This window comes from Arcobacter aquimarinus (assembly GCF_013177635.1).
Taxonomy (GTDB): Bacteria; Campylobacterota; Campylobacteria; order Campylobacterales; family Arcobacteraceae; genus Aliarcobacter; species Aliarcobacter aquimarinus.
Genome location: NZ_CP030944.1, coordinates 1,267,944 through 1,498,629 on the forward strand (window position 1 = coordinate 1,267,944; position 230,686 = coordinate 1,498,629).

Below are 230,686 nucleotides of genomic sequence, written 5' to 3' on the forward strand. Positions count from 1 at the left end.
AATAATCTCGTTTATAATAATATAAGTGCCTTAGATTCAATTACTCAATTAAATACAAAAAGCTGTTTAACTTCAGATATAGGAATTTGCCCTGTTGGTGAAAATAAATGTTTAGAAGGCGGTGATTTGATTAGTTCTGGAGGAGGTTATACTCAAATTTATAATTCTGTTGGAAATGGTCCAAAGAATTGTATTAGATGCCGATTTTTTATTACTGGTGTACCTTTTTTATTAGGATTAATTTCAAGATTTAATGAATTAGCCATAATTATAAAAGAAAAAACTATCATTTATAAAAAATCAGAAAAAAAATATGAAGAGTTATTTAATGAAAAATATAATTGTGAGAAAGAAAACAAAGCTTTTTTAAAATGGAAAGATTTAGAACTAGCAGACAGTCACTATAATAAACATAATAATGAATTAGATCAGCTATTATTAGATTGGCAATCTTTGTATAATTTAATTGAACAATGCAAAGTAATTCAAGAAAATCAAATAAAAGAAAATTCTAATAAATTTAATTTAATAACTAATGGAGATATTATGAATATAAACTATAGTATCACTGAATGTTCAGAATTTGAATTATACGATGAAGTTTGTCAAAGTTCAATTTTTTATGAAAGTATTCAAGCCAATATCGCAAATATGAAAAGAAATCAAATAATAAATAAAATGCTTTTAAATAATGATATGGAACCTTATTTTTTATTTTTAAATGAAGATGAATCACTTCATGTAGGAAATGAATTTATTAAATTGTTGATGATAAAGTTAGGAAAACCAAATGCTATAGATGTTTTTAATAATAAAAATAAACTATTAGATTTTGGTTTAAAAATAGATATAAAAAATGAAATAAATGAATTGTTAAATAATAAGTATGAATATAAAAATAAAATAATTACAAGGATTGATTATGAAAAATAAGATAGATATAGAAAAAATTGATAATTTTTTTCAGAATATTCTTGATAAAACAGATTCAAAAAAGAAAAAGGATAATTTAAAAATAGTTTATGATATATTATTGCATTTGTATAAAACTGGCAGCAATAATTTTTCAATAGCATTAATAGGAAAGCTATCAAAGAAAGAGGGTGGTCCTATCACTCAAACAATAAGAAATGTTCAAGGAAAAGATTATAGAGATTTAATTGAATTTTTTGTAAATAATATTACTGTATCAGATACGTATAAAGAAAATAGTGATTATAAACTATCTGATTATATTGATGATCCAGCATTAAAGGCTCATATTAATATAATTATTTCAGAAAATAAATCATTGAAAAATCAATTAAATATTTTAAAAAATAATATGAATAAAAATTATAAACTAAATTACCATGTAGAGAACAATATTAATAATAGTTTAACTGATACTAGTAAAAATACATTACTTAGTTCAGAAATAGAATCAATAACTAAATTTATAAAAGATATTGAAACAAATAGTATCTCCATTAAATTAACTGATATAGGTTCTTTAAAAGATGAAAATGATATTTTAATCGCAAATCCAGGTTTTTTTGATGGATTAAAGAAAATAATACTAACTTAAGAAGTGTTTTAAGTTAGTATATATTATAATTTGGAAATTATAGTTTCCAAAAGTAATTATATATATATTTAATTAAAGGCTAATATTGAAATATCCATTAGACTGTGAATCTACATTTAGTAAAACATACTTATTTTGGTTGTCTAGGTTTGTCAGGAACAAAATAACAGGCTTATCAAATAGACAAGTAAAAGACAAGGATCGTTTAGCACAAATTCTTCAACAACTTATAAAAGGTTTTGACTCAATTGAAAACTTAAAATCTATTATTAAAGAAGTTAGAAATATTGGTATAAATAGTATACATGTATATTTTATACCACTTGAAAAGTTATACATGTTTATAATTAATTTTGGTGCAAATTCCATGAAAGAAATTGATGAAGAGTTATTAAGTGATTTTCTTGTAACAGAAACAAGTACATTATCAGATGCAACAAAAAAGAATTATAGAATTGCTTTAATTACTTTTTTTGGATACATCGATAAACAAAATGAAGAAGATAATGGGTATGTATATAGATATGGAATTGAACTTAAGAACTGGGGTGGTTTATCTGGTAAAAGTGGTACTAAACTGCCCTCTTTTATGCAAAAAGATGAAGTACAAAGATTTATTGATGGAATACATACTTATCCTTTTGGTGCAAAAGTTGCTTCAAGAAATAGATTAATTATAAAAACTATTCTTTACACAGGAATAAGGGTAAGTGAAGCAATAAATATTGACTTAAAGGATTTCAATAAAGATGGGAATGCTTATATTATACAAGTTCGTGGAAAAGGTAATAAACCAAGAGTTGTAATGATAAAAGAATCTATAATAAAAAAAGATTTAGATGAGTGGTTTAATATCAAATGTTGTAATAATAACCTACTCTTTTGTAATCAAAAAGGAAAACCATTAAGTCAAGCATATATAAGTAGTATAGTAGAAAAGATACTACTAAGTGTAGGTATTAGAAAAGAAAAAAATGGAGCCCATATGTTAAGACATACTTTTGCCACCCTACTTTATCAAAAAAATAAAGATCTCATACTAGTTCAAGAATCTTTAGGTCATGCAGATATTAATACATCAAGGATATATACGCACTTTGATAAAGAACAATTAGTACGTACTACAGATATATTTTAAAAGATTAGATAAATGAATGAATTTGATACTGAACATATTATAAGTTCTGTTGCAATAATAGTATCTACAATAGCATTAGCAATTTCATGGAGAACTATGACAAAAACTTCACAATGGCAGAAAACTGATATTTTAATTCGTCAAAAAACAGAAGAGAGACAAAGAATAAATGAAGAAAAAAAACGATTAGCTCCATACATGGAACTTGTTAATAGTACTTATCATGAATTTGATAATTTATTCTCAGAATATTCTACAGCAGCAAATCAATTTTATTCTGAGATTGTAAGTTTAGCAGATATATACAATAATGGTAAGGGAACTAATAACAAGGCTTTGCGTCACCATATGTGCGATGCATGTGACATAATCATTGAAGAAGTTGAAGATAATATTTTACTTCAACATCCAGAATATTTATTTACGACAGTTTTAAATAGAAGATATAGAAGGTTAGATTATAAACTTGATTTAAAACAAAATAAGAATCTAAATAAAGTTGAATATAATTTAAAAGTACTTCATGAAAATATGAATTCAAAAGATAAAAACTTATATCTTAAAGAACTAATCAAAAGAATAGAAAAAGTAAATAACATTTACAAAAAAAACAAAGATAAGATTGATTCAACTATTAACAAACTTGAAGAAGCAATTAAGAAATATAAATATTATGATTTTGATACAACAATTAATGAATTTTATTTAGATTTTAAAAGTCTATTAAATCTATTTCTTTACATAAGAAAAGTTTCTACTAACTATACTGAAGAATATGATGAAGACTTTTACTACTTAACTTTAAGTGAAATACTGTATAAATTATCATCAATAATGATAGTAAACCATGGCATATTAAAAACAAGTAAATATTAATTTTTTATATTACAACTTTTAATATAAAATAAATAAATGAACATCAAGTGCTAATCTACCTAGCTACTTGATGTTATTTATAATTAAAATATCAATAGAGTACAAGTTCTAATAAATAATAACAACCATATATTTCTACCTATATGTCCAGTTCTTTTATTTAATTTCAATATAACTTTTAATTATTTGTTCAGCATACCTTTTGCTTGATATATATAAACAAATAAAAGATAGAAAGAAAACCAAACCATTTTCAAAAATAAAATAGTTAAAATATATCAAATTAATAAACAATAAAACTAATACTAAAAAACTAAAATTTCGCATAAAACCATAAAAAATATTTTTTGAAAATAATAATTTACATTCTCTAGTAGTTTTCAGCATATTTGACATTAACTTATCATCATTTTCAAATAAAGTTAATAAGTTTTGATATTCACTATTTTTACTTTTTTTTAAATATTTAATTGTAGGGTTTCCAAATTTATCCCAATATAGTGTTTGTAAATATCCTGATATTATTGTTGCACAAAACTTAGGTAACAATGTAATAAATAATGAAGTCAGAATTATTAATGGAATTTTTAAATAATCAACAATTCCTAAATCTAAATTAACTAAATATTTAAAATATATCATAGTCATTATAGCACTTGTAAAAATTAGTGAAGGTATATACCTAGCCTTCAACTCATATTCTTGTTTTGATAAAAATTTTATTATTTTAAAATATATACCTGTCATACTTTATCTCCATTTTCAACTATTATAATATTCCCTTTACTATTAATTAAACAAACTGTGGGGAACCCTTTTCTATCTCGAATTAACTCAGTTTTTGTCTTTAAGTCTTTTACAGAAGCAGAACCACCCATTGGATGACTATGCCATGTTCCAATATACGTTAATAAACCATTTGTTTTCTTTTCATAATCTAAAACTTTCTCTTGTAAACCTGTTGTACCCAACTCAAAATACACCTTAGTTCTTTTACTATCCTCGGGTGGATCAATTAAATCAACTATTGAGATAACTTTATTCACTAAAGAAATATTTCCAATTAAAACTCCCCCTGTTTCATTAGGAGAATATTGAGTAGAATTTTTAAGTATTTTTTCTACAACATCACTATTTATTCTTACTTCATAGCCAAATGATTTATCAAATAATATAAGAGGTGCTTTAATTTTAAATTTATCCCATTCTAAATTTAAATTTGAATTTAAATTACCAATATTTAATTTTCCAGTATCTTCGCTAAGTCCATTTTCAAGTTCATTTTGTATTTGCATCGACATTGGTGCTGAAAAGTATGAAATTTCAGCATCTGTAGTTATTGTAGTTAATGATCCGCATCCTTGTCCAACCATTTGATATTCAGTTTTATCTGTCTTTATAATATTAAAAAATTTTTTCTCTCTATAACATAAAAGATAAAAATATGATAGCAAATCATCCAATCTAACTGCTCTATTCTTAGATTCAATTAAAACTAGGCCATAAGTTGATAAATTATGTAATACTACATGTATTACTTCACTCTTTATTTCTTTTTTTATTAAAAAGTTTCTAATAGAAAAATCTGCAGTGGCATCTATTAATATTGAATCATCTTTTATTATATTTAGGCACTCTTTAATATCCTCTCCAATAGAATTAACTCTTGATAATCCCATTTCTAATAATGCTTCATAAAGTAGTTCACTTTTTAATCCATTTGATATACCAGTTAATGTATGTCTAGCATGATTATGTGCATTAAATAAATCATTATCGATTAGTGTTATATCATCAGTAAGTCCTGTTCTTGCTATATGTGTAATAATTTTAGAACCTAGACTGCCACAACCTAATTGAATAAGTTTCATGTTTTTATTTATATTATTTTTTTTATTAATACCAGAAAATTTTGTTAATAATTCCTTACTTGGTGGTTCAATACTTGCAAGAGTATAAGATTTTGAATTAGCTTTAATATTTCTCTTTATTTTATCATACTTTACTTCAATAGCAAAATTAAGAATTTCTATGTCAGAATCAGTACCAATTAAATGAACAGGTCTTTTTATAAGTATTGTAATAAATAACAACGATATTTTTTTTAAGTGTTTCGCATATTCTCCTATTATGTCATAAACATTCTTTAAAGATATTTTTTTTGTAAATTTAATAAAATCATTATAAGTGAAAATATCATTTGGAAAAAAATTACTTGAAGCTTCTGTTAATACAAGTGGTATTAAAAAACTATGGTTAATTTTATCAAATTTTGAAATATCTAAAGCTTCAATTCTTGCTTGAATAAAATCATTCTTTAGAAAAGAATAATTTATTCCTATAGAATTAATTGTCCTCCCACTTCGAATAGCTTCTTCTATAAAAGTTACTGGAAAAGATATTATACCATTATTAAAATCTGTTCTCATTGGTTCCCAGCCCTGTTCTAAATCAATCAAATCATTTGTTACTGCTTTATCTAACCAACTTGCTATTTGATCTAATAATTCAAAAAAGAAATTTGGCTGTTGTAATAATTCATCATTAGAACCTTCATATATACATGGGTTAACTTTTTCCTTTGTTGGATTTATATGTGGAAATACTTTTGGGAAATCATCTCTTAAAAAAATTATTGGTGCTTTATAAGGAAATCCTTTATCAAAAATAAATCTAACCTCTTCAAATCTTTTTACTCCCAAAGGTGTTTCATCTCCTAAAATAGAACTTGGGAACTCTAATTTAAAAATCGTACTAAATGTAGCTTCTGTTTGATCTTCATTATAAAAAATATCTGAAGTCTCATCATTTGTATGATGAGACTCCTTGGTTTGATTATGTGCAATATTAACAAAGTATTTATCAACCATGTCCACGTGGTTCTCCTGTCGCTTCTTTTGCAGCAGTAGTACCAATTGCAGCAGTTTTTGATAAAGCCTTTTTTGTTCCAGCATTTGTAAGTTCAAATTCTATAGGCTTAACCTTTCCCGACACCTTATTACCAGCAGTATAAAAGAAGTTTGATTTTCCAACCAAATTTATGTATTTATCTTTTGCTTCACTATGTGGAGGAGTATCTTTCCCAAATTCTCTACAACTTGCAATAATTTTTGCACCAGTTTTTGTATAAGACAATGCGTTAAAAGCTTTTTCATAAAATATTGATTCATCATTACTGTTTTTCCTATAAAAAGAATATTTTGAACAATGATGCGGTGCTAATAAAATATCATACTCCAATTCATCTTCTCCATATTCATCATTTAAATATTCACATACATCAACTTCTGCATCACCTGTTAAAAGTATTTTGTTAGTATATTTTTTTTCATGAATATCAATATTTAAAATTACACTACCTCTATTCTTCTTTTTAAAAGATTCGTAATCCTCATTTTCTTGCTGTTCTAATGGTGCCAATACTAAAATATTTATTTTATCTCTTAAGTCATTTTCATTTAAAGTACTAGTATTATCTCCTATAGGACAAACAACTTTATCTGCACCTTCAGTACCTCCATCAGGACAATGGCCAAGTATTTTGATTCTATTACCAGTAGATTGAATTTTTTTACTTTCCATAAATAAATTAAACCTTCTATTCATTTCCGTATTAAAACACTTTGCATCACTTTCCAAAACATTAAACTTACTTGCTCTTTTTAGAAATCTTGCAGATCCCCAAATTTCTTTTATATAAATTTTTTTATCTTCATTTTTATACGAAGAAAGATCTCCAGTATGAAAATAGTTTTCAAAGCCTCTAATATGGTCATCATCGTGATGAGATAGAATGAATACATCAATAAAAGGTCTACCTAATTCGTCAGTTTCAATATTTTTCATTAGGTATTCTAGTACATCATAAGAGTCATCATCTTTGTCAGTTGATTTTTCTCTTATATACATATCGTAAAGAATAGTTGTTTTATTTAAATCATTTAATTTAAATAATGTCATATTCCCATTATCCACGGGTAATATTACAATTTTCGAGTTGTTTTTCAATTTATTTCCTTTATTTAAAAAAGGAACGTAACCTATTGTATCACTTTCTAATACTAGTTTATTATCTTTATTTAATTTATTTTACTTTAAGGAGATGGTGTTTATAATAACTCTAGAACTATTTAACGAGTTATTATGTATTTAATCCATAATAAATGTAACTTAGATAAGTTATCTAAAATTAGTTTAACATTGTTAAATTCCTTTTGAATAATTTATTTAATCTCATTCAATTTGCTATGCATATTGAAATTGACACCGCTAAAACATCAAAATCTAGCATTTAATCCTGTATTCTTACTTATGATAATACTAAAATTTCAACAAAAATTATATTATTTTTTTGATCTTTTGTCAAGATAGTTTAGTCTCATATTATCAAATTTAGATAAAAAAGTAGCACTTGTTACTATATAGTGCTAATTATAAAGAGTTATTAATTTTTAGTATTTGATATATTTCTGAAAAATTCAGAAATACCAACATCAAGAACATTCTTATTGTGATGATTTAGATTGATTTTTAGTTTTATCAATAGGAGTTGTTATATTATTTTCTTTTTTATAAACTTTAATCTAATTAAAAATTGTTTTATTATTTATAGCAAGATCTTTTCCAATTTACATTGCTAACTTTTCATTATTCAAAATCAATTGAACAGTTTCATCCCTAAACTCTTTAGTATATTTACTATTTCTCATTTTTTCTACTTCTTTCATACTTATTTTAGAAGTTTTTAAATTCTGAGTATGATTTAGTGTAGCGGGATCATAAAATAATAGATGCTTAAAATCTCTCTATTTGAAAATACAAAAAAGTTAATATAATTAATTATCTCAAACAACTATTTATACTCTATAAAAATTATGATTATTATCAAATATTTTCAAAAAAATCTTTTATATTTACACCTAATACATCAGCAATTTTGATTAATTGTTCAATGTTAAAATGCTTATTTTGTAGGCATAATTCACAATTAGAAATAACTCCAACTGATTTATGCCCTATCGCCATAGCAAGATTAAGTTGGCTTATGCCTTTTTCTTCTCTAATTCTTTTTACATTTTTACCTATAGTTTTATAAATTTTCTGAATGTCATCTTTAGAGAATTCGCTGTTTTTAATCAATATAAATACCTATAGTTAGTTTTTTATAAGTATAATTTGAATAAAATCTTTTAACAACTATCTATGGTTAGGTAAAAATGAACATATACAGTCAAGAAGTTTTAGAATTAAAAAAAGAGATTCTTACAGAAATAAGTAATGAGTTAAAAAATATTACAAATTTTAGAATCAAAACAAATACAAAAGCCTATTATGAATTAAAAAAAACTATTTCTAAATGGGATTTAGAAATTAATGAAATTTCAAATAGTATAAATTATAATGATGATGTAAATGAAAAGTTTTCATTTATAAAAATTGATAGAAAAACTTTAGAATCTCTTATTAATTTAAATAATAAGCTCAAAATAGGCAATATTTCAAAATTATTAGATACTTTAACTATTACTTATGAAGAGTTTTTTGTTAAATATTCTTTAATCGAAATAAGATATCTTGACTTAAATAAAAAAATTCAAAAGGCATTAAATAATACAGATTTATACATAGGTGAGATTTTAGATAATGAATATGGAATTAAAAAAAATGAAAAAATACTGTATAAAATTGATGATATAATAATTTATGAAGATAAAGAATATTTAGATGCAAAGAATCTAAAAAAGTACCCAATTGGAGAAAATGTATTTTGGATTTCTTTAAATTTTACTCTTGCAGATATAGAAAAATTTAATTCTTTATATTTTAATTTCTAGTAATAAATAAGTTTACAATCGCTGTTAAAAAAGAAATATAATGGATACTCAAATAAACCAAAGAAATATCATAATCTCAAAACATGCCATTCAAAGAAGAGAACATTACACTCCTATTGATAAAGATATTTTAATAAATCTAGTAAAACAAATTGATGATAAATTTGCTATTTCAAAAAAAGAAAATAATATATATAAAATAGGTCACAAAAATACAATAGCAATAATTAAAAAAGCAGATGATGCTTTAATTCTAATTACTGCATATTTTTTTGATAGATATGATTATAAAATTGATAACATTAATTTAAAAATTTCTATTGCCGTATCAAAAGAAGATAGAAAATTAAAAAGAGATATGAATAGAGGAATGATTCATAAAATATATAGAATAAACTTTTTAAACAAAAAAGTTGAATGTGGAGTTATCTGTGCTACTGTAAATAGTAAAAACTCAAGAGACAAAATACAAAAAGAGAATTTCAAATATAAACTTATTTTAGATTGGAAATTGTTCCTAAAATTTCAAGATATTCCAATGAATCATTATCATATGTATTTTAATGATTTTGAGGAAATATTAAATGTTGTTCATCTTGAAAATGAAGATTTTTTTTTGAATAATTTTGAGAGAAAATAGTCATTTAAGAATCCATTAAAAAGAGTTTTAAATGAATGAAAATGTATTGATGATTTCTGATGCAAGTTCTTTTAATTTAATAAAAATTGTTTTTTATTCTCATATAAGAATTATTCTTAAAAAATAATAATAAATTATGATATTTAAAAGTATAAATATTATATTATTTATAAAAAATATAACGGATATGCATGGAAATTTTTATTAGCTCTTTAGTTTTGTATCTAATTTACATTTTATTTTATAAATCAAAAAAAACATTAGTTAAAGATAATTCTGAAATACCAATAGATAGTAACTTAAAAATCTCAGTAAATAATGAATTAAAAAAAGAAAATTTAGTTCACAATGATTTATCAAAATCATATAACATAAATTCAACAAAAGATTATTATTCTCAATCAAATATTTCTAATAAAAATTTTCAAAATAAACAAACTACAAAAAATTCTCAACAATCAGCAGTTTGGTATGGTAAAAATCAATTTGTTCAAGTAAGAAATTATTCTATTTCAAAAGGTTTTGTATATGTTGGTGAAAAGCTAATTAATACAAGAAATGAGAATAACTCATATTACCAAGATTACGCATCTAATGATGCTTCATTAATAAACCCTTCATTAAATATCACTTCTGCTGAATCGTGGGAATATGGTGATGAAATGGGTTACTGGCCTAATTATGCAAACATACCTGCAAAATGTAGAGGTGCATATTTGAAATGGCTATCAAATGGCCGAATAGAACCAAATACAAATATAGGATATGTGTTTTTATTTTTTTATGGTTTAGAAAGACGTATATTTGTTGATGCAATAAAAAGTAATGTTTCAGTAGAAGAAAGAAAAGATATTGTAAATGAAGTTTTACGTCTGTTAGAAGTGTATGGGGGAAATAATTCATTTAAAATGTATGCTAGAAATTTTTTAGCTATGGAATGGCTATTATTTAATAGAAATGATGAAAAAATTCCTGATTATCTTAAATTTAATGGTCATTATCATACAAATATATTAAGATTCTTATTAGCTAAAAGTATAGCTAAGCAAGAACCATTATCTTATGAACTTGCACTTGATTGGACAATTACTCATCCTACACTTGGGATTAGATTAAAAACACCTGCTCGTCGTTGTCCAAATGAATTTAAAGAGTTATTTAAACAACGCTATACACAGAAATTTGGACAAGGAATAATTGTAAAAGCAAATAAAACACCTTTAGAGTTGAATTATATTCCAGCAAGTTTTACAATAACTAATGTTTTAATATCAAAAGAAAAATTGAACCTACCTGATCCTATTATATTAACAGCACCAATTAAAAAACTTATTGATTTAGTTGAAGAATGTACAAAACAATTAGATTCTTACAGTAAATATATTGGTAGAGAGGGGAATAACCCAAATTCATTATATGCTCAATCTTTATTGCCTAAAGAGTTATTACAACAATCAACTTATTTAAATAAATTAAAAGAAAAACTTGAAAATAATGAAAAAGAAATTATTGTAATGAAATTAACTGAAATATATGATTTACTACAAGAAAAATCTCCATTAGTTATTGATAAAAAAGAATCAGAAAATTTAGCAACATTAATTGAATTACTTGATTTTGGAATAGCTCCTGATAATCGTTACCATCATTTAAAACCTACTATTAATGGTCAAATAATTATATTTAAAAAAGGGCATGGAATAAATTTTAATCCATCTCAAGAATTTACAATGCTATGTTCTATATTAAGACTAGGAGCAATTGTTAGCCAAATTGATGGTAAAGTTTCACATCAAGAAGAAAAACTTCTTTATAATTTAATTCAAGATAATAGAAAACTTACAAATATTGAAAAAGACTCTTTGAATGCATTCTTACAATGGGCTCTTATTACTCCACAAGAAATTAGTGGGCTTAAAAAGAAACTTGAAATTGCATCACAAACTGAAAAAACTGCAATTGGACATATTTTAATTTCCATTGCACATGCTGATGGGAGAATAGATTTGAAAGAAATTAAACAATTAGAAAAACTATATACCCTACTTGGGTTAGATAAAGCTCAAGTTCTTAGTGATTTACATCAATTATCTACATCAAATGAACCTATTATTATTGATTACAAAGATAAAGATACTAGCTATTCAATACCAAAACCAGAAAATAAACCTACGTCATCATTTACATTGAATGATGAAATAATTAAAATAAGAGAAGCTGAAACTTTACAAATTAAAGGTGTTTTAGGTGCTATATTTACTAATGATGAAGATTTAGAAGAAAATAATATAAATGTTATTGAGGAAAATATTGAAACAAATTCACCTTTAACTACACTTGATGAAGCACATCAAAAATTCTTTAATCAGCTTATAACAAAAGAATTATGGGAAAAAGAAGAAATACAAATTATTTCAAAAGAATTAGGATTAATGCCTGATGGAGCAATGGAAGTTCTTAATGAATGGGCTTTTGATAATGCAAATGCACCTTTAATTGAAGATGATGAAAAAATATATATAGATATTGAATTAGCAAAGGAAATTATAAATGAGCAATGATAAAATTTTACAACTTCGTCCAAGAGAAAGAGATGCAATTATTCAATCTCTACGAGCAGGAGTAACACCAAGATCTGGATTACAACATATTCAAGTTGGACGTTCAAAAGAAATTGAAGCATTATTAAAAGATATAGAAAAAATTAAAGAAAATGGTTCAGCATTTCGTTTAATCATCGGTGAATTTGGTTCTGGAAAAAGCTTTTTTTTACAATTAATTAGAATGATTGCATTAGAAAAAGGTTTAGTTACTGTTCATGCTGATTTATCTCCAGATAGAAGGATACATGCTACAGGAGGACAAGCAAGAAGTTTATATGCAGAATTAATGCATAATCTTTCAACTCGTACCAAACCTGAAGGAAATGGTCTTGTAAGTATTGTAGAACGTTTTATTACTGAAGTACGAAAAGAAGCTGATAAAACTTCTGAAACAATTGATAGTATAATTACTAAACGACTTAATCATTTAAATGAATTTGTAGGAGGTTATGACTTTGCCTCTGTTATTTCATTGTATTGGCAAGGACATGAAAGTGACAATGAACAACTTAAGTCAGACTCAATACGTTGGTTAAGAGCTGAATTTTCAACTAGAACAGATGCTAAAAAAGCTTTAGGTGTACGTAATATTATTGATGATGCAAATTTTTATGATTATTTAAAATTAATGAGTTTATTTGTCAAACAAGCAGGATATCAAGGTCTTTTAGTAAATTTAGATGAAATGGTAAATTTATATAAATTATCAAGTAGTCAAGCTCGTGTTTCAAATTATGAACAAATTCTTAGAATATTAAATGATTGTCTACAAGGTAGTGCTCAAAATATAGGATTTATTTTAGGTGGAACTCCTGAATTTTTATTAGATCCTAGAAAAGGACTTTATAGTTATGAGGCATTACAATCACGCCTTGCTGAAAATTCTTTTGCTAATCAAGTTGGAATTATTGATTATTCTGCAACATCATTGCATCTTTCAAATCTTGCACCTGAAGAATTATATATATTACTTAAAAATCTTCGTAATGTATTTGCATCAGGAGATATTAGTAAATATCTAGTACCAGATGAAGCATTAAATGCATTTTTAGCACATTGTTCAAATAAAATTGGTGATGCTTATTTTAGAACACCTCGTAATACAATTAAAGCTTTTGTTGATTTCTTAGCTATCTTAGAACAGAATCCTTCCCTTCAATGGAATGAACTCATCAAAAAAGTAAATATTAACAATGAAATAAATACTGATATGCCCGAAATTAAATCTGAAGATAATGATTTAGATGATTTAACAACTTTTAAATTATAGAGGTTTAATATGGGAGCCTCAAACAGTTTTGAACTTTTAGATAAAAAAGTAAAAAATTGGATATGGAAAAAAGAATGGGAATCATTAAGAGACATTCAAGAACAATCAATTGAACCAATTCTAAGTGCAAGAACAGATGTAATTATTAGTGCATCTACTGCTGCAGGAAAAACAGAAGCTGCTTTTCTTCCTGCCTGTTCTAAAATGTGTGAAACTACTAATACAGGTGTTTTTATACTGTATATTAGTCCATTAAAAGCATTAATCAATGATCAATATAGAAGATTACAAAGTTTATGTGAGATTTTAGATGTTCCTGTTACTCCTTGGCATGGAGATATACCTAAAACATTAAAAAACAAACAAAAAGCTAATCCCTCTGGTATTATATTAATTACGCCAGAATCATTAGAATCTCTTTTTTTAAACAGTTCAGGCTGGTGCCAGAAAGCATTTCAAAATTTAGGATATATAATTATTGATGAATTTCATGCTTTTATAGGTACAGAAAGAGGTTGCCAACTACAATCTTTAATGCATAGATTAGAATTCTTAATAGAAAAAACTGTGCCCAGAATAGCTTTAAGTGCAACTTTAGGAGATATGAATGAAGTAGCATGGTATTTAAGACCTAATAAAAAAATTCCTTGTGAGTTAATTGTTTCTACAACATCAAGATCTGATTTAAAACTTCAATTAAAAGGTTATAAAAATTCAGCTCAAATAACTGATGATACTGAACCAGCATTATCGTTAATTGTTAATGATCTTTATACTCTTTTAAGAGGTAAATCTAATTTGATTTTTGCAAATAGTAGAAGGAGAACGGAAGAAATTAGTGCAATGTTATCAGATAAATGTAGTAATGATTCCGTACCTAATGAATTTTTCCCTCATCATGGATCACTTTCAAAAGAATTACGAGAAAGTTTGGAACATAGACTACAAGAAGAAAAATGGCCTACTTCAGCTGTGTGTACAATGACACTTGAATTAGGAATAGATATCGGTAATGTTGATTCTATAGCCCAAGTTAATCCACCTCATTCTGTTGCAAGTTTACGACAACGATTAGGACGATCCGGAAGAAGAGATGATGCAGCAATATTACGTATGTTTATTGAAGAAGATGAACTAACTTCAAAAAGCCATATATTTGATTTACTACGTTTTGATATTTTTTTAAGTATAGCTATTATAAATCTTTTACTTAAAAAGTGGTACGAGCCTTCAAGTAAACAAAGATATCACTTTTCAACACTAGTACAACAAACTCTTTCTGTAATAGGACAATATGGTGGAGTAAGAGCTGAACAACTATGGACATTATTATGTGAAACGGGTCCTTTTGTAAGAGTAGATAAATCTCTTTATATTACTTTTTTAAGAACATTAGGAAGTAATGATTTAATTTCTCAAACTCGTGATGGTCAAATTATTTTAGGTGCAAAAGGAGAAAAACTTGTTGGACATTTTTCTTTTTTTACTGCATTTCAAACACCAGAAGAGTACAGATTAGAATATAATGGAAAAACTATAGGTACACTTCCTATCGATTTCCCACTAAAAGAACATCAACTAATTATTTTTGCAGGTAAAAGATGGGAAATTCAAAATATAAATGAAAAAAATAAAGTAATAATTTTAAAGAAAAATACTCAAGGATATGCACCAAAATTTGGTGGTAGTGGATTACTGATTGATGATATAATTATTAATGAAATTTTTAATGTGTATATGTCAAAACAAATCCCTATATACTTAGATAAAACTGCAAAAAATCTTTTCTATGAAGGAATTGAACATTTTTATTCACTTGAATTAGATAAAAAACAAATTCTATATTACGAAAATTCTATAATACTTATTACATGGTTAGGAGATAAAACTACTCTTACAATTAATAACTTATTATTAAAAGAAAATTTGAAAACAATTTATTTTACTGGACCAATTATTGAGGTTAAATGTTCAATTGAAGAACTAAAAATAGCTATAGATAATATTTTACATAATGAAATGTTATCTAATACATTATTGGCAAATGATTATAAAGAAACTCAAATTGGAAAGCATGATTTATTTCTAACAAAAGAATTATGTGATTTGGATTTTGGAGAACAATATTTTGATGTAAAAGGTGCTAGGGATTGGTTATTGAATTGCTATAATAATTTAATATTATAGTTTATAAAATCATTAAAAATAAATAAAATATGAAATTTATTAGTTTCATAACCTTATAATCATGAGTCGAAATTATTATATTTTACTAATTTTGCTATATTGTTGTAAGATTAAATATTATTTCAAAAAAATTAAACAATCAATTATTAAAATGTTTTGTATAATTATTTAATAATAGAAACAAATTAAGGATCTTTATGAATAACAATCAAGATGTTTGATCTGTCAACAGTTTATAGGACACAATATTTCTAACCGTAACATTTTCTCTTCAAACTCACTTGGTGGCATATAATTATTTGAATTGTTTAATAAATGATTTTATTCATTATTTTAAATAACACTTACTCTCTTCTCAATATTTAAATATAATATACAAATTTCTAATAATATATTTTTTAACATTATATTATTTAAATTAATAGTAAATGAAGTAAATATTCAATTCTTTACATAGCTATTCATCTAGATATAATAGCATATGATAAAGGATTAATTTGATTTCCATCAAACTCTATTCCAAATTCTTGAGTTGTAACTTTTGAGTATAAGTATCATTTCTAAATAGCTGAAAAGTTATCAATTGTAACTAGGTTCCTAATTTTAATCTTTCAAGTATTTTAACATAATCAATTTTATAATTAATATGGGTTTTAGGAATGAACTTTTTTATTTTATTTAATGAAATTGGGAATTTAATAGTGATTAATCTTTTGAAATATTTATTTCTAATATTATATTATAATACTATAAATAAACATTAATAATGCATCTTAGAATTTATATTATATTATTTACTATATATATCAAGTCTTTTCAAACAAATATTTATATAAGATTTGATACAATACTTTTATAAAATTTAACTATTGGATTAATAATATGAGATACGAATTGGATTTTAAAAATAGTTTTGAAACAACTTTTTTATTTTGGATAGAAAGATTTATAAGAAATAAATTAACTACTCTTTCAAATAGACAAGTATTACAAAAAGAAAAATTAGCTTCAATAATCCAACAATTAGTAAAAGGAACAAAATCTATTGATGAATTAGCTTTTATAGCAAAAGAAGCTAGAAATATAGGTTTAGCTGGAGTAAATACATATTTTAACCCCCTATTTAAACTATACAATTTCTTAATTAACTTAGGTCTTGTTTCTATGAAAGAGATAGATGAAGAGTTATTAAGTGATTTTTTAGCTAGTGAAACTAGTTCATTATCAGATGCTTCTAAAAAAAATCATAGAATTGCCCTATTATCTTTATTTTCATATATAGACAAACAAAATCAAAATGAAGATGGAAGTTCATATTTATTTAAAATTGAGTTAAAAAATTGGGGAGGATTAAGTGGCAAAAGTGGTACAAAACTACCCTCTTTTATGAACAAAGATGAGATAGATAGATTTTTAAGTGCTATTGATTCTTTTGATTTTACAGATAATACGGGTTATAGAAATAGACTAATTATAAAAATAATAATATATACAGGGATTAGAGTTAGTGAAATTTTGAATCTAAAAATAAAAGATATTTTCAATGAAAATGATGTTTATATGCTTCAAATAAGAGGAAAAGGCAATAAACCAAGAGTAGTTATGATAAAAAAGTCTATTATTGAAAATGAATTAAATAACTGGTTAGATATGAGAATTTGTAATAGTGATTTACTTGTTTGTAATCAAAAAGGTGAAAGATTGACTCAAGCTTATGTAAGTAGAATTGTTGAAAATATTTTAATCAGTGCAGGAATTAGAAAAGAGAAAAATGGTGCTCATATGTTAAGACATAGTTTTGCCACACTTTTATACCAAAAACACCATGACTTAATACTTGTTCAAGAAGCTTTAGGACATTCTGATATAAATACAAGTAGAATTTATACTCACTTTGATAAAGAAAGACTTAGAAAAACAACAGAAATATTTTAATATTTCTGTTTAAATTTTCATCAATATTGGATTAAATGCTTTACTTGATAAAAGTAATTTATCCCCTATTTTCAGCTCTTTAATTTCATCTTCTACTGCGGTTACTTTAACTATTTCATTATTTGTTAACACTTCTACTATATATAAAATATCACTCTTTTTAATACTTAAAATCTCTCCAATTATTTTAAATTTACCGCTTATATTTTGATTTGAAAATACTTCATTTGGTGTTCCATCTTGCTGTATTTCACCTAAATTAATTTTGAAAACTCTATTTGATAATTTAAAAACTTCACTTATATCATGGCTAACTAAAATAGAAGTTATATTAAATTTTTGATGAATTAAAGATAATTCATCTTGAAGTTTTAATCTCATAGTTGTATCTAAAGCAGAAAGAGGTTCATCAAGAAGCAACATTTTAGGGTTTGTCATAAGTGTTCTTGCAAGTGCCACTCGTTGTTTTTGACCTCCACTTAAAAGTTCTGGTTTCATATTTGAAAGATTTTCTATCTCCATAATTTCTAAAATTTCATCAACTTTTTTTATTTCATTTTTGTTTTTTAATGCAAATTCTAAATTTCTTCTAACACTCATATTTGGGAAAAGTGCATAATCTTGAAATACAAATCCTACATTTCTTTTTTGTGGTGGAAGATTGATTTTTTTTGAACTATCAAACCAAATCTCTTTATCTACAACTATTTTTCCACTCTTTGGAGTTTCTAAACCAGCTAAAATTCTTAAAAGTGTAGTTTTTCCACTTCCACTTTTTCCAAAAAGTGTTAAAAAATCACCTCTATTTATCTGTTTATTTACTTTTAAATCAATTATTCCATCAGCTGTATAAAGAGGTTTTATAATATCTAACTCTATCATTTTGTAAACTCACTTTTTAACATTTTTTTATTTATCATATAAACAAAAAGTAAAATAACAAAAGAAATAATAAATAAAGTAAAAGCATATTGATTTGCTAAATCATAATTCAAAGCTTCAACTTCATCATATATTGCAATACTAGCAACTTTTGTTTCACCTACAATATTTCCACCTATCATTAAAACAACACCAAATTCACCAACTGTATGTGCAAAACTAATAACTATTCCTGTTAATAAAGAAGGTTTTATATTTGGTAATAAAACATACCATAGAGTTTCTAATCTACTTTTTCCTAAAATAAAAGATGCTTCTTTTAAAGATTTACTTAGACTTGAAAATCCACTTTGAATAGGATGAACCATAAAAGGCAAACTAAAAATAACAGAAGCAATAACTAATCCTTCAAAGCTGAAAACCAGTCTTAAATCAAAAGTTTCATCAAGCCACGAACCAAAACTATTTTTTGGACTAAATGCTAATAATAAATAAAAACCTAAAACAGAAGGGGGTAAAACCAAAGGCATTGAAACTAAAGCTTCAATAATTGGCTTTAATCTTGATTTTGTTTGTGATAAAAAATATCCTAAAGGAATACCTATAAATAAAAGAATTAAAGTTGTAATTCCTGCTAATTCAAAAGTTAATTTCATAGTTTGAAAAAATGAATCTTCCATTTTAAACCTTTTGTATACTTACTTCATTTGATTTTACAAACCACATAAACTCTTCATTTTCTTTACAATTTAAATCTAATAAAGCATTTTTTGTTATTATTGAAACTATTTTATCTCCATAAAAATCAAAAGATATAGCACATAAAATTTCCCCATTCTTAATCTCAGTAATTTTACAAATAAATGCATTCCTAGCACTTATTTTTGAAGAAACAGAAGCTATCATAACTTCTGTTTCTTTAAATAAAATATTTACTTTTTGACCAATTTTGTAAACTTCATTTGATGATAAAATTAAAGAGGTAAAAATTTTACCTTTGATATCTATATAAATTTGTACTATATCATCACAATTTTTAATCTCTTTTATAACACCAGTTAGTTTATTCATTTTACTCCAAATCCATATTTCTCAAATATTTTTTTTGATTCTTCAGATGTTATAAAAGAAGCAAATTTTGTAGCTAATGGTTTTTCTTCTGCATATTTAGTAAGAACAAATGCTTGTTCCATTGGTTTATATTTAGAAGGATCTACTAATAAATATTCTTCTTCTTTTTTAATAGTTTTAATTAAAGAAAAAGCTACAAGACCAATTTCAGCTGCTCCACTATCTACAAATTGAACACTTTGAGCTATATTATCTCCTAAAACTATTTTATTTTTTACAATATCTAATAAACCATAATTCTCTAAAATTTCAGTAGCAGCAACGCCATAAGGAGCTAATTTAGGATTAGCAATAGAGATATGTTTAATCTTATCATTATTTAAAACTTCCATTCCTTTTTTTATTAGTTCTTTATCATTACTATATAATGCAACAACTCCCATTGCATAAACTACAGGCTCGCCTATTGCATTTTTATCACTAACTATCTTATTTGGATAAGTAGTATCAGCAGCCATAAAAATGTCATATTGAAATCCATTTGTAAATTGAGCATAAGCCTTTCCTGTAGCTGAATAACTAGCAATTATCTCATCATTTGGATTTTTTGATTTGAAATTTTCAATTATTTCTTGCATTGCCAATTTTGTACTGCTTGCTGCAAAAACATTTATTTTATCAGCAAATGAAGCTGTACTTAAACTTAAACTTAAAACTATTGTACCTATTAATTTTTTCATATAAACTCCTTTTATTTTCCTATCATAACATCGCTTGATTTGATAATTGCAGTTGCTTTATCACCTACTTTTATATTTAGCTCTTCAATTGCATTTTTTGTAATAATACTTGCTATTAAATCGCCACCTATATTTACAATAATTTCTGCATTAACTTCACCTAAATGTATAGTTTCAATCACTCCATTTAACTTATTTCTAGCACTAATATTTATATTTTCATCTAAACTTAAAAGAACAGAATTAGATTTTATTAAAACTACAACTTCATCATTTTCTTTTAAATTAAGATTTTCAACAGCACCTGTTGTTATAACACTTGTTATTAAATAATTACTTTTTAATCTAACTTGAATTGTAGAATTAATTTTTGTTGATTCAATTTTCTCAATAATACCAACAAGTTGATTTCTTGCACTTATTTGCATATTAAATCTCCTAAAAAATTTAAGATTTCCACTATCAAAGTCTGTTAATAAAGATATTGATTCCAAGAATTTTTGGTGTTCCCTTTCGATAACATCATAAGTTTTAACCAAATTCTTTCCATATTCTGTAAGTTTAGTTCCACCGCCACCTACTCCACCTGTATTTTTTTCAACTACAGCCATCGGACATAAATTATTCATTGTATCTATCATATCCCAAGCACCTTTATAACTTAAAGGAACCATTTTAGCTGCAAGATTTAAACTACCAACTTCATCTATTGCTTTCAATAAAGCTATTCTTTTTTTTAATAAAAAAGAGTTTTCACCATCAATCAAAGTTAAATCTGAAATAAATCTCATTCTTCTCCTTATATACACAACTATATAACTAGTGAATTGAAACGATATCGTTATAAAACTTAATATATAATGAAATACAATTTTTAATTAAACTTTTCCAAGATATAATCAAAAATCAAAAAAAGGAATAAAAAATGGAAGCTTTAATAATAGTTGCTCATGGTAGTAAATTAGAAAGTTCTAATAACGAAATAATAACTCTTATGGAAAAAACAAAAAAAGAATTATTAAAAAATGATATTTTAGTTTTTGTGGGATTTTTAGAATTAACCGAACCATCATTTTATATGGCATTAAATAGTGCAATAGGAAAAAACTGCACTAAAATAAAAATATTTCCATATTTTTTAGCAGCAGGTAAACATGTGATGCAAGATATTCCAAATGAAATAAAAAAGTTTAAAAAACTATATCCTCAAATAGAATTTAAACTATTACCTCATATTGGACAATGCAATGGAATAGAAAACATGATTATTTCTAATTTATAACTTTCTAATTACCAAAAACTTTGAGTTAATTCATCATTTGATGATTCTAACTCTAAATAGATATTTTCATTGTAATCAAAATATAAATTATAGTCTCCTATTGAAACTTTTTGTTCAGCATCTCTTTTATTAAAATATACTTCGTCTGCATACTTACAAAATGAAGAGAGATGATACTCAACTAAAGAAGGAGCTATTGAATCAATAGCTCCTTCTAGTGAACTAAAATTATTAATACCAAATAAATTATACAACGATTCTTTGTTTATAATAGTAATCATATATTTGTATATCTTTTAATGATTAAATCCATTTAACAAAGAAGCCATTCTATTTAAATCTATTTTATTACTTGAAGAATCTTCTTTTTTCTCTTCTTCTTTTTGCTGTAAAACATTTTCAAAAGAGTTACTATTTAAAATATTTGGTTCTTCTTTTTTATCATCATCTTTTTTTTCTTCTTCTTTTATAGTTAATGATTCATTTTTTGCAATAGCATTATTGTTATCACCAACTTTTCTATTTAAGATACTTTCAATTTTACCTAACATAGAACTAATATTTGATCTATCTTCTTGAGTATGATTTTTTAATTCATCAACATTTTTCTCTAAATCTTCTTTTGTAGCTTCTAGTTCTAAAACTTCATCTTCTAATTCATTAATTCTATTTTTTAAACCTGTATTTTCTTCTTGAAGTTCTTCATATGCTTTGATTAAAGTACTTAAAGCTTCATTTAGTTTTGAAATTGTTTCTGCATTTGTCATGTTATTAAATCCTTGTTGGCATATATAATTATTAAAGGCGCTATTATTACAAAATTTAGCTAATAATTCCATCAATTTTCAATAAAGAATCAACACTTGGTTCTCTTTGTGCAAAATTAAAAAATAGTTTATCCATATCATAAGAACCACCTTGGCTTAAAATCGTATTTTTATACTTTATTCCTAGTTCTTTATTAAAAATATTTCCTGAATCAATAAACATATAAAAAGCATCTGCACTTAAAACTTCAGCCCATTTATATGAATAATATCCAGCTGCATAACCACCACTAAATATATGAGAGAAACCATTTTGGAATTTATTATATTTTGGTGGAATCATTACAGCAAATTCATTTCTAATTGAATCCAATAAATCTTGTATCTCTTCTTCACTTTTGTATAATGTTTGATATAGTTTAAAATCAAACAAAGCAAATTCAACTTGTCTTAATGTTGCTAAAGAAGATTGAAAATTCTTAGCTTTTATGATTTTATCAATAGACTCATCGTCTAAAACTTCTTTTGTGATATAGTGTTTTGCAAATAGTTTTAACACATCTTTATCATAAGAAAAATACTCTAAAAATTGTGATGGGAATTCAACTGTATCCCAAGCAACTCCAGAAATTCCACTAACAAATGGTTCTTCTATTTTACTTAATAAATGATGCAAAGCATGACCCATTTCATGAAATAAAGTTACAACATCAGAGTGTCTTAGTAAAGATGGTGTTTCCTTTGTTGATTGTGGAAAATTACACACAATATAAGCTGTTGGAAGTTTTATTTCTCCATTAGAAGTTTTATAGTGTGAATGCCAGTTATTCATCCACGCACCACCTCTTTTATCTTTTCTTGCTTCTAAATCTATATAAATTCTAGCAATTATTTTTCCATCTTCACTTAAATCATAAACTTTTACTTTTTCATCCCAAGCAGGTGTATTTGCCTTTGTAAATTTTACATTAAACATTTGATGTAAAAAATCAAAGAAACCATCTAAAACTGATTGTTGTTCAAAATATGGTCTAAAATACTCTTCATCAAAATCATATTGAGCCATTTTAAGCTTTTCAGAATAATATGACATATCAAAAGATTTAAAATCTGTAATTCCATCTTTTACAGCTATTTGTTTTATCTCTTCAAGTTCTTCTTTTGCCTTGTTTTTAGCTTTATGCCCTAATTCTTCTAAGAATTTAATAACATCTTCTTCTTTTGAAGCCATTTTTGTAGCAAGTGAATATTGAGCATAACAATCAAATCCTAAGATTTTTACCTTTTCATCTTTTAACGCTAATAATTCTTCAATTATTTTTCCATTTTCAGGTGCTCTTGTACAGTAAGCTTTATAAATCTCTTCTCTTTTTTCTCTAGAAGTTCCATATGTAATGTATGCTAAATAAGATGGCATTTGAAGCGTAAATTTATATTTTGTAACTCCATCTTCCTCAAATTTTGCTAATTCTAAATCAGAAGCTGGAATCTCTTTTACATCTTCAAAATTATCAATTATCATTTCAAAAGCATTTGTAGCATTTAAAAGGTTTTGAGAAAACTTATGTGAAAGCTCACTAAGTCTTAAACTTATCTCCTCTAATCTTTTCTTTTTATCATTTTCAAGATGGCAACCTGAAAGTTTAAAGTCTCTTATTTCATTTTCTAAAACTTTATTTTGTATATTATTTAAAGTACTTTTTTCTTTAGACTGTATATCTACTAAAGCACTATATATATTTTCATTTTGAGAAATTTCAGTTTCATATTTTGAAATAACTGGAATACACTCTTCGTAAACTTTTGTAGTGATTTCAGAATTTTTAACAGAATCAATATGAAAGATAGGAGTTAAAAAATCATTTATACTCTCCCCTATTTCTTGAAATGGTAAAACAAAATTTTTATAAGTTTTATTTTCTATTCTTAATAATTCATCAATTTTTTTTCTATTTTCATCTAAAAACTTTTCTAATAACTCTTTACTATTTTCTAAATTACTTAAATCAAATTCTTTAAACATTTTTCATTCCTTTTTCAATTTTTAAATTTTAGAGTAAATCCTCTATCAAAACTTTCATAATCTTTATAAAAACTATAAAACTCAACATTAAACTCTTTAAAATAGTTTTCTAAAGGAGTTTTTTGATCATATCCCATTTCACAAAGTAAATATGGAATTTTTTTATCATTAGTTTGTTTTATAATATTTTTTAAAAGTTCATCCCCAACTACTCCTCCAAAAAGTGCATTTGATGGTTCATATTTTACATTTGGTGGCAATTTGTAATCATTTGCAATATATGGTGGATTTGAAATACAAAGAAAAATATCATTCTCATTTACATTTTCATATAAATTACTTAATCTAAAATCAATTTTATTTTCAACACCATGTTTTATGGCATTTTGTTTTGCTAACACTAAAGCTTTTTCATTTATATCAACTGCAATTATTTTTATATTTGGTATTAATAAAGCTAACATTACAGAGATGATTCCACTTCCAGTCCCTATTTCTAAAATTTTTATCTCTTCTTTTTTATCTTTTAAAATTTCAACTGCATTTTCAACTAAAATTTCAGTTTCAGGTCTTGGAATCAAAACACCTGGTTTTACTATAAACATTTCTCCATAAAATGAAGCTTTTTCTATAATATATTCCAAAGGATAATTTGTAGCTCTTTTTTTTACTAATGTTGCTAGTTCTTTCTCTTTTTCAAACTCTTTTTCATAATTCAAGTGAAGCCAAATAGTGTTTTTATCCAATAAAAACATCATCAAAATTTCCACTTCTTTTGCTGGAATATGAGTTACAAACCTAAGTTCATTTGAATACTTTTTTACTATTTCTTTTATTGTCATATGTTTTTTACCTTTTAAAAGTTTGGATTATATTATAAGTTTAATCCAAAATATATAAAGCTAATTCATCAGATAATAAAAAATTTGTATTATAAAGTTTTTTATTTTCTAAATAAACTTTGTTATATTTCACTAATTCATTAATTTTTTTCATCTCTTTTTCATCAAAAAGTTCTAAGTCTACACCATTTGAACATCTAAGTCCAAGTAAAACTTTTTCCGTTTTAATATCTTCATCATCAATCTTTTCAATTTGAGTAAATAAAGGATTTTTTATATACTCTTCCAAATTTTTATGTGGATATTCCCTTTGTTTATTAATATATCCAACAGCTCCTGCTCCAACTCCTAAATACTCTTTATGTTGCCAATATCCATAATTGTGTTTTGATTCAGATTCTTTATTTCTTGCAAAATTTGAAATTTCATATTGATGAAATCCATTTTTATTTATATAATCAAAAATTCCATAAGATAGTTCCTCATCATCAATTTTTACACTACTTCTATCAAAGAATTTTGTACCTTCTTCTATTGTTAAAGAGTAGGCACTTAAATGTGTAATTGGTAATGAAAATGCAGTATCAAAATCCTTTTTCATACTTTCCATTGTATCATTTTGTACACCATAAATAATATCGCAGTTAATCCCTTTAAATCCTATTTCTTTAGCATTCTGTATAGCTTTTATAGCACTATTACTATTATGCGAACGACCTAAAAATTTTAGTTTATCATTATCAAAACTTTGCACTCCAAAACTAACGCGATTAACACCTAAATTTTTCATATTTTTTAACCATTCATAAGATGCAGAATTTGGATTTGCCTCTGTTGTAATTTCGACATCATTTTCTAAATATGGTTTAATAATTTCAAAAATCTCTTCATATTCACTAGCTTTTATAGTAGAAGGTGTTCCTCCACCTATAAAAACTGTTTCAATTTTTTTATCTCTTTTTAAAACATAATTATCTAAATTATATTTCAATTGTTTTTTTAAGGCCTTCATATATTCATATTTAAGTTGAAATTTGTCGGTATATGAGTTAAAAGCGCAGTAAAAACATTTACTATCGCAAAAGGGTATGTGTATATATAAAAGCAATTTTTAATCCTAGTTTTTGTAAAATCTCTGGCTAATTATAAGGGAAAATATATTTATGACTGATAAAAAACAAAATACAATTAATAACGTAAAGAAAAAATTTAGACCTAATGTTGCCGCAATTGTACTATCAGCAAAATATCCTCATAAGTGCGAAATATTTATTGCTTCAAGAACTGATGTAGAAAATGCTTGGCAATTTCCTCAAGGAGGAATTGACGATGGAGAATCATCAAAAGAAGCATTATTTAGGGAACTTGAAGAAGAAATTGGAACAAGAGATGTTGAGATTATTGCCGAATACCCAACTTGGGTTTCATATGAATTTCCTCCTGCAATTGCAAAAAGGATGTATCCTTATGATGGGCAAAGACAAAAATATTATCTAGTGAAATTAAAAAAAGGCGCTAAAATAAATATAAATACAGAGATTCCTGAATTTAGCGAGTATAAATTTGTGCCTACTAAAAATATTTATGAATATATAACTTTTTTTAAAAGAACTGTTTATAAGCAGGTTTTAAAATATTTTAAAAATGAAGGTTATATTTAAAAAGGATAAAAAATTAGATGTTAAAAGTACTTAAATTTGGTGGAACAAGTGTTGGTACACTTGATAGAATTCAAAATGTTGCAAATATCATAAAAAAAATAAGAGATGAAGGTCATGATGTTATTGCTGTTGTTTCAGCTATGAGTGGAGAAACAAATAAATTGATTGAATATGCAGAGTATTATTCAAAAACTCCTAAGTTAGATGAAATTGATATGCTTTTAAGTTCAGGAGAAAGAGTTACTTCTGCACTTTTATCAATTGCATTAAATGAAATGGGATTAAAAGCTACTTCAATGAGTGGAAGAGCAGCTGGAATCATAACAGATAATGCACATACAAAAGCTAGAATTGAGCATATTGATACAACAGGAATGAAAAAAGCTATAAAAGAAGGAAATATTATTATAGTTGCAGGTTTTCAAGGTGTTGTTCAAGATAGCTTAAGAGTTTCAACTTTAGGTAGAGGTGGTAGTGATTTAACTGCTGTTGCAATTGCTGGAGCTATTGAAGCTGATGTTTGTGAAATTTATACAGATGTTGATGGTATTTATACAACAGACCCAAGAATTGAGCCTAAAGCAAAAAAATTAGAAAAAATTTCATATGATGAAATGTTAGAGTTAGCATCTCTAGGTGCAAAAGTTTTACAAAATCGATCAGTAGAAATGGCGAAAAAATTAAATGTAAATTTAGTATCAAGAAGCAGCTTTACGCCAGAAGTTGAAGGTACATTAATAACAAAGGAAGAGAATATTATGGAAAAACCAGTTGTAAGTGGAATTGCTTTAGATAAAAATCAAGTAAGAGTGGGAATGTATGGAGTTACTGATAGACCGGGTATTGCTTCAGCTATTTTCACAACCCTTGCAGATGCAAACATAAATGTTGATATGATTGTTCAAACAGTTGGTGTTGATGGTAAAACAGATTTAGATTTTACTATTCCAAAAACAGATTGGGAAATTTGTAAAGGTGTAATGGAAAAATTTAAACCTGAAACTGAAAATATTGATTATAATGAAAAAATTTGTAAAGTTTCAATCGTTGGTGTTGGTATGAAATCTCACACTGGTGTTGCTTCAAAAGCATTTACAGCACTTGCAAATGAAAATATTAATATTAGAATTATTTCAACAAGTGAAATAAAAATTTCTATGATTATTGATGAAAAATATGCAGAACTTGCAGTTAGAGCATTACACGAAGCTTACGATTTGGATAAATAATAGTGCAAGAATTTTTAAATTGGACTGTTGATACAATCAGGGAAGATAGATTAATATCTCCTTGGTTGGAAGAAAAAAAATATGAATGGACTCCACTTGTATCAAAAAACATAAATAACTTGTTAGAAAGAGGATTTTCTATAATAGTTATTACAGATAAAGAAAGAGAGTGGTTTTTAGAATATATTTTATCAAATATAAACTCGACTAAATTAAATAGACCATTTTTACCATATTATGATTTTAAATCATTTTATAGATATATTGATAACGTAAAATCAGATGAAGATATCTCTTATATAAAAGATATGTTAAGTATCTCTTTTCCAAATGGTTATTGTTTTTGGTATATTGGAAAAAGTCAAGATGTAAGAGCAACTATTCCAAAAGTATCAAAACACTCTTTTTTATGGCTATTTGATGAAGAAAAACAAGATGCATTTAATCTAAAATCTAATGATGAAGCTTTAGATATGAAACTATTGCAAATGTTTAGACTTTACAATAAATCAGTAAGTGCTTCTTTATTTGCTGAAATAAATGTGGAAAATTAATGTTAGATTTAATTGAAAATTCTTCTATTTTAATAGTAAATGATATTGTATCAACTCTTGAAGAGTTACTTCCTAAATATCCACTTCATTCGACAAGAGTTATTAAAAATGAAGAAAAAGATGAGTTTTTAATAGCTCAAGCCACACTAGCTATAAAAGAAGCATATATTGCTACAAATTCAAAGAAATATCTTTTTTTATGTGGAACAACTTTTAGAAAAGAAGCTCAAAACTCTTTATTGAAAGTATTAGAAGAACCTCCAAGAAATATAGTTTTTATAATTATTACAAATTCAAAAACAGCTATTTTACCCACTATTTATTCTAGATTACCATATAAATATTTAAAAAAATCTATTATAAAAAATGAAATCCCATTAAATATAAGCAAAATGGATTTAAAAGATATTTATAATTTTTTAAAAGATAATCAAAAAATTTCTAAGAATGAAGCTAAAGATATAGTTGAAGCTATTTTATTAAAAGTTAATTCACAAAAAATTAAATTATCTCAAAAAGAACTTGATTTTTTTTCAAAATCTATAAAATTATTGGAATTAAATTCAAGACCAATAAATGTACTAACTACCCTACTTTTATCAATAGCTAATCAAAAAAATAAACACTAAAAGGTTTTTATATGAAAACATATAAAATATCATTAAATGATACTAAGAAATTTTATAAAAATTTAGGTTGCGATGATGGTGGAATTTCTATTCTTTCTAAAAAATCAAAAATTCACACTTTGTATATAAAAGATTTACATGTGGGAGCTGCAAATATTTTAAAACAAGATGCTTTATCTATTGGTGCTGATTTAGCAGTTCCAAGTGGAGTGATTGTAGCTCGTGATAAATATGTTGATGCTATTTTAATTGGAACAACTAAACATTTTGAAGTTTTATCTAGAAAAGAGTTAGCTCAACCTTTTGGTTTAAAAGAGTTGGCTAAAACTTTAAAAGATTATGTAAAAGAACAAAATTTTAAAACAAAAATAATGGGTGTTTTAAATGCAAATGAGGATTCATTTTTTAAAAATAGTAGATTTGATAACACTAGTGCATCAGCTAGAATTGAAAAAATGATTGAAGATGGTGCAAATATTATAGATATTGGTGCAGTTTCTTCAAGACCTGGAAGTCTTACAGTTTCCCAAGATATTGAATTAGAAAGAGTAAAAGATATAGTTCAAACTATTTATAAAAATAAATATTATGAAAAAGTTGATTTTTCAATTGATTCTTTTGAGCCAAAAGTAATTGAATATGTTTTAAATCATGGTTTTAAAATAGTAAATGATATTACAGGTTTAGAAAATGATGAAGTTTGTAAAATAGCTTCAAAATATAATGCTCAGGTTGTTATTATGCATATGCAAAATAATCAAACAAATATGCAAGATAATCCAACATATGAAAATGTAATTTTAGAAATTGATGAATATTTCAAAAATCAAATTTTAAAAGCTCAAAGTTTTGGAGTAAAAGATATAGTTTTAGATGTGGGAATTGGATTTGGAAAAACTTTAGAGCATAATCTTTTATTACTTAAAAATTTGGAAACTTTTAAACATTTTGGATTTGAACTATTAATAGGAGCTAGTAGAAAGTCAATGATAGATAAAATTATTCCAACATCTATCGAAGATAGACTTCCTGGGACTATTGCTATTCATCTTGAATCAATAAAAAATGGTGCATCAATTATTAGATGTCATGATGTAAAAGAACATTTTCAAGCAATAAAAGTTTTTGAGGCAATAAATAATATAAATTAAGAAGAGATACTACTTATAGTATCTCATGCAAAGTATTTGCTTTTTTCATCCACTCTTCTAATTTTTCATAATTTTCTTCTTCTACCATTTTTCTAGCAGTTTGAAGGTGTTCTTCAAATAAATCAATAGAAGCTAAAAGATTAGTTCTGTTTTGTTTAAAAATATCACTCCACATTCTAGGACTTGATTTTGCAATTCTACTCATATCTTTAAATCCACCAGCAGCAAGTGCGATGATTGATTTTGGATCTTCATGCCCCATAACTGTATTAGCTAATGAAAAAGATATAATATGAGGTAAATGTGAGATATAACAGGCATGAATATCATGTTGAGAGCTATCCATTACTACTATTCTCATTCCTATTTCTTGAAAAATTTTAAATGCTTTATTTACATGTAAATTACCATTATCTTCTAAATCACAAAAAACAACTGTTTTACCTTCATATAAATCATCAATAGCGGCTTTTGGTCCTGATTTTTCAGTTCCCGTCATAGGATGTGCAGCTATAAAATTTTTTCTTATTTTAGGAGGAATACTTTTTACAATATACTCTTTTGTTGAACCCATATCAATAATAGTAGTATTTTCATCAATATCTAAAAAATTTGGAAACATACTAATTATCGCATCAACAGGAATAGCTAAAATAATAACATCTGAAACTTTTTTTAAAGTATCTAAATCCACAAGCTCATCTACTAAATTTAACTCCAAAATATCTTTTTTATTTCTTTCACTGTTTGTAAATCCATAAACTTTTTTTGCAATACCATATCTTTTAACAGCTTTTGCTAAAGAACCTCCCATAAGTCCTAAACCAATAATTCCAATATTCAAAATACAACCTTTTAATAAATTAGTATTAGATTATATCTTACTTTATATTTATATAAACTATATTTAGATATATTAATGCACTATAATGAAAATAAGGATAGTTGTGAAAAATAAAGTCGTACTATTATCTTTGGCTTGTGCTGCTGCACTAAGTGCAAATACAATAAAATCTATAGAATATAAAGATGTAAATAAGATTTCCCCTCAAATTCTAAATGAAACTTTAAATATGAATGTTGGTGACAAACTTGATGAAAATAAATTAAATGATGCAATATTAAGTTTTTATAAATATGGTTATTTTGAAGATATTCAAGTTATTAATAATGATGGTAATTTAAAATTAATTTTTAAAGAGAAACCTTCGATTGCAAATGTTGATATTAAAGGTTATAAATCAAGAGCAGAAGATATAGAAACTATAAAAACAGTTTTAAAGCTAAAAAAAGGTTCTATGTATACTGAAAAAAAAGTAAAGGAAGCAAAAGAAAAACTTCTTAGTATGCTTGAAAGTGAAGGTTATATAAACTCAGTAGTTGAAACAGAAGTTGAAAAAATAAATGAACAATCATTAAAACTTACATTTAACGTAAACAAAGGTGATGAAATTGTTATTAATAAAGCAAACTATCACGGAGCTAATAGTTTAGACTCAGATGATTTTGATTTAGTAACAGCAAATAAAGAAAAAGAGTTTGCTTCTTGGTGGTTTGGACAAAATGATGGTGAAGTAAAAATTGATCAATTAAAATATGATGCAAGAAGAATAAATGATTTATATTTTGAAAGAGGTTATTTAGATGCTCAAGTTAAAGAACCTTTTTTAGATATTGATTTTGCCTCAAATCAAGCAAAACTAGATTTTTTTATCTCTGAAGGTGAAAAATATACAACAACTGGAATTAAAATATATTTAGATTCTTCTATAGTTGATCCTGAAACAATCTATCCTGAATTAAAACTAATAATTGGAAACACTTTTAATATTAAAAAATTAAGAGCTGATCAAGATTATATAAAAACTCAAGTTGCTAATCAAGGATATGCATTTGCAGATGTAAGATTTGATTTAAATAAAAATGAAGAGAATAAAACAGTTGATGTTGTTTATAATGTAATACCTGGTAAAAAAGTTTATATTAATGATGTGAAAATTTCAGGTAATGTTAGAACTTTAGATAGAGTAATAAGAAGAGATGTATATTTAGCTCCTGGAGATTTATATAATCTTACAGATTTTAAAGATTCAACAAATAAACTTAAACGTTCTAGATTTTTTGAAGATGTTCAAATTGAAGAAAAAAGAGTTAGTGATGATAAAATGGATATTATTGTAAAAGTAACAGAAGCTCCAACAGGTTCTTTAATGCTAGGAGGAGGATATGGTTCTTATGATAAATTCATGGTTAATGGATCAATTAGTGATGTAAATATTTTTGGTTCAGGTTTAGCATTAGGATTAAGTGCTGATTTATCAGCTAGATCTAATAGATTTGAATTAAGTTTAAAAAATCCAGCAATTAATGATAGTGATTACAATGGAGAATTTGAAGTTCATAGTACAGAATCAGAAATTTACAGAGATAAATACGATTCAACTATTGAAAGTAAAGGTTTCTCAGTTGCATTAGGAAAACAACTTTATAGAAGTTTATATGCAGGAGCTAGATATAGGCTTGATTTTATAAATGAAAATTATGAATATGATCCTACATTTAACTATAATCCGGCATTAGGTGAAAAATATGAAACACAAGATTATGTATCAAGTTCTATAACTCCATATTTGAATTATGATAATACAGATGATTTTTATTTTCCAAGAGAAGGATATAGAGCTGGTATTTCGGCTGAATATGCAGGAATTGGTGGAGACTCTAAATATATAAAACCTAGTGCTTATATAAAATATTTTTATTCTTTAGAAGACTTAACAGAACTTGATTGGGTTTTACGATTAAAAACACAAATGAGAGTTTTAATTGATAATGGACAAATAAATCAAGGAGATTCTTTATATATGGGTGGTCCAAAGACTTTAAGAGGATATAAATCTTATGCTTTCCCTTCTAATGAATCAGGATATAAACAAGACCCTTATACAAAAATGTGGGCAAGTTCAGCAGAAATGAGTTTTCCTTTAATTCCAAGTGCAAAAATGAGATGGGGAATATTCTATGATTATGGAATGATAGGTAAAGATTCATTTAGTGAAATAGAACGTTCAGGTGCTGGTGCGTTATTAGAGTGGATTTCTCCAATGGGACCTTTACAATTAATATTCTCAAAACCAATTGACGATAAGCCAGGTGATGATACATCTTCATTTGAATTCTCATTGGGAGCTAGTTTTTAATGGTTAAAAGAATTGAAGTTGATTTGAAAAAACGACTTACCAATGAAGATGCATTAAATTTAATAAAAAATGCATCCCTTTTAGAGTTAGGTCAAATGGCAAGCAATAAAAAAGCTGAGTTACATCCTGAAAAAATTACTACATTCATAGTTGATAGAAATATTAATTATACAAATGTTTGTTGGGTTGATTGTAAGTTTTGTGCTTTTTTTAGACATGGAAAAGATGAAGATTCTTATGTTTTAAAATTTGATGAAATTGATGAAAAAATAGAAGAATTATTAGCAATCGGTGGAACACAAATACTTTTTCAAGGTGGAGTTCATCCAAAATTGAAAATTGATTATTATGAAGAGTTAGTCAATCATATTCATACGAAGTATCCTCAAATCACTATACATGGCTTTTCAGCGATTGAAATTGATTTTATTGCAAGGATTTCAAAAATTTCAAAATTAGAAGTTTTAAAAAGATTACAAGCAAAAGGTTTAAGTTCAATTCCAGGAGCTGGTGCTGAAATTTTATCTGATAGAGTAAGAGATGTAATTGCTCCTAAAAAAATGGATACAAAAGATTGGTTAGAAATTCATAGACTTGCGCATTCAATTGGTATGAAAACAACAGCAACTATGATGTTTGGAACAGTAGAAACAGATGAAGAAATAGTTGAACATTGGGAACACTTAAGAAAACTACAAGATGAAACAGCTGGATTTAGAGCCTTTATTATGTGGTCTTTTCAAGGTAAAAATACAAAACTACTTGAGGAACATCCTGAAATCAAACCTCAATCATCAAATAGATATTTAAGATTATTAGCTGTTTCAAGATTATATTTAGATAATTTTCAAAATATGCAAAGTTCTTGGGTTACACAAGGTTCTTACATAGGTCAATTAGCTTTAAAATTTGGTGCAAATGATTTAGGAAGCACTATGATGGAAGAAAATGTTGTAAAAGCAGCAGGTGCTGCTAATAGAATGAATCAAGAGGAAATGATAAGATTGATAAAAGATATTGGTGAATATCCAGCAAAAAGAAATACAGCTTATGAGATTTTAGAAAGGTTTTAAAATCTAATGAAAATAAAATATTTTTTCTTAATTATAATAGCAATTTTACAAGGGAGTTTAATGGGTGCTACAATAAAGCATATAGATATAAAAGGTATTTCTATACCTATAATTTTTGAAGAACAAAGAAATTTACCAATTTTAAATTTACAATTAGTTTTTAAGAATTCTGGTTATATTCAAGACGAAGATAAAAGTGGCTTAGCAAGTTTATCTTCAAAACTTTTAAATGAAGGAACAAAAGAGTTGGGAGCAACAAAATTTGCAGAACAACTTGATGAAAATGCAATTACAATAAATAGTTCGAATGGTTTTGAAACTTTTGTAATTGAAGTTTCAAGCTTAAAAGACAAATCTTCAAAAGCTATAAATTTATTAAATGATTTATTAAAATCACCAAATTTAACACAAAATAGTTTAGATAAACTAAAAACGATACAAATTGGTGCATTAAAAAGAAAAGAAAATGATTTTGATTATGTTTCAAGTAATCAATTAAAATCTATTTTATTTAAAAATACTGCTTTAGAAAATCCAGCTTCAGGAACAGTTGATACTATTTCAAAAATTCAACTAGAAGATATTGAAACTTTTTTAAATAAAACTTTATCTTTAGAAAATTTAATTATTGTTGCAGGAGGAGATTTTTCTTTAGAAGAATTTGAAGATTTAATAAAATCTACTTTAGAAAATATAAAATCATCAAAAGAAATTGAAAATAAAAAAGTAAAATTCACTTCTAAAAAAGAGAAAAAAACACTATTAAAAGAGACTGAACAAGCCTATATTTATTTTGGAAGTTCTTTTAATATTGATTCAAAAGATGAAGAAAATTATAAAGCAAAAGTTGCTTCATTTATTTTAGGTGGTGCTGGTTTTGGTTCTAGATTAATGGAAGAAATTAGAGTAAAAAGAGGATTAGCATATAGTGCTTATGGTTCAATTTCTATTAATAAATCTCACACTTATTTTAGTGGATATTTACAAACTAAAAATGAAAATTCAGATGAGGCTATTAAATTAGTTGAAGAAATAATTGAAGGTTTCGTAACAAATGGTGTTACTCAAGAAGAACTTGATGCTGCAAAAAACTTTTTAACAGGAAGTGAACCTTTAAGAAGTGAAACATTAGCTCAAAGATTAAATAGAGCTTTTACTCTTTATTATAGAGGTTTAGAACCTGATTATGCAAAAAAAGAGTTAGATAAAATTCAAAATTTAAAACTCGAAGATTTAAATAAATATATTAAATCACATAATGAAATAAATAATTTAACATTCTCAATAGTAAGGAAATAATTTTGTTAAGATTTGCCCCAAGTCCAACAGGTGATATGCATATTGGAAATTTAAGAGTTGCCATTTTTAATTATATTGTATCAAAACAGTTAAAAGAAGATTTGATTATAAGAATTGAAGATACAGATAAAGAACGAAACATAGATGGAAAAGACAAAGAAATTTTAGAGATATTAAATCTTTTTTCTATTGAATATAAAAGTGTTGTTCATCAAAGTGATGCTTTAAAATATCATCAAAAAATAGCTCTTCAATTAATGACTCAAAAAAAGGCATTTGCATGTTTTTGTAGTGATGATAAGCTTGATGAATTAAGACAAAAAGCAGAAATTGAGAAAAGACCTTTTAGATATGATGATTTTTGTGAAAATTTATCTGATGAAACAGTTTTAAATACAAATGCACCTTTTACAGTACGTATCAAAAGACCTGAACAAAATATCAAATTTACTGACCTTTTAAAAGGTGATTTTGATTATGCACCTTTTGATGTTGATTCATTTATTATTTTAAGGCAAGATAAAACGCCAACTTATAACTATGCTTGTGCAATTGACGATATGTTAATGGATATTTCTGTGGTTATTCGTGGTGAAGATCATGTTTCAAATACACCAAAACAAATACATATTAGAAACTCTTTAGGATATGATAAAGAGATAAAATATGTTCATTTACCAATTATTTTAAATGCTCAAACTGGTAAAAAAATGAGCAAAAGAGATGATGCAAGTAGTGTTAAATGGCTAATTGAACAAGGTTTTTTACCAAGTGCAATTGCTAATTATCTTGTACTTATGGGAAATAAAACTCCAACTGAAATTTTTACTTTAGAAGAAGCAATTGAATGGTTTAAAATTGAAAATGTTTCAAAAAGTGCTGCAAAATTTGATATTGATAAATTAAGATTTATAAATAGAAAACATATAGAAATGCTTGATGAAATGAGATTGTCAAAAATTTTAGGTTTTGCTGATATTGATATTGGAAAGCTTGGAAAAATTTTCTTAGAAGAAGCAAGTACAATAAAAGAGATAAAAGAAAAAATATCTCCAATTTTTGCACCAAAAAACTCTTGTGAAGGTTTTGAGGAAGAATTTTTAAAATTAAAAGAGTGTTTACAAAAAGCACCATTTTTTCAGGATTATGAAGAATTAAAAAAATATGTAATGGAACAAACAGGATTAAAAGGTAAAAATCTGTTTAAACCATTAAGATATATTTTAACTGGTGTTGACAATGGTCCAAATATTTCAGATATTTATCCTTTAATTAAAAATTATTTAGGAGAAATTATAAAATGATAGATGCTTTATTGAGTTCACTATTTACAGTTATTTTAAGTATCATATTTTTATATAAATGGGTTGTTATTATAAGTGCCATTTTAAGTTGGGTAAGACCAGATCCTTATAATCCAATAGTACAAATGCTTTATAGATTGACAGAACCAGCTTATGCTTTTATACGAAGATATATACCAACAGTAGTTGGAGGAATGGATTTAGCTCCTATTATTTTAATTTTTGGACTAATTTTTTTAGAAACATTTCTTAGAAATTTAGCTTTTTAATAATTATGAAAAAACCTTTTTTTACTTTAAGTATATTTTTATTATTGAATTTTTCTGATGCGAATGCATCAAATACGGATTTTTTGCAAAAAGATTTTAGAGTAACTCTTGAATGGTTGGAACAAAAACCAAAATCTTATGCTAAAGATTTTTTTATTTTACAGTATTTAAATCAAGAAAATTTACCATTTGAAAATGCAAAAATTGCTTATGAAATGGGAAATGGAACAAACGCAACACTAAAAAAAGTTTTTAATGAAAAATATAATAAAAAAGCTCCTATTGATTTAAAATGTTATAGAGCAACTATTGAACAATTAAAACAAGAAGATTCAAAATGTATTGCATTAGGATTATCACTTCAAGAAGCAACACAAATTTCAAAAAAAGATTTAGAATATTTTATAAGTCAACTTGATCCTTACCCTACTTTAAAAAATGATTTAAAGATAATCGCATCAAATGACCCTTTTTCTTCTTTAATTAAATCTGACATGAATAGATTTTTTAGATTATTTTTTGATTTGGGTGAAAATTATAGAGTTAAGTTTTTTAATAAATCTTTTTCCCCTCAATTGATAAATGAAATTTATAAAGATAAAAATTTTGAAAAATTCTTAAGATATGTTATTTATAATAAAAAACTTTCAAATATACAAAAATCTCTTTTTATTTTAAAAGATAATAAAACTTTAGCTCCCCATATTAGTTTTTTATTAGGAATTAATGCAATAAATAACAATAATTTAGATGTTGCTAATAGTTTCTTTTTAGATAGTTATAAAAAATCATATCTAAGAACTGATAAAGACAAATCTCTTTTTTGGCTATATTTAGTAAACAATGATCAATCTTTTTTACAAGAATTATCAAATAGTTGGGATAATAGTATTTATACTTTATATGCAAAAGAATTGTTAAATTTAGAATCAAATAATATTGTATATGATGTTAAAATAAAAAATAAAAAAAGCAATTTTGATATTCATGATGCTTTTAAATGGATGGAAGTAGTATCAGATACTAAAAAAAATTTAGATGAAAATAAACTTAAAAAGTATGAAGAAATTTTTTCTGACAAAAATACAATACCACATTTAGCTTATATTTTAGAAAGGTATAATAAGTATAAGACACAATATTTTATAACTCCATATAGAGATATAGTAGGAAAATATGATATTTATAAACAAGTATTGATTTACTCTATAGCAAGACAAGAGAGTCATTTTATACCCTCTTCTATTTCATTCTCTTCAGCACAAGGAGTTATGCAAATAATGCCATTTTTATCTCTTGATATTTCAAAAAAATTAAATGAGGAATACAACATCTATGAACAATTTATTCCAAATAAAAATATAAAATATGGAAGTTTTCATTTAGATACTTTAATGAAACAATTTGATAATAATCCTTTATTTATTGCTTACGCATACAATGGTGGAGCAGGATATACAAGAACCCAATTAAAAAAAGGTCTATTTAAAGAAAAAAATAAATTTGAACCTTTTTTGAGTATGGAAATGATTTCGTATAGTGAAACAAGAGAATATGGGAAAAAAGTTCTAGCTAATTATCACATCTATAATAACTATTTGAATAGTGAAAACAAAGTTTCACTATCAACTATTTTTCAAAGTTTAGTATCGCCCTACTAGATTTTGAATCAAATAACTCTAAAGAAATTCTACCTTCAGTTATTGAATCAAATTTAACTAAATAGTAATTCCCCCAATAATTTTTCATCATTAAGCCTTTAAATCTTTCATCATCTTTTTCGATTTTTTCTATTAAAGTAGCTTCTTTTTTATTCAATAAAAGCTCATAATCATTTTTATTAATATCTTGTTCTTCAAGATTAGTAAAAAATATTGAAACCAAAAAACTTTCATTTTCATCGTTATAAATTTCATCATTTATTTTATTTAAATATGTAGAAATAAATATTACTTCAACTTCACCATTATTTAAAATATCAACCTTTTTTGTAAACTGAACACTATTAGCTTCTATATCTTTCTTATCAAAATATCTAAATGCACTATTTTTATCACCACATGCTGTAATTAAAAATAATAAAAACAATAAAAATAAATTTTTAAACACATTTTCTCCCTACTAAGTAATTACTTATTGTACAATTTTTAGCCTTTTAAAAAAATTTTTATTATTTTTATTATTGTTTCAATAAAAAATTATTAAAAAAATGATAGCATTAAAAATAAAATATAATATTAAGAAAAGTTATGAATAAAAAAGAAAGAATCAAGATACATGGTAAACTACAAAGTAGTCTAAGAAAAAATTCTCCAGATGTTACTTATTCTAATATTATGAATTCAGGATATATAGATATTAAAGAAAAATATAAACCAAAATTTTTGATTTTTCAAATAATATTAAGTTTTATTTTAGTGGCACTTTTATTTTATTTTGAGTTATTTATTTTCGTGATTATATTTGTATTAAATTATATAGTAACTTGGATTTATTCTTTTGTGTCTATTCTTAAAAATAATTTTAAAAATAAAAATAATAAATTATTTTGGTTTACTCTTATTTTTTTTATACCTTTTAGTGCTTTTGTTTATCCTGATTTTAAAAGAATACAAACAATTAAAAATTAAGAAGAAAGTATCTCTTTATTGAAACTAAATTTAATTTAACAATCATTTAGATAAAATCCGACTTATGAATAAAAAAAGATTAGTAGTAGCCTTTTCAGGTCCATCAAATAGTGGTAAAACAACAGCCATTGTAAAAGTTGCAAGTATTCTTCAAGATCAAGGTTTTAAGGTATGTATTGTAAAACATGATCCAAAAGATAAAGCTATGTTTGATAGAGAAGGAAAAGATTCCTTTAAATTTTCTCAAACGGGTGCTGATGTTGCAGTTGTAAGCCCAAATAAAACAACTTTATTTAAAAAATCTACATCTACAATTGATGAATTAATAGAACTTTTTGAAGATTTTGATTATTTATTAGTTGAAGGATTAAAAACTTTAGAGCTTCCTAGAATTTCGATTTTTAGAGATAGATTAGATGAGAGTTATTTTAATGTAACAGATGCAATTGCTTGTGATGAAACTATTGATGAAAATGATATTCCAAACAATATTGAAAAATTAGATTTAAATAATCCAGAAGATTTAATCTTTTGGATAAATAAAAATGCAAAAAGAGTGTAAAAATGCAAGAAATAATTAAAGCAATTGAAGAATCAGCTATAAAAATAAAATATTTAATTGAAACTGGTGATACAGGAAAAAGTGAATCTGAAAACTCAACTGGTGATACTCAATTAAAACTTGATATTGAAAGTGATGAGATTATTGAGAATATTTTCAAAAAAATTCCAAGTATTAAAGCAATAGTTAGTGAAGAACAAGAAGCTATAGTTGATTTACATGAAAATGGTAAATATCTAATTGCTTATGATCCACTTGATGGTTCATCTTTAGTTGATGTAAATCTTTCAGTTGGTTCAATTTTTGGTATTTATGAAAATGAATTTAATGCAAAAAATATAGTTGCTTCTGTTTATGTTGTATTTGGTCCAAGAGTTGAAATGGTTGTAACTACAACAGATGTAAAAATGTATAGATTATTAAATGGTGAATTTAAATTTATTCAAAATATTAAACTAAATGAAAAAGGTAAATTAAATGCTCCTGGGTCTACTCAAAACTGTTGGGCACCATTTCATAAACAATTAATTGATGATATTTTCAACGATGGTTACAGATTAAGATATTCTGGTGGAATGGTTCCAGATCTTCATCAAATATTACTAAAAGGTGGAGGATTATTCTCATATCCAGGAACAAGTGATAGACCAAAAGGAAAATTAAGACAATTATTTGAAGTTTTCCCATTTGCATTAGCTTATGAAAAAGCTGGTGGGCAAGCTGTTGATGGATTTAAAAGAGTTTTAGAAGTGCAAACTACTCATATTCATGACACAACTCCATGTTTTTTTGGTTCAAATACTGAAATAAAAAGAGTTTTAGAAGTTTATAGTAAAAATGTCTGATCACGAAGAAATTATAATTGACGAATGGGATTTAAAACTAGATAAAATGCTAGTTGAATTGAAAAATTGTCAAGAATCAAATAGTTTAAAATCTTGTACTCCTTGTAGTCAATTTTTTGAATGTCAATTAAGAAAAAAATATGTCGTTGCCGTATATGAATCTATGAATAAAGGTTCTGGCGGTGGATTTGAATTTTAAAAAAAAGAGGTAAAAATGCAAGAATCTTGTAAAAATGTTTATATCACAACCCCAATTTATTATGTAAATGATGTAGCTCATATAGGTCATGCTTACACAACTATCATTGCTGATATGTTAGCAAGATACTCTAGACTTATGGGACATAATACTTATTTTTTGACAGGAACAGATGAACATGGTCAAAAAATTTCTCAAAGTGCAGAAGCAAAAGGAAAAACAGCAAAAGAATATGCGGATGAAATTTCTGGTAAATTTAGAACTTTATGGGATGATTTTGATATAACATATGATAAATTTATAAGAACTACTGATGAAGAACATAAAATAGGTGTTCAAAAAGCTTTTGAAACAATGTATGAAAAAGGTGATATTTATAAAGGAGAATATGAAGGTTTTTATTGTGTTCCTTGTGAGACATTTTTTACAGAAAAACAACTTGTAGATGAACAATTCTGTCCTGAATGTGGAAGAGCTACAAATATTGTAAAAGAAGAAAGTTATTTCTTTAAATTATCAAAATATGAAGAAAAACTTCTTAAATGGTATGAAGAAAATGAAGATTGCATTTTACCTAGAAGTAAAAAAAATGAAATAGTTAACTTTGTAAAAAGTGGATTAAAAGATTTATCAATTTCAAGAACATCTTTTGATTGGGGAGTAAAATTACCAGAATCAATGAATGAACCAAAACATGTTATGTATGTTTGGTTAGATGCACTTATGAACTATATCACAGCTTTAGGATATGGAACTGACAATAAAGATATGGATTTCTGGCCTGCAAATGTACAACTTGTAGGAAAAGATATCTTAAGATTCCATGCTATTTATTGGCCAGCATTTTTAATGTCTTTGGAATTACCTCTTCCAAAACATATTACAGCTCATGGTTGGTGGACAAGAGATGGTGAAAAAATGTCTAAATCAAAAGGTAATGTAGTAAATCCTAAAGAAGTAGCTGATGCTTATGGACTTGATGCATTTAGATATTTTATGTTAAGAGAAGTTCCATTTGGGCAAGATGGAGATTTTTCACAAAAAGCTCTAATTGATAGAATTAACTCAGATTTAGGAAATGATTTAGGAAATTTATTAAATAGAATTTCTGGAATGAGTGGAAAATATTTTGATTATAAAGTAAGCTCAATTGATGTTGAGAAATTCCATAAAAAAGAATTAAATGAAGTTCAAACTATTTTAGATGGATTAGAAAACTATCTTTACAATATGCAAATAAACAGATATCTTGAAGAAATTTGGAAAGTTTTAACTATTGCAAATAAAGCAATAAATGATTATGAACCATGGAATTTAATGAAAGATGGAAAAACTTCTGAAGCTATGGCTTTAGTAGCACTTATCACAAATATTATGGCAAAAGTTGCCCTACTTTTAGATTCTGTAATGCCTGAAAAAATTAAAATAATTGCTCAATCTTTGGGTATAAATATTGATACTGAAACTTTTAATAAATTGATAAAAAATAAAGAATTATTAAAAGATACTGTTATTACAAAAGTTGAACAACTATTTCCAAGAATTGAAGAAGTTTTATTAGCTCAACCTGCAAGTTCAGATGAAACAAAAACGGAATGTGAAGTTAAAACTCAAAAAGAAGAAAAAATAGAAGATGATAATTTAATCACAATTGATCAATTCTTCCAAACTACATTAAAAATTGGAACAATTATTGAAGCAGAAGAAGTTCCAAAATCTGCAAAACTTTTAAAACTACAAGTAGATTTAGGTGAGGGAAAAAATAGACAAATTCTTGCTGGAATTAAAGAGTATTATTCTGCTGAAGAATTAATTGGAACTCAAACTTGTGTTGTTGCAAACTTAAAACCTGCAAAACTAATGGGAATGCTAAGTGAAGGTATGTTAATGGCTGCCAAAGATGAAAACGGCTTATCACTTTTAAGACCAGAAGCTCCAAAAAAATCAGGGACAAAAATAAGCTAGTGCAAATTTCATCTATTTTAGATATCGTTGATGGAAGTTTATTAAACTCTCCATCAATCTCTTTTATATATTCAATTAAAACAAAAGTAAATAAAGTTAAAGAAGGTGATTTATTCATCACAAAAAATCTTGATGATATAGAACTTGCAATAAAAAATGGTGCTTTTGCAATAATTTTAGAAGAAAATTATCCAATAATAGATAATGAAATAGCTTGGATAAAGGTAAATAATATAGATTTAACAATTATAAAATTAATTAGATTTAAACTTTCTACTAAAAATTTAAAAGCATATTATTGTAAAAAATCAACTTATGATTTATTAAAAATTTACACAAATAGTTTTTATAAAAATATAAAATTAATTCCAAATTCTTTAGATGGATTTTTTAAATATTTAGATAATATTGAAGATAATGACATTTTAATTTCTCATAACGAAACAATTTTAAATAAAATTTATCCTAAAAGCATAGATTTCGATGAAAATATTAAATTAGAAAAAATTGATAATTTAATAGAACATTCTTTATTTGAAACAACTTTTTCCTATAAAAATATATATTATTCAAGAGTTAAGATTTCAAGTTTGTATTTAGAAAATTTTCTGAAAGTTTTTACATTTTTAAATGAAAATTTAGATTTCTCAAAATTAAAATCTTTTAATAATATGAAAGCTATATTTTTAGATAGAAATATCAATATTGTTGAATTTGGGAAAAGTGACAAATTTATAATTTGTCAAAATGATACTAGTTTATATGAAGATGAAATAATTTATATCAATAATAAATTTAAATATGCAAAAACTCTATTTATTTCAAATACAAATATATATATTAATGATAAAGATATATTAATAATCTCTAATATTGAAGAACTAAAGCCTTTATTAAAAAACAATAGATTTAATGGTATATATATAATAGGTTTTAATTATAAAGAGATATCAGAATATCTTATGAGAACAGAAAAAGAATTAACTCTTTTCTGATTAGTAAACTAATCCAAAAGAGCTTATAACTTTTCCTAAAATAATCAAATCTTCTTTATTTAAAATTTGTGAAGGGTAATCTTTATTGTCAGATATAATATCTAATTTTCCATCAACTCTTTTTTGAATTCTTTTTACAAATAATCCATGTGTTGTTGTAAATGCATATATTCCATCTCTTGAAACATCTTTTTTTGTTTTATCAACAAATATAATATTATCACTATTTAAAGTTGGTTCCATTGAATCCCCAACCACATTTATTGCATCAATATTTTTTAAATTATCTTTTCCACCTAACATATTTACAAAATATTCTGGTAATTCCAAAGATTCATAGTTATCTTCACTTTCATAAGCTCCTCCTCCAGCACTAACACTTACAGAGGAATAATATTTAATCCAATATTTATCTGTTGTATCAACTAAAGAACCAGGATTTTGATTATAAAGTAACCAATTTATAGAAATCTTTTTTTTAGCACAAAAATTCAAAATATTTGAATAAGGAATTTTTCCTCTATTTTTCATTGTTGCAAAATTTGCCTGACTTAACTCAAGAGATTTTGCAACATCCTTATCAAACACTCTTCCATATTTTCCATCAGCACTTATAATATCTTTCAATTTTTCAATTATTTCATCAACTATTAACATAAAAACACCTTTGTGAAATATTTTTTATAATTATATTACAAATTGAAATATTTTTCAAGTTTTATTTCATTTTTTATTAAAATTAGAAAAAATAAAAGGAATTTATATGTCAAATAAATTTAAAGAAACTAAAAATAATTTTAAAAGAATAATAAAAAAGATAGATGGCTTTATATATGAAATTGGTGAGAAAATATTATAAATTTAAGAAATCAAATTTCAAAATTTGATAACTTTCTTATTAAAAAATAAATATTACTAAAGCAATTTTTATATATTATTACGATGATAATTATAAGTGGTAACCACGGAGAATAATATGGAAGAGATAAACTTAATAACAGAGTCAATAAAGTTTATGTTTTTGGGGATGGGAGTAGTATTTGCATTTTTAGCAATAATGATACTAATCCTAAAAGCTCAAGGGATAATATTAACAAAGATTTTTCCACAAGAAGAGAAAAAAGTTGTAAATGTACCCCCAATGAGTAATCATACCAATAACGTAAAATCAGAGTCTGCAAAAATAGCTGCAATAGTTGCCACAGTGCAACATCATAAAAATCTAAAGGGTTAAAATGTCTAAAAAGTACATAGATATTATGGATACAACCTTTAGAGATGGATTCCAATCTGTCTTTGGAGGAAGAGTTTTAATGAATGATTTTTTTCCAGCTGTAGAAGCTGCAAAAGATGCTGGAATAAATCACTTTGAATTTGGAGGAGGAGCAAGATTCCAATCATTGTTCTTCTACTTACAAGAAAATGCATTTGATATGATGGATAGATTTAGAGAAATCGTAGGTCCAAATGCAAACTTACAAACCTTAGCTCGTGGTATAAATACAGTTATGCTTGATACGGGTTCAAGAGAATTAATCGACTTACATGCAAAATTATTTGCAAAACATGGAACAACAACAATCAGAAACTTTGATGCATTAAATGATGTACAAAACCTTGAATATAGTGCTGAATGTATAAAAAAATATGGATTAAATCATGAAGTTGTTGTAACACTTATGGATTTACCTCCAGGATGCTTTGGCGCTCATGATGTTGCTTTTTATGAAAAAACATTAAGAAATATTCTTGATAGTGGATTACCTTATGATTCAATCTGCTTTAAAGATGCCTCAGGAACTTCATCTCCTCAAAAAATCTATGAAACAATACAAATGGCAAGAAGATTAGTAGGAAATGATACTCATATTAGACTTCATACTCACGAAACAGCAGGTGTTTCAGTATCATGTTATTTAGCTGCTTTAGAAGCTGGAGCTGATGGTATTGATTTAGCTGCATCACCTGTAAGTGGAGGAACTTCTCAACCAGATATTCTTACTATGCTTCATGCAGTAAAAGGTAAAAATTTTGACTTGGGTGGTTTAGAAATAGATAAAATTTTAAAATATGAAGAAGTTTTAAAAGATTGCTTAAAAGATTACTTTATTCCACCAGAAGCTACTCAAGTATCTCCTTTAATCCCATTCTCTCCAATGCCAGGTGGTGCATTAACTGCAAATACTCAAATGATGAGAGATAATGGTACTTTAGATAAATTTCCTGAAGTTATAAAAGCAATGCAAGAAGTAGTTGAACGTGGTGGATATGGAACATCTGTAACTCCTGTTTCACAATTTTATTGGCAACAAGCATATGCAAATGTAATGTTTGGTCCTTGGAAACAAATAGCTCCTGGTTATGGAAAAATGGTTTTAGGTTACTTTGGTAAAACTCCTGTTGCTCCTGATGCTGAAATTGTAAAACTAGCAAGTGAAAAACTAAAACTAGAACCAACTACTTTGAATCCTTTAGATATAGCTGATGCTGATGAGAAAAAAAGAATATCAGTATGGAAACAAAGATTAGAAATAGAAGGTATAGAAACAACTGAAGAGAATATTTTTATTGCAGCTGCCTGTGATGAAAAAGGAATAGCATTTTTAAAAGGTGAAGCACCTTTAAATGTTAGAAAAAATGATTCTGTTTGTGAAAATGATAAAGATTGTAAATTAGGAGAAAACAAAATGGCAAATGCAAGTGGAAACTATACAGTTGTAGTTGATGGTCAAAGATTTAATGTAAGTATCGCAGAAGGTAACGCAGATATTCAAGTAACTCCTGTTGCTAACTCAAATACAACAACTTCATCAACTCCTGTTGCTTCAAATGGTGGAACAGAAGTTCCAGCTGCTGTAAATGGTGCTGTTTGGAAAATACTTGTAAAAGAAGGTGATAGAGTTGAAAAAGATCAACAAATTATTATCCTTGAAGCAATGAAAATGGAAATTGATATAACAGCTCCAGTTTCAGGTGTTATTACAAAGATATTAGTAAATCCTGCACAAGCAGTAGATGAAGGACAAACATTAGCCATTATTGGTTAATGTTTATTAGAAGGTCGTAAATGATAAAAAATATTTTTATAGCTTTTTTTCTTTGCTTTACAATCTTTTCGTCAAATAGCTTAGCTTCAAATACGGTTGTAGTAGAGCAACAAGAGAAAGAACCATATCACTCAAAAACAATGGGTGAATTAGTTCAAACTTTTTATGCAACTACAGGTATAAAAGCATTATTTGAACCAAAAGAGGGAGTAAAAGATTCTCATGGAAAAGATATGAGTTTGTTTGCTCAAGGTTATGGAAGAATTATAATGATTTTAATCTGTTTTTTACTGTTTTATTTAGCAATTAAAAAAGGATTTGAACCATTACTTTTAATTCCAATTGGATTTGGTGGTTTATTAGCAAATATTCCAATAGCAAATATGGCAGGACCTGATGGGATGCTGGGAATTATTTATGATATGGGTATTACTAATCAATTTTTCCCACTTTTAATATTTATGGGTGTTGGAGCTATGACAGACTTTGGTCCATTATTAGCTAACCCAAAAACAGCTTTATTAGGTGGAGCTGCACAATTTGGAATCTTTGGTTCTCTTATAGGTGCAGTTATATTGTCACAATATGTTCCAGGAATTAATTTTTCATTAGAACAAGCTGCTGCTATATCAATTATTGGTGGAGCTGATGGACCAACGTCTATTTTTGTTGCCTCAAAACTTGCACCTGAATTACTTGGAGCTATTGCTGTTGCTGCTTATTCTTATATGGCATTAGTACCTGTAATTCAACCTCCAATTATGAGAGCATTAACAACAGTTAATGAGAGAAAAATAAAGATGTCGACATTAAGAAAAGTGTCAAAAGTAGAGAAAATTGTATTTCCAATAGTTGTTTTATGTTTAACATTATTAATTTTACCAGATGCTGCACCATTGATTGGAGCATTTTGTTTTGGAAATTTTGCAAAAGAATCAGGAGTTATTGATAGACTTTCTGATACAATGCAAAATGCATTAATTAATATTGTAACAATCTTCTTAGGATTAGGTGTTGGTTCAAAATTAGCATCAGAGCAGTTCTTAGTAGCAGAGACAATGGGAATTATGGCAATAGGTCTTTTAGCATTTGCAGCAGGAACAGCTATGGGTGTTATAATGGCTAAATTAATGAATTTAGTTAGTTCAAAAGATAATCAGATAAATCCTTTAATTGGAGCAGCTGGGGTATCAGCTGTACCAATGGCAGCGAGGGTTGTAAGTAAAGAAGGTCAACTTTATGATAAATCGAATGTATTATTAATGCATGCGATGGGTCCTAATGTTGCTGGTGTTATTGGTTCAGCAGTCGCTGCTGGTGTTCTTTTATCGATATTTAAATAAATAAAATTAACAAGTAGGAAAGTTAAATTATGTCTGAAATTAAAGACTCATTAGGTTTAGAAAACGTTGGAATTGTAAGAAGAAATTGTGATGTGGATACATTAATTCAATTTGCAGTAGAAAAAGAAGGTGCTAAGATATCTTCTACGGGTGCATTAATGATTGATACAGGTATATTTACTGGAAGAAGTCCAAAAGATAAATTTTTTGTTAATCAAGACCCATCTAACAAATATATTGCTTGGGGTGATATAAATCATAAAGTTTCTAAAGAAGTTTATGAAGATTTGTTAAAAAACTCAAAAAAACAACTTAGTAATAAAGATATTTTTGTAACAGATGTATACTGTGGAGCATCTCTTGACTCAAGAAAATCTGTAAGATTTATTACAGAAATTGCATGGCAAGCGCATTTTATTCGAAATATGTTTATAGTTCCTCAAACGCAAGAAGAATTAGACAATTTTAAACCTGATTTTACTATTTACAATGCTTGTAAAACAGTTGATATGGCTTATGTTAGTCATGGTTTACATTCAGAAGTTTATGTAATATTTAATGTAGAAGAAAATACAGCTATTATTGGTGGAACATGGTATGCCGGTGAAATGAAAAAAGGTGTATTCTCTATGATGAATTATTGGCTTCCACTAGAAGAAAAATTACCAATGCATTGTTCTGCAAATATTGGTAAAGATGGTGATACAGCTTTATTCTTTGGATTATCAGGTACTGGAAAAACAACATTATCAACAGATCCAAATAGAGCCTTAATTGGTGATGATGAGCATGGTTGGGATGATGAAGGGATTTTCAATTTTGAAGGTGGTTGTTATGCTAAGGTAATTAACTTAGATAAGGATAGTGAACCAGAAATTTTCAATGCTATTAAAAAAGGTGCAATATTAGAAAATGTTGTGGCAGATGAAAATGGAGTAGTTGATTATACTGATGGTTCAAAAACTGAAAATACAAGAGTATCTTATCCTCTTGATCATATTCCAAATCATACTCCCGATATGAGAGGAAATCATCCAACAAATATTATTTTCTTATGTGCAGATGCTTTTGGAGTTTTACCTCCAGTTGCAAAACTTGATAAACAGCAAGCAATGTATTATTTCCTAAGTGGATATACAGCAAAAGTTGCTGGAACTGAAAGAGGAATTACTGAACCAATTGCAACTTTTTCATCTTGTTTTGGAGAAGCATTTCTACCACTAAATCCTACTGTATATGCTGAATTATTGGGAAGAAAGATAGATAAACATAATGTTAATGTTTATTTAGTAAATACTGGATGGACAGGTGGTCCTTATGGTATCGGTAAAAGAATGAGTATAAAAAATACACGTGCTTGTATAAATGCAATCTTGGACGGTTCTATAAATAATTCAGAATTTGAAGTTTTACCTGTATTTAATTTAGTAATTCCTAAAACATTAAAAGGTGTTGATACTGAAGTTTTAAATCCAAGAAATACGTGGCAAGACAAAGTTGCTTATGATGAGACTAAGAAAAAACTTGCAACAATGTATATTCAAAACTTTAAAAAATACTTAACTTTAGAAAGTGAATATGATTTCACAGCTGCAGGACCTTCTTTATAGGATATAATTCTAATAGAAAAAGAAAAGAGAGTAAATCTCTTTTCTTTTATTTCCAACTCAATATAGGAGAATGTTATGAATTTGTCTGTTTTTTTAGAAAATATCAAAAATAACCAAAATGAAGTAGTATACTACTGTTGCAATCATGTTTTATCAAAAAAATTTGATATTAATAATGATGATATAGAAGAAGTTGTTCTAAAAGATATATTTGTTAATTATGAAAATTTCAATAAAGCTCTAAATGATTGTGCTGGAACTATTTATAAGAAGTATGAATCTGAATTAGATGATATTTATAAAAACATTTGTAATTTATTTAATGAAGATTGTGATAACGAATATGTTTTTAATTACAGATTAACAAGAGTTAAAAATCAAGAGCCTAAACAATTTTTAGATATTGAAGATAAAGATACTCAAGAAACTGTTATTCAAAAATTTGAAGATAAAATCAACACTATTTTAGAATCAAAATACTATAAGCAAAATAAAGATAAATTAGAGGAATCTTTAATTATTCCTCAAAGAACTCTTGAATTAATAAAAAGTGCTGTAAAACACTATTAATATTTATAGAGTGCTATGTTAGCACTCTATTTGAATCTCTTCTACTATTTCTAAACCAAATCCTTGTAATCCAACAAAAGAGTGCTTACCTCCACTTGTCATTAGTTTAATTTGTTTTATATTTAAACTATTTAGAATTTGAGCTCCTATTCCATAATCTTTTTGAGACTCTTTTTTCTTCATTTCATCATTTAAAAAAATTAAAACTCCACCTTTAGATTGTAAGAAATTTATGGTTTTAATCATAGAGTTTAACTTTTCATCATTTAAAAATAAATCTATATCCGGTAAAATAGTATGAAATTTAATATGTGTTGTATGTCCTAATTGACCAAATATAATAGCTGTATGAATATTCCCTAAATGATCTTTAAACTCTTTTTGAATAACTTCTTTTGAAAAAAAGATTTTATTAGAGCTAGAAACTTCTTCCACTAGTTTTTCATGAGATAATCTATATTCAACTAAATCAGAGATATAGACTTGTTTTAAATTGTGTTTTTCAGCAAAAATATCTAAATCATCTCTTCTTGCCATTGTTCCATCTTCTTTCATGATTTCACAAATAACTGCTTCACCATTTAAACCAGCTAGTTTACATAAATCTACACTACCTTCTGTATGACCCGTTCGAACAAGAACTCCTCCATCTTTTGCTATCAATGGAAAAATATGTCCTGGACGAACTAATTCAAGAGGATTTGAAATTGGATTAGCTAATATTTTAATTGTATCATCTCTCTCTTTTGCACTAATTCCAGTAGTTGCATCAGCCGCATCAACAGAAACTGTAAAAGCCGTTTCGTAAGAAGATGTATTAGAAGTAACCATTGGATTTAATTGTAATCTATTTGCAGTCTCTTTTGTAACAGAAACACAAATCAAACCTTTTGCATGAGTAGCCATAAAATTTACTTTTTCAGCACTACTTAACGGTGCTGCATAAACTAAATCTCCCTCATTTTCCCTATCTTCATCATCTAACATAATAACCATATTACCTTTTTGAATCTCTTTAATAGCTTCTTGTACTCTTAGTATTGCATTCATATTTCTTCTTTTCTTTAATTATTTATATATTAGTTGTGATTATATCAAAAAATCCAAAATATAATCTAAAGAGCCTTGACAATAGAATATTATTCTACTATAATCCAGACACTTAATGGGGTATCGCCAAGTGGTAAGGCAACGGTTTTTGGTACCGTCATTCGAAGGTTCGAATCCTTCTACCCCATCCACTTTACTTCTTAACGCGGAATAGAGCAGCTAGGTAGCTCGTCGGGCTCATAACCCGAAGGTCATAGGTTCAAATCCTATTTCCGCAACCAATCAGAAAATTATTTTATATTTAAATGTCCTTTTATATATGATACTTCTTTATACATATAAAATACGAACTTAAACAATGGAACGAGAACTATAGTATTTATTGACAATACTATTGCTATTAATAAATTAATTGTTTCTATATTCATTCTATAATTACTCCTAAGGAATTTGGGGCATATCATACCAATTATCAACAACATAATTCCAAGAGTTAGATTCTTCTACTATTAAAATTTCACTATTAGTTGTATTATCTACAATTTCAACTGTAACACCAAAAGAAGATGAGAGATAATTATCATTTAAATCAGTTATATCAAAACCAATTATAAACGTTTGAGTTCTAGACATTAAAACATAAGGATATATTTTATAATTATTTATTACAATAAAATCCATTATATCTGCTGTAACTTCTAATCTTTGTGAAATTAACTGAACTACTAAATTATCTGTAATTATTGTTTTTTCACCATCAATATTAAAAGTATATTTAATCTCTCCTATGTAGTCAGTAGAAGCACTATAATTTGTTAAAAATGCATAACTATCATTATTAGTTACAAATGTTGAATTAAAATTGATTGGAGATAAATTTGTATTACTGTCTTCATTTGGAGGAGTTGTAGAACCTTGATTATTTTCTAAATTATCTAATCTTTGTAAAATATTTGTAATTTCCGAAGATGATAAAAAATGATTTAACAAATCATCTTTTTGAATTTGCGTCATATTTTCAAAAGCAAAATCTTTTCCTTTCAAGCTTTCTAACCATTTTAATTCTGTACCTTCAAAACCTTCATTAACTGCAATTTGATAAGCACTTAATCCATCTTGACCATCTAAACCTTTTTCACCTTTTAAAGATTCTATTTGTTCCTGTGTTAAGTTTAATGTGATATTTGAAACATCAATATTATTTAAAATATTTTCAAATTCACTTAATTTAGTTTGGAATTGTGTTTTATAATCTTCTATTTCAGAAACTAGTAAAGTTAATTGAGTATTTGACACCTTTTGTAAAGTATCGTAGATTTCTGATATTTGGTTGTCAAAATCTTTTAATTGGTCTAATGTTACATCATTTGAATTAATTAGATTTTTATATCTTGAAACTTGTTCTTTTAAAGTTTCTAGCATATCATCTATAATTTGTTTTTTTATATCTACAGCTTCAGCCATATTTTATATCCTTTTATTAAATTTAAAGTAAAAAAAAAGGGTAGCAATTAAGCCACCCTTTAATTAAAGAACAAAGAAAAAAAGAGGTTTACCCTCTTTTCTTAAGCCATATACTCTTTTCTTACAACATTTATAGATGTTGGTGTTTCAGTTGGAAGTAATGCAAAAGGTTTAGAAGTTGAAAGAGCTGCTTTAATATCTTCTACCTGTGCAGTTTGTTTAAAGTGAATCACACCTGAAAAAGGTCTAATAACTGAAAATTGATTTTGAGGACCATTTAAAGTAATTTTTGTAACTGGATTAGTTTCAGAAACTAAAGTATCTTTTCCAGTCATATCTGATAAAGCTTCATCAACTTTTTTAACTTCATAACCACCCTCTAATAAAGAGCATACTGCTGTTACATCTGCGTCATCACCTTCCATTTGAAAACTTGATGAAGTTGGAACACCTTTTAAATTTAATTTTTGTGTTACTATATGTTTTGCCATTTTTTTTCCTTAATTTTAAATTTGTTTTTGGTCTTTTTTTTGGGCATATTTTAAAAGAACAAGGGAATTATTTTATAAAACTTGTTTGTTTGTCAATAGGAATTTTTTTTTATTAAAATAGCGATTTTTAGGTATCTACAGAGAAAAAAAGTCATACTATAGGTTTTATTAAAAAAAATAAAACCTATTTTTGTATTTTAAATGAAATATTTTTTATTTGTTTATTATTAATTTTCAAATTTGTTTTAATAAAATTACAAATAAAATCTTCACTAAGACTCTTTTTAATTAAAGGTATTTTAATATCAATCATAGAGTTATCTTCATTAAAAGCTTTAAAGATAAAATTTTGATTTTTCAAATCAGTTAAAGTTATATTTTTTATTTTATTTTCATAAACATACTCTCTAATTTCTAAAACATTTGCTCCAACAACATTATCAAAAAAATTTAATATATCATTAACGCTATCTGCTTCAAAATCCCCATAATGGGTTTTATTATTATTTTTATATGTAACTTGATATTTCATCAATCTACCTCCAACATTGACAAAATGGTTTCTATTTTTTCACCATTTAAAAGCAAATATTTTTTAATATTTGTTTCTATAGTTTGTCTAGTTAAATTTTCTTTAGGAAATCTAATTTCAATAATATTAGTATAATTTTTAGTTTGTACCATTGCTTTTATTGTTCTTTTTGTTTGCACGGAGTCATAGGCTAAAGCCCCCGACCCCGTACCTATTAAATACTCTTTTGAGTAAACAACTTTTTTAATATTTGTTACTACGCAATCACTTAAAGAATCAAAGAAGTTAAGAACATCATTTTTATTATCTGCTTCAAAATAAACAGAATCAGAGCGACCACTATATAAAGATACGTAAAATAACATTACTTTACCTTTGAGTAACCAATAGTAGTGATGAAATCTATAAAAGCTTGAGCCTGATTAACAATATTTCCTTCTACATCTTTAGCAACATCTGCAACACTATTTAATTTATCAACAAAAGCTTGATTAAAAATTTGAGGATTAGTAGCAAAATTATATCCCGTAACATCTTGATACAATTTTTTATCATAATTATTTAATTCCCAACTTCCTGATTTTAGTTTAGAGTTAAATAATGCCCTCTTTTGTTCAAACTTTTCAGAAACAATATTTTGAGAATTAGTAACTTGTTTATTTAAATTTCTCATTCTTTCAGCTTGTATCATTGTTTGTGTTTGTCGTTCCCTTGATATAACAGTAGTTAAATTATTAACACTATGATTTGACATTTTAGCTATTGCTATTCTTTCGTTTTGGTCGCCTACTATTGCATCAACTCCAAATCTTAAAACACGAGAGCCAACTCTTCCAACCAAAGGAACATTTTCCAAACCTTTTGAAAGGTTTCTTAATTTTTTAGTTAAAGAACCAGTTTTTACAAAAGTAACTAATGCAGTAGTTGAAAGTACAAGTTTAGCAGTTGCATATTGTGAAACTGTAACAATTACAGAGTTCATAACTTGAAATTTAAAAGACATCAAAGCACTTGATAAAGCTTCATCTATAATAGAATCATCACCAGTTATAAGAGCATTTTCAAGAGGTTTCATTGATTTTTCACCTAACATATAGGTTACACCTGTTATCAATTCATCATTAAAATCTTCAAGTGTATTTTCTAAAATATTTCCGATTTTAGCCATTGTTTATATCCTTTGTATTTTCAGGGAAGTCGATTTTATTATTATCATATTGTTGAAACTGGTCAAATAAATATTTTATAAGATTAGTTTCTTCATCTTTTTCAGTTTCACCAGTTTGTGTAGGTTTTTGAATCCCTAAACCATCAAACATTTTTCCTAAAACATTTCCATAATCCATTTTATTTTCAGCAGTTTCAGAAATTGCAAACTCTGAATCTTTTATAGCTTTTGCTTCACGTGGTTTTATAACCTTCCCTTCACTATTTGTTAAAGTTGTTAATCCATCTTTTTCAAAGTCTAGTTTTTCAGATTCTTTATTTAATGTATCTATATGAGTTGTTAAATTTTCAGAAACTAAAGCTAATCCACCATTATTATAAAAATCATAGTAACTATTTTGTTTTGTAAGATTTTCTACAATTTTAGTATTTGTTGTTTTTTGACTTTCAACACCTTCTACTAACTTTTGATTAGTAGCTATTTGATTTTCATTTCTTGAATTTATAGCATTTACAATTGATTCAGTATCTATATTTAAATTACCCATACTTATTGAATTAGCATTTAATTCTAGTTTTTGTTCTTTTGTTGCTTTTACTATTTCTTTTAATTGATCTCTAATTTCAGAACTAACAATATATTGTTCACTTTGTAGAACTTGTGAAGCTTCATTTATTCTAGCTTGTTCAGACAACATCATAGCATTAGCTAAAGTAGCATCTAAATTGGATTTTAAAAGATTAGCAATTTTTTGCATACTTTTTGCATTTTCAATAGATACAGTTGCATCAAGTTTTGCTTTTTCTATATTTAATTTAAATTCAGCCTCTTTTAGTTTATTTGAACCTTGCATAGTAGAAAGAATATTATCTGTATTTGTTTCAACTGGTGGAACTGGTGTAGTAGTGTTACCTACACTATCCAATAAATCCATAATTCCTTTTATTTCAGGTGAATACTCTTCCTCTGTACCACCAACAAAAGTAAAAGTCATAGGATTAACAGTATTACGAAATGTTTTAATTTCCTCACCTTTTTCATTTGTACTATATTCGATATAAGTAGCCATTATTTAGCTCCAAAAACTTTATTTAATTTTATTAATTCTTCTAAGATTTTTTGAAGCAATCCCTCACAAACTTCTACAGCTTCATTATCTGTTGTATCTGTTGTTTCAGGTTGTGTTGTATCTGTTGTATCTGTTTGTGGATTATCTGTTGTTTCAGGTTGTGTTGTATCCGTTGTTTCAGCCATTTTTTTCCTTTATTTTTGTTTTTTCATGCAGTTTAGCAAACAGCATTTTTTCTTTTTTAATTCTTCTTTAAAATCTTGAAGAAAACCAAAATCACCAGTTGTAGAATTTGGAGCATTTACAAAGCCTTCAAATTCAGGCAATGCAAAAAATTTTAATCTAAAATAAATATTATCAATTTCATAAGAGTATGTAGTTTTTATATAATCAAATGCTCTAAAATCTTCAATAGTTTTTTCTGTTTTTAAATCAAATGAGATAGGTTCTATTACATACATTACTAAACCACAATCAGAATAAAAAACATAATGTGGATATTGTGGTTCTATCGAAAATCTTTTATATGTTTTAAAAACAGACTTATCAATTATTTCAATACTTCTTTCACCTTCACTATTATATGAATCTACATAAGATTCTTGAATATAATGAATCAAATCGGAATAAATATCAAATGAAGTATGAAGCTTTATATAAGTTAATTGTTGTAAATTAGTAAATATATTATATGGTTGCGATGTTTCAGGATTAATATTTATATTTTTAGGTTTTAAATTAAATTTAGAATCTATTTGTTCATTATGAAGGTGTGAATAATTAGCATCACTAATCTTATAATAACCAATAGTTTCAAAAAAATTAGACATATCAACATAATAAGTATCTGTAATAGTACCTCTATAATCATCAATTTGTCTAGCGTGATAAATAGAAAGATATATAAGTGATTTATTATCATTTAAAATATTTTCATAAATTAAACCTGTCGCAATATTCACCCATTTATCATTAAATCTAACCAAATAATTGTATTGAGTACCAAATAAAGTACTAAATTTATCATATGCAACTCTTAAAAAACTAACAAATTGAAAAGTTTTATTTTGTGCATATTTAAAGTGGTCAAAGCATCTATCTTTTTCTTGCTCATAGTAATAATCTATTTCAACTTGATTCATGTTTGATTTTTCTTCAAGAGATAAATCTATAATACAATTATCTTTTAAAGGTCTATAATCCATCTCTTCATTTGTTGAAAGAGATAATCTAAGTTGCTGAAAACCCCATTCCATAAAATATTGGTCAGGTGTAATTTTTTTTGAATATAAATTATCACCCTCACCATATTGTTTCATCATTCTAGAATTAGCATCATAAAACGCAAAAGATTGAACAATAGTATTTCCATAATCTATTTTATATGGGTTATATACTTCATACATTATTTAACTCTTTGATTTTTGAACAAAAGTTTTATTTTCATTATTTAAAGTTGAAATTGTTTCATCTTCTTTATTAGTCAATCCAGCTTTAGTATTTTTTGCTCTATCTAAAGCTTCAGCAACACTCTTAATAACTTTAATACCTAAATCAATTCTACTTGCATATTTTACTGGTAAAAGATACATTAAAGGAGGATAAACAGCTCCTAAAATTAACAATACATTTCCTAAATTTTCCATTATATTTTCCATTTTAATATTTCCCTTCTTTCATTAATTTTGATAAATATTCAGACCTTAAAAGTCCATTATTATTTGCTTTTCCGTCTATTAAATCGTATTCTTTATGTTGTTCATGCCATTTTGAATTTAGCATTTCTTCACTTGCAAAAAGAAAATGTGATTTAGCTACACCAAAATCACCATTATTAAGAGAAAAAATTGCAACCTCTAAATAATCTATTGTATTTTTAAATCCTAGAAGTTTAGGAACACCCATATTATAAGCCATTTCGATTAGGACATTTTGCCTAACATCATCAAGCTGATTAAAAACTGGAAGTTTATCTTCTAGTTCTAATTTAATATTTAACAAATCATTTTCTAACATAAAAATTGCTTCATTGATTGTTATTCCATTATCTTCTAAGTTTCTACCATAACCTATACTTAGTTTATCAGCGGGGCATTTGTAAGGTTTTAATTTTAATCCCTCAAATCTTATTATTGATTGTTTTAATTTTGTTAAATCCATTTTTATAAATCCTTTAATAAAAAATCATTTTTAAAATATTTTGAAACTGTTTTCCAGTTCAAACCAGTTATTTTTGCTACTTTATTTATATTTATTGTTTCACCTCCCTTATTAAGTTTAGAAATTGCTTTAAAAATTAAATTTTGATTTCTTTGAACATCTATACGCATAAGAGTTCCTTTCTTTTTTCAAGACAACCAAACTTTTCATAAAAAGCTTTTAATGTTTCTATTGTTGGTTTTTCTTCAGGAACAACAACAGAGAAAAGAGCCAAAATATTATTTTCCAAATCATTCTCATATTGTTTAAAATCATCTTCATATTGAACACCAAAGCCATTTTTATCTTGAATTTGATAAATATGATTTACTTGATTAAAGTAATCAATTGTTTTTATTTTTGCTGTATCAAAAATAGTAAGACCAGTTTTTTCTTTTTCCTCGTTATTAGCTTCAAGGATAATATCTGCAAGTGCATATTTATCGAATCGACCTCTTAAATGTTTAGTCAAAGTTGAAACCAAAGATTTAAAAGAATTTTTTACGTAAAGTGCTGAAGGCTTAGAAACCTCTTCAAGATATGTGAGACTTCTACCTTTAGTATGAAAAAATGTTTGTATTTCTTTCCACAAAGGAGTTATTTCACCTCTTTGGAATCGTTTTCTAATTGCATATTTAGAAAGAAGTTTATAAGAGCCATTTTTTAACTTTTTTTTACCTCTCATAACTTCTATAGTAGAATCTTCATTTAAGTCGATATGATGAAACTTTTTCATAAATAAAGACCAAATATCAGGAACAGAGTTTAAGCAGTTAATAGAATCATCAAGGAATTTTTTATCATTGAAATAATGTTTTAATTTTTCTCTTCTTATTTGAACTTCTATTCTCCAAACTTCTTTATTTTCATCATAATTAGGAGATACAAACCAACGACAAGGTTTAACAAATGATTTTTCAGGAAATTTATTTATTTCATGTGTTTTATTATAGATTCTCATCATAAAATCACCTTTACCAAGAGTAAAACCAGTGTATTTTTTACCTTCAAAAAAATTTGTAGAATCATCATCATGGTGAAACTCATTTTTTCTAGTAGTTGATTTCATTCTAAAGAAGTCTAAAACATCGAAGTCATAACCTTGTATATCTGTACAAAGATGTATTTCACTAGCGATTTGTTTAAATTTAGAAAGAATATTTTTTAAAAAACTTGTTGTTTGAGTTACACATTTTACATAACCATAACGTGCTAAATATTCCGCCCTATACTCTATTTTTATACAAGGCTGTTTACTTACTTTTTTAAATCTTTTAAAAGATATTGAAACATCACCATTTTTTATAGTTACAGCAAATCCCTTTTGAGTTGTTGCCATAATGTGAAACTTTTGATTATGAATTATTTCTGTTATATATCTTTCATCACCATTTTTTGAAACAAGTTTTTGAACTTCTTTTTTTAATTCTATTAAGTCTAGAACAAAATCGTTATAATCTATAATTTCACCTTCAGTTAATTCAACAGTAGGATATAAATGTTCTTTGTATGTATCTACAGCTTGGTTAATAATATTTATCAAATTTTTTCCCTTATAAATCAGATTAGTGGACTTTGAGATTTGTCTCATTTAGCCCCCCTTGTTAAACCAGAGTTGGGGCAATCTTTTTACCCCTACTTTTTCTTAAACTAACAACTCAAATTTTGAGAAAACTGGAGCTATAACTTGCTCACCAAAAATCTTAACTACTGACATTCTTCCTTCTAAATAATAAGGCATACCTATATTGTTCGATAATGATTTAAAATCAGCTTCTTTAATCTCTGTCTCAATTTGTCCACCAGTGAAATCGAATTTTGCGTAATATTTAGATTTATATCTTAGTGGCTCACCTTCCTCATCTGTTTTAACTTTCTTTGTTTCTTTATCAACAATTTCTTTTCCTATATTTTCAGTTAATTCAACCAAATCAGCTCCAAGCGTTACTTTATTTGACCTTGCTTTTTGCATATACAAAGCAATTTCACTCTTTTTATTTTCTGTTGGGTCTATTTGTTGTAACTCTTCTTTTTTCATCTTTTTTCCTTTTTTGTTTTATTATGTTAAGGTGAAAACACCTTAAGAAAAACCTTTGTTTTTTCTTTGATTTTTCCTAAAATGTCTACATAATGGGAAACTCTAAATTTTTGCTTTATTTCCCCCTACATAGGCAAAAGCCTATTAAGGGGAAAAGGCAAAAAATATCCTGAACGCAATACTCGCAACATTTCTGCGGTTGTTTTTTCTCTGCTCAGCTTACTGACGCCCTACGGTTGTCCCTAGTATTAGTAATTTAATATTTAGGTTTGAACTCTAAATATTTTTTTTTAATTCAAAATCAGAGATTATTTTTAAAATCATTTCTTTTAATTCTTCAAACAAAAAATCTAATTGGACAAGAATACATTCAGGAGGAAAATCAAAATGCCCACTTTTAATATCAAGAACAACACGATAAAAACAATCCTTATCTTGATTTATAATATTTTCAATTTCATCTATAATTCTTTGTTTTAATTCTTCATTCATTTTTCATCCTTTGAAACAAAAGTATCTAACAAACTAGAAACTACTTTTTTAGAAATCTTTGCATCTTTTGTGATATATCTTTGAGTTACTTCTATACTTGAATGTCCTAAAGCTTGACTAATATGTTCTATGGGTACACCTTTTTTAATTGATTCAGTTCCTAGAAGATGTCTAAAATCGTGAAATCTCATCTTTGAAATATTTGATAAATCTTTTAATTGATTAAAAGGTTTTCTAATATCTTTAAAATAGGTATTAGTATTTTCATTTAAAAACAAGTAATCTTTTTGTTGAATATTTTCTTTTGTTTTAAGATAAGAATGTAATTCGCTAGCAAGTAAAGGAGTCATTTCATGAGAATCATATTTTCTAGATTTATTCTTTTGAGGTGGTATAGTATAAATATCATTAGTTAAGTCTAATTGATAATATTGCATTTTTAAAATTTCTGATTTTCTTCTACCATGTAAAGCAAAAATGAATATAAGTCTATACATATCATTTTCAAAAGTTAAGATATTATCAATAAGGCTTTTTATTTGTTCAGAGCTCAAATCAATATTATATTTATTATCAAATTTTGGGATAATTACGTGATTAGCTGGGTTTTTTTCTGTATATTCATTTTTAATAGCATAATTAAAAATAGTTTGAACTACTGCATTTACATTTTTAGCAGTTTTAGGACTTAACTCTTTTACTTTAATTATATTATTTACTATTTGTTGACAATGTTTAAATTTAATAGATTCTATTTCCATAGTTCCTATTACTGGCTCAATATGATTTTTAAATCTATTATTTTTATTTACAATTTCCGAATTAGATTGAATATCTTTAAAGATATTTATATATTCATTAAAAAGGGTTTTAAATGTCATCTTCACAACCTTTTTTTAATTCATCTATAATAAATTCAAATTGATTTAATCTACTACGTGCTTGATAGCTTAATTCTGATAATTCATTAAGTTCATCTTTTGTAAATTTTTTATCTTGAATAGATTTTAAATATGAAGCATTTAGCAAACCATTATCAATTGAGAATTTCATTAGAACTTGGTGAAGTTCTTCAAAATGATTTATTTTATTAGCTTTAATAGAAACTATTAAATTAGATTCTTTTGCAAGATAATCAATAAATGGTTTAGAATCTTCTTTTAGAATATTTATTAAAAATATTAATTCTCTTACTGATAAATCTTTTTCACTTGGATTTAGAAACTGATTAAATTGAGTTTCAGCATTTGAAGATTTAAAACCTAATTTATCTGCAAAATAAGAAGAGTAAGAAACATTAAATTTATCTCCATAGTCTTTCAATGAAAGTTTTAAAGATTTAAAGAAATCTTCATATTGTGGAATGTATTGATTTTTTCTAGACATAATTAATAACCTTTCATCATAGATGATATTTTTAATTTATGTTCTATTTGAGATTCAAGCTGTTTTATCTCTTTTGCGATTGATTCTTTTTGAGAAGATAAAAGAAACAGAGAGTTGATTTTTTTTACTTTTTCTAAATAAGAATTAGTAAGTTTTTGAATATCAGAAACGATATTTAATTTGTGTTGAGTGTTCTTTTTTGTTATTTTATTCATATATGCCCCTTTTTATAAGGCTTTATTAAAAAGAATAAACTTATAATCTAGTTGCGAGTTAAATTTAAAAGTTTACTTTTTGGTTATAAAACCTTATTTATTTTTTATATGTTTGGTATTATAAACAAAAAGTTTACAATAAGTCAAGGATTTTGTAAATAAAATGTTAAACTATGATGTAATAATAAATAATTTGATTGAAGAATTAAAAATAGAAAATGAATCCGATTTATCAAGATTAATGGGAATGAGTCGACAATCACTGCAAAATCATAAAGCAAGAAATACAATACCATATAAACAAATAATTTATTTATGTCTAACAAACAAAATAGATATAAACAAAATATTTAATAATGAAGATAACAAAAAAACTATCTCAAACCATATACAAAAAATAGAGAATCAAAACGGATTAAATATTCAAGGAAAGAATAATCAAGTCAGTAATATTAAAACTGATTCTAAAAAATTAGAAATAATTGAAAAAATAGAAAAACTTCCACCAAAAAGACAAGATTACTACTATCACGTAATTTCAGCAGAAATATTGAATTTAGAAGATTGATAAATGAAAAGATATTTTAAAATATTATTTGTATTTCTAATAACAATTAATTTATACAGCAAAGAAAAAGAAATAATTTTTAACAATCCAAAACTTTCAGAAGTTTTTGCAAATGAATATTATATTAGTATTTCAGATAGATTATCTGCATGGAGACCAGTTGGAAAAAATTTAAAAGCAATCGTATCTGTTATGATTTACAATAATGGAAATTTTGATTATGAAATAATAAAAGAATCAGAATCAAAAGAATTTAATGATATTTTGAAAAAGTTTTTAGAAGAACAAAAAAAAATTAGATATCCTATTTATAAAAACAGAAATGTAAAAATAAATGTAGATTTTAAATCAGAAAAATAACAACAATCAATAAAAAAATAATTTTAATTTTATTTTCATTTGTTATAATAAAATAAATTATAATAAGGAAATAATATGAAAAAAACTATATTAATAACTGCATTAATATCATCACTACTACAAGCGGAAGTAATTTATAAAAATAAAAATAACAACACAAGCTACAAAAGTGATAAAATTAATTTTTCAAGTAGTGAAATTTACAGAGTAAGCAGTTATAGAGATTATGTAGAGGTTACTATATCAACAAAAGAACACGGAAGAATTAGAACTAAACTAAATAGAACATCTTTAAAAGAAGGTGATATAGTTAGTGGTAGTTGTTCTAATTATGAATATGGTGAATATAAAAACTGTTATCTATCAAGATACTAGGAAAATAAATGCCTATTAAAAACGACTGGACAAGTAAAAACAACAACATAAATTTAAATTTAAATGATGACAATAATAATAAAAACATAATAGCAATCATAATAATTTCATTATGTGCAATAGGTTTTACTTATTTTTTATATGATTATATTCAAGAAGAAAAAAGAAAAGAATATATACAAACAAAAAAAGAAATAGAAAGATACAATCAAGAAGTTAGAGCATATAACGAAAAAATAAAAAAAGAAAGAAATGTCAAAAATGAATACTATTCAAAAAAAGGCTTTAGTTTTACTATTGAAGTAGATAACGATAGCTACGATGATAGATACAATTTCAATACTATTTTAGATAATTTAAAAGAAGTAACTAGTAATAGTGATGACAATAGTTATAAAATAGAAATAATTGGAAAAATATCAAGATATGGTAATTTGTTCTATAAAATTTACAAAAAAAATAATAATAACAAATATGACAATGATTTTAACAATATATTAGAAGAACTAAAAAAAATAAAATATAGAGTTAGAAATTATGATACAGAATTTAAATTAATTATTCATAATAATTCTTATGATTTAAATTAAAAATGAAGAAAAGCTATGTCAAAAACATAGCTTTTTTTTTATTCAATATTCGAACGTGTTTCTCATAACCCGAAGGTCATAGGTTCAAATCCTATTTCCGCAACCAATTACATTGACTTTATATATAGTATAGCAGCAATTATTAAAAAACCTATTCCTGCAACAATAAGTTGAGCAGATCTCTCTTTTCTTAAAATATAATCACTCACTTCAAATATAGCAACAGATTTTAATGTACCATTATCTATATATTCTAAAAATTTATAACCTTTTTTCTCATACTTAATTTTTATTTTCTCAAGTTGAGAATCTCTTTGTTCTTTTGTAAAGCCACCTACAACTATATTTTTTTTTGGCATTATTTAAAATCCTTAAAATTTTGTCTTAAAGCTTCATAACATACAACTGATACTGAATTTGCTAAATTTAAACTTCTAGCATTATTTGTCATAGGAATTGTTATACATGTTTCTAAACTTTTATTTAAAATAACTTGAGGAAGTCCGGCATCTTCTCTTCCAAAATAAAAATAATCCCCTACTTCAAATTTTGATTCAAAGTAAATCTGTTTTGTTTTTGTAGTTGCAAAAAAATGTCTATCATTAAAAGGATTTTTCTCCCAAAAATCTTCAATACTTTCATATTCTCTAACGTCAAGCTCAAACCAATAATCAAGCCCTGCTCTTCGAACTTCTTTTTCAGTAATATCTCCAAAACCATAAGGTTTAATTAAATGTAAAGTACAATTTAAAGCAAAGGCAAGTCTTCCAATAGTACCCACATTTCCAGGCATTCTTGGTTCATGTAAAACTATATTAAACATTATAAAATCACCGTTTTGTTACCATGAACAAAAACCCTATCATTTAATAATAATTCAAAAGCATTTGATAATACAATTTTTTCCACATTTCGTCCTGCATTTCTCATATCTTCCCAAGAATAACTATGATCAACTCTTACTACATCTTGAAAAATAATTGGACCTTCATCCAAATCATTTGTAACATAATGAGCTGTTGCACCTATGATTTTAACACCTCTTTCATGAGCTTGTTTATATGGATTTGCACCTATAAATGCAGGTAAAAATGAGTGATGAATATTTAAAACTTTTTTAGGAAATGTTTCTACAAATTTAGGAGTTAAAATTCTCATATATTTAGCTAAAACTATAAGTTCAGGTTCATATTCATTGATTTTTTCAATCATTTTATCTTCATGTTCATCTCTACTTAAACCTTCAGCACTTATACAAGTAAAAGGAATATTAAACTTCTCTACTAAATCTTTTAAATAATCATGATTTGCAATAACTGCTTTAATATTTGCATTTAATTCACCTGCAACATAACGAATAAGCAAATCTCCTAAAACATGAGACTCTTTTGTTGCAAGAATTACAACATCTTTTTTCTCTTTTTTATTTAATTTGATTGAAGCACCTTCTGGTAAAACTTCTTTTAGTTCTTTTAGTAAAATATTTTTTGAAACTTTTCCTGAAATGATACTTCTCATAAAGAATTTTTTAGTATCTGGATCAACATATTCAGCATTTTGTTCTATGTTTAAATTATTTGCAAAAAGAACTTTTGAAATATTATAAACAAGTCCTTTCGCATCTTCTGTATCAATTAAAAGTATATACTCTTCCATTTTTATCCTATGTATTATTCAAGCTTAATTTTTTAAGTTCGAATAATAACATTTTATAAATTAATAGATAGTTTTAGCTAATTAAAGTTCTTAGTTTTTCTTTATATTTTTCTAAATCAAACTCTTTAACTTTAGCAACTCCTGTTTCAATAGCACCTAAAGCAACAGCAGCAGATACTTCAATCATTAATCTTTTATCAAAAGGAATTGGAATAATATACTCTTTTCCATAACTTAAATCACCAAATGAAGCTTTTAAATCAGCTGTAAGTGGTTCTTTTGCTAAAGAAGCAATTGCTATAGCAGCAGCCTTTTTCATATGCATATTTATTTTTCTTGCTTGAACATCTAAAGCTCCTCTAAATATAAAAGGAAAACCTAAAACATTATTTACTTGATTTGGAAAATCAGAACGCCCTGTTCCTATTATTGCTTTTGGACGAACTGATTTAATTTCTTCTGGAAATAATTCAGGCGTTGGATTAGCAAGAGTAAATACAATTGGTTCTTCAGCCATTAAAGCTATATGTTCAACAGTAAAAGTCCCTGGTTTTGATAAACCCAAAACCATATCTGCATCTTTAAATGCATCTTCCAAGCTAGTAATAGTATTACTTACAAAATCTAATTTATATTTATTCAAATCAGTTCTTCCAGTATGAATTACACCTTTTGAATCACACATAATTAAATTTTTCACACCTAGTTCTTTATACATAGTTGAACAAGCAATAGCAGAAGCACCAGCTCCCACAACAACTACTTTCATATCTTCAATTTTTTTATTCATCATTTCAGAAGCATTTAATAAAGCTGCACTTGTGATTATTGCTGTTCCGTGTTGATCATCATGCATAACAGGAATTTCAAGTTCTTCTACAAGTCTTTTTTCAATTTCAAAACATTCAGGAGATTTAATATCTTCAAGATTAATTCCCCCAAAAGTTGGGGAGATAGCTTTTACTATTTCACAAAATTTATCTACATTTGTTTCATCTACTTCAATATCAAATGAATCAACAGCTGCAAATTTTTTAAATAATACAGCTTTTCCTTCCATAACAGGTTTTGAAGCAATTGCTCCAATATTTCCAAGTCCTAAAACAGCTGTTCCATTTGAAATAACAGCTACAAGATTTCTTTTTGATGTATATTCAAATGCTAATTCAGGATTCAGTGCAATTTCTTCACAAGGATAAGCAACACCTGGTGAATACGCCAAAGATAAATCTCTTTGAGATTCTAATTTTGTCGTAGTAGCAATTGATATTTTTCCAGGATTTGGGAATTTATGATAATCTAATGCTTCATTTTTTGTAATTTTTACGCTCATTTTAATCCTTTTTTATTTCTATTTCCTAATAAAATCAAAAAATAGTAACTAAAAGAAACTTAAATAAAAAGAATTTTAATTTTTTTTATTATTTAAGTTTTAAAAAAGCAAGTTATGTAAAAGTTATGTAAGTTTTTTAAACTAAATATAATCTATTATTATATTTTAAGTTTTAACTATTAGATAAAATTATAATTCCTGCAAAACGTCCTGTTTTAGAATTTTTTCTAAAAGAAAAAAATGGCTCATTTGAACACTTTGTACAAATATTTGAAACATTTATATGTTTAATTCCCACTTCTTCTAAAAGTTTTATATTTATTCCTTGCAAATCTATATAATTTTCTTTACAAAATTCTTCTCCAAATGAAGTTTTTACAATTTGTGCTAATTCATCATTTACTTCATAACAACATTTTTGAATAGATGGTCCCATAATTACTTTTATATTATTTTTATCACAAGCAAATTCATTTATCATCTTATTTGCTGTAATTTGTGCTATTTTCAGAAATGTAGAGTTTCTTCCTGCATGAACAGCTGCTATTACGCCTTGTATTTCATCAAAAAACAGAATTGGAATACAATCAGCAACCATCACCATCAAAGGTAGATTTTTTGATTTTGTTATAATTCCATCACAATTATCTATAAGTTTTGAACTATTTTCATCTACAATTTCAACATTATTTCCATGAACTTGATTCATATAAACTAAATCTTCATTGTTATATCCTACTTTTAAAGCCACTGCTTCTCTATTTTTATCCACATTTTCTTTTATATCATTCACATGATATGCTAAATTTCCATCTTCTATGTTTGTAAAGTAATATTTAATTTGATTCATAATTTCATCTTTATTAGGTTTTGATATAATTTAGCGAAATATTAATGATTAATTGTTTAAGGATAGATATGAATAGATTTGATGAAGCTGCTAAAAACTGGGATAATAAACAAACAAGTATTGATAGTTCGAATGCTTGTGTAGAAAACTTAAAAAAACATGTAGTTCTAAAAGAAGATGCAAATATTTTAGACTATGGTTGTGGGACTGGATTTATAGCTTTTGCTTTAAGTACAGATAAAAATAGTGTTTTAGGAATGGATTATTCAGATGGTATGGTAAATAGGTTTAACGAGAAAGTAAAAGAGCTAAATTTCAACAATATAAAAGCTATAAAACATAATATGAATGAAGATGAAATTTCAAAAAATAGTTATGATTTATTTATCTCATCTATGACTATGCACCATATCAAAGATACAAATATGTTTGCAAAAAAAGCTTATGATTCTTTAGTAAGTGGCGCTTATGTTTGTATTAATGACTTAGAAAAAGAAGATGGAACTTTTCATGAAAAACATAAAAATGATGGAGTTGAACACTTTGGATATGAAAAAGAAGATGTAAAGAAAATCTTTGAAAATGTAGGTTTCAAAATCATTTCTTGTGATACAGTTTATGTACATGAAAGAAATGAAAAAGAGTATCCACTTTTTAATCTAATAGCTCAAAAATAAAGGTAAAAAATGACAAAAAAATTTGCAATATTTGGAAATCCTGTTATTCACTCAAAATCACCACAAATGCAAAATGCGGGATTGAAACATATAAATTTTGATGGAATTTATGAAAAACATCATTTAGAAAATGGTAATGAAATAAAAGAAATTTTTTTAAAAAACAATTATAAAGGTGCTAATATTACAGTTCCTCACAAAGAATTTGCCTATGAAAATGCAGATGATGTAAGAGGAATAGCAAAAGAAATAAAAGCTGTAAATACTTATATTTTAGAAAAGGGAAAAGTAATAGCCTATAATACAGATGCACCAGGATTTTTAAAAGCAATTGAAAGTTTCGGAACTATTAAAAATGTACTTTTACTTGGTGCTGGTGGAACAGCAAAAGCTATTGCTTTAGCGCTAAAATCAAAAAATATAAAAGTAACTGTATTAAATAGAAGTGAAAATAAGCTAGATTTTTTTAAAGAAAATACAATTAATTGTTTTTCTTGGGAAAATTTCAAACCTGAAATTTATGATTTAGTAGTAAACTCAACAAGTGCAGGATTAAAAGATGAATATTTGCCCGCTCCAAAAGAGATGCTTGAAAATATATTTAAAAATGCTTCTTTTGCTTTTGATTGTATTTATGGAAAAATTACACCTTTTTTAGCTCTTGCGAGTGAAAATGATTGCAAAATAAAAGATGGGGAAGATATGCTTTTATATCAAGGTGTCCTTGCATTTGAACTTTTTACTAATACAAAAGCCGATAATTCAGTAGTTGAAATGATGAGAAAAGGCTTAAAAGAAGAATAAAATATTCTTCTTTTCTAGCCCATATCTAGCTTCACAACACTGTTTTAATACATTTTTCTGATTTTAATAGTTGAAATTCAACTACTTTATGAACAGGATAATATATATTTTTACCTCTTCCCTCAATATATTCTGGACAATCAAAACCTGATTTACGTCTTTCATCTAAAGTTCTCGTGCTTATAGCTAATACTTCTGCAACCTGAGCAGAAGTTAATATTAAGCCATATTTTACAATCAAAGCATTTATCATTACATCATATAGTTTTTCTTTATCTATATTTTTCATATTGAAACTCCTGATTTAGACTTATCAGAGTTATCTTGACTATCTAGAAGTTCAAAAACCAACTTATTGTTTTGATTAGCTATTCTCGTTGCCTTCCAATACCTATTTTTTCCATTCTGTATAATTTTATTTGCCTTATCTTTATTAAATCCTGCATTAGTAAGATATTTTAAAATATCGCTATAAATAGGCTTATCTTCCTCATTTGTAATAAAATTAATAATTAATTCCCTAATTTCTAACTCTTCTTTTGTCTCTAATGCATAATCAATATCTACTTTTATAAGTGTATTATCCTGATTATATGTAAAAGCTATATAGTTAGATATATTATTTCTATCCTTAATAGGCATAAAAATATATGTTTGTTTATCTTCATTTTTCCTAAGCTCAAAGGCAAGTGATATATCTTCCATAAACGCACTACTACCTGCAAATGCTGAGTTAAATTCCTTGTTTAGTTTATTTTGATGATGAAGAAACAATATTGAAGAATTATTCCTACGAAGAATTTTTAATACATTCATAAAATCACTTACATCTTTATGATTATTTCTATCACCTATTATAAAATTCTTAATAGAATCAAAAACAATTAAAAAATCTGTTAAGTCTTTCTTTTTTAATTCAGAAATTATTTGAACTAAATTTGAACTTGATAGTTCAACAAAATAATTTAATTTACTACCAAATTTTTCTTTTAGCAAATGAATATTTCTAGTTTTTATTGTAAGTTCAGAATTGTCCCCGTCAAGATACATAACTCTTTTGATTTTTCCTTCATATAAAAACATATTACATAAGGCTATAGAAATCAGAGATTTTCCAATACCGGGTCTTGAAACTATCATTGTAATATCATTTTTTATAATGAAATTATCGTAAAGATATTCGATTTTTTTATCTTTTATTTTTTGAATATCTAAATCTAAACTACTAATTAATTTTTCAAATTTATCATCTATTTGTCTCAAATCTTTTTTATTTTCAATATTTTCAAGCTTCTCTTTAATATCTTGTAACTCATTAATTTTTGAGAAATTACCTTCTTTGATTTTTGCAGCTACAATCATCATTTGTCTTTCGTAACTGTACTTTTTCAATTGCTTCAAATAATCCGTAATTGATGTAAGAGGAGTTGTTGTAATAATATCGATGTAATATTGTTCATTAATATTTTGTTGATTTGATAAAAAAACTGTATTCTCATTAATCTTTTTATCATTCTTATACATCTCAATTATGGTATTATATATAACTCCATGTTGTTGATAATAGAAATCATTTTGTTCTATTATTTTTAAACTTTCATCAATTTTATCAAAACTATTATCAGCAATAAGTGTACTTAATATGGCTCTTTCAATACCAAGTAAGCACTCTACACTATACTTTATGTTATAATCCATTTTATTTAATTCCTTTTAGTGGTTTTAGATATTTAGATCAAGTTGGAAACTGCCATTTTCAACTTGATATTTTCTTTCTGTAGCTCTTACTTTACCTCCTTAATTTGTTTTCAAATGGATTATATTGTACTAATTTGGATAATTAACTTTCTAGTTTGTATTGAAATTTAAAAAAACTGTTTTTCTATTTTATTTTGTATTTTTTTGTGTTTGATTTCTTGATAAAGTACCTAATATAGAAGAATAAGCTTAGATTTTTTTGTAAGAATAATTATATTTATATGAAATATAAAGAGAAAGTTTTTATTTTTTAAATAAAAACTCTATTTTTGATTGTTTAAATCAATTGTCATTAAAGAACCATCATCCCAAGTTGGGTCATATATAATTTCTTCTAATTCTTCAATTTCTTCTTCATCATTTTCAATTTGTTTACGGTAGCATAAGTCTTCTAATCTTCCTATTTCATTTTTCATTTGTATAATTTCATTATTTAATTCTTTATTTTTTGCATAAATATCTTTTAAATCATCAAAACCTTTTTTTAAATCATCAATAAATAATGATAAATTAGCATTTTCATCTCTATAAGATTTAAAATGTTTTGCAAAGAATCTTAATTTATCTATTATTGTATTTTGCTCTACCATTTTTTTTACATTTTCAGCATCTTTTCTAATATAAGCATTAATAAGTTCTTTATATGGCATAAAATTATCACTATCTTTATATTTTTTTTCACTAAAAACTAATGAATTTAGTTCATTAATTCTTATTTCAAATAATTTATTTTTCAGTATTAAATCATCATTTTGTTTTTGAAGTAAATTTATTTGAGAATTTAATTTTTTATCTTCAAGTACTTCATTTTTAATTAATTGATTTCTAATAGCTTCTTGTTTTTGTTTTTCTCTAAACACTCTATGATGTTCATGTTTTCTTTCATTAATTTTTACGAGGTTACCATCTATATATACTTCTTTATAAGTAGCTTCTTTTCCTCTTTCAATATTAGGTATATAATTTTTTGAAATCTCAAAAATATCATCTTGTAGTTTTTTTAAATAATCTCTTTTCCAATTTCTTCTAACCATAACTCCATTATTATTTACATTAGCAAAAAGAAAGTGAGCATGACGATTAATTACTTCTTTTCTATTTTCTTCATGACCTTCATGATTATGATAAGCCCAATGTAATATTTTTGTATTATTATCTATTTCAAATTTTTTTATAAAATCATTAAGTATATTAATTATATTTTCTTGAGTAGCTTGAACATGACTTCCAATCACTATTAATCCCTCTTCAACAATTATTGCATTACTTTTTAATGTTCTTTTACTTAATGGATTATTTTTATATCTAGCTTTTGCTTCTTCTTGCCATTTTTCCCAGATATTATCTATTTCTTCTTTATCATTAAACTTAATACTTTGTATAATATTTTTACCATCATTAAGCCAATATGTAGCTCGGTTTATTCCAGAGTTATGTGCAAGATTTAAAGTTGTTGGAATTTTATATAACTTTGGTTTTCTAATAATTACTGCATTTATATTTGCCATATTTCACCTCTTAAAATTATCGCTGAATGAGTTACTCATTCATCAATAATATTAGTTATTTTTATAATTATGCCATCAATAAAATACTAAATCAAGGGGATTTTATAAGTTATTTTCATATGTTTATTTTTATTAATACAAATAAATACAATAGAATCTAATGTACTACAAAAAGAAAATATAAAAATTTTAAAAATATTGTTTTTTTAGATATTTAAGTTAGAAGATTTTTCATTAAAAATCAATAATTGGTGTTAAATCTTTTTAAAAGTATAGAATTATTTTGAATTGATATTGTAAAATTTAATGTCAATATTTACTTTTATTTTTGTAAAATGTCCTCAACTTATGATTATATGCAAATATAATTATCGACGATTGAGTAACTCATTCAGCGATAATTATTTAAAGTTTGAAACAAAATATTAATTATATAATATTTATATTACTTAACTTTAGCACATAAAACCAAGCGATTTTCCAGTCTCATCTCTTAATACATCAATATCAAAACAAAATGATGTAATTTTTACTGTTTATGTTTTCTTAAAAAAAGATTTTAACATATAAAATTACTGGAATAGATTTCGTTTAGATTCAATTTCACCCTCTTTATTGAACGAAATTTCTTAATATTAATTTTTCCTAGTTTAATATATACCTCTTAATTTTATTAATTTGCTTTTATGTTCCAAAATTGAGGAAATAATGGCATTCTAAAATGTCTACATGAAATTAGTATTAAAGGTGTCATACTATGTTTAACACAAAGTAAACTTTGAATATCTATATAATTTTCACTTTTTTGTACTTCTTCCATTAATTTTGAATAATCTTTTATTTTCTTAGGAATTTTAATAGGTGCTTCTGCATAACCACATTCAAAACCTGCATTAGTAGAAAACATAAAATCTTCAACTCTTTCATCTGGATACCAAATTTGTAAAGTAGCTTTTTTAAATATATCCTCTGAAATTTGTTGAATATCTTTATAATTTTCTATTAAACCTAATTTAACGCACCATTGAGCTAAAATAGGAATTAGAGTTGATGTTTTAACATAATCATTTTTATCAAAGCTATTTCTTAAGTTAATATCTACTAAATCATCAAAGTTATCCGTATCAATTGGAAAATATTTTCCATTAATATTGAATGCAAAATCTATATGTGTTATTAAATCACTTATCCATTCATCTACAAATTTAATTTCATTCCACTCATGTAATAAAAATATAGCTAATGATATGTCAATTATGTGTTCGTCATATAATGGATTTAATAATGCTTTATGATTTTTAATAAATTCTTTTATTAAAAGAGCAATAGATGCTGAATATTTTACATATTCAGCATTATTATTTATTATCGCGGTAAACTGAAATAGATTTCCTAATAGGGCTAATATTCCAAGTTGCTCGAATAGGATTAAACTTTCTTGAATAAAATCATTGCCATAAAAAGACATCCCATTTTTTATTTTAATCAATGGTTGAAGCTTTTCACAATATTTTGAAATTATTTCAAGATTTTTATAATAAATTTTTCCAATTATTTCAGTTAGCTTTTTATTCTCTGTAAGTTTATTTTTTGAAAGAAATTCCCATATATTCAATAAGGTTCTTTCAGATGCAAGTAGAGCATGTTTTAAATTATCTTCAGAGTCTGCCCATCTGTAAATTATATTTAGTGATAAATATATTAATCTAAGTGTTTTTAATTGTTTTTTTTCTGATTGTTTTTCTAACTTTGAGTTATTAATAATTTCATTAAGGTACGAATAGTAATCTCTTAAGTCATAATCAATGTCATTTAATAAAGCAAGTGTTTTTCTAAATTTACTTCTTAATTCTTTAGGTATTAGATGTTCATTAAATAAATTTTCTTCAATAAGTATTGAAAGTTCATCTCCACCCCAGAAAGCAAATTCAATTTCATTATCTACACTATGTCTTTTAGTGTAACCACTCCAATTTTGTTGAACATTCTGATTTAAGTCTCCTCCTGTGGCAACTACAATTTTTTTTGGTAGAGAAAGATATTTCTTTTCTAAATGAGTGGGGATATATACATCTAATATTTCATCTAAAGAAGGTCTTACTGCTTGATTTGAACCTCCATCCCAATCAGCTCTTGATAAATTACCTTCTTTTATAGTAAATAAAAATACTTTTTCTATGCCATCTGCATCTTTTCCAATTGAAGTAACATCAACTCCATATTGTCTTGTACCTACTTGAGCTTTACTAATAGTTTTATGATTCATTGATAGTAAAAGTTCAGGGATTAAATCATCAAGTTCTTTAGACTCTTTTAATAAAGATAAATATTCTTTTATAACTAGCTTCATGCATTTTCCTTTTTAGCTAGCCTAAAATGATACTTTTCTATTGATTTATGAATTGGGTGAGCTCGTTCAGATGTTGGAATTGTCATATAAGTTGATATTTTCTGCATTTGTGTTGGTTTTGTGTATTTATTATTATAATTAGAAAAATTTCCTTTCCCATACTTAATTAATATTTTGGTTGTTAATTGAGAAAATAAACTTTTTTCTTGAGCTTTATCCATTGCTTTTCTTATTGAATCAGTATTTGCTTTATGGATTTCTCTTGACTCTATTGTTGAGGGTTGTAATTCTTTTAATCTTTTAAGTTTTTTTCTTGATTCATTTATAGATTCTAAATGTTTAATAACAGTAGTACAGACTACTCTCATATTTTTATTTAATTTCTTATCTTTTATGCTTTTAAAATATTCTAAAGTTTCATGAGGATAATCGTCACCAATATAATTAATAAAAACTTCATTAATTAAGTTAATATCATTTTTATTTATATCTTTCTTTTCTAAAATTGATAAAATTAAAGATTTTTGTTCTTCAAATTGATATAAGTATCCTAAAATCTTTCTACAAATAAATAGTAAGTCTTTATATGAAAGTGTATCTAGAATATCCTTATCTAGTATCACATTAGAAGATATAAAATGATGCAAAATTAAATGTAATTTTATATTTTCATTATTTAATATATAGGTAATAAATCTATTTAGAAGAATAGGATATTTTCTTGATAATTCATTAATAAAAAAATCTAGTTTTTCCTCTGGAAAATTTGATGAAATATCGCTATTTTCTAACCATAAAATAAAAAAATCTTGAATTAATTCGATTGAATTAGTTTCTTCTAAAATATGATTAAAAGCAAATGCTATATTTTGAATTGTGCCTAATTCTTTTGATTTTGTATTTTTTAATAAAAATAGACATTCTTTATACCAATCTTCTTTTATAAATTCTTTTTTATTAAACATTAGAATTTTTGAAATATGATACCTTGTATTATCATTTTCAAATTGACTACTTTTTACTAATATATTTTTAAAAGCTGGATAAGTGTCTTTTAAATAGTTACTTGTATATATAATAAGATAATTAAATTCAAGATTTTCTTTTTTTATTATATTTTCAAATAATAGATACATTTCTTCTGATTCTTGTTCATTTATATTTAATTTATCAATAACATTAATTGCACTTTTTGTCCTTATAATATTCTCTGTATTAGCTAAAAAAGATTTTATATGAGCATATTGATTTATATTATGGATATTATGTAATGAAACTATTGTAGTAGAGATATGAAAAGTAACGTATTCTCTATTTATTAAATATAGTGTGTCTAAAAAATCTCTTGCAAAATCTTTATTATTATCACAAATGATTTTTGTTATGTTATATTGACTTCCCCCAGCCAAATCACCTTGCATTTGATTATATAATATTTCATAAAATGATAGGATATTAGATTTATTTAATATAGATAAGTGAGCAACTTTTTCTAATGCATGAGTTAATAAAAATATATTTTGACCATCATTAATTGCAGATATTGCTATTTCAAAATAGTCTATTTCTATTTCATTTTTAACTTCTGTACATAAATCTACTAATTCAGTTTCATTTCTAATATCAAAAAGTAGCCTATAGAATTCTTTTGGAGAATTCAATACTTTTAATAATTCAATTTTCTTCTTAGACATTTTTTCACTTTATAAATTTTATAATTATTATTAGAATAGCATAAAATTGGTTGTTTAGTTTTAAATATATAATATTATTATAAAAATTCTCAAAAGCTAAAACTTAAAACAAATAAAATAATATATTTTATGTATTTACTAAAACACCTAATGAAATAACTTTTTTTATCTTCTTTTAAAAATTTAGTTTCAATCTTTATACTCACTAACTTAGAATTTTAATTTAATCAAATATAAAATTAATTTTATAATTTTTTGGAATTGATCAAAAGTTTTTTCTTTGTCCATAAAGTTCCATATTTTTATCATGAAGAATCAAATTTTTTCCAAGCTTGTAAAATCAATCATTTGAACTTTGATTTAGAATTATAAAGAAAAGTATGATTCTCTTAATTTCACTTTCATAGCTATTAAATTACCTTGAAATCATTTTAATAAGATAAAAGTGTGTAGTAAGATTATTCTTCTACACACTTATTATAATTTTTGTAAAATATCCTCAATTTATGCTTATATGTAAATATAATTATCGACGATTGAGTAACTCATTCAGCGATAATTATTCAAAATTTGAAGTATTATTAGCAAGATAATTACTTTTCATAAAATTTCTCAACAAATCCAACGATTTTATCTAATACTCTTGGAATGATTTTTTTTCTTTCTAAGAATTTTGGTTTTTCTTTTAGTGTTTTTGCTACATCATTTGCAAGAGGTATTCTTTCATCATAAAGATATGTATCAATAACTTTTTTTAGTTCAATATTATCAAGATTTTCTTCTATACATAGTTCATTAAATGCTTTTTCTTTTTCTTCATCCCAGAATTTTTCAAACTCTTGTTCTATATCATCATTATTTTCTATTTTTAGAAGATTATCATTAATAAATCTTTCAATAAGTTCTCTTTTACTTCTTAGTTGTGGATTATTATTTAAAATATTTGAAATATTCTCTTTTTGTTTTGTTCTTATGTCTTCATCTTCAGTCTCTTTATATGCAGATAAAAGTTTTAAGATATAAGTTACATTTATTTCATCTTTATGAATAAGTTCAAGTTCAAAGTCTACATCTTCTAAAATAGATACTTTTTCAGTACCTTCTCTTTTTCCAATAGTGTTTTTAATTTGTTCATATAAGTCAAGATATTTTGATTTATAGTCTTCAAATTCTTGTTCATTCATAGATAAATCAGACCATTTAAAATCTGTAAATCCTTCTAAAATATTTTTTAGTTTTAATAACTCTCTAAATGCTTTAACAAACTCTAATTTTTTATCTTCATTATCTAATTCATTCACACTATTAACAGTTGGAACAATAATTTTTAAAGCATCATATTTTTCATTAAATTTTTGTACATAATCATCATATGGTTCCATAAGAATAATCTCTTTTGCATCTTTATTTGAAAAAAGTGCAATTGCATCATCTGTTGCTTGTTTTAAATTTCTAAAACAAACTATATTTCCTTGAGATTTTTGTTCATTTAAAATTCTATTAGTTCTTGAAAATGCTTGAATTAATCCGTGATATTTTAGGTTTTTATCCACATAAAGGGTATTTAGTGTTTTACTATCAAATCCAGTTAAAAACATATTTACTACAAGTAGTATATCTATCTCTTTTTGTTTAACTCTTTTTGAAATATCGTTATAATAGTTATAGAAACTTTGAGAATCTTTGGTTGAGTATTTACATCCAAACATTTTATTATAATCTTCAATAAACTCATCTAGTTTTTCTCTTGAGTGTTTATTTATATGCTCTTCATCAATAAATGCACCTTCTGATTCTTCTAAATCAATTATTCCAGTTGCATCTTTATCATCTTCATTTGCACCATATGAAAAAATTGTTGCAATTTTTAGATTATGATTTCTACTTTTAAAAGCTTCATAATATTTAATAAGCATATCAACGCCACTTACACACATCATAGCTGTAAACTCTTTAGAATGAGTTTTACGACCATGATTAGCTAAAATGTAATCAACTATCTTTTCAAGTCTTTCTTGGCTTTCTAGTAGCTCTTTTGTATCAATAGCTTCAACTTCTATATCAATATTTGTTGCACTTCCACTTTTTTCTTTATATCTTCCAATATATTCAACTGAAAATTTTAAAACATTATCATCATTAATAGCATCAGTAATTACATATTTATGTAAACAATCTTCAAATAGCTCTTTTGTGGTTCTTTTACCAAGTTTATTTCCAGTTGCATTATCTACAAATATTGGAGTTCCTGTAAAACCTATCATTTGATTATTAGTAAAAAACCTTGTGATGTTAAGATGAGTTTCACCAAATTGGCTTCTATGACACTCATCAAAGATAAACACAATACTTTTATCTTTGATTTTTTCCATTTTTTCAAGATATTGTTTTTTTGAAATGGCTGTATTTAATTTTTGAATAGTAGTTACAATTAATTTTGTATCATCTGAAAATTGTTTTACAAGAGTTTTTGTATTATCAGTTCCATCTACACTTCCATCACTAAAACTATTAAACTCTTTTGTAGTTTGATAATCTAAATCTTTTCTATCTACAACAAACACAACTTTATAAACATTAGGTAATTTCATTAAAATTTGTGCTGTTTTAAAAGAGGTTAAAGTTTTTCCTGAACCTGTTGTATGCCAAATATATCCATTTTTATTTGAGTTTGAAACTCTATCTATTATGGCTTCAACTGCCCAAAACTGATAAGGTCTTAGAACCATTAAGATTTTTGGAACTTCAGCTAAAACAATATATTTACAAATCATTTTAGATAAATGGCATCTTTCTAAAAAAGTATCTGTAAACTCTTCAAGATTAGTGATATTTTTATTGTTTTTATCAGCCCAAAAGAATGTTTGTTTAAAATTCATAGACTCTAATTTACTATTTGCATAATATTTTGTATTAACACCATTTGAGATAACAAATAGTTGAATATATGCAAATAAAGCGTTATTTGCACTATAAGAGTGTCTTTTATATCTAAGAGTTTGATTAAAAGCTTCTTTTAGTTCTAATCCTCTTCTTTTAAGTTCAATCTGACAAAGAGGTAAACCATTTATTAAAATAGTTACATCATATCTATTTTTATAAACTCCCTCAACAGTTACTTGAGAAGTTACTTGAAAAAGATTTTGGCACCAATGTTCACTATCTAAGAATTCAATATATTTACTAGTTCCATCATCACAGGGCAAAACAAATTTATCTCTTAATATTTTTGCTTTTTCAAAAACATTACCTTTATTTAAATGATTTAGAACTCTTTTAAATTCTGTATCTGTAAGAGTTGTTTTATTATGCTTTTCTAGTTGAGTTTTTAGGTTTTTTTCTAAATCTTTATCATCTTTTATAATAACTCTTTCATACTTTTGTAATTCAAGTTGTTTTAATAGATTTTCTTCTAGTATTGCTTCGCTTTGTTTGCTCATTTAATTGCCTTAAAAGTTTATTATTTCGTGTTTTTTAATCATTTTATGTTATAATCTGGTTCTAAATTATTAAGGATTTTTTTATGAAAAAAACCATTGCAAATACCAACAAACATTTTTCCACTGCTTCTAAAAAGAAAAAAATGATTATAAATTCTGTTCATAGTTCTGCAAAAGTTGAAGGTTCTAAAATCACAAAAAAAGAACTTAGTGAACATTATAAACTTATTCATTCATAAGTTCCTCTTCTATTTTTGCTTTAAGTAATTCTTTCATAGGTTCATAATCACAATTATATCCTTCATGTACTCTTTGAATATAATTATCACTTCTTTTAAGTTTAAGTCCAATCATTGGAAAACCATTTTTAGCTAAGATTATATCGCAGATTAAACGACTTAATCTACCATTACCTTCTCTGAATGGATGAATAAATAAAAAATCGCTAATAAGTTTTGATAAATCATCTGTTATCATATCTATATCATCATATTCTTTTTTACTGACTTCTTGTAAAAACTTATCAAAATCTGGTAAACCTTTTAAAAAATCAATTCTCCATTCCCAAGCTTCACTTCCTGTTCCTTTACTCATAGAAACAGTTCTCAATTCACCTGCAAATGGATAAATAGTATCAAATACCATTTTATGCCATTGTTTAATAGTTTTAAATTCAATTGTTTTTGATATATCAAAATTTTCTACAAGATAACTATATACTTCAAGAAGTTTAAAATCTTCTTGTTTTGTGATATAAATATCATCAGTAGATTTTAGATAGTTGATACATATTCCATTTTTAGTGATTATTCTTTGAATATCGCTTGAATACCATTCTAACCAAGGATTTTTTATAACCTTATTTTCTTCTAAAATATCTACTTCTAAATTTATATTGTCAAGTATATGTTTTGGTGGTTTTTTTTCATTAAAGTATTTATTATCAGTTTCATACCAATATGTATATTTACCTTTGGTATTTAGTTTTAAAGAATATAATAAATATTTTGTTTTTGTCATTTAATTTCCATACAAGTAGACTTTTTAAATTCTTCAACCAAATCGGGCCTATTTTTTTTGATAACTTCATCAAATATTGTTTGAATAAAAGGTGCAACCCAATATTCTGAATTTTTTGGAGGAGTTTCTCCCATATCCAGATAATCTATATGGTCACTTGCCATCATATAATTATCTTTTATTGTAAATAACCAAATAAAATGCAAAATAAATATATTCTTAATATCTATTGATAATTGTTCTAAAAATTTTGTTCTATTATTACCAAAATCTGCCATTTCATTATCATTATAAAACATATATTTAAAGTAATTATAATGTGTATGGTCATTTAGTCTTATTCTCATTTTTTTATAATATTCACCTCTAAACATTAAATTATTTATAGTTTTTAGTTGTCTTGAATTTCTTATATAACTATTCATAACTTTATAGTCTGGTAGTTTTTCCTTATTTGTAACCCAATTATTAATCTTCTCAACAATAAAATTATTTAAACTATGATTATCTTCTAAATACAATAGTGCATAAATATTGATTACAACATTGTCATAATATTTTCTTGTTAAAGAGAAAGCATCATTTATTTTGCCATGTTCTAATATGAGTTTTATAGATTCCAATGTTCCTTTCATTGAAGAAAATATGTAATTATCAAAATTGATAATTCCTTTAACTCCCATAGTAAACCAAGAAAAAGTTGAAAAGCCAAGTGAGTTATAAAAATCTGAATATTTTTCTAATTCACTAAATATTTTATGTTCTTTATACTCTTTTGTTAAAGTACAATTTATCTTTTTTGACATATTTTCAATTTCTTCTTCTGACATATCACTTATTTTTTTTGAAAAACTTTCCATATATTGAACTTTTTCCCTAAATTTATTTATTCTCTTCATCTATTATTTGTTGATAAGGTTCATAGTTCTTATTTACAATTTCTATCAAAGAATCTTGTAATTTCTTAATATTATTTAAGATTTCAAGATTGAAATCTTTTCTTGATTTTGCATTAATTTCAGGTATTTTACCAATAAAATTATCTGGTAATTTTGATATAAATAAATCAATTTCACCATTAAACATAATTGCTTTCATTTGAATATTTTCTAATTTTATTACATCTTCAGGATTTAAATATACCAATGATTCTTTATCATATATTTTACTGAGTATTTCTTCATATTTCTTTTGAGTTCTTATTAATTGATATTTCTCAATTGTTGATTCCCCTGTATATATTTTTCCTATATAATCTTGCATATTTTTTAAAATATTAAGATATGAAATTAATATGTGTAAATTTGTTTTTATATCTTTAACTTTTTTGTCGTGATAATCTATCTCTTTATCTCTAATGTTAATTTTTAATGCAAATATAGCAATCAAAATTGATATTAATACAATGAAAGGAGGATATAAGCTTGTATTTTTAATATTACATAATATTGTTGCAAATAACAATATTATTAAAATAATATCTATTAGGAGTACAAAATTAATAATTCTTTTTATTTGTTTTTTCGAAGTAGTGTTTTTTTCAACAATATCCACTAGATTTATGAATTTTTCAAAATATTTCCACATATAATTCCTCACACAAACATCTGCTGTAAAAGTGCTTTTTTAAACTCTTTTGATGATTCTAATTGTTTTTGAGTTTGTTCTATTTTTGTATCTATTGAAGATAAAAAGTTTGCTATTTTTGTTTGTTCTTCAACACAAGGAATAAGCATTTTAATATTTTTTAACTCATTAAATGAAAGAACAGTTTGAGAAGTACCAACACTATATTTTCCAATAAAATGTTTGTTTTTATTTAACAAAGTTACCATAAATCTATTATCTGCATTTTTACATTCAAATACAGGATAATAAGTACTTATAATACCTATATATCCTAATGTATTTATGTTAAAAGTAAAAGTTCTATTATCACTTCTTGAACGATATGTTATAAAGTTACTAGGTACTATATTAAAACCTATGTTATCTCTTTCCGTAAGTCTATTTTCTCCAAAGTAATCACTTTGTAGCATTAATCCTTTGTTAGATGAAGTTAATACTGGATATTCATTTTCAAAAGTAGATTTATTTTTGTATTCAATTAAATATTTACTTAATTTTTCTTTTTTCCACTCACAAAACTCACTCCCATCATCAGCTTTAAACCTAATCTCTTGATTAAAGATTTTTTGCATTACACCTTTTTTGTATTGTTGTAAAAGTTCTTCTTTTTTTGTAAGTTGTTCTATTCTTGTATCAACAGAAGTTAAGAATGAAGCTATTTTTTCTTGTTCTTGTTTTAATGGTAAAAAGAAATTAAAGTTTCCTATTTGCTCTAAACTAAGATTTGGTTGAGCACCAACACTAAGATTTTTATAAATATATTTTTTCATTCTTCGAGACTGTAAAACAAATAAAATATAATTTAGATAATCTTTGTTTTTTAATCTAATTATTGATAAAGCTTGGTTCGTATTTGCAGGTAATATATTTTTTGTTACAACAGCAACTTTACCTAATGAACCAGCAATAGCAAAAAGAATATCTTGTTCTTTTAATATAGACCTTTTCAATTCTTTACTATGTGTATTTTCATCAATAAATAGACATTTATCTTTATTTATAGAAAGATTATTTATACCCTCAATTTTAACAAATGTTATACCTGAATTAGAAAACTTTTTTGGAGTTGTTCCTTTAGTAATTAATTCTGATAATTTTTTTAAATTATTTTCTTCCCACTCCCCACTAAACTCTTTAAATCTTAACTTAGGTACATTACTCATAATAAAATCCTAAAATGGTGTAGAGATATTTAATTCTCTACAAAATGATGCAATAGTTTCATCATTTGTTTTCATATCTATTTCTAAAGCTTTTAATTCACTTGAAACTTTGTCTAAATCAATAACTTCTTCCTCTTCAAAAGTATCTATATATCTTGGAATATTCAGGTTGTAGTCATTTTCTTTTATTTCTTGCATAGAAGCTAAGTGAGAGTATTTCTCAATCTCTTTTCTATTTGCATAAGTATCAATGATTTTTTCAATATTTTCAGATGTTAAATAGTTTTGATTTTTTGCTTTTTCAAAATCATTTGAAGCATCTATAAATAAAACATTTTCACTATCTTCTCTACATTTTTTAAATACTAAAATACAAGTAGGAATAGAAGTACCATAAAAGATATTTGAAGGAAGACCAATAACTGCATCTAAATAGTTTCTATCTTCTATTAAATATTGTCTTATATGTCCTTCTGCTGCTCCTCTAAATAATACTCCATGAGGTAAAACAATAGCCATTGTTCCATTATCATCAAGATGATGAATCATATGTTGAACAAATGCAAAGTCAGCTTTTGAAGATGGTGCTAGCTTTCCGTATTGTGAGAATCTATCATCATTTAAGTGAAGTGGATTTGCACTCCAATTTGCACTAAAAGGAGGATTAGCAACTATCGCTTCAAATCTCATATCAAGATGTTGTGGATGTTCAAGTGTATCTTCTTGTTTTATATCAAATTTTCTATAATGAACATCATGCATAATCATATTCATTCTAGCTAAGTTATAAGTAGTTCTATTTAACTCTTGTCCATAAAAGTTTGATACATCTTCAACTTCTTTTGCAACTCTTAAAAGTAAAGAACCTGAACCACAAGTTGGGTCATATACTGATTTTAATTTTGATTTATTATTAGTTACTATTTTTGCTAAGATTTTTGAAACTTCTTGAGGAGTGTAAAATTCACCTGCTTTTTTTCCTGCACCTGCTGCGAATTGTCCTATTAGATATTCATAAGCATCACCTAAAACATCTCTATCATGGTTTTTTAGTTCAAAGTTAATATTATCTAAGTGATAAAGAACTTTAGCAATAAGTTTATTTTTTGCTTCTTCTGTTCTTCCTAATTTTGTAGAAGTTAAATCAAGGTCTTCAAATAGATGTTCAAAATCATCTTCACTCTCATGCCCCATAGTTGATTGTTCTATATGTCTTAAAACTTGTGTTAAATCTTCTAAGATAAAGTTATTACTATCACTATTTCCTTTTTTTGCCATTGCAGAAAAAAGTTCATTTGGTTTTAAAAAATAACCAAGTTGTTCAATACTATCTTCCTTAATTCCATCAAGAAGTTCTTTTCCTTCTTGCGTTGATTCATCAATAGTTGTATATTTAATTCCATCTTCTTCTAATAATTCATTTGCAAAATCTTCAATTTTTTCAGATAGGTATTTATAAAATATGAAACCTAAAATATAATCTCTGAACTCATCGGCATCCATTTTACCTCTAAGTTCATTTGCTATATTCCAAAGTTGTTGCTCTAATGCTTTTTTTTGCTCTTCACCCATAAATTTTTGTTCCTTGAGATATTGTAAATAATTTTGTAGCTTTATTTAGATTATACTTTTTTAAGACTTCTATAGTGGTTAAAATGATAATAGAAATATTATTTTTTATTTATTAGTTTTCACTATTTAAAACTTCTTTAAAGATATTTTTTCATAATCTCTTAATTAAGTTTAATTTTTAACAATGTTTGATTTTGAAGTTTCATAGACTAAGAACAAATCAAAATACAATTTTCTTTATTGAGCATTGAAATTGAAGTATATAAATTGTTTTTATTAGTGAGATTAAATCATATTTCTTGAAAATTGTGTGTAAAAATAATTATGTATTTTAATGGAATGCATATGCAAATGTTCAATATAAAAAATCAATAAAGATTAGTTAGATAACTGGGATAACTCTATGTAGTAGGAGTGTCCTAATTCTAAAACATAATCTTTTTATTAAGAAACACTGTTATAGCTATTATTTAAAAAGTCATAAAACTTTTAATCAAATTATCCACATGTTTCTCTCCACTACTCTTACTTAACTTAGCATATCTCATAGTGGCATTTATATCATTATGATTCATAAGTTTTTTAATTGTAAGTATTGGCGTTTCATTTATTGCTAATTGACTTGCAAATGTATGTCTTAAAGTATGTATAGTTACTTTATCTAAACTTTCTGTTCCTTCTGGATTAAAAAGAATATCAAAAATAGGTTGTAATTTTCTATAATAATATTGATTTGAATAACTCTGTTTACCTGTATTTTTAAAAATATAATCATCTTTATTTTTTCCAGAATCAATAATAAATTTTTCAATTTCAGACTTTAATTTTATACTTAAAAATCCATAGTATTCACTATCATTTTTAAAATCATAAAGTCTAATAGAACAATTATCTTTTAAATCAGATGGTTTTATATTACAAATAGTTTGAAGTCTTCCACCTGTAGATAAACCAATCATTACAAAATAATATAGAGATCTATCATTTTCAATAGTTGCTAGTAATTTTTTTATTTCATCTAATTCAAGATATCTTAATCTTGCATTATCAACTTTTATTTTTTTAACTATTTTACAAGGATTTTTATCTACAATTTCATTTTCAATTGCCCAATTAAATATAGAACCTATTTGATCAATAATAAAATTTACTGTTGCAGGCATCAATTCTTTTCCAATATTTAATTGTAAATCTTCTATATCAGCTTTGGTAATTGTTTTAATTGCTTTAGATCCAATATAATGCTCTTTTATCCTATTTTCGACTCTTGACTTAGTTTTTTTATTTTGTTTATTGTGAATAGCTTTATAATCATAAAATTGATTTGCAATATCTAAAAAAGTTTGTGATTCTTTTTTTAACGCAAAATGAGGTAGTTCTTCTCCTAGTCGAAGTTTTGAGGTAATTTCATTTCTTTTTTGGAAACAATAAGCTTCTCTTATTCCCTCACTATGAAGTCCTATTTTCCTCCATACATCTTTTTTATTTTCTTTATATGTAATATAATAAGATTTATCCCCATTTTGAAGTTCTTGAGAATAAACTCCAGTATATTTTTTAGATTTTTGTCTAGCCATTATTTTAACACCTTTATTTCTAGCTATTTAAGATTATTTTTCTAGCCTATATCTAGCTATATAATGTTTTTATCTGTTCATTAATGTATTTGCTTGTAAAATATTAGCAAAATCTAACTTATATAAATATCGTGTTTGTAGGTATTTGTATAATAATGTAGTTATTTTTAATTTATAGATAGAAAAGATATGCTTTTATTTCAAGGTGTTTTAGCTTTTGAATTATTTACGGGTCATAAAGCCGATAATTCAGTAGAAGAAGCTATGAGAAAAGGTTTAAAACAAGGGTAGAAGATATTTTATATCTACCCTATATTTTTTTACTTTTATTTACAAAAATTATTTAGATAAAAAATCTATATTATTATTTTCATATTTTTTATTCAATAATTCAAATTGTACTTTTTCTTCATTTTTTATATTTTTTAATCTTTTTTCAATTGATAATTTAACTAAATCTTTTACTCTTTTATTTGCTACTTTAGTAAAAATTTCTGCTCCTTGAGAATTTATTTCATGAATATTATATATTCCTTTTCCTACATTATACAAAAGCATTGTTGGAGTAAATGTTTTTCCTACAAATTCTGGCTTTGGAAGTGATTCTTTTACCTCTGTTTCTATAGATTTAATATGTTCTTTTATCTTTTTTATATCCTGAGGATATATCTTTTTAAACTCTTGCTTAGATAATGTTTTTATTATTTCATGATTTAATTTTATATCTTGATTTTCACGTTCTCTAATTTTAATATCTAAAATACGTTTATTTACATCTGTAAAAAATAAATGATTTTGATAAACATCTTTTATTTTTTCTTCATCAAAATTTATTTTTACTTTTTCCAAAAAATATAAATCTATTAAATCAAGTTTTTCTTTGTAATACAAAGCCATTATTCGGTCTAAATGATCACCTTTTAGAATTTCTAACAAATTTTTATTATGTTCTTTCACTAATTTTATTACATATTTTATATATGGCGAAGAAAAAAGTTCTTCATATTTTTCATTTTCTTCAACTTCTAAAATCATTGGAAAAATCAATCGATTTTCTTTTAATACACCAAATAATTCTTTATTATTTATTTTTTTTTCATCTATTTTTTTCAACAATAAAAGAACAGAATTTTTAGTTAAATCTTTCATAGAAGCTATATAAATAAGCATTTCATATGTTCCATTATTAATAATTTCATTAATAAATTCAATATTATTAGGATATTTTTTTAACACTTCTTTTATAAAATTAATATTTTTCTTTTTTATTAATTCATTCAATAAATCTGCTGAAAGAGGTTTACTATTTATAATTTCAAAAATCAAATCATCATCTTCATATTTAATAATTGAAGCTATTACTCCATCTTCAATATTTTTATTTTGAATCAATTTTGATAGTTCTGTTTTACGTTCATTAGTATTATTAGTTGTAATTACAATTTTTAAATATGGATATCCTAAATAATCTACAATTATAAATAAAAATAAACTTATTAGAAATATTAAATAAAATATTATTTTCATTGTTATCCTAGTTTATTTTTATTTATTTCATTTTTTTTATAAATTTTCCATTTGTTGAAAAAACATATCTAATATTATCTGCTGATGATAAATTAAGCCCATCACAAGCATATGTTGCAATTAAATTTCCTTCTTTAGTAAATGTGACTGTTTCTTCAAAGTCACATGTATTTGATGCTGCTTGAACATCTTCTATTTCTAATATCTTTTTCTCTTCATTTGTTTTTTTATTAATTAAATATAATAACTCTTTACCTGTATCCCAGTTACTTTCAGCTCTAAAAGAATATTGTGATTCGTTATTTTCAGTAGCTAACAATAAATTTGCTATTGCCAATGTAATTAATATTGTTTTTTTCATTTATTTCCTTTGAATATAAGTCAAAATATTATATCTATTAAATTACTCAGAAATAACTCTTTTTGTATTTTTTTTAATTATTAGCCACTGACTTTTGTTATTAATCAACCCATAGGGTATAAAATCTCCTTTTGAATCTCTTCTATTTTTGATAAAAGCTCATCATCTATTTTAAAATCAAAAGCTTTTAAAGAGTCATCTAATTGATTTAAAACCCTTGCTCCAATAATAGTTGAAGCTACAAAATCAAAGTGTTTTGAATATGCAACCGCTAAAGTAACGCTAGAAATTCCATATTCATTTGCAAGTTGCATATATTTTGCCGTTGCATTTATAGTTTTATCATTTACAAATCTATTTGCCATAGCTTGAACTCTTTTACTTTGATTGTTTTTATAAGCTGTAAATCTTGCATCAGTTGGATAAAAACCACCATTATATTTTCCACTTAAAACTCCTCCTGCTATTGGAGAATATGGAAGAAGTGAAATATTTTCACGTCTGCAAACATTTGCTAATTCATCATGAAACCTTGGATTTAAAAGTGAAAAATTATTTTGAATAGATTCAAATCTAGCAAGATTTTTATATTTTGAAATCTCATTTGCTTTTGTTAAACCATAAGCACTATCATTTGAAGTTCCAATATATCTAACCTTTCCTTCCTTTACTAATTCATCAAAAGCTTTTAAACTCTCTTCAATAGGTACAATAGTATCAGGCCAATGCATTTGATAAAGGTCGATATAATCAGTTTGAAGTTTTTTTAAACTCCCTTCAACTGCTCTTTTTATATGAAAAGAGTCAATTGCTGTAAGTCCGTGCCTAATTGGTGGAACAAACCATCCAGAAGCAGCACCTGCTACTTTTGTTGCAAGAATTATCGAATCTCTTGGTTTTGTTTTAAGCCATTCCCCAACAATTTGTTCAGTTATTCCTGTAGTGTTTGCTTTTGGAGGAACTGGATAAAGTTCTGCTGTATCAAAAAAGTTTATTCCATTTTCATAAGCTTTATCCATAATTTTAAAAGCCTCTTCTTTTGTAGTGCTTGAACCAAAAGTCATAGTTCCAAGACAAATAGAAGAGACTCTTAACCCACTTTTTCCTATATATCTAAAATCCATAAATAAATCCTTCATATTTTTAATAGGATTTATTATAACTACTTAAAAAAAATATCTAGGTTAAAAAGCCCTATTCCATAATGCAGATTTCTTTTTTTCTCATGTGTTTTATAGTTTGAATAGCAACCAATAAAACAATAATAGTTGTAATTGTTGATAAAACATAAGCAAATAATTCATATATCCAATAATTAGTCAATTCATACATCAAAATAGAACTTAAACTAACAGCAGCCATAGGAAAAGTAAATGCCCACCATGAGATGAAAAACTTAATTTTTAAAAAGTTTTTATACATAACAAAAACTAAAACCGTAAAAAATAACCCCAAATTAAATAGAATTTGTGCAAAAAAATCTAAACTCTCAGTCAATTTAATATATGAAATAAAACCAATAGCAGGTGGAGCTATTAGTATAAATAGTGTTGGCATAAATTTAGGAGCAAATTGATTATGAAAGATAATTCTATTTAAAATAATCGCAAATAAAATAATCCAAAAAAAGATACCAATTGAAAAATAAAAATATAAAATCTCTTTTGCAACAAAACCAACACCTGCTATTGGAACTATTAAATTTCCAACAATTGGAATAAACCACGCAGGATTTGAATGCTGCATTTCAAGGTTATTGTTTATCCAAAATTTTATTGTATAAAAAGTAAAAAAGATATGGAAAACCGCCCCAAAAAGAAAAAATATTTCAGCTATTTGCATATTAAAAAGTCTAAAATCAATAGATAAAATTAACATTGAAATAGAAGAAGCTGCAAAAAAATTAACCCTCACTGGATGGGAAAACTCTTTTTTCACTTCATCTTTATATTTTATAAGCTTTAAAATATAAAAAAACAGAACTACAAAAAATAAAAATGTAGAAATTGCTATCATTATTGAAGAAATAAATATTGGAAAAGAAAAAACTGAACTCATTCTTTCATAAACTAAAGTTAAACCACCTAAACCCATGATTGTAGCAAACATCATGATAGGGAAAAATTGCAATCTATTTGAAGGAATTGCTTTTATACTCTCTTGTTCTTGCATTATAAATCCTATTAAGAATAATTTATTATAATTAGAAAAAACTAAAGGATAATTTTGGCTAAAAATAAAAAATTAGTAATTGATTTAAAAGAAGAAAATCTCACTTTTGAAGAGAGAAACCAAACTATAAAACTACTAAATTTCAAAACAGATACCATGAGTTTAGATATTGCGATTTTTGAAAAAGATAAATTTATCAAAAATAGTACAATGGTCTTTGCTCATTTACCTAAAAAACTAAAAGCCAAACTAAATCCAAGGACAAAATAAAATGTTTTTTCTAAATATTTTTATAATTATAACTTATAAATTTTAAAGTTTGTTTTATTTTTTATAAGTAAATATTATAATAAAAAATTAAAAAGGTAAATATTGAATTGGTTAGCACATATATTTTTATCAGAGTTAAATGTTGATTTTCAAATAGGCAATTTTCTAGCAGACCCGTTAAAAGGTAGAGTTTGGGAAGATGCAAGTGAAGATATAAAAAAAGGAATGCAAACCCATAAGTTAATAGATTCTTTTACAGATAGCCATGAAATAATCTGTGTTAGTAAAAAAAGATTAAGAGAAAAGGGTTTGTTAAAGCCTGTTATTATTGATTTAACTTATGATTATTTGCTTACTAAAAACTGGGATAAGTATTGTAATATACCTCTAAAAATATTTTCAAATACTTTTTATGAAAAAGCATATCAAAGAACTCTTTTTTTACCTTCTAATGCAAATTTACAAATTGCAAATATGATTGAAAGAGATTTATTAAATAAATATCACACTATAAATCAGCTAAAAAGCTCTTTTTCTAGGATGGATGCAAGATTATCAACAAGACTTTTACAAAGAGAAACCGCAAGTGGTTACTCAAATGCTGTTGTTGATAATATAAACTATTTGGAAAAAGATTTTTTAGAGTTTTTCCCAGAACTTTGTAAAACTGTAAAAAAAGATTTAAATGAAGAAAAATTAAAACATTGGAGAATATAAGATGAAAAAACTTCTTTTAATTAGACATGCAAAATCTTCTTGGGAGGATTTAACTTTAGAAGATTTTTTAAGACCTTTAAATAAAAGAGGTTTAAAAGATGCTCCTTTTATGGCAAAACTTCTAAAAAAAAAAGAGATAAAAGCTGATTTGCTTATTTGTTCACCTTCTATTAGAACAAAACTAACAAGTGAATTTTTTATAAAAGAGTTAAATTTTAAAAATGAAATAATTTTTGAAAAAGCTATTTATGAAGCACCTTACGAAAATCTTTTAGAGGTTTTACAAAAAATTGATGATAGATTCAAAACTATAATTTTAATAGGTCATAATCCTGGTCTTTGTGATTTAACAAATTTTTTATGCGAAGAATATTTTGAAAATATTCCAACTTGTGCAATCGTAGAAATAGATTTTAATACAAACTCTTGGAATGAAATATCAAAAAAAAACTCAAAACTAATCAGTTTTGAATATCCTAAAAAGTATAAATAATTTATACTTTTTTACTTCTTCTAATCAATAAATAAACAAAAAATGGCGCTCCAATAAATGCTGTTACTACTCCAATTGGCAAAGTTGAATCTGTATTTAAATTTCTTGAGATTAAATCTGAAAATACTAAAAATATCCCACCAAAGAAAAAAACAGGGAAAAATAGTTTATCTGCACTTTTTTTATAAATAAGTTTTATAATATGAGGAATTACAAGTCCTATAAAACCAATTGGTCCTACAAAACTAATACAAATTCCAACACTTAAAGATACAACAACTAACAATAAAATATTTATCTTATGAACATTTAATCCTTTTAAAAATGCTGTATCATTACAAATCAAAAGAAGTTTTATTTTTTCTTTGTTTAGATGTATAGTTAAATAAAAAACAAAACTCACAAACATAACAACTAATCCACTTGTAAAACCAACAGTGTCTAAACTTCCAAGAGTAAATCTAACTATTGAATAGTTTTCTTGTAAATTACTCATATAAAAAACCAACATTAAAGCTGAACTATAAAAATATGATAAAGCAATTCCAATTAATAAAATAGAGTTTGTAGAGACAGAAATAGAGCTTTTATTTATCTGTTTTGAAATAAAATATAAAATCAATATAGTAATAATCGAGCCAAAAACAGAAGAGATACTCATATAAAGAGCTGGGAAAAATACGATTGAAATAGCTGTAAAAAGCGTAGTTCCACTTGCAATTCCTAGAGTATATGGAGTTATTAATTCATTTTTAAAAATAATTTGAAAAATTAAACCACCTAAAGCTAATATTCCACCAACAAAAAATGCTAAAACAACCCTTGAAACTCTTAAATCCCAAAAAATTGTATGTGTTGTTGAACTTGAATCAAAAATATCTTTAAAAGTTAGAGATATTTCTCCTAAAAAAGGAGCTAAACAAATGATTATAAAACTAAATATATATAAAACTATTTTCATAAATTAACCACCAAATGCTTATCTAGTTTTATGATTGTATTATTATAAAATCTTTTTAAATTTTCATTTGAAAAAAACTCTTCATGTTCTCCAAAAAACTCTATAATTCCATCATTTAAAAATAGAACTTTATATTTTAAAGCATACGCCAAATCAAGGTTATGAGTAATAATAATTTTTTGTTGAAGTAAATCTGAGTTAAAGATATCATAAACCTCTTTTAATCTACTTATATCCAAATTTGCTGTTAATTCATCAAAAATAGTAGTTTTAGCATTATGTATAATCGCACTTGCAAGAAGCAAAAGTTGCTTTTCTCCTGAACTGAAAGATTTGCAATATTTATCTTCTAGTTTTTTTAGATTTAATAATTTTATGATTTCATCTACTTTTTGATTATCTACACTACTTATAAATGAGAGTTCTAAAAACTCTCTTAAAGTTACATATTCATCAAAAATAGAGAGTTTAGGAGGAATATAATTTATAAGTTTTGCCCTTTTAAAATCACTAATTTTAGAGATATTTTCACCAAATAACTTAACTTTTTCATTTGAAATAAGATTTGATAAAACTTTTGCAAGGGTAGATTTTCCTGCTCCATTTTCGCCTAAAATTATAAGATTTTCATTCTCTTTTAGACAAAATGAGATTTCATGTAAAATTGAACTATTGTAGTCTTTTATCTCTAACATTTTCTAATATCTTTCTAAAATCATTTATAAATAACTCTACTCTATGGCTTGGAATTCCTGCATATTCTTTATCAATTGCATAAATATTATCACCTTTACTTGCATTTATAGGTAACTTTTTCCACGAATTAATAATGCTTTCCAGCTCTTTAAGATTTCCCTCTAAAAATGGTGCTAATAAAACTATTATATCTGGATTCATATTTATAATTTTTTCTGTATTTACAACAGGTTGTGCTTGAGAAGTGGAAAAATATGCGTTTTGATTTCCACTTGCTTTTATAATATCTTCAAAATATAAAAAATTTCCAGTTACATAAATATCATTTGACAATGTCTTTTTAGGGCTGATTACTATCAAAATTCTTTTGTTTTTTACTATATTATCCAAAGAAGCTAAAGCATTGTCTATATTTGAAATAAGTATTTTTGCATTTTCTTCTTTTTTGAAAAAAGTTCCCAATTCAAAAATAGTATTTTTAATCGATGAAATTGTATTTGTTTTATAAATCAAAGTCTCTATTTCTAAAGCTTTTAGATTAGAATTTAACTTTTCATCATAATCTTGACCTATAACAACAGTAGGTCTAACACTTAAAACTTTTTCTAATGAAATATTGTTATATCCACCAAGTTTTGGAACATCTTTTGATTCTATTGGAAAATCACAATGTTTAGTATTTGCAACTACACTATTTCCTACACCTAAAGCAAATACAATCTCATTTACAGAAGGAGAAAGAGTAACTACTCTTTCTTCGCCTGATAAATTTATACAAAAAAGGAGTATAAATAGTAGCTTTTTCATTTTAGAAATTAGCCTTTAATCCAACATACGCACTTCTTTGAGCTGTTGCATATCCATCAATTGTTTGATAATATTTATTGAAAATATTGTCAACTTTTAAATATGTAGAAAATGTTTTATTTATTTCATAATTTATCACTGAATTCCATAGTGTATAGTTTCCAGTTTCTCTACCTGTTTTATTTGCACCATCATATCTTTCACCAATATATTGTCCATTAATATTAAAATGTAAATTACTAATACCATAATAATCAACACCAAAACCAACTTGATTTTTTGGTCTTCTTGCTAATTCTCTTTCTTGACTATCTTTAGCACTTAAATATGTGTAGTTTAAATTTAATAATAAATCTTCAATTATTAATTTACTATATTTAGCTTCATATCCTTCAATAGTTGATGTTCCATCAATATTAACATACTTTGATGATTGCCAATTCATAAGATTATCAATTTTATTTTTAAAATATGTAAGTGTAAAATCTTTATATGTTGAAGATATATCAAATCCTTTGATTTTTTCTGGCTCTAAATCTGGATTTGAAATACCCCAAGGATTTAATATATTTATTATATTAGGTGCATTATAAGCTGTTCCATAATTTGCATTAAAAGATAAATCTTCATTTACATTATATTTAACTCCGATTTTTCCAGTATATTTTGAACCAAAATTAGAATAATCATCTCTTCTTAAAGATTCAGTAATTGCAAAATCACCTAAATAATTTGTATTTGTTATATAAATTGCTTTATTTGTATTATCATCTTTATTTGTAGCATTATTACCTTTTATGTAATCAACCTCTGTTTTTTCATGAGAAAATCCAATTAACAAACTATCTTTATCAAAATAAGAGATATTATCTGTCAAATCTAATAATTTAACTTTTCCATTATAATCTCTTACTTGCCAAGAATTAGTTGCTTCTAATTCTTTCTTTTCAAATTCTGATATGTCATATTTTAATTTTATATTATGATTTTTATAATTTTTGTTGTAACCTAAAGAATATAGATTTGATTCATTATCTGAATGTAAATTTGCATTAGGAGCATTCCAATCATCATATTCAACAAAACTATTTATGTGATGATAACTTAAATTAATGCTATCTTCATCTGTGATATTATAAGAACCTTTTAAATTAACTGTTGTATTTCTATATCCATCTTTTTCATAATCATCAACTCTATCACCAAAAGGAGTTTGAGAAGAAAAACCATCAGTTAAAATTCTATCAGCAGATAATTTTACACTATATTTATCAGTTTTATTAGATACACTCATTCCATATTTTTTTGTTTGAAAACTACCAAATTCACTATTAAAATTTACATGTACACCATTTTTAGCTTCTTTAGTAATTATATTTATAACACCAGCACTTGCATCAGCACCCCAAACACTTGATTGTGCACCTTTTATTACTTCTATTCTTTCAATATCTGAAATCATAAGATGAGAAAAAGCCGCTCCACTTGTATTTGAAGGATCTTGATATTTTACTCCATCAATTAATACTAATATTCTTTTAGAATCCATACCTCTTAAAAAAACTGAACTTGTATTTCCCATTCCACCATTACTTACGAATGAAATTCCAGGAAGAGTATTTAAAGCTTCAACAACTGTAGTAAACTTTCTCTCTTCTATTTCTTGAGCTGTAATAACGTCAACATTAGAAGTAACATCTTTGATTGATTGAGTTGTTTTTGTAGCACTTGTAACTGTAATTGTTTCTAAGTTTTGAGCCGAAAAAAGGTTTGTTGTTGCTAGAAGAAAGCTTGCAACTAAGCTTATAGATAATTTTTTTTGCATTTTTTATTTTCCTAATTTTTTATTTATATGTTGTTTGTTGAATATAATTTGATTGGTTTTAATACTTTTGATAATAAAAGTTTTATGATTTTTGGTAGATTATTACTAATAATAGAATCCATACTACAGTAAAAAGATTGCATTTTTCTATCTACAGTTGCAGCTAAAATCCCAAAAAAACTAAAGTATTTTTTATATTTACTAATCATTATTTTCCTCCTTTGTAAAATATATTTTTTATTTTAAATATGACAGTTTAAGATAGTTTTAGTAGGATCAACTAAATATTCATAACCTAAATAAGCTATATAAATTCCAAAAGCTATCACTAAAATAGAAGCTAACTTTATGAATAAATCTCTTAAATTTGATTGTTTAAATATTCCTACGAAAAACCCCAAAGAAAAAAGTGCTGGAACTGTGCTAAGTCCAAATATCAACATCACAATAGCACCCCAAAATGCACTTCCTGTACTTGCTGCTGTGATTGCAAAAACATATACAAATCCACATGGAAGTAAACCATTTAACATACCTAAAAGGTAAAAACTAAAAAGTGATTGAGAACCTAAAAGTGCTTTAAATGTATTTTGATAAAGTGGAGATTTTGAACAACTATGTTCTAAAATAGTTAAAAATTTAATCTTACCAAGTAATGAAAGTCCTACTAAAACCATCATCAAACCAGTTAAAAGCAAAAATATTCCACTTGTTAGATTATCAAAGGTTACAACTCCACCAACAAGCCCAAATAAAGCTCCTAAAATCATATAAGTAGAGATTCTTCCAAAAGAGTAAAGTAAATGAGCAAGTGCTTGGACTTGTTTTGTCCATTCACTTTTTATTTTTGTACTTGAATATGCTATTACAATTCCACCACACATTCCAACACAATGACCAAAAGAGCCTAAAAAAGCTATTGTAATAATAGAAATAATACTTATTGTTTCCATTATTTACCTAATAATTCTTTTTTATAAATTGGATTTGCCATAGTTTCACCTCGAAGCATTTTTAAACTCATCTCTTCAAAAGTAATAAATCCATCTTGTTTTTGTTCATAAGCACCAAAACCATATCTCATAGGAGTAATATCTGTTTGGCTATACCAAGCTGTTCTTCCATCTATATACTTTTTTGTGTCAACTGTTCTAACCCAAATTTTTGCATCATCTTTGAATGCTTTATCTTTTAACCAGTTTGCCATACCACCATGGTCATGAAAAAACCATGTTTTTCCATCATTTGAAATAACTTGAGAAGCATAATCTAAAGTATCAATAATCATCCCACAATCACTATCTTGATATTTTCCCAAAATTATTTCAAGTGGTGTTTGAGCTTTATTACCCTCTTTTAAAACAACCATTTGTTTACTATTTGACATAGATAAAAATATTATAACAATTATTGCAATTATTATGATTATTGTAAAAAAAGGTAACATCTTTTTCATGAAAAACTCCCGATATTTTGCGGTATTATATTCAGTTGTATATAAATTTTAGATTATTGGTGCATAAAAAAAGGCTTTACAGAGGGAAAAACTGTAAAGCCCACATTCAAATATATTTCATAGTATAGGATAAGAACTTATATGTATTTAGTAGTAGGAGGATTTAATACAGATATCCTATGAAAGAATAGTAGCACTAGAAAAATTAAAATAAGATAAAATCTATCCTCTTTTTTAAATCTTTTTTATTTTTTAAAATATTCTATAAATTTCATTCTAAAATAAAGACCAAAAGTTGAAGTATAACCTACTTCACTAAATCTTAGATTTTTATTCTCATCATAAATAAAAGTTGTTGGAAAAGCTTTTATATTAAAATTTTGTGAATAAGTACCATCTTCATCGTTTACAACATTAAAAGTAAGATTGTGTTCTTCTAAATATTTTTCTATCTCTTCTTTTGTTCCTGATTGAACAGCTATTGTTATAACTTCATAATCTTTTGATAATTTTTCAATATTAGGTGCTTCAAATTTACAAGTAGGACACCATGTCGCCCAAAAATGAATAATCAATGGTTTATCTTGTAAAACTAAATACTCTTTGTCATTTAAAAGTGTAAAATTATTTATTGATAATTTCTCTTTATTTAAATTTTGTGAATTAAAATAACTCATTACATTTGTAGCTACTAATAATATTAAAATAAAAACTATTATCTCTTTTAAATATTTTTTTATTCTATTTTTCATCTTTTTCCTTTAAGTAAAAAAGTAGTATACATAATTTTTTATTGTTAAGTACTATTATGTTATGCTATTTCTTATTAAAAATATCCATAATAAAATAAGGAAATAAATGCGTTTAATAATGTTCGATATGGACGGAACACTAATAGATAGTGGTTATGCTATCACAAATACTATAAATTATGTAAGAGAAAATCTAGGTTTTGAGAAATTAGAAAAAAATCATATTTTAGAAAAAGTAAATGACCCATCTATAAACTCTGCTGAGTTTTTTTATGGAACAAAAGAGTTCACAAAACAACAAACTAAGCTTTTTGAAGAGTATTATAATGAGCATTGTTTGAGTGATTTGGTTGTTTATGATGGTATTTCTAAATTGATTGATGATTTAAAAGGTGATTTTACTTTAGCAGTTGCAACAAATGCAAATTCTGCTTATGCTTACAAAATGTTAAATCATGTGGGATTAGCAAAATATTTTTCAACTATTTTAGGATATGACAGTGTAAAAAATCCAAAGCCACATCCTGAAATGGTTTATAAAATCTTAGATAAACACAATATAGAAAAACAAAATGCCCAACTAATTGGGGATTCACACAAAGATATTATGGCAGCTACAAAAGCAGGTGTTGATTCTGTTTTAGTAAATTGGGGTTTTTCAAATCATGAAAAAGATGCAATAGAAACAGTTTTAGAATTAGAAAATAAAATAAAAGCAAAATTTAGTTAAAGAAAAGATGATGTTTGAAACTATAAAAAATCTATTTAAAAAAGAAGAAACTTTTTCATGCATCATTTTTGATGGAAAAAAAATGAAATATCTTGATTTAACTCAAAAAGAGATTGATAGACTAAAACAAGAGCATAAAGATTGGACTATTACAAAAAAAGAGGAGTGTTAAAGTTCTATGAACTTATACTCTCCTTCTTTTAAATCATCTATTTGAAATCCTGCAAAACTAACTCTGTGAAGTTTAATCACCCTATTTCCAACTGCTGCGAACATTCTTTTTACTTGATGATATTTTCCTTCAACTATTTCAAGTCGTACTAATGTTGGAGATATAATTTCAAGCATAGCTGGAAGTAAAGGTTTTTTTTCACCATTTAACATCAGTTCACCGCTTGCAAAAATTTGTGATTCATCACCTTTTAAAGGCTCAGCCAATGTTGCTTCATAAACTTTTATAACATCACTTTTGGGACTTGTTAGTTTATGGTTTAAGTCTCCATTATCTGTTAAAATAATTGCTCCTGTTGTATCAACATCAAGTCTTCCAACTGTTGAGATTTTTGGATTTCTTCTATTCCAACGTTCGGGTAACAACGAATAAATCAAACTTCCTGCATCGTTGTGAGAACATATATAACCGCTTGGTTTATTTAATAATATTGTAATTGTTTGGGCATCTAGTGGTTCATTATTTATAAAAACATCTTCATGATTAGCCTTTAAAGATACATCAAAAACTCTTTTATCTTTTACAAAAACTTCAAAAATTTTCAAAAACTTCTTTGCTTCACTTCTTGTACAATATCCTAAACTTGACAGATGTGCATCTATTCTTTTATAACTATTTGCCATAAATTCCTATCTTTTTCTTTTAAATTGGTCGGATATTAACATTTTTTTCAATAAAATACAAACATGAAAATACTTGACAAAAAAAATAAAATATATTTACTTGATGATGAAAACTTTGATTTTCCAACTTTAGAGATGATGAAAGATGATTTAGTTGCTGTTGGTGGTGACTTTCATCCTCAAAGACTAATAAATGCTTATGAAAATGGAATTTTTCCTTGGTATGTTGATGATTATGGTTATATCCATTGGTTCTCACCAAATAAAAGAATGGTTTTAAATCCAAGTGAGATGAAAATATCTAAAAGCCTAAAAAAATCCATTACAAGCAAAGGTTTTGTAGTTAAATCAAATGAAAACTTTGAAAAAGTTATGCGTGAATGTGCAAATATAAAAAGAAAACATGAAGATAGCACTTGGATAAGTGAAGAATTCATAGAAGCTTATACAAATTTATTTGAACTTGAGATTGCCTTTTCTATTGAAACATATTTAAATGATGAGTTAGTTGGTGGACTTTATGGACTTGTTATTGGTGATGTTTTTTGTGGAGAAAGTATGTTTTCAAAGGTAACAGATGCTTCAAAAGTTGCTTTTTATCACCTTTGCCAATGGGCAAAAGATAATGAAATCAAAATTATAGATTGTCAAGTTTATAACGACCATTTAGCTAGTTTGGGAGCTAGTGAAATAAGTAGAGTTGAATATTTTAATATATTAAAAAGTGATTCTTAATTTTTCTGATAAATTTGGATGTTATTTCTACCCTTCTTTTTAGCTTCATAAAGGGAAATATCTGCTAATTTAAAAGCTTCCATAAAATTTTTTGATTTTGAAGGAAATAGATTTACTCCAATAGAAACTGTTAATTTTAAAAAATTCTCTTCATTATAATAAAACTTATGTTCTTCAATAATTTTTAAAATTCTTTCAATAACATTTAAAGCACTTTGATGTTGATTATTTTTTACTTTTGTAAGAATAATAAACTCTTCCCCACCATATCTAATAACAATATCTTCTTTATCTCTAACCGATAATAATATTGTATTAGCTACTTCTTTTAGTACCTTATCGCCTACATCATGTCCGAAAGTATCATTTATTTTTTTAAAAAAATCAATATCTAAAGTAGATAATATATAATCATTTAAATTTAAATTATTTTGAAGTTCATGAAGATAATTTCTATTATACACATTTGTTAATTTATCAATAAGTGAACTCTTTTTTATATTTAAATATTTTATAGTTTGAATGATTAAAATAAAAAGAAATAATATAACTATAGAAACAATCAAAATTATTCCATTTTTCATTAAAGTTATTATTTCATTTATTTCTTCAATTTTTTTAATAGAAAAGTCAATAACTAGTATAAGCTCAACATCTTTCTTATTATTTAAAATAGGAAATAAATAACTAATAGATAATTCTTGTAAGTATTTATGCTCAATACTTAAAGGTTTTTTATTTGTATAAATATCTAACCATTGAGATGTTTCAATATCAAACTTTTGATTTGGGAAAGCTTTTTCTTTTGAAGAAGCACCATCTGCTAGAAAACGAAAAACTCCTCTTGAATCTTTATATAAAAGATAAGCATATTTTATATTAGGAGTAATTAATAATTCTAATTTTTTCTCTATTTTATTTTGTAAATTTTCATCATTTAAAATTTGCTCTGATAAATTTTGATTTTTATCCAAAGTATTTTGAATTAAAGTAGCACTATTTTTTACTATCGCTAAAACATCAATTGTAGAAATAGAAACCATTTTAGTTTCAATCTTTTCTTCTAATTTTATTGTTCCATACAATAATAACAGCAACAAAAAAGATACAATAACACTTAAAACTATCAAATAAAAAGATCTTGTCATATTGAATATTTTTTTCATCTTATATCTTCAATAAATTTTTCATAATCAGAAGATAAGTTTATATTCTCTTTCAATAACCTATTTTTTACTAAAATTATATTAGGTCTACTTTTATTCCAAAAAAATGCCCCTATGTATGATTTGTTATGTAAAAGTTTTTGATAATTATTTGTAAAAAATAACTTATTTTCATCTTCACAATAAGAATCTTTTCCAAAACTTCTCTTTTCAAAAATAAAATTTGCATCTTTACAATCATCTACTATAGTAAAAAATTTTGAATATATATCTCTTTCAACATTCGAAATTTTTGGTATAAAAAGTTTTATCTTATCTTTTTTCAAAGCTGTAGAAATATTTGAAATAATTTTTGCTTCCAATTCCATTTCTTCATCATATTTATCTATTAAAAAAGTATATTGGCTAGAAAAACCAAAAGTTATTAGAGATATCAAAAATAGTATATTTTTCATTAAAACAACCATTTTAGCGAAGTTGTTACACTTGAAGAACTATCATTAAGTGTAAAATTATTACCAGAATCATTATAGATAGATTGAGTAGAATCATTAAATATATTATTAGCTTTCAAACTCAATTTTAAATTTTTATTTATATTATAAGCAATTCCAAAACTCATATCATAAGAAGAATCAACAGTTAAATCCAAATATTTATAACCATTTCTATAATTCAGTGAAGTAAAATATTCAAATTTATTATAACTTCCCATATATTTGATATATCCACCATTATTTGAATTATTAATATTTTGATTGATATCCGTCATAAAATAATTTAATTGTAATTTATTATAATCAGAAAACAAATACTCATAACTAAATATTAATCCAGAAGTTTTTATTTTATCTTGTATATTTACAAAACCTACATTTGAATCAAAATATATAAAATCATCAATTTTAACATTATGATAAGTGATTCCAAATTTAGATTTTTCTGTGGTATAAACCGTTTCTATCGTATAAAATTTATACTTTTGTACATTTAAATTTTTATTTACTAATGAATAATCAATATTAAAAAAAGAAGGTGGTAAATAACTTTTTGTATAAAAAGTTTTTAAACCAAAATTTTCAAATGGTGTATAAATAGCCCCTATTCTATAAAGTTCTTCATCAATATTTTCTAAAAATCCATTTCTTTTATATTCATCAAACTTGGCATTTGCTACTAGTATCAAATCATCTTTTACTTTATAATCATTCTGAAAAATTACAGATAAAACATTTTCTTCATCAAAATTTGTATATTGAGGAATAATTGTATTTTGATTTATAACAATATTTTCAGTATTGTATTTTTTCTTTGAAAAATTTAATCCAGTTAAAAAATTATTATTTTTATATTCGAAAGATTTTGTTATACCTGCTTTAAATTTAGTAGATTTTAAATCCTCTTCAATTTTATTTGGATAATTATTCATAATTGGAAAGTTTAATACTGGTATGAAATTTAAACCTGTAGCATTTGATTCTTTATAATCTATTTCATTTACATCAACTGAAAAATTTATTTTTAAAGATTTATCATATAAAAAATATTTAGACACATCAATATAAAAATCTTTTGTTAAAACTTCACCATCATCTGGTATAGAATCAAGAGAAAAACCTATATAGTTGTCTTTTTTTAAGTCTGTATATGCAAGGTTGATATTTGTGTTTTCATCACTAATATCCAAAAATAAATATCTTTTTTTGGCATCATTTAACAATTTAGTATTTTTATAATCAGTGTGGTCTTTTTGATTTTCATTATTTAAATATAATAAATATGACCATCCATTTTCAAGTAATTTGGAATTCATAATAGATTGAGAATTTGAACCTTGTGATGATACTTTCAAATTTACTTCACTACCATTTTCTTTAACAGCTTTTTTTGTATAAAGTTTTATGAAATAAATACCTGTTTCAGTTCCTGTGGTAAAAGAACTTTCACCATAATAAATTTCTAAATAATCAATAAAATCTAAAGGCAAATCACCCCAAGAATTTGAAGAATTTTTACTATATGCAGAACTTATTTCATGGTCATTTATAAAAACTCTATAAAATCCACTAATATTTCCCTTTGAGCCTGCAATAGCTAAATTATTTGTACCAAATCTATTTTTATTTAAATTTAGTAAAGGAAGTTCTTTTAAAATATCGTTTAATTTATGATATTGCATTTGTTGAATATCTTTTTGAGAATAGATAAAAACATGTCCTAGTTTTTCATCTACTGTTTTTAATGATTTATTATTATTTGAATCATATTGTTGGAGTAAATTATCCAAAGAATTTGAAAATAAGAAATCAGCTAATAAAAGCACAGAGAAAAAAACAAATTTCATAATAAACCTATTTAAAATAATTAGTTAAAGATTTTAATTAAATTATATTTAAGAAGTAATTATTTTATTTAATATTTTTTAAATTTTAAATTTTTTTTGCTCATCTTTAGATAAAAAAGTCCAAGCTACTATTCGGCTTATTTTTTGACCGTGTGCCATTTCTATTGTTTTTACTTCTACTGCTTTTATATCTTTTAATGCTTTATAAATAAAAGGAAGATTCTCTTTTTTTGATACAAGAGTTGTAAACCAAAGACAATTCTTTGAAAACTCCAAACTCTCTTTTATCATATTTTTAATAAATGTTATTTCTCCACCTTCACACCAAAGTTCATTGTTTTTTCCACCAAAATTCAAAGCACTTTTTGTACTTTTTTGTTTTGTGAGGTTTTGAACTTTTCTTTTGTTTCCTGCTAATGCTTCATCTAATGATTTATGAAAAGGTGGATTGCACAAGGTAAAATCATATTTTTCATCTTTATTGATAATATTTACAAAAATATTAGAAGGATTTTCTTGCTGTTTTACTTTGATATTTTCTTTTAAAATTTCATTTGAATTTATGATATTTAAAACTGATTCAATAGAAACTTTTTCTATATCACTTCCTAAAAACTGCCAACCATAAATGCTAACACCAATAATAGGATAGATACAATTTGCTCCAACTCCAACATCTAAACCTTTTATAGCTTTTCCTTTAGGAATTTTTCCATTGTTATTTGAAGCTAACAAATCAGCAATATGATGAATATAATCAGCTCGTCCAGGAATTGGAGGACATAAATATCCTTTTGGAATTTCCCAATTTTTGATTCCATAAAAATGCGATAATAAGGCTTTATTTAAAGCAATAACAGCATCAGGATTGGCAAAGTCTATTGATAAATCACCATATTTATTTGGTTTTACAAACTCTTTTAGACTATCTTGAGATTTTATTAAAGTAGTAAAATCATACCTATTATTATGAAAATTTCTGGGATGTAGTGTTTTTGTATTTGACATATCTTATTTTATCCTATTGATAATGAAAATTGTATTATTCATTTTATAAGTATTTGCAACTTTTTATTTTAATAGTGTAATATTTCTTACCAATAATAAGGAGAATATGTGGATTATAAAAAATTTAGTGAAATTTCACCTTGTGACTATGCAGGAACTTTAAAAAGAGAAAGTTTTATGGATGCTGGAATAAAAGAGCTTTGGTCAAATATTCCTAGAATCTCAGGTCCTGCATTTACTGTAAATATGGTTGCAGGAGAAAATCTAGCACTTCATAGAGCTATTTATGAAGCACCAGTTGGTTCTATAATCGTAGCACAATCAAATACAATGGATTATGCAGTAATTGGTGGAAATGTAGCAATGATAGCTTATAAAAGAGGAATTGTAGGTTTTGTGATTGATGGAGTTGTAAGGGATATCGCAGAGATTAGAGAAAATAAAATTCCAGTGTTTGGACGAGGTGTTTTAGCAATGCCAGGAACAAAAAAACAAGCTGTTCCAGTAAACACACCAATAATTGCAGGTGGAATAAATGTAAATCCAGGAGATATAATAGTTGCTGATGAGGAAGGTGTAGCCGTTATTCCAAAAGAAAAAGCTGAAGAGATATATCAAGAGTGTAAAGAAAAAGTTAAAAAAGAGTCTGCTTTGAGTTTTGAAGAGTGGGCATCTAGACACAAAAAAAATATAGACTCTTTTTATGAGTGATTTTAACTATTAAGAAAAGATTAGATTTTGCTATCTTTTCTTAAAATAAAAAGTATAAATTTTCTCAAAATAAAAAGGATTTTATATAAAAGCTTTGAAAAAGTATTGTCATAAGCAAAGAAAAAATGCAATTTTCCCAAAATCGTAGTTTTATCAACTGCACTATTTAAAAACTCTAAAGCTTTAGCTCCTTGAAAACAATCATCTTTATATACAACTATGAAACCCTCGTTTATATCTAAGTTTTTGCAAATATTTTCTAGTTCTATTTTATTTTTTCTAGCATCTATTAGTTTTAAATCAAAATTCTTTTTTAACTTCAAAAAATTTGTATAGTTTTTACAAAAAGGACACTCTTTATCGTAAAATATGATTATTTGATTAGTTTTCATTTTCAAAATATATTAAAACTTTTGCGATGATTCTACAATCCTCTTTTTTATAAACAAGATGAGAAAAATCAGGATTTATAGATACAAAAAACTCTTTTTGCTCTATAAGACTAGCTTTTTTTATCCACATATTTTCATCTTTGTGAATCAAAAATATAGCTTCATCTTCAAACTCTTTTTGAGATAAATCAGCAACAACCAAAGAGTTATCAAGAATAACTGGTTGCATAGATTTACCCTCAACTTTTGAGACAAAAAGTGAAGTTTTAGAGTATGGAACTTTTATCAAATCCTCTTCAAACTCTAACTCTTTTTTTACTATTTTATTGTCTATTTCTTGGTGATATTCTAGTTTTATTTTAGACATATTTTACTTCTTTTAAAACTTCATCTTTTAGAAGAGGTTTTAGATATTTTTCCCTTGCAATATCTACTTTCTTATCAAATGCTTTTTCCATAATCTCTTTTAATAAAGATTTTTTTTCATAAATATCTGTTAAATCTTTTTTCAATTCGATTAATATATCTATATCACTATCATTTTTAGCTTCATTTCTAGCGTATGAGCCAAAAAGACCAATTTTTGTAATACCAAAATCTTTTTTGAATTGCTCTTTATGTTCTGTTAAATAGTTAATGATTATATCTTGAGTCATTTTCAATCCTTATATTGGGCTATTATATCTAATTTGATTTTATATTTACGATTTTCAAATATATTATAATTGTAAGTTACAATTATGTTCTAATTCCTACGGGACGACTCATCTTTTTAGATGAGGTTTAAATAATTGACAAGAATATAAAGTTTTATATAATTCTCGCACGACACCCAGTAAGCCTTAAAACTTTGAGTTTAAGCTTGGTTTTTTTTATGCCTAATTTTTTATACAGTTGCTTTTAAATGAATGCCTAATGAATTTAAAACTCTTACAACTGTATCAAATCTTGGTTTTGCACCTTTATTAAAAGTTTTATATAAACTCTCTCTTCCAAGTCCTGAATCTTTTGATATTTGAGTTAGTCCTTTTGCTTTTGCAATATTTCCAATAGCCATCATCAATTCATCAATATCACCATCTTCTAAAACTTGAGTTAAGTATTCTGCAATTACTTCTTTATTGTCTAAATATTGTGATATATCAAAATCTGTTAATTCATTTTTCATTTGAATACTCCTTTTCAAGTTCTTTTGCTTTTTTTATATCTTCACTTTGTGTAGATTTATCTCCAGCAATTAATAAAAGAATTATTTCATCTTCAACTTTTGTATAATAAACTCTATAAGCTGGTCCAATAGTAAATCTAAGCTCAAATATATTTCCGCCAACAGATTTATAGTCTCCAAAATTGCCTTTTCGGATTCTGTCAATTCTTCTAAAAATTGAAACTTTTCCTTTAACATCTTTTAGTTTTGATAACCAAGATGAAAATTGATTAGTTTGTCTTATCTGATACATTTATTGTATCCTATTAGATACAAAAGTGTCAATAGTAATTTTCATTTCAAACCCCTATTTTAAATAATTTTATAGATTATATAAAATATTTAAGATTGAGGTTAAAAGTATTACAGATTGAAATGTTTATTAAAATTATTCTCTATTTATTATCTGAATACACTTTTTATATACTTTTTCATTATTAATAATTACTAATTTAAGTTTTTTTCTAGTACGTGTTATTGCTTGAAACAATGTCTCCAAAGGGTTATAATAATATCTTGCATTGTAACTAAGTTTTAATTGTTCAGTATAATAAAAATATTCATTTATAACTATTACAACATTATCATACTCTTGTCCGATGGCTTGATGAGAACTATTATTTGATGAAAATTTCACATTATCCAATGGTTCAGCTGTTCTTAAACTATTGGTTAAATAAATATGTTCCCAACCTATAGATTTTAAATATTCAACATATAATCTTGCATCATCTAACTCATTAGTAAAATAAAATGAAATATTTTTATAATCATCTTTTGATAATTCATCAATTTTTATTGTGCTTAAATCAAAAAACTTTTTTAAAAATGAAGCAAGATTTTTATTATGTCTTACTTTATTTGTTAAAATATATTTATTTGCAATTTTTTCAATATAAGATACAACTTCTTCTGCTTGGTTTGAAGTGTTTAATTTTTGATTAACATCATGTGAAAAAATTATATAATTTTGTTCATTTTTTAGAATGCTATCTAATTGATATTTACTAATCCTTTGAGATTCATCAAAAATAATTACATCAGATGTTAATGTTCCAACTTTATATTCTTTTATAGCTTTAATATTCCATCCATTTTCTATTAAATCATAAATGCCATTGTTTTTCTGTGCACAATGAATTACAGTAATATTTTTACCAAGATTTTTTAACTCTTTAGCTATATCATAAGTAAGTAAAGTTTTTCCAGTTCCTGCTGCACCTGAAATAGAAAATATTTTATTTTGACAATTTTCATCAATTTTTTTCAGAATTGTATTTTTAATCTGTTCTTGTTGTTTAGTTAAAAAATATTCACCTTTTAAAAACTCTGCAGTTTTATTAAATGGAGATATTAAATAATTACTTGGATTAAATAACCCATCAATATTAATATCATCAAAGTCATTAATTTTTATTAAATTAACTATTAAATTACTTATTTCCACTTCAGTTATTGTTTTTATATTTTCATCATAATAATATAATTTATCAATAGAATTTTCAGTTACAAAAGTATAACAATGAATTTCTTTTTTCAAAAAAGATAGATAGTAATAGTTTCTTTCTAACTGCTTTAAAATATCTTCATTACTAATTGCTTCTGATTTTAGTTCAATATTAATTACTAACTTATCACTAATTCTTAATAAATCAAATTCTTTCCCAATTTGAGGAATTTGATAATTCAAGTAATAATTTTCAAAAAAATGATGATGAAATTTTGTACCTTTTATAATATTACATAATCTATTTATTGTTGTTTTTTCTTGTTCTTTTAAATCTTCTAAATTTAAATATTCTTTAACTGAATTTTTTAATAATATTTCAGGATTTGAAACAAAAATATTGTCCAGCATTAATAAATTTATTTTCTTCATAACTAAAATTCCTTTTTTATAATTTATACTTCCAAAACCCGTTCAAACATCTCTTTTATCTCCATTTCATGGCTGATTAAAAATATTTGTCTATATTGTTCTTTGATTGTATGAAAGGCTTCAAGTATTTCCATTCGTCTTGTATCATCTTGACTTCCAAAAACTTCATCAAAAGCTAAAAACTCTACACTATTTGCACCACTTAGTTCGCTCAAGGTTTTTGAAATAGCGATTCTTAAAACCAAGTTTGCAAGGTCGATTTCTCCACCACTAAATCGCTCTATTGGATATTTTTTTCCTTCATCATAGATATAAAAGTCAAACTCATTTGAAACTTCTATGTGTTGGTATTTTCCTTTTGTGATTTGTACAAACATATTTGAAGCAATATCAGAGATTCGTGGAGCTACTTTTGAGTTTAATTTTGTTTTAAACTCTGCTAGATTTATTTTGATTTTTTCATAGTCATTTAGGTCATCTTTTTTTGTTTGTACTTTTTTTAGTTGAGTTTCATTGTTTTGTAAACTCTCACTTATAGTCTTGATTTGCCCTTCAATAGTTGCTATTTTTACTTTTAAATCATTTATGAGAGTTACTAAAGCATCTTTTTGTTTTTGTACCTCATCAAACTCTTTTGATTTTTCTTGATGTTTTACCTCATCATAGTTTATAGCTTTATACTCTAAATCTTTTTGTAGAAGTTCTAAGTTATATTTATCTTGATTTTGTATTGAAGTTTGTAATTCCTCTTTTATAGTATCAACTCTTTTTAGCATAGTTTCAAGTGAGAGTATATACTCATACTTAGTTTTTAATTCTTTTTGTTTTAAAAGCAGTTCTTCATGTAAGTTCTTATCATAACTATAGATTTCAAGTTTTGCTAACTCTTCTTTGTTTTTTACTCCCTTTTGTGTCACTTTTTCAAAGTGTTCTTTTTGGACTTCTAAATCTCTTTTTTTATTTTCTATTAGATTTATTTTTTTAGAGATTTCAAAATGCTCTTTTATATATGCTTTTTGTAGTTCTTCTAGTTTTTCTTTTTCGTCTTTTATATTTGCTAATTGCTCTTTAGAAAAATCAATCTTTGTATTTTGTGTATTTAGCACTATTTGTTCTAGTGAGAATATAACACTATCATACTCATCTAAAAGTGGTCTTGTACAAGTTGGACAGTTTGATTCTTTGCCTAACGTTGTGATATTTTCAATTTTCTTTTTTATATCAGCTATTAGTTTTTCTTCACCTGCTATTTCTTGTAATACTCTTTTTTCATCTAACTCTTTGTTTGTTAGAAGTTGTTTATATTTTTCTATACTCTTATCTAACTCTTTTTCTTTTTCTACTAACTCTAAATGCTCTTTTGTTTCAAACTCTAATACTTTTATACTATCCTTTGCTTTTGTGTATTGTTCTCTTAACTCTTTTTGCTCTAAAAGTAATCCATCTTTTCTTAAACTATACTCTTTTAGCTTATCTTGCTCTTTTAGAGTTTCATGTAGATTTATATACTCTTGCTTTATAGTTTGTAAGCCTTTTAACTCTTCTTGTTTTGTATATAAAGTATTTAGTTCATTTTGTAGTTTTTCTTGAGTTTTTTGGTGAGAGTTTATTGTATTTGTTAGAAGTTCACATCTAGCTTTTAAACTTTGTTTTTGCTCTTTTGTTTTTGTAAATAGTTCTAACTCTTGTTTTATTGTAGAAACTTTTTGATTTAACTCTTCTAAAACTAAACTTTGTTTATCTATCTCTTTTAAAAACTCTTCTTTTTGAGATGTTTGCTCTTTTATATTCTCTTTTTTTATAGTTATATCTTCACTACTTAATAATACTTCTTTAAAAGCATCTATTTCTCTTTTTAGCTCCCTACTCTTTTCTATTAACTCTTTTTCTACAAAATCAATCTTTTCAAGCCCTAGAAGTTTTCTAATCATCTTTTTTCTATCTTCTGGTTTACTATTACTTAAACTTGTTAATTCTTTTTGACTAGCAAATAAAGTATGCATAAAAGCATCTTTACTCATCTTTGTTAGATTATATATAGCTGTTGTTACTTCTTTTGCTCCAGTTGTTATAAGTTCTTCATTTTTATATAGTTTTGCATTTGCACTTAATGTCTTTCCTCTAAACTCTCTTATTATCTTGTATAAACTTTCACCTATTTCAAACTCTAGTTCAACACTTACTATATCTTTTTGTGAAGCATTTGCATTTCTTACTACTTCTTTATCACCTTTGTTTTTTAGTTCTCCATATAAGGCAAATAAGATAGCTTCAAAAATAGTTGATTTTCCACTACCATTTTTCCCTATGATTCCTATAAGTCCTAAATCAAAAGAGATTTCAAATGAACTATACTTTTTAAAGTTTTCTAGTTTTAGTTTAGTTAGTATCATAACTTACCTCTTCATACTTAGAAAATAACTCTTGTGTCTTTTGTTTTAGTCTTTCATACTCTAGGTCATTACAACTCTCTTTTATATGCTCTAAAAAATACTCTTCAAGTGATATAGCTTCAAGATTGTCAATATTTGATGAGGTAATATCTTTTTTAAACTCTCTTTTTATACTAACACTTAAAGCAGTTGGAAATAACTCTTTGATTTGTTTGTTTTGAATATCTATTGAACCAAGTGGTGTAAGATTTGTTAGTTTTACTTCTACTATTGCATTTTGGCAATCACTTGTATCTAAAGCTTGTATTGAAGCTTCCAAATCACTACAATCTATCTCTTTTTGTCTAATAGTTCTTATGTTTATCTCAATGTAGTCTATAGTAAGTGTATCTTTTATATTTGCAACAATAAAACCTTTTGAATTTCGTTTATCATTTAGACTGGTTCGCTCAACGCTTCCACTATAGTAAACATTTTCATGTTTTCCAACTTTTCCAAAACCATGCCAATGACCAAGAGCCACATAATCCATCTTTTCAAATATATACTCTTTGTTTGATGGATATACCCACTCTCCAAACTCACTCATCAAATACCAAGCACCAACGCTACAATGCATCATCATAATATTTCTTTTGTTTTCATCTATATTTGCTTCACATGAGTTTATTTGCTCACATGCAATATTTTCATCATTCATATGTGGCAAAGTATGAAATACTACATCTTCAAACTCTATTTTTTTATACTCTTGATTATATGAAACATAGATATTTTTAAAGTTCTCAAATATCTTTAAAATAGGAGAACTTAGATTTGTTCTTGGTGTTGAGTGATTTCCAGCTATTAAAATAAATGGAATATTTAAAGCATTTATTTCATTAAACTTTTCAAGTGCATAAGTAATAGCTCTATTACTAGGACTTGCTCTATGAAATAAATCTCCTGTATGGATAATATAATCAGGTTTGATTAGTTTTATTTGCTCAACAACTTGAGTAAAAGCATCATAAAAGTCCGCTTCTCTTTGGTTGATATTGTTTTCATTTATAATATCTAGGTCATTAAAACCTAAATGAGTATCGCTAAAATGTAATATTTTCAAAGTTTGTTCTTTCTTTTTTAAAATTGTTAAAAGATTATAACAAACAAATTCCTCACAAATAGCTTTTTTAGATTAACTTATACTCTATTGGAATTTGAATTTCTATAGTTTTATTTGTTTTAGGAAAATTTCTTGAAGCCTCTTCAATAGCTTCGATTGTTGCATTTTGTAAAAATTTATGACCATCAACTATAATAATATTTTCAACTGTACCATTTTCATTGATTTTAAATCTTACTGTTACAACTCCTTGAATTGATAATTTTCTAGCTTTCAAAGGATATTTTACATTTTGATTTATCAAATCTCTAATAAGTGCTAAATGTTTTTCTAAATACTCTTTTTTTTCATCAATTACTGGTTTTGGAGTAACTAATTCTTTTGTTTCTTTTTGTATATCATTATTTATTATATTTTCTTTTACAACTTTTTCTTTTGTAGAATTTTTCTGTTCTTTAACTTCCTCTTTTTTAACTACTTTTTCTTTTTCTATTTTTTTCTCTTTTGGCTTTTTTTGAACCTTTTTCTTTTCTTCTTTTTTAACTACTTTTTCTATTGGTTCTGGTTTAATTTCTTCTTTAATTTGCTCTTTTTTTTCTTCTTGTATAATATTTTCTTCTTTTATTTGATTAACAACTGGCTCAGGTTTTAACTCAATATGATTTAAAGATATTTTTTGATCTATTTTAGAATCTTTTGTAATCATCTTTTTATCTATGAAAAAATAGAAAATTCCAAAAGCAAAAGAACAATAAACAACTAATGCAATAATAAAAGAATTAAAATATCTTTTCATTTTTTAGTCACAATTGAAATATTTGAATATTCGTATCTTTTTAACATATCTAAAACAGATACAAAAATTTCAAATTTTGAATTTTTATCACTATTTATATGAATTGGTGTATCTTTAGAAAATTGTAAAATATGTTCTTCTATATTCTTTAAACCCTCTATATTATTATTACAAAATAGAGTTCCATCCTCTTTTATTACTATAATTATCTCTTTGTTTACTTTTAAATTTTCAGCATTTGATGCTTTGGGAAGAGATATCGGAATTATTCCTTTTGTAATAAAAGTTGATGTCATTAAAACAATAGTTAATAAAACAAGTAATACATCAATAAATGGTATTACATTTATTGAATCATATTTCTTTAGTTTCATAATGACTTTCCAAAACTTCAGCATAACGTCCCAAAATATTATAAAAAATCTGAGAACTAATAGCAACTACAAGTCCAATAGCAGTTGCTTTTAAAGCAAGTGCTAACGAACTCATAATTTTTGATGCATCAATATCTCCACTTCCCATAGTCATAAAAGTTAACATAATAGCCAACACCGTTCCAAGCAATCCAATATATGGTGAATTTGAAGCTATCGTTCCTATGATTGTTAGATGTTTTGTTAATGCAACATCAAGTTGTTTTTTGTTTTTAAAACTTTTTACATCCAACTTTTTATAAAAAATTATTCTTTCAATAAAAAACCAAAATGAGATAAAACTCATAAAAAGTAAAAGAGCAATAACTCCATAATCTATAAGATTTTTTAGAACTTCAATATCCATTTATTATTCCTTAATTTTTATTTGATGAGATGAATGATTATGAGCATTTTTATTTACACCATAAGTTTTAAATACATAGCCTGTATAAAAATTTAGAAACATATAAAAAATAATTACAATACTTACAAAAGGATAAGCAATAATTTTTAGAAATCTTTTTGTTTCAATCAATTTTAATCTATAATACATCAAAACAAAAGCCCAAATATAAGCAATATGTGTAAATATTTTAAAGATAAATAACCAAGATTCACCTCTATTTGCCAATGGTTTCATAGTTTCAAATCCTAGAAAAAATGCTTGATTAACTCCATTTATAATATTCGAAGCATAATTAGTGAAGAAAAACTGCAAAATATGAGATAAACCACCAATTATAAAAAGAGGAGTTAGTGCATAACCTAAAGTATAAAAAGTTTTTTCATATTCTACTTTCATTATTTTAGAACCTATAAACATTCCAATAATATTTAAACCTAGCACAAAGAAAATAGAAAAAAATAAAACTGAGAAGCCATCTATACTTATGAAATCACTATTTATAAATGATTTTAAATAAACTGAAATTTTATTCCATATAAATTCATCTGCTATTGCTGTTCTATTTAAAGAGTGTTTAAATGTCATTGCAAATGATAAAATAGAAGTTAAAATCAATATTGTCCATACTTCCACTTTTTGAGTTTTAAACTTCTCAAATAAAGTTGAAGAAGGTTTTTTTAAGTTAAAAGCTACATTTTCACAAGATAAGGCACAATCCATACATAAAGTACAATCTTCCATAGAGTTCTTTTTAACAAAAGTAAAAGGTTTTAGATTATAACTACAAGCCTTTGAACAATCAAAGGTTTTACAAGTTCCACAACCATCTGTATAAGTTTCAAGTTTTGTAAAACTAACTTTAGAAAATGCTTTTGTTACAGTTCCCAATGGGCAAATATATTTACAATATGCCATCTCATCATATAAATAATAAATTACAAAAGATAATAAAGTCAAAACAGCAAAAAATAAAGCTGTATTATAAGGAATTGAATAAGTTCCTGGAAATAAAAATACAATCATCCAATATCCAATAAGGATAACTCCTAAACCAATAAAAGGGTTTGCTAAAGCTTTTGGAATTTTTCTTTTAAGTCCAATTTTTGTAATAAATTTACCTATGAATCCATGGGGACAAATACCACAAAATACCCTACCTAATGTACTTAAAGATAAAACCATAAAAAATGACCAAAAAAGACTCCAAAATAGTGCTGTTGTAAATAGATTTTGCTCTTTTGTAGGATATAAAAAACCTAAAAAAATTGCATAAAAAAATAAAAAACTGATAGTTAATCTAAGTAAAAATAGAAACATCTTGTTTTTAAATAAAAAATTAAACAAAGCAAAAGAAAATAAATCTCTTCTACTTTTTTGTATTATATTTTTCATTTTAAAATCCTATTAAAATGATATATTCATACCAGTATAATAAAATCTCTCACCAGGATCATTTGGAGTTCCTCTTGATGTCATATTATAAGGCATTTGTCTATTTTGAATATTATCAATTCCAATAAACCACTCTAACGTTTTTGTAAATTCATAGTTTAATTTTAAATCAGCAACAGTATAATCACTATTTACATTTACTCTATTTTCATCTGTTCCATAATAGTTGTTATATCTTTTTATATTTATATAAACTCCTAAGTCATTTATTTCATAAGATAAATTCATTTTTAAAGCTGTTTTTGCACTTCCTGTTAATCTATCATTTGTAGTTTCATCTTTTGTATCTAAATATTCATATCCAAGATTTATTCCAAAACCATTTTCAAAAAGATATTTTGATGAAATCTCTGTACCATTTATTTGTGCTTTATCTATATTTTTATATGAAGTGTAACTTGTTCTTGTTCTTGGATTATAACTTTTAGTATAAGAATTTATTAAATTATCTAGTTTTGTTCTATGATGGATAATCTCAAAATCAAAACCATTTTTATTATAATTTATTGCAAATTCATAAGTTTTTGATTCTTCTGGTTTTAAGTTCTCATTACCTGAAATATCATAAGTAATAGGTCCTGATGATCTTGTAAAATGACTATACATATTTGTAAAACTAGGAGCTTTAAACGCTTCTCCATAACTTGTTCTAAAATTAAAATCTGAGAATTTATACATAATAGAAGCTTTTGGATTTAAAGTATCTCCAAAATCGCTGAAATCATCATATCTTAATCCAAAATTTGTGATTAAAGATTGAGTTAAATAGTATTCATTTTGAAATAAAAGATTTATATTATCCCTTGAAGCTTTTTTTGAATACATAGAAACATCAATTTTTTCATTTTTAAATCCTGCACCTAAAATATTAGTCATTTTATCACTTGTATAATGTCTAAAATAGTTATTAAATTCTAATTGTTTAAAATCAGTTTTTTCAGAACCACTACCTCTATTAACATCTGTATCACTATATCCGTAAGCTAAATTAGAATCAAAAATAAAGTCTTCGTTTATATGGTTATATTGAGTTGTAAATTGATATCTATTCTCTTTTTCGTATGTTTTTATTCTTGCATAATTTAAACCTTCATCATCTTGTCTTGAATACTCAATTCTTGTATTTAATCTATCATTATCACTTAAATTTATTCCGTTTGCATAACTTAAAAATTGTTTTGACTCATCTTTTAAATCAGTTGCAACTGAACTCTTATCAAATCTATACTCATCTTTTTCTCTTAGTTCTACAGAATAATTGTGAGTTATATTTTTTCCAATAGTTGCACCATTTAGTTTTGTAATATAAGTGTCTCTTTGCCCATTTTGAGCAACTCCTCCAAGTAATGTAAGTTTTAGATAATCTTTTTTAGGATTTTTGTTTGTTATAACATTTATAACTCCAGCCATTCCATCAGCTCCATATAAAGCAGACATAGGACCTCTTACAATCTCTATTCTTTCAATATCTTCTAGTTGAACAGAAGTTAAATCAGAATTACCATATTTTCCTGTTCTTCTTAATCCATCAACTAGTATTAAAGTATGAGCACCTGAAAACCCTCTAATACTTATTGAAGATGTACTTCCTGTATCGTTTACATCAACTCCTAAAGCATTATTTAAAAGTTGAGGAACACTTCTTGCATTTGAATTTTCAATAAAACTTTTATCAATTACTTCAATTGAAGCTTGAACATCTTCTATATTTTTTTCTTCGCCTAAAGATGTTGTTGTAACTTTTATTGTTTCAAGATTTACCATATCATTTGCATAAAATTGTGTAGATATCAAAAACGTAGATAAATAAAAAGAGAGTTTTTGTAGTTTCATTCTGTTCCTTAAAAGTAAATTTTTAAAATCATAGAATGAAACTGTTAACTTTTTGTTAATTTTTCTAAAATTTATAGTTTAATGCAATTGATGTAAATTTAGATTTTACATCGTCTCTATTTTCAGGTAACTCATCACCTTTTGAATAAATATATCTAGCTATGATGTCAATATGTTTAAATTTTTTTCCAAGATTTAAACTATAAGTCTCATTTTGTCTTAAAGCATGATGCTCAACTTTTAATCCATCATCAAAAACTGTAAATAATCTATCACCTTTTATAAAACCAAAACCAGCAATAAATCCTTTATAATTTCCATTTATATTAAAAAAAGTGCTTAAAAATTCTTTATCTTTTAAGATATAATTACCATATTTTTCACCATTTATATTTGTATATTTACTTCCTAAAGAAGCTTGAAAATTTATCTCTTTTATTTTGAATTTTTTAATAAATGTTAAATCATATTGATTTACATTAAAATCCTCATAATCACTTAAATATGTATCTATTTTTATATCAAAAAAACTATTTTTATTTATTATTCCTATACCATAAACTTTTCCATCATCAGTTGGAGCTAAATTATCTTCTATATTTAAAAAAGAAGTTTTTACTGAATAATTCTCATTTAAATCATAAAGATATTTAAAGCTTAGTTTTTCAACTTCTAGTGAAGTAAGTTTTACTTTAGTTATTTCATTCTCTCTTTTAGTCAAACTATCTTCAAAATTTATAATTATTTGACTATTTTCAAAATTATGTAAAAATCTGTAATCAAAAGTTTTTCCTTTCGTTTTAGTTTTTGAATTTGTATAATTCTTATAAATATAATTTGTAGAAATCTCACTATTTGCAAATAAATATGAACTTAAAAATGCTGTCATTAAAATGATTTTTTTCATATATTTCCCTCTGTTTTTTGGAATATTAACCAAAAAAAGTTTATATGCAACTTAGTTGCAATATAATAATAAATTATAATTTATTCATAAGTTTTTAATATAATATTATGTAACATAAGAAAAAATTTATTAAGGATTGACATGATTTTAAGAGAAAAATTCTCACCAACTTGTTTTTTATCAGCACTTGGTGCTGGAGGATTAAGTGTTTCATTTTTTATGTATTTGATGTTTTTAGTTCCTCACCCAACTACTCCAATGGCAACTTATGATTATATAATGCCTGCTTTATTAAAAGCAGATTGGTTATCTTTTGTAATATCTTTTTCATTGGTTTTTATAATTGCCTTTGCTTTTTTGCATTTCAAACTTTTGATTTGGAATACAAAACAATATAATTTATATAAAAAAACTGATGCTTATAAAAGCTTGATTAACTCAAATGCACAAATAAGTTTGATGACTCTACCATTAACTTATGCTATGACAATAAATGTTTGTTTTGTTTTAGGTGCTGTTTTTATTCCTGGTCTTTGGGGTATTATTGAGTTTTTATTTCCTTTTGCTTTGATTGGATTCATTGTTGTTGGATATTTTGCTTTAAAAATATTTTTTGAATATTTCTCAAGACTTTTAACAACAGGTGATTTTGACTTTACAAAAAACAATAACTTATCTCAAATGATTTCAATATTTGCTCTATCTATGATAGCTGTTGGATTTGCAGCACCAGGAGCTATGAGTCATAATATTGTTGTTAATTCTATTGGTATATTTGGAGCTTTATTTTTTGCTTCATTAGCTATTTTATTAATGTTAATAAAACTAACTATTGGTTTTAAAAGTATGTTAGAACAAGGTTTAAATCTTGAAGCAGCACCATCTATATGGATTATTATTCCAATTTTAACCCTATTAGGAATTACATTTATTAGAGTATCTTTTGGACTTGACCACAACTATAATACACCTTTAGATAAATCATCTTTATTTGTATTTACATCATTTGTTTTATCTTTACAAATTATCTTTGGAATTTTAGGTTATATGGTTATGAAAAAAATGGGATATTTTGAAAAATTCATAGAATCAAATGACAAATCAGCTCTTTCTTTTGCACTTATTTGTCCTGGTGTTGCATTCTTTGTTTTTGGTATGTTTTTTGTAAATTTTGGACTTTCATTTAATGCAATTGTTGCTAAATATTCTATTGCCTATTTTATTTTAATGATTCCATTTATTTATATTCAAATTAAAACTATTATCTATTTCTTCAAACTATACAAAAAATTTTCATTCTAAAAAAGAGAAGTAATTTACTTCTCTTTTATCTTTATATAAGTTAAAACTATCTAAACTATATAAGTTTTAATTATTTTATTAAAACAATTTATTATAAGGTTTTCTAATATGAAAAAAGGTTTATTAGTTTTATTATCATCTTTAGTTTTATCAACTGCTGCTGTTTCAAATGAAAATAGTGCAAAAGGTTTAAATGTTTTAGTAACTGCAAAAGAGACTCAAACTCAAATGATGGCTATGGTCTTATCTACAATGGCATTAAAACAAAACAAAGAAGTAAATGTAACATTATGTTCAGATGCAGGTGATTTAGCTGTAAAAGGTATGGAAAGTTCTACTTTAAAACCTCAAGATAAATCTCCAAAAATGTTACTTGAAGGGTTAATCAAACAAGGAGCAAAAGTTCAAGTTTGTCCTTTATATTTACCAAATGCTTCAAAAGATGAATCTGTATTACTAGAAGGTATTACGGTTGCAAAACCAGCTGAAGTTGCAGCTAGATTATTAGATAAAGATTATCAAAATATAAGTTATTAATAAAAAGAGTGAAATTCACTCTTTTTATGCAGTTTTTTGTTTACTTTTTTTTCTTTTTTCCCAAAAATCTGCTTTTATTTTTCTTCTAGCTTCTACTTCTTCTTTTACTGCGAAAGCTTTTGTAGAATCTACTTCTGGTCTTTCAATGACAGTAATTTTTCCTTTTAGTTTAGGATTTAATCTAAAAAATTCATCAAAATCAATCTTATAAACCATGTCTTTATTATGTAATTCTGCATGTTTTGGATATTTTAGTATATAACAGTCACTAAAATCTTTATTTATTATTCCTTTTTCAGCAAGTCGTTTAAATATATCATATTTAAAAATTAAATAACCCATAGTAAAAATACTCATTGAATAAAAAACTTCCCTAATATGTTCCAAATCACACCCATTTAAAAATTATTTTTTTAGAATTCTAATGATTTTCAACTTAAACATCTATCTTTTCTCAATAGTTGCATGATTTTTTGAAGTTTTTAAAACTATAACTTTTTCACCTTCTATAAACTCTTTTTCATCAATTTTTGAATCGATTTCCCAATATGTTCCTTTATAAAAAACTTTTGATTTTTTTATTTCACCTACTCCTTTTTCATTTAAAAAATCATCTGTAAGCTCCATTTTTGATTTTAAAAATGACTCTAAAGCCTTTTTTCTTAAAAAAATTATTAATATTAAAGAGAGTAAACAAACCATTGCTATTTGCCAAATAGCATCAGAAAAAGGATAAATATAACTAATTATTCCAACTAAAATAAAGCCTATTCCAAACCAAATAACTATAAAAGAGACTATTAAAGCTTCTAAAGCTATAAAAGCAACTCCTAAAGCTATGAGTATATATGGATCTATAACACTAAGCATTATTAGCCTTTGAATCACTTATTCCTTTAAAAAACGCATCTCCTAAAACAGAAGTAGAACCTATTATTTGTGTCACATCATAAGGTAAAATCATTTTATTAGTGCTATTACTTTTAGCTAAAGCTTCAAATGCTGCTACTCTATCTTTTGCTAGTAAAAATTCTGCTGCTTTTTCATTTTCCATCATAGAAATATTTATAAGTCTCATAGCCTCTTGTTGTCCAGCTGCTGTTTGTTCTTGTTCATATCTTTTTGCATCTGCCATTCTTTCTATTGCTTCTGCTTTTAAAATTTCACTTTGTTTAAAAGCCTCTGCTTCTCTAATTTGTGCCTCTTTTTGTGCTTCTGCTTTTGTTTGAATAGCTCTTTTTTCTCTTTCTGCTTCCATTTGCATATTCATAGCTTTTTCAATAGAAGGAGGTACTGAAATATCGGCTATTTCAACTCTTGTTACTTTTATTCCCCAGTTTGTTGCTGCACTTCCTAGTTCTGTTTGAAGTTTTGCATTTAAAGTCTCTCTATTTGATAAAGTATCATCTAAATCCATCCCACCAATTTCAGCCCTTAAAGTAGTCATTGCAAGATTTGCTATTGCATTTTTAAAATCTACTACATTATAAGTTGCTTGAACAGCATCATCAACTTTACAAAAAACTATTCCATCAATAGAAATATTTACATTATCTTTTGTAATAACAGATTGTTTTTCAATATCAACTAACTGCTCTCTTGAAGTTAAAACGGCTCTTACACTATCAATTATTGGAATTATTATATGAAATCCACCATGTAAAACTTTGTGATATTTTCCTAATCTTTCTACTAAAAATAGATCAGATTGTGGAACTATTTTGACACCTTTTATGATTATTATTACTGCAAAAAATATTATTGCAATAGCAAGAGCTAAACTTTCTTCCATTTGAAATCCTTTTTCTTAATCTAAATAACATTATATTTTAAATAATTATATTTTTCAAATTTAAATTAAATTTATTTCCAAATTCTAAAGTTTCTATATTTATAGTAATTTTATTTTTATCACAAAACTCTTTTACCATAGCAAGTCCTAATCCAAAACCATCATTTGAAGGATTTTCTTGAAAATATTTTTCAAAAACTATAAATAGATTTTTTGTATCAATTTTTTCACCATTATTATAAATAGATAAAATAGAATCTTTAAAAGTAATTTCAACAAAAGGATTATCTTTTGAGTTATATTTTATGGCATTAGAAATTAGATTATCAATTGTTTTTTCAAAACCATTCAAATCGCTTAAAAGAATTTTGTTTGGAACATTTACAATAATCTTTGTATCTTTTTTTATATCATCAAATTTATCACAAGATTTAAAAATTATTTCATCAAGATAAAACTCTTGTTTTTCTATTTTATCTATCTCTTTTTTTATATTATATTCCATAGTTTCGTAGAGTTTTAAAAGGTTATTTGAAGCTTGTTTTATTCTTTCAAGGCGTTTAATACTTTTTTCATCTTTTATTGTTTTTTCTAAAAGTTGTATGTTCATTTGTATAGTTGAAACAGGAATATTTAGTTCATGAATTGTCTCTTTTATACTAAGTTCTAATTTTTCATCACTTTTAAAAAGTGGTTTTAAAATAGAGATTGAAAAACTTAAAAAAATTGCTAATCCTAAAAATATTAAAGGAATAATTACATAAATGAAATTCTCTTGATTAAGTCCAAATTTTGAGATAAAAAAATAATTTAAATATAAAACAACAACTAAACAAAAAGTAAAAATTATGGAAATAGAGATTAAAAAATCTTTTTTCTTAGAATTCAATTTTATATCCTACACCTTTGATATTTAATATACTCTCCTTATTTTCAAAAAGTTTTTTAATTTGATTAATATAAACTCTAATAGAACCTTCACTATAATCTTCACTTGTTGCCCAAAGTTTTGAAATAATCATCTCTTTAGTAACTATTTCACCTCGATTTTCAATAAAAAGTTCCATTAATTCCAATACTTTAACAGGAAGGTTTAAATCTATATCATTTTCATAAACTCTTTTATTTAAAGGATTAAAAGTTAAAGTATTAGATAATTTGATGATATCAAATCTCTTTTTATTTCGTTTTAATAAAGCTTTTATTCGTAAAAGTAACTCATCTAAATCAACAGGCTTTTTTAAATAATCATCACAGCCTTTTAAAAAAGCATCTTGTAAAGTATCTTTATCTTTATATGAAGTTAAAAATATAGTAGGAGTATTATCAGAACTATTTCTTAGTTGTTGAAGTAAATCTAAACCATTTATTTTGGGAACATTTATATCAAAAATATATAAATCATAATTTTTTTCAAAATTTAAATTTAAGCATTCTTGTCCATCATTCGCAATATCGACTTCAAACTCCTCATCATTCAAAAAATCTTCTAAAGTTGAAGCAAAAAGTTCATCATCTTCTAAAACTAATATTTTATACAATAACTATCCTTTTTTGTAAGAGTATAGTAAAAAAGAATTAAATTTGTGTTAAATTAATTATTTTTATATCTTATTTTAAGTTTTTTAATATATAATTCTACTCTGTTTTTGCTGGTGTAGCTCAGTTGGCTAGAGCAGCTGATTTGTAATCAGCAGGTCGGGGGTTCGACTCCCTTCACCAGCTCCATCAAAAAAATATTAATTATTTGGATTTTCGAAGAAAATATAGTTCGTTGAATAATCTGAAAATTCAAAATATACTTTTTTCTCATTTTCATCTTTTTTAAAATTTAAATTTTCATCTAAGTAACCATAACCATACCTATAAGGTCTAGCTAATTTATCTTCAGTAGCATTTGCAGTTGATAGTTTATCAATAGCTATGAATCTTTTTACAAGTTTTTCACCAGCGTAAATTTCTAAAACTCCATTTACGCCAGTCCAATTTTGAACATATCTACTTATCTTATTTTGTTTTTCTTCACAACCTGTAAAAAATAAACCTAAAATACTAAATATTAAAATCAGTAAAATATTTTTCATATTTAAATTGTAATCTCTTTAATATCAGCTATTTTTCTAAATCCTTGATAAACTAAACCAATTAGATTTTTTCTATTTGTTTTAATTTTTTCATTTTCATGATTTACAAATACATTATCAAAAAAGTTATCAAGTTGTGGTTTTAAAGCAAATAAAGCTTCTAATTCTTCATCTACAGTAACGTATTTTTTAAATTGTGCTTCATGGAATTTTGTATATAACTCTTTCTCTTCTTTATTTTCTAATAAATCTTCATCAATTGTAAGTTTAACTGATGTATCAATATCCTTGATAATATTTGCAACTCTTTTAAATGTTGCTACATAATCTTTAAAGTTGTCACTTTGCACTATTGGATTTAATGCACAAATTTTTTCAGAAATTTTATAAATATCTGTTTCTCCACTTGCAAGAACTGCTTTTAATACAGTTGGATTAACTTCAAAAATTTTAAATAATCTTTCATTGAAAAATTCAACTAATACTTTTTTATCTAAATTTTTATAGTTATAAGATAATTCATCAATAATTTTTGATAAATCAATTGATAATTTATGTTCCATTGCAATTTTTACAATTCCAGCTGCTGCTCTTCTCAATGCAAAAGGGTCTTTTGAACCTGTTGGAATTTTTCCAACACTAAATAATCCCATTAAATTATCAAGTTTATTTGATAAAGCAACTATTGAAGAAAATAGATTTGATGGAAGTTCAGAATCTTCACCATCTGGTAAATATTGCTCTTTAAGTGATGTATAAACTAATTCATCTTCACCTGCAAGTTTTGCATAGTAATATCCCATTAATCCTTGAAGCTCTGTAAATTCATAAACCATTTCAGACATCAAGTCAGCTTTTGAAAGCATTACAGCTTTTTGTAAAAGTTCTTTTTCTTTTAATTCAAAAATATCCGCTAAATAAGAAGCAATTTTTGCTTCTCTTTCACATTTTTCATACATAGAACCAAGACCTTCAACAAACACAAGTTTTTTAAGTCTTTCATTTGATAAACCATTTTTAATATCATTTTTATAAAAGAACATAGCATCAGCAAGTCTAGGTCTTAATACTTTTTCATTTCCAGCAATTATATATCCAAAATCATCTGTTTTTGAGTTTGAAACAACTATAAAATTGTTTGTTAAATTTCCATCTTTATAAACTGCAAAATATCTTTGATTTTCTTTCATAGAAGTTACGATTACTTCAGGTGGAAGCTCTAAAAACTCCTCATCAAACTTTCCAATTAAAGCTGTTGGATACTCTGTTATTGCCACAACTTCTTCTAATAATTCAATATCAATTTCTATTTTAATATTATGTCTTTGTTCAATATCTTTCATTTGAGAAAGAATTCTCTCTCTTCTTTCATCTGGATATAAAATAACTCCATTTTTATCAAGTTTGCAGAAATAATCACCTGCAAAAGAGTAAGAAAATGGCTCATAAGAAACCATTCTATGTGCAAATGAAAAATTAGAAGATTTAACTCCAAAAAGTTCAGCATCAACTATTTCTTCACCTAAAATTATAGATAAACTTCTGATTGGTCTAATAAAACTATCAGTTCTACTTGCCCATCTCATAGATTTTCCAAAGTTTAAAGAAGCAATAAATTCATTTACCATATCATTTAGTAAAGTTTTTGATTCACTACCAACTACTTCTTGCTTAAAATATAGAACTTCTCCTTTACCTAAATCAATTTTGTCTAAAGCACTAATATCAACTCCACATTTAGCAGCAAAACTAATAGCTGCTCCAGTTGGAACACCATCTTTATAAGCTATTTTAACAGGAGCTCCATATTGTTCAACTATAGAATCTTCTTGTTTAACTTGAAATTCTCTATGCCATAATACTAATCTTCTTGGTGTATAATAGAAATCAAAATCACATAAAAGTCTATTTTTTTCTAAAATATCACTCCACTTTTTTTCAATATTTGGTAGTTCATTTAAAAATGGAATCGCTGGTAATTCTTCTACACCAATCTCAATTAATAATGGTTTATTCATCTATTTTATCCTTATTCAAATTCTTTTTTTCATTTTCTTCAATTCTATCAGTATGTTTTTTTATTTGTTGTCTATTAAAATTGATTATAAACATAGCAACCATAATAATAAACATAATAAGTATCACTGTATCTAATATATCTTTCACATTTATCCTATTTTTTATCTCTTAAAAGGTAAAGATTTTACCTAAAAATCACTTATTGCTAAGTAAATCTCTATAAATCACACCATCTATTTCATTTTTAGAAATATTTTCTAACTCTTCATTTGAATCTATAATTGCCAAAATTTTAGAATCATACATATAATTGTCTGCTATTTTTTGTAATTTTTTTGCAAGTTTCTTCTTACTAATTATATATTTAGCATTTAAACTATTTGAATATATAGCTTCTTTTATATCATGTACAACCACTGCAAATGATAATTGATTTTCATAACAATACTTTAATAAACTATCTTTATACACAAATAAAAGAATACTATTTGCTTTTGTATTTTTTATATCTTCAATTTCTTTTATATTAGAAAAATTTTCAAAAGGAACTAATTTATCACCGATTATAATCATATTTTTTTCCTTATTTATTTAATAAACACTCTTTAGAACAATAAAATTTTCCATTACTTAAAATAGCTTCTTTTTGAGAAACATAAGTTTTACAAGTAGGACATTCAACCATTTCATCTTCTATTTTTTCATCTTTTTTAGTAATAACATCTTTTTCTCTACCCTTTTTAAATAAAAGAATATAAGCTAAAAATCCTACTACAATAACTGCTAATATTTTTAAAATCATTATTTACCTTTTACATATAAATAGTTTCTATCTTTTCTATTTACTATTTTATAATTATTTACTTTAGCACTTTCAATCTCAACTTCTAGCATACTACCTTTGTAAAAAAGGTATGAGCTATTCTTTTTTTTGATATTTTTTGTAATATCTAAAAGTAAAGAAGTATTTGTTACTGCTCTTGAAGTTATCAAATCAACTTTTAAATCTTTAACATCTTCTACTCTATTACATAATACAGTTAAATTATCAAGTTTTAAACTAGCTTTTACAAAATTCAAAAAAGAAACTCTTTTTATTCTTGGCTCGATTAAATAAGATTTTACATCTCTTAAAGCAATTGCAAGTATAAGTCCAGGATAACCTGCACCTGTTCCAATATCTGCAAAACTTTCATATTTATCTATAAAAGTTAAAGGGTATAAAGAATCTAAAATATTTTCATTTATATCCTCTTTTGTTAATCTTCCACTTAGATTATGAACACTTCCCCATTGTTGTAAAAGTTTTGTAAAAACTTCACAATCACTATAAAATTTTTCATCAAATTTTAAATTATTTGATTTAAGTAATTCTTTTAACATTAAAGTAAATGCCCCATTTTCTCTTTTTTTGTTGCTAAATATTTTTCATTGTATTTATTTGCTTCGATTATTGCTGGAATTCTTTCAACTATTTGTATTCCTAAGCTTTCAATATAATTTATTTTTTTAGGATTATTTGTAATCAATTTTAATTTTTCAACACCTAAATCTTCTAAAATATATCCAATAATAGAATAATCTCTTTCATCTTCTTTAAAACCTAATTCTAAATTAGCTTCTATTGTATTTCTTCCTTGGTCTTGCAGAGAATAAGCATTTACTTTGTTAAATAGACCAATATTTCGACCTTCTTGTTTGTGATAAATCACTAAACCACCATTTTTAGCTATAAAATCCAATGCTAAATTTAACTGTGCTTGACAGTCGCATTTTAGGCTTCCAAGAGCATCTCCTGTTAAACATTCTGAGTGAATTCTCACATATGGAATTTCAATTTTTTCAAAATCTTCACTCATGATTGCTAAATGTTCTTGAATACCATCTTTATATGCTTTTATCTTAAAATTTCCATGTTTTGTTGGTAATTTAGCAATATTTGACTTTTCAATATTCATATATATTTAAACCTTAAACTGTTAAAATCCAAAGATTATAACCAAAAGAGGTAAATAGAATGTTTAAACGATTTAGAAGATTAAGAATTAATGAAACACTAAGAAATTTAGTACAAGAGACTGTTTTGACGCCTGATGATTTCATCTATCCATTATTTGTAAGAGAAGGTCAAAATATAAAAACTGAAGTTGCATCAATGCCTGGTGTTTATCAAATGAGTATTGATGAAATTTTAAAAGAATGTGAATATTTAGTAAGTATAAATTTAAAATCAATTATTCTTTTTGGAATTCCTGATACTAAAGATTCAGTTGGAAGTGAATGCTTATGTGAGGAGAGTATAATTGCAAGAACTATTAAAGCAATTAAAGCAAAATTCCCTCAAATGTTTATCGTAACTGATTTATGTTTTTGTGAATATACAGACCATGGACATTGTGGTATTTTAGACCCAAAAACAGGAAGTGTTGATAATGATAAAACATTAGAAATTTCAGCTCAACAAGTATTAGTTCATGCACGTGCAGGTGTAGATATGATTGCACCTTCAGGAATGATGGATGGAATTATTACAACTTTAAGAAATACACTTGATGAAAATGGATTTAGAAATCTTCCAATCATGGCATATTCAACAAAATTTGCTAGTGGATATTATGGTCCATTTAGAGATGTTGCTGAATCAACTCCAAGTTTTGGTGATAGAAGAACATATCAAATGAATCCAGCAAATAGACTTGAAGCAATTGAAGAATCACTTGAAGATGAAAAAGAAGGTGCAGATATTTTAATGGTAAAACCAGCACTTGCATTTTTAGATATTGTAAGAGATATTAGAAACCAAACAAATCTTCCTTTATGTGTTTATAACGTAAGTGGAGAGTACGCTATGCTTAAACACGCTGGAGCTCACGGATTGATTGACTATGAAAGAGTTATGATGGAAACAATGATTGCATTTAAAAGAGCGGGTGCAAATATAATCATCTCTTACCATGCAAAAGAGGTTTGCAAAATCTTAAGAAACAACTAAAAATGAGCACAACTTATCAAGAAGCAATTGAAAATTCAAATATTGTATCAAAAACTGATATAAATGGAATTATCACTTTTGTAAATGATGAGTTTTGCAAAATCTCTGGATACTCTTATGATGAATTAATAGGTCAAAACCATAACATCGTAAGACATCCAGATGTTGAAAGTTCTAGTTTTGAACTTTTATGGAAAACTATTTTAAATAAAAAACCATATAAAGCAACTGTAAAAAATCTTACAAAAGATGGGAAAACTGTTTACTTAAATACTACAATAACCCCTATTTTAGATGAATCTGAAAATATTATTGAATTTATTGCTATAAGATATGATGTAACTTTTGAGGTTGAGCTCAAAAAAAGTTTAGAGCAAAAAGAAAAAGAGCTTGAAGAGTTAAATCAAAATCTAGAATTAAAAGTAAAAGAACAAACTAAACAACTAAAAGACTTAAACAAAACTTTAGAAAAAAGAGTTCAAGAAGAGATAGCTAAAAATGATGAGAAACAAAAACTTCTTTTTTGGCAATCAAGAATGGCAAGTTTAGGACAAATGATAGGGAATATTGCCCATCAATGGAGACAACCTCTAACTGAGTTAAATCTTACTTTATTTAATATGAAAAAAGCCTCTTTAAAAAAAGATGAAAAAAAAGTTGAAGAGTTATATAAAGAGAGTAAAAATCTAATTTCAAGTATGTCAACAACTATTGAAGATTTTATGAACTTTTTTGACCCTAAAAAAGAGAAAAAAAGTTTTGAGATAAAAGATAGTATCAATGAAGCATTAACTATTATGAAAAAATTAATCCAACAAGAAAATATAAAAATCAAGGTTGATGTTCCAACAAACTACAAAGTTTTAGGTGTTTCAAATGAACTATCACAAGTTATAATAAATCTAATTCAAAATGCGAAAGATGCTTTTAAAACAAATGGTATAGAAGATAAAAATATTTTAATAACTCTAAAAGAAAATTTAGACCAAAAATATCTTCTACTTGAGATTGAAGATAATGCAGGTGGAATTAAAGAAGAAAACTTAGATTCTATCTTTGAACCTTACTTTACAACAAAACATAAATCACAAGGCACTGGACTTGGATTATTTATGTCAAAAATGATTGTAGAAAAGAGTTTAGAAGGAACTTTGAGCCATAAAAATAGTGAAAATGGCTCAATCTTTACAATAACAATTTCAAATGAGAAAGAGTAAAAATGCAAGATATATTAAAAACTCTAAAAATCTTAATAGTTGAAGATGAAAAAAGGTTAGCCCAACTTTTAAAAGAGGCTATAAGTGATTCATTTTACAAAGTAGTTATTGCAAAAGATGGAGTTGAGGGTCTTAAAAAATATAAAACTTTTAAACCTGATATTATAATCACTGATATTATGATGCCAAAACTTGATGGTTTGGACATGACTATAAAAATCAAAGAGATTGATTCTACTATTCCAATTATTATATTGAGTGCACACTCAGATAAAGAAAAACTTCTAAAAGCTATAGATGTTGGTATAAATAAATATTTTATCAAACCTTTTGACCCAGATGAGGTAATAGAACATATAAAAAAGCTCTCAACAAAAATAGAAAAACAAAAGATTTCAATATTAAAAGATGATTTTGTTTTTGATAACAATAGCTTTTCTTTACATAAAAATGAACTATTAATAAATCTAACAAAAAGGGAAAAAGAGTTTATATATCTTCTTATAAAAAACAAAAACTCAATAGTTAAAACCCAAACTATAAAAACTTCTCTTTGGAATGAAGAGGTAAATGATGAAAGATTAAGAACTTTTATAAAACGATTACGTCTAAAAACTTCTAAAGATTTGATAGAAAATATTTCAGGACAAGGTTATTTAATTTCTGTATTGAATAGTTAGATTTTTACTATCAATTAAACTTTTATCTATAGCCCTACTTTTTTTGATATTTCCTATATTTGATGAGGTTTCTATAAAATTTTGTAAATAGTAAATACCTTTATAATCTAAACAACTAATAGTTTTTATCATATCATTTATATCTTTTTCATCTAAAAGCCTTGTATTTATCGTAGTTCTTAGTTCAAAATCAAAACCTATTTTTATTAGATATTTTATAGTAACTATAACTTTTTCATAAAAATTTGTAGCTGTAATTTGAAAAAATTTATATTTTGGTGCTTTAAAATCAATAGCTATAAAATCAACTAAACCTTTTTTTGTTAGATTTTTTACTAGATTTAGATTTGTTCCATTTGTATCAAGTTTTATTTTAAAACCTAACTCTTTTATCTTTTTACAAAAGATTTCTAAGTCATATAAACTAGCTTCTCCACCACTTAAAACAACTGCATCAAGTAAACCAACCCTTGATTTTAAAAACTCTAAAATCTCAGAAAAACTATAATTTCCCTTTTTTGTATAAACTAAACTATTATTATAACAATACAAACATCTAAAATTACACTTTATAAACCAGATTATGCATGATATTTGTCCTACATAATCTGTCGTTGTAAATTTTGTAAAATCATAAATTAGTTTTTGATTCAGTAAATTTAACTCTTTGTTTATGTTCACCTTTTTTTCCTATATTAAAGCTTTCAATTGGTCTATGATAACCCATAACTCTAGTATATATTATACATTTAGTTCTTTTTTGGCTATTTTTCTCAAGCAATTCTTGATTTGTCATCTTTTAACTCCTTTTTTAAAATCTCTTCATCACATTTTGGGCAAAACTCATGCTCACCCTCAATATATCCATGAATTTCACAAATAGAAAATACAGGAGTTACTGTTATATAAGGCAATCTAAAATTTGAAATTACATTTTTTACAAATTTTCTACAAGCTTCTGTTGATGAGATTTTTTCTCTCATATAAAGATGAAGTACTGTTCCACCAGTATATTTACATTGTAACTCATCTTGTAACTCTAAGGCTTCAAATGGGTCTTCAGTAAAATCAACAGGAAGTTGTGAAGAGTTGGTATAATAGATATTTTTATCAAAGCCAGCTTGAATAATATCTTTGTATCTTTTTTTATCCTCTTTTGCAAATCTATAAGTAGTTCCTTCAGCTGGTGTTGCTTCAAGATTATATAAATTTCCTGTTTCTTCTTGAAATTTGAGCATTTTATCTCTCATAAAATCTAATATTTCAATACAAAATTGATTTCCTATTTTTGTAGAAATATTAATATTTTCTCCAAAATAGTTTTTTAACATCTCATTCATACCATTTACTCCAATAGTTGAAAAATGGTTGTTAAAACTCTTTAAATACCTTTTTGTATAAGGATAAAGTCCTCTTTCATACATACTATTTATAAATTTACGTTTTATTTCTAGACTCTCTTTTGCTAAATCCATCAACTCTTCTAATCTTTTTAATAAACCATTTATATCATTTTTATATAAGTATCCAAGTCTTGCCATATTAATTGTAACAACTCCAATACTTCCAGTCATTTCAGCACTACCAAACAAACCTCCACCTCGTTTTAGAAGTTCTCTTAAATCAAGTTGCAATCTACAACACATACTTCTTACATGTCCTGGTTTGTATGCATGAATATTTTCTATCAAATTCCCTTTTTCATCTTTTTTATATTGACTTCCTATAAAATTTTGAAAATAAGAACTTCCTATTTTTGCAGTATTTTCAAAAAGTAAATCTGTATTTTCTCCATACCAATCAAACTCTTCAGTTATATTTACTGTTGGAATTGGAAAAGTAAAAGGTTGTCCTGTTTTATCACCTTGTGTCATTATTTCATAATAGGCTTTATTTATTAAATTCATCTCTTTTTGAAAATCTTTATAAGTTAACTGTTCAAATGAAGTTAAACCTTTTTTTTGAATCTCTAAAAGTAGTTCTTCATCATAAAAGTTTTTAAATAGATGTTTTTGATTTCTTGTTGGAATTTGCTCTTTCAAATCACTTGGAACCGTCCAATCAATAGTAATATTTGTAAAAGGACTTTGTCCCCAACGTGCAGGAACGTTAAGATTGTAAATAAAACTTCTAATTGCTTTTTTTATCTCTTTATATTCAAGTTTATCTTTGAAAACATAAGGAGCAAGATATGTATCAAAAGAGCTAAAAGCTTGAGCTCCTGCCCATTCACTTTGAAGTATTCCTAAAAAATTTGCCATTTGACCTAAAGCTTCTCTAAAATGATTTGGTGCATCACTTTCTACTCTTCCTCTCACCTTATTAAATCCTTCATCAAGGAGAAGTCTTAAACTCCAACCAGCACAATATCCACTCAAACAATCCAAATCATGTATATGATAATCACCATTTCTATGGGCGTATCCTTGCTCTTTAGTGTAGATTTTATCAAGCCAATAATTTGCTATTATTTTTCCAGCACTATTATTTATAAGTCCAGCGTGAGAATATCCTGTATTTGAATTTGCTTTTATTCTCCAATCACTTCCAGATATATACTCTTGTATTGTTTGTGTTGAGTTTATATATGTTGTATCATCATTTATCTGTAAAATTTGTTCTCTTTGGATTTTATGGAGATGTCTATATAAAATAAAAGATTTCATAACTTCAAAATATCTAGCTTTAAATAACTCTTTTTCAATAATATCTTGAATATCCTCAACAGCAACTACTCTTTTACACTTTAATTCAAATAGAACATTAAAAAATACCGAAATATCATATTTGTTATTTACACTTTTAAAAGCCTTTTTTATGGCATCTTCTATTTTATAAGATTCAAATTTTTGTTTAGTTCCATCTCTTTTTAGTATTTCAACAATCATTTTTCTTTCCTTATGTAATTGTTTTGTAATTCTATGGGAGTTGTTCTTAATGACTAATAAGCACTTTTGTCACAAAAGTGTCATTTTATGGGAGTTTTTAAAATTCAAATTTTTAAATTGGATATTTTTCATAGGTATTTTTTATAATTTTTAAGAATTTCTAAAGTTAAATTAAATAGAATGTTTGTTTTTATTAATTACAGAGGAAATAAAATGAGACACTTCTTAACATTAGCTGACTATTCAAAAGAGGAAATCTTAGAAATACTTGCTTTAGCTAAACAAATCAAAGATGAAACCAAACGAAGAGAATTTAAAGATTATATGCCTAAAAAAACATTAGGTATGATTTTTGAAAAAAGCTCTACTAGAACAAGAGTATCTTTTGAAACGGGGATTTATCAGTTAGGTGGTATTGGTTTATTTCTTTCATCAAATGATATCCAATTAGGTAGAGGTGAACCTATGAGTGATACATCTAGAGTAATTTCTAGAATGGTAGATATGGTGATGATTAGAACTTTTGAACAATCTAAAATTGAAGAATTTGCAAAATATTCAAAAGTTCCTGTAATAAATGGTTTAACAAATGAATACCACCCTGTTCAACTTATGGCTGATTATATGACTATCCAAGAAGCTGGTCTAACTGAAGATTTAGTTGTTGCTTATGTTGGTGATGGTAATAATATGGCTCATTCATGGCTAAATATGGCTGCAAAACTTGGTTTTGAACTTAGAATTGCAACGCCTAAAGGTTATGAAGTAGATGCAAATATTTTAGAAAAAGCTCTTGAAATGGCAAAAAATAGTGGTGCAAAAATCATTATAACAAATGACCCAAAAGAGGCTATTAAAGACTCAACAGTTGTTACAACAGATACTTGGGTTTCTATGGGTCAAGAAGATGAAAAAGAGAAAAGAGTAAAAGATTTTGCTGGTTATATGGTTGATAGTGAAATGATGAAATTAGCACAAGAAAAAGCTATTTTCTTACATTGTTTACCTGCATATAGAGGCTATGAAGTTAGTGATGAAGTAATGGAAAGTTCTCAAAGTCTTATTTTTGAAGAAGCTGAAAATAGATTACATGCACAAAAAGGTGTAATGGTTTGGCTTGATAGAAAAAGAGATGAAAAATAATGATAGATTTTGTTAAATTTATCAAATATTCAAAACCAGGACCTAGATATACTTCATATCCAACAGCCCCTGAATTTAGTGAAACTTTCACACAAGAAGATTTAAAAGAGTATTACAAAAATCAAAGTGATGATAGAGCTTTATCACTTTATATTCATATGCCATTTTGTAGAAGTGCATGTTATTTTTGTGGTTGTAATACAATTTTTACTTCAAAAGAAGATAAAAAAACTAGATATATTGAGTATTTAAAAAAAGAATTAAATATCTTAAAAAATCATCTAAATACAAAAAGAGTTGTAACGCAAATGCATTTTGGAGGAGGAACACCTACATATTTTTCTCCTTCTCAATTAGAAGAAGTTATAACTGTAATTAAAGAGATTTTTCCAAATTTTAGTTCTGATGCAGAAATCTCTTGTGAAGTAGACCCAAGATATTTTACTGTTGAACATATGAATGTTTTAAAAGCTGGTGGTTGTAATCGTTTGAGTTTTGGAGTTCAAGATTTAGATGAAGAAGTTCAAAAAACTATTCATAGAATTCAACCTTTTGAATTAACTCAAAATGTTATAAAAATTGCAAGAGAAGCTGGAATTCACTCTGTAAATACTGACTTAATTTATGGATTACCACATCAAACTAAAGAAAGTTTCAAAAAAACTTTAGAAAAGATGATTACACTTAATACTGATAGATTTGCAGTATTTAATTATGCTCATGTTCCTTGGCTTATGAAGACTATGAGAAAATTTGATGAAACAACTTTTCCACAACCTCAAGAAAAACTAGAGATGTTAAAAGATACTATTGATTTCTTTACATCAAACGGTTATAAAATGGTTGGAATGGACCACTTTGCAAAACCAGAAGATGAATTATTTAAAGCAATTGAAAAAGGTGAATTACATAGAAATTTTCAAGGATATACAACTAAAGGTGGAGCTGATTTAATAGGAATTGGACTTACATCTATTGGAAATGGTGTTGATTATTATGCGCAAAATTTCAAAGACTTAGAGCCTTGGGAAAATGCAATTGATAATGGAGATTTACCAGTATTTAAAGGTTATAGATTAAGTGATGATGACCAATTAAGACAATTTGTAATCATGGAACTTATGAGTAACTTCTCTTTGAATATAAAAAGAGTTGAAGAACAATTTAAAATAGACTTTAAAGATTATTTTAGTGATGCACTAGAAGCTTTAAAAGAGTTTGAAGATGCGCAACTTCTAAAAATAAGTGATGATAAAATTGAAGTTTCACAAACAGGAACTATGCTTATTAGAAATATTTGTATGCCATTTGATGCATATTTAAATAAAATTCCTGAAGAAAAAAGAAGATTTTCTAAAACTATTTAAAAGTAGCATTTGCTACTTTTTTACTCTTTGTCCTCTTCCAAAAACCAAATATAACAGAGCTCCTAAAATAGGAAAACAAATGATTACTATTATCCAAATAATTTTATTATAACCTGTAAACTCATGTCTTAAAATATCTATTAAAATATAAATATATAAAACGAAAGAGAAAACTACAAATATCATCAAAAAAGAAGAGACTAAAATTCCTGTCATTTAAAACTCCTTTTCAAAACTTTTTAAATATTCATCTAATAAAGAAAAATCTACATTCGATGAAATCTCTATTTCTAAATCCATTAAATATAGATTTTTTATTTTAAACTCTTTTAACTTTACCAAATCTTTTCCTGTTGTAAGAAATGAGAAATCTTTATACTCTTCTTGAATATTAGAAATATCTTCTTTTGTAAAAGTATAATGATCTGGAAATGAAACCATTTTTATATCTTTTGGTAAATACTCAAGCAATCTTTTAGGTTTTGAAATTGCTGTTAATAAAAGAGTTCTAGAAGGAAGTTCACAAACTTTTCCATCTTTTTTAATAGTTATAACTCTTTTAAAATCTCTTCCTTCAAGTAATTCTAAATCAGCACTTGCATAAAAACTTTTTGGTTCTCTATATCCACCACTTGGTAAACAAAAAATATTTGTTGGTTCATCTTTTGGTCGAAGTAAAATATTAAATTTTGAGATTTGATATTTAGAAAATCCATCATCCAAAAATACTATTTTACAAGCTAACTCTTTTGCTTTTAAAATAGCTTTTACTCTATCTTCACTCACAATTACTGTAGCTTTTGGTAAAGAATTTGCTAAAAGCATTGCCTCATCTCCACTTGATTTTACGTCAAGTAAGATTTTCCCTCTTAAACTAACAATTTGCAATCCCTTTGAAGCTCTTCCATAACCTCTTAAAATTACACAAACATCTTCATATTTTGATGCAAGATTTATTGTAACTGGAGTTTTTCCACTTCCTCCAACAATTATATTTCCAATTGAAATAACAGGAATTCCAAACTCTATCTCTTTAGCCATTGCTCTTTTTGTAAGAATAATTAGCATATAAATAAAAGTTAGAGGAATTAGTAAAAACGAGATAATTTTTTGAAAGTTATTTGGAAAGAAGAGATACTCTTCAATCCATAGATGTAATTTTTGTTTCAAATTATTTTATATCCAAGAAGATGCAACTTCAATAACTTTATCACAAACATAATTTGCTTCTTCATCAGTTAAACTTGCATAAATTGGTAAAGATAAAATTTGTTGATAGTTATTTAAAGCATTAGGGAATGCTGTAATTTTAATAGAATATTTTGTTTTATAATAAGATAAAAGATGTAAAGGTATATAGTTAAGTCCTGTTGAAACACCTCTTTCTTTTAAAGCTCTAGCAAAAGCATCTCTATTTCTTGAAACTTTTATGATAAATTGTGTAAATATATTATCGTCCGTATAAGCTGGAATTTCTATATGCTTCACACCCGTTAATCTTTTTTTATATAAAGCAGCTATCTCTTTTCTTCTTTTTACAAACTTATCAGTTTTATTTAACTGAGCTAAAGCATAAGCAGCATCAAGTTCTGATAAATCATATTTATGTCCAATATCAACAACATCATAAACATAATCTAAATTTCCATAACTATCATATGTTGTTGTAAGAGCATGAGTTCTTAAAAGTTTTGCTCTATTTGCTATTTCTTCATTATTTGTTACAATTAAACCTGATCTACTAACTGCATATCTTGAGATAGAAGGATTTGTTGAAAAAATCGTCATATCAGCTCTTAAATTACCAACCATTTTACCTTTATAAGTTGCACCTAAACTTGATCTACAATCTTCAATTAATATAATTCCATATTTTTCAACAATATCATATAATCTATCTAAATCAGGAGTTTGACCACCAACAAAAGTAATAATAGCACCTCTTAATTTTTTTGAATCATTCTCTTTTAAAACTTCTTCAAATTTATCTAAATCAATATTCATATCATCAGGATTTATATCAACAAAAATAGGTTCTGCATCAAAATGTCTAACAACTTCAGGTAAATTTACAAAAGAGTTTACAGACATAAGTATCTTATCACCTCTTTTAAGTTTTATAGCACTTAAAGCAAGATGAATAGCAGCTGTTGAAGTTGCAGTTGCAATAGCATATTTAGCACCAATGAATTTTTCGATACTCTCTTCAAATTCTAAAACTTTAGATAAAAACTCTTTTGAATCAAGTACTTGTTTTAATTGATTTAATTCATCACTATCAACTGATGCTCTAAATATAGGTATTTTTTTCATTATTAATTTAACTCCATTTTATTTTTGCTATTGTTGGTAATTTACCTTTAAAAGCATTTGCTTTAACTCTATGGTTAATTTTATCTATAAACTCTTCTTCAAAGCCTAATTTTATTAACTCTTCTTTTGATTTATTTTCATCAATCATTAATTTCAATAAATCATCCATTTGTTTATATGTATGGCCAAGTTCTGCTTCATCACTTTGACCTTCCCATAAATCAGCACTTGGAGCTTTATTTAAAATTGCATCTGTAACGCCTAATATTTTTGCAAATTCAAACTCATCACTTTTATAAATTTCCCCTATTGGATTAATAGCACAAGCCGTATCTCCAAAAATAGTTCCATATCCTAAAAGTATCTCACTTTTATTTGAAGTTCCAACAACTAAAGATTTTTCTCTTGAAGATACATCATATAAAACAGCCATTCTCATTCTTGCAGAGAAGTTTCCAATTCTAAGCTTATCTTCATTCATATTTTTTATAAAACTACTAACCATTGGTTCTATTGAAATAATCTCATACTTAATATCAAACTTTTCACAAAGTTCAATAGCATCATCAATTGAACTTTGTGAAGAGAATTGTGAAGGCATTAAAACACAATTTAAATTTTCTTTAAATGCTTCTTGACATAAAACAGCAACAACAGCTGAATCTAAGCCACCAGATAAGCCAACAGTTACTTTATTAAGTCCTGCATTAGAAACTTCATTTTTTAAGAAAAATATTAAATCCTCCTTAATTTTTTTCCAATTTTTCACTCTTAATCCTTTATTAAGTAATTATATCTCATCTTTTTTTGTTTTTTGATAAATTTCATCTAAATAATTATTACTTATTTGTGAAATGTCATTTTTTCTTGTTTCTAATTTTTTTTGAATATCCAATAACTCTTCTTCATCAAAATACTCTAAATACTTTGGATTTATCTCTATAGTTTCTTCAGGATTTATTTTTATTAATTCTTTTATATTTTCTATTATTTGTTGTTTCATTTTTATTCTTTGTTAAATTTATTTAAAATTGTTTCTATATAAAGCTCCATTTTCTCTACACCAATATCACTTTGTGAATTTTTACAAGACTTACAACAAGTTCCTGCATCTGTAATATTTTCTATATCTTCTAAGGTTTTAGCACCTTTTTCTTTTATTGCATATATTATTTCACCTAAAGTTACATGTTTACAAGTACAAACTTCAAATGAATGTGGAAAACTTTTAGCCATTAATCATCTCTTTTTTTATTTCATTTAAAATATCTTTACAATAAATCTTTTTTTTCATTTTTCCAAAATCACCCTCAGGAAAAATACAAAACCTACACTCTGTTCCTGCTGTTGTTATATCTTGTATTTCACTAAGAGTTAAAGCATTTTTATTAATAATTGCATCTTTGATTTGATTTATTGTCACTTTTTTACAATTACAAACTTCATAAGATTTTTTAAACCCTAACAAATCATATACCTCTATCTTTTTTGATTATTTCATAAGCTTCATTTATCTCTTGAAGTTTTTGTGTTGCTTCATCAATAATACTTTGAGTTGCCCCCTGCCCCGAGATAATATCAGGATGATGTTTTTTTACTAAATTTCTATAATTTTTCTTTAGTGTTGCATCATCATCTGAAGGTTTTGACCCTAAAATATCATAAGCATTTTCTAAACTTAATGACTTATTCATAGCTTGTTGAGCATAAAAAGATTCAAAAGTTTTGATTAAATTATCAAAATCTTCCAATTTAACCTTTAAAGCATTTGAAATATCTTCAGTAATCATCTTTTCTGTATTTGAAAACTCTTTATCAATAAAGGCTAAATTCAAAAGATATTCCATAATTTTAACTCGTTTATTATAATCATGTTTTGTTAAACTGTATAATTTATTACAAATATCTATTAAATTATCAAAACTTTGCTTCTCTTTTTCATATAAAACTTTTAGTTTTTCTCTTATTTCTTCTTGATTTTCAAAGTGATTTGAAATATCAGTAAATGTATGTTTTAAAACTTCAGCTTCTAACTCACAAACTTTCCCATCTGCTTTTGAAACTTTCGCCATTAATGCAACTAAAAGTCCAGCTTCATGATGCATCAAATCACCTTGAAAAATCTCTTTTCTTTTCAAATTTATATTTTTAAATTCTTCAGTTTTATAATTTTTTCCTATTAGAAATAAAATTGCTATAACAACTATTAAAACTATAATTTCCATTTTTTCCCTTATGATTTGTTTTTAATTTTTGGTTGATTTTAACAAATTTTAGGTAAAATCTTTCCCTTTAAATAGATACGGGAGTTACAAATGTTTGGAATGGGCTTTATGGAAATTTTTTTAATTGCAATAGTTGCAATTATTGCATTAGGACCTGATAAACTACCTACAGCTATGGTTGAGATAGCAAAATTTATCAATAAATTTAAAAATGGACTTGCAGATGCAAAGACAACCTTGGATAATGAATTAAATATTTCAGAAATGAAAGCTGAAGCTAATAAATTTAAATCACAAATTGAAGAAACAAAAGCTTCTTTATCAATGGATTCAAAAGTAGATTTAGGATTAAATGATATTCTAAATGATGATATAAAATCATCTACAAATGAAAAAACAATTGAGAAAGAGCTTGTTGAAGAAAAAAAGAGTGAAAAAGTATCTTTCAAAAAAGAGGATAAATTCAAAGTAAAATTAGATGAAAAAAAAGAGGATAATGCTTAATGTTTGAAGATTTAAAACCACATATAGCAGATTTGAGAAAAAGATTAGTTATTTCAAGTTTAACTGTTATTGCTATGTTTTTTGTATGTTTTGCTTTTTATGAACCAATTCTTAGTTGGATGATGATTCCTGTTAAAACTATTTTGCCTGAAAATTCTCACATGGTTGCTGTTGAAATCCAAGAGACATTTTTCACAGCTTTAAAAGTTGCATTTTTTGGTGGTTTTGTTATATCTTTACCTGTTATATTTTGGCAATTATGGTTGTTTTTAGCACCTGGACTTTATGACCACGAAAAAAAGCTTGTAATTCCTTTCGTATTTTTTGCAACACTTATGTTCTTAATTGGGGCATCTTTTGCTTATTATATAGTTGTTCCTGTAGGATTCGAATTTTTAGTAAATTTTGGTTCTGCCGTTGTTACAGTATTACCAAGTATTGGTAAGTATGTTGGGTTTTTCACAAAACTTTTAATTGGTTTTGGAATTGCTTTTGAGTTACCAGTTATAACATTTTTCCTTGCAAAAATAGGACTTGTTGATGATAGAATGTTAAAAAACTTTTTTAGATATGCAATAATTCTTATTTTTATTCTTTCAGCACTTTTAACTCCTCCAGATGTTATTAGTCAATTATTAATGGCTGCACCATTAACTTTACTTTATGGTATTTCTATTTACATAGCAAAAGTATTTAATCCAGCTCCAAAAGAAGAAGAGGAAGAGTAAAATTGCTAGATCCATTAAAAACTTCAAGTTATGACTATGATTTACCAAAAGAATTAATTGCAACCCATCCAGTAAGTCCAGCTGATTCCGCTAGGCTTTTGGTCTATGATAGAAAAACAAACAAAATCACTCATTCAACTTTTAAAAATCTTATGGATTTTTTACCTGATGATTTATCTATATTTTTAAATGACACAAAAGTTATAAAAGCTAGAATTTTTGGTACAAAAGAAACTGGTGGAAAAATAGAATTATTACTTAATAAACCATTATTTATGGATAGATATTTAGTAATGATCGGTGGAAAAGTAAAAGTAGGAACAAAACTATTTTTTGATGAGAATTTAACAGCTTTAGTTTTAGAAATCAATGAAGATGGTAGTCGTGTAGTGGAGTTTTTTCAAAATGATAAAAAACTTGATTTTTTAGAAGTTGTGGAAATTTTAAATAAAATAGGTCATCTTCCTCTTCCTCCTTATATGAATAGAGCTGATGAAAAAAAAGATGAACAAGATTACCAAACTTTATTTGCTAAAAATTATGGAGCAGTAGCAGCTCCTACAGCATCACTACATTTTACACCTGAACTTCTAGAAAAGATAAATAATAAATATAATGTAAATTATCTAACACTTCATGTGGGAGCTGGAACTTTTAAACCAGTTGATGCTGAAGATATTTTAAATCATCCAATGCATAGTGAATATTTTGAAATAGGAATAGATGCAAAAAAAGCTTTAGATAATGCCTCAAAAGTTTTAGCTGTTGGAACTACAGTAACAAGAACAGTTGAGTATTATGTAAGAACAAACAAAATACAAGGTGAATGTGATTTGTTTTTAAATCCAGCAAATAAACCTATAAAAGTTGATTGCTTACTTACAAACTTTCACTTACCAAAATCTACACTTATAATGTTAATAGCATCATTTGTGGGATTAGAAAAAACACTTGAAATTTACCACGAAGCCATAAAAGAAAAATATAGATTTTACTCTTATGGTGATGGTATGTTGATACTTTAAAAGGAGATTTATTATGGCATATTACGTTTTATTTGATACAGAAACAACAGGAAATCAAGAAGAAGATAAAATTATTCAATTTGGTGCAATGATTGTTGATCAAAAAGGAAAAATTGAAGCTTTTGATGAGTTGTGTTCAACTGATATTGATATAAAACTTGAAGCTATGGAAGTTCATAATATTACTCCTAATTTATTACTTGGAAAACCAAAGGCAACCCAAACAAATTTTTATAAAAGATTAGAAGAGTTAAATTCAAATGAAAACTATTTAATTGCTCATAATATCTCTTTTGATTTAGGAATGATAAAAAAAGAGGGATTTATAAACCAATATCAAATAATTGATACTTTGAGATGTGCAAAACATTTATTTCCAGAACTTCCTTATCATAGACTTCAATATATAAGATATGCTCTTGAACTTTACAAAGTTGAAGAAATAGAAGCAGCAAAACATAATATAACCATAAAAGCTCATGATGCAATCGGTGATGTGCTTGTAATGAAACTATTTTTAACAAAACTTGTAGGTAAATGTAGAGAAATTTATCCTGATTATAATCCAATAGAAAAACTTGTAGATTTAACAAAAACTCCTGTATTTATCAAAACTTTTAGATTTGGAAAATATAAAGGGAAAGATATTGAAGAAGTAGCTACTTTAGACAGTAACTATCTTAATTGGATGAGAACATCTATGAATGATTTAGACGAAGATATGAAATATACATTAGATAAGGTTTTAAAATCTTAAATATAAAAACAGATTAAATAAAATCATCAAAACATTCAAAATATAAAAACCCTTTTTATAAAATATTGATAAAAAAGAAAAAATTATAAAAATAATAAAAAAATAAAAGGGTGTTTTTACTTCATAAACATACATTTTGTACTCTAAAAAATATCTAATATACTCATCAAAATATATTGCAAAATCAAAAATATGAGCAACTATTTCAAATGGATAAAAAATTGTAAAAAATATAGTAATTATTATTGACAAAAATTGCACATAAGAAGTTGCTGGAAAATAAAAATGTACTATTGGATTAAAAATCAAAAACATCCAACTATTAAAAAAAATAAGATGAAATATTTTATTCTTGAAAGTAAAATATTTAATATACAAAAAGATATAAAAAACAGCCATTATTGAAAACCAAAAACCCAATGAAAATAAATATTTAGGGAAAAGTGCTATAACAATTAAAAAAGTAAAAAACAGAGTTTCGAAAGAAAATATTTTTATATTTGAACGTAAAAGAAAAATTCCTAAACAAAACATCACAAATGCCCTTAATAAAGAAGGAACTATTCCTGTTAAAAGTAAATAAAAGAAAAGTAAAAATATAGTAATAATCAATAAATCATATTTTTTATTGCGATATGGAAAATATTTTTGATGAAAAAAAGAGTATGGATAATAAAAAATCCAATAAATAATAAAAGATAAAACAACTAAATGAAAACCACTTAGAGCTATTAAGTGATTAATTCCATAGTTTGTACAAATATCTCTTAACTCTTTTGAAATAGGAATTGCTAAAAAAAGTGTTAAAACGCATTAGAAATGTTAATATTTTGCTTATGAAATGTATGTGTCTAAAGAAAACAGTACTTTTTAGGCTTTTTTACTTACATTTCACAAGCAAAATTAAATCTTATTAATTACTCCTTTTACTCTACCTATTACAACTAATTCATCTACTTTTACATTTATATCTTTATAATCACAATTAAAGCTTTTTAGAGTGAATGAATTATCTTGATAAATAATTTGTTTGATAAATAGTTCACCATTCACATTAACTACAAATATATCTTTATTGTTTATATCTTTATTTGAAGTATCAACAAAGATTAAACTATCTTCATGAATAAAAGGATACATACTATCACCATGAGCTTTTATTAGTTCTGTATATTTATAGTTACTATTTATGTAATCTAATACTTGAGTATCAATAATAAGTGGTTTTTGATCTAAGTGATAGTTTATAGTTCCAAGACCAGCTGAGCCTGTTACATTATTGTAATACTTTAAGATAATGTAGTTAGATGTATTTTCAATAAGGCTCTCTGGAAGTTGATTAAAGAAGAACCAATTAATAGATATATTTCTTTTAGCTAGAAATTGCATTATATCCAAATATGGAATTCTATTATATTGTTTTGCTTTTCTAAACACATCATAGTTTATATTTAAAGCTTGAGCTATATCTTTATTAAATACTTTTTTATTATCAAGTTCTTTGGAAAGAATATCTTTTAATTTTTCTAGAATTTCGTTATAGTTTTGCATAAAAAATTATACCTACATTTCACAAGCGAAAAATGAAATGTAAATAAAACACAAAGGGTTTACATGAAAAACAAAATATCTTTAAGATTTGAAGATTTACTACAAGAAATTAATACAATAGAATCTTCAAAAATAAAAAAAGAAAATAGCTATTTTGGAAGCTATATAGAAATTAACAATGAATTACATAAAAAATGGGAATTAAATTTAAAGAATTTAATACTACTATTAAACTCTAATCCCGATAGTATGTATTATTCAGAACTGGTTAAAATTTCCGAATTAAAAAGTCATGAAGACCATGCGGATATCTTTGATAGACAAAAAGCATTATTTTTAGCTTTAAAAGATGATTATGAAAAGGGACTTTTATCTTCTATAAAATCTTTAATAGAAGCAGATGTTTTTGATACAGAGCTTGAACAAGCTAAAGAATTACTATCTAATAAATATAAGTTAGCTGCTGCTGTAATTGCTGGAGTAGTTTTAGAAACGGCTCTTAGAAGCTTATGTGATAAAGAAAAAATACCACATGGAAAACTTACAAAAATGAATGATGATTTAACAAAAGCTGGTGTTTATAATAAGTTCCAACAAAAAAGCATTACTGCATTAGCAGATATTAGAAATAGTGCTGCTCATGGTAAAGATATTGAATTTACCCATGAAAATGTTGAAAATATGATAAGAGATATTGAAAGTTTTTTAGCTACGTATTTAAACTAACTAAGAATTTCTTAGTTAGTTTAAATATTAATTGTGTGAATTATTCTGTTCATAATCTAATTTAAAATCATTCATAACTGCCATTGTTCTATCGGTAGGATAAGGGAAATATACTGGAGTTACCCCTGTATTTTGACAAAATCTCAAAACTTCATATCCTAATAATTCAATAGTTTTACCAGTTTGTCGATCAGATATATTACCTTTTCTCCAATGGTTAAAATAAATCCTATCTTCAAAATTTGAAACAGCAAAACCAGAAACAGCTCTATATTTAGTAGTTGTTACTTCTGAGATATTAACATCAGGAAGACTATTATTTAATACTTCATAAAAATGAGTAGGATCCCAACGTCCGTGATTTCTACATTGTGCTAATGCATTTAATGCTTCTTTATGATTAATATAAGTATTTGCATATGTACCGTTTAAGGAACATGTAAAACCAATATTTCTATCAACTATAGCAAATAAAAATTTTCTCATTGCTTTTGAATACACACACTCAATATTACACTCTCCATATCGAATAGTAAAAAAAGCAATTAAGACACTTTGTTTATCCATTTTAAATTCTAAAATTGGTATATTTGTAAAATTCATCTTATCTCCTTAAAAAATATAGTAAAGTATATCATCAATAAAAATAACATTTATTAAATATTACTTAAAAGATAGCATTTATTCTTGCTAATAATTAGTTATAAACACCTCATTTACACTCTTTTTCTTACCATGCATATTTGCTCCAAGAGTGTATCTTATCTCTTTTGTAGATCTAATATTAAAACCTTTATATAGCTCTCGAACTATTACACTATCATTATAAGAAAGTAGAAATTTACCTTTAATTTTTGATAGTAAATCTGCTAACTCTTCATGTTCCGCTATTCCAAATCCTCCTGTATTTTTATAGTAGCTTTCAGTTGATACATAAGGTGGATCTACATAAAAGAATGCATCATCTTTATCATATAAAGGTATGAGTTTATTAAAGCTCATATTCTCTATAGTTACACCTTTTAATCTTTCACTTATTAGTTTAAAATTTCTATAAATATTTTTAGGTTTTCGTCCTGACTTTGCAGCCATAGCAAAGTTATCACCTTTAGAGCCAAAGCTTTGAGTTAATTGGTAAAAATAAAAGGCTGCTTTTTCAATATTATTTCTACCTCTTAAATGTTTTGATTTAATATCATTAAATATCTCTCTTGAGATAAGTAAATCATTTAAATAAATACTCAAGCTTTGTGGATTATTTCTTATGGCTCTGTGAAGATTTACAAGTTCACTATTTATATCATTAAACACTTCAAGTTTACTTGGTTCTTTTTGATAAAGAACACTTCCAGCTCCTCCAAAAACTTCTATATAAGTTTTATGATCTTGTGGAATTAGATCAATAATATCACGAGCAAGTTGAGTTTTGCCACCTACCCAACCAAATGGGGCTTTTAGTTTAGTTCTTTGCATAATTATCCTTTGTGAAAAAACATCACTTTTTTAAAGCTAATGTTCTTTTTTTTGTAAAATTTTTATGCAGCTATCAGGGGTGGTGGCTGTGGTTTATTGTGAGATTTAGTTTTCTATTTCTATTGATACTCTCCAACCAGAGATTGTATCTATATCATGATTAACACTTTTAATATGATACTCTCCATCATCTTCTACTGTTCCAGATAGATTTAAAACTCCACCTGCATAACATACAAATCCAGCACAAGATATATTTCCAACTTTAGTTTGACTTGAAGCTTTTTGAAGAGCTGCAGTTGCTTTTGCTTTTGCATCTGCTTCATTTTGATATGAGCCTCTTATATGTTTAACTGGCTCACCATCACCAACTGTTACACTTTTTTGAATATTCTCTTTTGTGTCATGCCAAGAGGCTACACAAGAGTTATATTTTTCTTTATTTGTATTTTCTATATCATACGAGCTAATATCTTTTATATTTAAACTATATCTAGGAAGTCCTTCTGATTTTTTATCACCTTTTACTTTTTGCTTAAAGATTAAAGTATTATTTTTGATTGCAAATAAAGCGTTATATTCACTTGCTAACCTTTTTAAAAAATGTAAATCAGATTCGTTTGATTGTTCGATATGTATCACATATAAGTCATCATAATCACACTCTACTTTTAACTCTAATTTTTTAGCTATTTGAGTAACTACTTGCTTTATACTTAGGTTTTCAAAGCTTTTATTTCTTTTTACTTTTGCTCCACTTGAAAAGTCAACTGCAGTTGCACTTATCTCTATTTTGCTTCCATTACTTGTACTAATTTTAGAATTTTGAACAGCAAAAGTACCACAAAACATCATGGCATTTTCATTACCTATCCAAAGTTTTATCTCATCACCAAACTTTGGTCTTCTAAAACTTCCTTCAACACTTAGCCTTATATCATCACTACTTGTCCCATCTTCATCGTGGAAGCTTATTTTTGAAGCATTTTGATTTATAGTATCTGTTATATCTTTTCCATTTACAACAACTTTAAATCTAGGTTTCACCAAAGACCTCCTACTTCACTATATTCATCTTTTTTATCTTCTAGCTCTTCAAGTTCAGGAAGTTCTATAACATCACCTAAGTCTAAAAAAACTTTAGTGATACTGTTTAATTCTAAAACTTTTTGAAAATGCTCTAACGAGCCATAATGAGCATACACTATTTCATCTAATCTTTTATTTTCTTGTGTAACAGTTAGTATCATTTGTACCATCTTTCGAGTTCCACACTAAAACCTTGCTCTATATATTCGCCTGTTTTTATAAACCTGCTCATATCTTTTCTAAGATTTTTTATTACAACTAGTACAGGTTGAGTGTTTGTAAGGCTTAAAAGAACTGGTTCTTGAAGCTCTCCAATCTTTTCTAACTTATCAAAAGTATAAATAGATTTCATAACTAAAGTACCAGATAATGTAAAACTAGTTTTTGGTTTAGTTGCTGCTTGATGGTATGAATAATTTGCTATTCTATCTGAGCTAATCCACCCAAAATCTATCTGCTTTGAGAGTTGATTAAACTCTGATTTATTCATTTTAAAATCAAAATCACCTAGCATACCTAAAATCATCAGTCTATATCCTCATACTGTTTATTTTTATTTTTTTGTTCTACTTTTTTCATTTCTTTTTCTATATCAAATCCATCAGATGGATTATTAACTGTTATATTATAAATTGGCGTGTTGTTTATAGTTTTTGTACCTGTTGTTTCATTTACTTTTGGAATAGTTGGTAAAGAACTTGGTTCTGTAGCTTCATCTTTTTTGCCATAAATTGATAAATAATATTTATATTTTTCTTCATCAAAATTTTCTTTTTCTGATTTATCTTTATCTTCTTTTTCTTTTGCGTTAGCAATTTCCTTTGCTTTTTGTTGCTTTGCATCTATCTCTTTAAAAGCTTTTAGTTCCTCTTTAGTTACCATTCCAAAAATATTACCTAGTTCCATTAGCATAGGTTTAGCCCATGCAAACTTTTCTTTTAACCCTTCCCAAAAATCATTTAGTGCTTTTGTTGGATTATCCCAAAGAGCACTCATAAATTTACTAATTGGCTCCCAATACTCATATACAAATCCAGCACCTATAAGTAAAAGACCTATTCCTGTTGCTCCCATAAAAGCTCTAACTCCTATTTTTGCAAAATTTAAAGCAGCTGTTAATAGTAATAAACCTTTTCTAGCAATCAACAATCCACTTAATGCAAAACTTCCCATAAAGCCTAAAGTAGAAAATGCAATACCTAAACCTATAACCCCAAATGTTGCACCAAACACAACTTTAGTAAGAACTGGATATTTAGTAGTGGCATCTGCTAAACTATTAGTCCCACTTCTTAGTGGAGTAAGAATAGAATTTAAAGCTGGTAATAAAACACTTCCAATATTTATACCAATCTCAGCAATACCATTTTTAAAAAGTGTCATACTATTTGCTGTTGTTTTACTTCTAACATCAAACTCTCTTGTCATACTTCCCGCATACTTAGTCTTATCAGATAAATGTTCTATTGCATCTGTATAATTATGTAATCCTACTGTTAAAAGTGCTACATCATCAGCATACTCTTGTCCGAACATATCACTTAAAAGTCCTAGCTTTTCATCATCAGCTACATCTTTTATTCTTGTTAAAAAATCAACTATTGCACCTTGGGCATTATTTGAAATATTTTCCTTTAACTCTTCACTACTTAGTCCTATTTGATTTAGTGCATTTTGAAATTTTTCACCTTGTTTATCTGCTGTTCCAAGTTTTTGTAAAATAGCATTTATAGCAGTTCCTGCAACTTCAGCAGGTTTTCCCATAGCTAAAAATGCACTTGCTAAACTTGCTGTTTGTTCTGCACTTATTCCAAAAACTTTTGAAGTTCCACCTACTCTTGATAAAACATCTACTAAATCTTTTGCTTTACTAGCACTCTTGTCTGATAAGTGATTTAAGGCATCTCCTAAACTTGAAATACCATCTAAACTTAAACCAAAAATATTCATAAGTGTGGCACTTGACTCACCAGCTTCTTTTGTGCTCATATCGAAAGCTGTACTCATTTTTGCAGTAGTTTTAGTAAAATCAAGCAACTTATCTTTTGTGATACCTAACTGTCCACCAGCTGCAACTATTTCAGCTAAGCCTGTTGCATTTATAGGAATAGATCTAGTCATTTTTAAAATAGATTGTTCAAAAGCTTTTGCTTCATCAGATGAATCAAAATTAACCACTTTATTTACATCAGCCATGCTAGATTCAAAATCTATTGCTAGTTTCATAGGAACTGCAACTGTAGTACCAAAAGCCACTTTATCCATAATAGAACTTTTAAAATTGTTTCTATAATCTTTTAAAGCTCCTAATTGAAGATTTGCTTTATCCATCTTAGACTGAATAGATGAAAACTTTTCTAAATCTTTTGTTGTATTTTGTATTTGAGAAGATGCCTTCTTAAAAGTATCTGTAATCCCTAGCTTTATTTTTCCTAGAGTTGATAATTTAGGATTTAGTTCATCTATAGATTTAGTAGTATCTTTAAAAGCACCAAAACCTTTAAAAACAGCTCCTATTTCTATACCTAAACCTATTTTCATTTATCAACCTTTGGAATATAATTTTTACTGTCTTCTATAAAAAACATAAACTCGCTAACTTTCAACTTCATAATATCTTTAAAACTAAAGTGATAAATATATCCTATAAGCCCAGCACCTTGTAGGATATATTCTTTAGTCAAGCCTAAGACAAAAAAGGCTTAACTAATTCTCTCAATCTCATATAAATATGAGTTGGTATTTCATCCATCTCTTCGATAGTAAAACCACTTTTATTTGCTATTAATACAACTGTTTGTTCAAAATCATCATTTATGTGAGCAACTGCTTTTAAATCTTTTAAATTTGGTTCTTTTATTACAATTTCCGTTATCTCCTTACCACCAACAACCAATGGAGTAGAAAACTCCAATTTTTTATCACCAAGATAGGCAACAACTTTTTTCTTATCTTTTTGCGTTTCAATATTATTTTTCATATCTATTTCCTTTTATCCTCTTAAAATTCTTCTAACATCTGACATTAAATCTTTCCCATCAACCTCTACAATAAGATTATCATGGTCAATTCTTACTTTTGTTTGATTATTTACTTCATAAATATATTTTTTTAAACCTTTTTGAGATACTTTTACATCTAACATCTCACCTGCTTTACTATCTCCAAAACTTACACTAATTGCACCTGTAGAAATCCAAGTATGATTTTCTACTTTTGTTCCAGTTCTAACAGCTTTCTTTTGAATAATTTCTGCTTCATCAAGCTTTGATAAAGCATTAAAAATAGCCTCAGGCATAGAAGCAAAAGAACACTCACTATCTAGAGACTCAAACTGTCCTGTTGCATAGCTTCTATCTCCAACTCCAGTTGTACCACTAATAGTTTTTTGATTTAACTCTGGAGCTTTAAAACTTACTGTTTTTCCTAAATTTCCATAACCTTGTATAAAAGCATTCGTATCAACTATTGCACTTCTCATTTATGCCTCCTCAAACATTTTATAAATTTTCTCTGCACTTTGAGATACTTTGTTATATGTAACTTCAATCAATCTTGGACTTGGCATATCATCACAATCAACTTCTAAATAAAATCTTCCTTCATCTATTGCTGTTTGTGTTGTAAGCTTCATATTTAGATAAACTTTGAAGCCATCTACCATTACATTTTGTCCTACCAAATCAGCCATAAAGTTTTCTAAAGCTCTTTTACAAGCCATTAATTCATCTATATCTTTATCAACTGATTCAAACAAAGCATCAACTGTTGCTTTAGCTGCTAAGTCAAAAATTCTAACTCTTCTTGCATCTTTCCAAATAGTATTTGTACAAGTTGCATACTCCCAAGAACGAATACCATTGTAAGATATAAAACTCATAATTTGTTTTTCTGTTAAACTATCTGTCTCATCTTGTTTACCTGCTATAAATTCAACTGGGTATTTAACACTTGAAAAAGGCAAAATTCGATTTGAAATAGATTTTGAATAACCAACTGTGCTTTGTCCATCTATATAAACTCTTAAAAATGCTAAAACAGCACTTGCACAATAAAAATCTGTTTGATTTAAAGTTATGTTCCATTTTCCTAAACCACACTTAGCTAAAGTAATCCTATCTGAAGTAAAGTTTGCTCTAAAAGCTAAAGCTTCAGAGTTTAGTTCTGCATCAGCATCAAAAAAAGTTCTAGCACCTAAATATGTACAAACTGTATTAATAGAATTACAAATATCTAAATCTCCAATATGATAATCAGGAACAACAATAATATCTGGCTTATATGTAATTGGGTCACCTTTTTTACTTGCTTTATTTATAGTACTTGAAGCTTTTCGTAAAGCATTAACTGCTTCTATAATAGAACTTTTCATAAGCTCTTTATCTTCATTGTTTTCATTATCCAGTTTGATATTTACAACAGATACTATAATAGGCACTATTACAGGAAATTCATTTACTCCAAGCTCTAAATATTTTTTTAAATTTCCAGTTTCAACATCTTCGAAAAACTCACTTTTTAGTGCATCTTCTGGACTATCAAAACAATATATTCCCTCTTCACATTCAGCTGTTAATACCATTGCCAAAGGTAATGTTGAACTAACTTTGATTATGTAGGGATTATCTGCTTTGTATTTTGCTACTATTCCACGATTTAAACTCATAATTCTCTCCTTTTTAAAATTTATTTATTACTCACCTATGCTTTTAGCACAGTGGTTATCTTCGATTTTTTTAAGCAAACAACAAAGTTTTTTATCAAACCAAGTTGCACGACCAGACTCAATTCTTCTATGAATATGAGAGCTTATAGTTTCATCTTGGCTACCATTCCAAAAAAGTACATTTCCTAACTGGTCAAGAGCCAATAACAACCTCATAAATCTAGTTCTTTTTTTTACATCATTTTCAAATTTTTCTATTAATTTATCATTCATTTGTTACTATCTCTCCTACTTTTTGTATTGATAAAGCTAAAGCTTCTTTTAGTTCATTTAAAGATATCTCTTTAACTGTATTATCAGCTAATTTCCAGTTGCTAGAAATCTGTCCTAAAAGTTCTGCTGATTGGATTGCACTAACCATGTTTAACCTTGCTGTTTCATTTCCATCAAAAGTATTTCCCTGTGAAGTTATAACTACTAAAGTACTTAACTGCTCAACTTTTTCAGCCTTTTTTTGTATAGTTAAATATTCATTTTTAAGAATTTCATCTTCTATCCAGCTTTGAGTATCTTCACTCCATTTGTCAAATTGCTTAGGAACTAAAAGAGTATGTTCAGCTTTCAAAGTACCTAAATAATCAACTTCTAAGCTACCTTTTGTAGTTTTTGAATAAACAGTTTTATCTCTGTTATCTTCTACATATTCCCACTTTTGAGAAGTTTCATTAAAACATTGTGTAAAACCATTTTTATTTTCTAAAGGTTTAATAGAAGTTGTAAAAGGTAAATTTGTTCCATAGTTTCTATTTATCTCTAACTCTTCTCTAAGCTCTTTTGTATTTATACTATATTTATAAACTTTATTCATATTTTAAACTTCTCTTGCTACTATTAAAGGTTTTTGAGCTGTATTTTTTATTTTATTTTCTGGTGCTGTTGGAACAACATTAGAGGAATCAAAATCAATAACATCTAAATTTATAGTGGAACTGTCTGTCAAAATAGACGAAGCACCTGTATTGAATCCTCTTCTACTATAGGTGTAAGCACCCGTAGCATTTACAATTCCTCCACCTTCAAGATACAAACTACTACGAGAATAGAGTGTCCCTGTTATCTTCCTAATAGCATCACCCTCAAAACTCCCGACAGGACGACTACTAAACTTAACTGTTGCTCCATCGAGGTTTGGTACCCTAAAATTTAAACTATCTACTTCACAGTAATAGTCGCATATTCCATTATTTACTGCTGCTTCAGCATCCCATTGGGCTAAAGTTTTAAACCTGTGAGGATGAGTTTGCACATAAGCCCATAAATCTGGATAATCACTTTTTTTAAAAGTCCCTCCAAAAGCTACTATAAAATTTGGATTTGTATCTTCATATCCACCAAAAACTGTACCTATTGGTAGTAAAACAGCAGATAATTTTTTAAGTTCATTTTGTACATAATTTCTAGTTGCTAAAACTACACTATCATCTACTTTTAAGACAATATTATCTGTATTTGATACTTCTATAAACATTTTTATAGTTAAATCTTTTGCACTACCTTCGTCTAATAATGGTTTATAAGTTTTTGGAAGATTTCCTACAGCATAAAAAGTATTATCATCTAAATATATACCTATTTCAGATATTTCAAATCCACCTACATTTGAAGGAATTACACCTTCCACTATTAAATGGTTTGGATTAGTCTCACTTTGTAAAATAGAATTTATATTAAATCTATATTTTTCACTTTTTAGGCTTGTCATGGATTGTGTAGGAGTTATCTCTCCACTTCCAACTGCCATTTTTGATAGATTTATAGAACTACCATTTTGTTTAGATAGTATCTCTTTTTGTATTCCTGCATTTGTTAGGATACTATAGTAGTTACTCATCTTAATAATGCCTCCCGTTTTAAAGTTAAAGTGATACATTCACTCATTTTTATAGCTACCGCTACTTTGCTATTGTGTGTAAAATCTAAATTTCTTACAGCATAAGGTAAGAGTTCTATTGTTTCACCTGTTATTGTTGCAAGTGCGTATTTTTGCTGTGCTTGAGTTTTTAGGTTGATGTTAATAAGCTCTAAGATACTTTTTGTATTTTTGTAAATTTCAACAAACTCTTCAATAATTTTTAAATCTTTATCTTCAACAGGTCTATTTAAAAAATCAACATCTATTTTGAAGTGATAAGGTAGCCCAGCATATTCAAACCACTCATAAAACTTAACATCAATATTTAATTTTTTTAGAACATCTTTTAAAGCAAATAAAGTTCCTTTTTTTCTATGCAATAAAATACTATGATCTATAATTGCTCTTTTTTCATCTAAAGTAAGTTCATTACTCCAAAAATCAACTTGATGGCTATGTGCTAGATATGGCAAATACTTTTCATCAGCTAATTTTGGATGAGCTAAAGTAGATATCACTTGTAACTCTTCTTTTAGTTTTGCAACTCTTGTCTCATAAACTAAATCAATAGCTTTTAATTTTTCATCTTCATTAATAGGCAATAGAGATATCAAACTCATCGCACACTCCTATTTCATGTGATAATACTTCTACATTTTGCGTTGGATTTAAGATAACTACCTCTTTAACTCCACCAACTCTTAAAAAATCATTTATTTCAGATAGTGTTATTTTCTCTCCAATCTTTCGTAAAGCTTTCAAATTCTCTTGTAGATTTTCTAAAGCTTGAGTTTGAATAAGTCCATATTCTTGATTTCTCTCACAGTTTAAAACTGCTTTTATTTTAAATAGTTTTGGAGTTGCTTCTACAACTTTTACATAATCTGTAAGTGGTCTTACACTTTCACTATTTAAACTCTCTTCTATTCTTTGTTTCATAAGTTCATCTGCATTTTCAGAATAGTAGTAAACATTTACAGTACAAAATTCAGCTATTAAAGTTTTAATAGCTTCTAAAATCCCTACTTCATTTTTTCCTAAAAATAAAGGTATATAAGTAGAAAAGTCTTTTAAGCCATTTACTACTTTTATATCTTCTATTCTCTCATCAGCTTTATATGCATAAGATTTATAAGTATCTTTTGAACCTGCTGTTGATTTATCACTCATACTTAAAAGTATTCTAAATCTAAAGTCATCATCACTTTCTACATTTGAACCAGCTTTAAATTCAGAGTTTGCTTTTGCACTTAAAATGTAAGGAAGAGTTGTAATAATATTATTTGTTTGAACATCACTACTTTGTGTATAAACTTGTAATTCTACTTTTCCAATAGCTTCAGTTTGTCCTTTTTTTATAATGATATCTTCAATCAATCTAGCCTCAAATTTACTCTCATCATCAGCTAAAGCCAAACCTTTGTTTATAGTAATATCTGTGGTTTTTGCTTCACTCAAAGAAAAAGTATAATTTGCCCAGGGCTTACTTCCTTCTAATCTTGTGCAATCAAAAGCTACTCCCCAATGATCTAAATCAGATTTTGTTGCTGTTGCTAAAAAAAATGCAAGAGCTAGTTGATTAAATTCTTGTCTTAAAAGTAACTCTCTGTATGCATTTGCTTCAATATTTGGCATAAAATCATCTGATTCAATATGTTCCCAATCAGGATATTTTTCTTTTAAAGTATCAATATTTTCTTGCTTAATTTTTAAATAATTAAGAACTTGTAGAACAGTAGGTATTGGCAAAGAATTTATATCTATCATGTTATCCTCACATACTATATGTTAAAGTCGTTCTATCTTGAAAAGTAACTTCACAACTCAAGCTAGAATTTACTTCATCAAAATTTGTTACAATTACACCTTCAGGAATTAATCTATCATCCCAAGGATTCCAATTTTCATCAAAAAAACACTCATAGATATATTTTTGAAATAGTAAAACCCACTTTTGATTCATCTCTTTATCTATAAGCTCATGAATTTTTGAACCAAAAAAAGGAAGATGAACACGACTACCAAGTGGTGTTTCAATCATTCTTTTAAAGCTTTTTTCTTTTGATGTTTTTTTAGGCATTAGTCTCTACCATATCCATAATTTGAGTGATTTGTTAAATCACCCTTACTATCAGTAATATTTCCACTAATATTGGCATCTCCACCTGTAGACAAATTTTGAGTAATATCTAAAGTCCCATCTATATTAAAAATTCCTGCTCCTCCACTTAATCCTTTTGTTGTAATACCACCTTGTATTAATGTATTTCCAATAAGATTGATTGATGTACTTTTAATAGTTGTAGTAGTAGATTCTATATCTACTGTAGGGGCTATTATTTTTGCACTTTGTCCTACATTTACAACTACTGTTTGCCCTACTTCAACATTTACACTTTCACCTACTTTTACATTTATAATCTTTGGATTTAAAACCTCTAAAGTAGAACTTTTTGTATCATAAGAGATAATTGCTCCATCCTCAAATTCAATAATTGTTTTATTCTCACTTGCACCATTTGGCTCTTTACAACCTTTATTAAATATAGATCTAAAAATAAATCCTTTGTTTGTATCTCCAAAAGGACTTATTACTAAAACTTGCTCTCCTACTCTTATAGGAATAAATACTCTAAAAAAAGAATTTGCTAAACTCAAAACGGGTAAAAAATCAGTTACTCTTTTATCAACACCCACATCATGGACAACTACTCTTGCAAGTGCTTTACCTTCTTGATTTTTTGTGGCATCTACAGTTCCAATTTGAATGATGTTTTCTAATCTTCTTTTTAACTCAGATAAACCTATCATTGGCTATCCTTTTTATAGTTTTGAATAAACTCTAAAAGTCTCTTTTGAGAAGCAAGTAATACAGCTGCTCCAATCCAAGCTGTAAAAGCACTAAATGCTAAACTAAATCTTGCACTTTGAGTCCAATAAAAACAAGCCTCACCTGCTATATAACCAACTAAAATACCACTAATTCCACCAAAAAAAAGCAAAAAGAACTTACCTTTGATATTATCTTTTGATTTATGTTCTTCTCTGTGCAACATCCCTAAAATACCTGCAAAGAAACTAATTACAGCCATATAAATCCAAAAAATAAAATCATTTATATTCATATTGCTACCTTTAAAATTTCAAATAGTGCTATTGTCAAAACAACAAATATTCCTATACATAAAACTTCTTTTTGAAAATTTTTATTTTTTACTAGATTCATTTTGCACCTACACACTCTTTTAATAAGCTTTCAACTTTTAAAAAATAAATCATCTTTTGTTTATCAGCTTCAAAGCTTCCATCACTCTTAGGTTTTAGAGGAATTGTCGCATTACATTTAACAGGAACATAGACATCTTTATAGATATACTCTGTTTGTATTTTTGTAGCACAACCACTAAAAGCTAAAGCAAAAAGGCAAGATATTAAAATTAATTTAGTCATTAAACAACTCCTTATAAGCTTTTAGCTCAGATTCACAAGTTTTGTCTTTTAGATAAATGTTGTTTATTTTTTCTATTATTTCAGGCTCTTTATAAGTAACTTCAACTCTCATATTTTCTATTTTTTTATTTTGTTCTTGCATCTTGTCTTCACAAGTTTTGAAGTTTGTTTTCTCTTTAATTAAATCTGTTTGTAAAGAAGTTTTTTCATCCTTTAAAGATGTAATTTGACTATTTTTAGAAAGAAAAGTAAAAACTACAATCAAACCTAAAACAATAAATAAGATAGCTTTTAAGTCAAGCTCTTTTATAAAGTTCATATACTTTTATCCTTACTATAAAAAATTAACCGAACTTTACACACTTTAAATACTTACTATAAAGCAAGAATTTTTTTAAAGCTACTTTTCACAAGCATTTTTCTAAAAAACAAGAGTTTATTTTACGAAGCTTATTACCTAAGATTCCATTTTAAAATATGACAAAGGTAGAAATTTGCAAGAGTATGAAGAAGAATTAAAAAAAATACTTAAAAGTGTTACAGATAATGTAGACACATATTTTGGAGAGTTTAGTTCACTAAATGATATAAAAATAGATCCAAAAAAAATGCCTGCTATATATGTTGATTTTTTAGGTGAAGACCCTATAAACAGTTATCAACAAAAACTCTCTTTTTCTTTATATCTTGTAGCTGCTAGTTTTAGTAAAAATGAAAAAACAAGAGATGAGAAAAGATATGATATTTACTTTCTAATAAATGAAGTAAATAAAACTTTACATCTAAAACCTATCTTAGAATCTGAACCTATCAAATTAAAATCTTCAAAAAAAATACTAGATGCAAAAGCACAAAATGCCTACCTTGTGATATTTAAAAAGGACATAGAGTTCAATCTAGAAACAAATTTATTAGAAGGAGAAGATTTTGAGTAAATACATAGTTTGTAATCTTCCTATTAATCAAAATAATGAAATCAGGATAGCTGTTATTGGAGATTGGCAAGGACATCACAATGGAGCTTTTTCTTTATCAAAAGATGATTTAGAGCAAATAAAAACAAATTTTGATAATGCAAAAGTTGATGTGGTAATAGACCTAGATCACAAAACAATCTATGAAGGAACAGGAGAAGCTTATGGATGGATAAAAGAACTATTTTTTAAAGAAGATGAATTATGGGCAAAGGTTGAGTGGCTAGAAAGTGGTTTAGAACTTATAAAAACTAAAAAATATAAATACATAAGCCCTGTATTTTTACCAAATACAATAGAGCAAGTAACTGCACAAAATATTGGCTGGACTTTACATAGTGCTGCTTTAACAAATCGACCTTTTATGGAAGAGCTTGGAGAAATCAAAGCAAACAACAAACAAAATCAAAAAAAGGAGGAGTCTATGACACCAGAAGAACAAAAAGAAATGGATGATTTGAAAGCTAAAGTTAAAGAGTTAGAAAACAAATTAAAAGAACAAAATGAAGATTTAGAAAAAGAGAAAGAAAAAAGTGTGGAAACTGAAGTTGATAATGCAATAGCTTTAAACAAAGTAAGTGCTGCACAAAAAGAGACACTTATTGCTTTAGGAAAAGCAAATCCAGATGAACTTAAAAAACTTTTATCAACAATGACTGCTATTACAGTTCCAAACAACGACATGTATGCAAATAACAACAATCAACAAAACAACAAAATAGATGTACTTAAATTAGGAGGAATAAATCAATGAGTAACTTCATAGGAGCAAATGTTACAAATGTAACAAAAAAAAATCAAAGTGATGTAGTTATTAAAAAAGTTATCTCAACTGTAGCAAATGTAACTTTACCTGAAGGTGAAGAAGTTTTAGAACCAGGTCAAGTTTTAGTAACTATGAATGGTGGAGCAACTTTTGATGTAGCAGCTGTTGATGCAGAAGCAAATGGAATTTTATGTGAGGCTTTAACAGCTACAGGAGATGCTGAAGTTTTACTAATTGGAGTTGTTAGAGAAAAATATCTAACTGGTTTAGATGTATCACATAAAGAGCATCTTTTTGCAAATAAAATAATTTTAAAATAGGAGAAAAGATGAAATTTAAAGATGTAATAAAGTTATGGACTTTAACAACAATTTTAACTGCAATTGAACAAATAAAAGCAGTAAATTCTAAGATATTTGATAAGTATTTTAAAGCAAATGCAAAGCCTGTTATGGGAAACACAGCAACACTAAAGATTAGAAAAGGTGCTGGAGTTGTTCTTGAAACAATACTACCAGGTGCAGAAAGATTGGTTAAAGATTTAAAAGATGTTTATGAAATCACTATCAAACTTCCAAGATTTGGTTTACAAGATACTATCTTGCCACATGAGATAAATGAGTTTGAATCACTAGAAGGTAGAGCAATAGTTGAAGCTGTATCAAAAAAAATAGCAACACTTTTAAAAGAGCATAAAGATGACTACATGACAACTTTAGAATTTATGTGTGTTGGTGCTTTATTTGGAAAAGTTGTTGATGGTTCTGGAAAAGTTCTATTTGAATTTAGAAGTACTGCAACACCAATTGAGTTTAAAAACAAAGAGATTGATATTGCTTTAAATGAAATAGATAATGCACTTGTGGATGAGTTAGGAACTGAAGTACCTTATGATATTTTATGTTCAAACGAGTTCTTTAACAAAGTTGTAGCAAAAGCAAAAACTGCTGGAGATTTTGAAAATAAAACTGCATCTTACATTGATGAAGATGGAACTAGAATTTTAGTTTCACATGGAAAAAGGTTTGTTCCTTATAGAACTTCATATACTGATGAGAATGGAAACACAAAGAAATTCTTAAAAGCAAACGAAGCTATTGTAATTCCAAAATCTGAAAAAGTTTATGAAGTTGTTTATGGAAGAGCTGATCATACTGAAGCTGTAAAAGTTGCACCAAAAATGTTCTTTGCTGCTACTCCACAAGAGTTAGAAAGAGGAAAAGGATATGCAATTGATACAGAAATGAAAGCAATGCCATATTGTACAAGACCAGGTGCTTTGATTAATTTAGTTTTTTCTAACTAAAAAGCACTTTTTATAAAAAGCTCATATTTTAGAAATATGGGCTTTTTTACTAAAAATGATAAATATATCGAATAAAAAAAGATTTTGATTTTTAAACGGGTTTTAAACGCCTTAGAAAGGATTTTTAAAATGATTACAAACGAAGATTTATTAAAAGAGATAAGTGAAGATGAATTACTTCAACTTTCAGATTTAAATGCAACTGGAGAAATAAATCAAGAAGTTATAAATGATGCATTAAATGATTCAATCTCTTTTTGTGAATCTTTTATAATTTTACCAGCTAACCCTACTCCACTTTTAAAAAAGATTATTGTTGATTTTACAATCTATGAATTAAGAAGAAAAAATGGTTTAGTTAGTGAAACTGATAAAGAGTTAAAAAAAGATAATGAAGCATATTTACTAAAAATGAGTACAGGAAGACTTCTTACAAATATAGAAGAAAAAGAGAAGGCAAAAGAGACTCCTAAAAACTTTGCTTTTATACATCACAATAAAAAAAGAGTTTCTTTTCAAGGGTTTAGATAATGCCAAAATTGAGTAATGCAGATAGAAATAGAATATTAGCAAGAAGTTTATTTGTTGATGCAAATAAAAGCTATATAGAAATTGCTGAAACTTTAGAAGTAAGTGATAAAACTGTACAAAATTATCAAAGTAAAGATAAAGCTGAAGGTTTTGATTGGCTTACATTAAGAGCTACAAAACATATCAAAGAGACTCAAGAAACAAAAGAGAATATGTACTCTATGTTTATAACTTACATGTACCAAACTCTAAAAGAGATTAGAGAAAATGAAAAGATGAATGTTGAAAACAAGGCTCAAATGATAGTAAGCCTTGGAGATAGTTTCTCTAAAATGGGGAAAATTGCAAGACAAGAAGACCCTGAAGCTTATAAATTAGGAATTATAAAAGTAACTATTGAAAAAATATTAACTTCTTTAAAAAGAGAGCTTAGTGTTGAATGTATGGAAAAAGTTATAGAAACTGTTTATGAAATTCAAGAGGAACTAGCAAATGTCTCTATTTGAGAAATCTGAATTATTAAGTTTTTTAGATGATACATATTCAACAGCTCGTGATAATGGTATTTCAAAATTAGGAGCTTTAAAGCTTACAAGAAAAGAGTATAAAACTTGGGTTAGTGATTTTGCAAGTGAACTAAAAGAGCAAATCAAAGTTACAACTTTACTTGATCCTACAAAAACTAAAGAGAGAGTTGAAAAACAAAAAAGTGATTTTCACTATTTTAGAAGGACTTACTTTCCACACTACTACAGTTTAGAAGGTAAATCAAAACTTCAAGATGAACTTGAAATTATTTATTACAAGATTATAGATCAATATAAACCTATGGGATTAAAGTTTGCAATAGCAGCTCCAAGAGGATTTGGAAAAAGTACAGATGTGTCTATTGCTTTTCCTATTTGGTGTATTGTAAATAACTATAAACATTTTATAACACTTTTTTCAGATGCTATTGAACTAGCTGAGACTTTAGTTGAAGCAATAAAAGCTGAGTTAGAAGAAAATGAAAGACTTAAACAAGATTTTTCTAATGCTTGTGGAATTGGTAAAGTTTGGAAAATTGGAGAGATAGTTACCAATAACAATATCAAAGTAAAAGCTTATGGTAGTGGGAAAAGAGTAAGGGGAGTTAAACACGGTACTTTCAGACCAGACCTTGCCATCATAGATGATTTAGAAAATGATACAAATGTAAGAAGTAGAACTCAAAGAGATAAGCTAGAAGATTGGCTTGATGAAGCAATTGATAACTTAGGAAGTGTTGATGGTTCTATGGATATTTTATATATAGGAACTATTTTACATAGAGATAGTGTATTAGCTAGAAAACTAAAACTAGCTTTTTGGCATCCTGTAAAGTTTCGTGCTTTAGTTCAATATCCAAAAAATATAGAGCTTTGGGATGAGTACTCTAAAATCTTTAAATATGAGGGTGTACAAGAAGCTCATAACTTCTATTTAGAAAATAAAGAGTTAATGGATGAAGGAGCTGTTTTACTTTGGGATGCTGTAAGTTTAGAGTATCTTATGCAAAAAAGAGCATCTAATAACAAAGCCTTTCAAAAGGAACAACAAAATAATCCAAATAGTGAAAACCAAAAGTTTGACTCAAGCAAGTTTATAAAAATAAGCCATACACAAATGCCAAAGCTTGATTATATCTATATGGCAGTAGATGCTAAAGGTGATAGTAATCAAGGGGACTTTTGTGGAAGAGTTGCAGGTGGTATAAATCTTACTACTCAAAAACTTTATCTATTTTATTCAAAACAAAGTCGTATTAAAGGTAAAGCTGTAGTAGATGAAGTAATCAAAGATTTAAAAAGAATGAAAATAGATATGCTAGGTGGTGATAAAAATGGTGGTTTTTATATGCTTAGAGATTGGATAAAAGATGCTTGTTTTAGAGAAAAGGATTTAAAAAAAATACCTACTTTTAAATTTACACACCATTCTCAAAATAAAGAAGACAGAATGGGAGAGCTAGAGTTCCCACTTGATGATGAAGATATTATATTTGTAGGTGATCATCCTGAGTTATTTGCACAAATGGATGACTTTCCTGAAGCTGAAAACGATGACTTGCATGACCCACTTCAACAAGTTTATGCCATGAGTAGATTAAGAAGGTTAAAAAAAGATGCAAATAGTGGTGGAAAAAGAACCAATACAAGAAGTACCAACGCTAGACATAAAAGACCAAACAGGAGAGAAAGATAGATGTTTAAAAGCATAAAAAAACTATTTGTAAATAATAAACAACAAACAGTAAAAGTAAGAGACCTAACAAGATATAAAGATATTTTAAAACCTCTTTTTGATTTGCCTGTACATAACTCTTGGCTAGATGATGAAACCATAGATAAAATTATGAGAGATAGTACAGTAATTGCTGCAATTGGAAATAGAAAAGCAAGTACTTTAAAAAAAGAGATACTAATAGAGTGCGAAAATAGTAACTTCAAAGAGATTTTAGAAGATGCATTTAGCTTTAATGTAATAGATTCTATTTTAGATATACCTTACTATGGTTTTGGAGTATATGAGATAAATTGGGAATTTGAAAATGGCTTTTTTATTCCAACTCCAGTTGAAAGAAACTACAAAAATTTTATCTTAGATAATGGAAAAATAAAATTTAATAATTTAGGATTTAGTGAAGATATACCATTTCACAAAGTTATTGCTGCAACATACAAAGCAAAACCAAATAAGCCTTATGGACAACCTTTAATTCAAACTCTATTTTGGTTAGTTGAGTTTAAAAATGCTTCACTTCAATTTTGGGTAGAACTACTTGAAAGATTTGGAACTCCTTGGGTAATAGGTAAAACTGAAGGTGATAAAAATGCTTTGGCTGAAGAGATATACAATATGCTTGGTGGTGATGGAGCAGTAATAGACACAGAAGATGATATAAAAATAGAAACTGCAAAAGATGGTGGAAACTTCAAAGAGTTAGTTGAATATATAGACAATCAAATAAGAGAGGTAATCTTAGGAGGAAACTTAACTGCAAATGTACAGGGTGGTTCTTTAGCAGCTGCAAACGTGCACAATGAAGTAAGGGAAGATTTAGCTCAAGCTGATGAAAACATAGTAAATCAAATAATAAGAGAGCTTATTTGGATTTTTCAAGAATTTAATAAAACAACAACTGTTATAAAAGGTAAATTAAAAGATAAAGATGACCCAAACAAAGAGTTAGCGGATAGAGATAAAATAATATACGATATGGGATATAAGCCTACAAAAGAGTATATAGAAACAACTTATAATATCAAAGTTACTGAAATAGAACAAAAGAATAATAGTTTAATAGCCAATAGTAACATTTCAAGAGCAAATCCAATTATTTTAAATAATCTTCCTCAAGATGAGTTAGAAAGAAACTTAAATAATATAGATTTCTCACATCTAGCACTTACATTTCAAAAGCAAATTTCAGAAATAATAAATAAAAGTGAAAGCTATGACGAAATACTGGATAATCTTTTTAAAGCTTATCCTACTTTTAACACAAAAGAGCTAGAAGATAGTTTATATAAATATCTAGCAAATGCTTCGCTTTTAGGAGTTGCTTCAATAGAGGATGAAAATCCAAATGGTTAAACTAGATTTTCAAAAGACTCCACAAAGTATAGTAGATAGTCTAAAAGATAAACAACTCACACTTACTTATAATCACGATGAACTTTTAAAAGAGGCTCATAATAAAGCTTTTACAGTTGCAAAAGTTACTAGAATGGATTTACTAAATGATATTCATAGTTCACTAGCAGATGCCATAAAAAGTGGGAAAAACTTTGAAGCTTGGAAAAAAGAGATTATACCAACTTTAGAAAAAAAAGGCTGGTGGGGAACAAAAGAGATAGCAGACCCAAAAACAGGTGAAATAAAAAAAGTAGTCATAAACTCAAATAGACTTAAAAAAATTTATACTATAAATACAAGAGTAGCATATCAAAAACACAGATATGAACAGATGATGAAATTACCTTTATCAACATATTGGATGTATAGATGTTCTTTTTTAGAAAATTCAAGGGAAAGCCACAAGGCTATGCATGGAACTGTATTCCATAGAGACCATGAGTTTTGGGAAGAGAATTACCCACCAAATGATTATATATGTTTTTGTACAGTAACAGCTCATAGCGAAAGTGATTTAAAAAGAAGAGGATTGACTCCTACTCAAGGTCAAGTACAAAGTATAGCTTCAAAAGATTGGGCTTATAATGTAGGTAAAAATACAAACCTTACAGGATTAAAAAAGATAAATTTAGATGATTCTTTAAATAAGCTACCAAATATTTTAAGTGCAAAAAATAAAGCTTTAGAAAACATAAGTGAAGCTGAACTAAAAAATAGGTTTTATAAAACTCTAGGAGCAAAAGAAAACTCTTATTTTATAGACAAAACAAATGACCCAATATTTGTAAATGATGATTTCTTTAAAAACAAAGAGATTGTTAAACTATTTAAAAAAAGCAGAAACCTTTTTATAGCTGAACTTGCAAATACTCTAAAAGACCCTGATGAAATATATCTTGAGTTTGAAAAATTAAGAGATACAAACGATAAATATATAGATGAAGATAGTAGAGTTGTAAAAAAGTTTATGAAGTATTATAAAACTGAAGCTGGAGCAAAAAAAGCTTTGATGGTATTAGTTGAGTATTTAAAAGACAAAACTGTAGGATTAAGTGCTTATTACATAGATAGTTCGGGAACTGTTGAAAATAAAAGAGTTGAGAAGTTAATTTATCAAAAGGATTAAAGTAAGTTTAGGGTTAAGTTTTCGCATGGCAGAGCTTACATTGCCGTATTATCTTAACTCATCCTTTTAATACCAAATTGTACCACAGGAGTATAAAAAATGCAAGTAATACTAAAAATAGAAAACATAGAAGCTGTAAAGAAAAAACTAGAAAATATCCAAGACAATATAACAGATACAGCTCCACTTATGAGTGAAATTTCAAACTATCTATATACCATTGCAAAAGATAGTTTTGATGATGAAAAAGATCCAAGAGGACATACATGGACTCCACTAGCTAACTCAACTTTAGCAAACAAAAAAAGATATGGTAAATCAAGTAATATTTTATGGTATGACGGAGGTATGCAAGGAAATCTTATAGAAGAATCTGATAATGATAGTGCAAGAGTTGGAATAACTACTGTAAATGAAGATGACTACTTCTATCCAATGGTTCATCAATTTGGAGCAAATAATGCTGGAAGAAATAAAAAGACTAAAATAGCACAAAGGAGTTTTATGCCAATAACTCAAGATGGCGTATTATATGTTAAAACAAGCAATAAAATAGAAGAGATAGCAATAGAATTTATAGAAAGTGGTTTAAAATAAAGATGGCTCACGAAGAGGTTTTGTGATAAATAGTATTTGGGCTTCACTAAGTCCATACTGTTTTGCAAGTTTTTTAGATAGTCTTTTTTCACCTAATCTTCTTTTATACTCTTCACAAATCTCATCATTTCTAAAAGTTGTTTTATAAGATGGAATGTATAGACTTGAACCACCATGTTCTTTTATAACATCAGAAATTGTAACATCAGGACTCTTTATAAAGTTAAATAAATCTTCAAACAAATCAAAATTTGTAACTGCTGCCATTTTTAACCTCCATAAAAATAATGGATTATACCCAAATAAATAACATTATGCAATAAATAAGATATATTATTTCTATTTGAAATACTTATAAAATATTTATTACAATATGAAATATACTTATGTAATAGTGTTGTTTTTCTTTTTATCTCATGTTTTCTAAAGCTACAATAACTTTTGTAGCATCATTCTTTGTTAAAGTAATCATCTCTTTTTTTACTATCTTTGAAACAAAACTATTTAAGGCATTTTGACTTTTATCTTTAGCTTTTAAATACCAAGTATCATATATCTTTTTTAGTTGAGCTTCAGTAGGTTTTGAAAAAGGAATATCACTTACATTTCTATTGCAAAAATCTAAAAGTAGTTTTAGTTCATCTATACTTAGCTTAGTTGTACTATCAACTCCAAAGCGAGAGAGCATAAATTCTTTTCGAACTTCATCATCTATAAAAACATTATGTTTAGCTATTTGAATCTTTTGAATAAGGCTTTTTTTATAAGATTGTTGTTTGTTTGTCATAGTTTTTCCTTTTTCTATACAACCTTTACAACCTATACAACCCCTATAATATAAGCCTTTGTTTGTGGTAGTTGTAGTGGTTGTAGCGGTTGCATTAAATTAAAGTATAAGTTATAGGTTTACCTTTTTTTTCTTGGTATTTACTCCAAAACTTATCAGTAAACTTATCCAAAGTATCCCTTGCCGTTTTATCTGTTTTTTCATATCCGATTTGATTTAAAAGTTCAGTTTGTCCTAATCCATCAGGATTTTTCTTTAATATCTCTTTTGCTTTTCTTACAAAATTTTCTTCATATTCACTCATGGTGGCATAAACTTCATCCAGTTTTGAGAGTTCTAAAGTTTTGGTACTTACACTAACTCCAATATCTTTTACAAGGTTCCGTGAGTGTGTTACATTTAACATCAAATGTAGCATATTTTCTTCTCTAGCTTTTTGAATCATTTCATAAACATTATCGGGAGAGTTTATAAATACTTGAACTCCTGATATTGTACTTCCTGATTTTGTTGCATGATGCATTATGATAACAGTTGCACCTGCATCTCTTATTCTCATAATAATCTTCATAAATTCTTCAGATTGACTTTTACTATCTGTATCTACAAAATCCTTTGTAGTTTCAAATACAAAAGTTACATCTTTATAATTATCTCTCTTTGCCTCCTCATCTATTTGTCTTAAGTAGTCAATAGGAGAGCAGCTAATCTTTGCACGACTAACATATTCAACTTTGGGATGATTTATTAATTTATCATCTATTTTTCTCTCAGCTAAAGAGCTAAGTCCATTATCCATGTCTACATAGATAATTCTTCTTATGTCGTTTCTTTTTGCTAAAGTTGTAGTAATTCCATATCCAAGCCATGTTTTACCTTGTTTAGGTGGAGAATATATCAGAGATACACTATTAGAGTATAAAAAATCTTTAATATATTCTACTTTTTCACCCAAAGAAAAATCTTCTTTAACTAAAGTATTTCCTTTTAAAAAATTAAACATTTTTATCACTCACTTTCTCTAATTTCTCTTTTAACCATTTTTCTAATTTTGCTTTATCATCAGAACTTACTCTCTCAAGCAAAATATCAAAGTCATGTTTTTGATTAGTTCTTCCATATTTAAACTCCCAAAATAAGACTTTTAAAAGCCATTTTAGAAGTTCGTCTTCTTTTGCATCTTTTGTAATAGAGTTAAAATAGTTCATAAACTCATCAACTTTATCATAGGTGCAAATATGTACTTGCATTCTCTTATAAGCTTCATCTAGTTTTTTATTTCCTGTATCAACTGTTAGTATGTTCATTTTTCTTTCTCTCCTCGTAATACCATCTTTGAAATTTCTCAAGTTCTAACTCTAAATGTTTATTTGAACTCTTAATTTTTCTAAGTTCATTTTGTGTATCTTTAACTCTAAACTCTGCTTTTAGCCACATATCATAAAGTTCTTCTTTTGTAATTGTTTTAAGAAATTCTTCTTTTTCTATAATCTCACCCATCTTTACTCCTACTTAATAATCTCAATAGAACAGCTCGTAAGCTGCTCTATGAAACTACTCCCTCATCTTGACGAGTAATCTTTCACAACAGTAAAACCATTGTCTTTCAACTCTTTCAGGGCTTCTTGCTCTTTTTCTTTATATTTTTTATTCTCGTCAGATTGGGGTATCATTCTCTACCATCCGACGAATATCCAAAAGCTTTATAATTCACTGCAAGTTTCTTATTACTATCATTTCCTGCATAATCTTTAAATCCTTCATTCATTTCTTTTTTATGTATCTCTTTAGCAAGACTAATGTCAGAATCTAAAAAACTATTAGTTTCATTAATATCAAACCAATCAACAGCTTGATTTAATACCTCTTCAACTGTATCACCTGTAAAAACTACAACTTCATCAAGGACAAGTCTATACTTGCCTTTTTTACACTGTAAATTAAAGTTATTGGAATTTTCTTTTAAAATTTCAAATAGTTCTTCTATCATTACCATTCCTCCTCACTATCATCCTCCTCTGACATCTCAAAATCAGGACAATCTCTTATTTCATCATCTAGATAATTTCCATAAGCCTTACATTCAAAAGTTCCATCTGTATAATCACTTCCTTTATATTTACAGTTGAAGCAACAGTTTGTTGCTATTCTTATCATAGTTCCCATCTTTTAACCTCTTCAAGCTTTCTATACGCAGCAGGGAAGATAAACTTCTTGTTTATATCTGCTTCCTCTGCTCTTTCTCTTTCTTCCCAATAATATGCTTCTTGTGGATTCATCTCAAAGCCTTTAAATACTCCAAGCTTTCTGCTATTGCTTCACAAAATCCTGCTGTAAGACTTCCTTGATTAAAACATAGTTCCCCATTTATAAGTTCATCATCGTTATCTATAAAAAAAGGTTCTGTTATTATGCAAGGAGCATTTGTATATCTAAGCATATAACCACCTCTATCTTCAGCTGTTTTAGGTTTTATACCTCTATCTTTATTTTTTAAAACTGCTAATATATTTTTTTGAAAAATAGTAGCTATAGCTTTACCTTTTATAGATTTGTGATAATAAAGTGTTTCACAACCATTTGCTTGTTTATTAAAAGCATTACAATGTAACTCTATTACCAAATCAGGTTTTTGAGCATTTACTTCATTTGGTAAATTCTGTAAAGTTGTTTTTCTATACATAACAACTATTTCGTGTTGGTCAAAATTAAATAAGTTCCCAAAATTATGCTCAATATCATGTGCAAGTTTTTGATTAAATTCAAACTCTGTAGTTCCATAAGTGCTATTCATAGCACCTTTAGATCTTTCTTGATGTCCTATTACTACTGCTACTTTCATTATTTCTCTCCTATATTATTTCCTGCTTCTTGCCAACATTTTTCCTCTTCTTTTGCATATGCTAAAGCTTCATCTATACTCTTACCTTCATCAAATAGTTTTCTCCAGTAATAATCATCTCCAGCTTCAATAAATACAAATTTATTTTCTCTTCTTAAAAGATTTCTTTTCCATTTTATAAACTCAATACTTTTTTGAATTACTGTGTCTTGTATAGGAAGAGCTGCAAGATCTAAAACAATTCCTTCCCACATTCCATCTAGTTTTAATTCCTCTTTTTGTCTAAGATTTATGTAAGATTTTGTACCTGTCGTAATTCTTGCACTTTGTAATAGTTCAACTCCTTCTTTCCAAAATGGATGTTCAAATCCCCAATTTATAAGCTTTTGGATATCTCTATCATCATATTTTCCATTTTTAGGCTCTAATGCACCTAGAACAATAGTTTTTATGTCATTGTCTTCAATATCTTTTATTTTTAAATTTGCATACTGTAGAAACTTTTCTTTTGCAAGTTCAACTTTCACTTGGTTATAGTCAATAAGATTATTTACAGAAATTTTAAATTCTTTCGTTCCATTAAAAGACTTCAAAGTTATTCTTTCTGTTTTTCCTTTCAATCTTTCGATGTTATATTCTTCCCTTAGATTGTCTAAAAAAGCGTAACATTCGCTATAAACAAAATCTTTATATTCCAAAATAGCAGCTTGAAGTTTCAAACCTTTAGCATGGATTTTTTCTACAAGTTCATCTTCAAGTTGTTCATCAATATCTATCCTAGCAGGATGTTTATATTCACCTGTTTTATCCTGCCACCAACCCTTATCATCTATAATTGGCATATTTTCTCCTTATAATTTATTTTATTGAGTACTCACTAAAGCTATCTTTTTTAAGATAGCTCTATGAATGCTCTTCTTTATCATCTCCACCAAGTGGATATTTTTTACAACTTTTATCATTTGCTTTTTGTGTAAGTAGCCTTATGTTTTCTCTTTGATCTACGATACTTAAACCTAGAAGTAAGGCTATTTTTCTACACATTTGTTCTGCTTGTCCTTCATTTAAAATAATCCCTATCTCTTCATTATGTAGCTGGATAATATGTTCTTCATCTTTTCTTAATTTTCTTACTTCAATATCACTATTCATTTTTTCTCCTTGAAAGGTATTTTATTTTTATCTTTTCTTTTATTTCCTGCAACCTCTGCTGCAACATAGCCAGCTATAAACCACGCAAAACAAAGTATTAAAGTTATTTCCATTGTCACTCTTCTATCTCCTTTAAAAGCTGGATTAGGTCTGTAGTGGAACTTTCCACACCTATTATTTCTTGTTTGTAATATTCTTTGATTTTTGAGTATATTTTTTGGGGATTTGGATATTGTTTTCTTGCAACTAAACTAATAGTTGTTTTGGATAAACCTAACTCTTTGGCAACCTTACCTATGGACTTTTCTTTTATTTTTTCTTTAAGTATTTTTAATGAATCCATAAGTGTTTCATTTCAGGCTCACCTTTTATATATGCGCCTTTTAATAGTTCTTCTTTAACTTTTTTAGCATTTTCTACATTAAATTTATAGATTAATTTATCATCTTTTCTTTTTCTTCTTTCATACCATTTATCTTCTAATTTTTCATTTATATATCCCTCAACAATACCTAATTTAATAAGTCTTTTCCACCATTTTCTCAAACCTCCATTTGCACAATTTGCTTTTAAACATATTTCTTCAAAAGTTAATTCAGTAGCATCAATAGCAGTTAAAATATTCATAAGTGTTTTTGGATAAACTATTTTTTCTTTTCTTTTAATAGAAGTTTCTATTTTTGTTTTTAGATTTGGGTCGTATAAAGTATTACCATTTAATTTAGGTGCAAAAATTCCAGTATCTTTTATCAATCTATATTGAATTTCAGTAAAAGGCTTTCTTGATTTTCCTTCAAATTTAATATAATTTGCTTCCTCTAAAACTTTTAAATAAGCTTTAAAATTTGAATAACTTATATTAAATATAATAAAAATATCACCTACTCTAAATCTCTTATTTCTTCTTATGTAGTTCCAAATTTTATTTTTAACATTTTGTTTATATTTAATCTTTTTGTCTAGTTCCATGATCTACTCCACTTTGAATAAATATCTTTAAATCAGCACTTTCATATCCATTTAATTCACAATATTTTTCAAGCCTAATTAGTAAAACTCTTATATTTCTAAGATTTGGATATTTAACTAAAAAATGATTGATTAAATCATCTTCAATTTTTACATCACTAAGCTCACAAAACTTTTTTATATCTTCTTTTCCAATTGGTTTAAACTCTACTAATTCAACTATCCTTGAATAATAGTGTCTATGCTTCTTAAACTTTGCATTAGCCTCTTCCATTCCTATAAAAAATACTATTACACCAGTTTCATCATGTATGTCTCTTAATAATTCTAAAACTTCATTTTTTGTAGATTTTAGTATTGCATCAACTTCATCAATTATTATGATTCTAGGCTCATTTAATAATGATTCAACTACTCTTCGATATAAATATGAGGCTTGACCTTGAGAGTCTAAATTAAGCTCTATACATATTTCTCTAAGTAGTGAAGATTTAGTCCAAGTTTGAACAGCTCTAAAAAGTAAAGCATCTTCTTGAGCTGTAATTTTTTCTAAACTTATTGTTTTACCAAGTCCATAATTTCCATAACCTAAACCCATTTTGGGTGCACTCAATGGTAACTCTTTTAGCCCTTGAACTGATTCATTTAACTTGATATAATTTTGCGTTAAAAGAAATTCTTCTTTCATGTTAACTCCTGTTTATTTATTTAAGTCCGCCAAGACTCGAACAGGAAGAGACATATCTCTTCCCTATCCAACCTTCGCCTCTTTTTCAGCCATTTCCCATATATCAGGATATTTGGCTGCTAGTTTTTTAGTTGTATCATCAACCATATTGTTTTTTAAATCCCATAAAAAACGGTCAAAATAACTATTAAATGTAGGTCTTCCACTAGGAAGTATTTTTGTAGGTTTTCCCTCCTCATCTTTTTGTTTAAAGTCATATCTATTTGAAGTTTCAAGCTCTTTTTTGTCTTTTTCTTCAAACATAATTGAATCATTAAGTAATCTATCTACAGTTTCAGTATGTTTTGTAACAGCTACTGTTTTTGTTTCTATTACATCTCTAACTGCATCTATTCTATCCATGATGGTTACATCTTTAATAGCTTGAGCTTCTTTGATAATTTTGTCCATCTGTCTCATTAATTGTTGAGATTTTTTCTTAGCCCCTCGAACTGCATATCTATCTTTTCCCATATGTTCTAAATCTTCAGCTATACAAATAGGATTCATATTTTCATCATAAACTAAAACATAACCCATATCTCGACCAGCCATAATATAAACATGATGTCCTGTAAACTCAACTAGATCAATGTGAGCATAATTACATCCATCATATGCAATTCCTTTTTTACCAACTCTTCTAATCACACTTTCACCAAGTAATAAATCTAGCATTCTAATATCAGGTATTGATTCAACTGGTGTTGAGTCGCTATTCCATTTGTTTATTGGTTTTGTTTTAATTCCTTTATGTTCTCTTTGTTCGTAAAGCTTATCAACCCAGTTATCAATCCAACTTTGTAAACCATCAGCACTTTCAAGTATTGTTAAATCAAGTCCTATATTCTCTTTTTTAATTTTCCAAGCATCCCTAAAAACCTTTTTCTCTTCATCCGTTTTAAGTGCCTGTTCTTTTCTCCATTTCTCTTGAGCTTTTATTTTATCTGCAAAAGATTTTCTACTTTGTAGTTCTTTTCTCTCAGCTACACTATGTCCAATATATCCTGGAATTTGTTCAAATAATTCTCGGGCTAAAGTTCCAAATACTCTCTCAACATGAGGTTTACAATCCCCACTAAATGGAGGTACTATATTCATATTGATTTTTAAATTAGTACATATTGTTTCAAAGTGATTAGATGTATAATCTCGTCCATTATCAATAACAACATTTTCAGGAATACCCAGTTTTAAAATAGCTTTTCGTAAAAGCTGAGAAATACTATAAGCACTAGAAGTATCAGCTACATGAAATACAACTCTTCTACTAAATACATCAATAGCAGCTAGAACTGTATATCTTTTCCCATCATCACAAATAACATCAGCTGGAGTTGAGTCAAGCTCCCAATATTGATTTTTATAAGTTGCTTTTGCATCAGCAGAACCATAAGCTGCTAAAAACTTATTTTTTGCACTATCAGGAGATTTTGAAAACTCAAATAAAACTGGATTTTTTCTTTTCCATTCTCTAAAATAGTTATTCAAAGCATCATAACTAGGCATTGCATCTCCAAAGGTATGACACATATTTCTATATATCTCACTAATTCTAGGACGACTTGCTCTTAAAAAATATCGTTCTGCTGTCTCTTTTTGTATTTCATTAAGAGCTTTTACACCTTTTACAGCTCCCCTTGAGTCAATAAATGATTCAACAATATTCAACCCCTTATCTTCCGCTTCTTTATACTTTCTTATCCAATCATTTAATTGTTTTACACTCACTTTTCCTAAAATATCAAAGCTAATATCATTTTTTAATGTTTGTTCTAACCACTGTTTTTGATTAAGAGTTGAATTCCTTTTTTTATAAAAATCTATCAACCTACATTTTGTAATTGCTAGTTTTTGCTTATCAGGATGTGCTAAAAGATACTTTTTTGTAAAATTTGCTTTTGAAATGTTAGTAGTTTTATTCTCTTTGATTTCATCTTTTAGTTTTACGCCAAGCTCACGGAGTTTCTCTTTATATCTATCAGGTAAATCATCAAACTTATAATGTTTAACTGGTTTTGCACTTCCTTCGACTTTTTTTGATTCACAAGGAATTAGTTTTAGAGCGTTAGAAATTGCTTGTTGAGAAATACCTAATTTATCACTCAAAAATTTTTCAGTAAACAATTCCATTCTACACCTCCCAAGGAAGTGGACCTATCCATACTTTGTCTTTTTTTAGCTGAGCTATGATTTTTTTTACATCACCACTTTTATTTGAACTATCTTTTTTCCCAGTTGCTTCTCCTGAGAATACTTGATATAGTGTTTTTCTATCAACTTTATAAGCTTTTGCATAAGCTTGTGGAGAAAATCCTCTACTATCAAACCTCTCTCTCAAGCTCATCTCTTTAAGTATCTTTTTCATAAACTAACCTTTAATCAATTTCTCATTTTCTATAAATTCACATAGCTCTTTTTTACCTTGAAGCTCTTTTACTTTTACAAATATAAGCTCCACTTTTATAGGATCAAACCTATGTCTTGCAACAAAATACTTATGTCCATTTCTCTGTTTTACTTCACTATCTATTCCATAAAAACCACACTCTAATAACATTTCTAAACTCCTAAATTAAAATATAAAATACTCACAAAAAATGAAAATTTTCATCTTGTGCTTTGCACTCTCTTTTGAGAATATTCACGGTTAAGTCCTTATTTGATACTATTTTGCTGAGTACTCAAAACATCAATATAAGGACTTAATAATGGATACAATCTCTCGAAAAGAATTTGAAGATAGATTAGACTTTGAACAAAAAGTAACTGATGCAAAAATTTCAGCACTTTTAAATATCCTAAAAAAAACAGACCCAAAAATATGGGAAAAGTTCGCTAATGAACTTGATGAAGAACTTTCTAAAAGAAAAATTTCTCCAGGAGAAGATTGTTTAGGATATAGGTTTCAAGATTGAGACCTATATTTCACCATTTCTTTATTCTCAAGTTTGTCATATTTTTCTAAAAATGCAATAATCTCTTCTTTATCAGTCATATAAACAGGTATTTGTCGTCCATCTTCTTTTATATATTTATATATTGGACTATGTTTTTCTCGACCTATCTCTTCTTGAATTTGTAAACATAACAATTTATCTTTCTCTCTTAACATTTCTTTCTCCTTAATATCTAAAGTTAAGCCCTCTTGAAAATCGCAAAACAAAAGGACTTAAGAATAAATATTTATTTTGATACATTTGTGTAGCTCCTACACCTCAATATGAATTTACTCCAATACCAAAGTTCCTTCCAGCTACTGTACGCCCTCAATGTCTTATCTTATTTTATACTCCTAAAGATTTAAGCGGTCGGAGTAAATAACCAAACATATTAAAAAAATTATATTCACAAGAAAAAATAATAAAAAACTTATATTTTTATCCGCCTTGTGATATAATTTCTCTCTTATGTGTGGGAAATTATGAGGGAATTATAAAACAAATTGTTTCATTTGTCAAGCATTTTGAAACATTTTATTTCATTTAAAGGATTGAATATGGATAAAGAAATTGTAGGAGAACGCTTTGAACGGGCTTTAGATTTCATTTATGGCGATAAAAACAATAAAAAAATTTCAGAAAAATATGAAATAACTCAACAATCGGTAGGTCAATTAAAAAAGAAAAAAGCTATAAATGAAACAATTTCTTTCATTTGTGAGAATGAAATGATAAATCTAAATTGGATACAAACAGGTAAGGGAGAAATGTTTGTTTCTGAAAATAATGAAATTCAAAAAAATGATGATAATTACCATATTGAATTATTAAATGTTAGAGCTGGAGCTGGTGAAGGGATATACAATTATGTAATAGAAACTGTTGATACTATCTCTCTTGATAAAAGCTTCTTTAGAACACCTATAAACACAAATAAAGTTAAAGGTATCCAAGTAGATGGTGATAGCATGGAACCAACATTAAGAGATGGAGACTACGTACTAATAGATGAAAATACAACATTTGGAGTAAATGGGATCTATGCTATCCAACTTGGTGGGCAAATACTTATAAAAAGACTCCAGTTCAAAATGGACGGAACTATACTAATCATCTCAGACAATACAAAATATGAAATTGAAACTTTCAATCCAAAAGAAAACCAACTACCTTTTCAAGTATTAGGTCTAAAAGTTTTAAGTATTCAAAAATAAATTTAAAAATCAAGGAGAAAAATGCCACAAATATTAAATATCACATCTATTGAAGATATAGAAAAAGTAAAAGAAGCTATTTTAAATAATGAAGATTTTGAATTAGGAAATGTAGAGCCTATAAAGCATATTATAAAATTAGATGGTGGAAGATTTCAAAATTATGATGTAAATTATATAACTTCAGATGTTGCAAAAATAATATTAATTCATCAAAAAAATTTTACAAAACTTTTAAATGAAATTGAAAGTAAATTTGATATAACATTTACTGATAATGAAAAAGAATTGAAATTTAAACTACAATCTGGTTCATTAGATATTTTTAGTAATTTATTCAGCGAGGAGGCAATAAGAAATATGGATAGCAAACATAAAATGTGGACACTTATAACTATTGCAGGTCTTATTGTTGGTGCTATTAGTGTTGGAGCGTATATTTCCCACTTAGATAACCAAGTACAATCTCATGAAAGAATAGAAATAGCAAAAATTGAAAATCAAGACAGAAATAATGAAAGAGAGGCAACAAAACAATATTTCGATGGACTTCTTGAAATAAATAAATCTTTAGTTCAAAATAAAAATATCCAAGATGCAATAAATACTCCTAAAAAAGAGACTCTAGGTATATTAAAAGATGGAGAAGTATATAAAATAGCAAATAACACCTCACTTACAAAAAATGATACATCAAGATTTGACTATATTGCACCAAATATCCAAGATATTGAAGAAGAAGTTGAAAATATTTATACACTTGAATATTATAATTTTGTAAGAGAAGGGAAAATGTTTAAAATAGTAGGTATTTCTCCACTAGCAAATAGTGAAACTATATCCGCAGAAAAAAGAATGAGGCTTATGTCTAAAGCAGAAACTCAACAACAAGTTAAACTAAAAATAAAAATTGTCAAAGATGGGGCAACTAAAAAACCTATTAAAGCCTTTATTTTAGACTATATAGAAAACTAATCTTATAATTATTTGCTTATAAAATGTATGTAACCTATCCAACATTTTATAAGCAAAACTTTTACAATTTAGGTTGTATTGCTAAAGTTGTATTAGTTGTATTGCTCAGGTTGTATTACTCTACTTTTACAACCATTTCATCCTCTTAAAATCATCAAAAAAGCAGCTCAAATTTTCCACACTTTTTTATATTAGATTATTACGAATATATCGGCTCTGTAGCTTTGTTTTGTAGTATAAAATTTCTAGTAGATTTATATAAAAATAGCCAGATAGGGAAAATTGTACAAAAAAACTATACACATACATTTTTACAACTGCCCATAAAAAAGGCTCACAAATCCCACTAAATCGAAGCTAATCCAAAAAAATGCCCTTTAAACTAGCACTTACTTTTCAACATAACCCTCACAATTAAAATAGTAATTGTTAAGATTTTTTTATTTTGTAATTTAGTTTTAATAATCATAAAAATTATTGTACTAAAACTTAAAAGTTTTGTACAATAATTTTGTTAAGATTTAATCTTTTTTCTTCCAAATAGTCATTTGAGAAATAGTATGTTGATATTTTCTTGCTGTTTCCTTTATAACAAAAGGTACATCTATGATATCAAGTAATTCAAATTGAGATGATAAATTATTTTTTAAACTATCTAAAGTGCTAATCTCTTTATTATCTTTTATATATCCACCAAGCCAGTTCTCTTTTGGTGTATAATCTTCTAGCCAAGTATATGGGCTTAATAAAACCAATAAACCATCTTTATTTATTCTTGATGGAATATCATCTAAAAATTTTTGAGGATAGTATAATCTATCTATTAGATTTGAACAAAAAACTAAATCAAAGCCACTATAAATATCTTTTAAATTACAAGCATCTCCTTGCATAAAGCTTACTTTATTTTTAATTTGTTCTAATCCTAAATCCTTTAAAGAAACAGATTTTTCTTCAAATAATTCACCCTCTTTTTTGATTTTATAAATTAATGAGTCATAATTTTTTAATTTTACTCCCACGTTTATAAAGTTTGCACTAAAATCTATTCCTAATACTTCATCGAAAGTTTTAGCTAATTCAAAAGATGCTCTTCCAACAGAACAACCTAAATCTAAGGCTTTTGAAGTTTTTATATTTTTTATATATGGATTTAATAACTCAACAGAATTTACACAAAAATTCTTAACTCCAAAATTTTCATTTCCATAATGAAACTCACAATATTGAGAAATAAGTTCATCAGTTTCATAAACATTATCATTTAATTTTGTTCTATACTCATTTGAAGAGTTTACATATCTAAAACCTGCATGTTGAAAAAAGTGTTTTCTAAAGGCATATCTTGACTCTTTTAAAGTCTCATTTCCTAAACTAATAAACGAGCCACCTTTTATAAGTGCGTGTCTATCATCATAAGTTGGAGTTGTAAAATCATCATAAATAGGATGAGGAACAAAATCGTCAAAAGGATAAATAGGTGTTAAAGTCCATTGCCAAACATTTCCAACAACATCATAAAACTCATCAAATTTATACTTATTTACAGGCGATTGATTAAACTGAATTAAACCAATATTTGCCTCTTTGTTTCCTGCATCTACAAAATCATAAAGTCTATAATACTCATCTTCACTTGGAAGTCTAACTTCAATTCCTAGTTTCTGACTTTTATATTTACAAAATGCTTCTGCTTCATATAAATTTACATCTACAGGATAATTAAGTGGAAGAGAAACTACTCTATTTATCTCTCTTAAAAAATAGTTTTCATCCTCTTTTATCCAAAAAGTTGGATGTTTTGCATTTGTATAACCTAACCATTCTCTTCCCTCTTTTGAAAAAAATTCAGGTTTGTTATAACCATCTTCTTTTACAAACTCTAAAAATTCTCCATTTGAAACAAGATATTTAGAAGCTTTAAAATCATCTATTTTTGACGCATGATATGAAAATTCATTATCCCAACCATAAAAAATAGGATTTTTTCTATCCTTTTGTAAAATAACAGCTCCACCTTTTACATCTATTAATTCATTTATTGGATAATCATTTGAAGATTCATTTGAATACGTAAAAATTTCATCTTTTTTTAAATATTTAATATCAAGTTCTCTAAGTAAAACAGAACTCGTTTCTATATGAATATTTTCATGTTCAATTCCCATCAAAATTATCCACATAGAAGAATCCCAATTTATAGGAATAGTAAACTCTATATTATCAATCAACTTTAAAATTATGTTTTTAACTTTTTGTCTATAATCTTTTATCTCTTCAAATTTTGGCCATTTATAATTTCCAGAATTTAAATCATCCCAACTCATTTCATCAACACCAATGGCAAATATTGATTCAAATTCAGGATTAACTCTTTGTTTTATTATATTTGCTAAAATCAATTTATTTATAAAAAATGTGGCTGTATGCCCATAATAAAAAATCAAAGGATGTCTTAATCTATTTGGTTGTTCATAAATAAAATCTTTCTCTTTTAATAAATCAAATAGTTTTTCATCTAGCTCATAAGTTTGTAAAAACTGTTTTTTTATCTCTTCTCTTTTTTCTTCTATTGAACCTGTATTTAAATTTACACTATTTTTTATATAATTCATTTTTCTCCTTTTATACTCTTATTCAAATTAATTTATCTAAAAATTCTAATTTTTTTATTTTATTGTTTTTTTCAAACTCTTTGTATATATTTAATAGTTGATTTAACTCACTTTGCCCCAAAAATTCAATATGACTTTCCAATTTTATAACTACATCTTTAATATCTATTTTTAATAAACATTTAACTATATAATTTTCAATTAAAACCATACCCAATCTTTTTATAGATTTAGTTCTTTCTAATATTTCTAAAGCTTCATTTGTAGCTTTTAAAACTTCATTACAAAGAGTAACATCCATATCATTTGAAATTTTATATAAGATATTTAAAGCAAAATTGTGTAAAACAATAGGCATTTCATCTCTATCTCCAACTGATTCTTTTAAAATCATACCTAAACGACCAAGTTTTATTGATTTATTTATAATTTTTTCTTCTTTAATTTTTTGTAAAATATATTTAAATCTATAAGAAATAGCCATATTTACAAAAGTAGCTCCATATTCAAAAGCTCCTAAAGCTGGTATTGCTAGGCATCTTTTATAAAAATTTATTGCTTCATCATAATTTTCATCCCATTCATTAAGATTTGCTTTAATATTATAAAAATGCCACAACCATAAAGGTTCATTTTCATCATTATGTGAAAATAAAAGTTTTTCTAATTTATCTAAAGATTCTATTGCTTCTTGTTTTAAAGCTTCATTTCTTTGACTAATTATAATCCAAGCTGCTTTTCTTTGATAATATCTTATTTCAATATCTGAAGGTTTTTCATTTTTTCCTAAATTTAACTTTTTAGGTAATGTTTCATAAGCTTTTTCAAACTGTCCCATTCTTTCATATAAAGAACAAATATTTAAAGCATACTTATTTGGATTTATTTCATATAAATATTGATTTAACAAAATTGCTTGTTCAAAATGACCATTTCTTTCAAATAAAAAAGCTAAATTATTTAAAGCTTCTATTGATAGTTTTCTATAATATGAATTATTTGAACTCTCAAAAGTATTCACATCATTAAAATCAAACATATATCCAGCTATTTCAAACCAATAATAGTTTATCAATTCATACTGCTGAGTATTTTTAGTTGAACTGATAAATTTTTCTAAAATCTTTATAGTTCTTTTTTTATCTAAAACTATATCTTTTACATAATAATATAAAATCAAAAGAGATATAGGATTTTCAAAAATAGAGATGCATTCTTCTATATGATTTCTTAAATAATAAGCAATTCTTCTTTCTTCATCACTTAAATCTTTATATGTAACATTTGAAGTAAAAAATATTTGTAAAGATTTTTCTTGAGCTAAAAACTTGAAATCATCAAAACTTCGATTTATAAAGTTTTGAAAACCAAAAATCAATTGATTTTTCGAATCATTTTCTTCTTTTATAAAATTCTTTCCACAATATTCAAAAAGTTCTAAAGAGATAAAATTTTTCTTATCTCTTTGTTTTAATAAAATTGTAGAACATAATTGCAATAAAAAATAAAATTTTTGTTCTTTTGAAGACAATAACATTTCAACATCACATTTTTTAGAAATAATTTCTGGTTTTATTGTTTCAATATTTAAAATATCAAACTTATTTAATCTTTTTGTTACATTCTGAAGTTTGTCATTTCTTATGTAAAAATTTACATTTGAGAATTTATTTAAAATTCTACTTGTAAAAATTTTCCAAAGCCAGTGTTCTGAATTTTCTAAATCAAAATTATAAAGATGTATTATTGTTTTCTTATCAAAATTTGATAAAGCTAACTCTAATTTTCTTAATTTTCTAATATCTTTATTAAACCAAGAAGATATTAATTTTTTAAATTCATTTCCCTCTGCTTCTAAAATAGATGGCATCATCAAAAGACCAAAGAAAAAAACAAGTACAAAAAACAAAGAAATAAAATCATTAATTTCCCAAGAAAAAGGTGTTTCAAAAACTATTTTCTTAAAAAAATCTTCATAAATAGAAACAGATAAAAATGCTATTAATATAACTAAAACAGAAAGAATTGATATAAACATAGAAAAAAACTTCTTTTTCAAAAAATAGAAAAAAGAAGAATTCCCTGATATTAAATTTATATCTGATTCAAATTTATCTAAAGTATCACCTTCACAATAGGTAATAAAAAGTTCACTATTTTTTTTTATTACACAGGTTTCATCAATAGTTTTTCTTTTTGAATCACATAATTTTGACAAATGTATATAACAACTATTTTGAATCATTGTAATTTTTTGTTCCTTCTCTTGCTGCTTTATTTTGTGTAGGATCTGTAAAACTATAATCTCCTGCTTTTAAAACAAATGGATAATTCTCAAAAATTTGTTCAAAATTTTCTTTAAACTCTTCATCATAATTTTCTAAAGCATCTTTTACTATTTGGGTATATTTTAAAGGAATAAAAGAATTTTTGTCATCTTTTTTTGCTAATTTATCTTCTTTTGTAGTCATAAAAGCTATTAAATCATCATCTATATTTTTTGTTAATATAGACTCTTTTTTTATAATTATACAACTGTAGTTTTTTTCTCTAAGTTTTAAAACTTCTAGCTCTTCTTCTGTAATTTTTATTACAACTCCATATAAAATAGAATTTTCATTTTTTTGTATATTTAAAAAAACTCCATTTACAATACCATCTTCAAACTTTATTGATTCAATAGCATTCCAAACTCTTTCATAACCTTTTATTTTTACACTTATTAAATCATTTTGAGTTAATACCCTTTTAAAAGATTTTTGAGCTGAAGATAGATTTATTAAAGAGCCAAAACCAAATAAATACATAATTACACCAACTTCTCTTTACAAATAACTATTCCATCTACATCAACATAAATATAATCACCTGAATTCACTTCAACTTCATCAATAACTAAAGGAACACCAATTTGTCCATCTTGTACAGGAATATATTTTCTAGGACAAGTTCCTTTTGCAACTAATCCAATATCAAATTCTTTAGTAGTAATCGTATCTCGTACATAACCATTTACAATAATTCCTTCATATTTATTATCATTAGCAAATTTCATTAAATTATCACCTACAACTGCAAAATATCTCATGTTTACATCAACTACAACAACTTTTCCAACTCCATTATTGTTTTTTAATAAAGCAGCTAAATCTTTATTGTTTTTATCTAATTTAACAGTTATTATTTCTCCTTTAAATTTTTTATTACCGCCATAAAACTTAAAATCAGGTCCTAAAACTTCAGTTTTTTCACTAAAGTTATCACATAAATCAGCTGTAAAAAATCCCATAAATCATCCTTAATTATAAATCTTAATAAATTCTATTATTATTCCATTTTACTATTAAATTTTTCTTATTTAATCTCTATTGCACATTATTTATATAAATAAGTTATAATCTTAACAATAAAAAAAAGGTTATCTATGAAAAAATTATTTTCTATTTCTTTAATAATTGTTTTATCTTATTTTTTTACTGGATGTAGTTCTAAAAAACTAACAGTTAGAACACTTCATCCTTCAAAAATTGAAAAAGAAAAAATAAATGTAGTTAAAATTGAAAGATTTAGAAATGATGATGTAAATCAAACACTTAGTTTAGAAAATAAAATAGTAAATAAAATTGTCGATAACAAAAGAGTTTTTACCTTAAAAAATGATATTTTTGGAGTTGATGCCATAATTACTGGAGAAGTTTTAAACTCTTCTGTTAGTTTTCAAACATATTATAAAGAAGAAATTGATTATTCAAGATGTAGATACTACAGATATGATGAAAAACATAAAAGAAAAGATTGTATAGAGTATTCTATTAGATATATCCCTTGTGAAAATAGAGAATACAACGTAACTACAAATGTACAGCTAATACAACCAATAACAAATAAAATAATTTTTTCAAAAACCTATGATAAATCTAGTTTAGACAATGTATGTTTTGATAGACCTTATCCTTTTAATATGGTTTTATCTTCAGAAAAATATAGGGTAAATTCACAAATAGCAAATGAAATATCAAACGATATAATTGATGATATTTCTCCTCATTATGTCTATTTTAATATAAATATTATAGAAGAACTTGATGAAAATAATCTTTCTTATACAAAAGAGCAAAGAAAAAGATTTGAAAATATTGTTGAATTAATTAATAATACAAATTTAGATATTGCAAAAACTCAACTTGAAATTTTGGATAAAGAGTTAAACCAAAATAGTTTTGAAGTTATATATAATCTTGCTTTAATTTATGAAGCATCAGGAAAATTAGAAATTGCAAACAACTTATATAATGAAGCAAAAATGAAAACTATTAATATTGAATATTTAGATTTAATAAATTATGGGATAAATAGAACAAATCTTAATCTAGAAGAAAAAATAAAAGCCAAATCTCAATTGCCGTAAAGCTTTATAAAATGGCTATTTACCAACTTTTAACTATAATTTTTGTATATTAAATTTTTATTATAAATATTAAAAATTTTAAAGGTTATAAAGTGGCTATAAAAAAATTTGATTACACAGCTATTAGTGATGACTGTGTAAAATGTGGAAAATGTAAACCTGTTTGTACAATCTTTAATATAAATCAAGATGAAGCTACAAGTCCTAGAGGATTTATAGATTTATTGGGAGCTTATAAAAGAGATGAATTAGAATTAGATAAAACTGCAAAAGATATATTTGAATCATGTTTTTTATGTACAAACTGCGTAGAAGTTTGTCCTAATGATTTACCAACTGATATGATAATAGAACAAGTTCGTTCAGATATTGCTCAAAAATATGGAATAGCTTGGTATAAAAGATTGTTTTTTTATTTATTAAGACATAGAAAAACTATGGATTTATTATCAAAAATGGGTTGGATGTTTCAAACTTGTGCTTTAAAAATAGATAAAGCGAAGCAATCAGCATTGCCTAGATTTTCACTTCCTATTGTAAAAAAAGATAGAGCATTACCATTTGCAGATAGTACGAGTTTTTTAAATAAATATCCAGCAAATATAAAAGCTTTAAATAAGAAAGAAGAAGTTGACAAAAAAAACAAAGTTGCAATTTTTATTGGTTGTATGAGTAACTATACTTATACAAATACGGGTGATTCATTAGTAAAAATTCTGAAAAAACTAGAATTAGATATTATGATTCCTAAAAAACAATTGTGCTGTGGTGCACCTGCGTATTTTACAGGAGCATTTGATACAGTTGATTATTTAGTAAAACACAATATTGAATATTTTGAATCATGGATAGATGAAGTTGATGCTGTGATTATTCCAGAAGCAACATGTAGTGCTATGATAAATAAAGATTGGGAACACTATTTACACGATCAACCTGAATGGAAAGAAAGAGCCACTAAAATTTCTTCTAAAATTTTCTTAGCAACAAAATGGCTTGAAAATAATACAGATTTAAGAAATATGCTAGCAAATACAGGTAAAAAATTTGACCAACTTGTTACTTATCATGACCCATGTCACGCTAAAAAAATGCAAGGTGTTTGGCAAGAACCAAGAAATCTTTTAAAACAAAATTATGTTTTAACTGAAATGAGCGATTCAAATAGATGTTGTGGATTTGGTGGAGTTACTATGCAAACTGAAAAATATGATTTTGCTAAAGCAGCAGGTGCTCCAAAAGCAGCAATGATAAGAGATACTAAAGCTCAAATTGTAAGTGCCGAATGTAGTGCATGTAGAATGCAAATAACAAATTCTTTACATTTAGCAAATGTTGACGTGCAATTTAAAAATCCTATTGAATTAATTGCTGAAGCATTGGAAGATTAAAATATGGAATTTTGGCAAAATATCTATTCTCATTTTAATCCAGTTGCATTTAACTTAGGGGATATTGCTGTTCATTGGTATGGAATTATGTATGCTCTTGCTTTATTAAGTGCAATATTTATAGCTAAATGGTTTATAAAAAAAGACAAGCTTCCAATATCAAATGATTTGTTTGATTCGTATATTTGGTGGGCAGAAATTGGTGTAATTTTAGGAGCAAGAATTGGTTACATAATTTTTTATGATACAAATCCTATTTATTATTTAACTCATCCATGGCAAATATTCAATCCTTATATAAATGGTGTTTATGTAGGTATTTCAGGTATGAGTTATCATGGTGCATTTTTTGGATTTATAATCGCATCTTATTTATTTTGTAGAAAAAATAAAATATCTTTTTGGTTTGTAACAGACATTGCTGTACTTGGAGTTAGTGCAGCTTATGTATTTGGAAGAATTGGAAACTTTTTCAACCAAGAATTAATTGGTCGGACAACAGATGTTCCTTGGGCAATATATGTTGATGGTATTCTAAGACATCCTTCTCAAATTTATGAAGCAATACTTGAAGGATTAATTGTTTTTGCAATACTTGTTTATCTCAGAAAAAGAAAAACATTCGATGGTCAATTAGCATTAATGTATGGGATTTTATATTCTATAGCTAGGATCATAGCAGAATTCTTTAGAGAACCTGATTATCAATTAGGTTTTTTATATAGCAATTGGCTTACAATGGGAATATTACAATCTTTAATTATTTTAGGAATTTGTATAGTTATTTATATGAGCAAAAAAAAACTAAATAGTTAATTAACTATTTAGTTTTATCTCTTTAGTATATCCAGATTCGATAGCTAGTTCTACAATCTTATTTTTTAATAAATCAATTCTCCAACCATGCCTACTTGCAAAATTTTCTATTTCTATTTCTCTTTGTTCTGGTGTACAAAAAACAAAAATCCTCTTTAAAAAAGGTTTTGGAACTTGTATAGCTATTAGTTGAAAATAATTCTCTTTACAGCTTCTTGAACAAAAAGCTTTACTCATAGCAATCTTTTTTTTGCAAAATGGGCAATGGGACATTACTTATTACCTTTAATTATTAGTTTGTAAAACTTAGCATTAGTTATATCTTGAAGAAACTTAGGTTCTACTTCATGTAAAGCAATTATTTCAATCACCTTACCATCCATAATCCAGCCCTTATTTGTATCTTCTATCTTATGTTCTTCAAACATTTTGATTAATTCTTGCTTAGGAACAATCATTTCTTCCATATTATAACTTTATTAATTGGATTTTGCAAACAATATCACTAACTATTTTTACTAATATCGATTGTATAACCCTTATTAGAATGATTTTTTATAATTTCGTAATAAGTTTTTTGTCTAATCTTATTCACAATATTTCTCATAGTATAAATAGACATATCTTTGCCTTTCCATACTACATCTTTTATTGTATCGTAATCAGTAATTTCATTTCTTCTTGTAATTAATAGTTTTAAAAATGATTTTTCTAATCTAGTAAAATCAATTAATATACCACCAGATTTAAAAAACTGGTCTCTATATTCATCAAAATATATACCATTTTCAAACTCTATTTTATCACCTCTTTTTGTCTGATTTAAACACATAATAACAGCTAATTTTACATCTTTCGCTCTTAAAGGCTTAGATAAAAAAGTATAAGCACCTGAATTAATTGCTGTAACTATATTTTCATTATCATCAGAACTAGATATAACTATTTTTGGTAAAGTTGGTGCTACTTGAAATAATTGAGAACACAATTCAGAAAATGAAATACTCTCATTGTCTGCATCAATAATACACATATCATAATTATTTGAACAAGCCAAAGATAAAGCATCTTCAATAGTTGAAACCATTTTCAACTCTTTAAAATAATCATCAAATTCACTTTCAATAGCTTGTTTAACAGATGCATCATTACTTATAAAAAGTAGCTTAGCATTGTATAACTTTCTTATATTTCTTACTGTTTTTAACATAATATTACTCTTTAATAATTGGTTTAAGGTATAATAATAACAAAAATTTCTTTATTTGTCAAAGAAAAAATTATAATTTAGACAAATTTTATCTTTATTTAAGTTCTTGCCAAGAATCACCAATAGCAACTGAAACTTTCAATGGAACATTTAAACTATATATTTTTTCCATAATTGCCTTTAAATCGTTAGATACATCTTCTAGAACTTCCTCTTTTATTTCAAAAATTAATTCGTCATGAATTTGTAAAAGCAATCTCATATTATTGTTATTTTTATATTTTTCATATATTTTTACCATAGAAAGCTTAATCAAATCAGCAGCACTTCCTTGAAATAATGTATTTACAGCTTCCCTTAAATATGCAGCTTTCATCATTGCATTTGCAGAATCAAAATCAAACAATCTTTTTCTATTTAATAATGTTTTTACATAACCATTTGTATAAGCAAAATCTTCAATAGATTTTAAATAATCCTTTACACTTTTAAAAGCTTCAAAATATGAGTCGATATAAAGTTTAGCTTCTTTAGATGGAATTCCTAAAGTATCACCAAGTTTTTTACTTCCCATTCCATATAATAATCCAAAGTTTATAGATTTTGCAATATTCCTTTTCTCTTTTGCTAATTCTGCTCCAAAAATTTTTACAGCTGTTTGATAGTGGATATCTAAATCATTTTTGAATGCTTCAACTAAAGCATCATCTTGACTAAAATGAGCTAAAAGTCTTAATTCAATTTGAGAATAATCTACTCCCACTAATTTATAGCCATTTTCAGGAATAAATGCTTGTCTAATTTGTAATAAAGAATCACTTCCAACTGGAATATTTTGTAAATTTGGATTTTTTGAACTTAATCTTCCTGTTGCAGTTCCTGTATGTAAAAATGAAGTATGTATTCTATTATCTTTATTTTTTAAACCAAGTTCTAATAAAGGTTCAATATAAGTTGATTGTAATTTATAAGCTTCTCTATATTTTAAAAGTAAAGGAATTACAGGATGTTCATTTACTAAACTGCTTAAAACTGCTTCATCTGTACTATATCCAGTTTTTGTTTTTTTAGATGTTGGTAAACCTAAAGTTTCAAATAAAACTACACCTAATTGTTTAGTCGAGTTTATATTAAATTCAACACCACTTATTTCATGTATTTTAGAAGTTAATTCACTAATATATTTATTACTTTTTTCTTTATACTCTTTTAGAAGTTCAACATCAATTTTTATTCCATTATTTTCCATTTCAGCAAGAACATAAATAAAATCAAATTCAACATCAAATGCTAATTTTAAAATCTCTTCTTCATTTTTTTCTTTAAAAATTTCTAGCTGTCTATTAAATAATTTTAAAGTCATTAATGCATCTTCTGCAGCATATTCACATGCTTTTGAAATTTCTACATTTGAAAAATTTTCACCTTTTTTTACAACATCAGAAAAACTAATCATTTTATGTCTAAAATGTTTATCAATCTGATAATCAAGCCCTACTTTTTCATTTGTATTTAAAAGCCATGATAAAATCATAGTATCTGCATAAAGTTTAAGTTCAATGTCAAAATTATGTTTAATTACTTGATAATCATATTTAAAATTTTGTAAAACTAATTTATATCTATTTAATTGAACAATAGCTTGATAAGCTGCCTCTTTTGAGATTTGATTTCCTACACCTAAATATGAATGTGCAATTGGAACATAATATGCTTTGTTTTCTTCAAAAGCAAAAGAAAAGCCTACAATTTTAGCTTTTGTCACATCGATATCTGTAGTTTCAGTATCAAAAGAGATTATAGAATCCCTTGGAATTGTATTTATAACTAAAGATAAATTATGTTCATTATCAAGTAAAATATACTCGATTTTATCCTCTTTTTTTACCTCTTTTGGGATTTCTGTTTTATAAGACATTCCATTTTTATTTACTTTTTCTAAAATTTTGTGCATATCATATTTGATTAAAATATCACTAATTCTTAAAATTGGATTTTCAACAGGTAAGACAAACTCATCAAGATTATCAATCACATGACAATCTGTTGATAAAGTTACAAGTTTTTTAGAGATAAATGCCATCTCTTTACCTTCAAGAAGTAACTCTTTAGTTCTTTTTTTAGTAATATTTTCAATATTTTCATAAATATTTTCTAAAGTTCCAAACTCTTTGATTAAAGCTTCTGCTGTTTTTGCTCCAATTCCTTTTACTCCTGGAATATTATCAGCACTATCCCCTAATAATGATTGATAATCAGTAAATTGAGAAGGATGAACTCCATACTTTTCAAAACATTTATCTTCATTAATAATTACTTTTTTTGTTGGGTCAAATAAATAAACTTTATCATCATCTATTAATTGATATAAATCTTTATCGTGAGAAACAATTCTTACTTCTAAATCTTTTTGTTTTGCATCATGAGCAATTGAAGCAACTATATCATCTGCTTCAAATCCTGTTCTAATTGCAGTTTTAAATCCCATTTGTTCAATCCAAGAAATTGCAATTGGAAGTTGTTTTAGTAAATCTTCTGGAACATCAGGTCTATGTGCTTTATATTCATCATAAAGCTCATTTCTAAAAGTATTTCCTTTTGCATCAAGTGCAAAAACAATATAATCTGTTTGAAAATCTTTTCCAATATTTGATATAAAATTAATAAAACCTGTTAAAAGTCCTGTTGGGAAACCTTCTCTTGAACGTAATGGTGGAAGTGCAAAATAACTTCTAAATAAAAAGCCAAATGTATCTATTACTGTAATTGTTTTTTTCATATAAATCTCTTTTGTTTACTTGTTTAAAGTTTTTATATTATAATAATGTCACTAAAAACAAGGTTTTATAACAAAAGGAATGTAAATGATAATTATACCTGCAAGATTAAATTCTAGTAGATTTGCAAATAAAATAATGGTTGATATTTTAGGATTGCCAATGGTAATTAGAACAGCTCGTCAAGTTAGTAATTTAGATAAAGTAGTAATTGCAACAGATTCTCAAGAAGTTGTAGATTTAGCTAAAGAGTATGGATTTGATGCTGTAATGACTTCTTCATCACATCAAAGCGGAACAGATAGGATAAATGAAGCTGTTAATATTTTAAATCTAAGTGATGATGAAATTATTGTAAATGTTCAAGCAGATGAACCTTTTATAGAACCAGATGTTGTAGAATCTGTAATAAATAGAGTAAAAAAAATAAAAGAAAATGATGAAGATATTATGATTACATCTTGTTTCAAAGAAATAAGTTCAGAATTAGCTGATGATGCAAATCATGTAAAAGTAATTTTAGATGAACACTCAAACGCAATATATTTTTCAAGAGCTAAAATTCCATATCATAGAGACCACTATGAAACATCAAACTATAATGGTCATTTAGGCATTTATGGTTTCACTAAAAAGTCATTAAATAATTTTTGTAAGTTAACTCCTTCTAAACTTGAAAACATAGAAAAACTAGAACAATTAAGAGCAATAGACAATGGATTTAAGATTGCTATGGTAAAAGTTAACTCTAAATCTTTTGGAATTGATACTCAAGAAGATTTAAATAATGCTATAAAAATATTTGGAAAATAACAAATTTATGTGTTAAAAATCCATTTTCTTTAAAATAAAGTTTTTTTAAAGCAGTTTTATGTAAAACTAATTTTAATTTAAAAGAAGGTGGAGTTATGCATTATGATGTTTACATCATAGATAATCTTGTAAAATTTAATGATTTTAAAGAATATTCTAAAGATAAAATAAAAAATGTAAATGTTTCTTTGTTTTTCCATTTTCAAGATTTAATAGAACAAATAGAATTTGTAGATATTTTAATTGTTCATATAGACTCTATGGAATATTTTAATATTATTGAAAAATATTTAAAAACAGAACCTTATACTATTTTTATTATAAACGATAATTCAGATTTAAAAAATATTCCTAATTCTAAGAAATATGATATTTTATATAATCCTTTAGATTTTGATAAACTAATTTATAAAATTAAACTTTACACTGATAATATAAGAAATCACTTACAACTCAAAAAAGAAGAAGAATTTTCTAACTCAATTATTAATAATATTAATTATCCAATTTTTTCTATAGATGCTGAACAAATAATTTTTGCAAATGATCATTTTTATGAACTAACAAACTGTTATTCAACGGAAGAATTAAATGAAAAATATAAAAATCACAGAAATATATTTGAAAAAGAAGAAGGATGTATTACAAACTTAAATAATGAATTATTAAATAATTCAAAAGATAAAAATTTAAAAGTTTGTTTAAAAGATGCGCAAAATAAAAAGAGATTTTTTTCAATTCAAAAAATTTATCTTTCTCATAATGATACAAGTATCATAGTTTTAAATGATATAAGTCATGAAGTGGAACATAAACATGAATTATATAAACTTCTTTATACAGATAATCTAACAAAATTTCCCAATCGTGCAAAACTAATAGAAGATTTACAAAATAATACTATTAATTTAAAAGCTGTAGCGTTATTAAATATAAACTCTTTTAAAGAAGTAAATGATTTTTTTGGTCATAAAGTTGGTGATTCAATATTAATAGATGTTGCAAAATTACTTTCGAATAGTATTAGAAATTGTGATTATTTAAAACTATATAAATTTCCATCTGATAACTATTGTATAGTTAGTACTATTGAATCAAAAGATGATTTTATTGAGTTGATTAAAAAAATAATAGAATCTATTTATAAAAAAGTTTTTACTTTTGAACACTATGAAATTGATATTAGAATGACTGCTGGAATATCTTTTTCAGATAAAAACAATAAATTAATTACAGCTGATATTGCATTACAAACTGCAAAAAAAGACCATAAAGATTATTTGATTTTTTATGATGAATTAGATAAATTTCAAGAATATGAAAATAATATGTTCTGGACAAAAAAACTAAAATCTGCCTTTATAAATGATAATATTGAAGTATATTTTCAACCTTTAGTAAATAATGAAACTTTGAATGTTGATAAATATGAGTGTTTAGTAAGGTTAATTGATGAAGATGGAAAAGTTGTAGCACCATTTTTCTTTTTAGATATTTCAAAAAAATCTAATCAATACACAAAGCTTACAAAAATTGTAATAGAAAAGTCATTTAAAAAATTTGAAAATTTACCTTTTGAATTTTCTGTTAATATTTCCTATGAAGATATAGAAAATGTCGGCTTTTTGGATTTTATAAAAGAAATGTTAAAAAAATACGATGTAAAAAATCGAGTTGTATTTGAAATTTTAGAAGATGAAAATATTAAAAATTATAATCTTTTAACTTCATTTATAGATGAAATCAAAAATTTAGGATGTAAAGTTGCAATTGATGACTTTGGAAGTGGATATTCTAATTTTGAGCATTTATTAAAAATGAATGTAGACTATTTAAAAATAGATTCATCTTTAATAAAAAATATTGCAAAAAATGAAAATTCATATAAAATTGCAAAAACTATTATTGAATTTGCTAAAAATTTAAATCTAAAAACTATTGCTGAATATGTAGAAAATGAGGAAATATTTAATATAATAAAAGAATTAGGAGCTACGTATTCGCAAGGATATTATTTTTCTGCACCAATTCCAGAGCCTAATATTTATGAATTTAAAAAAAAGATAACTAATGAATAAAGAAGTTTTAAAAGATATTTCAGTTTTATATGTAGAAGATGAAAATGATGTTAGAGAATTTACTTCTAAATTATTGAGTTCTTTACTAAAAAAAGTTTATACAGCACAAAATGGTCTTGAAGGTCTTGAAATTTTTGAAGAAAATAAAGAGAATATAGATTTAATAATTTCAGATATTAATATGCCTAAAATGAATGGTTTAGAAATGTGTGAAAATATTAGAAAAATAAATAATGAAATTCCGTTAGTAATTACAAGTGCTCATAATGATATAAGTTTTTTAAAAAAAGCTATTGATGTTGGTGTGAATACTTATGCCATGAAACCTATTGACTTATATCAGTTGATTGAAAGTATTATAAAAGCAATGGAACCTATTTTATTAAAAAAAAGATTAGTTGAATTAAATCTTTCTTTAGAAAGTAAAATAGAGCAAGAAATAAGTAAAATAAAGTCTATTTTAGATGCTCAAGACAATATAATAATTGTTACAAATAAAGAAGAAATTACTAATGTTAATAAAAAGTTTTTAAATTTTTTTAATATAACTGATTTTGATAATTTTATTTCAAATAAAAAAAATATTTTTGATTTTTTTGAAGAAGAATTTGGTTTTATAACCAAAGAACAAATAAAGAAACATGATTGTTGGGTTAAATATATTAAAGATTTACACGAAATAGATAGAATTGTCAAAATAAAGAATTCTTTAGGTGAAGAAAAGATTTTTGCTATAAATGTTGATTATTATGAAAACAAAGATAATTATTATGTCTTCTCTCTAACTGATATAACAAAATTAAAAGAGAAATCTAACTTATTAGAATATCAAGCAAGTCATGATAAATTAACTGGATTATTTAATAGAAATAAATTTGATGAAATTTATACAAAAGAATTAAAAAGAGCTAAAAGATATAAAAACAATCTTTCAATGATATTGTTTGATATTGATGATTTCAAATATGTAAACGATACATTTGGACATCAAATAGGTGATGAAGTTTTAAAAGAAATATCAAAATTACTTTCAAATACTATTAGAGAAACTGATATTTCAGTAAGATGGGGAGGAGAAGAATTTTTAATTCTTCTTCCGCAAACAGATTTATTTGGTGCTCAAGCTGTTGCTGAAAAATTAAGACTAAATATAAAAAATGAAGTAATTACTCAAAAACAACTGAATATAACTGCTAGTTTTGGTGTAACACAGATGAATGATGAAATAGATGATGAAAATTTATTTGTATCAAGATGTGATAAACTTCTTTATAAAGCTAAAAATAGTGGTAAGAATATAGTAATAGCAGAAAAATAAACTGCTATACTATAAATATTAAAAATTAAAATCTTCTCCTAAATAATGTTCTCTAACTTTTGAATCATTTTTTATCTCTTCACTTGTTCCACTTGAAAGTAAAGCTCCTGCTTTCATAACATAAGCTCTATCACATATTTGTAAAGTTTCTCTTACATTATGGTCTGTAATTAAAACTCCAATATTTATTTTAGTTAATTGATGAATTATTTCTTGAATATCTTTAACTGCTATTGGATCAACACCTGCAAAAGGTTCATCCAAAAGTAAAAATTTTGGTTGAGATACTAAGGCTCTTGCAATTTCTGTTCTTCTTCTCTCTCCTCCTGAAAGAGAAATCCCTTTCCTTTGACGAATAGGTTCAATATTAAAAAGTTCAAGTAACTCTTCTACTCTTTTATGTTGCTCCTCTTTATCTTTTGTTATAACTTCAGCAGCTAGCATTAAATTATCTTCAACTGATAAATCTTTAAATATTGAAGATTCTTGAGGTAAATATCCTATTCCTTTTATTGCTCTTTTATGTAAAGGTAACGATGTTATATCTTTATCATCAAAATATACATTTCCACTTGTTGGTTTAACTAATCCACAAACTGTATAAAATGTTGTTGTTTTTCCAGCTCCATTAGGTCCTAATAATCCAACAATTTCTCCTGATTTTACTTCAAGTGAAATCCCATGTAATATCTGTGTTTTTTTTATAGTTTTTGTTATATCTTTTATATGTAATTTATGCATTTATTTTATATAGCCTTTTATTATCTTTTTTTTCTATTTCAATCAAAATTACTCGATATCCGTAATCATTAAGTAGTATTTCTAGTTTTTCATCACCCCACTCTACAAAATGAACACCATTTTTTTCAAACTCTTCAAGCATCCCAAGAGATATAAATTCATTTAATGTTTTATTATAAACATCATAGTGAAAAATATGATTTGAATAAATTGCTTGTAATGAAAAAGTAGGAGAAGTAACTAAGTCATTTAAGCCTAAAGATTTTACATAATTTTTAACAAGTGTAGTTTTTCCACTTGCTAAATCACCTCTTAAAATTACTACACTATTTTCTTTTTCAATAATTTTTTTCAACTCGTCAATTAAAATAGTCAAATTATCAAGTTCAAGTTCAAACTCTTTTTTCAAATTAAAACCTAACTTAATTGTTGTGATACTTTTATAATCTGTTCTAATTTTGCTTGAGCTGCACCACTTATAATTGCAGCTTTTGCAATATCTATACCATCTTTAAAATCTCTTGCTTTTTCATCAACAATTAAAGCAGCAGCAGCATTTATTAGTACAATATCAAGTTTAGCACCAACAATTTTTTTAGACAAAATATCTCTTGTTAATTTTGCATTAAATTCTGGCCCTTCACCTATAATATCTTCCTTTGATGCCATTGGAATTCCATAATCTTCAGGGTTAATTTCAATATCTTCTATTTTTCCATTTGTTAATAAAGTTGCATAAGTAACATCCGAAACAGAAATTTCATCCATTCCATCATTTGAAGCCAATATCATTGCCCTTTTACTATCAAGTAAATCAAGAGCAGTTGCGATTCTATTTATATAGTTCTTATCAAATACTCCAATAACCTGTTTTGTAACACCAGCTGGATTACATAAAGGTCCTAAAATATTCATAATAGTTCTATGTGGAATTGTTTTTCTAACAGGAGTTATAAATTTCATAGCAGGATGATGATTTGCTGCAAACATGAAACCAAAACCTGTCTCTTCAAGCATTTTTGCAGTTGCTTCTAAACTCAAATTTAAATTTATTCCCATAGCTTCAAGCATATCTGCACTTCCAGATTTACTTGTAACACTTCTATTTCCATGTTTTGCTACATAACAACCACAAGCTGCAAGTAAAATAGAAACTGTACTAGAAATATTAAAACTATAACTTTTATCTCCACCAGTTCCTACAATATCAATAGCTTTTTTTCTTAAATCTTCATGAATAGGTAAAGGAATAAAATGATCTCTCATAGCACTAGCAGCTCCAGCTATTTCTGCTGCTGTCTCACCTCTTTCATAAAGTTCAAGCAAATATTCTCTTATCTCTTCTTGAGTTAATCTATTTTCAAAAATATCATCAAATTTCAATTTTGTTGTGTTAAACATATTAGATTATCCTTTGTACATATTCATCTATTTTTGATTTAGGTGTTGACTTTGTTGTTGGTATTTGTAAAATTTTAAATTTCTCTATTTTTTCAAGATATCTAATCTCTATTATATCTCCAACCTTTACCTCTTTTGCTTTTTTTACAGCTTGCTCATTTAAAAAAACAACCTTATGTTCAAGCATATCCTCAGCTACGGCTCTTCGTTTTGTAATATTAACGGCATTTAAAAACTTATCTATTCTCATAAGATAAATTATATCTAATTTTTATTAAATGATACTTTCAATATTATTTAGATAAAATAATTAATTATTTAATAGTTTTTTTCTTTATGGAGACTGATGTATAAAAAATTTTTGATTTTCTCACTTTTAACTTCATTGATAAAAGCAAATGAATATAACTTTGATTTACTAGATGATGTATTTGATTTAGATTTAGAACAATTACAACATATAAAAGTTATTTCTGCTTCAAAAATTTCACAAAATCTAAATACAACTCCTGCAAAAATGATAGTTGTTACAAAAGAACAAATTGAACAAAGAGGATACAGAAGTCTTAATGAATTATTAAACGATCTGCCATCAATTCAAATACTAAATCATGCTGATAGTGGAATAATGAATCAAATTGGTATTCGTGGTATGATGGGAAATAATTATTTTAAAGTGCTTCAAGATGGGATAGAAATAAATCAAACTGATGGTGAAATAATGAGTATTTCTATGCAATATCCTCTTTTTGGCATAGAAAGAGTAGAAATACTTTATGGAGCTGCCTCTGTTTTATATGGAGCTGATGCTATGAGTGGTGTTATAAATCTAATTAGCTCAACAAAACAAAATAGTCAACTTGGAGTTTGGACAGGTGAACGAGGTTATAAATACTTTTATGCAACACAAGCTTTGAAATTAAATGAAGGCTTATTCTCTTATAAAGCTCATTTTCATACAGATCAAGATTATAATTTAGATAAAGAATATCCAAATGATTATTTAGGAAATGAAAGTCATGATTTTAAACCTCAAGAGACAAAATCTGCGAGTTTAAGATATGAAAAAGATGGTTTTGATACAGGAATTAACTATAGATATTTTTCAGAGTCAACTTTAACTGCAATGAATGGAAAAAATTCTCTTTCAAATATGTTTGATAAAAATGCAAATTTAAATAGTGAGTTATTTAGTACTTTTATTAGATATAAAAGCACTTTATTTAAAGAAATAGAATCAACGACTACATTAAGTTATGAATCAACAGAACTACTAAAAAATAGCTATTTTAGAAATAGGTATACAGATTATAAACCTGGTTATAAATACTCAAAATCTCAAAGATATTCATTTGAAGAGACTCTAAATAAAAATTATAAAAATCATAATCTTACTTTTGGAAGTTCAATTGAATGGTTTAAATCAATTCCCATGACTTATGACTTACCAACACAATCTTTATCAAATGTTTTTATTAGTGGTTCTAATAATGAAATAAAAGCTCCAATATTTGAAGAAAAATGGAATAATATTGCTTTTTATTTACAAGATCAAATAACGTTAAATGAAAATTTTCAATTATCACTTGCAACTCGTTATGACAAAAATTCTTCTTATGAATCAACTTTTAATCCAAGAATTGCACTTATATATTCAAAAGACTCATTAACTCAAAAATTAATATATTCACAAGCTTTTCTAGCTCCTTCAAATTATAATAAATATAAAATTTATGGAACGCCTTTGAGAGCTAATTCCTTATCTGATGGGAATAAATATGAAACAGATACTTTTAGGGTTCCAAATCCTGATTTAAAACCAGAAAAAAGTAAAAGTTATGAATATAATTTTGAATACTTATTAAATAAAAATCATTTAATTTCATTTTCAACATACTATACAACTGTGAAAGATTTAGTTTTAATCGAAGAAAAAATACCTGAACAAGCATATTTTCTTCCAAATACTACAATTCTTGATCCAAGAGGAGCAAAAAATGCTGCGAACTCATATATTTATGGTGGAGATATTTCATATAATGGTCACTCATATTTTTCGGGATATGATATAAATTATTGGTTAAATTATAGTTATGTAAATGGTAAAATAGATTATGACTATGATTATGAATTACCTTTTTTTACATCCCATATATTTAAAGCAGGAAGTACGTTTAGATATAAAGATTTTACAATTTCACCATCTATTCGATGGCTTGGACCTGTAAATGCTTCCCATTACACAGATGGAAAACTATCAAGAGTAGATGGTTATTTTATAACAGATATTTACAGTAGTTACAATTTAGATAAAAAGCAGAAAATATCACTTAAAATTGATAATTTATTTGATAAACACTATTATGGTGTTAGATATAACACTTCATCAAAATATGTTACGCCACAAAATACCCAAATGGTATTTTTAGCTTATACAATTAATTTTTAGGAAAATTATGAAATTATTTATTTATATTATTAGTATATTTTTACTTTTTACAAATCTTCATTCAAAAGATATGAAAGAAGAACAAATAAAAGTTGTTTATACTTATAATTTCATGAAAAACATTACTTGGCAAAATGAAACAAAAATAGACAAATATCGATTATTAGTAGTTTCAAAAAATAAAACTTTAGAAAATATGTTTTTAATGTTAGCTGCAAGAAAACAATTAAAAAATAAAAATTTAGAAGTTTTAATTTATGATGAAAAAGAAGAGTATAAAAATATTCATGCAATCTATATAGATGAAAATTTTTTAGAAATTTATGAAAAACTATTTTTTAAATATGAAAAAGAAAATACTCTATTTATTAGTGACAATTTTAAAGACAAAAAACAAGTTATGATAAATTTACTAAAAGAAGAAACAAAAGTTACTTTTGAGATAAATAAGGCAAATATACTAAATCGTTCTTTAGAAATTTCATCAAACCTTATACTTTTAGGTGGAACGGAAATTGATGTGGCAAAACTTTATAAAAGTTCTCAAGATGCACTAAAAGAACAAAAAGAGACTATTAACTCATTAAATCAAAAAATTGAAAATAAAAATTTAGAATTAATAAATAAAGTAAAAGCTATAAATGAACAAAAGTCAATAATTAACACTCAAACTAAAAATATTAAAAATTATGAACAAAAATTATCTACACAAGAAGAACTTTTACAAAAACAAACAAAATTACTGGAAGAACAAAAAATTCAATTAGAAGAGATTTATAAAAATATAGAATTTCAAAAAGAAAAACTTTCAAATGCTGTTTTAGATGTAAATGAAAAAGAAAAAATAGTAGAATCATTAATTAATTTGCAAAAAGAGAAACAACAAGAATTTGAAGAAACAAAAAAAGATTTAGAATTTCTAAATTTACAAATTCAAGAACAAAAGAAAAATTTATTACTTAAAGAGAATGTTATTTCTAATCAAAAAAATATTATTACTATTATGGGATTATTATCCATGATAATTATTATTTTAGGATTAAATGGTATAAGACAAAATAGACTTTTAAAAAGTCTATCTCAAATAGATACGTTAAGTGGATTATATAATAGAAGATTTATGAATCAAAGAATAGAAGAAGAGATTTCAAAATATAAAAGATATGAAACTCCTTTTTCCATACTTTTGGTGGATGTTGACTTTTTCAAAAAAATAAATGATAACTACGGTCATGATAAAGGTGATTTAGTAATTAAAAAAATATCAACTTTGATGCAACAAAACACTAGAGATACAGATATTAATGCTAGATGGGGAGGAGAAGAATTTTTAATTTTAGTTCCTAATAGTAATTTAGAAGGAGCACTAACTCTTGCTAATAATTTAAAACAAATTATTGAAAAAACAAATTTTGAGACAAAAGAGAAAATAACAGTTAGTATAGGGGTTTCAACTTTTAATGAAAACCTTAATCAAGAAGAGCTATTAAAACTTGCAGATAATGCACTTTATAAAGCAAAAAACAATGGTAGAAATAAAGTTGAATTTGCTTAACTTTATTTATAACTTGTTTTAGTTAGAATATCACCTTTAAAATAATGTAACCATAGGATAAATTTATGAGTAAAAAAGATGTTAAAAAAGTAGTTTTAGCGTATAGTGGAGGTCTTGATACTTCTATTATTTTAAAATGGCTTCAAGATGAGTATAAAGCTGAAGTTATCACTTTTACAGCTGATTTAGGTCAAGGTGAAGAAGTTGAACCTGCAAGAGTTAAAGCAATTGCTTGTGGTATCAAACCTGAAAATGTATATATTTTAGATATTAAAGAAGAGTTTGTAAAAGATTATGTTTTCCCTATGTTTAGAGCAAATGCAATTTATGAAGGTGAATATTTATTAGGAACTTCAATTGCTAGACCATTAATTGCAAAAAAATTAATTGATATTGCAAATGAAACTGGTGCAGATGCAGTTTCACATGGAGCTACAGGAAAAGGAAATGACCAAGTTAGATTTGAAATTGGTGCATTAGCATTAAGACCTGATATCAAAGTGATTGCTCCTTGGAGAGAATGGGATTTAAACTCAAGAGAAAGTCTACTTGAATATGCAAGAAAAAATGGTATTGAAATTTCTCAAAAACACGTTGATGAAAATGGAAATCCAAAAGTAAGTCCTTATTCTATGGATGCAAATTTACTACATATCTCTTATGAAGGTTTACATTTAGAAAATCCAAATAATGAGCCAGAAGATTCAATGTGGTTATGGACAACTGCTCCAGAAAAAGCTCCAGATGAGGCTGAATATTTAACATTAACATATAAAAATGGTGACCCAGTTGCTATTGACGGTGTTGAAATGTCACCAGCAACACTACTTGCTAAATTAAATGAATTAGGTAATAAACACGGTATTGGAAGAGTTGATATCGTTGAAAATAGATATGTTGGTATGAAAGCTCGTGGTTGTTATGAAACTCCAGGTGGAACTATCATGTTAAAAGCTCACAGAGCAATCGAATCTATTTGTTTAGATAGAGAAGCTGCTCACTTAAAAGATGAGTTAATGCCAAGATATGCTAAGTTAATTTACCAAGGATACTGGTTCTCACCTGAGAGAGAAATGCTTCAAGCTGCTATTGATGCAACTCAAAAAAATGTTGAAGGTACTGTAAGAATTAAATTATACAAAGGTAACGTAACAGTTGTAGGAAGAGATTCAAAAAGATCTTTATATAATGATGCTTATTCAACATTTGAAAAAGATGAAGTTTATAACCAAAAAGATGCAGAAGGATTTATCAGACTTAATGCTTTAAGATTTATCATTGCTGGTAAAAACCCAAACAGAGAATAATTTTCTTTTATTTTAGTTAAAAAGGTGGTTTTTTTAAGCCACCTTTTTTTATTGCTACTTTTTATTGATATAATCCTCTTCTAAAAATAAAGCTAAGGAGAAAGCTGTGATTTTAAAATTTAAAGAATTTTACCCCCAAATTCATCCAAGTGCTTGGATTGCACCAAGTGCTGATTTAATAGGAAATATTCAAGTTGGTGAAGATTCATCGGTTTGGTTTGGATGTGTAATTCGTTCTGATGTAAATGAAGTAAGAATTGGTAAAAATACAAATATTCAAGATTTATCTTGTATTCATACTGATACAAATACTAAAACAATTATTGGAGACAATGTAACAATTGGGCATAAAGTTATGCTTCATGGTTGCAAAATTGAAGATAATTGTCTAATTGGAATGAGTGCAACAATTTTAGATAATGCTATAATTGGAGAAGGAAGCATAGTAGGAGCAAATTCACTTGTAACTGCTGGAAAAGTATTTCCTCCAAGAAGTATGATTATGGGCAGTCCTGCAAAAGTTGTAAAAGAATTAACACAAGAAGATGTTGATAAACTTATAGCTCACGCTGGACATTATGTAGAATATAAAAACGATTATAGATAAAAATAAATAATAGGTTTAAACCTATTATTTACATTTGTTATACTCTTCTTTTAATTTGTTATATAAATCATCAAAACTTACATCTTCCATTTTTTCTAATAAATCAACCATTACAACATTATCTTCATTTCCATTCCAAACTTTTATATAATGTCCTTCTTTATATCCATTATCTTGTCTAAATTGATTTAAACAATTTTTCCCAATATAAAGTTTTTGTAACCACATAAAAGATAATCCTGAGATTTTACAACATCTAAAAAATTGGTCAATAAATCTTTCAATTCCACTAAATGAAGGCATATTACCCGTATCAATTGCTAAAGCTATGTAAGATAATTTTTCAGCTTCTTTAACCATAAGTTTTACATCAATATCCTGAGTAGCTTCATAAATACAATGTGTATTTACTAAAGAGACTGCTTTTGGAACATTTGTTTCTTGTAAAATATAAGACATTAAAAAATGCCAAATATCTACAAGTTCGACATGAATATTATTCATATCTGGATCAGAATTTATATTTTTCCAATGCTTCCAAGGTGTTGATTCAATAAGTTCAGCCACTTCCATATGAATACATCTAAGCCAATTTATCTCTTTTGCAAATTTATTTACACCTAATTCCCAATTTTTTCCATTTGTTGAATCATTTAATTTTTTTTGTAATAAAAACATCTCTTCAAGTTTATGAGGAAATGATGAAACTTCTTCAAGTAAAGTAGCAAGTGGTAAACACTCTTCTATAACTTTATCTAATGTACTATTTGTTGGTAGTAGCTCTTTTTCACCATTTAAAAGATGTAAAATTAAAGATACCAAATAAGGTACTTCATTTTTCTCTTCCCAAGATAAAACATCATCAGATGAAACACCTGTATATTGCATAAAATCTTCAATTGTTAAAAAACCAAGTGTTTTTATACTCTCTTTAAAATCTTTATATAACAAATTTAACTCCTATTTAGTGGTAATTCTATAATAAATTTTGCTCCAATATCACTATTACAAACAGATATTTTACCTAAACTATGCTGTTCAATTATAGTTTTGCTCATATATAATCCTAATCCTGTACCATTTTTATTTGTTTTTGTTGAAAAATATGGATCAAATATTTTATCAATAACTTTTGGATTTATTCCACCTGCATTATCTTCTAATTCAATATATAAATTATTATTTTTTTCATAACTATAAATATTTATAATTCTATTTTCAATATTTTTTTCAAGCATTGCATCACATGAATTTTTTGCAAGATTTATAAAAACTTGTACCATTTCATTTAAAAAAATCTCAACCAAAGAAGTAGATTCATTTTTATATTCCACTTTTATAGAGTTTATTTTAAATAAATATGATAAAAAGTCTATAGATTTGTTTATAACATTTTCTATATAAACTTCTTCTTTTTTCTTATTTGGTTTAAAATAATCTCTAAAATCATCAATTGTTTTTGACATATAATCAAGTTGCTTTGTAACTTGTAAAACAACATCATTTAAAATTTCATCTGTTATTTCACCCTGAATTTCTTTTAATAAAGGTAATTTTTGAATTAAAATAGAAACAGCTTGTAATGGTTGTCTCCATTGATGTGCAATCATACTTATCATTTCACCTAATGCTGCTGATTTTGATTGTTCTACCAAAAGATTTTGTTGATTTTTAAGTTTTTTTTGAAAAGTTATATCTTCATTTATAGCATCATAACTTATTATGTTTCCATCATCATCAAAATTTGGATGAATTGTTGTTTTAAGCCAATAATAATCTTTGTTTTTCTTAAGATTTTTTATTTCTCCCTGCCACATTTCACCTGTTTTTATTGTATTCCATAAATTTTCAAAAAAATCTTTTTGCATATCTGGATGATTTAAAAGATTATAAGATTTACCAATAAGTTCAAATGGTTCATAACCTGAAATTTTACAAAAAGCACTAGAAACACTTATTATTATTCCATTTAAATCACATCTTGACATAATCACATATTTATCTACTATATCAATAGATTTATTTAAAGCACTTTGAATTTGCTCAATAGATTTTGAATATATATCTAATAAAACTGAAAATATTTTTTGAAAATAAAAATTTATTTTTTCAATTAAATCAAAAGATTCTAGTTTATTTTCAAAAACAAAATTAATCATAGAGTCTTTAAATGCTGAAAAAAGTAAAAAAAGCTCATTTATTTTCATATTTTTCTTTTTTAAATATTTTAAAAAATCAATAACTGAAGAGTTTTTCCCATACTCTTCCTCTTTTCTTACAACCAATATAAAATGCTCAATAAGTGAAAATGAATATCTTTTTATAAATAAATTTTCATCAATAGAATAAATTTTTATTAAATCTAAAACCACTGGTATTTTAATCCAAGTTCTAATAATAGCAATTTTATTTTTTTCTATTTGTTCAACAAATTGGATTATATTCATTCTTATTTACTACTTATTATGATTTTTTAAACTAAAAAACTTACAAGCTTCTCCACTTGAATTTTTTACAGTGATTGAGGGAAGAACAGGAGATTTAAATCCATAAGCATTACAACCATGAGGTCTTGAAGCTTCCCACGTTACGAAATAATATACACACTTTTGACAAACTACTCTTTTTTCCATTTTTAATTATTTTTATATCTCTACTTTACTTTGTATTGCTTTTGACAATGATAAGATATCAACATTTTCTAAACTAACTCCTGTTGGAACACCTTGTGCTATTTTTGTAAATTTTATATCAAAATCTTTAAGTTTATCTTCTATAAATAAAATAAATGCATCATTTGCAATTGATGGAGTTATTGCAAAGAGTATATTTTTAACTTCATTATTTATTATAAATTTTTGTAAAGATAAAATCACATCTTGATCCAATTCTTCAATTACAAAATATTTTCCATCAAATTGATTTGAATCTTCAATAACAAATATATCTTTCGCACTTTGAACAATACATAATTTTTCATTGTCTCTACTTTCATCAAGACAAACTTCACAAATTTCATGCTCACTCATAGAACCACATCTTGAGCATTTTGTAATATTCTTCAAAGCATTTTCTATACTATGAGCTATTTTAATCCCACAATAATTATCGTTCATAACAATATGATAAGCTAAACGTAAAGCTGATTTTTTACCAATTGTAGGTAAAGATTCAAAAGCTTCAACTAGTTCATAAAATTTTTCTAATCCTTTATTCATGGAAAGAATTATATCTAAGATTTATAATAATTTAGATAAAATCGCGGTTTGCATAAATATAATTATTTTTTTAAGGGAGATAAAAATTGACTGAAATAGATTATTATGAATTACTAGAAATTAGTAAAAATTCAGATAAAAGTACAATCAAAAAAGCCTATAGACAAATGGCTATGAAATATCATCCTGATAAAAATCCAGGGGATAATGAAGCTGAAGAAAAATTTAAAGCTATAAATGAAGCCTATCAAGTATTAAGTGATGAAGAAAAAAGGGCTCTTTATGATAGATATGGTAAAGCTGGACTAGAAGGACATGGTCAAAGAGGAGGATTCTCTGGAGGATTTGATGATTTAAGTTCTGTTTTTGAAGAGATGTTTGGATTTGGTTCAAGTTCAAGAGGAAGAAAACAAAGAAAATCATATAACTATAATTTAGATGTAACAATTGAAGTAAAATTAGATTTCAACGAAGCTGTATTTGGTTGCAAAAAAGAGATAAACTATAAATACAAAACAGCTTGTAAATCTTGTAAAGGTACAGGTGCTAAAGATGGTAAAATGTCTACTTGTTCTATGTGTAATGGTCATGGACAGATTCATTCTAGACAAGGTTTTATGACTTTTGCACAAACTTGTCCAAAATGTGGTGGAAGTGGTCAAGCTTCAACTGATTCTTGTAAATCTTGTGGTGGAACTGGATATGATGAAATAAAAGACAATTTCAAAGTTGATATTCCAGAAGGTGTAAATGATGGAATGAGAATAAGAGTTTCAAATAAAGGAAATATTGCTCCTGATGGCTCACGTGGTGATTTATATTTACAAGTAAAAGTTAAAGAAGATGCCCATTTTGTAAGACATGATGATGATATATATTATGAAGCACCTATTTTCTTCACTCAAGTTGCTCTTGGAGGAAAAATTAAAATTCCAAGCCTAAGAGGTGAACTAGAACTTGAAATTCCAAAAGGTGCAAAAGATAAACAACAATTTACATTTAAAGGTGAAGGTGTTAAATCTGTTCAAGGATATGGAAAAGGTAATTTAATTGTTCAAATTAAAATAGAGTATCCTAAATCATTAAATGATGAACAAAAAGAGCTTTTAGAAAAACTTCAAGAGAGTTTTGGAATAGAGAGTAAACCTCATGAATCAACATTCGAATCAATGTTTGATAAAGTAAAAAAATGGTTTTCATAATAAATTAAATTATAAAAAAAGGAAATAAATGAACAAATCATATTTAGAAACTATGCCTGATAACAATGGTTTTTTTGGTAAATTTGGAGGTTCATTTATTCCTCCTGCATTAGAAAAACCTTTTGAAGAGATAAAACAAGCTTATAAAGAATTAAAAAATTCGCCTAAATTTATAGAAGATTTAAGATATGTAAGAAAGCACTATCAAGGAAGACCTACTCCAATTTCATTTGCTAAAAATCTTACAAACTTTTGTGGTGGAGCAAAAATCTATCTAAAAAGAGAAGATTTAAACCATACAGGTGCTCATAAATTAAATCATTGTATGGCTGAAGTTATTTTAGCTAAACATTTAGGGAAGAAAAAAGTAATAGCTGAAACAGGTGCTGGTCAACATGGTGTTGCACTTGCAACTGCGGCAGCTTATTTTGGACTTGAATGTGAAATTCATATGGGTGAAGTTGATATTGCAAAAGAGCATCCAAATGTAGTAAGAATGAAAATTCTTGGAGCAAAAGTGATTCCTGCAACCCATGGACTTAAAACTTTAAAAGAAGCTGTTGATTCAGCATTTGAAGCATATTTAGCAGATACGCAAAACTCTATTTATTGTATTGGCTCTGTTGTTGGTCCTCATCCTTTTCCTATGATGGTAAGAGATTTTCAAAGTGTAATTGGATTTGAATCACGAGAACAGTTTTTAGAACATGAAAATAAACTTCCTGACAATGTAGTTGCTTGTGTTGGAGGTGGAAGTAATGCAATGGGAATTTTTTCTGGATTTATCGATGATAAACAAGTTGAGCTTTATGGTGTTGAACCAATGGGAAAAGGTGATAAAATTGGAGAGCATTCTGCATCTTTAACTTATGGAGAAGAAGGAATAATGCATGGATTTAATTCTATCATGTTAAAAGATGAACAAGGAAATCCAGCACCTGTTTACTCAATAGGAAGTGGAATTGATTATCCTAGTGTTGGACCAGAACACGCTTATTTAAAAGAATCAGGAAGAAGTAAAGTTGGTCTTTGCGATGATAATGAAGCTGTTGATGCTTTTTATAAATTATCTCAACTAGAAGGAATTATTCCAGCACTTGAATCAGCTCATGCAGTTGGATTTGCTATGAAATTAGCAAAAACTCTGGATAAAGAAAAAACTATTTTAGTAAGTTTAAGTGGTCGAGGGGATAAAGATATTGATTTTGTTATTAATAACTACCCTATTCCAAATTCAAAATTTTAAGGCTAAATAATGATACATTTAGAATATATAGGCTCAAGAGCTGTAATAAGTCAACATGGCATATCTTTTAAAGAAGGTAAAAAAGATAAATTTATCTATTTACCTTATGTTTATGAAATTTTAAATTCAATAAATAGTAGCTATGAGCTTAATAAAAAACATTCATATCAAATTAAAATTGATAATTTAGCGTATGAAAAACTATATTTATATCTAATTTCAATTAATCCAAATATCAATACTGAAATAGAAGATAGATTAAATAATTACTTAAATCATTTAGATGAAGAAGAACAAGAAGTTTCAAATAGAGTTAGTTTATCTGATTTTGAAAAAAATGTTTATATTTCAAATTTAAAATTAATGAGAAATTATAAAATACAAAGAGCAAAAAATAAGATTTTCTACTTCTATTGTACTAAAGCCATTGTAGAAATAATTAAAACAAATAAAATAAAAAAAATTGAGTTACCATTTAGTGAAAAATTTTGGCATGTTTTAAAAACGATTCAAGGTAAATTAGCACTTGAAAAAATCACTTCAAACATTTCAACTCAAGAAAAAGATGATATTTTATTAATTAATCTTACTACAAATATTTATTAAAATTGTTTAATTATATTTTTATTGAAATTTTCTAATTCTTTATATTTGTACATTAATTCTTGGTATTTTAAATTGTAATCATTATATAAAAATGAGTAATCATTTTTCTCATTTTTATACTTATCATAACCTTTTTTAGAACTATTTGATAAAGCACTTATAAAATTAAAAGAATCAACTTTTGTTAATATCTCATCCAATTTATCTTGAGATATTACATCTGTTGAAGTACTTGTTAAATTATTAATCTTTTGAGAAATAGATTCTTGTAATAAATCAAATAAATTATTTCTATTTTTTGAACTTAAAAATATACTTTTATCATTATATCTATCACTTAAATAAGAATAACCTAACTCAAAAGGTTGTCCTAAAACTGTATTAAATAAAGCTTTTCCTAAAATTTCATCATTTGAAAACAGAGTTGTAAGTCTTAAATTCTTTGCCATATTTTTTTCATCTTCACTAACAAACAAAGTTTCTATTTCTTCTAAACTAATACCTTTTATATTTTCATAAGTTAAACTATTTGTTTTAGAAGTTTTGTTTTCAACTCTTTTATCAACTAAATTATTTAAAAAACTATTAACCTCTTCTTTTATTGTAGCATCAGATTTTAAAGAGTTAGAAATTAATAAATTATAATTTGAATTTATCATTTAATTACAATCCTCTTTTTTTGATAATTTTTTTAATTCGTTACAAGAAAAACCAGCTTGTTTTCTAGCATCAAAATTCAAATCCATTTTTCTTTTTGTACTTCCTGGAAAAACTTCTTCTATTATTTTCATATATGTAGTTTCTGGTTCTACATTCAGTCTTTCACACTCGTACTTGAACCAAATATCACCTTTTTTTACATGATCAACTTCTTCTTTTAATATAATATTTAGAACTTCTAAAAACTTCATATTAAATTCATCTCTATTTGAGTTTAATTTTTCCATTATTTTAGGATTTTGATCAAGTCCATTTGCTTCAAGATATCTAGGAACTGCTGCCATTCTTCGCAAAAATTCAGGAGTAGCTTCCATCGCTTCAAAAAGATTTTTGTGTACAGGGAAATCTCCATAAACACCATTTAATTCAGTTAATAAATTTTCAAGCATTAAAAAATGTCTTATTTCATCATCAGCTACTTCTAACCAATCTTTATAATATTGTATTGGCATATTTTTAAATCTCAAGGCTGCATCTAAAGCTAAATCAATTGCTGAATATTCAATATGTAAAATTGTATGAACTAAATATCTTTTCCCTTCAATTGATTTGAAATTTTTAATAGGTGGAAGTTCTGTTGGTTTAACTATTTCTAAAAAAGTGGCATAAGATGGCTTATCAAAAACATAAGGTTCGTATGAATTATCAAAAAAAGTTTCATTATTTAAAAACTTTTGATAAAAGAATTTAAACTTTTCAATCTTATTTTGTGGTTCGCTTGTTAATAAAACTTCTTCAAGTGTATTAAAATAATCCATAAATAACCTCTTTTTTGATATAATCTATGAATTTTAGCAAAGTAAGGTTTAAAATGGATATAAAAGTACAAGCTATGGGTGATTATCAAACAAATTGTTATATTGTAACAATTAATGAAAAAGATATAATTATCGACCCAGGAGTAAACGCTCTTTCTTGGATAAAAAACAATGTAAAAAATCCAATCGCTGTATTAAATACACATGGACATTTTGATCATATTTGGTCAAATCAAATAGTGAAAGAGACTTATAATATAAAATTATATACTCCAAGAGATGATGAATTTATGTTGACTTTAGATCCTTATGGATTAGGAATGCCTCCTTCTTATGCTGATGTTTTAGTAAATCCTGATGAAGAGATAGAACTTGAAGGGATAAAAATAAAATTTCATCATTTTCCAGGTCATACACCTGGTTGTAGTGCTTTACAAATAGATAAACATTTATTTACTGGAGATTTTATTTTTAAAGGAACTATAGGAAGATTTGATTTTCCTAACTCTGATGCTACACTAATGAAACGAAGTTTAAATAAAATACTAAAATGGAGTGAAGATTTTCATATTTATCCAGGTCATGGGGATAAAACAACACTTAAAAATGAAATAGAATCTTTAAAACAATGGGAAAAATATATTTAAATAAAGGCTAAAGAAAATGAATCTATCTTGTGAGACAATAATAAATGAGAATGAAAAATTAAAACTTTCTGATTTAGAAAAAAGCTGTTTAAATATTTTTGATTATTTAAATTTACATCATAATATAAAATTATTAAAAATAAATATTAAAAAAAATGATACTATAGAAAACTTATTTAGTTGTTGCAATGATAATGTTAATTATCATATAAATAGTTTAGATTTTAAACAAAACTGTGATACTGAAATGATTTTTGAATTCTTATCTGAAACTTTAGAAGAATATGAAAATATAAAAGAAAATCTAAATTTTATAAAATTATCTCTACAAATTTTTTCTCAATCTTTGTACAATAAATATATGGAAAAAACTTTAAATGAGCTCTCTTTAGTTGATTCTGTAACAGGTTCTTATAATAGATGTTATTTAAATAATTATGTTGGAAATCTACTAAGTTTATCAAATAGAGAACAAAAAAAAATAGCTTTTGTAAAAATTGCTATTGATCAATTTAAAGCAGTAATTGATGAATTTGATTATGAAATAGGTGATAAAGTTTTAAAGTGTTTAGCTAAAAGTTTAAAAGATAGTATAAGAGAATCTGATATTGTTATTAAAATTTCTAATGATGAATTTTTAGTTATTTTATTAAATGTTATTAATGAAAACAATGCTATAATCATAACACAAAAACTTATTAATAACTTTAGTCAAGAGAAAGTTATAATAAATGAAGATAATAAACAGACATTGATGAAAACTATTTGTGGTGGTATTTCAATATATCCTGATAATGCTACAACTATAGAAGAAATTATAAAAAAATCTGATATTGCTCTTTATGAAGCTAGAAATAGAGGAAGAAGTCAATTCTTCTTATTTAATGAAGAAGATACAAATAAAATAGATTTTTTTTAGGAGAAAAATGAAAAATAGAATTCTAGAACTAATAAAATTATCTGCTAATAATGAAACTGCTTATAAATCTTTAGAAAGTATTTTTACTCTTCATGAACAATTGCAATATGCAACAAATATCAAACAAGTAGCTGATGATATCTTTAGTTGGTTAAATAAAGAATTCAAAATTGATAATATGGTATTTTCATTATTTGATATAAATAAAAATATGAAAGAAGTAATTTTAACAAAAGGTGAAGAGTTTTATTTAGATGATGATTTTTCACATTTTTTTATTATAAATACTCATACAAGCCTTAATGCAACACTATCTTTTAGTGTAAGTTCTAAAGTTCATCATAAAATAATTGAAGACAAATATCCTATGATTGAGGCAGCCTTTTTTCAAGTTTCACCTATAGTTCAAAGCGCTATTTTAAAGAAAAATTATATTGAATCTTCATCATTAGATTCTGTTACGAATGTTTACAATAGAAATTATTTAATAGAAAATCTTACAACTCATTTAAGACTTTCAAACAACAAACAAAATGAAATCTATTTTTTAATGATTGGAATTGATCATTTTAAGGCAGTAATTGATGAATTTGATTATGATGTAGCTGATAAAGTTTTAATAGAACTTGCAAAAGTTATTCACTCTAATATTAATGAATTTGATATGGTTGGAAGATTAAATGGAGATGAATTTTTAGTTTCAGTTTTAAATCATACGAGTGAATATCAAGTGGAACAACTTGCAAAAAAAATAATTTCAGATTTTGCTGAAATTGCTATTTTAGTAAATGAAGAAAAAAAACAATATCTTAAAAAAACAATTTGTATAGGATTTGAGATATATAAATTAAATTCAGATATTACAATAACAGAATGTATCAAAAATGCAGATATAGCTCTTTATGAAGCAAAAAACAAAGGAAGAAGTCAACTTTTTAAATTTAGTGACCTAAGTGCTGAAGATACTATTGATTTATTTTAATAAATAGTATCTTTTACTTTTTTTATAAAATTTTTCTAGCTTTTATATAAACTCTTTTTGGAGCTGGATAACCTTCAACTGTTTTTGTTTTATCATTCTCATCTAAAAAATCTTCCAAACTTTGATCAAATGACCACTCAGTTTTTCTTTGTTCTTCACTTGTTGTAACTGTAGTAGCTATTACTTCAATACTTTCAAACCCTGCTCTTTCAAGCCAATTTTTAAGTGCAGGAATTGTTGGAATAAAATAAATATTCGGAATTTTTGAATATCTTTTATTTGGTGTTAAACAAATTTCATCATCTCCATCAATCATAAAAGTATCAATTAAAATTTCACCTTTACTATTCAATCCTCGTGCAAGTGATTTTAATGTTCCAACAGGATCAGGTCTATGATATAAAACTCCAAGCATAAAAATAAAATCAAATTTATGGTTATAAAATTCTAGATGCTCAACACCTAACATTTCATAAATAATATCAGATTTTACAAAATGATTTATAAATTCAAATTGGTGTAAAGTCAAAGGACTCGGGTCAAATCCAATTAATCTTTTAGGTTTATCTTCAAGCATTCTAAACATATAATATCCATTGTTACACCCAATATCTGCAACAACTTTATCTTTAAGATTAAAATATGGACGTATCAAATTATATTTAATATTGCTTTGCCATTCACTATCTATTTCTAAACCAAAAACTTTAAAAGGACCTTTTCTCCAAGGAATTAATTTTTTAGCAGTTTCTAAAATAATTTCATATTCTTCTTGTGTTAAATCCTCTTTTTCTCCAACACTAAACCAATCCCCATAATCTATTTTTAAATCAGCTTTTTCTATTTTACAAGCTTCTTGAAGTTGTAAATACCAAGGCTCAACATTTTTCCAAGTACGACATTCTTGTTTTTTATTTTGTAATATTTCTAAATTCATGGCGTAATTATAAATTTTTAAGATAAAATTCCATCTTAAATTAATAAGGATAACACAAAATTGACATTTCATTAACGCTGAGTTAACTTCTTATTAATATAATCAACCATAAAATTTAAAATAAAAAGGATATTTTTTGAAGCTTAACGATGTCTTATTTTCATTTAAGACTACACTAATTTTACTTGTCATTTTGGCAATTGGTGCTGGATATGCCACTTTTATTGAAAATGATTTTGGTACATCTTCAGCAAGAGTTTTAGTTTACAACAATCTTTGGTATGAGGCTATTCTTGTATTAACAACTATAAATCTAACTGGAATAATTTTTAAATATAAAATGTGGAAAAGTAAAGCACGATTCATTTTCCACTCATCTTTTGTAATTATTCTTATTGGTGCAGGAATAACAAGATATTTTGGATATGAAGGTATTATGCAAATACCAGAAGGGCAAACTGTAAATAAAATGCACTCTTTAGAGCCTTATTTACAAGTTACTATAAAAGATGGTGATAAAGTTTATTACCAAGATTTTCAAGAAGAATTTACCTCTTTATTTCCTGAATTAAACAAATTTTCTCATCAAATCTCTTTTGAAAATAAATTATTAGAAATAAATTATAAAGATTTTATGTTTGCTAAAAAAGAACAAGCTAGCATGGGTCTTTTAAGTGTTCAAGTAACTCTTGATGGAAAAACTCAAGATATAAGACTTCCAGGCTTAAGAGGACAACAAGGACTACCAAGAGATTTAACTTTTGATAACATTGTAGTTACTTTAGAATATGGTTCAAAAATTATTGATTTACCTTTTGCTATTAAATTGAATGATTTTCAACTTGATAGATATCCAGGAAGTATGTCACCTTCATCTTATGCCTCTGAAGTTACAGTTATAAAAGAGGATGGAAAATCTTATGATTATAGAATTTTTATGAATAGAACTCTAAATGAAGGAAACTTTTTATTTTTCCAAAGTTCATATTTCCCTGATGAAACAGGTACAGTATTATCAGTAAATAATGATCCAGGGAAGTGGCCTACATATTTAGGATATTTCTTATTAACTCTTGGATTATTTTTAAATTTCTTTGATAAAAAATCAAGATTTTGGAAATTAACAAAATTTGTAAGTGGTAAAAACTTAGCTTCTATTGCTATTATTTTTGCATGTACATTTGTATCAACTTCTTTACAAGCAAATGAAACAAAAGAAGTTGATACTACAGCACAAACTGTTGATTACTTAAATAAATTAAAAGATGAATCTTTACAAACATCTGAAAAATTTGGAAGACTTGTTGTTCAAAGTAACGCAGGAAGAATGAAACCTCTTTCTACTTTAAATAGAGAAATTATTCAAAAATTAAGTGGAAAAGCAACTTTCTTAGGAATGACTCCTGATCAATTAATTTTAGGAATGTTATCTAAACCTGATGTTTGGAAAGATGTAAAAATGATAAAAATCCAAACTCCTAAATTAAAAAAATTTTTAGGTGTTAATGAAAATGAAAAATATGTAGCTTTTTCTGAAGTATTTAGAAATGGTGAATATTTATTAGCAGCTGAAGCAGAAAAAGCACTTCTTACCAAACCTATTGATAGAGGAACTTATGAAAGAGATATAATAAAACTTGATGAAAGATTAAATATCATGTATTCTGTATTTAATGGTTCATTGTTAAATATATATCCAAAAGTAAAAGATGGCTCATCAGAAGATGATAATTATAAATGGTATTCACCTCTTGAAGCAATGCAAGTTTTTTCAGGGCAAAATCAAGCAGCAGTAGAAAGTATTACAAGAGGATTTATAAATGCTATTGTTGAAAATAAATGGGAAGATGTAAATAATTTTATTAATATGATATCTTTATATCAAGAAAAAGTAGGAGTTGATGTTATTCTTCCAAAATCAAAAATTGATGCAGAAATTTGGTTTAATAAATTAGATATTTTCTTTAAATTAACTCTTGCTTATGTATTATTGGGTCTTGTTATGTTAGCTGTTGCATTTATTGTGATATTTAAGCCTACATTTGAACCTAAAAAAACAACTACAATTTTCTTTATAATACTAGCTACATTATTCTCTTTACATACTTTTGGTATGGGTTATAGATGGGTATTATCAGGTCATGCACCATGGTCAAATATTTATGAGACATTAGTTTATATTTCTTGGTCAGCAATATTTGCAGGAGTTATTTTCTTTAGAAAATCTCTTTTAGCTTTAAGTGCTGCTGTTATTATTGCTGGAATTTTTATGTTCACAGCTCATTTAACAGATGTTGACCCTCAAATTACAACTTTAGTACCTGTGTTAAAATCATATTGGTTAACTATTCATGTTTCAATTTTAACAGCATCTTATGGATTCTTTGGACTTAGTGCAATTTTAGGATTCTTAACTTTAATAATGTTTATATTTAGAAAAAACAGACCTCATTTAGATGGTATTATTAAACATGTAACAGCAATTAATGAAATATCTTTAATTATTGGATTAGCAGCGATTACAATTGGAAACTTCCTTGGTGGAGTTTGGGCAAATGAATCATGGGGAAGATACTGGGGATGGGATCCAAAAGAGACTTGGGCTTATGTATCAATTGTAGTTTATGCAATAGTAATTCACTTAAGATTTGTAAAAGCACTTAATACTCCATTTGTATTTGCAACAGCATCATTATTAGCTTTTGCTTCAATTTTAATGACTTATTTGGGAGTAAACTTCTACTTATCAGGAATGCACTCTTATGCAACAGGTGATCCAGTACCAATTCCTACATGGGCTTATGTTACATTTACAATAGTAATTCTTACTATTTTACTTGCTATAAAAAATAAAGATTTAAAAGAATCTATCTAAAAAATTAAAAGGAGCTAATAATTAGCTCCTTTTTAAATCACTTCTTAAAATATAAATTTTTTAACCTTCTTAATATCATTATTTTCATATAATTTCCTAATTCGTAGACTATAGGAAACTCATGCAAGTAGATAAAATAAAAGATATTATCATTTATACAAAAAATCTTAATGTACTTTATGTCGAAGATAGTTTTTCTGTTCAACAGCAAACAATGAAAATGCTCTCCTCTTTTTTTAAAAAGATAGAACTTGCTAACAATGGGAAAATTGCCTTAGAGATATTTGAAAAATATGATTTTGATTTAATTATAACCGATATCAAAATGCCACTTCTTGATGGTATAGGTTTTATAGAAACAATTAGAAATTCAGATAAAAAAATTCCTATCATTGTTCTTTCAGCACATGATGATAAAGATTATTTCTTAAAAAGTATAAATGCTGGAATAGATGGTTATATTTTAAAACCATATACTCTTGAACAAATAATTCAAACATTAAGTAATATTGTCGAAAAATATGATTTTACTGTAAAAATAAAAAATACAATAAAACTGAAAAATGAATTTATTTGGAATAAAGACACAAAACAACTCTCAAAAGATAATAAAACTATAAAATTATCAAGACTAGAACAAAAGATTTTTGATTTTTTTATCTCATCTCCCCAGTCTGCTTCAAAATCTTATAGTGAAATTGAATATTATATGTTTGATAATTGTGAGGATAATACAAAAAAATTAAGAAATTTAATAAATAGATTAAGATTAAAATTAAATTATGATTTATTTGAAACAGTTTACTCTTATGGTTATACTTTAAAATATGAAGATGAATAATGAAATTTTTATTCACTTTTTTACTCTTTACTATTGTAAATCTATTTTTAATAGCTAATGAAGAAGAGATAAAATTAACCCAAGGGGAAAAAAAATTCCTTTTAGAAAATCAACCTCTAAAATTTCACAATGAACAATACTGGCCTCCATATAATTTCAATGAAAATAATACTCCTAAAGGGTTTATTATAGATTATGCAAATTTATTAGCAGAAAAATTGAACATTAAAATAGAGTATATTTCTGGTCCTTCTTGGGATGAATTTATGCAGATGCTAAGAAATGATAAGATTGATGCTATTTTAAATATTTCAAAAAATAAAGAAAGAGAAAAGTATTTTAATTTTACTACACCTTTTCACTCTGCATCAAATGCAATTTATGTAAAAAAAGGGAATGAACATTTAGATTCTTTAAAAAAATTAGAAGGGAAAACTATTGTTATGCCAAAAGGCTTTTTAGCACAACAATATTTAGAAAAAAACTATCCAAAAATCAATCAAATTTTAGTAAAAGATTCATATGAAGCATTAAAACTCTTATCCTTGGGAAAAGCTGATGCAACAATTGATAAAAAAAATGTCTTAGATTTTATAATTTCTACAAAAAATATCTCAGAAGTTGTGCCATCAAACTATGTTGAAGAAGAGAAATTAATAAGTTTAATAAGTATTGGAACATCAAAAAATAAACCTTTATTAAACTCTATTTTAAATAAAGCCCAAAATAACATAAGTGAAACTGAATTATTAGATTTAAAAAGAAAATGGTTTGGTACTGCTGATATAAAAGATAAAAAAAGTTTTTTAACAATTGATGAAAAAGAGTATATAAACAAAAAAAGAGTAATAAAAGTTTGTACTATTACTGATTTAAAACCTATTGAATTTTATGAAGAAGAAAAAATTCAAGGAATAAATATTGATTTGTTAAATTTAATATCAAAAAAACTTGATATTAAATTTGAATATATTAAATATTACAATTCAAGAATTGCTGAAAATTCTTTAAGAAATGGAACTTGTGATATTTTTCCAACAACTAATCAAACTAAAAATCTAAAAGAAATTGCTCTTTTTACAAAATATATTACTAACTATAAATTAGCAATTGTTACACAAAAGAATAAACCTGTAGCTGAAAGTATAGAAGAAATTTTAGATAAAACTATGGCAAAAAAAGTAAATTGGGATAACCTAAATTATTTAAAATCTAAATATCCAAGTATTGATATTTATGAAACTTCAAGTGAATTTGAAACTTTAGAAGCTGTAAATAACAACAAAGTATATTATGCTATTGAACCTTTGCCTGTAATTGCTTATTACTCTTCTAAATATGCTTTTAATGATTTATTTATTTCAAGATATACAGATATGTATTTATCTTCAAATATTGCTGTTTTAAAAGAAAATTTTGTTTTATATGAAATCTTGAATAAAACAATTAATGAAATAACAGAATATGAAAAAACAAATATTTTTAATAAATGGACTAATTCTTTTATAAAAGAACCTTTTGATTATTCAACTTTATGGAAAGTTTTAACTGTTATTTTTATTTTATTATCTATTTTAACTTATAGACAAATAATTTTAAATAGGCATAATAAAGCCTTAAAAATAGCAAATAATGAAATTGAAGAAAAAACAAAACTAATTGCAAAACAAAAGGAACTTTTTGAAAAGCTATATAGTAAATCTTCAGATGGAGTTTTACTGATAAAAAATAAAAAAATTTCAGATTGTAATGAAGCAATTCTAAAACTTTTAGAATACTCAAAAGATGAACTTTTAAACAAATCATTAGATGAAATTTCACCAAATTTTCAATCAAATAATAATTCAACTCTTATTTCAAATAAAAAAATAGATGAAACTTTAGAAAATGGTGTTTGTAATTTTGAATGGATATTTTTAACTAAGAATTCTATTTGTATTTGGGTAGAAATAGTTTTAACAGCAATAGAAATAGATAATAATGCTGTAATTCATGCCGTAATTAGAAATATAAATAAAAGAAAAGAGATGGAAAAAGAGATTGAATCTTTAAACAATAAATTAGAAGATAGGATTCTTGAAGAGATTAAAAAAAATGAAGAAAAAACAAAACAATTAATTCAACAATCAAGATTAGCTCAAATGGGAGAAATGATAAGTATGATAGCTCATCAATGGAGACAACCATTAGCTGCTATTAGTGCTACAACAAATAATATACTTTTAAAAACAATGTTAAATGAAAAAATTCCAATGGAAGAATTATCTAAAGAATTAAATTTAATAACAGATTATTCTCAACATCTTTCACATACTATAGATGATTTTAGAAATTTCTTCAAAACAGACAAAATAAAAACTGAAATATCTTTAGAAGAACTAATTGATAAAACAATAAATATAATAAAAATACAATTTGAGACAGAAGAGATAAAAGTAGAAAAAAATTATAAATTTAATGAAAAAATTTTATCTTATTCTACAGAATTACAACAAGTTATTTTAATTTTATTAAAAAATGCAGAAGATGCATTAGTAGAAAAAGAGATAAAAAATAAAAGAATTAAAATTTCTACTCACAAAGAAAATGATTTTGTAATTATTGAAGTAGAAGATAATGCAAAAGGCATTCCAAATAATATTATAGACAAAATATTTGATCCATATTTTTCAACGAAAAAAGAAAAAGAAGGAACAGGAATTGGACTTTATATGAGCAAAATTATTATTGATGAACATTGTAATGGAAATTTAAGCGTTAAAAATAGTAAATTTGGTGCAATTTTTAAGATAAAATTGCCATTAAATATATAAAAAGGATTTATTTGAAAAATATAATAGAAATTTTTAAAACCATAACAAAAATTCCAAGATGCTCAGGAACTCATGAAGCATTTATAAATTATATGAAAGAGTTATCAAAGGATTTAGGTTATATTTGTTTAGTTGATGAAACAAATAATATTTTATGTAAAAAAGAGAACTCAAAAGCAAAACTAGCTTTTCAATCTCACTATGATATTGTTTGTTTAAGTGATAATTGTGTTCCACAAATCATACAAGATAGTGATTTATTAAAAGCTTTTGATTCAACACTTGGAAGTGATAATGGAATTGGTTGTGCTTATATGATTGCTTTAATGTATGAAAATTATGATGGAGAATTTTTATTTACAAGTGATGAAGAGATTGGTTTAATTGGAGCAAACAATTTAAATTTACCTCTAAGTGCTTCATATATGTTGAACCTTGATAGTGAAGAAGAAGGTGAAATTTGTATAGGTTGTGCTGGTGGAATTGATATCTTTGGAACAAACTATAATAAAAAGATAATTCCAAACACAAATAATCTTGATTTATATGAAGTTAGTATAGCAAAACTTCAAGGTGGGCATAGTGGTGTTGATATAAATAAAAATATTCCAAATGGTATAAAACTAATTGCAAAAACCATAAAAGAATGCAATGGAAAACTTTTAGATATAAATGGAGGTGAAAGAATCAACTCAATTCCAGTAAATGTAAAAGCAATAATTGCAAGTTCTACTCACCCTATTTCTAGTCATGAAAATATGAAGATAGAAAAAATAGATACAAAATCTGAACACCTAAATATTTACGATGATAAAATTATAGATTTTATCTATGACTTTGAAAATGGAGTAAGAACTATGAATGAAGAGTTAAATGTAGTTCAAACTTCAATAAACCTAGCGATTATAAAAACAGGAATTGATGGAATAACTATTGAATTAAGTGGAAGGTCTATGGATAATGACGATTTAAAAAACCTAAAAAATGAAACAATAGAAATGCTAAAAAACTATAACTTTGAAGTTACAACAAATGGAAAATATCCAGCTTGGAAACCAGATATTAATGAATTTACTTCAAAAGTTTTAGAAATTTATAAAGAATTTAATAAAAACGCTTCCCTTGAAGCAATTCATGCAGGACTTGAATGTGCAATATTTAAAGATAAATATCCCTATATAAAAATAGCATCAATTGGACCAACTATAAGTTTTCCTCATTCTAAAAAAGAACAAGTTTCTATAAAATCAGTTGAAAATGTCTATAAAATAGTAAAAAAAATAGCCTTAGATATACAAAACTAGACTATTTTTTTAAAATCTTTTAAAAGAAATTATAAATATGAAATATCTAGAATAAGTGTTTAACTACCTTAAAGCACTTTTTTTAGATTTCTTACTTTGTAGATATTTTGAAAAATTAGATATAAACTATTTTAAATTTTCTAAAATTGTTTTTATATCTTTTTCTAATTCTTCTTCAGTGAGAGCTTTAGACAAAGCACCTTCTTTTACACTATCTTCTTTTACTTTTTCTATTTTCCCATCTAATCTTAACTTATAAATAAAATATTTATTTTGTTTATTATCATTTAAACCTAAATTCTTAACAAAGATTCCATCTGAATCATTTATTAAAGGGATTTTCGAATCTTTATACATTTTTTCTAATTCACCATTAACTGCTATTTGTTTTATAAGCCAAGGTGTATTTGAAATATTTGCTATCAACACTATACCTTTATCTATTTTTGTATGTAAATCTTTAAAAACAGCTAAAGCATCATGGTTTAATACAATAATAAACTTCTCTTCATTACTTTTAAATATCTCTTCAAATTTTGTATAAGGATTTCCACCAACAATATCAAAATATTTTGGAATTGACTCAATACTTAGAGCTTTATTTTGTTCAAAATTTTTATTAAAGTTTTCAGGCATTGTAAAATAAACCAATGCAGCAAAACCAATTATTCCTAAAAAAATAATTTTTAATGTATTTTTCATATATAACCTTTATCTTTTTTGTTTTTTAGCCCATTTAGAAAAGAGCCGATAATTTGTAAGATTTTCATCTAATTTTTTATTATTTACAACATTTTCAACCAATTCTTGTGCAAGATATAATGATAAAACAAATCCTCTACCACCCACTCCATTTAGCACAAACAGATTATCTATCATGACTAAGTTTTCATTTTTTATATGTGTTCCATTTTTTATATGAGGATATTTTTCTATACTTTTTTTAGAATCAACTAATTTTCCAAGCATTGGAAAATAATCAATACTTGAAGCTCTTGCTCCAATTTTAATATCAATAACTTCAATATTCTCAAGTTTTTTTATATCATTTGCTTTTTTTAAGAGTTTATCAACATCATTTTTCATGATATTTTTCGTCTCTTCATTGTGTTGTAGATTATTAATATTAGATAATTTTAAATTATAACTTGTATTATCCATATTTTTATCAAATCTATTATGTGTTGCACCAACTGATACTAAAAATCTATTTTCTTTTATCTCTTTAGCTTTTGATAAAGAGCACTCTTTATGATAATTTATTTCTACATTAGTGGATGTAATAACATCAATTTTTTGACCCCAAACAGCTCTTATATCAAAATATTCTTCATCTATCAATGAAATATCAGCACCTGTTGTTAAAAAAAGGTTTTTAGTTTTATATTCTTTATTTATAATCCAAAAATCATCTATCTTTTCAATTTTTGTAACTTCATAATTAAATAGTTTTTCCACATCTTTTGATAGTTTTTTACATATCTCATAAGGATTTACAATACTTCCTATAGAAAAAAAATAACCTTCTTCAAACTTTTTATATTCAAAATCCATATAAGGAATATATGTTTGAAATTTATCTTCATCTTCTTTATTTTTAGGAATCCTACAAGTCCCACAATTTATTATATTTTCAAAAAAATAACTTTTATAATAATCAATTGAAAAATTTAAAGCTTTTGTAACTAAATCTTTAAAAGCATTTGGTTTTCCTAAAAGTGGTGACAAAAATGCACCAGCTGCTCCACTTGCACCAAATGCTACATCTTCATTTTTATCAATCAATAAAATTGAATTTTTATATTTTCTTAAAAAATGTGCTAAAGAACAACCAGCAATTCCAGCACCTATAATAATATTTTCAAATTCTTTCATTTTAATTCTTCTAAAAGTTTAAAATTTGGTCTAAAATATGCTCGTCCACCCTTTAAACTAATACATTTGTGATTAGGAAATTTTTTCTTGTAATAAGATAATCGCTCTTTTGTACTTTTTCCTGTATCACAATAAAAAACAAAAACTGTATCTTTAGGATATAAATTCATTTCGTAAGGATTATAAGTAATTACTTCTAAATTATCAAGAGGTTTTAGTATAGTATCAACAATAATCACTTTAATTCCATCTTTTTCCAACAATTTTTTATTTTTTAATAACTCTACTTGTGTCCACTCATCTTTTGAAAACATTAAGTACTTTTCCTTTTTATAAAAGCTAATATTAGTATATTCCCTATTAAATAAAAGTAATTCTTATATAAAATAAGATAAAATTATTCTTAAATAGAAAATAGGAAATACTTTATGAAGATTCTAGTTACTGATGATTCTAAAATGGCAAGAAAAATGGTTATTAAGACTTTAAAAGAGTCTTCTTCTAATGAGTTAGAAATTATCGAAGCACAAAATGGTCTTGAAGCTTTAGATTTATATAAACAACATCTACCTAAAATTGTCTTTTTAGACTTAACGATGCCTGTTATGGACGGCTTTGAAGCTTTAGAAAAAATTAAACAATTTGATGAAAAAGCAAGAGTTATAATTATTTCAGCAGATATACAAAAACTTTCAATGGATAGAGTTTTAGCTCTTGGAGCTTTTAATTTTATTAAAAAACCTGTTGATACACAAAAAATGCAACAAATACTAAAAAAAATAGAAGAGTCGGAAAATAATGAAATCTAATATTAATTTAACAGAAGATGAAAAAGATTGTTTACAAGAATTGATGAATATTGCGTATGGAAGTGCAACAGCTGCTATTACTGAAATTTTAAATTCATTTGCGAAACTATCTATTCCTAAAATACAAATAATTGATGCAATTGAACTAAAACCGTATTTGGCAAAAGAGTTAAATCTAAATGAAGAACATTTAGTCTCTTTACAACAAATAAATGGAACGATTAGCGGTGAGAATATGTTTGTAATAAATAAAAAATCTGCTAAAAATATTGCTTTTAAATTTGGTCTTGAAGAAGATGAAATAAATGATGAAGAGATTTGTGATATTGTTTTAGAAATTACAAATATACTATCTTCTTCAACTATTAGTAAATTAGCAGAAGATATTGATACAAATGTATCTTTTTCTGCACCAATAATAAAAAGTTTAACATCAATAAACGAATTAAATAATCTATTTATTACTAAATATGAAAAGGTTATTATAATTTCTACTCAACTAAATTTTGAAGATTTAAATATTCATGCTGAACTATTTATTTTTACAACTGATAACTCTATTTTGTATATAAAAGAAAAATTAAATAAAATATTGGATGAACTTTGAAACTAGATAATAACAAATTTGATATTATATGTAATACTGTAGATAATGGAATTATATTAATCAACAAAAATTTAGAGGTACAATTTTGGAATAAATGGCTAGAAATTAGAACAGGCATTAATTCTAGTGATATTGTTGGAAATAATCTATTAAATTTTTACCCAAATATTGATGAGAAAAAATTAGTAAGAAAAATTACTACTGCTTTAAAACTAAACTCTTCAACTTTCTATACTCCACAAATTAGTAAATTTCTTGTAGATATAGAACTTGGAAAAGTTGCTGATAAAGTTTTTGATAATATGCAACAAAGTATCACAATAACTCCTCTTGATTTAGAAAATGAATTAGTTATTATTTATGTTTATGATGTAACTTTGTTATCAGAAATAAATTTTAAGTTAAATGAAGTAAAAGAGAAAGTTGAAGAAAAAAATGAAGAATTAAAACTTTTATTTGATACAACTATGGAAGCAATTATAGTATTTAAAGATAATAAAATTATAGATTGTAATCAAGTTGCTATTGATTTATTTTCATTCTCTTCAAAAAAATCTCTTTTAGATAAAAATTTTGAGCAAATTATAAATAATAAAAATATTTTAGAAAAAACAAGTGATAAACCCTTTGAAACAACTATTCAT

General features: G+C 25.8%; 264 protein-coding genes and 3 tRNA genes (2 of these 267 only partly in view). 99 read left to right on the plus strand and 168 right to left on the minus strand.

Features of this window, described 5'->3' with window-relative positions; genetic code table 11:
* The 4 genes from AAQM_RS06225 to AAQM_RS06240 all read left to right on the plus strand — a co-directional run.
* A protein-coding gene (locus AAQM_RS06225; RefSeq protein ID WP_129094253.1) for a VPA1269 family protein crosses the window boundary here: on the plus strand, positions 1-933 show its 3' end. The gene continues 1,704 nt to the left of window position 1, outside the view; only the last 933 of its 2,637 coding nucleotides appear in the window; its start codon lies beyond the left edge, outside the window; its stop codon occupies positions 931-933.
* Positions 923-1,567 (plus strand): gamma-mobile-trio protein GmtX, encoded by a 645-nt coding sequence (gene gmtX, locus AAQM_RS06230; RefSeq protein ID WP_129094252.1) that lies wholly within the window; start codon positions 923-925, stop codon positions 1,565-1,567. The genes AAQM_RS06225 and gmtX overlap by 11 nt, the downstream gene beginning before the upstream one ends.
* Before the next feature lie 85 nt (positions 1,568-1,652).
* Positions 1,653-2,705 carry a tyrosine-type recombinase/integrase gene (locus tag AAQM_RS06235; protein ID WP_129094251.1) on the plus strand — a complete coding sequence of 351 codons (1,053 nt, stop codon included), beginning with the start codon at positions 1,653-1,655 and terminating at the stop codon, positions 2,703-2,705.
* Positions 2,706-2,717: 12 nt separating this feature from the next.
* Complete coding sequence (locus AAQM_RS06240; protein ID WP_129094250.1) at positions 2,718-3,581, plus strand: hypothetical protein; 864 nt, start codon at positions 2,718-2,720, stop codon at positions 3,579-3,581.
* Between the two features lie 156 nt (positions 3,582-3,737).
* Here the strand turns inward: AAQM_RS06240 and AAQM_RS06245 are convergent, their stop codons facing one another.
* The 4 genes from AAQM_RS06245 to AAQM_RS06260 form a co-directional block, all read right to left on the minus strand.
* Positions 3,738-4,328: a hypothetical protein gene (locus AAQM_RS06245; protein WP_129094249.1), complete on the minus strand. Its 591-nt coding sequence runs from the start codon at positions 4,326-4,328 to the stop codon at positions 3,738-3,740.
* Entirely contained in the window at positions 4,325-6,451 is a 2,127-nt protein-coding gene (gene cap2-3, locus AAQM_RS06250; protein WP_164967018.1) for an anti-phage 6A-MBL system cap2_3 protein, read from the minus strand. Before cap2-3 ends, AAQM_RS06245 begins: the two co-directional genes overlap by 4 nt.
* Positions 6,444-7,589, minus strand: coding sequence for an anti-phage 6A-MBL system MBL-fold protein (gene mblB / locus AAQM_RS06255; protein WP_129094247.1), 1,146 nt, complete (start codon positions 7,587-7,589; stop codon positions 6,444-6,446). Before mblB ends, cap2-3 begins: the two co-directional genes overlap by 8 nt.
* 876 nt (positions 7,590-8,465) lie before the next feature.
* The gene (locus AAQM_RS06260) at positions 8,466-8,720 is read right to left on the minus strand and encodes a helix-turn-helix domain-containing protein (protein WP_228254489.1); all 255 of its coding nucleotides are present in this window, start codon (positions 8,718-8,720) and stop codon (positions 8,466-8,468) included.
* 77 nt (positions 8,721-8,797) lie between these two features.
* Between AAQM_RS06260 and AAQM_RS06265 the strand changes: the two genes are divergently transcribed.
* The 6 genes from AAQM_RS06265 (at position 8,798) to AAQM_RS06290 (ending at position 18,050) form a co-directional block, all read left to right on the plus strand.
* Positions 8,798-9,415 carry a hypothetical protein gene (locus AAQM_RS06265; RefSeq protein WP_129094246.1) on the plus strand — a complete coding sequence of 206 codons (618 nt, stop codon included), beginning with the start codon at positions 8,798-8,800 and terminating at the stop codon, positions 9,413-9,415.
* 40 nt (positions 9,416-9,455) lie between these two features.
* Positions 9,456-10,055, plus strand: coding sequence for a hypothetical protein (locus tag AAQM_RS06270; RefSeq protein ID WP_129094245.1), 600 nt, complete (start codon positions 9,456-9,458; stop codon positions 10,053-10,055).
* Between the two features lie 191 nt (positions 10,056-10,246).
* Positions 10,247-12,616 carry a tellurite resistance TerB family protein gene (locus AAQM_RS06275; protein ID WP_129094244.1) on the plus strand — a complete coding sequence of 790 codons (2,370 nt, stop codon included), beginning with the start codon at positions 10,247-10,249 and terminating at the stop codon, positions 12,614-12,616.
* Positions 12,606-13,928, plus strand: coding sequence for an ATP-binding protein (locus AAQM_RS06280; protein WP_129094243.1), 1,323 nt, complete (start codon positions 12,606-12,608; stop codon positions 13,926-13,928). The genes AAQM_RS06275 and AAQM_RS06280 overlap by 11 nt, the downstream gene beginning before the upstream one ends.
* A 9-nt stretch (positions 13,929-13,937) precedes the next feature.
* The gene (locus AAQM_RS06285; protein WP_129094242.1) at positions 13,938-16,115 is read left to right on the plus strand and encodes a DEAD/DEAH box helicase; all 2,178 of its coding nucleotides are present in this window, start codon (positions 13,938-13,940) and stop codon (positions 16,113-16,115) included.
* 882 nt (positions 16,116-16,997) lie between these two features.
* A complete protein-coding gene (locus tag AAQM_RS06290; RefSeq protein ID WP_129094241.1) occupies positions 16,998-18,050 on the plus strand; it encodes a tyrosine-type recombinase/integrase in 1,053 nt (350 codons plus the stop codon).
* Positions 18,051-18,059: 9 nt separating this feature from the next.
* On the opposite strand, the gene AAQM_RS06295 is transcribed toward AAQM_RS06290, so the two are convergent.
* From AAQM_RS06295 to AAQM_RS06315, 5 genes are read right to left on the minus strand one after another with little or no spacing between them, the layout of a single operon-like run.
* Positions 18,060-18,932, minus strand: coding sequence for an ABC transporter ATP-binding protein (locus AAQM_RS06295; RefSeq protein ID WP_129094240.1), 873 nt, complete (start codon positions 18,930-18,932; stop codon positions 18,060-18,062).
* Positions 18,929-19,612, minus strand: coding sequence for a molybdate ABC transporter permease subunit (gene modB, locus AAQM_RS06300; RefSeq protein ID WP_129094239.1), 684 nt, complete (start codon positions 19,610-19,612; stop codon positions 18,929-18,931). The genes AAQM_RS06295 and modB overlap by 4 nt, the downstream gene beginning before the upstream one ends.
* Position 19,613: 1 nt before the next feature.
* Entirely contained in the window at positions 19,614-20,003 is a 390-nt protein-coding gene (locus AAQM_RS06305; RefSeq protein ID WP_129094238.1) for a TOBE domain-containing protein, read from the minus strand.
* On the minus strand, positions 20,000-20,743 hold the full coding sequence (gene modA, locus AAQM_RS06310; RefSeq protein WP_129094237.1) for a molybdate ABC transporter substrate-binding protein: 744 nt from the start codon (positions 20,741-20,743) through the stop codon (positions 20,000-20,002). The genes AAQM_RS06305 and modA overlap by 4 nt, the downstream gene beginning before the upstream one ends.
* An 11-nt stretch (positions 20,744-20,754) precedes the next feature.
* Complete coding sequence (locus tag AAQM_RS06315) at positions 20,755-21,534, minus strand: TOBE domain-containing protein (protein ID WP_129094236.1); 780 nt, start codon at positions 21,532-21,534, stop codon at positions 20,755-20,757.
* A 134-nt stretch (positions 21,535-21,668) separates the two neighbouring features.
* Here AAQM_RS06315 and AAQM_RS06320 point away from each other — a divergent pair, with 134 nt between their 5' ends.
* Positions 21,669-22,025 (plus strand): sirohydrochlorin chelatase, encoded by a 357-nt coding sequence (locus tag AAQM_RS06320; protein ID WP_129094235.1) that lies wholly within the window; start codon positions 21,669-21,671, stop codon positions 22,023-22,025.
* An 8-nt stretch (positions 22,026-22,033) separates the two neighbouring features.
* On the opposite strand, the gene AAQM_RS06325 is transcribed toward AAQM_RS06320, so the two are convergent.
* The 5 genes from AAQM_RS06325 to hemW are packed head-to-tail and all read right to left on the minus strand — an operon-like array spanning position 22,034 to position 26,765.
* Positions 22,034-22,306 (minus strand): hypothetical protein, encoded by a 273-nt coding sequence (locus tag AAQM_RS06325; protein ID WP_129094234.1) that lies wholly within the window; start codon positions 22,304-22,306, stop codon positions 22,034-22,036.
* A gap of 15 nt (positions 22,307-22,321) precedes the next feature.
* Positions 22,322-22,792: a hypothetical protein gene (locus AAQM_RS06330; protein WP_129094233.1), complete on the minus strand. Its 471-nt coding sequence runs from the start codon at positions 22,790-22,792 to the stop codon at positions 22,322-22,324.
* Positions 22,793-22,847: 55 nt separating this feature from the next.
* A complete protein-coding gene (locus AAQM_RS06335; RefSeq protein ID WP_129094232.1) occupies positions 22,848-24,815 on the minus strand; it encodes a M3 family metallopeptidase in 1,968 nt (655 codons plus the stop codon).
* Between the two features lie 14 nt (positions 24,816-24,829).
* Positions 24,830-25,657 carry a peptide chain release factor N(5)-glutamine methyltransferase gene (gene prmC / locus AAQM_RS06340; RefSeq protein ID WP_129094231.1) on the minus strand — a complete coding sequence of 276 codons (828 nt, stop codon included), beginning with the start codon at positions 25,655-25,657 and terminating at the stop codon, positions 24,830-24,832.
* A gap of 40 nt (positions 25,658-25,697) precedes the next feature.
* A complete protein-coding gene (hemW, locus tag AAQM_RS06345; RefSeq protein ID WP_129094230.1) occupies positions 25,698-26,765 on the minus strand; it encodes a radical SAM family heme chaperone HemW in 1,068 nt (355 codons plus the stop codon).
* Between the two features lie 55 nt (positions 26,766-26,820).
* On the opposite strand from hemW, the gene AAQM_RS06350 reads away from it, so the two are divergent.
* From AAQM_RS06350 to folP, 5 genes are read left to right on the plus strand one after another with little or no spacing between them, the layout of a single operon-like run.
* Complete coding sequence (locus AAQM_RS06350; RefSeq protein ID WP_128986245.1) at positions 26,821-27,318, plus strand: RNA pyrophosphohydrolase; 498 nt, start codon at positions 26,821-26,823, stop codon at positions 27,316-27,318.
* A gap of 17 nt (positions 27,319-27,335) precedes the next feature.
* Positions 27,336-28,547 carry an aspartate kinase gene (locus AAQM_RS06355; protein ID WP_129094229.1) on the plus strand — a complete coding sequence of 404 codons (1,212 nt, stop codon included), beginning with the start codon at positions 27,336-27,338 and terminating at the stop codon, positions 28,545-28,547.
* A 2-nt stretch (positions 28,548-28,549) separates the two neighbouring features.
* On the plus strand, positions 28,550-29,101 hold the full coding sequence (locus AAQM_RS06360) for a HobA family DNA replication regulator (protein WP_129094228.1): 552 nt from the start codon (positions 28,550-28,552) through the stop codon (positions 29,099-29,101).
* Positions 29,101-29,730, plus strand: coding sequence for a DNA polymerase III subunit delta' (locus tag AAQM_RS06365; protein ID WP_129094227.1), 630 nt, complete (start codon positions 29,101-29,103; stop codon positions 29,728-29,730). Before AAQM_RS06360 ends, AAQM_RS06365 begins: the two co-directional genes overlap by 1 nt.
* A gap of 11 nt (positions 29,731-29,741) precedes the next feature.
* The gene (gene folP, locus AAQM_RS06370) at positions 29,742-30,881 is read left to right on the plus strand and encodes a dihydropteroate synthase (RefSeq protein WP_129094226.1); all 1,140 of its coding nucleotides are present in this window, start codon (positions 29,742-29,744) and stop codon (positions 30,879-30,881) included.
* Between the two features lie 13 nt (positions 30,882-30,894).
* Here folP and AAQM_RS06375 read toward each other — a convergent pair whose 3' ends face one another.
* A complete protein-coding gene (locus AAQM_RS06375) occupies positions 30,895-31,725 on the minus strand; it encodes a prephenate dehydrogenase (protein WP_129094225.1) in 831 nt (276 codons plus the stop codon).
* 85 nt (positions 31,726-31,810) lie between these two features.
* Here AAQM_RS06375 and bamA point away from each other — a divergent pair, with 85 nt between their 5' ends.
* Genes bamA through AAQM_RS06405 form a run of 6 tightly spaced genes read left to right on the plus strand, consistent with a single transcriptional unit; the run spans position 31,811 to position 39,687 of the window.
* Positions 31,811-34,081, plus strand: coding sequence for an outer membrane protein assembly factor BamA (gene bamA, locus AAQM_RS06380; protein WP_129094224.1), 2,271 nt, complete (start codon positions 31,811-31,813; stop codon positions 34,079-34,081).
* On the plus strand, positions 34,081-35,154 hold the full coding sequence (locus tag AAQM_RS06385; RefSeq protein WP_129094223.1) for a dehypoxanthine futalosine cyclase: 1,074 nt from the start codon (positions 34,081-34,083) through the stop codon (positions 35,152-35,154). The genes bamA and AAQM_RS06385 overlap by 1 nt, the downstream gene beginning before the upstream one ends.
* A gap of 6 nt (positions 35,155-35,160) precedes the next feature.
* Entirely contained in the window at positions 35,161-36,453 is a 1,293-nt protein-coding gene (locus tag AAQM_RS06390; protein WP_129094222.1) for a M16 family metallopeptidase, read from the plus strand.
* 2 nt (positions 36,454-36,455) lie between these two features.
* Positions 36,456-37,757, plus strand: coding sequence for a glutamate--tRNA ligase (gene gltX / locus AAQM_RS06395; protein ID WP_129094221.1), 1,302 nt, complete (start codon positions 36,456-36,458; stop codon positions 37,755-37,757).
* Positions 37,754-38,026, plus strand: a complete 273-nt coding sequence (locus tag AAQM_RS06400; RefSeq protein ID WP_129094220.1) for a YggT family protein — start codon at positions 37,754-37,756, stop codon at positions 38,024-38,026. The genes gltX and AAQM_RS06400 overlap by 4 nt, the downstream gene beginning before the upstream one ends.
* A 5-nt stretch (positions 38,027-38,031) precedes the next feature.
* A complete protein-coding gene (locus tag AAQM_RS06405; RefSeq protein ID WP_129094219.1) occupies positions 38,032-39,687 on the plus strand; it encodes a lytic transglycosylase domain-containing protein in 1,656 nt (551 codons plus the stop codon).
* On the opposite strand, the gene AAQM_RS06410 is transcribed toward AAQM_RS06405, so the two are convergent.
* Complete coding sequence (locus AAQM_RS06410; protein ID WP_129094218.1) at positions 39,656-40,135, minus strand: hypothetical protein; 480 nt, start codon at positions 40,133-40,135, stop codon at positions 39,656-39,658. The genes AAQM_RS06405 and AAQM_RS06410 overlap by 32 nt on opposite strands.
* A gap of 140 nt (positions 40,136-40,275) precedes the next feature.
* Between AAQM_RS06410 and AAQM_RS06415 the strand changes: the two genes are divergently transcribed.
* The 6 genes from AAQM_RS06415 (at position 40,276) to AAQM_RS06440 (ending at position 45,222) form a co-directional block, all read left to right on the plus strand.
* Complete coding sequence (locus AAQM_RS06415) at positions 40,276-40,656, plus strand: hypothetical protein (RefSeq protein ID WP_171920666.1); 381 nt, start codon at positions 40,276-40,278, stop codon at positions 40,654-40,656.
* Positions 40,657-40,720: 64 nt separating this feature from the next.
* Positions 40,721-41,218, plus strand: coding sequence for a molybdopterin-guanine dinucleotide biosynthesis protein B (gene mobB, locus AAQM_RS06420; protein WP_129096270.1), 498 nt, complete (start codon positions 40,721-40,723; stop codon positions 41,216-41,218).
* 2 nt (positions 41,219-41,220) lie between these two features.
* Positions 41,221-42,063: a class 1 fructose-bisphosphatase gene (locus tag AAQM_RS06425; protein WP_129096269.1), complete on the plus strand. Its 843-nt coding sequence runs from the start codon at positions 41,221-41,223 to the stop codon at positions 42,061-42,063.
* Positions 42,056-42,262 (plus strand): hypothetical protein, encoded by a 207-nt coding sequence (locus AAQM_RS06430; RefSeq protein ID WP_129096268.1) that lies wholly within the window; start codon positions 42,056-42,058, stop codon positions 42,260-42,262. The genes AAQM_RS06425 and AAQM_RS06430 overlap by 8 nt, the downstream gene beginning before the upstream one ends.
* 15 nt (positions 42,263-42,277) lie before the next feature.
* Positions 42,278-44,227 (plus strand): methionine--tRNA ligase, encoded by a 1,950-nt coding sequence (metG, locus tag AAQM_RS06435; RefSeq protein ID WP_129096267.1) that lies wholly within the window; start codon positions 42,278-42,280, stop codon positions 44,225-44,227.
* A complete protein-coding gene (locus AAQM_RS06440; protein ID WP_129096266.1) occupies positions 44,227-45,222 on the plus strand; it encodes a peptidoglycan synthetase in 996 nt (331 codons plus the stop codon). The genes metG and AAQM_RS06440 overlap by 1 nt, the downstream gene beginning before the upstream one ends.
* Here AAQM_RS06440 and AAQM_RS06445 read toward each other — a convergent pair whose 3' ends face one another.
* Positions 45,223-45,879 (minus strand): S24 family peptidase, encoded by a 657-nt coding sequence (locus tag AAQM_RS06445; RefSeq protein WP_129096265.1) that lies wholly within the window; start codon positions 45,877-45,879, stop codon positions 45,223-45,225. It abuts the gene before it with no gap.
* A 319-nt stretch (positions 45,880-46,198) separates the two neighbouring features.
* Between AAQM_RS06445 and AAQM_RS06450 the strand changes: the two genes are divergently transcribed.
* From AAQM_RS06450 to AAQM_RS06470, 5 genes are all read left to right on the plus strand, one after another.
* Positions 46,199-46,456 (plus strand): OadG family protein, encoded by a 258-nt coding sequence (locus tag AAQM_RS06450; RefSeq protein ID WP_129095825.1) that lies wholly within the window; start codon positions 46,199-46,201, stop codon positions 46,454-46,456.
* Between the two features lies 1 nt (position 46,457).
* Positions 46,458-48,269 carry a biotin/lipoyl-containing protein gene (locus tag AAQM_RS06455; RefSeq protein ID WP_129095826.1) on the plus strand — a complete coding sequence of 604 codons (1,812 nt, stop codon included), beginning with the start codon at positions 46,458-46,460 and terminating at the stop codon, positions 48,267-48,269.
* A 20-nt stretch (positions 48,270-48,289) separates the two neighbouring features.
* On the plus strand, positions 48,290-49,612 hold the full coding sequence (locus AAQM_RS06460; RefSeq protein WP_216678751.1) for a sodium ion-translocating decarboxylase subunit beta: 1,323 nt from the start codon (positions 48,290-48,292) through the stop codon (positions 49,610-49,612).
* A 29-nt stretch (positions 49,613-49,641) separates the two neighbouring features.
* Positions 49,642-51,222 carry a phosphoenolpyruvate carboxykinase (ATP) gene (gene pckA / locus AAQM_RS06465; protein ID WP_129095827.1) on the plus strand — a complete coding sequence of 527 codons (1,581 nt, stop codon included), beginning with the start codon at positions 49,642-49,644 and terminating at the stop codon, positions 51,220-51,222.
* A 75-nt stretch (positions 51,223-51,297) separates the two neighbouring features.
* Entirely contained in the window at positions 51,298-51,792 is a 495-nt protein-coding gene (locus AAQM_RS06470) for a hypothetical protein (protein WP_129095828.1), read from the plus strand.
* An 18-nt stretch (positions 51,793-51,810) separates the two neighbouring features.
* Here the strand turns inward: AAQM_RS06470 and AAQM_RS06475 are convergent, their stop codons facing one another.
* The gene (locus AAQM_RS06475; protein WP_129095829.1) at positions 51,811-52,842 is read right to left on the minus strand and encodes a bifunctional 3,4-dihydroxy-2-butanone 4-phosphate synthase/GTP cyclohydrolase II; all 1,032 of its coding nucleotides are present in this window, start codon (positions 52,840-52,842) and stop codon (positions 51,811-51,813) included.
* A gap of 116 nt (positions 52,843-52,958) precedes the next feature.
* On the opposite strand from AAQM_RS06475, the gene AAQM_RS06480 reads away from it, so the two are divergent.
* Positions 52,959-53,033, plus strand: a tRNA-Gln gene (locus AAQM_RS06480).
* Between the two features lie 13 nt (positions 53,034-53,046).
* A tRNA-Met gene (locus AAQM_RS06485) sits at positions 53,047-53,123 on the plus strand.
* Between the two features lie 160 nt (positions 53,124-53,283).
* Here AAQM_RS06485 and AAQM_RS06490 read toward each other — a convergent pair.
* The 17 genes from AAQM_RS06490 to AAQM_RS06570 all read right to left on the minus strand — a co-directional run bounded on the left by AAQM_RS06490 (position 53,284) and on the right by AAQM_RS06570 (position 63,896).
* Positions 53,284-54,306, minus strand: a complete 1,023-nt coding sequence (locus AAQM_RS06490; RefSeq protein WP_171920667.1) for a hypothetical protein — start codon at positions 54,304-54,306, stop codon at positions 53,284-53,286.
* 101 nt (positions 54,307-54,407) lie between these two features.
* Positions 54,408-54,797 carry a hypothetical protein gene (locus tag AAQM_RS06495; RefSeq protein WP_171920668.1) on the minus strand — a complete coding sequence of 130 codons (390 nt, stop codon included), beginning with the start codon at positions 54,795-54,797 and terminating at the stop codon, positions 54,408-54,410.
* A gap of 184 nt (positions 54,798-54,981) precedes the next feature.
* Positions 54,982-55,329 carry a hypothetical protein gene (locus AAQM_RS06500; protein ID WP_171920669.1) on the minus strand — a complete coding sequence of 116 codons (348 nt, stop codon included), beginning with the start codon at positions 55,327-55,329 and terminating at the stop codon, positions 54,982-54,984.
* Positions 55,329-55,694 carry a hypothetical protein gene (locus AAQM_RS06505; protein WP_171920670.1) on the minus strand — a complete coding sequence of 122 codons (366 nt, stop codon included), beginning with the start codon at positions 55,692-55,694 and terminating at the stop codon, positions 55,329-55,331. Before AAQM_RS06505 ends, AAQM_RS06500 begins: the two co-directional genes overlap by 1 nt.
* Positions 55,694-56,497: a hypothetical protein gene (locus AAQM_RS06510; protein WP_171920671.1), complete on the minus strand. Its 804-nt coding sequence runs from the start codon at positions 56,495-56,497 to the stop codon at positions 55,694-55,696. The genes AAQM_RS06505 and AAQM_RS06510 overlap by 1 nt, the downstream gene beginning before the upstream one ends.
* A complete protein-coding gene (locus tag AAQM_RS06515; protein ID WP_171920672.1) occupies positions 56,490-57,566 on the minus strand; it encodes a hypothetical protein in 1,077 nt (358 codons plus the stop codon). Before AAQM_RS06515 ends, AAQM_RS06510 begins: the two co-directional genes overlap by 8 nt.
* The gene (locus AAQM_RS06520) at positions 57,566-57,751 is read right to left on the minus strand and encodes a hypothetical protein (protein ID WP_171920673.1); all 186 of its coding nucleotides are present in this window, start codon (positions 57,749-57,751) and stop codon (positions 57,566-57,568) included. Before AAQM_RS06520 ends, AAQM_RS06515 begins: the two co-directional genes overlap by 1 nt.
* Positions 57,752-57,760: 9 nt before the next feature.
* On the minus strand, positions 57,761-58,972 hold the full coding sequence (locus AAQM_RS06525; RefSeq protein ID WP_171920674.1) for a hypothetical protein: 1,212 nt from the start codon (positions 58,970-58,972) through the stop codon (positions 57,761-57,763).
* 3 nt (positions 58,973-58,975) lie between these two features.
* Positions 58,976-59,224, minus strand: coding sequence for a hypothetical protein (locus AAQM_RS06530; RefSeq protein ID WP_171920675.1), 249 nt, complete (start codon positions 59,222-59,224; stop codon positions 58,976-58,978).
* Position 59,225: 1 nt separating this feature from the next.
* Positions 59,226-59,726: a glycoside hydrolase family protein gene (locus AAQM_RS06535; RefSeq protein ID WP_171920676.1), complete on the minus strand. Its 501-nt coding sequence runs from the start codon at positions 59,724-59,726 to the stop codon at positions 59,226-59,228.
* Between the two features lie 2 nt (positions 59,727-59,728).
* Positions 59,729-59,896 (minus strand): hypothetical protein, encoded by a 168-nt coding sequence (locus AAQM_RS06540; RefSeq protein WP_171920677.1) that lies wholly within the window; start codon positions 59,894-59,896, stop codon positions 59,729-59,731.
* Positions 59,887-61,308, minus strand: coding sequence for a hypothetical protein (locus AAQM_RS06545; RefSeq protein WP_171920678.1), 1,422 nt, complete (start codon positions 61,306-61,308; stop codon positions 59,887-59,889). Before AAQM_RS06545 ends, AAQM_RS06540 begins: the two co-directional genes overlap by 10 nt.
* Before the next feature lie 102 nt (positions 61,309-61,410).
* Positions 61,411-61,803 carry a hypothetical protein gene (locus tag AAQM_RS06550; RefSeq protein ID WP_171920679.1) on the minus strand — a complete coding sequence of 131 codons (393 nt, stop codon included), beginning with the start codon at positions 61,801-61,803 and terminating at the stop codon, positions 61,411-61,413.
* 276 nt (positions 61,804-62,079) lie between these two features.
* The gene (locus AAQM_RS06555; RefSeq protein WP_171920680.1) at positions 62,080-62,295 is read right to left on the minus strand and encodes a hypothetical protein; all 216 of its coding nucleotides are present in this window, start codon (positions 62,293-62,295) and stop codon (positions 62,080-62,082) included.
* A complete protein-coding gene (locus tag AAQM_RS06560) occupies positions 62,292-63,176 on the minus strand; it encodes a tyrosine-type recombinase/integrase (protein WP_171920681.1) in 885 nt (294 codons plus the stop codon). The genes AAQM_RS06555 and AAQM_RS06560 overlap by 4 nt, the downstream gene beginning before the upstream one ends.
* Positions 63,166-63,681 carry a hypothetical protein gene (locus AAQM_RS06565; protein ID WP_171920682.1) on the minus strand — a complete coding sequence of 172 codons (516 nt, stop codon included), beginning with the start codon at positions 63,679-63,681 and terminating at the stop codon, positions 63,166-63,168. Before AAQM_RS06565 ends, AAQM_RS06560 begins: the two co-directional genes overlap by 11 nt.
* Positions 63,682-63,683: 2 nt before the next feature.
* The gene (locus AAQM_RS06570) at positions 63,684-63,896 is read right to left on the minus strand and encodes a hypothetical protein (protein ID WP_171920683.1); all 213 of its coding nucleotides are present in this window, start codon (positions 63,894-63,896) and stop codon (positions 63,684-63,686) included.
* A gap of 163 nt (positions 63,897-64,059) precedes the next feature.
* On the opposite strand from AAQM_RS06570, the gene AAQM_RS06575 reads away from it, so the two are divergent.
* The 4 genes from AAQM_RS06575 to AAQM_RS06590 all read left to right on the plus strand — a co-directional run bounded on the left by AAQM_RS06575 (position 64,060) and on the right by AAQM_RS06590 (position 65,789).
* The gene (locus AAQM_RS06575; RefSeq protein WP_171920684.1) at positions 64,060-64,464 is read left to right on the plus strand and encodes a helix-turn-helix domain-containing protein; all 405 of its coding nucleotides are present in this window, start codon (positions 64,060-64,062) and stop codon (positions 64,462-64,464) included.
* Positions 64,465-64,467: 3 nt separating this feature from the next.
* On the plus strand, positions 64,468-64,824 hold the full coding sequence (locus tag AAQM_RS06580; RefSeq protein ID WP_171920685.1) for a TonB C-terminal domain-containing protein: 357 nt from the start codon (positions 64,468-64,470) through the stop codon (positions 64,822-64,824).
* Between the two features lie 75 nt (positions 64,825-64,899).
* Positions 64,900-65,199, plus strand: a complete 300-nt coding sequence (locus AAQM_RS06585; RefSeq protein ID WP_171920686.1) for a hypothetical protein — start codon at positions 64,900-64,902, stop codon at positions 65,197-65,199.
* 8 nt (positions 65,200-65,207) lie between these two features.
* Positions 65,208-65,789, plus strand: coding sequence for a hypothetical protein (locus AAQM_RS06590; RefSeq protein WP_171920687.1), 582 nt, complete (start codon positions 65,208-65,210; stop codon positions 65,787-65,789).
* A gap of 107 nt (positions 65,790-65,896) precedes the next feature.
* Here the strand turns inward: AAQM_RS06590 and AAQM_RS06595 are convergent, their stop codons facing one another.
* The 5 genes from AAQM_RS06595 to pgeF all read right to left on the minus strand — a co-directional run bounded on the left by AAQM_RS06595 (position 65,897) and on the right by pgeF (position 69,628).
* Positions 65,897-66,148 (minus strand): hypothetical protein, encoded by a 252-nt coding sequence (locus AAQM_RS06595; protein ID WP_129095830.1) that lies wholly within the window; start codon positions 66,146-66,148, stop codon positions 65,897-65,899.
* Complete coding sequence (locus AAQM_RS06600; protein WP_129095831.1) at positions 66,148-66,612, minus strand: tRNA (cytidine(34)-2'-O)-methyltransferase; 465 nt, start codon at positions 66,610-66,612, stop codon at positions 66,148-66,150. The genes AAQM_RS06595 and AAQM_RS06600 overlap by 1 nt, the downstream gene beginning before the upstream one ends.
* A complete protein-coding gene (gene purU, locus AAQM_RS06605; RefSeq protein ID WP_129095832.1) occupies positions 66,612-67,445 on the minus strand; it encodes a formyltetrahydrofolate deformylase in 834 nt (277 codons plus the stop codon). The genes AAQM_RS06600 and purU overlap by 1 nt, the downstream gene beginning before the upstream one ends.
* 73 nt (positions 67,446-67,518) lie before the next feature.
* A complete protein-coding gene (locus tag AAQM_RS06610; RefSeq protein WP_129095833.1) occupies positions 67,519-68,778 on the minus strand; it encodes a malic enzyme-like NAD(P)-binding protein in 1,260 nt (419 codons plus the stop codon).
* A 172-nt stretch (positions 68,779-68,950) separates the two neighbouring features.
* The gene (pgeF, locus tag AAQM_RS06615; protein WP_129095834.1) at positions 68,951-69,628 is read right to left on the minus strand and encodes a peptidoglycan editing factor PgeF; all 678 of its coding nucleotides are present in this window, start codon (positions 69,626-69,628) and stop codon (positions 68,951-68,953) included.
* A gap of 68 nt (positions 69,629-69,696) precedes the next feature.
* Between pgeF and AAQM_RS06620 the strand changes: the two genes are divergently transcribed.
* On the plus strand, positions 69,697-70,305 hold the full coding sequence (locus AAQM_RS06620) for a class I SAM-dependent methyltransferase (protein ID WP_129095835.1): 609 nt from the start codon (positions 69,697-69,699) through the stop codon (positions 70,303-70,305).
* A 9-nt stretch (positions 70,306-70,314) separates the two neighbouring features.
* Complete coding sequence (locus AAQM_RS06625; protein WP_129095836.1) at positions 70,315-71,109, plus strand: shikimate dehydrogenase; 795 nt, start codon at positions 70,315-70,317, stop codon at positions 71,107-71,109.
* Positions 71,110-71,140: 31 nt separating this feature from the next.
* On the opposite strand, the gene AAQM_RS06630 is transcribed toward AAQM_RS06625, so the two are convergent.
* The 6 genes from AAQM_RS06630 to AAQM_RS06655 form a co-directional block, all read right to left on the minus strand.
* Complete coding sequence (locus AAQM_RS06630) at positions 71,141-71,398, minus strand: hypothetical protein (protein WP_129095837.1); 258 nt, start codon at positions 71,396-71,398, stop codon at positions 71,141-71,143.
* A complete protein-coding gene (locus AAQM_RS06635; protein ID WP_129095838.1) occupies positions 71,395-72,807 on the minus strand; it encodes a DnaB-like helicase N-terminal domain-containing protein in 1,413 nt (470 codons plus the stop codon). Before AAQM_RS06635 ends, AAQM_RS06630 begins: the two co-directional genes overlap by 4 nt.
* Before the next feature lie 323 nt (positions 72,808-73,130).
* Entirely contained in the window at positions 73,131-74,375 is a 1,245-nt protein-coding gene (locus AAQM_RS06640) for a hypothetical protein (RefSeq protein WP_129095839.1), read from the minus strand.
* A gap of 673 nt (positions 74,376-75,048) precedes the next feature.
* Complete coding sequence (locus AAQM_RS06645; protein WP_129095840.1) at positions 75,049-76,725, minus strand: hypothetical protein; 1,677 nt, start codon at positions 76,723-76,725, stop codon at positions 75,049-75,051.
* Complete coding sequence (locus AAQM_RS06650; RefSeq protein ID WP_171920688.1) at positions 76,722-78,419, minus strand: hypothetical protein; 1,698 nt, start codon at positions 78,417-78,419, stop codon at positions 76,722-76,724. The genes AAQM_RS06645 and AAQM_RS06650 overlap by 4 nt, the downstream gene beginning before the upstream one ends.
* A gap of 593 nt (positions 78,420-79,012) precedes the next feature.
* Positions 79,013-81,859, minus strand: a complete 2,847-nt coding sequence (locus AAQM_RS06655) for a type I restriction endonuclease subunit R (RefSeq protein ID WP_129094527.1) — start codon at positions 81,857-81,859, stop codon at positions 79,013-79,015.
* 83 nt (positions 81,860-81,942) lie between these two features.
* On the opposite strand from AAQM_RS06655, the gene AAQM_RS06660 reads away from it, so the two are divergent.
* The gene (locus tag AAQM_RS06660) at positions 81,943-82,098 is read left to right on the plus strand and encodes a hypothetical protein (RefSeq protein WP_164967026.1); all 156 of its coding nucleotides are present in this window, start codon (positions 81,943-81,945) and stop codon (positions 82,096-82,098) included.
* On the opposite strand, the gene AAQM_RS06665 is transcribed toward AAQM_RS06660, so the two are convergent.
* The 6 genes from AAQM_RS06665 to AAQM_RS06690 form a co-directional block, all read right to left on the minus strand.
* Positions 82,085-82,879 carry a Fic/DOC family protein gene (locus AAQM_RS06665; RefSeq protein WP_129094528.1) on the minus strand — a complete coding sequence of 265 codons (795 nt, stop codon included), beginning with the start codon at positions 82,877-82,879 and terminating at the stop codon, positions 82,085-82,087. The two genes, AAQM_RS06660 and AAQM_RS06665, sit on opposite strands and share 14 nt — an antisense overlap.
* A complete protein-coding gene (locus tag AAQM_RS06670; protein ID WP_216678752.1) occupies positions 82,876-83,778 on the minus strand; it encodes a hypothetical protein in 903 nt (300 codons plus the stop codon). The genes AAQM_RS06665 and AAQM_RS06670 overlap by 4 nt, the downstream gene beginning before the upstream one ends.
* Positions 83,762-84,466 (minus strand): hypothetical protein, encoded by a 705-nt coding sequence (locus AAQM_RS06675; protein ID WP_129094529.1) that lies wholly within the window; start codon positions 84,464-84,466, stop codon positions 83,762-83,764. The genes AAQM_RS06670 and AAQM_RS06675 overlap by 17 nt, the downstream gene beginning before the upstream one ends.
* 8 nt (positions 84,467-84,474) lie before the next feature.
* Entirely contained in the window at positions 84,475-85,671 is a 1,197-nt protein-coding gene (locus AAQM_RS06680) for a restriction endonuclease subunit S (protein ID WP_129094530.1), read from the minus strand.
* 9 nt (positions 85,672-85,680) lie between these two features.
* Positions 85,681-87,243, minus strand: coding sequence for a type I restriction-modification system subunit M (locus AAQM_RS06685; RefSeq protein WP_129094531.1), 1,563 nt, complete (start codon positions 87,241-87,243; stop codon positions 85,681-85,683).
* Positions 87,244-87,713: 470 nt separating this feature from the next.
* The gene (locus AAQM_RS06690; protein WP_129094532.1) at positions 87,714-88,820 is read right to left on the minus strand and encodes a tyrosine-type recombinase/integrase; all 1,107 of its coding nucleotides are present in this window, start codon (positions 88,818-88,820) and stop codon (positions 87,714-87,716) included.
* Between the two features lie 189 nt (positions 88,821-89,009).
* Between AAQM_RS06690 and AAQM_RS06695 the strand changes: the two genes are divergently transcribed.
* Complete coding sequence (locus tag AAQM_RS06695) at positions 89,010-89,111, plus strand: hypothetical protein (protein ID WP_164967027.1); 102 nt, start codon at positions 89,010-89,012, stop codon at positions 89,109-89,111.
* 48 nt (positions 89,112-89,159) lie between these two features.
* Here AAQM_RS06695 and AAQM_RS06700 read toward each other — a convergent pair whose 3' ends face one another.
* The 4 genes from AAQM_RS06700 to AAQM_RS06715 all read right to left on the minus strand — a co-directional run bounded on the left by AAQM_RS06700 (position 89,160) and on the right by AAQM_RS06715 (position 92,880).
* Positions 89,160-90,347, minus strand: coding sequence for a hypothetical protein (locus AAQM_RS06700; RefSeq protein ID WP_129094533.1), 1,188 nt, complete (start codon positions 90,345-90,347; stop codon positions 89,160-89,162).
* Positions 90,348-90,369: 22 nt separating this feature from the next.
* Positions 90,370-90,708 (minus strand): hypothetical protein, encoded by a 339-nt coding sequence (locus AAQM_RS06705; protein ID WP_129094534.1) that lies wholly within the window; start codon positions 90,706-90,708, stop codon positions 90,370-90,372.
* 104 nt (positions 90,709-90,812) lie between these two features.
* The gene (locus AAQM_RS06710) at positions 90,813-91,832 is read right to left on the minus strand and encodes an aldo/keto reductase (RefSeq protein WP_129094535.1); all 1,020 of its coding nucleotides are present in this window, start codon (positions 91,830-91,832) and stop codon (positions 90,813-90,815) included.
* 70 nt (positions 91,833-91,902) lie between these two features.
* Positions 91,903-92,880: an SLAC1 anion channel family protein gene (locus tag AAQM_RS06715; protein ID WP_129094536.1), complete on the minus strand. Its 978-nt coding sequence runs from the start codon at positions 92,878-92,880 to the stop codon at positions 91,903-91,905.
* A gap of 54 nt (positions 92,881-92,934) precedes the next feature.
* Between AAQM_RS06715 and AAQM_RS06720 the strand changes: the two genes are divergently transcribed.
* The 3 genes from AAQM_RS06720 to AAQM_RS06730 all read left to right on the plus strand — a co-directional run bounded on the left by AAQM_RS06720 (position 92,935) and on the right by AAQM_RS06730 (position 94,360).
* On the plus strand, positions 92,935-93,150 hold the full coding sequence (locus tag AAQM_RS06720) for a malate dehydrogenase (protein WP_129094537.1): 216 nt from the start codon (positions 92,935-92,937) through the stop codon (positions 93,148-93,150).
* Between the two features lie 102 nt (positions 93,151-93,252).
* Positions 93,253-93,867 carry an acyl carrier protein phosphodiesterase gene (locus AAQM_RS06725; RefSeq protein ID WP_129094538.1) on the plus strand — a complete coding sequence of 205 codons (615 nt, stop codon included), beginning with the start codon at positions 93,253-93,255 and terminating at the stop codon, positions 93,865-93,867.
* 1 nt (position 93,868) lies between these two features.
* The gene (locus tag AAQM_RS06730; RefSeq protein WP_129094539.1) at positions 93,869-94,360 is read left to right on the plus strand and encodes a SixA phosphatase family protein; all 492 of its coding nucleotides are present in this window, start codon (positions 93,869-93,871) and stop codon (positions 94,358-94,360) included.
* 1 nt (position 94,361) lies between these two features.
* Here AAQM_RS06730 and AAQM_RS06735 read toward each other — a convergent pair whose 3' ends face one another.
* From AAQM_RS06735 to AAQM_RS06770, 8 genes are all read right to left on the minus strand, one after another.
* Entirely contained in the window at positions 94,362-95,321 is a 960-nt protein-coding gene (locus tag AAQM_RS06735) for a FecCD family ABC transporter permease (RefSeq protein WP_129094540.1), read from the minus strand.
* A complete protein-coding gene (locus tag AAQM_RS06740; protein WP_129094541.1) occupies positions 95,318-96,016 on the minus strand; it encodes an ATP-binding cassette domain-containing protein in 699 nt (232 codons plus the stop codon). Before AAQM_RS06740 ends, AAQM_RS06735 begins: the two co-directional genes overlap by 4 nt.
* Positions 95,991-96,824: an ABC transporter substrate-binding protein gene (locus AAQM_RS06745; RefSeq protein WP_129094542.1), complete on the minus strand. Its 834-nt coding sequence runs from the start codon at positions 96,822-96,824 to the stop codon at positions 95,991-95,993. The genes AAQM_RS06740 and AAQM_RS06745 overlap by 26 nt, the downstream gene beginning before the upstream one ends.
* Before the next feature lies 1 nt (position 96,825).
* Positions 96,826-98,649, minus strand: coding sequence for a TonB-dependent receptor plug domain-containing protein (locus AAQM_RS06750; protein WP_129094543.1), 1,824 nt, complete (start codon positions 98,647-98,649; stop codon positions 96,826-96,828).
* 23 nt (positions 98,650-98,672) lie between these two features.
* Positions 98,673-98,858, minus strand: coding sequence for a hypothetical protein (locus AAQM_RS06755; RefSeq protein WP_129094544.1), 186 nt, complete (start codon positions 98,856-98,858; stop codon positions 98,673-98,675).
* A gap of 33 nt (positions 98,859-98,891) precedes the next feature.
* Positions 98,892-99,602, minus strand: coding sequence for a sulfite exporter TauE/SafE family protein (locus AAQM_RS06760; RefSeq protein WP_128987446.1), 711 nt, complete (start codon positions 99,600-99,602; stop codon positions 98,892-98,894).
* Positions 99,602-100,105 carry a hypothetical protein gene (locus tag AAQM_RS06765; protein WP_129094545.1) on the minus strand — a complete coding sequence of 168 codons (504 nt, stop codon included), beginning with the start codon at positions 100,103-100,105 and terminating at the stop codon, positions 99,602-99,604. The genes AAQM_RS06760 and AAQM_RS06765 overlap by 1 nt, the downstream gene beginning before the upstream one ends.
* A 245-nt stretch (positions 100,106-100,350) precedes the next feature.
* Complete coding sequence (locus tag AAQM_RS06770) at positions 100,351-100,857, minus strand: redoxin domain-containing protein (RefSeq protein WP_129094546.1); 507 nt, start codon at positions 100,855-100,857, stop codon at positions 100,351-100,353.
* Positions 100,858-100,963: 106 nt separating this feature from the next.
* Between AAQM_RS06770 and AAQM_RS06775 the strand changes: the two genes are divergently transcribed.
* Together AAQM_RS06775 and AAQM_RS06780 are read left to right on the plus strand one after the other, a co-directional pair.
* Entirely contained in the window at positions 100,964-101,587 is a 624-nt protein-coding gene (locus AAQM_RS06775) for an HAD family hydrolase (RefSeq protein ID WP_129094547.1), read from the plus strand.
* Positions 101,588-101,597: 10 nt separating this feature from the next.
* On the plus strand, positions 101,598-101,759 hold the full coding sequence (locus AAQM_RS06780) for a hypothetical protein (protein WP_164967028.1): 162 nt from the start codon (positions 101,598-101,600) through the stop codon (positions 101,757-101,759).
* On the opposite strand, the gene AAQM_RS06785 is transcribed toward AAQM_RS06780, so the two are convergent.
* A complete protein-coding gene (locus tag AAQM_RS06785) occupies positions 101,756-102,442 on the minus strand; it encodes a pseudouridine synthase (protein ID WP_129094548.1) in 687 nt (228 codons plus the stop codon). The two genes, AAQM_RS06780 and AAQM_RS06785, sit on opposite strands and share 4 nt — an antisense overlap.
* A 63-nt stretch (positions 102,443-102,505) precedes the next feature.
* On the opposite strand from AAQM_RS06785, the gene aat reads away from it, so the two are divergent.
* A complete protein-coding gene (aat, locus tag AAQM_RS06790) occupies positions 102,506-103,177 on the plus strand; it encodes a leucyl/phenylalanyl-tRNA--protein transferase (RefSeq protein ID WP_129094549.1) in 672 nt (223 codons plus the stop codon).
* On the opposite strand, the gene AAQM_RS06795 is transcribed toward aat, so the two are convergent.
* From AAQM_RS06795 to rlmF, 4 genes are all read right to left on the minus strand, one after another.
* Positions 103,174-104,343: a GGDEF domain-containing protein gene (locus AAQM_RS06795; protein ID WP_228254494.1), complete on the minus strand. Its 1,170-nt coding sequence runs from the start codon at positions 104,341-104,343 to the stop codon at positions 103,174-103,176. The genes aat and AAQM_RS06795 overlap by 4 nt on opposite strands.
* Positions 104,340-104,798 carry a hypothetical protein gene (locus AAQM_RS06800; RefSeq protein WP_129094550.1) on the minus strand — a complete coding sequence of 153 codons (459 nt, stop codon included), beginning with the start codon at positions 104,796-104,798 and terminating at the stop codon, positions 104,340-104,342. The genes AAQM_RS06795 and AAQM_RS06800 overlap by 4 nt, the downstream gene beginning before the upstream one ends.
* On the minus strand, positions 104,798-106,687 hold the full coding sequence (locus AAQM_RS06805; RefSeq protein ID WP_129094551.1) for a TonB-dependent receptor plug domain-containing protein: 1,890 nt from the start codon (positions 106,685-106,687) through the stop codon (positions 104,798-104,800). Before AAQM_RS06805 ends, AAQM_RS06800 begins: the two co-directional genes overlap by 1 nt.
* Positions 106,688-106,765: 78 nt before the next feature.
* On the minus strand, positions 106,766-107,695 hold the full coding sequence (rlmF, locus tag AAQM_RS06810) for a 23S rRNA (adenine(1618)-N(6))-methyltransferase RlmF (RefSeq protein WP_129094552.1): 930 nt from the start codon (positions 107,693-107,695) through the stop codon (positions 106,766-106,768).
* Positions 107,696-107,803: 108 nt separating this feature from the next.
* Here rlmF and AAQM_RS06815 point away from each other — a divergent pair, with 108 nt between their 5' ends.
* Positions 107,804-108,406: an RraA family protein gene (locus AAQM_RS06815; RefSeq protein ID WP_129094553.1), complete on the plus strand. Its 603-nt coding sequence runs from the start codon at positions 107,804-107,806 to the stop codon at positions 108,404-108,406.
* A gap of 20 nt (positions 108,407-108,426) precedes the next feature.
* Here the strand turns inward: AAQM_RS06815 and AAQM_RS06820 are convergent, their stop codons facing one another.
* The 14 genes from AAQM_RS06820 to AAQM_RS06885 form a co-directional block, all read right to left on the minus strand.
* Positions 108,427-108,798, minus strand: a complete 372-nt coding sequence (locus AAQM_RS06820; RefSeq protein ID WP_129094554.1) for a DCC1-like thiol-disulfide oxidoreductase family protein — start codon at positions 108,796-108,798, stop codon at positions 108,427-108,429.
* Positions 108,788-109,165: a S24 family peptidase gene (locus tag AAQM_RS06825; protein WP_129094555.1), complete on the minus strand. Its 378-nt coding sequence runs from the start codon at positions 109,163-109,165 to the stop codon at positions 108,788-108,790. Before AAQM_RS06825 ends, AAQM_RS06820 begins: the two co-directional genes overlap by 11 nt.
* Positions 109,158-109,454, minus strand: a complete 297-nt coding sequence (locus AAQM_RS06830; RefSeq protein WP_129094556.1) for a nucleotidyltransferase family protein — start codon at positions 109,452-109,454, stop codon at positions 109,158-109,160. Before AAQM_RS06830 ends, AAQM_RS06825 begins: the two co-directional genes overlap by 8 nt.
* A 230-nt stretch (positions 109,455-109,684) precedes the next feature.
* Complete coding sequence (locus AAQM_RS06835) at positions 109,685-109,966, minus strand: addiction module antidote protein (RefSeq protein WP_129094557.1); 282 nt, start codon at positions 109,964-109,966, stop codon at positions 109,685-109,687.
* Complete coding sequence (locus AAQM_RS06840; protein ID WP_129094558.1) at positions 109,956-110,258, minus strand: type II toxin-antitoxin system RelE/ParE family toxin; 303 nt, start codon at positions 110,256-110,258, stop codon at positions 109,956-109,958. Before AAQM_RS06840 ends, AAQM_RS06835 begins: the two co-directional genes overlap by 11 nt.
* Before the next feature lie 135 nt (positions 110,259-110,393).
* Entirely contained in the window at positions 110,394-111,884 is a 1,491-nt protein-coding gene (locus AAQM_RS06845; RefSeq protein WP_129094559.1) for an ATP-binding protein, read from the minus strand.
* 23 nt (positions 111,885-111,907) lie between these two features.
* Positions 111,908-114,277 carry an AAA family ATPase gene (locus AAQM_RS06850; protein WP_129094560.1) on the minus strand — a complete coding sequence of 790 codons (2,370 nt, stop codon included), beginning with the start codon at positions 114,275-114,277 and terminating at the stop codon, positions 111,908-111,910.
* Positions 114,264-115,382 (minus strand): metallophosphoesterase family protein, encoded by a 1,119-nt coding sequence (locus AAQM_RS06855; RefSeq protein WP_129094561.1) that lies wholly within the window; start codon positions 115,380-115,382, stop codon positions 114,264-114,266. Before AAQM_RS06855 ends, AAQM_RS06850 begins: the two co-directional genes overlap by 14 nt.
* Before the next feature lie 67 nt (positions 115,383-115,449).
* Positions 115,450-116,178: an energy transducer TonB gene (locus tag AAQM_RS06860; RefSeq protein WP_129094562.1), complete on the minus strand. Its 729-nt coding sequence runs from the start codon at positions 116,176-116,178 to the stop codon at positions 115,450-115,452.
* The gene (exbD, locus tag AAQM_RS06865; protein ID WP_014474160.1) at positions 116,175-116,552 is read right to left on the minus strand and encodes a TonB system transport protein ExbD; all 378 of its coding nucleotides are present in this window, start codon (positions 116,550-116,552) and stop codon (positions 116,175-116,177) included. Before exbD ends, AAQM_RS06860 begins: the two co-directional genes overlap by 4 nt.
* On the minus strand, positions 116,533-116,958 hold the full coding sequence (gene exbB / locus AAQM_RS06870) for a TonB-system energizer ExbB (protein ID WP_129094563.1): 426 nt from the start codon (positions 116,956-116,958) through the stop codon (positions 116,533-116,535). The genes exbD and exbB overlap by 20 nt, the downstream gene beginning before the upstream one ends.
* 3 nt (positions 116,959-116,961) lie before the next feature.
* On the minus strand, positions 116,962-118,392 hold the full coding sequence (locus AAQM_RS06875; RefSeq protein WP_129094564.1) for a 4Fe-4S binding protein: 1,431 nt from the start codon (positions 118,390-118,392) through the stop codon (positions 116,962-116,964).
* 12 nt (positions 118,393-118,404) lie between these two features.
* Complete coding sequence (locus tag AAQM_RS06880; RefSeq protein ID WP_129094565.1) at positions 118,405-120,285, minus strand: TonB-dependent receptor plug domain-containing protein; 1,881 nt, start codon at positions 120,283-120,285, stop codon at positions 118,405-118,407.
* A gap of 64 nt (positions 120,286-120,349) precedes the next feature.
* On the minus strand, positions 120,350-121,192 hold the full coding sequence (locus AAQM_RS06885; protein ID WP_129094566.1) for a hypothetical protein: 843 nt from the start codon (positions 121,190-121,192) through the stop codon (positions 120,350-120,352).
* A 141-nt stretch (positions 121,193-121,333) separates the two neighbouring features.
* Here AAQM_RS06885 and AAQM_RS06890 point away from each other — a divergent pair, with 141 nt between their 5' ends.
* Positions 121,334-122,494 (plus strand): TsoY family (seleno)protein, encoded by a 1,161-nt coding sequence (locus AAQM_RS06890; protein ID WP_129094567.1) that lies wholly within the window; start codon positions 121,334-121,336, stop codon positions 122,492-122,494.
* Between the two features lie 108 nt (positions 122,495-122,602).
* Positions 122,603-123,031, plus strand: coding sequence for a DsrE family protein (locus tag AAQM_RS06895; RefSeq protein ID WP_129094568.1), 429 nt, complete (start codon positions 122,603-122,605; stop codon positions 123,029-123,031).
* A 24-nt stretch (positions 123,032-123,055) separates the two neighbouring features.
* Here AAQM_RS06895 and AAQM_RS06900 read toward each other — a convergent pair whose 3' ends face one another.
* The 5 genes from AAQM_RS06900 to AAQM_RS06920 all read right to left on the minus strand — a co-directional run bounded on the left by AAQM_RS06900 (position 123,056) and on the right by AAQM_RS06920 (position 126,364).
* A complete protein-coding gene (locus tag AAQM_RS06900; protein ID WP_129094569.1) occupies positions 123,056-123,388 on the minus strand; it encodes a hypothetical protein in 333 nt (110 codons plus the stop codon).
* A gap of 87 nt (positions 123,389-123,475) precedes the next feature.
* Positions 123,476-123,901 (minus strand): NfeD family protein, encoded by a 426-nt coding sequence (locus AAQM_RS06905; RefSeq protein ID WP_228254495.1) that lies wholly within the window; start codon positions 123,899-123,901, stop codon positions 123,476-123,478.
* Positions 123,894-124,823 carry an SPFH domain-containing protein gene (locus AAQM_RS06910; protein ID WP_129094570.1) on the minus strand — a complete coding sequence of 310 codons (930 nt, stop codon included), beginning with the start codon at positions 124,821-124,823 and terminating at the stop codon, positions 123,894-123,896. The genes AAQM_RS06905 and AAQM_RS06910 overlap by 8 nt, the downstream gene beginning before the upstream one ends.
* 37 nt (positions 124,824-124,860) lie before the next feature.
* A complete protein-coding gene (locus tag AAQM_RS06915; RefSeq protein WP_129094571.1) occupies positions 124,861-125,712 on the minus strand; it encodes a sensor histidine kinase in 852 nt (283 codons plus the stop codon).
* Positions 125,702-126,364 (minus strand): response regulator transcription factor, encoded by a 663-nt coding sequence (locus AAQM_RS06920; RefSeq protein ID WP_129094572.1) that lies wholly within the window; start codon positions 126,362-126,364, stop codon positions 125,702-125,704. The genes AAQM_RS06915 and AAQM_RS06920 overlap by 11 nt, the downstream gene beginning before the upstream one ends.
* Before the next feature lie 110 nt (positions 126,365-126,474).
* Between AAQM_RS06920 and AAQM_RS06925 the strand changes: the two genes are divergently transcribed.
* Positions 126,475-126,551, plus strand: a tRNA-Thr gene (locus tag AAQM_RS06925).
* An 11-nt stretch (positions 126,552-126,562) separates the two neighbouring features.
* Here AAQM_RS06925 and AAQM_RS06930 read toward each other — a convergent pair.
* From AAQM_RS06930 to ribA, 7 genes are read right to left on the minus strand one after another with little or no spacing between them, the layout of a single operon-like run.
* Positions 126,563-126,907: a hypothetical protein gene (locus tag AAQM_RS06930; protein ID WP_129094573.1), complete on the minus strand. Its 345-nt coding sequence runs from the start codon at positions 126,905-126,907 to the stop codon at positions 126,563-126,565.
* 2 nt (positions 126,908-126,909) lie between these two features.
* The gene (gene glyS, locus AAQM_RS06935) at positions 126,910-128,925 is read right to left on the minus strand and encodes a glycine--tRNA ligase subunit beta (RefSeq protein WP_129094574.1); all 2,016 of its coding nucleotides are present in this window, start codon (positions 128,923-128,925) and stop codon (positions 126,910-126,912) included.
* Positions 128,918-129,073 (minus strand): hypothetical protein, encoded by a 156-nt coding sequence (locus tag AAQM_RS06940; protein WP_164967029.1) that lies wholly within the window; start codon positions 129,071-129,073, stop codon positions 128,918-128,920. Before AAQM_RS06940 ends, glyS begins: the two co-directional genes overlap by 8 nt.
* Before the next feature lie 48 nt (positions 129,074-129,121).
* A complete protein-coding gene (locus AAQM_RS06945; RefSeq protein ID WP_129094575.1) occupies positions 129,122-129,499 on the minus strand; it encodes a hypothetical protein in 378 nt (125 codons plus the stop codon).
* A gap of 10 nt (positions 129,500-129,509) precedes the next feature.
* The gene (locus tag AAQM_RS06950) at positions 129,510-129,728 is read right to left on the minus strand and encodes a PP0621 family protein (RefSeq protein ID WP_128986174.1); all 219 of its coding nucleotides are present in this window, start codon (positions 129,726-129,728) and stop codon (positions 129,510-129,512) included.
* Positions 129,728-130,309, minus strand: a complete 582-nt coding sequence (rsmG, locus tag AAQM_RS06955) for a 16S rRNA (guanine(527)-N(7))-methyltransferase RsmG (protein WP_129094576.1) — start codon at positions 130,307-130,309, stop codon at positions 129,728-129,730. The genes AAQM_RS06950 and rsmG overlap by 1 nt, the downstream gene beginning before the upstream one ends.
* On the minus strand, positions 130,309-130,884 hold the full coding sequence (gene ribA, locus AAQM_RS06960) for a GTP cyclohydrolase II (protein ID WP_129094577.1): 576 nt from the start codon (positions 130,882-130,884) through the stop codon (positions 130,309-130,311). Before ribA ends, rsmG begins: the two co-directional genes overlap by 1 nt.
* A gap of 59 nt (positions 130,885-130,943) precedes the next feature.
* On the opposite strand from ribA, the gene hemB reads away from it, so the two are divergent.
* The 3 genes from hemB to AAQM_RS06975 are packed head-to-tail and all read left to right on the plus strand — an operon-like array spanning position 130,944 to position 133,815.
* A complete protein-coding gene (hemB, locus tag AAQM_RS06965) occupies positions 130,944-131,918 on the plus strand; it encodes a porphobilinogen synthase (protein ID WP_129094578.1) in 975 nt (324 codons plus the stop codon).
* A 2-nt stretch (positions 131,919-131,920) separates the two neighbouring features.
* Positions 131,921-133,135 carry a PAS domain-containing sensor histidine kinase gene (locus tag AAQM_RS06970; protein ID WP_129094579.1) on the plus strand — a complete coding sequence of 405 codons (1,215 nt, stop codon included), beginning with the start codon at positions 131,921-131,923 and terminating at the stop codon, positions 133,133-133,135.
* A gap of 2 nt (positions 133,136-133,137) precedes the next feature.
* On the plus strand, positions 133,138-133,815 hold the full coding sequence (locus AAQM_RS06975; protein WP_129094580.1) for a response regulator transcription factor: 678 nt from the start codon (positions 133,138-133,140) through the stop codon (positions 133,813-133,815).
* Here AAQM_RS06975 and AAQM_RS06980 read toward each other — a convergent pair.
* The 3 genes from AAQM_RS06980 to AAQM_RS06990 are packed head-to-tail and all read right to left on the minus strand — an operon-like array spanning position 133,792 to position 136,703.
* Positions 133,792-134,496 (minus strand): anaerobic ribonucleoside-triphosphate reductase activating protein, encoded by a 705-nt coding sequence (locus AAQM_RS06980; RefSeq protein WP_268878209.1) that lies wholly within the window; start codon positions 134,494-134,496, stop codon positions 133,792-133,794. The genes AAQM_RS06975 and AAQM_RS06980 overlap by 24 nt on opposite strands.
* Entirely contained in the window at positions 134,447-134,611 is a 165-nt protein-coding gene (gene nrdD, locus AAQM_RS12780) for an anaerobic ribonucleoside-triphosphate reductase (protein ID WP_129094581.1), read from the minus strand. Before nrdD ends, AAQM_RS06980 begins: the two co-directional genes overlap by 50 nt.
* Complete coding sequence (locus AAQM_RS06990; RefSeq protein WP_129094582.1) at positions 134,589-136,703, minus strand: ribonucleoside triphosphate reductase; 2,115 nt, start codon at positions 136,701-136,703, stop codon at positions 134,589-134,591. Before AAQM_RS06990 ends, nrdD begins: the two co-directional genes overlap by 23 nt.
* Positions 136,704-136,916: 213 nt before the next feature.
* On the opposite strand from AAQM_RS06990, the gene argF reads away from it, so the two are divergent.
* On the plus strand, positions 136,917-137,846 hold the full coding sequence (gene argF / locus AAQM_RS06995; RefSeq protein ID WP_129094583.1) for an ornithine carbamoyltransferase: 930 nt from the start codon (positions 136,917-136,919) through the stop codon (positions 137,844-137,846).
* A complete protein-coding gene (hemN, locus tag AAQM_RS07000) occupies positions 137,846-139,213 on the plus strand; it encodes an oxygen-independent coproporphyrinogen III oxidase (protein ID WP_129094584.1) in 1,368 nt (455 codons plus the stop codon). The genes argF and hemN overlap by 1 nt, the downstream gene beginning before the upstream one ends.
* 12 nt (positions 139,214-139,225) lie before the next feature.
* Here hemN and AAQM_RS07005 read toward each other — a convergent pair whose 3' ends face one another.
* Genes AAQM_RS07005 through AAQM_RS07040 form a run of 8 tightly spaced genes read right to left on the minus strand, consistent with a single transcriptional unit; the run spans position 139,226 to position 143,751 of the window.
* Positions 139,226-139,429: a PLDc N-terminal domain-containing protein gene (locus AAQM_RS07005; RefSeq protein WP_128986165.1), complete on the minus strand. Its 204-nt coding sequence runs from the start codon at positions 139,427-139,429 to the stop codon at positions 139,226-139,228.
* Complete coding sequence (locus AAQM_RS07010; RefSeq protein WP_129094585.1) at positions 139,430-140,383, minus strand: tetraacyldisaccharide 4'-kinase; 954 nt, start codon at positions 140,381-140,383, stop codon at positions 139,430-139,432.
* A gap of 6 nt (positions 140,384-140,389) precedes the next feature.
* Positions 140,390-141,526, minus strand: coding sequence for a DegT/DnrJ/EryC1/StrS family aminotransferase (locus tag AAQM_RS07015; RefSeq protein ID WP_129094586.1), 1,137 nt, complete (start codon positions 141,524-141,526; stop codon positions 140,390-140,392).
* A gap of 7 nt (positions 141,527-141,533) precedes the next feature.
* A complete protein-coding gene (locus AAQM_RS07020) occupies positions 141,534-142,295 on the minus strand; it encodes an NAD+ synthase (protein WP_129094587.1) in 762 nt (253 codons plus the stop codon).
* Positions 142,296-142,316: 21 nt separating this feature from the next.
* Positions 142,317-142,529 (minus strand): hypothetical protein, encoded by a 213-nt coding sequence (locus AAQM_RS07025; RefSeq protein ID WP_129094588.1) that lies wholly within the window; start codon positions 142,527-142,529, stop codon positions 142,317-142,319.
* Positions 142,530-142,531: 2 nt separating this feature from the next.
* Complete coding sequence (locus AAQM_RS07030; RefSeq protein WP_129094589.1) at positions 142,532-142,762, minus strand: (2Fe-2S)-binding protein; 231 nt, start codon at positions 142,760-142,762, stop codon at positions 142,532-142,534.
* Positions 142,755-142,994, minus strand: coding sequence for a (2Fe-2S)-binding protein (locus AAQM_RS07035; protein WP_129094590.1), 240 nt, complete (start codon positions 142,992-142,994; stop codon positions 142,755-142,757). Before AAQM_RS07035 ends, AAQM_RS07030 begins: the two co-directional genes overlap by 8 nt.
* Before the next feature lies 1 nt (position 142,995).
* Positions 142,996-143,751 carry a DnaJ domain-containing protein gene (locus AAQM_RS07040; protein WP_129094591.1) on the minus strand — a complete coding sequence of 252 codons (756 nt, stop codon included), beginning with the start codon at positions 143,749-143,751 and terminating at the stop codon, positions 142,996-142,998.
* A 90-nt stretch (positions 143,752-143,841) separates the two neighbouring features.
* On the opposite strand from AAQM_RS07040, the gene tatB reads away from it, so the two are divergent.
* The 4 genes from tatB to AAQM_RS07060 are packed head-to-tail and all read left to right on the plus strand — an operon-like array spanning position 143,842 to position 146,765.
* On the plus strand, positions 143,842-144,255 hold the full coding sequence (gene tatB, locus AAQM_RS07045; RefSeq protein WP_129094592.1) for a Sec-independent protein translocase protein TatB: 414 nt from the start codon (positions 143,842-143,844) through the stop codon (positions 144,253-144,255).
* On the plus strand, positions 144,255-144,983 hold the full coding sequence (gene tatC, locus AAQM_RS07050) for a twin-arginine translocase subunit TatC (protein WP_129094593.1): 729 nt from the start codon (positions 144,255-144,257) through the stop codon (positions 144,981-144,983). Before tatB ends, tatC begins: the two co-directional genes overlap by 1 nt.
* A gap of 2 nt (positions 144,984-144,985) precedes the next feature.
* Positions 144,986-146,008: a tRNA preQ1(34) S-adenosylmethionine ribosyltransferase-isomerase QueA gene (gene queA, locus AAQM_RS07055; protein WP_129094594.1), complete on the plus strand. Its 1,023-nt coding sequence runs from the start codon at positions 144,986-144,988 to the stop codon at positions 146,006-146,008.
* Positions 146,009-146,021: 13 nt separating this feature from the next.
* Complete coding sequence (locus AAQM_RS07060) at positions 146,022-146,765, plus strand: 3'-5' exonuclease (protein ID WP_129094595.1); 744 nt, start codon at positions 146,022-146,024, stop codon at positions 146,763-146,765.
* On the opposite strand, the gene AAQM_RS07065 is transcribed toward AAQM_RS07060, so the two are convergent.
* Both AAQM_RS07065 and AAQM_RS07070 read right to left on the minus strand, forming a co-directional pair.
* The gene (locus AAQM_RS07065) at positions 146,754-147,554 is read right to left on the minus strand and encodes a ComEC/Rec2 family competence protein (RefSeq protein ID WP_346726156.1); all 801 of its coding nucleotides are present in this window, start codon (positions 147,552-147,554) and stop codon (positions 146,754-146,756) included. The two genes, AAQM_RS07060 and AAQM_RS07065, sit on opposite strands and share 12 nt — an antisense overlap.
* Before the next feature lie 114 nt (positions 147,555-147,668).
* The gene (locus AAQM_RS07070) at positions 147,669-148,316 is read right to left on the minus strand and encodes a S24 family peptidase (RefSeq protein ID WP_129095018.1); all 648 of its coding nucleotides are present in this window, start codon (positions 148,314-148,316) and stop codon (positions 147,669-147,671) included.
* A 63-nt stretch (positions 148,317-148,379) separates the two neighbouring features.
* Between AAQM_RS07070 and AAQM_RS07075 the strand changes: the two genes are divergently transcribed.
* A complete protein-coding gene (locus AAQM_RS07075) occupies positions 148,380-149,042 on the plus strand; it encodes a DUF4145 domain-containing protein (protein WP_129095017.1) in 663 nt (220 codons plus the stop codon).
* A 27-nt stretch (positions 149,043-149,069) separates the two neighbouring features.
* On the opposite strand, the gene AAQM_RS07080 is transcribed toward AAQM_RS07075, so the two are convergent.
* The 19 genes from AAQM_RS07080 to AAQM_RS07170 all read right to left on the minus strand — a co-directional run bounded on the left by AAQM_RS07080 (position 149,070) and on the right by AAQM_RS07170 (position 161,951).
* The gene (locus AAQM_RS07080) at positions 149,070-149,645 is read right to left on the minus strand and encodes a DUF6037 family protein (RefSeq protein WP_129095016.1); all 576 of its coding nucleotides are present in this window, start codon (positions 149,643-149,645) and stop codon (positions 149,070-149,072) included.
* Between the two features lie 87 nt (positions 149,646-149,732).
* Complete coding sequence (locus AAQM_RS07085; protein WP_129095015.1) at positions 149,733-150,515, minus strand: DNA adenine methylase; 783 nt, start codon at positions 150,513-150,515, stop codon at positions 149,733-149,735.
* A gap of 105 nt (positions 150,516-150,620) precedes the next feature.
* Positions 150,621-151,562: a phage late control D family protein gene (locus AAQM_RS07090; RefSeq protein ID WP_129095014.1), complete on the minus strand. Its 942-nt coding sequence runs from the start codon at positions 151,560-151,562 to the stop codon at positions 150,621-150,623.
* A complete protein-coding gene (locus AAQM_RS07095; RefSeq protein ID WP_129095013.1) occupies positions 151,559-151,765 on the minus strand; it encodes a tail protein X in 207 nt (68 codons plus the stop codon). The genes AAQM_RS07090 and AAQM_RS07095 overlap by 4 nt, the downstream gene beginning before the upstream one ends.
* The gene (locus tag AAQM_RS07100) at positions 151,762-152,130 is read right to left on the minus strand and encodes a phage tail protein (protein ID WP_129095012.1); all 369 of its coding nucleotides are present in this window, start codon (positions 152,128-152,130) and stop codon (positions 151,762-151,764) included. Before AAQM_RS07100 ends, AAQM_RS07095 begins: the two co-directional genes overlap by 4 nt.
* Entirely contained in the window at positions 152,130-154,145 is a 2,016-nt protein-coding gene (locus tag AAQM_RS07105; protein WP_129095011.1) for a phage tail tape measure protein, read from the minus strand. Before AAQM_RS07105 ends, AAQM_RS07100 begins: the two co-directional genes overlap by 1 nt.
* 145 nt (positions 154,146-154,290) lie before the next feature.
* Entirely contained in the window at positions 154,291-154,584 is a 294-nt protein-coding gene (locus AAQM_RS07110; protein WP_129095010.1) for a phage tail assembly protein, read from the minus strand.
* A gap of 12 nt (positions 154,585-154,596) precedes the next feature.
* Positions 154,597-155,085 carry a phage major tail tube protein gene (locus AAQM_RS07115; protein ID WP_129095009.1) on the minus strand — a complete coding sequence of 163 codons (489 nt, stop codon included), beginning with the start codon at positions 155,083-155,085 and terminating at the stop codon, positions 154,597-154,599.
* On the minus strand, positions 155,086-156,270 hold the full coding sequence (locus AAQM_RS07120) for a phage tail sheath protein (protein WP_129095008.1): 1,185 nt from the start codon (positions 156,268-156,270) through the stop codon (positions 155,086-155,088).
* Positions 156,271-156,297: 27 nt separating this feature from the next.
* The gene (locus AAQM_RS07125; RefSeq protein ID WP_129095007.1) at positions 156,298-156,543 is read right to left on the minus strand and encodes a hypothetical protein; all 246 of its coding nucleotides are present in this window, start codon (positions 156,541-156,543) and stop codon (positions 156,298-156,300) included.
* Positions 156,536-157,138 carry a DUF4376 domain-containing protein gene (locus AAQM_RS07130; RefSeq protein WP_129095006.1) on the minus strand — a complete coding sequence of 201 codons (603 nt, stop codon included), beginning with the start codon at positions 157,136-157,138 and terminating at the stop codon, positions 156,536-156,538. Before AAQM_RS07130 ends, AAQM_RS07125 begins: the two co-directional genes overlap by 8 nt.
* 3 nt (positions 157,139-157,141) lie before the next feature.
* The gene (locus tag AAQM_RS07135) at positions 157,142-158,161 is read right to left on the minus strand and encodes a phage tail protein (protein ID WP_171920689.1); all 1,020 of its coding nucleotides are present in this window, start codon (positions 158,159-158,161) and stop codon (positions 157,142-157,144) included.
* The gene (locus AAQM_RS07140; RefSeq protein ID WP_129095005.1) at positions 158,158-158,802 is read right to left on the minus strand and encodes a phage tail protein I; all 645 of its coding nucleotides are present in this window, start codon (positions 158,800-158,802) and stop codon (positions 158,158-158,160) included. Before AAQM_RS07140 ends, AAQM_RS07135 begins: the two co-directional genes overlap by 4 nt.
* Positions 158,774-159,949: a baseplate J/gp47 family protein gene (locus AAQM_RS07145; RefSeq protein WP_129095004.1), complete on the minus strand. Its 1,176-nt coding sequence runs from the start codon at positions 159,947-159,949 to the stop codon at positions 158,774-158,776. Before AAQM_RS07145 ends, AAQM_RS07140 begins: the two co-directional genes overlap by 29 nt.
* Before the next feature lie 7 nt (positions 159,950-159,956).
* Entirely contained in the window at positions 159,957-160,262 is a 306-nt protein-coding gene (locus tag AAQM_RS07150; protein ID WP_129095003.1) for a baseplate assembly protein, read from the minus strand.
* Positions 160,262-160,993, minus strand: coding sequence for a phage baseplate assembly protein V (locus AAQM_RS07155; protein ID WP_129095002.1), 732 nt, complete (start codon positions 160,991-160,993; stop codon positions 160,262-160,264). Before AAQM_RS07155 ends, AAQM_RS07150 begins: the two co-directional genes overlap by 1 nt.
* Positions 160,990-161,307, minus strand: coding sequence for a phage holin family protein (locus tag AAQM_RS07160; protein ID WP_046996170.1), 318 nt, complete (start codon positions 161,305-161,307; stop codon positions 160,990-160,992). The genes AAQM_RS07155 and AAQM_RS07160 overlap by 4 nt, the downstream gene beginning before the upstream one ends.
* Positions 161,308-161,404: 97 nt before the next feature.
* The gene (locus tag AAQM_RS07165; RefSeq protein WP_129095001.1) at positions 161,405-161,632 is read right to left on the minus strand and encodes a hypothetical protein; all 228 of its coding nucleotides are present in this window, start codon (positions 161,630-161,632) and stop codon (positions 161,405-161,407) included.
* The gene (locus AAQM_RS07170) at positions 161,625-161,951 is read right to left on the minus strand and encodes a hypothetical protein (protein ID WP_129095000.1); all 327 of its coding nucleotides are present in this window, start codon (positions 161,949-161,951) and stop codon (positions 161,625-161,627) included. The genes AAQM_RS07165 and AAQM_RS07170 overlap by 8 nt, the downstream gene beginning before the upstream one ends.
* 175 nt (positions 161,952-162,126) lie before the next feature.
* On the opposite strand from AAQM_RS07170, the gene AAQM_RS07175 reads away from it, so the two are divergent.
* The 10 genes from AAQM_RS07175 (at position 162,127) to AAQM_RS07220 (ending at position 170,589) form a co-directional block, all read left to right on the plus strand.
* On the plus strand, positions 162,127-162,567 hold the full coding sequence (locus AAQM_RS07175; protein WP_129094999.1) for a phage protein Gp37: 441 nt from the start codon (positions 162,127-162,129) through the stop codon (positions 162,565-162,567).
* Positions 162,560-163,360, plus strand: a complete 801-nt coding sequence (locus tag AAQM_RS07180; protein ID WP_129094998.1) for a phage protease — start codon at positions 162,560-162,562, stop codon at positions 163,358-163,360. The genes AAQM_RS07175 and AAQM_RS07180 overlap by 8 nt, the downstream gene beginning before the upstream one ends.
* Positions 163,357-163,692 (plus strand): hypothetical protein, encoded by a 336-nt coding sequence (locus AAQM_RS07185; RefSeq protein WP_046996173.1) that lies wholly within the window; start codon positions 163,357-163,359, stop codon positions 163,690-163,692. The genes AAQM_RS07180 and AAQM_RS07185 overlap by 4 nt, the downstream gene beginning before the upstream one ends.
* A gap of 8 nt (positions 163,693-163,700) precedes the next feature.
* A complete protein-coding gene (locus AAQM_RS07190; RefSeq protein WP_129094997.1) occupies positions 163,701-164,678 on the plus strand; it encodes a major capsid protein in 978 nt (325 codons plus the stop codon).
* Between the two features lie 129 nt (positions 164,679-164,807).
* On the plus strand, positions 164,808-165,209 hold the full coding sequence (locus tag AAQM_RS07195) for a phage protein Gp36 family protein (RefSeq protein ID WP_004509476.1): 402 nt from the start codon (positions 164,808-164,810) through the stop codon (positions 165,207-165,209).
* Positions 165,209-165,715, plus strand: a complete 507-nt coding sequence (locus tag AAQM_RS07200) for a DUF1804 family protein (protein WP_129094996.1) — start codon at positions 165,209-165,211, stop codon at positions 165,713-165,715. The genes AAQM_RS07195 and AAQM_RS07200 overlap by 1 nt, the downstream gene beginning before the upstream one ends.
* Entirely contained in the window at positions 165,702-167,432 is a 1,731-nt protein-coding gene (locus AAQM_RS07205) for a hypothetical protein (protein WP_129094995.1), read from the plus strand. The genes AAQM_RS07200 and AAQM_RS07205 overlap by 14 nt, the downstream gene beginning before the upstream one ends.
* Positions 167,433-168,824 (plus strand): phage portal protein family protein, encoded by a 1,392-nt coding sequence (locus tag AAQM_RS07210; protein WP_129094994.1) that lies wholly within the window; start codon positions 167,433-167,435, stop codon positions 168,822-168,824.
* Positions 168,817-169,992 carry a PBECR2 nuclease fold domain-containing protein gene (locus tag AAQM_RS07215; protein WP_164967037.1) on the plus strand — a complete coding sequence of 392 codons (1,176 nt, stop codon included), beginning with the start codon at positions 168,817-168,819 and terminating at the stop codon, positions 169,990-169,992. Before AAQM_RS07210 ends, AAQM_RS07215 begins: the two co-directional genes overlap by 8 nt.
* 99 nt (positions 169,993-170,091) lie before the next feature.
* Positions 170,092-170,589, plus strand: coding sequence for a phage virion morphogenesis protein (locus AAQM_RS07220; RefSeq protein ID WP_129094992.1), 498 nt, complete (start codon positions 170,092-170,094; stop codon positions 170,587-170,589).
* Here AAQM_RS07220 and AAQM_RS07225 read toward each other — a convergent pair.
* The 18 genes from AAQM_RS07225 to AAQM_RS07300 form a co-directional block, all read right to left on the minus strand.
* Positions 170,581-170,856: a hypothetical protein gene (locus AAQM_RS07225; RefSeq protein ID WP_129094991.1), complete on the minus strand. Its 276-nt coding sequence runs from the start codon at positions 170,854-170,856 to the stop codon at positions 170,581-170,583. The genes AAQM_RS07220 and AAQM_RS07225 overlap by 9 nt on opposite strands.
* Before the next feature lie 142 nt (positions 170,857-170,998).
* On the minus strand, positions 170,999-171,376 hold the full coding sequence (locus AAQM_RS07230) for a phage protein GemA/Gp16 family protein (RefSeq protein WP_129094990.1): 378 nt from the start codon (positions 171,374-171,376) through the stop codon (positions 170,999-171,001).
* Positions 171,377-171,470: 94 nt separating this feature from the next.
* Positions 171,471-172,379: an AAA family ATPase gene (locus AAQM_RS07235; protein WP_129094989.1), complete on the minus strand. Its 909-nt coding sequence runs from the start codon at positions 172,377-172,379 to the stop codon at positions 171,471-171,473.
* Complete coding sequence (locus tag AAQM_RS07240; protein WP_129094988.1) at positions 172,372-172,683, minus strand: hypothetical protein; 312 nt, start codon at positions 172,681-172,683, stop codon at positions 172,372-172,374. The genes AAQM_RS07235 and AAQM_RS07240 overlap by 8 nt, the downstream gene beginning before the upstream one ends.
* Positions 172,664-172,876 carry a DUF3496 domain-containing protein gene (locus AAQM_RS07245; RefSeq protein WP_129094987.1) on the minus strand — a complete coding sequence of 71 codons (213 nt, stop codon included), beginning with the start codon at positions 172,874-172,876 and terminating at the stop codon, positions 172,664-172,666. The genes AAQM_RS07240 and AAQM_RS07245 overlap by 20 nt, the downstream gene beginning before the upstream one ends.
* Positions 172,877-173,045: 169 nt before the next feature.
* On the minus strand, positions 173,046-173,366 hold the full coding sequence (locus AAQM_RS07250) for a hypothetical protein (protein ID WP_129094986.1): 321 nt from the start codon (positions 173,364-173,366) through the stop codon (positions 173,046-173,048).
* A complete protein-coding gene (locus tag AAQM_RS07255) occupies positions 173,366-173,542 on the minus strand; it encodes a hypothetical protein (RefSeq protein WP_164967036.1) in 177 nt (58 codons plus the stop codon). Before AAQM_RS07255 ends, AAQM_RS07250 begins: the two co-directional genes overlap by 1 nt.
* Positions 173,530-173,655, minus strand: a complete 126-nt coding sequence (locus AAQM_RS12785) for a hypothetical protein (protein WP_268878211.1) — start codon at positions 173,653-173,655, stop codon at positions 173,530-173,532. The genes AAQM_RS07255 and AAQM_RS12785 overlap by 13 nt, the downstream gene beginning before the upstream one ends.
* Positions 173,652-174,218 (minus strand): N-acetylmuramoyl-L-alanine amidase, encoded by a 567-nt coding sequence (locus AAQM_RS07260; RefSeq protein ID WP_171920690.1) that lies wholly within the window; start codon positions 174,216-174,218, stop codon positions 173,652-173,654. Before AAQM_RS07260 ends, AAQM_RS12785 begins: the two co-directional genes overlap by 4 nt.
* Positions 174,218-175,060 carry a DUF3164 family protein gene (locus tag AAQM_RS07265; RefSeq protein WP_129094984.1) on the minus strand — a complete coding sequence of 281 codons (843 nt, stop codon included), beginning with the start codon at positions 175,058-175,060 and terminating at the stop codon, positions 174,218-174,220. The genes AAQM_RS07260 and AAQM_RS07265 overlap by 1 nt, the downstream gene beginning before the upstream one ends.
* A gap of 61 nt (positions 175,061-175,121) precedes the next feature.
* Positions 175,122-175,370: a hypothetical protein gene (locus tag AAQM_RS07270; RefSeq protein WP_129094983.1), complete on the minus strand. Its 249-nt coding sequence runs from the start codon at positions 175,368-175,370 to the stop codon at positions 175,122-175,124.
* Positions 175,367-175,489, minus strand: coding sequence for a hypothetical protein (locus AAQM_RS12790; protein WP_268878210.1), 123 nt, complete (start codon positions 175,487-175,489; stop codon positions 175,367-175,369). Before AAQM_RS12790 ends, AAQM_RS07270 begins: the two co-directional genes overlap by 4 nt.
* Complete coding sequence (locus tag AAQM_RS07275) at positions 175,486-175,713, minus strand: hypothetical protein (RefSeq protein ID WP_129094982.1); 228 nt, start codon at positions 175,711-175,713, stop codon at positions 175,486-175,488. Before AAQM_RS07275 ends, AAQM_RS12790 begins: the two co-directional genes overlap by 4 nt.
* Positions 175,701-176,339, minus strand: a complete 639-nt coding sequence (locus tag AAQM_RS07280) for a hypothetical protein (protein WP_129094981.1) — start codon at positions 176,337-176,339, stop codon at positions 175,701-175,703. The genes AAQM_RS07275 and AAQM_RS07280 overlap by 13 nt, the downstream gene beginning before the upstream one ends.
* Positions 176,317-177,027: an AAA family ATPase gene (locus tag AAQM_RS07285; RefSeq protein ID WP_129094980.1), complete on the minus strand. Its 711-nt coding sequence runs from the start codon at positions 177,025-177,027 to the stop codon at positions 176,317-176,319. Before AAQM_RS07285 ends, AAQM_RS07280 begins: the two co-directional genes overlap by 23 nt.
* 63 nt (positions 177,028-177,090) lie before the next feature.
* Complete coding sequence (locus AAQM_RS07290; protein ID WP_129094979.1) at positions 177,091-179,199, minus strand: DDE-type integrase/transposase/recombinase; 2,109 nt, start codon at positions 179,197-179,199, stop codon at positions 177,091-177,093.
* A gap of 1 nt (position 179,200) precedes the next feature.
* Positions 179,201-179,434, minus strand: coding sequence for a hypothetical protein (locus AAQM_RS07295; RefSeq protein ID WP_129094978.1), 234 nt, complete (start codon positions 179,432-179,434; stop codon positions 179,201-179,203).
* 3 nt (positions 179,435-179,437) lie between these two features.
* Positions 179,438-179,626: a hypothetical protein gene (locus AAQM_RS07300; RefSeq protein WP_129094977.1), complete on the minus strand. Its 189-nt coding sequence runs from the start codon at positions 179,624-179,626 to the stop codon at positions 179,438-179,440.
* 151 nt (positions 179,627-179,777) lie between these two features.
* On the opposite strand from AAQM_RS07300, the gene AAQM_RS07305 reads away from it, so the two are divergent.
* Positions 179,778-179,984, plus strand: coding sequence for a hypothetical protein (locus AAQM_RS07305; RefSeq protein WP_129094976.1), 207 nt, complete (start codon positions 179,778-179,780; stop codon positions 179,982-179,984).
* Here the strand turns inward: AAQM_RS07305 and AAQM_RS07310 are convergent.
* Positions 179,975-180,181, minus strand: coding sequence for a hypothetical protein (locus AAQM_RS07310; protein ID WP_129094975.1), 207 nt, complete (start codon positions 180,179-180,181; stop codon positions 179,975-179,977). The genes AAQM_RS07305 and AAQM_RS07310 overlap by 10 nt on opposite strands.
* A gap of 384 nt (positions 180,182-180,565) precedes the next feature.
* Between AAQM_RS07310 and AAQM_RS07315 the strand changes: the two genes are divergently transcribed.
* Together AAQM_RS07315 and AAQM_RS07320 are read left to right on the plus strand one after the other, a co-directional pair.
* Positions 180,566-181,222 (plus strand): S24 family peptidase, encoded by a 657-nt coding sequence (locus AAQM_RS07315; RefSeq protein ID WP_129094974.1) that lies wholly within the window; start codon positions 180,566-180,568, stop codon positions 181,220-181,222.
* A 21-nt stretch (positions 181,223-181,243) separates the two neighbouring features.
* On the plus strand, positions 181,244-182,197 hold the full coding sequence (locus AAQM_RS07320; protein ID WP_129094973.1) for a hypothetical protein: 954 nt from the start codon (positions 181,244-181,246) through the stop codon (positions 182,195-182,197).
* A 521-nt stretch (positions 182,198-182,718) separates the two neighbouring features.
* Here the strand turns inward: AAQM_RS07320 and ovoA are convergent.
* From ovoA to rraA, 4 genes are read right to left on the minus strand one after another with little or no spacing between them, the layout of a single operon-like run.
* On the minus strand, positions 182,719-184,812 hold the full coding sequence (ovoA, locus tag AAQM_RS07325; RefSeq protein ID WP_129094972.1) for a 5-histidylcysteine sulfoxide synthase: 2,094 nt from the start codon (positions 184,810-184,812) through the stop codon (positions 182,719-182,721).
* Between the two features lie 22 nt (positions 184,813-184,834).
* Positions 184,835-187,057, minus strand: a complete 2,223-nt coding sequence (locus tag AAQM_RS07330) for a tetratricopeptide repeat protein (RefSeq protein WP_129094971.1) — start codon at positions 187,055-187,057, stop codon at positions 184,835-184,837.
* Entirely contained in the window at positions 187,044-187,619 is a 576-nt protein-coding gene (locus AAQM_RS07335) for a gamma-glutamylcyclotransferase (RefSeq protein WP_129094970.1), read from the minus strand. Before AAQM_RS07335 ends, AAQM_RS07330 begins: the two co-directional genes overlap by 14 nt.
* A 2-nt stretch (positions 187,620-187,621) precedes the next feature.
* Entirely contained in the window at positions 187,622-188,101 is a 480-nt protein-coding gene (rraA, locus tag AAQM_RS07340; RefSeq protein ID WP_129094969.1) for a ribonuclease E activity regulator RraA, read from the minus strand.
* A gap of 135 nt (positions 188,102-188,236) precedes the next feature.
* Here rraA and AAQM_RS07345 point away from each other — a divergent pair, with 135 nt between their 5' ends.
* From AAQM_RS07345 to lgt, 3 genes are all read left to right on the plus strand, one after another.
* Positions 188,237-189,220, plus strand: a complete 984-nt coding sequence (locus AAQM_RS07345) for a hypothetical protein (RefSeq protein WP_129094968.1) — start codon at positions 188,237-188,239, stop codon at positions 189,218-189,220.
* 92 nt (positions 189,221-189,312) lie between these two features.
* Positions 189,313-190,611 (plus strand): (Fe-S)-binding protein, encoded by a 1,299-nt coding sequence (locus AAQM_RS07350; protein WP_129094967.1) that lies wholly within the window; start codon positions 189,313-189,315, stop codon positions 190,609-190,611.
* A 3-nt stretch (positions 190,612-190,614) separates the two neighbouring features.
* Positions 190,615-191,427, plus strand: coding sequence for a prolipoprotein diacylglyceryl transferase (gene lgt, locus AAQM_RS07355; protein WP_129094966.1), 813 nt, complete (start codon positions 190,615-190,617; stop codon positions 191,425-191,427).
* Here the strand turns inward: lgt and AAQM_RS07360 are convergent, their stop codons facing one another.
* From AAQM_RS07360 to polA, 4 genes are all read right to left on the minus strand, one after another.
* Positions 191,428-191,664 (minus strand): hypothetical protein, encoded by a 237-nt coding sequence (locus AAQM_RS07360; protein ID WP_235664909.1) that lies wholly within the window; start codon positions 191,662-191,664, stop codon positions 191,428-191,430.
* Positions 191,665-191,699: 35 nt separating this feature from the next.
* A complete protein-coding gene (locus AAQM_RS07365; protein WP_129094964.1) occupies positions 191,700-191,894 on the minus strand; it encodes a hypothetical protein in 195 nt (64 codons plus the stop codon).
* A gap of 38 nt (positions 191,895-191,932) precedes the next feature.
* Positions 191,933-192,637 carry a response regulator transcription factor gene (locus tag AAQM_RS07370; protein ID WP_129094963.1) on the minus strand — a complete coding sequence of 235 codons (705 nt, stop codon included), beginning with the start codon at positions 192,635-192,637 and terminating at the stop codon, positions 191,933-191,935.
* A 94-nt stretch (positions 192,638-192,731) separates the two neighbouring features.
* Entirely contained in the window at positions 192,732-195,416 is a 2,685-nt protein-coding gene (gene polA / locus AAQM_RS07375; RefSeq protein ID WP_129094962.1) for a DNA polymerase I, read from the minus strand.
* A gap of 85 nt (positions 195,417-195,501) precedes the next feature.
* On the opposite strand from polA, the gene kdsB reads away from it, so the two are divergent.
* The 3 genes from kdsB to AAQM_RS07390 all read left to right on the plus strand — a co-directional run bounded on the left by kdsB (position 195,502) and on the right by AAQM_RS07390 (position 199,623).
* Positions 195,502-196,227, plus strand: a complete 726-nt coding sequence (gene kdsB / locus AAQM_RS07380) for a 3-deoxy-manno-octulosonate cytidylyltransferase (protein WP_129094961.1) — start codon at positions 195,502-195,504, stop codon at positions 196,225-196,227.
* Between the two features lie 95 nt (positions 196,228-196,322).
* Positions 196,323-198,305, plus strand: a complete 1,983-nt coding sequence (locus AAQM_RS07385) for an EAL domain-containing protein (RefSeq protein WP_129094960.1) — start codon at positions 196,323-196,325, stop codon at positions 198,303-198,305.
* Positions 198,298-199,623: a GGDEF domain-containing response regulator gene (locus tag AAQM_RS07390; RefSeq protein WP_129094959.1), complete on the plus strand. Its 1,326-nt coding sequence runs from the start codon at positions 198,298-198,300 to the stop codon at positions 199,621-199,623. The genes AAQM_RS07385 and AAQM_RS07390 overlap by 8 nt, the downstream gene beginning before the upstream one ends.
* Before the next feature lie 18 nt (positions 199,624-199,641).
* Here the strand turns inward: AAQM_RS07390 and lptB are convergent, their stop codons facing one another.
* The 4 genes from lptB to AAQM_RS07410 are packed head-to-tail and all read right to left on the minus strand — an operon-like array spanning position 199,642 to position 202,015.
* Entirely contained in the window at positions 199,642-200,364 is a 723-nt protein-coding gene (gene lptB, locus AAQM_RS07395) for an LPS export ABC transporter ATP-binding protein (protein WP_129094958.1), read from the minus strand.
* Positions 200,357-200,773, minus strand: coding sequence for a tRNA (adenosine(37)-N6)-threonylcarbamoyltransferase complex ATPase subunit type 1 TsaE (gene tsaE / locus AAQM_RS07400; protein ID WP_129094957.1), 417 nt, complete (start codon positions 200,771-200,773; stop codon positions 200,357-200,359). The genes lptB and tsaE overlap by 8 nt, the downstream gene beginning before the upstream one ends.
* Positions 200,774-200,781: 8 nt before the next feature.
* Positions 200,782-201,765, minus strand: a complete 984-nt coding sequence (gene trpD, locus AAQM_RS07405; RefSeq protein WP_129094956.1) for an anthranilate phosphoribosyltransferase — start codon at positions 201,763-201,765, stop codon at positions 200,782-200,784.
* 1 nt (position 201,766) lies between these two features.
* The gene (locus AAQM_RS07410) at positions 201,767-202,015 is read right to left on the minus strand and encodes a S4 domain-containing protein (protein WP_129094955.1); all 249 of its coding nucleotides are present in this window, start codon (positions 202,013-202,015) and stop codon (positions 201,767-201,769) included.
* 96 nt (positions 202,016-202,111) lie between these two features.
* Between AAQM_RS07410 and AAQM_RS07415 the strand changes: the two genes are divergently transcribed.
* From AAQM_RS07415 to AAQM_RS07430, 4 genes are all read left to right on the plus strand, one after another.
* Entirely contained in the window at positions 202,112-204,214 is a 2,103-nt protein-coding gene (locus tag AAQM_RS07415; protein WP_129094954.1) for a TonB-dependent receptor plug domain-containing protein, read from the plus strand.
* A 7-nt stretch (positions 204,215-204,221) separates the two neighbouring features.
* The gene (locus AAQM_RS07420) at positions 204,222-205,769 is read left to right on the plus strand and encodes a YfiR/HmsC family protein (RefSeq protein ID WP_129094953.1); all 1,548 of its coding nucleotides are present in this window, start codon (positions 204,222-204,224) and stop codon (positions 205,767-205,769) included.
* A 65-nt stretch (positions 205,770-205,834) separates the two neighbouring features.
* Positions 205,835-207,076 carry an argininosuccinate synthase gene (locus AAQM_RS07425; RefSeq protein ID WP_129094952.1) on the plus strand — a complete coding sequence of 414 codons (1,242 nt, stop codon included), beginning with the start codon at positions 205,835-205,837 and terminating at the stop codon, positions 207,074-207,076.
* A gap of 106 nt (positions 207,077-207,182) precedes the next feature.
* Positions 207,183-207,683 (plus strand): gamma carbonic anhydrase family protein, encoded by a 501-nt coding sequence (locus tag AAQM_RS07430; RefSeq protein WP_129094951.1) that lies wholly within the window; start codon positions 207,183-207,185, stop codon positions 207,681-207,683.
* 24 nt (positions 207,684-207,707) lie between these two features.
* Here AAQM_RS07430 and AAQM_RS07435 read toward each other — a convergent pair whose 3' ends face one another.
* From AAQM_RS07435 to recR, 4 genes are read right to left on the minus strand one after another with little or no spacing between them, the layout of a single operon-like run.
* Complete coding sequence (locus AAQM_RS07435; protein ID WP_129094950.1) at positions 207,708-208,634, minus strand: dUTP diphosphatase; 927 nt, start codon at positions 208,632-208,634, stop codon at positions 207,708-207,710.
* Positions 208,635-208,636: 2 nt separating this feature from the next.
* Entirely contained in the window at positions 208,637-210,130 is a 1,494-nt protein-coding gene (locus AAQM_RS07440; RefSeq protein WP_129094949.1) for a PAS domain-containing sensor histidine kinase, read from the minus strand.
* A 9-nt stretch (positions 210,131-210,139) separates the two neighbouring features.
* A complete protein-coding gene (locus AAQM_RS07445; RefSeq protein WP_129094948.1) occupies positions 210,140-210,316 on the minus strand; it encodes a uracil-DNA glycosylase in 177 nt (58 codons plus the stop codon).
* 12 nt (positions 210,317-210,328) lie between these two features.
* Positions 210,329-210,901: a recombination mediator RecR gene (gene recR, locus AAQM_RS07450; protein ID WP_129094947.1), complete on the minus strand. Its 573-nt coding sequence runs from the start codon at positions 210,899-210,901 to the stop codon at positions 210,329-210,331.
* A gap of 86 nt (positions 210,902-210,987) precedes the next feature.
* Here recR and dnaJ point away from each other — a divergent pair, with 86 nt between their 5' ends.
* Genes dnaJ through AAQM_RS07465 form a run of 3 tightly spaced genes read left to right on the plus strand, consistent with a single transcriptional unit; the run spans position 210,988 to position 213,955 of the window.
* Positions 210,988-212,103, plus strand: a complete 1,116-nt coding sequence (gene dnaJ, locus AAQM_RS07455; protein ID WP_129094946.1) for a molecular chaperone DnaJ — start codon at positions 210,988-210,990, stop codon at positions 212,101-212,103.
* A gap of 28 nt (positions 212,104-212,131) precedes the next feature.
* Positions 212,132-213,349, plus strand: coding sequence for a tryptophan synthase subunit beta (gene trpB / locus AAQM_RS07460; RefSeq protein ID WP_129094945.1), 1,218 nt, complete (start codon positions 212,132-212,134; stop codon positions 213,347-213,349).
* A 9-nt stretch (positions 213,350-213,358) separates the two neighbouring features.
* Positions 213,359-213,955 (plus strand): hypothetical protein, encoded by a 597-nt coding sequence (locus AAQM_RS07465; protein WP_171920691.1) that lies wholly within the window; start codon positions 213,359-213,361, stop codon positions 213,953-213,955.
* Here AAQM_RS07465 and AAQM_RS07470 read toward each other — a convergent pair.
* Positions 213,952-214,614: a hypothetical protein gene (locus tag AAQM_RS07470; protein WP_129094944.1), complete on the minus strand. Its 663-nt coding sequence runs from the start codon at positions 214,612-214,614 to the stop codon at positions 213,952-213,954. The genes AAQM_RS07465 and AAQM_RS07470 overlap by 4 nt on opposite strands.
* Positions 214,615-215,433 carry a ferritin-like domain-containing protein gene (locus tag AAQM_RS07475; RefSeq protein WP_129094943.1) on the minus strand — a complete coding sequence of 273 codons (819 nt, stop codon included), beginning with the start codon at positions 215,431-215,433 and terminating at the stop codon, positions 214,615-214,617.
* 53 nt (positions 215,434-215,486) lie between these two features.
* Here AAQM_RS07475 and AAQM_RS07480 point away from each other — a divergent pair, with 53 nt between their 5' ends.
* Genes AAQM_RS07480 through AAQM_RS07490 form a run of 3 tightly spaced genes read left to right on the plus strand, consistent with a single transcriptional unit; the run spans position 215,487 to position 217,981 of the window.
* Complete coding sequence (locus tag AAQM_RS07480; RefSeq protein WP_129094942.1) at positions 215,487-216,080, plus strand: MBL fold metallo-hydrolase; 594 nt, start codon at positions 215,487-215,489, stop codon at positions 216,078-216,080.
* A 16-nt stretch (positions 216,081-216,096) separates the two neighbouring features.
* Positions 216,097-216,999: a GGDEF domain-containing protein gene (locus tag AAQM_RS07485; protein WP_129094941.1), complete on the plus strand. Its 903-nt coding sequence runs from the start codon at positions 216,097-216,099 to the stop codon at positions 216,997-216,999.
* Between the two features lie 7 nt (positions 217,000-217,006).
* The gene (locus AAQM_RS07490) at positions 217,007-217,981 is read left to right on the plus strand and encodes a GGDEF domain-containing protein (RefSeq protein ID WP_129094940.1); all 975 of its coding nucleotides are present in this window, start codon (positions 217,007-217,009) and stop codon (positions 217,979-217,981) included.
* 22 nt (positions 217,982-218,003) lie between these two features.
* Here the strand turns inward: AAQM_RS07490 and cmoB are convergent, their stop codons facing one another.
* A complete protein-coding gene (gene cmoB / locus AAQM_RS07495) occupies positions 218,004-218,918 on the minus strand; it encodes a tRNA 5-methoxyuridine(34)/uridine 5-oxyacetic acid(34) synthase CmoB (protein ID WP_129094939.1) in 915 nt (304 codons plus the stop codon).
* A gap of 136 nt (positions 218,919-219,054) precedes the next feature.
* On the opposite strand from cmoB, the gene ccsA reads away from it, so the two are divergent.
* From ccsA to AAQM_RS07515, 4 genes are all read left to right on the plus strand, one after another.
* The gene (ccsA, locus tag AAQM_RS07500; RefSeq protein WP_129094938.1) at positions 219,055-221,793 is read left to right on the plus strand and encodes a cytochrome c biogenesis protein CcsA; all 2,739 of its coding nucleotides are present in this window, start codon (positions 219,055-219,057) and stop codon (positions 221,791-221,793) included.
* A gap of 121 nt (positions 221,794-221,914) precedes the next feature.
* A complete protein-coding gene (locus tag AAQM_RS07505) occupies positions 221,915-222,634 on the plus strand; it encodes a response regulator transcription factor (protein ID WP_129094937.1) in 720 nt (239 codons plus the stop codon).
* Complete coding sequence (locus AAQM_RS07510) at positions 222,634-225,447, plus strand: transporter substrate-binding domain-containing protein (RefSeq protein WP_129094936.1); 2,814 nt, start codon at positions 222,634-222,636, stop codon at positions 225,445-225,447. Before AAQM_RS07505 ends, AAQM_RS07510 begins: the two co-directional genes overlap by 1 nt.
* Before the next feature lie 11 nt (positions 225,448-225,458).
* Positions 225,459-226,751 (plus strand): M20/M25/M40 family metallo-hydrolase, encoded by a 1,293-nt coding sequence (locus AAQM_RS07515; RefSeq protein WP_129094935.1) that lies wholly within the window; start codon positions 225,459-225,461, stop codon positions 226,749-226,751.
* 126 nt (positions 226,752-226,877) lie between these two features.
* Here the strand turns inward: AAQM_RS07515 and AAQM_RS07520 are convergent, their stop codons facing one another.
* The 3 genes from AAQM_RS07520 to AAQM_RS07530 are packed head-to-tail and all read right to left on the minus strand — an operon-like array spanning position 226,878 to position 228,940.
* Positions 226,878-227,453 carry a hypothetical protein gene (locus AAQM_RS07520; protein WP_129094934.1) on the minus strand — a complete coding sequence of 192 codons (576 nt, stop codon included), beginning with the start codon at positions 227,451-227,453 and terminating at the stop codon, positions 226,878-226,880.
* A 9-nt stretch (positions 227,454-227,462) separates the two neighbouring features.
* Positions 227,463-228,626 (minus strand): FAD-dependent oxidoreductase, encoded by a 1,164-nt coding sequence (locus AAQM_RS07525; protein WP_129094933.1) that lies wholly within the window; start codon positions 228,624-228,626, stop codon positions 227,463-227,465.
* On the minus strand, positions 228,623-228,940 hold the full coding sequence (locus AAQM_RS07530) for a hypothetical protein (protein ID WP_129094932.1): 318 nt from the start codon (positions 228,938-228,940) through the stop codon (positions 228,623-228,625). The genes AAQM_RS07525 and AAQM_RS07530 overlap by 4 nt, the downstream gene beginning before the upstream one ends.
* A 114-nt stretch (positions 228,941-229,054) precedes the next feature.
* On the opposite strand from AAQM_RS07530, the gene AAQM_RS07535 reads away from it, so the two are divergent.
* The 3 genes in view from AAQM_RS07535 to AAQM_RS07545 are tightly spaced (each overlapping or abutting the next) and all read left to right on the plus strand, a layout consistent with a single transcriptional unit that may run on beyond the window.
* Positions 229,055-229,435 carry a response regulator gene (locus AAQM_RS07535; protein WP_129094931.1) on the plus strand — a complete coding sequence of 127 codons (381 nt, stop codon included), beginning with the start codon at positions 229,055-229,057 and terminating at the stop codon, positions 229,433-229,435.
* Entirely contained in the window at positions 229,425-230,042 is a 618-nt protein-coding gene (locus AAQM_RS07540) for a chemotaxis protein CheX (RefSeq protein WP_129094930.1), read from the plus strand. The genes AAQM_RS07535 and AAQM_RS07540 overlap by 11 nt, the downstream gene beginning before the upstream one ends.
* A protein-coding gene (locus tag AAQM_RS07545; RefSeq protein WP_129094929.1) for an ATP-binding protein crosses the window boundary here: on the plus strand, positions 230,039-230,686 show its 5' portion. The gene runs 846 nt beyond the window's last position; only the first 648 of its 1,494 coding nucleotides appear in the window; the start codon lies at positions 230,039-230,041; its stop codon lies off the right edge, out of view. The genes AAQM_RS07540 and AAQM_RS07545 overlap by 4 nt, the downstream gene beginning before the upstream one ends.

Excerpts from the sequence above, each read along its gene's own strand:
- AAQM_RS06975 (WP_129094580.1), top strand. The coding sequence starts at position 133,138 with ATGCAAGATATATTAAAAACTCTAAAAATCTTAATAGTTGAAGATGAA.
- AAQM_RS06685 (WP_129094531.1), bottom strand. The coding sequence starts at position 87,243 with ATGGGTGAAGAGCAAAAAAAAGCATTAGAGCAACAACTTTGGAATATA.
- AAQM_RS07415 (WP_129094954.1), top strand. The coding sequence starts at position 202,112 with ATGTATAAAAAATTTTTGATTTTCTCACTTTTAACTTCATTGATAAAA.
- AAQM_RS06710 (WP_129094535.1), bottom strand. The coding sequence starts at position 91,832 with ATGGATTTTAGATATATAGGAAAAAGTGGGTTAAGAGTCTCTTCTATT.
- AAQM_RS07365 (WP_129094964.1), bottom strand. The coding sequence starts at position 191,894 with ATGGAAGAAATGATTGTTCCTAAGCAAGAATTAATCAAAATGTTTGAA.
- AAQM_RS06845 (WP_129094559.1), bottom strand. The coding sequence starts at position 111,884 with ATGAAGAAAATAAATTTATTAATGCTGGACAATATTTTTGTTTCAAAT.
- AAQM_RS07420 (WP_129094953.1), top strand. The coding sequence starts at position 204,222 with ATGAAATTATTTATTTATATTATTAGTATATTTTTACTTTTTACAAAT.
- AAQM_RS06475 (WP_129095829.1), bottom strand. The coding sequence starts at position 52,842 with ATGAATGCAATACTAAGAGTACAAGAAGCTATTAAAGAGATTCAAAAA.
- AAQM_RS06990 (WP_129094582.1), bottom strand. The coding sequence starts at position 136,703 with ATGATTGTTGAAATACTAAAAAGAGATGGAACTAAACAAAAATTTGAA.
- AAQM_RS06385 (WP_129094223.1), top strand. The coding sequence starts at position 34,081 with ATGGTTAAAAGAATTGAAGTTGATTTGAAAAAACGACTTACCAATGAA.
- AAQM_RS06265 (WP_129094246.1), top strand. The coding sequence starts at position 8,798 with ATGAACATATACAGTCAAGAAGTTTTAGAATTAAAAAAAGAGATTCTT.
- AAQM_RS06850 (WP_129094560.1), bottom strand. The coding sequence starts at position 114,277 with ATGATACTAACTAAACTAAAACTAGAAAACTTTAAAAAGTATAGTTCA.
- AAQM_RS07480 (WP_129094942.1), top strand. The coding sequence starts at position 215,487 with ATGGATATAAAAGTACAAGCTATGGGTGATTATCAAACAAATTGTTAT.
- AAQM_RS06320 (WP_129094235.1), top strand. The coding sequence starts at position 21,669 with ATGGAAGCTTTAATAATAGTTGCTCATGGTAGTAAATTAGAAAGTTCT.
- gmtX (WP_129094252.1), top strand. The coding sequence starts at position 923 with ATGAAAAATAAGATAGATATAGAAAAAATTGATAATTTTTTTCAGAAT.
- AAQM_RS07245 (WP_129094987.1), bottom strand. The coding sequence starts at position 172,876 with ATGGGTGAGATTATAGAAAAAGAAGAATTTCTTAAAACAATTACAAAA.
- AAQM_RS06425 (WP_129096269.1), top strand. The coding sequence starts at position 41,221 with ATGCAAGAAATAATTAAAGCAATTGAAGAATCAGCTATAAAAATAAAA.
- AAQM_RS07305 (WP_129094976.1), top strand. The coding sequence starts at position 179,778 with ATGGATACAATCTCTCGAAAAGAATTTGAAGATAGATTAGACTTTGAA.
- AAQM_RS06390 (WP_129094222.1), top strand. The coding sequence starts at position 35,161 with ATGAAAATAAAATATTTTTTCTTAATTATAATAGCAATTTTACAAGGG.
- AAQM_RS06690 (WP_129094532.1), bottom strand. The coding sequence starts at position 88,820 with ATGGCTAGACAAAAATCTAAAAAATATACTGGAGTTTATTCTCAAGAA.
- AAQM_RS06600 (WP_129095831.1), bottom strand. The coding sequence starts at position 66,612 with ATGTTTAATATAGTTTTACATGAACCAAGAATGCCTGGAAATGTGGGT.
- AAQM_RS06610 (WP_129095833.1), bottom strand. The coding sequence starts at position 68,778 with ATGAGCGTAAAAATTACAAAAAATGAAGCATTAGATTATCATAAATTC.
- AAQM_RS06510 (WP_171920671.1), bottom strand. The coding sequence starts at position 56,497 with ATGGCTAAAATCGGAAATATTTTAGAAAATACACTTGAAGATTTTAAT.
- AAQM_RS07525 (WP_129094933.1), bottom strand. The coding sequence starts at position 228,626 with ATGAAAGAATTTGAAAATATTATTATAGGTGCTGGAATTGCTGGTTGT.
- AAQM_RS06525 (WP_171920674.1), bottom strand. The coding sequence starts at position 58,972 with ATGTATGAAGTATATAACCCATATAAAATAGATTATGGAAATACTATT.
- AAQM_RS06330 (WP_129094233.1), bottom strand. The coding sequence starts at position 22,792 with ATGACAAATGCAGAAACAATTTCAAAACTAAATGAAGCTTTAAGTACT.
- AAQM_RS07190 (WP_129094997.1), top strand. The coding sequence starts at position 163,701 with ATGAAATTTAAAGATGTAATAAAGTTATGGACTTTAACAACAATTTTA.
- AAQM_RS06890 (WP_129094567.1), top strand. The coding sequence starts at position 121,334 with ATGATTTTAAGAGAAAAATTCTCACCAACTTGTTTTTTATCAGCACTT.
- AAQM_RS06705 (WP_129094534.1), bottom strand. The coding sequence starts at position 90,708 with ATGAAAAAAACAATATTAATTACATTGGCAATAGCAAATTTATTGTTA.
- AAQM_RS06570 (WP_171920683.1), bottom strand. The coding sequence starts at position 63,896 with ATGAATAAAATAACAAAAAAGAACACTCAACACAAATTAAATATCGTT.
- AAQM_RS06535 (WP_171920676.1), bottom strand. The coding sequence starts at position 59,726 with ATGGATTTAACAAAATTAAAACAATCAATAATAAGATTTGAGGGATTA.
- AAQM_RS07260 (WP_171920690.1), bottom strand. The coding sequence starts at position 174,218 with ATGAAAGTAGCAGTAGTAATAGGACATCAAGAAAGATCTAAAGGTGCT.
- AAQM_RS07140 (WP_129095005.1), bottom strand. The coding sequence starts at position 158,802 with ATGAGTTTGATATCTCTATTGCCTATTAATGAAGATGAAAAATTAAAA.
- AAQM_RS06520 (WP_171920673.1), bottom strand. The coding sequence starts at position 57,751 with ATGGCTGAAACAACGGATACAACACAACCTGAAACAACAGATAATCCA.
- AAQM_RS06900 (WP_129094569.1), bottom strand. The coding sequence starts at position 123,388 with ATGAGTATTTTTACTATGGGTTATTTAATTTTTAAATATGATATATTT.
- AAQM_RS06970 (WP_129094579.1), top strand. The coding sequence starts at position 131,921 with ATGAGCACAACTTATCAAGAAGCAATTGAAAATTCAAATATTGTATCA.
- AAQM_RS06400 (WP_129094220.1), top strand. The coding sequence starts at position 37,754 with ATGATAGATGCTTTATTGAGTTCACTATTTACAGTTATTTTAAGTATC.
- AAQM_RS06875 (WP_129094564.1), bottom strand. The coding sequence starts at position 118,392 with ATGAAAAATATAATACAAAAAAGTAGAAGAGATTTATTTTCTTTTGCT.
- AAQM_RS07025 (WP_129094588.1), bottom strand. The coding sequence starts at position 142,529 with ATGAAACAACAAATAATAGAAAATATAAAAGAATTAATAAAAATAAAT.
- AAQM_RS06245 (WP_129094249.1), bottom strand. The coding sequence starts at position 4,328 with ATGACAGGTATATATTTTAAAATAATAAAATTTTTATCAAAACAAGAA.
- AAQM_RS07390 (WP_129094959.1), top strand. The coding sequence starts at position 198,298 with ATGAATAAAGAAGTTTTAAAAGATATTTCAGTTTTATATGTAGAAGAT.
- AAQM_RS07235 (WP_129094989.1), bottom strand. The coding sequence starts at position 172,379 with ATGTTTAATTTTTTAAAAGGAAATACTTTAGTTAAAGAAGATTTTTCT.
- rraA (WP_129094969.1), bottom strand. The coding sequence starts at position 188,101 with ATGGGATTTTTTACAGCTGATTTATGTGATAACTTTAGTGAAAAAACT.
- AAQM_RS07440 (WP_129094949.1), bottom strand. The coding sequence starts at position 210,130 with ATGAATATAATCCAATTTGTTGAACAAATAGAAAAAAATAAAATTGCT.
- nrdD (WP_129094581.1), bottom strand. The coding sequence starts at position 134,611 with ATGACAAATCAAGAATTGCTTGAGAAAAATAGCCAAAAAAGAACTAAA.
- AAQM_RS07115 (WP_129095009.1), bottom strand. The coding sequence starts at position 155,085 with ATGAGAAGTGCAATAGTTGATACGAATGCTTTTATACAAGGTTATGGA.
- AAQM_RS06675 (WP_129094529.1), bottom strand. The coding sequence starts at position 84,466 with ATGTGGAAATATTTTGAAAAATTCATAAATCTAGTGGATATTGTTGAA.
- AAQM_RS07255 (WP_164967036.1), bottom strand. The coding sequence starts at position 173,542 with ATGGGAACTATGATAAGAATAGCAACAAACTGTTGCTTCAACTGTAAA.
- AAQM_RS06650 (WP_171920688.1), bottom strand. The coding sequence starts at position 78,419 with ATGTCTAAGAAGAAAATTGAATTATTAAAAGTATTGAATTCTCCAAAA.
- cap2-3 (WP_164967018.1), bottom strand. The coding sequence starts at position 6,451 with ATGGTTGATAAATACTTTGTTAATATTGCACATAATCAAACCAAGGAG.
- AAQM_RS06805 (WP_129094551.1), bottom strand. The coding sequence starts at position 106,687 with ATGAAATTTGTTTTTTTCTCTGTGCTTTTATTAGCTGATTTCTTATTT.
- AAQM_RS06700 (WP_129094533.1), bottom strand. The coding sequence starts at position 90,347 with ATGAAAATAATATTTTATTTAATATTTCTAATAAGTTTATTTTTATTT.
- AAQM_RS06740 (WP_129094541.1), bottom strand. The coding sequence starts at position 96,016 with ATGTTAGAGATAAAAGACTACAATAGTTCAATTTTACATGAAATCTCA.
- AAQM_RS06490 (WP_171920667.1), bottom strand. The coding sequence starts at position 54,306 with ATGGCTGAAGCTGTAGATATAAAAAAACAAATTATAGATGATATGCTA.
- AAQM_RS06760 (WP_128987446.1), bottom strand. The coding sequence starts at position 99,602 with ATGGAAACAATAAGTATTATTTCTATTATTACAATAGCTTTTTTAGGC.
- AAQM_RS06350 (WP_128986245.1), top strand. The coding sequence starts at position 26,821 with ATGACTGATAAAAAACAAAATACAATTAATAACGTAAAGAAAAAATTT.
- AAQM_RS07110 (WP_129095010.1), bottom strand. The coding sequence starts at position 154,584 with ATGAAAAATAATATTGAAACGCAAAAAGATAAGAAAAAAGTTGTTGCC.
- exbB (WP_129094563.1), bottom strand. The coding sequence starts at position 116,958 with ATGGATATTGAAGTTCTAAAAAATCTTATAGATTATGGAGTTATTGCT.
- AAQM_RS07265 (WP_129094984.1), bottom strand. The coding sequence starts at position 175,060 with ATGCCAATTATAGATGATAAGGGTTGGTGGCAGGATAAAACAGGTGAA.
- AAQM_RS06880 (WP_129094565.1), bottom strand. The coding sequence starts at position 120,285 with ATGAAACTACAAAAACTCTCTTTTTATTTATCTACGTTTTTGATATCT.
- AAQM_RS07520 (WP_129094934.1), bottom strand. The coding sequence starts at position 227,453 with ATGAAAAATACATTAAAAATTATTTTTTTAGGAATAATTGGTTTTGCT.
- AAQM_RS06755 (WP_129094544.1), bottom strand. The coding sequence starts at position 98,858 with ATGATTAGTAAATATAAAAAATACTTTAGTTTTTTTGGGATTTTAGCT.
- AAQM_RS06355 (WP_129094229.1), top strand. The coding sequence starts at position 27,336 with ATGTTAAAAGTACTTAAATTTGGTGGAACAAGTGTTGGTACACTTGAT.
- AAQM_RS06335 (WP_129094232.1), bottom strand. The coding sequence starts at position 24,815 with ATGTTTAAAGAATTTGATTTAAGTAATTTAGAAAATAGTAAAGAGTTA.
- AAQM_RS06835 (WP_129094557.1), bottom strand. The coding sequence starts at position 109,966 with ATGAAAAATGAATTAACAGATTTTGATATATCACAATATTTAGACAAT.
- AAQM_RS07170 (WP_129095000.1), bottom strand. The coding sequence starts at position 161,951 with ATGAACTTTATAAAAGAGCTTGACTTAAAAGCTATCTTATTTATTGTT.
- AAQM_RS06580 (WP_171920685.1), top strand. The coding sequence starts at position 64,468 with ATGAAAAGATATTTTAAAATATTATTTGTATTTCTAATAACAATTAAT.
- AAQM_RS07105 (WP_129095011.1), bottom strand. The coding sequence starts at position 154,145 with ATGAAAATAGGTTTAGGTATAGAAATAGGAGCTGTTTTTAAAGGTTTT.
- AAQM_RS06285 (WP_129094242.1), top strand. The coding sequence starts at position 13,938 with ATGGGAGCCTCAAACAGTTTTGAACTTTTAGATAAAAAAGTAAAAAAT.
- AAQM_RS06495 (WP_171920668.1), bottom strand. The coding sequence starts at position 54,797 with ATGGCAAAACATATAGTAACACAAAAATTAAATTTAAAAGGTGTTCCA.
- AAQM_RS06645 (WP_129095840.1), bottom strand. The coding sequence starts at position 76,725 with ATGAAGCTAGTTATAAAAGAATATTTATCTTTATTAAAAGAGTCTAAA.
- AAQM_RS06655 (WP_129094527.1), bottom strand. The coding sequence starts at position 81,859 with ATGAGCAAACAAAGCGAAGCAATACTAGAAGAAAATCTATTAAAACAA.
- AAQM_RS07075 (WP_129095017.1), top strand. The coding sequence starts at position 148,380 with ATGAAAAACAAAATATCTTTAAGATTTGAAGATTTACTACAAGAAATT.
- AAQM_RS07135 (WP_171920689.1), bottom strand. The coding sequence starts at position 158,161 with ATGAGTAACTACTATAGTATCCTAACAAATGCAGGAATACAAAAAGAG.
- AAQM_RS07165 (WP_129095001.1), bottom strand. The coding sequence starts at position 161,632 with ATGACTAAATTAATTTTAATATCTTGCCTTTTTGCTTTAGCTTTTAGT.
- AAQM_RS06775 (WP_129094547.1), top strand. The coding sequence starts at position 100,964 with ATGCGTTTAATAATGTTCGATATGGACGGAACACTAATAGATAGTGGT.
- AAQM_RS06750 (WP_129094543.1), bottom strand. The coding sequence starts at position 98,649 with ATGCAAAAAAAATTATCTATAAGCTTAGTTGCAAGCTTTCTTCTAGCA.
- AAQM_RS07080 (WP_129095016.1), bottom strand. The coding sequence starts at position 149,645 with ATGAATTTTACAAATATACCAATTTTAGAATTTAAAATGGATAAACAA.
- AAQM_RS06930 (WP_129094573.1), bottom strand. The coding sequence starts at position 126,907 with ATGAAAAATATTTTACTGATTTTAATATTTAGTATTTTAGGTTTATTT.
- AAQM_RS07100 (WP_129095012.1), bottom strand. The coding sequence starts at position 152,130 with ATGATTTTAGGTATGCTAGGTGATTTTGATTTTAAAATGAATAAATCA.
- AAQM_RS07220 (WP_129094992.1), top strand. The coding sequence starts at position 170,092 with ATGCAAGTAATACTAAAAATAGAAAACATAGAAGCTGTAAAGAAAAAA.
- AAQM_RS06560 (WP_171920681.1), bottom strand. The coding sequence starts at position 63,176 with ATGACATTTAAAACCCTTTTTAATGAATATATAAATATCTTTAAAGAT.
- AAQM_RS07210 (WP_129094994.1), top strand. The coding sequence starts at position 167,433 with ATGTTTAAAAGCATAAAAAAACTATTTGTAAATAATAAACAACAAACA.
- tatB (WP_129094592.1), top strand. The coding sequence starts at position 143,842 with ATGTTTGGAATGGGCTTTATGGAAATTTTTTTAATTGCAATAGTTGCA.
- AAQM_RS06670 (WP_216678752.1), bottom strand. The coding sequence starts at position 83,778 with ATGAAGAGAATAAATAAATTTAGGGAAAAAGTTCAATATATGGAAAGT.
- AAQM_RS07290 (WP_129094979.1), bottom strand. The coding sequence starts at position 179,199 with ATGGAATTGTTTACTGAAAAATTTTTGAGTGATAAATTAGGTATTTCT.
- AAQM_RS07535 (WP_129094931.1), top strand. The coding sequence starts at position 229,055 with ATGAAGATTCTAGTTACTGATGATTCTAAAATGGCAAGAAAAATGGTT.
- AAQM_RS07270 (WP_129094983.1), bottom strand. The coding sequence starts at position 175,370 with ATGAATAGTGATATTGAAGTAAGAAAATTAAGAAAAGATGAAGAACAT.
- bamA (WP_129094224.1), top strand. The coding sequence starts at position 31,811 with ATGAAAATAAGGATAGTTGTGAAAAATAAAGTCGTACTATTATCTTTG.
- AAQM_RS06785 (WP_129094548.1), bottom strand. The coding sequence starts at position 102,442 with ATGGCAAATAGTTATAAAAGAATAGATGCACATCTGTCAAGTTTAGGA.
- polA (WP_129094962.1), bottom strand. The coding sequence starts at position 195,416 with ATGAAAAAAACAATTACAGTAATAGATACATTTGGCTTTTTATTTAGA.
- AAQM_RS06625 (WP_129095836.1), top strand. The coding sequence starts at position 70,315 with ATGACAAAAAAATTTGCAATATTTGGAAATCCTGTTATTCACTCAAAA.
- AAQM_RS06455 (WP_129095826.1), top strand. The coding sequence starts at position 46,458 with ATGTCTAAAAAGTACATAGATATTATGGATACAACCTTTAGAGATGGA.
- glyS (WP_129094574.1), bottom strand. The coding sequence starts at position 128,925 with ATGAATAAACCATTATTAATTGAGATTGGTGTAGAAGAATTACCAGCG.
- AAQM_RS06795 (WP_228254494.1), bottom strand. The coding sequence starts at position 104,343 with ATGAAAAAAATATTCAATATGACAAGATCTTTTTATTTGATAGTTTTA.
- mobB (WP_129096270.1), top strand. The coding sequence starts at position 40,721 with ATGAATAAAAAAAGATTAGTAGTAGCCTTTTCAGGTCCATCAAATAGT.
- AAQM_RS06415 (WP_171920666.1), top strand. The coding sequence starts at position 40,276 with ATGAATAAAAAAGAAAGAATCAAGATACATGGTAAACTACAAAGTAGT.
- AAQM_RS07185 (WP_046996173.1), top strand. The coding sequence starts at position 163,357 with ATGAGTAACTTCATAGGAGCAAATGTTACAAATGTAACAAAAAAAAAT.
- AAQM_RS06540 (WP_171920677.1), bottom strand. The coding sequence starts at position 59,896 with ATGCGTATAGATGTTCAAAGAAATCAAAATTTAATTTTTAAAGCAATT.
- AAQM_RS06800 (WP_129094550.1), bottom strand. The coding sequence starts at position 104,798 with ATGAAAAATATACTATTTTTGATATCTCTAATAACTTTTGGTTTTTCT.
- AAQM_RS07320 (WP_129094973.1), top strand. The coding sequence starts at position 181,244 with ATGCCACAAATATTAAATATCACATCTATTGAAGATATAGAAAAAGTA.
- AAQM_RS06745 (WP_129094542.1), bottom strand. The coding sequence starts at position 96,824 with ATGAAAAAGCTACTATTTATACTCCTTTTTTGTATAAATTTATCAGGC.
- AAQM_RS07215 (WP_164967037.1), top strand. The coding sequence starts at position 168,817 with ATGGTTAAACTAGATTTTCAAAAGACTCCACAAAGTATAGTAGATAGT.
- kdsB (WP_129094961.1), top strand. The coding sequence starts at position 195,502 with ATGATAATTATACCTGCAAGATTAAATTCTAGTAGATTTGCAAATAAA.
- AAQM_RS07280 (WP_129094981.1), bottom strand. The coding sequence starts at position 176,339 with ATGGAACTAGACAAAAAGATTAAATATAAACAAAATGTTAAAAATAAA.
- AAQM_RS06840 (WP_129094558.1), bottom strand. The coding sequence starts at position 110,258 with ATGTATCAGATAAGACAAACTAATCAATTTTCATCTTGGTTATCAAAA.
- AAQM_RS07150 (WP_129095003.1), bottom strand. The coding sequence starts at position 160,262 with ATGCCTAAAAAAACATCAAAAGAAAAAAGCTTTAAAAGAATGATTGAA.
- metG (WP_129096267.1), top strand. The coding sequence starts at position 42,278 with ATGCAAGAATCTTGTAAAAATGTTTATATCACAACCCCAATTTATTAT.
- AAQM_RS06280 (WP_129094243.1), top strand. The coding sequence starts at position 12,606 with ATGAGCAATGATAAAATTTTACAACTTCGTCCAAGAGAAAGAGATGCA.
- modA (WP_129094237.1), bottom strand. The coding sequence starts at position 20,743 with ATGAAAAAATTAATAGGTACAATAGTTTTAAGTTTAAGTTTAAGTACA.
- AAQM_RS06305 (WP_129094238.1), bottom strand. The coding sequence starts at position 20,003 with ATGAATAAACTAACTGGTGTTATAAAAGAGATTAAAAATTGTGATGAT.
- AAQM_RS06275 (WP_129094244.1), top strand. The coding sequence starts at position 10,247 with ATGGAAATTTTTATTAGCTCTTTAGTTTTGTATCTAATTTACATTTTA.
- AAQM_RS07540 (WP_129094930.1), top strand. The coding sequence starts at position 229,425 with ATGAAATCTAATATTAATTTAACAGAAGATGAAAAAGATTGTTTACAA.
- AAQM_RS06715 (WP_129094536.1), bottom strand. The coding sequence starts at position 92,880 with ATGCAAGAACAAGAGAGTATAAAAGCAATTCCTTCAAATAGATTGCAA.
- AAQM_RS07485 (WP_129094941.1), top strand. The coding sequence starts at position 216,097 with ATGAATCTATCTTGTGAGACAATAATAAATGAGAATGAAAAATTAAAA.
- AAQM_RS06550 (WP_171920679.1), bottom strand. The coding sequence starts at position 61,803 with ATGAAAAAAGAAGAGTTACAACAAATAGACCCAACAGAAAATAAAAAG.
- AAQM_RS07145 (WP_129095004.1), bottom strand. The coding sequence starts at position 159,949 with ATGATAGATATAAATTCTTTGCCAATACCTACTGTTCTACAAGTTCTT.
- rlmF (WP_129094552.1), bottom strand. The coding sequence starts at position 107,695 with ATGTCAAATACAAAAACACTACATCCCAGAAATTTTCATAATAATAGG.
- AAQM_RS06660 (WP_164967026.1), top strand. The coding sequence starts at position 81,943 with ATGAAAAAAACCATTGCAAATACCAACAAACATTTTTCCACTGCTTCT.
- hemB (WP_129094578.1), top strand. The coding sequence starts at position 130,944 with ATGTTTAAACGATTTAGAAGATTAAGAATTAATGAAACACTAAGAAAT.
- AAQM_RS06450 (WP_129095825.1), top strand. The coding sequence starts at position 46,199 with ATGGAAGAGATAAACTTAATAACAGAGTCAATAAAGTTTATGTTTTTG.
- AAQM_RS06530 (WP_171920675.1), bottom strand. The coding sequence starts at position 59,224 with ATGGAAAATATAATGGAAAATTTAGGAAATGTATTGTTAATTTTAGGA.
- AAQM_RS07130 (WP_129095006.1), bottom strand. The coding sequence starts at position 157,138 with ATGAATAAAGTTTATAAATATAGTATAAATACAAAAGAGCTTAGAGAA.
- AAQM_RS06590 (WP_171920687.1), top strand. The coding sequence starts at position 65,208 with ATGCCTATTAAAAACGACTGGACAAGTAAAAACAACAACATAAATTTA.
- AAQM_RS06825 (WP_129094555.1), bottom strand. The coding sequence starts at position 109,165 with ATGTCTAAAATAAAACTAGAATATCACCAAGAAATAGACAATAAAATA.
- AAQM_RS07160 (WP_046996170.1), bottom strand. The coding sequence starts at position 161,307 with ATGAATATAAATGATTTTATTTTTTGGATTTATATGGCTGTAATTAGT.
- AAQM_RS07330 (WP_129094971.1), bottom strand. The coding sequence starts at position 187,057 with ATGATTCAAAATAGTTGTTATATACATTTGTCAAAATTATGTGATTCA.
- AAQM_RS07125 (WP_129095007.1), bottom strand. The coding sequence starts at position 156,543 with ATGAATGATAAATTAATAGAAAAATTTGAAAATGATGTAAAAAAAAGA.
- AAQM_RS06555 (WP_171920680.1), bottom strand. The coding sequence starts at position 62,295 with ATGAATGAAGAATTAAAACAAAGAATTATAGATGAAATTGAAAATATT.
- AAQM_RS06445 (WP_129096265.1), bottom strand. The coding sequence starts at position 45,879 with ATGTTAATAGTTGATGAAATAATTGAAAAATTGAAAGATATTATAAGT.
- AAQM_RS07410 (WP_129094955.1), bottom strand. The coding sequence starts at position 202,015 with ATGAGAATAGATAAGTTTTTAAATGCCGTTAATATTACAAAACGAAGA.
- AAQM_RS07465 (WP_171920691.1), top strand. The coding sequence starts at position 213,359 with ATGATACATTTAGAATATATAGGCTCAAGAGCTGTAATAAGTCAACAT.
- AAQM_RS07315 (WP_129094974.1), top strand. The coding sequence starts at position 180,566 with ATGGATAAAGAAATTGTAGGAGAACGCTTTGAACGGGCTTTAGATTTC.
- AAQM_RS06630 (WP_129095837.1), bottom strand. The coding sequence starts at position 71,398 with ATGAAAAATATAGATAAAGAAAAACTATATGATGTAATGATAAATGCT.
- AAQM_RS06765 (WP_129094545.1), bottom strand. The coding sequence starts at position 100,105 with ATGAAAAAGATGTTACCTTTTTTTACAATAATCATAATAATTGCAATA.
- AAQM_RS06635 (WP_129095838.1), bottom strand. The coding sequence starts at position 72,807 with ATGGATTATAACATAAAGTATAGTGTAGAGTGCTTACTTGGTATTGAA.
- ribA (WP_129094577.1), bottom strand. The coding sequence starts at position 130,884 with ATGAATATTGAAAAGTCAAATATTGCTAAATTACCAACAAAACATGGA.
- AAQM_RS06325 (WP_129094234.1), bottom strand. The coding sequence starts at position 22,306 with ATGATTACTATTATAAACAAAGAATCGTTGTATAATTTATTTGGTATT.
- AAQM_RS07275 (WP_129094982.1), bottom strand. The coding sequence starts at position 175,713 with ATGGATTCATTAAAAATACTTAAAGAAAAAATAAAAGAAAAGTCCATA.
- AAQM_RS07060 (WP_129094595.1), top strand. The coding sequence starts at position 146,022 with ATGGCATATTACGTTTTATTTGATACAGAAACAACAGGAAATCAAGAA.
- AAQM_RS07230 (WP_129094990.1), bottom strand. The coding sequence starts at position 171,376 with ATGACAAACAAACAACAATCTTATAAAAAAAGCCTTATTCAAAAGATT.
- AAQM_RS07425 (WP_129094952.1), top strand. The coding sequence starts at position 205,835 with ATGAGTAAAAAAGATGTTAAAAAAGTAGTTTTAGCGTATAGTGGAGGT.
- AAQM_RS06405 (WP_129094219.1), top strand. The coding sequence starts at position 38,032 with ATGAAAAAACCTTTTTTTACTTTAAGTATATTTTTATTATTGAATTTT.
- AAQM_RS07030 (WP_129094589.1), bottom strand. The coding sequence starts at position 142,762 with ATGGCTAAAAGTTTTCCACATTCATTTGAAGTTTGTACTTGTAAACAT.
- argF (WP_129094583.1), top strand. The coding sequence starts at position 136,917 with ATGAGACACTTCTTAACATTAGCTGACTATTCAAAAGAGGAAATCTTA.
- AAQM_RS06885 (WP_129094566.1), bottom strand. The coding sequence starts at position 121,192 with ATGAAAAAAATCATTTTAATGACAGCATTTTTAAGTTCATATTTATTT.
- AAQM_RS06460 (WP_216678751.1), top strand. The coding sequence starts at position 48,290 with ATGATAAAAAATATTTTTATAGCTTTTTTTCTTTGCTTTACAATCTTT.
- aat (WP_129094549.1), top strand. The coding sequence starts at position 102,506 with ATGAAAATACTTGACAAAAAAAATAAAATATATTTACTTGATGATGAA.
- pckA (WP_129095827.1), top strand. The coding sequence starts at position 49,642 with ATGTCTGAAATTAAAGACTCATTAGGTTTAGAAAACGTTGGAATTGTA.
- AAQM_RS07370 (WP_129094963.1), bottom strand. The coding sequence starts at position 192,637 with ATGTTAAAAACAGTAAGAAATATAAGAAAGTTATACAATGCTAAGCTA.
- AAQM_RS06470 (WP_129095828.1), top strand. The coding sequence starts at position 51,298 with ATGAATTTGTCTGTTTTTTTAGAAAATATCAAAAATAACCAAAATGAA.
- AAQM_RS06905 (WP_228254495.1), bottom strand. The coding sequence starts at position 123,901 with ATGCTTAGTGTTATAGATCCATATATACTCATAGCTTTAGGAGTTGCT.
- AAQM_RS06680 (WP_129094530.1), bottom strand. The coding sequence starts at position 85,671 with ATGAGTAATGTACCTAAGTTAAGATTTAAAGAGTTTAGTGGGGAGTGG.
- ovoA (WP_129094972.1), bottom strand. The coding sequence starts at position 184,812 with ATGAATTATATAAAAAATAGTGTAAATTTAAATACAGGTTCAATAGAA.
- AAQM_RS07005 (WP_128986165.1), bottom strand. The coding sequence starts at position 139,429 with ATGACAGGAATTTTAGTCTCTTCTTTTTTGATGATATTTGTAGTTTTC.
- rsmG (WP_129094576.1), bottom strand. The coding sequence starts at position 130,309 with ATGTTAAAAGAATTACTTAAATCAAATAATTTAAAATTTGATGAAAAA.
- AAQM_RS07225 (WP_129094991.1), bottom strand. The coding sequence starts at position 170,856 with ATGGCAGCAGTTACAAATTTTGATTTGTTTGAAGATTTATTTAACTTT.
- AAQM_RS06365 (WP_129094227.1), top strand. The coding sequence starts at position 29,101 with ATGTTAGATTTAATTGAAAATTCTTCTATTTTAATAGTAAATGATATT.
- tatC (WP_129094593.1), top strand. The coding sequence starts at position 144,255 with ATGTTTGAAGATTTAAAACCACATATAGCAGATTTGAGAAAAAGATTA.
- AAQM_RS06295 (WP_129094240.1), bottom strand. The coding sequence starts at position 18,932 with ATGATAGAGTTAGATATTATAAAACCTCTTTATACAGCTGATGGAATA.
- AAQM_RS07205 (WP_129094995.1), top strand. The coding sequence starts at position 165,702 with ATGTCTCTATTTGAGAAATCTGAATTATTAAGTTTTTTAGATGATACA.
- AAQM_RS07285 (WP_129094980.1), bottom strand. The coding sequence starts at position 177,027 with ATGAAAGAAGAATTTCTTTTAACGCAAAATTATATCAAGTTAAATGAA.
- AAQM_RS06270 (WP_129094245.1), top strand. The coding sequence starts at position 9,456 with ATGGATACTCAAATAAACCAAAGAAATATCATAATCTCAAAACATGCC.
- AAQM_RS07120 (WP_129095008.1), bottom strand. The coding sequence starts at position 156,270 with ATGAGTTTAAATCGTGGAATAGTAGCAAAATACAAAGCAGATAATCCC.
- AAQM_RS06595 (WP_129095830.1), bottom strand. The coding sequence starts at position 66,148 with ATGCCAAAAAAAAATATAGTTGTAGGTGGCTTTACAAAAGAACAAAGA.
- hemN (WP_129094584.1), top strand. The coding sequence starts at position 137,846 with ATGATAGATTTTGTTAAATTTATCAAATATTCAAAACCAGGACCTAGA.
- cmoB (WP_129094939.1), bottom strand. The coding sequence starts at position 218,918 with ATGAATTTAGAAATATTACAAAATAAAAAACAAGAATGTCGTACTTGG.
- AAQM_RS06290 (WP_129094241.1), top strand. The coding sequence starts at position 16,998 with ATGAGATACGAATTGGATTTTAAAAATAGTTTTGAAACAACTTTTTTA.
- AAQM_RS06500 (WP_171920669.1), bottom strand. The coding sequence starts at position 55,329 with ATGAAATATCAAGTTACATATAAAAATAATAATAAAACCCATTATGGG.
- AAQM_RS07490 (WP_129094940.1), top strand. The coding sequence starts at position 217,007 with ATGAAAAATAGAATTCTAGAACTAATAAAATTATCTGCTAATAATGAA.
- AAQM_RS07335 (WP_129094970.1), bottom strand. The coding sequence starts at position 187,619 with ATGTATTTATTTGGTTTTGGCTCTTTAATAAATCTATCTTCAGCTCAA.
- lgt (WP_129094966.1), top strand. The coding sequence starts at position 190,615 with ATGGAATTTTGGCAAAATATCTATTCTCATTTTAATCCAGTTGCATTT.
- AAQM_RS07360 (WP_235664909.1), bottom strand. The coding sequence starts at position 191,664 with ATGAGTAAAGCTTTTTGTTCAAGAAGCTGTAAAGAGAATTATTTTCAA.
- AAQM_RS06780 (WP_164967028.1), top strand. The coding sequence starts at position 101,598 with ATGTTTGAAACTATAAAAAATCTATTTAAAAAAGAAGAAACTTTTTCA.
- purU (WP_129095832.1), bottom strand. The coding sequence starts at position 67,445 with ATGGAAGAGTATATACTTTTAATTGATACAGAAGATGCGAAAGGACTT.
- AAQM_RS07195 (WP_004509476.1), top strand. The coding sequence starts at position 164,808 with ATGATTACAAACGAAGATTTATTAAAAGAGATAAGTGAAGATGAATTA.
- lptB (WP_129094958.1), bottom strand. The coding sequence starts at position 200,364 with ATGCATAAATTACATATAAAAGATATAACAAAAACTATAAAAAAAACA.
- AAQM_RS12785 (WP_268878211.1), bottom strand. The coding sequence starts at position 173,655 with ATGAATCCACAAGAAGCATATTATTGGGAAGAAAGAGAAAGAGCAGAG.
- prmC (WP_129094231.1), bottom strand. The coding sequence starts at position 25,657 with ATGACAATAAAAGAAATAGTAAAAAAGTATTCAAATGAACTTAGGTTT.
- trpB (WP_129094945.1), top strand. The coding sequence starts at position 212,132 with ATGAACAAATCATATTTAGAAACTATGCCTGATAACAATGGTTTTTTT.
- AAQM_RS07470 (WP_129094944.1), bottom strand. The coding sequence starts at position 214,614 with ATGATAAATTCAAATTATAATTTATTAATTTCTAACTCTTTAAAATCT.
- AAQM_RS06820 (WP_129094554.1), bottom strand. The coding sequence starts at position 108,798 with ATGAAAACTAATCAAATAATCATATTTTACGATAAAGAGTGTCCTTTT.
- pgeF (WP_129095834.1), bottom strand. The coding sequence starts at position 69,628 with ATGAATCAAATTAAATATTACTTTACAAACATAGAAGATGGAAATTTA.
- AAQM_RS06640 (WP_129095839.1), bottom strand. The coding sequence starts at position 74,375 with ATGGCAAATATAAATGCAGTAATTATTAGAAAACCAAAGTTATATAAA.
- AAQM_RS06950 (WP_128986174.1), bottom strand. The coding sequence starts at position 129,728 with ATGATTTTAAAAATATTAGCAGTTATTGTAGTAGGATTTTTAGCTTAT.
- AAQM_RS06565 (WP_171920682.1), bottom strand. The coding sequence starts at position 63,681 with ATGTCTAGAAAAAATCAATACATTCCACAATATGAAGATTTCTTTAAA.
- AAQM_RS06515 (WP_171920672.1), bottom strand. The coding sequence starts at position 57,566 with ATGGCTACTTATATCGAATATAGTACAAATGAAAAAGGTGAGGAAATT.
- AAQM_RS07345 (WP_129094968.1), top strand. The coding sequence starts at position 188,237 with ATGAAAAAATTATTTTCTATTTCTTTAATAATTGTTTTATCTTATTTT.
- AAQM_RS07505 (WP_129094937.1), top strand. The coding sequence starts at position 221,915 with ATGCAAGTAGATAAAATAAAAGATATTATCATTTATACAAAAAATCTT.
- AAQM_RS07200 (WP_129094996.1), top strand. The coding sequence starts at position 165,209 with ATGCCAAAATTGAGTAATGCAGATAGAAATAGAATATTAGCAAGAAGT.
- AAQM_RS06620 (WP_129095835.1), top strand. The coding sequence starts at position 69,697 with ATGAATAGATTTGATGAAGCTGCTAAAAACTGGGATAATAAACAAACA.
- AAQM_RS07250 (WP_129094986.1), bottom strand. The coding sequence starts at position 173,366 with ATGATAGAAGAACTATTTGAAATTTTAAAAGAAAATTCCAATAACTTT.
- AAQM_RS06505 (WP_171920670.1), bottom strand. The coding sequence starts at position 55,694 with ATGTTATTTTACGTATCTTTATATAGTGGTCGCTCTGATTCTGTTTAT.
- AAQM_RS07070 (WP_129095018.1), bottom strand. The coding sequence starts at position 148,316 with ATGCAAAACTATAACGAAATTCTAGAAAAATTAAAAGATATTCTTTCC.
- AAQM_RS06430 (WP_129096268.1), top strand. The coding sequence starts at position 42,056 with ATGTCTGATCACGAAGAAATTATAATTGACGAATGGGATTTAAAACTA.
- modB (WP_129094239.1), bottom strand. The coding sequence starts at position 19,612 with ATGGAAGATTCATTTTTTCAAACTATGAAATTAACTTTTGAATTAGCA.
- AAQM_RS07040 (WP_129094591.1), bottom strand. The coding sequence starts at position 143,751 with ATGGAAATTATAGTTTTAATAGTTGTTATAGCAATTTTATTTCTAATA.
- AAQM_RS06735 (WP_129094540.1), bottom strand. The coding sequence starts at position 95,321 with ATGAAAATAGTTTTATATATATTTAGTTTTATAATCATTTGTTTAGCT.
- AAQM_RS06575 (WP_171920684.1), top strand. The coding sequence starts at position 64,060 with ATGTTAAACTATGATGTAATAATAAATAATTTGATTGAAGAATTAAAA.
- exbD (WP_014474160.1), bottom strand. The coding sequence starts at position 116,552 with ATGAAACTAAAGAAATATGATTCAATAAATGTAATACCATTTATTGAT.
- AAQM_RS07095 (WP_129095013.1), bottom strand. The coding sequence starts at position 151,765 with ATGATACTAACTGTTACACAAGAAAATAAAAGATTAGATGAAATAGTG.
- AAQM_RS07300 (WP_129094977.1), bottom strand. The coding sequence starts at position 179,626 with ATGTTATTAGAGTGTGGTTTTTATGGAATAGATAGTGAAGTAAAACAG.
- AAQM_RS06695 (WP_164967027.1), top strand. The coding sequence starts at position 89,010 with ATGCTTTTATTTCAAGGTGTTTTAGCTTTTGAATTATTTACGGGTCAT.
- AAQM_RS07510 (WP_129094936.1), top strand. The coding sequence starts at position 222,634 with ATGAAATTTTTATTCACTTTTTTACTCTTTACTATTGTAAATCTATTT.
- folP (WP_129094226.1), top strand. The coding sequence starts at position 29,742 with ATGAAAACATATAAAATATCATTAAATGATACTAAGAAATTTTATAAA.
- AAQM_RS07295 (WP_129094978.1), bottom strand. The coding sequence starts at position 179,434 with ATGAAAAAGATACTTAAAGAGATGAGCTTGAGAGAGAGGTTTGATAGT.
- AAQM_RS07445 (WP_129094948.1), bottom strand. The coding sequence starts at position 210,316 with ATGGAAAAAAGAGTAGTTTGTCAAAAGTGTGTATATTATTTCGTAACG.
- AAQM_RS06910 (WP_129094570.1), bottom strand. The coding sequence starts at position 124,823 with ATGGAAGAAAGTTTAGCTCTTGCTATTGCAATAATATTTTTTGCAGTA.
- AAQM_RS06830 (WP_129094556.1), bottom strand. The coding sequence starts at position 109,454 with ATGACTCAAGATATAATCATTAACTATTTAACAGAACATAAAGAGCAA.
- AAQM_RS07385 (WP_129094960.1), top strand. The coding sequence starts at position 196,323 with ATGCATTATGATGTTTACATCATAGATAATCTTGTAAAATTTAATGAT.
- AAQM_RS06665 (WP_129094528.1), bottom strand. The coding sequence starts at position 82,879 with ATGACAAAAACAAAATATTTATTATATTCTTTAAAACTAAATACCAAA.
- AAQM_RS07240 (WP_129094988.1), bottom strand. The coding sequence starts at position 172,683 with ATGAACATACTAACAGTTGATACAGGAAATAAAAAACTAGATGAAGCT.
- AAQM_RS06315 (WP_129094236.1), bottom strand. The coding sequence starts at position 21,534 with ATGAGATTTATTTCAGATTTAACTTTGATTGATGGTGAAAACTCTTTT.
- AAQM_RS06945 (WP_129094575.1), bottom strand. The coding sequence starts at position 129,499 with ATGATTATAATCGGTGATAAATTAGTTCCTTTTGAAAATTTTTCTAAT.
- AAQM_RS07155 (WP_129095002.1), bottom strand. The coding sequence starts at position 160,993 with ATGATAGGTTTATCTGAGTTAAAAAGAAGATTAGAAAACATCATTCAA.
- AAQM_RS06895 (WP_129094568.1), top strand. The coding sequence starts at position 122,603 with ATGAAAAAAGGTTTATTAGTTTTATTATCATCTTTAGTTTTATCAACT.
- AAQM_RS06860 (WP_129094562.1), bottom strand. The coding sequence starts at position 116,178 with ATGAAAAGATATTTTAATTCTTTTATTATTGCATTAGTTGTTTATTGT.
- trpD (WP_129094956.1), bottom strand. The coding sequence starts at position 201,765 with ATGTTTAACACAACAAAATTGAAATTTGATGATATTTTTGAAAATAGA.
- AAQM_RS06240 (WP_129094250.1), top strand. The coding sequence starts at position 2,718 with ATGAATGAATTTGATACTGAACATATTATAAGTTCTGTTGCAATAATA.
- AAQM_RS07310 (WP_129094975.1), bottom strand. The coding sequence starts at position 180,181 with ATGTTAAGAGAGAAAGATAAATTGTTATGTTTACAAATTCAAGAAGAG.
- AAQM_RS06730 (WP_129094539.1), top strand. The coding sequence starts at position 93,869 with ATGAAAAAACTTCTTTTAATTAGACATGCAAAATCTTCTTGGGAGGAT.
- AAQM_RS07085 (WP_129095015.1), bottom strand. The coding sequence starts at position 150,515 with ATGCAAAGAACTAAACTAAAAGCCCCATTTGGTTGGGTAGGTGGCAAA.
- recR (WP_129094947.1), bottom strand. The coding sequence starts at position 210,901 with ATGAATAAAGGATTAGAAAAATTTTATGAACTAGTTGAAGCTTTTGAA.
- AAQM_RS06585 (WP_171920686.1), top strand. The coding sequence starts at position 64,900 with ATGAAAAAAACTATATTAATAACTGCATTAATATCATCACTACTACAA.
- AAQM_RS07530 (WP_129094932.1), bottom strand. The coding sequence starts at position 228,940 with ATGTTTTCAAAAGATGAGTGGACACAAGTAGAGTTATTAAAAAATAAA.
- AAQM_RS06770 (WP_129094546.1), bottom strand. The coding sequence starts at position 100,857 with ATGAAAAATAGAATAAAAAAATATTTAAAAGAGATAATAGTTTTTATT.
- AAQM_RS07015 (WP_129094586.1), bottom strand. The coding sequence starts at position 141,526 with ATGAAAAAAATACCTATATTTAGAGCATCAGTTGATAGTGATGAATTA.
- AAQM_RS07475 (WP_129094943.1), bottom strand. The coding sequence starts at position 215,433 with ATGGATTATTTTAATACACTTGAAGAAGTTTTATTAACAAGCGAACCA.